This is a genomic window from Streptomyces sp. NPDC006208 (assembly GCF_040613775.1).
Lineage (GTDB): Bacteria > Actinomycetota > Actinomycetes > Streptomycetales > Streptomycetaceae > Streptomyces.
In genome coordinates, this window is the sequence record NZ_JBEXSW010000014.1 from 1 (window position 1) to 170,650 (window position 170,650).

General features: G+C 70.4%; 196 protein-coding genes, 1 other RNA gene, 6 pseudogenes and 1 riboswitch. Of the genes and pseudogenes, 71 read left to right on the forward strand and 132 right to left on the reverse strand.

Features of this window, described 5'->3' with window-relative positions; all coding sequences use genetic code 11:
* Positions 1–172 precede the first annotated feature (172 nt).
* The 4 genes from ABZ208_RS13340 (at position 173) to ABZ208_RS13355 (ending at position 4,745) form a co-directional block, all read left to right on the forward strand.
* A complete protein-coding gene (locus tag ABZ208_RS13340) occupies positions 173–589 on the forward strand; it encodes a CBS domain-containing protein (RefSeq protein ID WP_328401353.1) in 417 nt (138 codons plus the stop codon).
* Positions 590–686: 97 nt separating this feature from the next.
* Positions 687–1,088: a hypothetical protein gene (locus tag ABZ208_RS13345; protein WP_356909602.1), complete on the forward strand. Its 402-nt coding sequence runs from the start codon at positions 687–689 to the stop codon at positions 1,086–1,088.
* Positions 1,089–1,176: 88 nt separating this feature from the next.
* Positions 1,177–2,838 (forward strand): multicopper oxidase family protein, encoded by a 1,662-nt coding sequence (locus ABZ208_RS13350; RefSeq protein WP_356909603.1) that lies wholly within the window; start codon positions 1,177–1,179, stop codon positions 2,836–2,838.
* A gap of 122 nt (positions 2,839–2,960) precedes the next feature.
* Positions 2,961–4,745, forward strand: coding sequence for an NAD+ synthase (locus ABZ208_RS13355; protein ID WP_356909604.1), 1,785 nt, complete (start codon positions 2,961–2,963; stop codon positions 4,743–4,745).
* On the opposite strand, the gene ABZ208_RS13360 is transcribed toward ABZ208_RS13355, so the two are convergent.
* The 4 genes from ABZ208_RS13360 to ABZ208_RS13375 all read right to left on the reverse strand — a co-directional run bounded on the left by ABZ208_RS13360 (position 4,711) and on the right by ABZ208_RS13375 (position 9,823).
* Positions 4,711–5,943 (reverse strand): MFS transporter, encoded by a 1,233-nt coding sequence (locus ABZ208_RS13360; RefSeq protein WP_356909605.1) that lies wholly within the window; start codon positions 5,941–5,943, stop codon positions 4,711–4,713. The two genes, ABZ208_RS13355 and ABZ208_RS13360, sit on opposite strands and share 35 nt — an antisense overlap.
* A 363-nt stretch (positions 5,944–6,306) precedes the next feature.
* Positions 6,307–7,308, reverse strand: coding sequence for an endonuclease/exonuclease/phosphatase family protein (locus ABZ208_RS13365; RefSeq protein ID WP_356909606.1), 1,002 nt, complete (start codon positions 7,306–7,308; stop codon positions 6,307–6,309).
* 201 nt (positions 7,309–7,509) lie between these two features.
* The gene (locus ABZ208_RS13370) at positions 7,510–8,109 is read right to left on the reverse strand and encodes a TetR/AcrR family transcriptional regulator (protein WP_328401341.1); all 600 of its coding nucleotides are present in this window, start codon (positions 8,107–8,109) and stop codon (positions 7,510–7,512) included.
* Between the two features lie 112 nt (positions 8,110–8,221).
* Positions 8,222–9,823 carry a DHA2 family efflux MFS transporter permease subunit gene (locus tag ABZ208_RS13375; protein WP_356909607.1) on the reverse strand — a complete coding sequence of 534 codons (1,602 nt, stop codon included), beginning with the start codon at positions 9,821–9,823 and terminating at the stop codon, positions 8,222–8,224.
* Between the two features lie 159 nt (positions 9,824–9,982).
* Here ABZ208_RS13375 and panB point away from each other — a divergent pair, with 159 nt between their 5' ends.
* The 4 genes from panB (at position 9,983) to ABZ208_RS13395 (ending at position 13,289) form a co-directional block, all read left to right on the forward strand.
* Positions 9,983–10,843 carry a 3-methyl-2-oxobutanoate hydroxymethyltransferase gene (panB, locus tag ABZ208_RS13380; protein ID WP_356909608.1) on the forward strand — a complete coding sequence of 287 codons (861 nt, stop codon included), beginning with the start codon at positions 9,983–9,985 and terminating at the stop codon, positions 10,841–10,843.
* A gap of 166 nt (positions 10,844–11,009) precedes the next feature.
* Positions 11,010–11,372 carry a cupin domain-containing protein gene (locus ABZ208_RS13385; protein WP_356909609.1) on the forward strand — a complete coding sequence of 121 codons (363 nt, stop codon included), beginning with the start codon at positions 11,010–11,012 and terminating at the stop codon, positions 11,370–11,372.
* A 100-nt stretch (positions 11,373–11,472) separates the two neighbouring features.
* The gene (locus ABZ208_RS13390) at positions 11,473–12,468 is read left to right on the forward strand and encodes an ATP-binding cassette domain-containing protein (protein ID WP_356909610.1); all 996 of its coding nucleotides are present in this window, start codon (positions 11,473–11,475) and stop codon (positions 12,466–12,468) included.
* Positions 12,465–13,289: an ABC transporter permease gene (locus ABZ208_RS13395; protein WP_356909611.1), complete on the forward strand. Its 825-nt coding sequence runs from the start codon at positions 12,465–12,467 to the stop codon at positions 13,287–13,289. The genes ABZ208_RS13390 and ABZ208_RS13395 overlap by 4 nt, the downstream gene beginning before the upstream one ends.
* A 16-nt stretch (positions 13,290–13,305) precedes the next feature.
* Here the strand turns inward: ABZ208_RS13395 and ABZ208_RS13400 are convergent, their stop codons facing one another.
* Positions 13,306–17,055 (reverse strand): BTAD domain-containing putative transcriptional regulator, encoded by a 3,750-nt coding sequence (locus tag ABZ208_RS13400; protein WP_356909612.1) that lies wholly within the window; start codon positions 17,053–17,055, stop codon positions 13,306–13,308.
* 141 nt (positions 17,056–17,196) lie between these two features.
* On the opposite strand from ABZ208_RS13400, the gene ABZ208_RS13405 reads away from it, so the two are divergent.
* On the forward strand, positions 17,197–17,997 hold the full coding sequence (locus ABZ208_RS13405) for a site-2 protease family protein (protein ID WP_356909613.1): 801 nt from the start codon (positions 17,197–17,199) through the stop codon (positions 17,995–17,997).
* A 72-nt stretch (positions 17,998–18,069) separates the two neighbouring features.
* On the opposite strand, the gene ABZ208_RS13410 is transcribed toward ABZ208_RS13405, so the two are convergent.
* Together ABZ208_RS13410 and npdG are read right to left on the reverse strand one after the other, a co-directional pair.
* Positions 18,070–18,249, reverse strand: coding sequence for a hypothetical protein (locus ABZ208_RS13410; RefSeq protein WP_356909614.1), 180 nt, complete (start codon positions 18,247–18,249; stop codon positions 18,070–18,072).
* 63 nt (positions 18,250–18,312) lie between these two features.
* Complete coding sequence (npdG, locus tag ABZ208_RS13415) at positions 18,313–19,038, reverse strand: NADPH-dependent F420 reductase (protein WP_356909615.1); 726 nt, start codon at positions 19,036–19,038, stop codon at positions 18,313–18,315.
* 96 nt (positions 19,039–19,134) lie between these two features.
* Here npdG and ABZ208_RS13420 point away from each other — a divergent pair, with 96 nt between their 5' ends.
* Positions 19,135–19,755, forward strand: coding sequence for a hypothetical protein (locus ABZ208_RS13420; RefSeq protein WP_356909616.1), 621 nt, complete (start codon positions 19,135–19,137; stop codon positions 19,753–19,755).
* Positions 19,756–19,812: 57 nt separating this feature from the next.
* Positions 19,813–21,108, forward strand: a complete 1,296-nt coding sequence (locus ABZ208_RS13425; protein WP_356909617.1) for an MFS transporter — start codon at positions 19,813–19,815, stop codon at positions 21,106–21,108.
* 227 nt (positions 21,109–21,335) lie between these two features.
* Here ABZ208_RS13425 and ABZ208_RS13430 read toward each other — a convergent pair whose 3' ends face one another.
* Positions 21,336–21,563, reverse strand: coding sequence for a hypothetical protein (locus ABZ208_RS13430; protein ID WP_356909618.1), 228 nt, complete (start codon positions 21,561–21,563; stop codon positions 21,336–21,338).
* 58 nt (positions 21,564–21,621) lie between these two features.
* Between ABZ208_RS13430 and map the strand changes: the two genes are divergently transcribed.
* Together map and ABZ208_RS13440 are read left to right on the forward strand one after the other, a co-directional pair.
* Positions 21,622–22,479: a type I methionyl aminopeptidase gene (gene map / locus ABZ208_RS13435; RefSeq protein ID WP_328401316.1), complete on the forward strand. Its 858-nt coding sequence runs from the start codon at positions 21,622–21,624 to the stop codon at positions 22,477–22,479.
* A gap of 168 nt (positions 22,480–22,647) precedes the next feature.
* Complete coding sequence (locus tag ABZ208_RS13440) at positions 22,648–23,313, forward strand: biliverdin-producing heme oxygenase (protein WP_356909619.1); 666 nt, start codon at positions 22,648–22,650, stop codon at positions 23,311–23,313.
* A 33-nt stretch (positions 23,314–23,346) separates the two neighbouring features.
* On the opposite strand, the gene ABZ208_RS13445 is transcribed toward ABZ208_RS13440, so the two are convergent.
* Positions 23,347–24,093 (reverse strand): PhzF family phenazine biosynthesis protein, encoded by a 747-nt coding sequence (locus ABZ208_RS13445; protein ID WP_356909620.1) that lies wholly within the window; start codon positions 24,091–24,093, stop codon positions 23,347–23,349.
* 49 nt (positions 24,094–24,142) lie between these two features.
* A complete protein-coding gene (locus tag ABZ208_RS13450) occupies positions 24,143–24,517 on the reverse strand; it encodes an HtaA domain-containing protein (RefSeq protein ID WP_356909621.1) in 375 nt (124 codons plus the stop codon).
* Between the two features lie 14 nt (positions 24,518–24,531).
* On the opposite strand from ABZ208_RS13450, the pseudogene ABZ208_RS13455 reads away from it, so the two are divergent.
* The 7 genes and pseudogenes from ABZ208_RS13455 to ABZ208_RS13485 form a co-directional block, all read left to right on the forward strand.
* Positions 24,532–24,927 (forward strand): annotated as a pseudogene (locus tag ABZ208_RS13455) (ABC transporter substrate-binding protein); the annotation flags it as partial.
* 2 nt (positions 24,928–24,929) lie between these two features.
* A pseudogene (locus tag ABZ208_RS13460) lies at positions 24,930–25,574 on the forward strand (iron ABC transporter permease); the annotation flags it as partial.
* Positions 25,571–26,406 (forward strand): annotated as a pseudogene (locus tag ABZ208_RS13465) (heme ABC transporter ATP-binding protein). The pseudogenes ABZ208_RS13460 and ABZ208_RS13465, both read left to right, overlap by 4 nt.
* Positions 26,407–26,539: 133 nt before the next feature.
* A complete protein-coding gene (efeO, locus tag ABZ208_RS13470) occupies positions 26,540–27,679 on the forward strand; it encodes an iron uptake system protein EfeO (RefSeq protein ID WP_356909622.1) in 1,140 nt (379 codons plus the stop codon).
* Between the two features lie 21 nt (positions 27,680–27,700).
* Positions 27,701–28,957, forward strand: a complete 1,257-nt coding sequence (gene efeB / locus ABZ208_RS13475; RefSeq protein WP_356909623.1) for an iron uptake transporter deferrochelatase/peroxidase subunit — start codon at positions 27,701–27,703, stop codon at positions 28,955–28,957.
* Between the two features lie 16 nt (positions 28,958–28,973).
* The gene (efeU, locus tag ABZ208_RS13480) at positions 28,974–29,939 is read left to right on the forward strand and encodes an iron uptake transporter permease EfeU (RefSeq protein WP_356909624.1); all 966 of its coding nucleotides are present in this window, start codon (positions 28,974–28,976) and stop codon (positions 29,937–29,939) included.
* Positions 29,827–30,843: a hypothetical protein gene (locus ABZ208_RS13485; protein ID WP_356909784.1), complete on the forward strand. Its 1,017-nt coding sequence runs from the start codon at positions 29,827–29,829 to the stop codon at positions 30,841–30,843. Before efeU ends, ABZ208_RS13485 begins: the two co-directional genes overlap by 113 nt.
* A 180-nt stretch (positions 30,844–31,023) precedes the next feature.
* Here the strand turns inward: ABZ208_RS13485 and ABZ208_RS13490 are convergent, their stop codons facing one another.
* The gene (locus tag ABZ208_RS13490; RefSeq protein WP_356909625.1) at positions 31,024–31,806 is read right to left on the reverse strand and encodes a bifunctional DNA primase/polymerase; all 783 of its coding nucleotides are present in this window, start codon (positions 31,804–31,806) and stop codon (positions 31,024–31,026) included.
* A 162-nt stretch (positions 31,807–31,968) separates the two neighbouring features.
* A complete protein-coding gene (locus tag ABZ208_RS13495; RefSeq protein ID WP_356909626.1) occupies positions 31,969–32,586 on the reverse strand; it encodes a TetR/AcrR family transcriptional regulator in 618 nt (205 codons plus the stop codon).
* A 219-nt stretch (positions 32,587–32,805) separates the two neighbouring features.
* On the opposite strand from ABZ208_RS13495, the pseudogene ddaH reads away from it, so the two are divergent.
* Positions 32,806–33,577: pseudogene (gene ddaH, locus ABZ208_RS13500) on the forward strand (dimethylargininase).
* A 40-nt stretch (positions 33,578–33,617) separates the two neighbouring features.
* On the opposite strand, the gene ABZ208_RS13505 reads toward ddaH, so the two are convergent.
* The 3 genes from ABZ208_RS13505 to ABZ208_RS13515 all read right to left on the reverse strand — a co-directional run bounded on the left by ABZ208_RS13505 (position 33,618) and on the right by ABZ208_RS13515 (position 37,726).
* Complete coding sequence (locus ABZ208_RS13505; protein ID WP_356909627.1) at positions 33,618–34,613, reverse strand: small ribosomal subunit Rsm22 family protein; 996 nt, start codon at positions 34,611–34,613, stop codon at positions 33,618–33,620.
* 78 nt (positions 34,614–34,691) lie between these two features.
* A complete protein-coding gene (locus ABZ208_RS13510) occupies positions 34,692–36,020 on the reverse strand; it encodes a Bcr/CflA family multidrug efflux MFS transporter (RefSeq protein WP_356909628.1) in 1,329 nt (442 codons plus the stop codon).
* Positions 36,021–36,091: 71 nt separating this feature from the next.
* Complete coding sequence (locus ABZ208_RS13515; RefSeq protein ID WP_356909630.1) at positions 36,092–37,726, reverse strand: alkaline phosphatase D family protein; 1,635 nt, start codon at positions 37,724–37,726, stop codon at positions 36,092–36,094.
* A 134-nt stretch (positions 37,727–37,860) separates the two neighbouring features.
* Between ABZ208_RS13515 and ABZ208_RS13520 the strand changes: the two genes are divergently transcribed.
* The 8 genes from ABZ208_RS13520 (at position 37,861) to ABZ208_RS13555 (ending at position 46,358) form a co-directional block, all read left to right on the forward strand.
* The gene (locus ABZ208_RS13520) at positions 37,861–38,637 is read left to right on the forward strand and encodes an SDR family oxidoreductase (RefSeq protein WP_356909631.1); all 777 of its coding nucleotides are present in this window, start codon (positions 37,861–37,863) and stop codon (positions 38,635–38,637) included.
* 79 nt (positions 38,638–38,716) lie between these two features.
* A complete protein-coding gene (locus tag ABZ208_RS13525) occupies positions 38,717–39,727 on the forward strand; it encodes a hypothetical protein (RefSeq protein ID WP_356909632.1) in 1,011 nt (336 codons plus the stop codon).
* An 85-nt stretch (positions 39,728–39,812) separates the two neighbouring features.
* Positions 39,813–40,136, forward strand: a complete 324-nt coding sequence (locus ABZ208_RS13530; RefSeq protein ID WP_356909633.1) for a MazG-like family protein — start codon at positions 39,813–39,815, stop codon at positions 40,134–40,136.
* A gap of 164 nt (positions 40,137–40,300) precedes the next feature.
* Complete coding sequence (locus tag ABZ208_RS13535) at positions 40,301–41,533, forward strand: CmpA/NrtA family ABC transporter substrate-binding protein (RefSeq protein WP_356909634.1); 1,233 nt, start codon at positions 40,301–40,303, stop codon at positions 41,531–41,533.
* Positions 41,530–42,426: a nitrate ABC transporter permease gene (gene ntrB, locus ABZ208_RS13540; protein WP_356909635.1), complete on the forward strand. Its 897-nt coding sequence runs from the start codon at positions 41,530–41,532 to the stop codon at positions 42,424–42,426. Before ABZ208_RS13535 ends, ntrB begins: the two co-directional genes overlap by 4 nt.
* Positions 42,423–43,211, forward strand: coding sequence for an ABC transporter ATP-binding protein (locus tag ABZ208_RS13545; protein WP_356909636.1), 789 nt, complete (start codon positions 42,423–42,425; stop codon positions 43,209–43,211). Before ntrB ends, ABZ208_RS13545 begins: the two co-directional genes overlap by 4 nt.
* Before the next feature lie 718 nt (positions 43,212–43,929).
* Positions 43,930–44,280, forward strand: a complete 351-nt coding sequence (locus tag ABZ208_RS13550; RefSeq protein WP_356909637.1) for a peptidase inhibitor family I36 protein — start codon at positions 43,930–43,932, stop codon at positions 44,278–44,280.
* A 254-nt stretch (positions 44,281–44,534) separates the two neighbouring features.
* Positions 44,535–46,358, forward strand: coding sequence for a glycoside hydrolase family 15 protein (locus tag ABZ208_RS13555; RefSeq protein ID WP_356909785.1), 1,824 nt, complete (start codon positions 44,535–44,537; stop codon positions 46,356–46,358).
* Positions 46,359–46,374: 16 nt separating this feature from the next.
* On the opposite strand, the gene ABZ208_RS13560 is transcribed toward ABZ208_RS13555, so the two are convergent.
* On the reverse strand, positions 46,375–46,923 hold the full coding sequence (locus tag ABZ208_RS13560) for a hypothetical protein (protein ID WP_356909638.1): 549 nt from the start codon (positions 46,921–46,923) through the stop codon (positions 46,375–46,377).
* A gap of 88 nt (positions 46,924–47,011) precedes the next feature.
* Here ABZ208_RS13560 and ABZ208_RS13565 point away from each other — a divergent pair.
* Together ABZ208_RS13565 and ABZ208_RS13570 are read left to right on the forward strand one after the other, a co-directional pair.
* Positions 47,012–47,147 (forward strand): annotated as a pseudogene (locus ABZ208_RS13565) (IS630 family transposase); the annotation flags it as partial.
* A gap of 120 nt (positions 47,148–47,267) precedes the next feature.
* On the forward strand, positions 47,268–48,122 hold the full coding sequence (locus ABZ208_RS13570; protein ID WP_356909639.1) for a polysaccharide deacetylase family protein: 855 nt from the start codon (positions 47,268–47,270) through the stop codon (positions 48,120–48,122).
* Between the two features lie 162 nt (positions 48,123–48,284).
* On the opposite strand, the gene ABZ208_RS13575 is transcribed toward ABZ208_RS13570, so the two are convergent.
* Positions 48,285–49,262 (reverse strand): oxidoreductase, encoded by a 978-nt coding sequence (locus ABZ208_RS13575; RefSeq protein ID WP_356909640.1) that lies wholly within the window; start codon positions 49,260–49,262, stop codon positions 48,285–48,287.
* Between the two features lie 127 nt (positions 49,263–49,389).
* Here ABZ208_RS13575 and ABZ208_RS13580 point away from each other — a divergent pair, with 127 nt between their 5' ends.
* A complete protein-coding gene (locus ABZ208_RS13580) occupies positions 49,390–50,007 on the forward strand; it encodes a TetR/AcrR family transcriptional regulator (protein WP_328401275.1) in 618 nt (205 codons plus the stop codon).
* A gap of 112 nt (positions 50,008–50,119) precedes the next feature.
* Here ABZ208_RS13580 and ABZ208_RS13585 read toward each other — a convergent pair whose 3' ends face one another.
* Both ABZ208_RS13585 and ABZ208_RS13590 read right to left on the reverse strand, forming a co-directional pair.
* Positions 50,120–50,668, reverse strand: coding sequence for an SMI1/KNR4 family protein (locus ABZ208_RS13585; protein ID WP_356909641.1), 549 nt, complete (start codon positions 50,666–50,668; stop codon positions 50,120–50,122).
* 149 nt (positions 50,669–50,817) lie between these two features.
* A complete protein-coding gene (locus ABZ208_RS13590; RefSeq protein WP_356909642.1) occupies positions 50,818–53,196 on the reverse strand; it encodes a hypothetical protein in 2,379 nt (792 codons plus the stop codon).
* A 196-nt stretch (positions 53,197–53,392) separates the two neighbouring features.
* Here ABZ208_RS13590 and ABZ208_RS13595 point away from each other — a divergent pair, with 196 nt between their 5' ends.
* Complete coding sequence (locus ABZ208_RS13595) at positions 53,393–53,935, forward strand: hypothetical protein (RefSeq protein ID WP_356909643.1); 543 nt, start codon at positions 53,393–53,395, stop codon at positions 53,933–53,935.
* A 627-nt stretch (positions 53,936–54,562) separates the two neighbouring features.
* On the opposite strand, the gene ABZ208_RS13600 is transcribed toward ABZ208_RS13595, so the two are convergent.
* Positions 54,563–54,790 carry a hypothetical protein gene (locus ABZ208_RS13600; RefSeq protein ID WP_356909644.1) on the reverse strand — a complete coding sequence of 76 codons (228 nt, stop codon included), beginning with the start codon at positions 54,788–54,790 and terminating at the stop codon, positions 54,563–54,565.
* A 287-nt stretch (positions 54,791–55,077) separates the two neighbouring features.
* On the opposite strand from ABZ208_RS13600, the gene ABZ208_RS13605 reads away from it, so the two are divergent.
* A complete protein-coding gene (locus tag ABZ208_RS13605; protein WP_356909645.1) occupies positions 55,078–55,305 on the forward strand; it encodes a helix-turn-helix transcriptional regulator in 228 nt (75 codons plus the stop codon).
* A gap of 152 nt (positions 55,306–55,457) precedes the next feature.
* Here the strand turns inward: ABZ208_RS13605 and ABZ208_RS13610 are convergent, their stop codons facing one another.
* Complete coding sequence (locus ABZ208_RS13610) at positions 55,458–55,637, reverse strand: hypothetical protein (RefSeq protein WP_356909646.1); 180 nt, start codon at positions 55,635–55,637, stop codon at positions 55,458–55,460.
* Between the two features lie 152 nt (positions 55,638–55,789).
* On the opposite strand from ABZ208_RS13610, the gene ABZ208_RS13615 reads away from it, so the two are divergent.
* A complete protein-coding gene (locus ABZ208_RS13615) occupies positions 55,790–56,053 on the forward strand; it encodes a winged helix-turn-helix domain-containing protein (RefSeq protein ID WP_356909647.1) in 264 nt (87 codons plus the stop codon).
* A 50-nt stretch (positions 56,054–56,103) separates the two neighbouring features.
* Here the strand turns inward: ABZ208_RS13615 and ABZ208_RS13620 are convergent, their stop codons facing one another.
* The 14 genes from ABZ208_RS13620 to ABZ208_RS13685 form a co-directional block, all read right to left on the reverse strand.
* A complete protein-coding gene (locus tag ABZ208_RS13620) occupies positions 56,104–56,292 on the reverse strand; it encodes a hypothetical protein (RefSeq protein ID WP_356909648.1) in 189 nt (62 codons plus the stop codon).
* A gap of 160 nt (positions 56,293–56,452) precedes the next feature.
* Positions 56,453–56,839, reverse strand: coding sequence for a DUF6221 family protein (locus tag ABZ208_RS13625; protein WP_356909649.1), 387 nt, complete (start codon positions 56,837–56,839; stop codon positions 56,453–56,455).
* Positions 56,840–56,972: 133 nt separating this feature from the next.
* A complete protein-coding gene (locus ABZ208_RS13630) occupies positions 56,973–57,359 on the reverse strand; it encodes a hypothetical protein (protein ID WP_356909650.1) in 387 nt (128 codons plus the stop codon).
* 429 nt (positions 57,360–57,788) lie between these two features.
* Positions 57,789–58,853, reverse strand: a complete 1,065-nt coding sequence (locus ABZ208_RS13635) for an integrase (RefSeq protein ID WP_356909651.1) — start codon at positions 58,851–58,853, stop codon at positions 57,789–57,791.
* Positions 58,854–58,885: 32 nt separating this feature from the next.
* The gene (locus tag ABZ208_RS13640; protein WP_356909652.1) at positions 58,886–59,290 is read right to left on the reverse strand and encodes a hypothetical protein; all 405 of its coding nucleotides are present in this window, start codon (positions 59,288–59,290) and stop codon (positions 58,886–58,888) included.
* A gap of 286 nt (positions 59,291–59,576) precedes the next feature.
* A complete protein-coding gene (locus ABZ208_RS13645) occupies positions 59,577–59,909 on the reverse strand; it encodes a hypothetical protein (RefSeq protein WP_356909653.1) in 333 nt (110 codons plus the stop codon).
* Positions 59,899–60,300, reverse strand: a complete 402-nt coding sequence (locus ABZ208_RS13650) for a hypothetical protein (RefSeq protein WP_356909654.1) — start codon at positions 60,298–60,300, stop codon at positions 59,899–59,901. Before ABZ208_RS13650 ends, ABZ208_RS13645 begins: the two co-directional genes overlap by 11 nt.
* Positions 60,301–60,333: 33 nt before the next feature.
* On the reverse strand, positions 60,334–60,678 hold the full coding sequence (locus tag ABZ208_RS13655; protein WP_356909655.1) for a hypothetical protein: 345 nt from the start codon (positions 60,676–60,678) through the stop codon (positions 60,334–60,336).
* A 16-nt stretch (positions 60,679–60,694) separates the two neighbouring features.
* Positions 60,695–61,627: a peptidoglycan recognition family protein gene (locus ABZ208_RS13660; RefSeq protein ID WP_356909656.1), complete on the reverse strand. Its 933-nt coding sequence runs from the start codon at positions 61,625–61,627 to the stop codon at positions 60,695–60,697.
* 24 nt (positions 61,628–61,651) lie between these two features.
* A complete protein-coding gene (locus ABZ208_RS13665) occupies positions 61,652–62,974 on the reverse strand; it encodes a glycerophosphodiester phosphodiesterase family protein (RefSeq protein WP_356909657.1) in 1,323 nt (440 codons plus the stop codon).
* Positions 62,975–62,988: 14 nt separating this feature from the next.
* A complete protein-coding gene (locus tag ABZ208_RS13670; RefSeq protein ID WP_356909658.1) occupies positions 62,989–63,489 on the reverse strand; it encodes a hypothetical protein in 501 nt (166 codons plus the stop codon).
* Positions 63,486–63,977 carry a hypothetical protein gene (locus ABZ208_RS13675; RefSeq protein ID WP_356909659.1) on the reverse strand — a complete coding sequence of 164 codons (492 nt, stop codon included), beginning with the start codon at positions 63,975–63,977 and terminating at the stop codon, positions 63,486–63,488. Before ABZ208_RS13675 ends, ABZ208_RS13670 begins: the two co-directional genes overlap by 4 nt.
* Before the next feature lie 12 nt (positions 63,978–63,989).
* On the reverse strand, positions 63,990–66,272 hold the full coding sequence (locus ABZ208_RS13680; RefSeq protein WP_356909660.1) for a carbohydrate binding domain-containing protein: 2,283 nt from the start codon (positions 66,270–66,272) through the stop codon (positions 63,990–63,992).
* 11 nt (positions 66,273–66,283) lie between these two features.
* Positions 66,284–69,610: a hypothetical protein gene (locus tag ABZ208_RS13685; RefSeq protein WP_356909661.1), complete on the reverse strand. Its 3,327-nt coding sequence runs from the start codon at positions 69,608–69,610 to the stop codon at positions 66,284–66,286.
* Here ABZ208_RS13685 and ABZ208_RS13690 point away from each other — a divergent pair.
* Positions 69,609–69,935, forward strand: a complete 327-nt coding sequence (locus ABZ208_RS13690) for a hypothetical protein (RefSeq protein ID WP_356909662.1) — start codon at positions 69,609–69,611, stop codon at positions 69,933–69,935. The genes ABZ208_RS13685 and ABZ208_RS13690 overlap by 2 nt on opposite strands.
* A gap of 99 nt (positions 69,936–70,034) precedes the next feature.
* Here the strand turns inward: ABZ208_RS13690 and ABZ208_RS13695 are convergent, their stop codons facing one another.
* From ABZ208_RS13695 to ABZ208_RS13785, 19 genes are all read right to left on the reverse strand, one after another.
* A complete protein-coding gene (locus ABZ208_RS13695) occupies positions 70,035–70,604 on the reverse strand; it encodes a hypothetical protein (protein ID WP_356909663.1) in 570 nt (189 codons plus the stop codon).
* A 9-nt stretch (positions 70,605–70,613) separates the two neighbouring features.
* A complete protein-coding gene (locus ABZ208_RS13700) occupies positions 70,614–71,129 on the reverse strand; it encodes a hypothetical protein (protein WP_356909664.1) in 516 nt (171 codons plus the stop codon).
* 13 nt (positions 71,130–71,142) lie between these two features.
* Complete coding sequence (locus ABZ208_RS13705; protein ID WP_356909665.1) at positions 71,143–72,129, reverse strand: phage tail tube protein; 987 nt, start codon at positions 72,127–72,129, stop codon at positions 71,143–71,145.
* Positions 72,129–72,338, reverse strand: a complete 210-nt coding sequence (locus tag ABZ208_RS13710; RefSeq protein WP_356909666.1) for a hypothetical protein — start codon at positions 72,336–72,338, stop codon at positions 72,129–72,131. Before ABZ208_RS13710 ends, ABZ208_RS13705 begins: the two co-directional genes overlap by 1 nt.
* Before the next feature lie 29 nt (positions 72,339–72,367).
* Entirely contained in the window at positions 72,368–72,835 is a 468-nt protein-coding gene (locus tag ABZ208_RS13715) for a hypothetical protein (protein WP_356909667.1), read from the reverse strand.
* Positions 72,835–73,653, reverse strand: coding sequence for a hypothetical protein (locus ABZ208_RS13720; protein WP_356909668.1), 819 nt, complete (start codon positions 73,651–73,653; stop codon positions 72,835–72,837). Before ABZ208_RS13720 ends, ABZ208_RS13715 begins: the two co-directional genes overlap by 1 nt.
* A 1-nt stretch (position 73,654) precedes the next feature.
* Positions 73,655–74,302 carry a hypothetical protein gene (locus ABZ208_RS13725; protein ID WP_356909669.1) on the reverse strand — a complete coding sequence of 216 codons (648 nt, stop codon included), beginning with the start codon at positions 74,300–74,302 and terminating at the stop codon, positions 73,655–73,657.
* Between the two features lie 3 nt (positions 74,303–74,305).
* The gene (locus ABZ208_RS13730) at positions 74,306–74,578 is read right to left on the reverse strand and encodes a hypothetical protein (protein WP_356909670.1); all 273 of its coding nucleotides are present in this window, start codon (positions 74,576–74,578) and stop codon (positions 74,306–74,308) included.
* Between the two features lie 67 nt (positions 74,579–74,645).
* Entirely contained in the window at positions 74,646–76,139 is a 1,494-nt protein-coding gene (locus ABZ208_RS13735) for a phage major capsid protein (protein WP_356909671.1), read from the reverse strand.
* Positions 76,139–77,179, reverse strand: a complete 1,041-nt coding sequence (locus tag ABZ208_RS13740) for an HK97 family phage prohead protease (RefSeq protein ID WP_356909672.1) — start codon at positions 77,177–77,179, stop codon at positions 76,139–76,141. Before ABZ208_RS13740 ends, ABZ208_RS13735 begins: the two co-directional genes overlap by 1 nt.
* Positions 77,179–78,534: a phage portal protein gene (locus ABZ208_RS13745; protein WP_356909673.1), complete on the reverse strand. Its 1,356-nt coding sequence runs from the start codon at positions 78,532–78,534 to the stop codon at positions 77,179–77,181. Before ABZ208_RS13745 ends, ABZ208_RS13740 begins: the two co-directional genes overlap by 1 nt.
* Positions 78,531–78,731, reverse strand: coding sequence for a hypothetical protein (locus tag ABZ208_RS13750; RefSeq protein ID WP_356909674.1), 201 nt, complete (start codon positions 78,729–78,731; stop codon positions 78,531–78,533). The genes ABZ208_RS13745 and ABZ208_RS13750 overlap by 4 nt, the downstream gene beginning before the upstream one ends.
* Positions 78,713–80,233, reverse strand: coding sequence for a terminase (locus ABZ208_RS13755; RefSeq protein WP_356909675.1), 1,521 nt, complete (start codon positions 80,231–80,233; stop codon positions 78,713–78,715). Before ABZ208_RS13755 ends, ABZ208_RS13750 begins: the two co-directional genes overlap by 19 nt.
* Positions 80,181–80,450 (reverse strand): hypothetical protein, encoded by a 270-nt coding sequence (locus ABZ208_RS13760; protein WP_356909676.1) that lies wholly within the window; start codon positions 80,448–80,450, stop codon positions 80,181–80,183. The genes ABZ208_RS13755 and ABZ208_RS13760 overlap by 53 nt, the downstream gene beginning before the upstream one ends.
* A gap of 6 nt (positions 80,451–80,456) precedes the next feature.
* Positions 80,457–80,747, reverse strand: a complete 291-nt coding sequence (locus ABZ208_RS13765) for an HNH endonuclease signature motif containing protein (RefSeq protein WP_356909677.1) — start codon at positions 80,745–80,747, stop codon at positions 80,457–80,459.
* 810 nt (positions 80,748–81,557) lie between these two features.
* Positions 81,558–81,998 carry a hypothetical protein gene (locus tag ABZ208_RS13770; protein ID WP_356909678.1) on the reverse strand — a complete coding sequence of 147 codons (441 nt, stop codon included), beginning with the start codon at positions 81,996–81,998 and terminating at the stop codon, positions 81,558–81,560.
* A 118-nt stretch (positions 81,999–82,116) separates the two neighbouring features.
* On the reverse strand, positions 82,117–82,401 hold the full coding sequence (locus ABZ208_RS13775; RefSeq protein ID WP_356909679.1) for an HNH endonuclease: 285 nt from the start codon (positions 82,399–82,401) through the stop codon (positions 82,117–82,119).
* A gap of 16 nt (positions 82,402–82,417) precedes the next feature.
* Positions 82,418–82,669: a hypothetical protein gene (locus tag ABZ208_RS13780; protein WP_356909680.1), complete on the reverse strand. Its 252-nt coding sequence runs from the start codon at positions 82,667–82,669 to the stop codon at positions 82,418–82,420.
* A gap of 133 nt (positions 82,670–82,802) precedes the next feature.
* Complete coding sequence (locus ABZ208_RS13785; RefSeq protein WP_356909681.1) at positions 82,803–83,039, reverse strand: DNA-binding protein; 237 nt, start codon at positions 83,037–83,039, stop codon at positions 82,803–82,805.
* 156 nt (positions 83,040–83,195) lie between these two features.
* Here ABZ208_RS13785 and ABZ208_RS13790 point away from each other — a divergent pair, with 156 nt between their 5' ends.
* Positions 83,196–83,387 (forward strand): hypothetical protein, encoded by a 192-nt coding sequence (locus ABZ208_RS13790; RefSeq protein ID WP_356909682.1) that lies wholly within the window; start codon positions 83,196–83,198, stop codon positions 83,385–83,387.
* On the opposite strand, the gene ABZ208_RS13795 is transcribed toward ABZ208_RS13790, so the two are convergent.
* The 9 genes from ABZ208_RS13795 to ABZ208_RS13835 all read right to left on the reverse strand — a co-directional run bounded on the left by ABZ208_RS13795 (position 83,384) and on the right by ABZ208_RS13835 (position 89,994).
* Positions 83,384–83,668 (reverse strand): hypothetical protein, encoded by a 285-nt coding sequence (locus ABZ208_RS13795; protein WP_356909683.1) that lies wholly within the window; start codon positions 83,666–83,668, stop codon positions 83,384–83,386. The two genes, ABZ208_RS13790 and ABZ208_RS13795, sit on opposite strands and share 4 nt — an antisense overlap.
* Before the next feature lie 11 nt (positions 83,669–83,679).
* Positions 83,680–84,168, reverse strand: a complete 489-nt coding sequence (locus tag ABZ208_RS13800; protein ID WP_356909684.1) for a hypothetical protein — start codon at positions 84,166–84,168, stop codon at positions 83,680–83,682.
* 9 nt (positions 84,169–84,177) lie between these two features.
* On the reverse strand, positions 84,178–84,957 hold the full coding sequence (locus ABZ208_RS13805; protein WP_356909685.1) for a hypothetical protein: 780 nt from the start codon (positions 84,955–84,957) through the stop codon (positions 84,178–84,180).
* Between the two features lie 140 nt (positions 84,958–85,097).
* Positions 85,098–87,194, reverse strand: coding sequence for a hypothetical protein (locus ABZ208_RS13810; protein WP_356909686.1), 2,097 nt, complete (start codon positions 87,192–87,194; stop codon positions 85,098–85,100).
* Positions 87,191–88,498 (reverse strand): hypothetical protein, encoded by a 1,308-nt coding sequence (locus ABZ208_RS13815; RefSeq protein ID WP_356909687.1) that lies wholly within the window; start codon positions 88,496–88,498, stop codon positions 87,191–87,193. The genes ABZ208_RS13810 and ABZ208_RS13815 overlap by 4 nt, the downstream gene beginning before the upstream one ends.
* A gap of 31 nt (positions 88,499–88,529) precedes the next feature.
* Positions 88,530–89,036, reverse strand: coding sequence for a hypothetical protein (locus ABZ208_RS13820; protein ID WP_356909688.1), 507 nt, complete (start codon positions 89,034–89,036; stop codon positions 88,530–88,532).
* 16 nt (positions 89,037–89,052) lie between these two features.
* A complete protein-coding gene (locus ABZ208_RS13825) occupies positions 89,053–89,355 on the reverse strand; it encodes a hypothetical protein (RefSeq protein WP_356909689.1) in 303 nt (100 codons plus the stop codon).
* A gap of 17 nt (positions 89,356–89,372) precedes the next feature.
* Complete coding sequence (locus ABZ208_RS13830) at positions 89,373–89,717, reverse strand: hypothetical protein (protein WP_356909690.1); 345 nt, start codon at positions 89,715–89,717, stop codon at positions 89,373–89,375.
* A 97-nt stretch (positions 89,718–89,814) separates the two neighbouring features.
* Positions 89,815–89,994, reverse strand: a complete 180-nt coding sequence (locus tag ABZ208_RS13835; protein ID WP_356909691.1) for a hypothetical protein — start codon at positions 89,992–89,994, stop codon at positions 89,815–89,817.
* 150 nt (positions 89,995–90,144) lie between these two features.
* On the opposite strand from ABZ208_RS13835, the gene ABZ208_RS13840 reads away from it, so the two are divergent.
* From ABZ208_RS13840 to ABZ208_RS13855, 4 genes are all read left to right on the forward strand, one after another.
* Complete coding sequence (locus ABZ208_RS13840) at positions 90,145–90,378, forward strand: hypothetical protein (RefSeq protein ID WP_356909692.1); 234 nt, start codon at positions 90,145–90,147, stop codon at positions 90,376–90,378.
* Positions 90,379–90,509: 131 nt separating this feature from the next.
* Positions 90,510–91,136: an NUDIX hydrolase gene (locus ABZ208_RS13845; protein ID WP_356909693.1), complete on the forward strand. Its 627-nt coding sequence runs from the start codon at positions 90,510–90,512 to the stop codon at positions 91,134–91,136.
* Positions 91,133–91,540 (forward strand): NUDIX hydrolase, encoded by a 408-nt coding sequence (locus ABZ208_RS13850; protein ID WP_356909694.1) that lies wholly within the window; start codon positions 91,133–91,135, stop codon positions 91,538–91,540. Before ABZ208_RS13845 ends, ABZ208_RS13850 begins: the two co-directional genes overlap by 4 nt.
* A gap of 87 nt (positions 91,541–91,627) precedes the next feature.
* A complete protein-coding gene (locus ABZ208_RS13855) occupies positions 91,628–91,858 on the forward strand; it encodes a hypothetical protein (protein WP_356909695.1) in 231 nt (76 codons plus the stop codon).
* A gap of 188 nt (positions 91,859–92,046) precedes the next feature.
* Here ABZ208_RS13855 and ABZ208_RS13860 read toward each other — a convergent pair whose 3' ends face one another.
* From ABZ208_RS13860 to ABZ208_RS13940, 17 genes are all read right to left on the reverse strand, one after another.
* Entirely contained in the window at positions 92,047–92,667 is a 621-nt protein-coding gene (locus ABZ208_RS13860) for a hypothetical protein (RefSeq protein ID WP_356909696.1), read from the reverse strand.
* 38 nt (positions 92,668–92,705) lie between these two features.
* Entirely contained in the window at positions 92,706–92,957 is a 252-nt protein-coding gene (locus tag ABZ208_RS13865) for a hypothetical protein (protein WP_356909697.1), read from the reverse strand.
* Positions 92,954–93,133, reverse strand: a complete 180-nt coding sequence (locus ABZ208_RS13870) for a hypothetical protein (protein WP_356909698.1) — start codon at positions 93,131–93,133, stop codon at positions 92,954–92,956. Before ABZ208_RS13870 ends, ABZ208_RS13865 begins: the two co-directional genes overlap by 4 nt.
* A complete protein-coding gene (locus ABZ208_RS13875; RefSeq protein WP_356909699.1) occupies positions 93,130–93,426 on the reverse strand; it encodes a hypothetical protein in 297 nt (98 codons plus the stop codon). The genes ABZ208_RS13870 and ABZ208_RS13875 overlap by 4 nt, the downstream gene beginning before the upstream one ends.
* Entirely contained in the window at positions 93,423–93,641 is a 219-nt protein-coding gene (locus tag ABZ208_RS13880) for a hypothetical protein (protein ID WP_356909700.1), read from the reverse strand. Before ABZ208_RS13880 ends, ABZ208_RS13875 begins: the two co-directional genes overlap by 4 nt.
* Complete coding sequence (locus tag ABZ208_RS13885) at positions 93,638–93,973, reverse strand: hypothetical protein (protein ID WP_356909701.1); 336 nt, start codon at positions 93,971–93,973, stop codon at positions 93,638–93,640. Before ABZ208_RS13885 ends, ABZ208_RS13880 begins: the two co-directional genes overlap by 4 nt.
* Positions 93,970–94,278: a hypothetical protein gene (locus tag ABZ208_RS13890; protein ID WP_356909702.1), complete on the reverse strand. Its 309-nt coding sequence runs from the start codon at positions 94,276–94,278 to the stop codon at positions 93,970–93,972. Before ABZ208_RS13890 ends, ABZ208_RS13885 begins: the two co-directional genes overlap by 4 nt.
* The gene (locus ABZ208_RS13895; protein WP_356909703.1) at positions 94,275–94,655 is read right to left on the reverse strand and encodes a DUF4326 domain-containing protein; all 381 of its coding nucleotides are present in this window, start codon (positions 94,653–94,655) and stop codon (positions 94,275–94,277) included. Before ABZ208_RS13895 ends, ABZ208_RS13890 begins: the two co-directional genes overlap by 4 nt.
* A gap of 81 nt (positions 94,656–94,736) precedes the next feature.
* Positions 94,737–95,135, reverse strand: a complete 399-nt coding sequence (locus ABZ208_RS13900) for a hypothetical protein (protein ID WP_356909704.1) — start codon at positions 95,133–95,135, stop codon at positions 94,737–94,739.
* 31 nt (positions 95,136–95,166) lie between these two features.
* Positions 95,167–95,550, reverse strand: a complete 384-nt coding sequence (locus ABZ208_RS13905; RefSeq protein WP_356909705.1) for a hypothetical protein — start codon at positions 95,548–95,550, stop codon at positions 95,167–95,169.
* A gap of 37 nt (positions 95,551–95,587) precedes the next feature.
* Positions 95,588–95,872: a helix-turn-helix domain-containing protein gene (locus tag ABZ208_RS13910; RefSeq protein WP_356909706.1), complete on the reverse strand. Its 285-nt coding sequence runs from the start codon at positions 95,870–95,872 to the stop codon at positions 95,588–95,590.
* Positions 95,869–96,174 carry a hypothetical protein gene (locus tag ABZ208_RS13915; protein WP_356909707.1) on the reverse strand — a complete coding sequence of 102 codons (306 nt, stop codon included), beginning with the start codon at positions 96,172–96,174 and terminating at the stop codon, positions 95,869–95,871. The genes ABZ208_RS13910 and ABZ208_RS13915 overlap by 4 nt, the downstream gene beginning before the upstream one ends.
* On the reverse strand, positions 96,171–96,950 hold the full coding sequence (locus tag ABZ208_RS13920) for a site-specific DNA-methyltransferase (protein ID WP_356909708.1): 780 nt from the start codon (positions 96,948–96,950) through the stop codon (positions 96,171–96,173). The genes ABZ208_RS13915 and ABZ208_RS13920 overlap by 4 nt, the downstream gene beginning before the upstream one ends.
* Positions 96,947–97,279: a hypothetical protein gene (locus ABZ208_RS13925; protein WP_356909709.1), complete on the reverse strand. Its 333-nt coding sequence runs from the start codon at positions 97,277–97,279 to the stop codon at positions 96,947–96,949. Before ABZ208_RS13925 ends, ABZ208_RS13920 begins: the two co-directional genes overlap by 4 nt.
* Positions 97,276–97,521: a hypothetical protein gene (locus tag ABZ208_RS13930; protein WP_356909710.1), complete on the reverse strand. Its 246-nt coding sequence runs from the start codon at positions 97,519–97,521 to the stop codon at positions 97,276–97,278. Before ABZ208_RS13930 ends, ABZ208_RS13925 begins: the two co-directional genes overlap by 4 nt.
* Entirely contained in the window at positions 97,518–98,240 is a 723-nt protein-coding gene (locus ABZ208_RS13935; RefSeq protein WP_356909711.1) for an ATP-binding protein, read from the reverse strand. The genes ABZ208_RS13930 and ABZ208_RS13935 overlap by 4 nt, the downstream gene beginning before the upstream one ends.
* Complete coding sequence (locus ABZ208_RS13940; protein WP_356909712.1) at positions 98,212–99,102, reverse strand: hypothetical protein; 891 nt, start codon at positions 99,100–99,102, stop codon at positions 98,212–98,214. Before ABZ208_RS13940 ends, ABZ208_RS13935 begins: the two co-directional genes overlap by 29 nt.
* A 145-nt stretch (positions 99,103–99,247) precedes the next feature.
* Here ABZ208_RS13940 and ABZ208_RS13945 point away from each other — a divergent pair, with 145 nt between their 5' ends.
* Positions 99,248–99,520, forward strand: coding sequence for a type II toxin-antitoxin system prevent-host-death family antitoxin (locus ABZ208_RS13945; protein ID WP_356909713.1), 273 nt, complete (start codon positions 99,248–99,250; stop codon positions 99,518–99,520).
* A gap of 59 nt (positions 99,521–99,579) precedes the next feature.
* Here ABZ208_RS13945 and ABZ208_RS13950 read toward each other — a convergent pair whose 3' ends face one another.
* From ABZ208_RS13950 to ABZ208_RS14045, 20 genes are all read right to left on the reverse strand, one after another.
* Complete coding sequence (locus tag ABZ208_RS13950; protein WP_356909714.1) at positions 99,580–100,416, reverse strand: hypothetical protein; 837 nt, start codon at positions 100,414–100,416, stop codon at positions 99,580–99,582.
* The gene (locus ABZ208_RS13955) at positions 100,413–100,643 is read right to left on the reverse strand and encodes a hypothetical protein (protein WP_356909715.1); all 231 of its coding nucleotides are present in this window, start codon (positions 100,641–100,643) and stop codon (positions 100,413–100,415) included. Before ABZ208_RS13955 ends, ABZ208_RS13950 begins: the two co-directional genes overlap by 4 nt.
* Positions 100,640–101,014, reverse strand: a complete 375-nt coding sequence (locus ABZ208_RS13960) for a hypothetical protein (RefSeq protein WP_356909716.1) — start codon at positions 101,012–101,014, stop codon at positions 100,640–100,642. Before ABZ208_RS13960 ends, ABZ208_RS13955 begins: the two co-directional genes overlap by 4 nt.
* Positions 101,015–101,092: 78 nt before the next feature.
* A complete protein-coding gene (locus tag ABZ208_RS13965) occupies positions 101,093–101,869 on the reverse strand; it encodes a recombinase RecT (RefSeq protein ID WP_356909717.1) in 777 nt (258 codons plus the stop codon).
* A complete protein-coding gene (locus tag ABZ208_RS13970; protein ID WP_356909718.1) occupies positions 101,866–102,753 on the reverse strand; it encodes a YqaJ viral recombinase family protein in 888 nt (295 codons plus the stop codon). The genes ABZ208_RS13965 and ABZ208_RS13970 overlap by 4 nt, the downstream gene beginning before the upstream one ends.
* Positions 102,753–102,989: a hypothetical protein gene (locus ABZ208_RS13975; protein ID WP_356909719.1), complete on the reverse strand. Its 237-nt coding sequence runs from the start codon at positions 102,987–102,989 to the stop codon at positions 102,753–102,755. The genes ABZ208_RS13970 and ABZ208_RS13975 overlap by 1 nt, the downstream gene beginning before the upstream one ends.
* 86 nt (positions 102,990–103,075) lie before the next feature.
* Positions 103,076–103,435 (reverse strand): hypothetical protein, encoded by a 360-nt coding sequence (locus ABZ208_RS13980; RefSeq protein ID WP_356909720.1) that lies wholly within the window; start codon positions 103,433–103,435, stop codon positions 103,076–103,078.
* A gap of 114 nt (positions 103,436–103,549) precedes the next feature.
* A complete protein-coding gene (locus ABZ208_RS13985; protein WP_356909721.1) occupies positions 103,550–103,990 on the reverse strand; it encodes a hypothetical protein in 441 nt (146 codons plus the stop codon).
* Complete coding sequence (locus tag ABZ208_RS13990) at positions 103,990–104,379, reverse strand: hypothetical protein (protein ID WP_356909722.1); 390 nt, start codon at positions 104,377–104,379, stop codon at positions 103,990–103,992. The genes ABZ208_RS13985 and ABZ208_RS13990 overlap by 1 nt, the downstream gene beginning before the upstream one ends.
* Positions 104,376–104,675, reverse strand: a complete 300-nt coding sequence (locus tag ABZ208_RS13995) for a hypothetical protein (protein ID WP_356909723.1) — start codon at positions 104,673–104,675, stop codon at positions 104,376–104,378. Before ABZ208_RS13995 ends, ABZ208_RS13990 begins: the two co-directional genes overlap by 4 nt.
* Positions 104,672–105,124 carry a hypothetical protein gene (locus ABZ208_RS14000; protein WP_356909724.1) on the reverse strand — a complete coding sequence of 151 codons (453 nt, stop codon included), beginning with the start codon at positions 105,122–105,124 and terminating at the stop codon, positions 104,672–104,674. Before ABZ208_RS14000 ends, ABZ208_RS13995 begins: the two co-directional genes overlap by 4 nt.
* Positions 105,125–105,224: 100 nt before the next feature.
* Positions 105,225–105,374 carry a hypothetical protein gene (locus ABZ208_RS14005; RefSeq protein WP_356909725.1) on the reverse strand — a complete coding sequence of 50 codons (150 nt, stop codon included), beginning with the start codon at positions 105,372–105,374 and terminating at the stop codon, positions 105,225–105,227.
* On the reverse strand, positions 105,371–105,577 hold the full coding sequence (locus ABZ208_RS14010; RefSeq protein WP_356909726.1) for a hypothetical protein: 207 nt from the start codon (positions 105,575–105,577) through the stop codon (positions 105,371–105,373). The genes ABZ208_RS14005 and ABZ208_RS14010 overlap by 4 nt, the downstream gene beginning before the upstream one ends.
* The gene (locus tag ABZ208_RS14015) at positions 105,574–105,807 is read right to left on the reverse strand and encodes a hypothetical protein (protein WP_356909727.1); all 234 of its coding nucleotides are present in this window, start codon (positions 105,805–105,807) and stop codon (positions 105,574–105,576) included. The genes ABZ208_RS14010 and ABZ208_RS14015 overlap by 4 nt, the downstream gene beginning before the upstream one ends.
* On the reverse strand, positions 105,804–106,346 hold the full coding sequence (locus ABZ208_RS14020) for a hypothetical protein (protein WP_356909728.1): 543 nt from the start codon (positions 106,344–106,346) through the stop codon (positions 105,804–105,806). Before ABZ208_RS14020 ends, ABZ208_RS14015 begins: the two co-directional genes overlap by 4 nt.
* On the reverse strand, positions 106,343–106,579 hold the full coding sequence (locus ABZ208_RS14025; protein ID WP_356909729.1) for a hypothetical protein: 237 nt from the start codon (positions 106,577–106,579) through the stop codon (positions 106,343–106,345). The genes ABZ208_RS14020 and ABZ208_RS14025 overlap by 4 nt, the downstream gene beginning before the upstream one ends.
* On the reverse strand, positions 106,576–106,824 hold the full coding sequence (locus tag ABZ208_RS14030) for a hypothetical protein (protein WP_356909730.1): 249 nt from the start codon (positions 106,822–106,824) through the stop codon (positions 106,576–106,578). Before ABZ208_RS14030 ends, ABZ208_RS14025 begins: the two co-directional genes overlap by 4 nt.
* Entirely contained in the window at positions 106,821–107,336 is a 516-nt protein-coding gene (locus tag ABZ208_RS14035; RefSeq protein WP_356909731.1) for a hypothetical protein, read from the reverse strand. Before ABZ208_RS14035 ends, ABZ208_RS14030 begins: the two co-directional genes overlap by 4 nt.
* Positions 107,329–107,613: a hypothetical protein gene (locus tag ABZ208_RS14040; protein WP_356909732.1), complete on the reverse strand. Its 285-nt coding sequence runs from the start codon at positions 107,611–107,613 to the stop codon at positions 107,329–107,331. Before ABZ208_RS14040 ends, ABZ208_RS14035 begins: the two co-directional genes overlap by 8 nt.
* Positions 107,614–107,697: 84 nt before the next feature.
* On the reverse strand, positions 107,698–107,991 hold the full coding sequence (locus ABZ208_RS14045) for a helix-turn-helix domain-containing protein (RefSeq protein ID WP_356909733.1): 294 nt from the start codon (positions 107,989–107,991) through the stop codon (positions 107,698–107,700).
* Between the two features lie 531 nt (positions 107,992–108,522).
* Between ABZ208_RS14045 and ABZ208_RS14050 the strand changes: the two genes are divergently transcribed.
* The 3 genes from ABZ208_RS14050 to ABZ208_RS14060 all read left to right on the forward strand — a co-directional run bounded on the left by ABZ208_RS14050 (position 108,523) and on the right by ABZ208_RS14060 (position 110,695).
* Positions 108,523–108,951 carry a hypothetical protein gene (locus ABZ208_RS14050; RefSeq protein ID WP_356909734.1) on the forward strand — a complete coding sequence of 143 codons (429 nt, stop codon included), beginning with the start codon at positions 108,523–108,525 and terminating at the stop codon, positions 108,949–108,951.
* A gap of 150 nt (positions 108,952–109,101) precedes the next feature.
* On the forward strand, positions 109,102–109,422 hold the full coding sequence (locus tag ABZ208_RS14055; RefSeq protein WP_356909735.1) for a hypothetical protein: 321 nt from the start codon (positions 109,102–109,104) through the stop codon (positions 109,420–109,422).
* Positions 109,331–110,695 (forward strand): site-specific integrase, encoded by a 1,365-nt coding sequence (locus tag ABZ208_RS14060; RefSeq protein ID WP_356909736.1) that lies wholly within the window; start codon positions 109,331–109,333, stop codon positions 110,693–110,695. The genes ABZ208_RS14055 and ABZ208_RS14060 overlap by 92 nt, the downstream gene beginning before the upstream one ends.
* Before the next feature lie 79 nt (positions 110,696–110,774).
* On the opposite strand, the gene rnpB is transcribed toward ABZ208_RS14060, so the two are convergent.
* An RNA gene (gene rnpB / locus ABZ208_RS14065) (RNase P RNA component class A) lies at positions 110,775–111,179 on the reverse strand.
* A gap of 40 nt (positions 111,180–111,219) precedes the next feature.
* Positions 111,220–111,798 (reverse strand): Uma2 family endonuclease, encoded by a 579-nt coding sequence (locus ABZ208_RS14070; protein WP_356909737.1) that lies wholly within the window; start codon positions 111,796–111,798, stop codon positions 111,220–111,222.
* Between the two features lie 184 nt (positions 111,799–111,982).
* On the opposite strand from ABZ208_RS14070, the gene ABZ208_RS14075 reads away from it, so the two are divergent.
* Together ABZ208_RS14075 and ABZ208_RS14080 are read left to right on the forward strand one after the other, a co-directional pair.
* Positions 111,983–112,756, forward strand: coding sequence for a MerR family transcriptional regulator (locus tag ABZ208_RS14075; RefSeq protein WP_356909738.1), 774 nt, complete (start codon positions 111,983–111,985; stop codon positions 112,754–112,756).
* The gene (locus tag ABZ208_RS14080; protein WP_356909739.1) at positions 112,753–113,604 is read left to right on the forward strand and encodes a hypothetical protein; all 852 of its coding nucleotides are present in this window, start codon (positions 112,753–112,755) and stop codon (positions 113,602–113,604) included. The genes ABZ208_RS14075 and ABZ208_RS14080 overlap by 4 nt, the downstream gene beginning before the upstream one ends.
* A 15-nt stretch (positions 113,605–113,619) precedes the next feature.
* Here ABZ208_RS14080 and ABZ208_RS14085 read toward each other — a convergent pair whose 3' ends face one another.
* A complete protein-coding gene (locus ABZ208_RS14085) occupies positions 113,620–115,059 on the reverse strand; it encodes an RNB domain-containing ribonuclease (protein ID WP_356909740.1) in 1,440 nt (479 codons plus the stop codon).
* 94 nt (positions 115,060–115,153) lie between these two features.
* Between ABZ208_RS14085 and yaaA the strand changes: the two genes are divergently transcribed.
* Together yaaA and eda are read left to right on the forward strand one after the other, a co-directional pair.
* Positions 115,154–115,954 (forward strand): peroxide stress protein YaaA, encoded by an 801-nt coding sequence (gene yaaA, locus ABZ208_RS14090; protein ID WP_356909741.1) that lies wholly within the window; start codon positions 115,154–115,156, stop codon positions 115,952–115,954.
* Between the two features lie 76 nt (positions 115,955–116,030).
* Positions 116,031–116,654: a bifunctional 4-hydroxy-2-oxoglutarate aldolase/2-dehydro-3-deoxy-phosphogluconate aldolase gene (gene eda / locus ABZ208_RS14095; protein WP_356909742.1), complete on the forward strand. Its 624-nt coding sequence runs from the start codon at positions 116,031–116,033 to the stop codon at positions 116,652–116,654.
* Here eda and ABZ208_RS14100 read toward each other — a convergent pair.
* The 5 genes from ABZ208_RS14100 to ABZ208_RS14120 form a co-directional block, all read right to left on the reverse strand.
* Entirely contained in the window at positions 116,647–117,504 is an 858-nt protein-coding gene (locus tag ABZ208_RS14100) for a GNAT family N-acetyltransferase (RefSeq protein WP_356909743.1), read from the reverse strand. The genes eda and ABZ208_RS14100 overlap by 8 nt on opposite strands.
* Positions 117,505–117,531: 27 nt before the next feature.
* Entirely contained in the window at positions 117,532–117,771 is a 240-nt protein-coding gene (locus tag ABZ208_RS14105) for a hypothetical protein (protein ID WP_356909744.1), read from the reverse strand.
* Between the two features lie 129 nt (positions 117,772–117,900).
* Complete coding sequence (locus ABZ208_RS14110) at positions 117,901–119,148, reverse strand: bifunctional RNase H/acid phosphatase (protein WP_356909745.1); 1,248 nt, start codon at positions 119,146–119,148, stop codon at positions 117,901–117,903.
* Positions 119,148–119,891 (reverse strand): C4-type zinc ribbon domain-containing protein, encoded by a 744-nt coding sequence (locus ABZ208_RS14115; RefSeq protein WP_356909786.1) that lies wholly within the window; start codon positions 119,889–119,891, stop codon positions 119,148–119,150. Before ABZ208_RS14115 ends, ABZ208_RS14110 begins: the two co-directional genes overlap by 1 nt.
* Positions 119,888–120,727, reverse strand: coding sequence for a Nif3-like dinuclear metal center hexameric protein (locus ABZ208_RS14120; RefSeq protein WP_328401251.1), 840 nt, complete (start codon positions 120,725–120,727; stop codon positions 119,888–119,890). Before ABZ208_RS14120 ends, ABZ208_RS14115 begins: the two co-directional genes overlap by 4 nt.
* A 296-nt stretch (positions 120,728–121,023) precedes the next feature.
* Here ABZ208_RS14120 and ABZ208_RS14125 point away from each other — a divergent pair, with 296 nt between their 5' ends.
* The gene (locus ABZ208_RS14125) at positions 121,024–122,217 is read left to right on the forward strand and encodes a hypothetical protein (protein ID WP_356909746.1); all 1,194 of its coding nucleotides are present in this window, start codon (positions 121,024–121,026) and stop codon (positions 122,215–122,217) included.
* Positions 122,218–122,331: 114 nt separating this feature from the next.
* A complete protein-coding gene (locus tag ABZ208_RS14130; protein WP_356909747.1) occupies positions 122,332–122,514 on the forward strand; it encodes a hypothetical protein in 183 nt (60 codons plus the stop codon).
* A 504-nt stretch (positions 122,515–123,018) separates the two neighbouring features.
* Here ABZ208_RS14130 and ABZ208_RS14135 read toward each other — a convergent pair.
* From ABZ208_RS14135 to ABZ208_RS14145, 3 genes are all read right to left on the reverse strand, one after another.
* Positions 123,019–123,978: a 3-oxoacyl-ACP reductase gene (locus tag ABZ208_RS14135; protein WP_356909748.1), complete on the reverse strand. Its 960-nt coding sequence runs from the start codon at positions 123,976–123,978 to the stop codon at positions 123,019–123,021.
* 61 nt (positions 123,979–124,039) lie between these two features.
* Entirely contained in the window at positions 124,040–125,116 is a 1,077-nt protein-coding gene (locus tag ABZ208_RS14140) for a Zn-dependent alcohol dehydrogenase (protein WP_356909749.1), read from the reverse strand.
* A 21-nt stretch (positions 125,117–125,137) separates the two neighbouring features.
* On the reverse strand, positions 125,138–125,992 hold the full coding sequence (locus ABZ208_RS14145) for a MaoC/PaaZ C-terminal domain-containing protein (protein WP_356909750.1): 855 nt from the start codon (positions 125,990–125,992) through the stop codon (positions 125,138–125,140).
* Positions 125,993–126,259: 267 nt separating this feature from the next.
* Between ABZ208_RS14145 and ABZ208_RS14150 the strand changes: the two genes are divergently transcribed.
* Both ABZ208_RS14150 and ABZ208_RS14155 read left to right on the forward strand, forming a co-directional pair.
* Positions 126,260–127,411, forward strand: a complete 1,152-nt coding sequence (locus tag ABZ208_RS14150) for a histidine kinase (RefSeq protein WP_356909751.1) — start codon at positions 126,260–126,262, stop codon at positions 127,409–127,411.
* Positions 127,412–127,939: 528 nt separating this feature from the next.
* A complete protein-coding gene (locus ABZ208_RS14155) occupies positions 127,940–128,572 on the forward strand; it encodes a response regulator transcription factor (protein WP_356909787.1) in 633 nt (210 codons plus the stop codon).
* Positions 128,573–128,579: 7 nt separating this feature from the next.
* Here ABZ208_RS14155 and ABZ208_RS14160 read toward each other — a convergent pair whose 3' ends face one another.
* The 10 genes and pseudogenes from ABZ208_RS14160 to ABZ208_RS14205 all read right to left on the reverse strand — a co-directional run bounded on the left by ABZ208_RS14160 (position 128,580) and on the right by ABZ208_RS14205 (position 138,965).
* On the reverse strand, positions 128,580–129,176 hold the full coding sequence (locus tag ABZ208_RS14160) for a hypothetical protein (RefSeq protein ID WP_356909752.1): 597 nt from the start codon (positions 129,174–129,176) through the stop codon (positions 128,580–128,582).
* A 70-nt stretch (positions 129,177–129,246) separates the two neighbouring features.
* Positions 129,247–130,692 carry an MFS transporter gene (locus ABZ208_RS14165; RefSeq protein WP_356909753.1) on the reverse strand — a complete coding sequence of 482 codons (1,446 nt, stop codon included), beginning with the start codon at positions 130,690–130,692 and terminating at the stop codon, positions 129,247–129,249.
* Between the two features lie 71 nt (positions 130,693–130,763).
* Positions 130,764–131,954 (reverse strand): lipid-transfer protein, encoded by a 1,191-nt coding sequence (locus tag ABZ208_RS14170; protein ID WP_356909754.1) that lies wholly within the window; start codon positions 131,952–131,954, stop codon positions 130,764–130,766.
* A gap of 12 nt (positions 131,955–131,966) precedes the next feature.
* Positions 131,967–134,126 carry an acyl-CoA dehydrogenase gene (locus ABZ208_RS14175; protein ID WP_356909755.1) on the reverse strand — a complete coding sequence of 720 codons (2,160 nt, stop codon included), beginning with the start codon at positions 134,124–134,126 and terminating at the stop codon, positions 131,967–131,969.
* Between the two features lie 234 nt (positions 134,127–134,360).
* Complete coding sequence (locus ABZ208_RS14180) at positions 134,361–134,972, reverse strand: DinB family protein (RefSeq protein ID WP_356909756.1); 612 nt, start codon at positions 134,970–134,972, stop codon at positions 134,361–134,363.
* A gap of 143 nt (positions 134,973–135,115) precedes the next feature.
* Positions 135,116–135,349 (reverse strand): annotated as a pseudogene (locus ABZ208_RS14185) (permease); the annotation flags it as partial.
* A 107-nt stretch (positions 135,350–135,456) separates the two neighbouring features.
* Positions 135,457–136,722: a hypothetical protein gene (locus tag ABZ208_RS14190; protein ID WP_356909757.1), complete on the reverse strand. Its 1,266-nt coding sequence runs from the start codon at positions 136,720–136,722 to the stop codon at positions 135,457–135,459.
* Positions 136,722–137,789, reverse strand: coding sequence for a hypothetical protein (locus ABZ208_RS14195; RefSeq protein WP_356909758.1), 1,068 nt, complete (start codon positions 137,787–137,789; stop codon positions 136,722–136,724). The genes ABZ208_RS14190 and ABZ208_RS14195 overlap by 1 nt, the downstream gene beginning before the upstream one ends.
* A 92-nt stretch (positions 137,790–137,881) precedes the next feature.
* Positions 137,882–138,157 carry a DUF397 domain-containing protein gene (locus ABZ208_RS14200; RefSeq protein WP_356909759.1) on the reverse strand — a complete coding sequence of 92 codons (276 nt, stop codon included), beginning with the start codon at positions 138,155–138,157 and terminating at the stop codon, positions 137,882–137,884.
* Positions 138,117–138,965 carry a helix-turn-helix transcriptional regulator gene (locus ABZ208_RS14205; RefSeq protein WP_356909788.1) on the reverse strand — a complete coding sequence of 283 codons (849 nt, stop codon included), beginning with the start codon at positions 138,963–138,965 and terminating at the stop codon, positions 138,117–138,119. Before ABZ208_RS14205 ends, ABZ208_RS14200 begins: the two co-directional genes overlap by 41 nt.
* Before the next feature lie 160 nt (positions 138,966–139,125).
* Here ABZ208_RS14205 and ABZ208_RS14210 point away from each other — a divergent pair, with 160 nt between their 5' ends.
* From ABZ208_RS14210 to ABZ208_RS14225, 4 genes are all read left to right on the forward strand, one after another.
* Positions 139,126–139,779, forward strand: coding sequence for a class I SAM-dependent methyltransferase (locus ABZ208_RS14210; protein WP_356909760.1), 654 nt, complete (start codon positions 139,126–139,128; stop codon positions 139,777–139,779).
* Between the two features lie 97 nt (positions 139,780–139,876).
* Complete coding sequence (locus tag ABZ208_RS14215; RefSeq protein WP_356909789.1) at positions 139,877–140,752, forward strand: N-acetylmuramoyl-L-alanine amidase; 876 nt, start codon at positions 139,877–139,879, stop codon at positions 140,750–140,752.
* 155 nt (positions 140,753–140,907) lie between these two features.
* The gene (locus ABZ208_RS14220; RefSeq protein ID WP_356909761.1) at positions 140,908–141,717 is read left to right on the forward strand and encodes a hypothetical protein; all 810 of its coding nucleotides are present in this window, start codon (positions 140,908–140,910) and stop codon (positions 141,715–141,717) included.
* 98 nt (positions 141,718–141,815) lie between these two features.
* Positions 141,816–142,826 (forward strand): LLM class F420-dependent oxidoreductase, encoded by a 1,011-nt coding sequence (locus ABZ208_RS14225; RefSeq protein WP_356909762.1) that lies wholly within the window; start codon positions 141,816–141,818, stop codon positions 142,824–142,826.
* 10 nt (positions 142,827–142,836) lie between these two features.
* Here ABZ208_RS14225 and ABZ208_RS14230 read toward each other — a convergent pair whose 3' ends face one another.
* Entirely contained in the window at positions 142,837–143,340 is a 504-nt protein-coding gene (locus ABZ208_RS14230; protein ID WP_356909790.1) for a hypothetical protein, read from the reverse strand.
* A 164-nt stretch (positions 143,341–143,504) separates the two neighbouring features.
* Here ABZ208_RS14230 and ABZ208_RS14235 point away from each other — a divergent pair, with 164 nt between their 5' ends.
* A complete protein-coding gene (locus tag ABZ208_RS14235) occupies positions 143,505–143,795 on the forward strand; it encodes a hypothetical protein (RefSeq protein WP_356909763.1) in 291 nt (96 codons plus the stop codon).
* Between the two features lie 92 nt (positions 143,796–143,887).
* On the opposite strand, the gene ABZ208_RS14240 is transcribed toward ABZ208_RS14235, so the two are convergent.
* Entirely contained in the window at positions 143,888–144,340 is a 453-nt protein-coding gene (locus ABZ208_RS14240) for a MarR family transcriptional regulator (protein ID WP_356909764.1), read from the reverse strand.
* Positions 144,341–144,444: 104 nt separating this feature from the next.
* On the opposite strand from ABZ208_RS14240, the gene ABZ208_RS14245 reads away from it, so the two are divergent.
* Positions 144,445–144,585, forward strand: a complete 141-nt coding sequence (locus tag ABZ208_RS14245; protein ID WP_356909765.1) for a hypothetical protein — start codon at positions 144,445–144,447, stop codon at positions 144,583–144,585.
* On the forward strand, positions 144,582–145,049 hold the full coding sequence (locus ABZ208_RS14250; protein WP_356909766.1) for an SgcJ/EcaC family oxidoreductase: 468 nt from the start codon (positions 144,582–144,584) through the stop codon (positions 145,047–145,049). The genes ABZ208_RS14245 and ABZ208_RS14250 overlap by 4 nt, the downstream gene beginning before the upstream one ends.
* Positions 145,050–145,352: 303 nt before the next feature.
* Here ABZ208_RS14250 and ABZ208_RS14255 read toward each other — a convergent pair whose 3' ends face one another.
* From ABZ208_RS14255 to ABZ208_RS14265, 3 genes are all read right to left on the reverse strand, one after another.
* The gene (locus tag ABZ208_RS14255; RefSeq protein ID WP_356909791.1) at positions 145,353–146,423 is read right to left on the reverse strand and encodes a prenyltransferase; all 1,071 of its coding nucleotides are present in this window, start codon (positions 146,421–146,423) and stop codon (positions 145,353–145,355) included.
* An 86-nt stretch (positions 146,424–146,509) separates the two neighbouring features.
* A complete protein-coding gene (locus ABZ208_RS14260; RefSeq protein WP_356909767.1) occupies positions 146,510–147,241 on the reverse strand; it encodes a class I SAM-dependent methyltransferase in 732 nt (243 codons plus the stop codon).
* Positions 147,242–147,286: 45 nt separating this feature from the next.
* Positions 147,287–148,606: a glycosyltransferase family 4 protein gene (locus ABZ208_RS14265; RefSeq protein WP_356909768.1), complete on the reverse strand. Its 1,320-nt coding sequence runs from the start codon at positions 148,604–148,606 to the stop codon at positions 147,287–147,289.
* A gap of 199 nt (positions 148,607–148,805) precedes the next feature.
* Here ABZ208_RS14265 and ABZ208_RS14270 point away from each other — a divergent pair, with 199 nt between their 5' ends.
* On the forward strand, positions 148,806–149,459 hold the full coding sequence (locus ABZ208_RS14270; RefSeq protein ID WP_356909769.1) for a TetR family transcriptional regulator: 654 nt from the start codon (positions 148,806–148,808) through the stop codon (positions 149,457–149,459).
* A gap of 8 nt (positions 149,460–149,467) precedes the next feature.
* Here ABZ208_RS14270 and ABZ208_RS14275 read toward each other — a convergent pair whose 3' ends face one another.
* From ABZ208_RS14275 to ABZ208_RS14300, 6 genes are all read right to left on the reverse strand, one after another.
* The gene (locus ABZ208_RS14275; RefSeq protein ID WP_356909770.1) at positions 149,468–149,995 is read right to left on the reverse strand and encodes a hypothetical protein; all 528 of its coding nucleotides are present in this window, start codon (positions 149,993–149,995) and stop codon (positions 149,468–149,470) included.
* A gap of 191 nt (positions 149,996–150,186) precedes the next feature.
* Positions 150,187–150,420: a ferredoxin gene (locus tag ABZ208_RS14280; RefSeq protein WP_356909771.1), complete on the reverse strand. Its 234-nt coding sequence runs from the start codon at positions 150,418–150,420 to the stop codon at positions 150,187–150,189.
* Positions 150,420–151,880, reverse strand: a complete 1,461-nt coding sequence (locus tag ABZ208_RS14285) for an aldehyde dehydrogenase (RefSeq protein ID WP_356909772.1) — start codon at positions 151,878–151,880, stop codon at positions 150,420–150,422. The genes ABZ208_RS14280 and ABZ208_RS14285 overlap by 1 nt, the downstream gene beginning before the upstream one ends.
* A gap of 350 nt (positions 151,881–152,230) precedes the next feature.
* Positions 152,231–152,593 carry a hypothetical protein gene (locus tag ABZ208_RS14290; protein ID WP_356909773.1) on the reverse strand — a complete coding sequence of 121 codons (363 nt, stop codon included), beginning with the start codon at positions 152,591–152,593 and terminating at the stop codon, positions 152,231–152,233.
* The gene (locus ABZ208_RS14295) at positions 152,590–154,788 is read right to left on the reverse strand and encodes a Hint domain-containing protein (RefSeq protein WP_356909774.1); all 2,199 of its coding nucleotides are present in this window, start codon (positions 154,786–154,788) and stop codon (positions 152,590–152,592) included. The genes ABZ208_RS14290 and ABZ208_RS14295 overlap by 4 nt, the downstream gene beginning before the upstream one ends.
* 265 nt (positions 154,789–155,053) lie before the next feature.
* A complete protein-coding gene (locus ABZ208_RS14300) occupies positions 155,054–155,587 on the reverse strand; it encodes a hypothetical protein (protein WP_356909775.1) in 534 nt (177 codons plus the stop codon).
* 176 nt (positions 155,588–155,763) lie between these two features.
* Between ABZ208_RS14300 and ABZ208_RS14305 the strand changes: the two genes are divergently transcribed.
* From ABZ208_RS14305 to ABZ208_RS14350, 10 genes are all read left to right on the forward strand, one after another.
* Positions 155,764–158,751: a BTAD domain-containing putative transcriptional regulator gene (locus ABZ208_RS14305; RefSeq protein ID WP_356909776.1), complete on the forward strand. Its 2,988-nt coding sequence runs from the start codon at positions 155,764–155,766 to the stop codon at positions 158,749–158,751.
* A 327-nt stretch (positions 158,752–159,078) separates the two neighbouring features.
* The gene (locus ABZ208_RS14310) at positions 159,079–160,113 is read left to right on the forward strand and encodes an MBL fold metallo-hydrolase (RefSeq protein ID WP_356909777.1); all 1,035 of its coding nucleotides are present in this window, start codon (positions 159,079–159,081) and stop codon (positions 160,111–160,113) included.
* Between the two features lie 51 nt (positions 160,114–160,164).
* Positions 160,165–160,286, forward strand: a riboswitch (cobalamin riboswitch).
* A gap of 111 nt (positions 160,287–160,397) precedes the next feature.
* On the forward strand, positions 160,398–161,630 hold the full coding sequence (locus ABZ208_RS14315) for a prenyltransferase/squalene oxidase repeat-containing protein (protein WP_356909778.1): 1,233 nt from the start codon (positions 160,398–160,400) through the stop codon (positions 161,628–161,630).
* Positions 161,630–162,262: an SCO2322 family protein gene (locus ABZ208_RS14320; RefSeq protein WP_356909792.1), complete on the forward strand. Its 633-nt coding sequence runs from the start codon at positions 161,630–161,632 to the stop codon at positions 162,260–162,262. Before ABZ208_RS14315 ends, ABZ208_RS14320 begins: the two co-directional genes overlap by 1 nt.
* Before the next feature lie 506 nt (positions 162,263–162,768).
* Positions 162,769–163,878 (forward strand): energy-coupling factor transporter transmembrane component T, encoded by a 1,110-nt coding sequence (locus ABZ208_RS14325; RefSeq protein ID WP_356909793.1) that lies wholly within the window; start codon positions 162,769–162,771, stop codon positions 163,876–163,878.
* The gene (locus tag ABZ208_RS14330; protein WP_356909779.1) at positions 163,875–165,698 is read left to right on the forward strand and encodes an ATP-binding cassette domain-containing protein; all 1,824 of its coding nucleotides are present in this window, start codon (positions 163,875–163,877) and stop codon (positions 165,696–165,698) included. Before ABZ208_RS14325 ends, ABZ208_RS14330 begins: the two co-directional genes overlap by 4 nt.
* Positions 165,695–166,525 carry an ECF transporter S component gene (locus ABZ208_RS14335; protein ID WP_356909780.1) on the forward strand — a complete coding sequence of 277 codons (831 nt, stop codon included), beginning with the start codon at positions 165,695–165,697 and terminating at the stop codon, positions 166,523–166,525. The genes ABZ208_RS14330 and ABZ208_RS14335 overlap by 4 nt, the downstream gene beginning before the upstream one ends.
* A gap of 310 nt (positions 166,526–166,835) precedes the next feature.
* Positions 166,836–167,231 carry a transglycosylase SLT domain-containing protein gene (locus ABZ208_RS14340; RefSeq protein ID WP_356909781.1) on the forward strand — a complete coding sequence of 132 codons (396 nt, stop codon included), beginning with the start codon at positions 166,836–166,838 and terminating at the stop codon, positions 167,229–167,231.
* A 215-nt stretch (positions 167,232–167,446) separates the two neighbouring features.
* Positions 167,447–169,831: an excinuclease ABC subunit UvrA gene (locus tag ABZ208_RS14345; RefSeq protein WP_356909782.1), complete on the forward strand. Its 2,385-nt coding sequence runs from the start codon at positions 167,447–167,449 to the stop codon at positions 169,829–169,831.
* A 53-nt stretch (positions 169,832–169,884) separates the two neighbouring features.
* Positions 169,885–170,556, forward strand: coding sequence for an SUMF1/EgtB/PvdO family nonheme iron enzyme (locus ABZ208_RS14350; RefSeq protein WP_356909783.1), 672 nt, complete (start codon positions 169,885–169,887; stop codon positions 170,554–170,556).
* Positions 170,557–170,650 lie beyond the last annotated feature (94 nt).

Genomic DNA, 170,650 nt, shown 5'->3' on the forward strand with positions numbered 1-170,650 from the left:
CTCAGTTTTCCTCCTCCCCCCGCCGGCGCGCCCGGCGGGCGCCGCCGCCGGGCCCGGGACGTTTCCGGGAACGGGTGCGCCGGGCGTCAGGCGGCTGCGGTCGCGTACCCCGAACGGCCCAACGACAATGGGTTGCGCTCGGGGCCGTACGGCATCCAGGAGGCACACACCCATGACCACCGCCAAGGACATCATGCATCCCGGGGCTCAGTGGATCCCCTCCCACGAGACCCTCGACAGGGCCGCGCAGCTGATGCGTGAGCTGAATGTGGGCTCGCTGCCCATAGCGGACGAGAACGAACGGCTGTGCGGCATCCTCACCGACCGTGACATCGTCATCGGCTGTGTGGCCATGGGCCACGATCCGTCGCAGGTCACGGCGGGCGACATGGCCAAGGGCACGCCGCGCTGGATCGACGCGGGTGCGGATGTGGACGCGGTACTGCAGGAGATGCAGGGCCATCAGATACGCAGGCTTCCGGTGATCGAGCGCAAGCGCCTGGTCGGGATGATCAGCGAGGCCGATCTGGCCCAGCACCTGACGGAGGAGCAGCTCGCCGGATGGTGCGAGCGGGTCTACGCGACCTGACCTGCCCTTCGGATGCGCAACGGCGCCGGCGGCCCGCCGGGACGGACCGCCGGTGCTGCACATGCCATGCATACCCTGAGGGGGTAGGCTCCGGTTCATGGTCGATCATCGGGGTACGCGCTGGGGGCAGTTGATACTGCTCGTTGCGCTGCTCTGCGGGATCGCCGCCATGCACACCACGGGCCATCCGTCGGCGGATTCCGGGCAAGCGGCTCACCGGCCCGCGCACACCGGCCACACCTCCGTACAGCCGTATCACGCCCGCGTGGCGGATGTACCGGCCGTCGACGAGCACACACCCGTCTCCGTCATGGACCCCGCCTCGGTCTGTCTCGCCGTGCTCGGCGCGTGGGGTCTCGCGCTGCTGGTCGTACGGCGGGCGCTGAGCGGCCGGGCCGATCTGTCGTCCGCGTCCTGGACCTGGTTGCCGCACACGCTGCGGGCGAACGCACCACCGGTGACGGGTGTGCTCGCCCGGGTGTCGGTGCTGCGGATATAGGAGCGCGTCCGCCGCTTGCGCAGGAGCGCAGGCGGGGCACGCGCTTCCTCCGCACACCCTTCGACACCCTCACGAGGTGCAATCAGCCATGCGTAGGCACATCACGCGCCGCTCCATGCTCGGAGCATCGATCGCCGCGGCCTGTACGGGACTTCTGGCCGCCTGTTCATCCGCCGACGACGGCCACGGAGCCGGCCACCGCCCCGCGCACGGCCCCTCTCACGGCCCCTCTCACGGCTCCCGCCACGACTCCCCGCCCAACGACGGAGTGGCCAGGCCGAACGGTTATGTCTCCCCCGACGGCAGGGAGGTCCAGGCGGCCGAGGCTGAACGTCACAGCTCGGGCCGGGTACGGAAGGTGCGGGTCACGGCCACCGCGACCACGGTCGAACTCGGCGGCGGCCGGACCGTCAGGACCTGGGCCTACGGGGACGATCTGCCGGGCCGGGAGGTACGGATCACGGCCGGGGACATCCTCGACCTCACCCTCGCCAACCATCTGCCCGAGGACACCACGCTGCACTGCCACGGCATCAGGATGCGCAACGACATGGACGGTGTGCCGCATGTGACGCAGGCGCCGATCCGGCCGGGTGAGCAGTTCAGGTACCGCTTCACGGTGCCCGACCCGGGGACGCACTGGTTCCATCCGCACACCGGTGTGCAGCTGGACCGCGGGCTGTACACCCCGCTGATCGTCGAAGACCCGAAGGAGCCGCTGTCGTACGACAAGGAGTGGGTCGTCGTCCTGGACGACTGGGTCGACGGGGTCGACGGCTCGACGCCGGACGAGGTGCTCGCCGATCTCAACAAGGGCATGGCCCACGCGGGCGGCCACGGCGGCCACGGGGCCGCCAAGTCCGGGTCCCGGGCCGCGTCACCCTCGGCGCACCCCGGCCGGCGCGGCCCGTCCCGGGTGCTGACGGGGTCCCGGAGCAAGCTGCTCGGCGGTGAGGCGGGCGATGTCGACTACCCGTACTTCCTGATCAACGGGCGGACGGCGGAGGACCCCACGCAGTTCCGCGCCAACCCCGGCGACCGGATCCGGCTGCGCATCATCAACGCGGGCGGTGACACGGCCTTCCGGGTGGCGCTGGGCGGTCACCGGCTCACGGTCACCCACACCGACGGCTTCCCGGTCAAGCACGTCACGACCGACGCCCTGCTCCTGGGCATGGGCGAGCGGTACGACGTGCTGGTCACCGCCAAGGACGGAACCTTTCCGCTCACCGCGGTGGCCGAGGGCAAGAAGGCGTCGTCGATGGCCGTCCTGCGCACCTCGGGCGGGGCACGCCCGGAGTCCGGGGCACGTCCGGCGGAGCTCGGCCGAAAGGTGCTGCCGTCGGCCTACACGCTGGAGCCCGACGAGTCGGTGGCCCTCGACCGGCGGGGCAAGTACGACCGCCTCATCAAGATCAAGCTGACCGGCGGCATGAAGAAGTTCGACTGGGCGTTCGACGGGAAGCCCTACTCCCCGGACCGGCGTATCCCGGTGCGCTCCGGAGAGCGGGTGCGCCTGGTGTTCATCAACACCACGGACATGTGGCATCCCATCCACTTGCACGGCCACACCTTCGCGGTGACGGGCGTCAACGGCCGCGGCGCCCGCAAGGACACGGCAGCGATCCTGCCGCACCGGAAACTGGTCGCGGACTTCGACGCGGAGAACCCCGGTCTGTGGATGCTGCACTGCCACAACCTCTACCACGGGGAGTCCGGGATGATGACGACTCTCGCCTACCGCTCCTAGCCCCTGGGGGAGGGGCACTCCGCCCCTCCCCCAGCCACTCGCCCGGCCGCGGGGCGTGGGGGCCGAGGTGGCCCTCACCACACGACGGGACATTGCGTCAGTCAGACGATTACACTGTTTGCGTGCCTCAACTTCGCCTCGCTCTGAATCAGATCGACTCGACCGTCGGCGATCTCGCCGGCAACGCCGAGTCGATCGTGCACTGGACCCGGCACGCCGCCGAGCAGGGTGCGCATCTCGTCGCGTTCCCCGAGATGGTGCTGACCGGCTACCCCGTCGAGGACCTCGCCCTGCGCTCGTCCTTCGTGGAGGCCTCCCGGACCGCTCTGCGGGCGCTCGCCGGACGCCTCGACGCCGAAGGCTTCGGCGAGCTGCCGGTCGTCCTCGGGTATCTGGACCGCTCCGAGTCCGCCCAGCCCAAGTACGGCCAGCCCGCCGGCGCCCCGCGCAACGCGGCCGCCGTGCTGCACCGCGGCCAGGTGGCCCTCACCTTCGCCAAGCACCACCTGCCCAACTACGGCGTCTTCGACGAGTTCCGCTACTTCGTGCCGGGCGACACCATGCCCGTAATCCGGGTGCACGGCGTCGATGTCGCGCTCGCGATCTGCGAGGACCTGTGGCAGGACGGCGGCCGCGTGCCGGCCGCCCGGTCCGCCGGGGCCGGCTTGCTGATCTCGATCAACGCCTCGCCGTACGAGCAGAACAAGGACGACACCCGGCTCGAGCTGGTGCGCAAGCGCGCCCAGGAGGCCGGCTGCACCACCGCCTACCTGGCCATGATCGGCGGGCAGGACGAGCTCGTCTTCGACGGCGACTCGATCGTCGTCGGCTCCGACGGCGAGGTCATCGCGAGGGCGCCGCAGTTCGCCGAAGGCAGTGTCGTCCTCGACCTGGAGCTGCCCGCGGCGTCGGCCGAGCCCTCGACGGGCGGCGGCGGAGCCGCTCATGGACGCATCGTCGACGACGGGCTGCGCATCGACCGTGTCGTCCTCTCCGAGGACCCGCTGCCCGCGTACGAGGCCGAGCTGGCCGGTGGCTACGCCGAGCGCCTGGACGACGACGAGGAGGTGTACTCGGCGCTGGTGGTGGGCCTGCGCGCGTACGCAGCCAAGAACGGCTTCCGCTCGGTGCTGATCGGTCTCTCCGGCGGCATCGACTCCGCGCTCGTCGCCGCGATCGCCTGCGACGCGCTGGGCGCGCAGAACGTGTACGGCATCTCCATGCCGTCCAAGTACTCCTCGGACCACTCCAAGGGCGACGCGGCCGAGCTGGCGCGCCGGACCGGGCTCAACTTCCGCACCGTACCGATCGAGCCTATGTTCGACGCCTACATGGGCGCGCTCTCCCTGACCGGCCTCGCCGAGGAGAACCTCCAGTCGCGGCTGCGCGGCACGATGCTGATGGCGGTCTCCAACCAGGAGGGCCACATCGTGCTCGCGCCGGGCAACAAGTCCGAGCTGGCGGTGGGATATTCGACCCTGTACGGCGACTCGGTCGGCGCGTACGGGCCGATCAAGGACGTCTACAAGACGACGGTGTTCCGGCTCGCGAAGTGGCGCAACCGCGCCGCCGAGGAGCGCGGCCAGACCCCGCCGATCCCTGAGGCCTCGATCACCAAGCCGCCCAGCGCCGAGCTGCGCCCCGGCCAGGTGGACACCGACTCGCTGCCGGACTACGACGTACTGGACCGCATCCTGGAGCTGTACGTCGACCGGGACCAGGGCAAGGACGCCATCGTGGCGGCCGGCTTCGACGAGGAGCTGGTGACCAGGACGCTGCGGATGGTGGACACGGCGGAGTACAAGCGCCGCCAGTACCCGCCGGGCACCAAGATCTCGGCGAAGGGGTTCGGCAAGGACCGCCGGCTGCCGATCACGAACCGCTGGCGCGAGACGACGAGCGGCTGAGCACACCTTCTGACCCGGTACGGGGGCCTGCGGCAATCACCCGCGAGGCCCCCGTTCGTGTACGGTCCAGCAGCCCGGCCACCACCGCGATGACCAGCCCCGCCACGGTCAGCGCCGCGCCGGCCAGGGCGGGGGACGTCCAGCCCCAGCCCGCCGAGATGGCGACGCCGCCGAGCCAGGCACCGCCGGCGTTGGCGAGGTTGAAGGCCGAGTGGTTGGAGGCGGAGGCGAGCGTGGGCGCGTCCTGGGCCGCGCGCATCACCAGCATCTGCAGCGGTGTGGTGGTCAGAAAGCCGACCGCGCCGAGCACGACCACGGTGGCGAGGGCCAGCCATGGGGTGTGGACGGTGAGCGGGAAGACGGCGAGAGTCAGGGCGAGAGCGGCGAGCGAGCCGTAGAGGGTGGGGCGCAGCGCGCGGTCGGTCAGCGGCCCGGCGGCGAGTGCGCCGAGTGTCATGCCGATGCCGAAGAGGGCGAGGACGAGGGTCACGGAGGACTCGCCCAGGCCCATCGCCTCGGTCGTCATGGACGCGAGATAGGAGTAGACGGCGAAGACGCCGGCGAACCCGAAGACGGCGGTGAGCAGGCCGAGCAGCACCTGGCGGTCGGCGAGGGCGCGCAGCTCGCGGCCGATGCTCTGGTGCGCGTCGAGCGGCATGTGCGGGACGAGCCGGGCAAGAGCGGCCATGGAGACCAGGCCGATCACGGTGACGACGAGGAAGGTGGCGCGCCAGCCGAGGTGCTGCCCGAGTGCGGTCGCGGCCGGTACGCCGACGATGTTGGCGACTGTGAGCCCGAGGAACATGGTGGCCACGGCGCGTGCCTGACGGCCCTCGGCGACGAGCCGGGCGGCGACGACGGCACCGACCCCGAAGAACGCCCCGTGCGGCAGCCCTGCGAGTACGCGCCCCGCGATCAGCGTGCCGAACCCGGGCGCGAGCGCGGAGGCGAGGTTCCCCACGGTGAAGAGCGCCATGAGGAGGAGCAGCATCCGCTTGCGGGGCACGCGGGAGCCGAGGGAGGTGAGCAGCGGGGCGCCGATCACGACGCCGATGGCGTAGGCGGAGACGAGGTACCCGGCGGTGGGGACGGAGGTGCCGAGGTCGTCGGCGACGTTGGGCAGCAGGCCCATCATCACGAACTCGGTGGTGCCGATGCCGAATGCGGACACGGCGAGCGCGAGTAGCGCGAGGGGCATGGGGATGGGCCTTCCGAGTTAAGTTCGCTTTGGAAACAAATACGCTCAGGCCACATGTTCCCACGCGTGAACGGGTGGTTGCGGACGGATTTCTCCCCACCCCGCCCTCCCCCTACGGCCTGGCGGCCGTGGGAGGGGCCCTGTCCCGTAACTGGGGGCTCCGGCCCTGGACCCCGCGCCTCGATCTCCCCGGGCAGCCCCGGAGGGACCCCAACGGGGCTGCCCGGTCGGGCAGATCCAGCCCGTCCGGCGATCGAGGACACTCCCCCTACGCTCTGCGGGCGTGGGAGGCGCCCCCACCTCAGGCCGTACGGGGCCTGGGGTCTTGCGCCCAGCTACGGGAAGGGCGGGGTGGGGGAAACCTCACAGATCCACGCGCGCCGCGATCGGCAGGTGGTCGCTCGCCGTGCGCGGCAGCGTCCATGACGAGACCGGCTCGACCCCGCGCACCAGGATCTGGTCGATCCGCGCCATCGGGAACGACGCCGGCCAGCTGAAGCCGAAGCCGTCGCCCGCCGCTCCCTGCGTCGAGCGCAGCTGGGAGGTGATGGCGTTCAGCGAGCGGTCGTTCATCGTGCCGTTGAGGTCGCCGAGGAGCACGACCCTGCGGACCTGTTCGCGCGCGATCGCCTCGCCGAGCGCGTCGGAGCTCTTGTCGCGCTGGTTGGCCGTGAAGCCGGCGTTCACCTTGACCCGTACGGACGGCATGTGCGCGACGTACACCGCCACCTCGCCGCCCGGCGCCGCGACGGTGGCGCGCATCGCGCGGGTCCAGCCCAGTCGGATGTCCACAGGCGCGGCGGCGGAGAGCGGGTGCTTGCTCCACAGGCCGACCGTGCCCTGGACCTCGTGGTACTTGTACGTCCCCGCCAGCGCCTTCTCGTACGCCGACACCTGCCCGATCGGCAGCTCCTGCAGCGCGACGACGTCCGCGCCCGACGCGGCCACGTCCTTCGCGGTGCCCGCCGGGTCGGGATTCTCCGCGTTGACGTTGTGCGTGGCGACGGTCAGATCGCCGCCCGCGGCGGCCGACTTGCCGGTGAGCAGACCGCCGAACAGGTTCAGCCAGACGATCAGCGGCAGCAGCAGTGCGATCAGCGCGGTGGCCGAGCGCCGCAGCAGCGCGGCGACCAGGATCACCGGGATGAACAGGCCCAGCCACGGAAGAAAGGTCTCGGCAAGGCTGCCGACGTTGCCGATCCGGTTGGGGATCTGCGCGTGCAGGATCATCAGGAACGCGATCACCACGGCGAACAGCGCGATCAGAATGCCGCGCCGCCAGACGCCCCGGTCGTCGCGCACTCGTTCGAGCAGGCTCCGGAGCCGGGACCCGAAGGGCTGGGCGCCCGTTCCGCCGTTCGTCATAGAGGTGTCCTCACTGCCTTGCTGTCGCACCGGTCCCGCCGCCGCTCCTAGGACCCTAGGCGATGACCGCTGATTGCTCCGCCGTCCGTGGACGGCCGTACTTCCGGATGACGCCACGGGCGCGTACCGGGTTCCTGGTGTCGGACCAGGTGGGAACGCTGTGACAGAACGCTCACACTTCGGCCCGCCGGCACCGCGCCTTCAGCCGGGTGGACGCACGCCCTGCAGCACGGCGTCGACGATCCGCTCGGCGCTGCCCTCCCCCGGCGTGCGGTCGGGGCGCAGCACGCTGCGGACCAGCATCGGTCCCACGAAGAGGTCGCCGAGCAGGTCGAGATCGAGGTCGGAGCGGATCTCGCCGCTCTCGACGCCGCGGCGCAGCACGGCTTCCATCAGTTCGCGGCGGGGGGCCACAGCGGTGCGGTGGTACAGGTCCCAGAGCTCGGGATAGCTCTGCATCTGCGCGAAGAGGTTGTGCAGGAGGGCGGAGGAGCGCTTGGCGAGGCCGCGCCGCCGCATCGTCTCGACGAGAGCGATCAGATCGTCCCGGACACCGGTTCCGGGCAGCGGGGGGTCGTCCGGTTCCATGGACCGCACGACGTCGAGGAAGAGGGCTTCCTTGCCCTCCCAGCGGCGGTAGATGGTGGCCTTCCCGACGCCGGCGGTGCGGGCGATGCGCTCGATGGAGAGCTCGGATATGGGCACGCCTTCCTCGAGCAGCCGCACGACCGCGTCGACGATGGACCGCTCGGCCGCCGCGCTGCGGGGCCGTCCTCGCCTCGGGTTGCTGTGCTGCTCCACCTGCTGCTCCCTCAGGGGCACGTCCACTCCGCCTCTCGCCGCGTCCCCCTGATTCTCCCCGACCCGGCCGCGGCCTTGATCGGCCAGGGCCGGAGCGGGCACGCCGCCGGCCTCAGTCGAGCGCCGCGGCCTGCGCCACGGGTTCCGGGTCCTGCGGATCCGGGTCGTCGTGCGGCCGGCCGGGCAGGAACACCCCGACCACCACCGCGCCGATGACGGCGATGACCGCCGAGCCGAGCGACGTCAGATGCATGGCGTCGAGGAAAGCCTCGTGCGCCGGTCCGATCAGCGTCCTGCCCGCCGGGCCGAGCTTCTCCGCGGCGGTGAGCGTCGCCTCGAGGGACTCGCCTGCCGCGTCCCGTGCCCCGGCCGGCAGTGCGCCGAGGTGCTCCTCGATCCCGCTGCGATAGCGCGTGGCCAGCATCGAGCCGAGGACGGCCACCCCGAGCGCCCCGCCGATCTGGCGGAAGGTGTTGTTGAGCGCGCTGCCGGATCCGGCCTTCTCCCGCGGCAGCAGCTGCACCACCGTGTAGGTCACGGGTGTCGAGACATGCGCCATGCCGACACCCTGGGCGAAGAAGGCGACCTCGATCACCCACACCGGGGTCGAGGCGTCGAAGTACGCGAAGGCCACGAAGCCGGCCGCGATCAGCAGCATGCCCGCGGCCGCCGTGGCCCGGGTGCCGAACCGGGCCACGGCCAGGCGGGCCCGTGGTGCGAAGTACATCTGCGCCGCCGCCACGGGCACGATGAGCAGGCCGGCCTTCAGTGCGCTGTAGCCGCGCACGCTCTGCAGATAGAAGGCGGAGAAGAAGGTCAGGCCCATGAGGGCGAAGAAGACGAGCGCGATCGCGGCGACGCCGGCCGAGAAGGCGGGCTGTCTGAAGTACGCCAGGTCGAGGGCGGGGTGGCGGCTGCGCCTTTCGTGCACCACGAACCAGACCAGTACCGCGAGCCCCACGGCCACCGGGGCCACCACGGACAAGGCCGTGAAGTCGCCGAGCTCGCCGGCGCGGATGATCCCGTACACCACGAGCACCAGGCCGACGATCGACAGCACCACACCGACGGGGTCCAGCCGGCCGGGGTCCGGGTCCTTGGAGTCCGGCACCAGCAACGCCATGCAGATCACGGCGATGATCACGACCGGCACATTGATCAGGAAGATCGAGCCCCACCAGAAGTGGTCGAGGAGCAGTCCGCCGGTGAGCGGACCGCCGGCGATCGCGACGCCGACGCTGCCTGCCCAGATCCCCATGGCCCTGGGCTGCTCCTCGCGTTCGAAGACATGGACCAGCACGGCGAGCGTGGCAGGCATCACAAAGGCCGCGCCGAAGCCCATCATGGCCCGATATGCAATGAGTTCGGCGGCCGAGCCGGACAGTGCGGCGAACGCCGAGCCGACGCCGAAGAGGAGCGTGCCGAAGATCAGGACCTTCTTGCGGCCGATGCGGTCACCCACCAGGCCGGCGGTGAACAGCATCCCGGCGAACACGAGCGTGTACGAGTTGATCGCCCATTCCAGCTCGCTCTGGGTGGCGCCGAGGCCGTGCGGCTGGGGGCTCGCGATCGTCTTGACCGCCACGTTCAGGATGGAGTTGTCCAGCACGACGATGATCAGGCTGAACATCAGGACCGTGAGGATCATCCACCGGCGGCGGTGGACGGCCTCGGGGATCCGAGGCGAAGCGGTGAGGCCGGACGGGATCGTCATGCGGACAGGGTAGCTCGATTTCGATACGAGACCGTCTCGTATAGAAACTCCGTGCCGGGCGTGTCGCGACCTCTTTCCCCGGAGCGGCACGAGGTGCCACCATGGAGGCGGTCCGGGGACGCCGTCAGGGCGCCTCGAGATGACGAAGGAGCCGAACCCATGACGCTTCAGGCTGCCCAGACGCCCTCCGACAGCAGCAAGGCGCTGTACGGAGGCAAGGGGACCCGCCGCATCACCGTCCACGACATCGCCGCCGCCAAGGAGCGCGGCGAGAAGTGGCCCATGCTCACCGCCTACGACGCGATGACCGCGTCCGTCTTCGACGAGGCGGGCATCCCCGTGATGCTCGTCGGGGACTCCATGGGCAACTGCCACCTCGGCTACGACACCACCGTGCCGGTCACGATGGACGAGATGACGCTGCTGTCCGCCGCTGTCGTACGGGGCACCAAGCGCGCCCTCGTCGTCGGCGACCTGCCCTTCGGCTCGTACCAGGAAGGCCCGGTCCAGGCACTGCGCAACGCCACCCGGCTGGTCAAGGACGCGGGCGTCGGCGCGGTCAAGCTGGAGGGCGGCGAGCGCTCGCTGGCCCAGACCGAGCTGATCGTGCAGGCGGGAATCCCCGTGATGTCGCACCTGGGCCTGACCCCGCAGTCCGTGAACACCATGGGCTACCGGGTGCAGGGCCGCAGCGACGAGGCTGCCCACGGGCTGCTCCGCGACGCCAAGGCCGCCCAGGACGCGGGCGCGTTCGCCGTCGTGCTGGAACTCGTGCCGGCCGAGCTCGCCGCAGAGGTCACCCGCTCCCTGCACATCCCCACCATCGGCATCGGCGCCGGCCCCGACACGGACGCCCAGGTCCTGGTCTGGACGGACATGGCGGGCCTGACCGGCGGGAAGGTGCCGCGCTTCACCAAGCAGTACGCCGACCTCCGCCGGACGCTGGGCGACGCGGCGAAGGCCTTCGCGGACGATGTCGTCGGCGGTGCGTTCCCGCAGGAGGAGCACACCTTCCACTGATCACTTCCGATCGCTCCGCGATCGGTCGCCGGCCACCTCCGGCACAGACGACAGCCCGCCGATCGTCCCCCGTCGGCGGGCTGTCGGCCTGCTCCGGGCAGGGGTACGGCTTAACCTGAGAGATGGACTCGGGGGCTGTGCGCTCTGTGCCAGGAGGCGGTAGACCATGCCCGGAATCACGAGCAAGAACTTCGACGCGGCGGACGAGACCCGTCCGTTCGAGGACGGCAAGGGAAGGCTGGACCTCGTCAACACCGACCGCGGCTCCGTCGGACGAGCCGTCTTCGAGCCGGGCTGGCAGTGGTCCAAGCACGTCAAGCCCATCGCCGGGACGGACAGTTGCCAGGCCGACCACGTGGGGTACGTCGTCAGCGGGCGGATGAAGGTCGTCATGGACGACGGCGAGTCCGCCGAGTTCGGGCCCGGTGACTTCATGGCCATCGCCCCCGGCCACGACGCCTGGGTCCTGGGAGACGAGCCCTGCGTGATGATCGACTGGGTCGGCTTCGGGAACTACGCAAAGACCTGACCTGGACAGACATCCCCAGCAAGGGCATGCGGGCGGGCTGTCGGCGCCCTGTCGGTGATCTGTAGGCGTCCTGTAGGTGCGGCCGTGCACCGTAGTCGGCATGACGCGAATCGACATCAACGCCGTCGAGGTACGAGGCCTCGTGAAGCATTACGGCGAGACGAAGGCGCTGGACGGCGTGGACCTCGACGTCCGCGAGGGGACGGTCCTCGGTGTCCTCGGCCCCAACGGCGCGGGCAAGACCACCCTGGTCCGCTGCCTGTCCACCCTGATCACCCCGGACGCCGGGCGGGCGACCGTGGCGGGCTACGACGTGGTGAGGCAACCACGCCAGCTGCGCCGCACCATCGGGCTCACCGGCCAGTACGCCTCGGTCGACGAGAAGCTCTCCGGATGGGAGAACCTCTACATGATCGGGCGCCTGCTCGATCTGCCCCGCAAGGACGCCCGGCGGCGCGCCGACGAGATGCTGGAGCGCTTCTCACTCACCGAGGCGGCGCGGCGCCCCACGATGACCTACTCCGGCGGTATGCGCCGCCGGCTCGACCTGGCCGCCTCGATGATCGGCCGGCCCTCCGTGCTGTATCTCGACGAACCGACCACGGGACTCGACCCGCGTACCCGCAACGAGGTCTGGGCCGAAGTGCGGCGGATGGTCGGCGAGGGGGCGACCGTGCTGCTCACCACGCAGTACATGGAGGAGGCCGAGCAGCTCGCCGACGAGCTCACCGTCATCGACCGCGGCCAGGTCATCGCGAACGGCGCGGTCGACGAGCTGAAGGCGAGGGTCGGCGGCCGGACCCTGCAGATGAGGCCGAGCGATCCGGCGCAACTGCCCGCGATGGCACGGGCGGTGGCCGATGCGGGCCTGGACGGTATCGCGGGGGTGCGGGTCGTACCGGAGGAGGGACTGCTGTACGTACCGATCCTCAGTGACGGGCAACTGACCTCTGTGATCGCACTGTTGAGTGCCCACGGCTTCGGCATCGCGCACATCGGCACCCAACTGCCCAGCCTGGACGAGGTGTTCCTGCTCATCACCGGCGGGCAGACGCCGGCCGTCACCGACACGATTCCCGAGGAGGTCGCGGTATGAGCGCGGCAACAGCTTCCGCACCCGCCACCGTGGCCGCCGGGGAGGGCCGGATCGGCCTTCGGGCCAACCTGCGGCACATCGGCGCTCTGGTGCGCCGCAATGTCATGCAGATCAAGCAGGACCCGGAGTCGATGTTCGACGTCCTGTTCATGCCCGTCATCTTCACGCTGCTGTTCGTGTACGTCTTCGGGGGCGCGATCGCCGGCAAGGGCAGGCAGGACGTGTACGTCAGCTATCTGGTCCCCGGTCTGATGGCGATGATGGGCATGAACATCGCCATGGCCGTCGGCACCGGGGTCAACGACGACTTCCGGAAGGGCGTGATGGACCGGTTCCGGACGATGCCCATCGCCCGGTCCTCCGTCCTCGTCGCGAAGATCGTCGTCGAGGTCGGCCGGATGGTGGTCGCCATCACCATCCTGCTCGCGATGGGCTTTCTGCTCGGGATGGAGATCAGGACGTCCGTCCTCGAACTCCTCGCGGCGGTGGGCCTGTCACTGCTGTTCGGCGCCTCGCTCATGTGGATCTTCATCCTGCTGGGACTGACCATGAAGACGGCGCAGGCCGTCCAGGGGATGGCGATGATGGTGCTCATGCCGTTGCAGTTCGGTTCGTCGATCTTCACCCCGCCGAGCTCGATGCCCGGCTGGCTCGAGACGTTCACCGACTACAACCCCCTGTCCAATCTGGCGGACGCGGCCCGGGGCCTGATGAACGGCGGCGCGGTCGCCCACTCCGTGTGGATGACGCTGGGGTGGGCCGCGGCGATCACCCTGGTGACGGCGCCGCTGGCAGTGGCCAAGTTCCGTAACAAGTCCTGACCGGGGGCGCGTCGGCTCACACCAGGGCGGTGGCCTCCTCGAGGGAGAGGCCGCCGCCCTCGGCGTACGCCGCCTCGTAGGCCGCGTCCCCCAGCAGGGCGCGGACGGCCTGTTCGGCGAGGGCGCGGTTCTCGCGTTCCAGGTTGGTCACGAAGTGGCGGGCCGGCATCAGACCTTCGTACGCGCCGAGCAGGCGGGCGGCGCAGCGGGCCCGGTCCTCGCCGCCGAGACCGGCCAGCGCGCGGGCCGCGGTGAGCACATGGGTCGCGGGCATCTGCGGGGCGATCATCATGGCGAACGGTTCGGCGGACAGCCGCAGCGCCTCGCGTGCGTGCTCCAGGGCCTCGGCGTGGCGTCCGTCGACGACGTCGAGCCAGGCGATGCCGCCGAGCACGATCCCCTCGAAGACGGTGAATCTGTGCAGGTACTCGCGCATCAACTCCAGCTGCCGGCGGGCCTCGTCGGTGCGCCCGGTGCAGCCGAGCCACAGGGCCAGGATCATCCGCGCCGCCGGAACCGCCTCGGCCCCGGACTCCCGTTCCGCGGCGAGCACCTCGCGCAGGATCGCCTCGCCCGTCCCGCCGTGGCCGCTCTCGATGAGCACCCCGGCGAGACGGGCCCGCAGCAGGGCGGCCTGGTTCTGGGCGCCGAGCTCCTTGGCGTACTCGACCGCCGCCCGGTAGTCGGCCGCGGCCTCCTCGTACGCTCCGGACCGCTCATGGGACTCGCCACGCGAGGACAGCGCCTCGGCCACTCCCCAGGCGTCGCCGAGACGCCGATAGATCTCGAGGCTGCGGTCGGCGTCGCGGCGGGCGCTGCCGGCCGAGGCGGTGCGGTTGGCCAGTACGTTGGCGCGGATCTGCAGGGCGGTGGCGAGCTCCCACGCGTGGCCGGCCTCCTCGGCGGTGCGGACGGTCTCGTCGAGGACGTGCATCACCTGGTCGCTGTCGCCGGTCATCAGGACGGCGTAGAACCACAGCGAGGCGGGGAACCGGCAGGTCTGCGGCAGGTCGGCCCCGTAGGCGGTGACCACGCCGTGCAGCCACTCGCGCCGGTCGGGGCCGGTCCACTCCTCGGCACTGTGGTCCATGCTGACCATACGGATCAGCGCGACCTGCCGCCGTGCCTCGTCGAGCAGTTCGCCCCGCAGCGGCGGCGGCGCGTCGATGCACCGCTCGTGCAGCGGGGGTGCGGGGTGCACGGGTGGCGCGAAGGGATCGGGTCCGAGGGAGGCGGCGGCCTGCGACCAGTGGCGGGCGTCGGCGCGCAGGTCCTTCATCTGCCAGTACCAGGCGAGGGAGAGCACGAGGCACAGTGCTTCGTGCTCGTCCCGCGCGCCGACGGCTCGGCGCAGGGCGGTGCGCAGATTCTCGTACTCCAGCTCCAGCAGCCCGACCGCGGCGCGTTGGCCGTGCTCGCGCAGCAGAGGGTCGGTGGTGCGGGCGAGTTCCCGGTAGTGGGCGAGATGCAGCCGCTCGACGGCGTCCCGTTCCCGGGCCTCGTCGAGCCGCTCGGCGGCGTACTCGGCGACGGTCTCGAGCAGCCGGTACCGCGTCTGCCCGCCGGGTGCGGGCACGGCGACGACGAGGGACTTGTCGATGAGAGCGCCGAGGGCGTCTGCGACGTCGGCAACGGTGTCGGGCAGCGCGTCCGGCGTGCCCGGCGGGACCGGCTCCGAGGGGAGGGATCCGTCCGGACCGGCGGGGGTGTTCCCCGTCGGAGGTGGTGCGGGCGGGCCGGAGCCGCCGGGTTCGGCCGATGACGGCACCGCCGGTGCAGCCCATGCGGGGAGGACACCGGGGCCCGGGACAGCCGCGGTGGGCGGCTGCGGCGCCCCCGCGCAGACCGATTCCGCCGCGCTCAGGTCGCAGCCGCCGGCGAAGACCGACAGACGGCGCAGGACCGCCCGTTCGGGAGCGTCCAGCAGGTCCCAGGACCAGTCGACCACCGCGCGCAGCGTCTGCTGGCGGGGCAGCGCCGTGCGGCTGCCGGTCGTCAGGAGGCGGAAACGGTCGTCCAGACGGTCGGCGATCTGGCGTGGGGTGAGCATCCGCAGGCGGGCCGCGGCGAGTTCGATGGCCAGGGGGAGGCCGTCCAGTCGCCGGCAGATCTCCGCGCACGCCGCCGCCGTCGCCTCGTCCTCGTCCACCCGGAAGCCCGGTCGCGCCGATGCGCCGCGCTCGGCCAGCAGGCGCAGGGCCGCCGGGTCCGGGAGCGGGTCGACCGGGCGTACCAGCTCACCGGGCACGCCGAGCGGTTCACGGCTGGTGGCCAGGATCGTGAGGCCGGGGCAGCTCTCGAGCAGCCGCTGCGCCAGCGTCGCCGCGGCCTCGACGACATGCTCGCAGTTGTCCAGGAGCAGGAGCATGCGGCGCCGCGCGCAGTGTTCGGTCAGGCGGACGAGTGCGTCGTCGCCGCGCCGGTCGGCGGCGCGAAGCTCCTCCGCACCGGCTCCGCGCAGCACGGTCTCCCGCGCCCCGAGCGCGCCGAGCACCGCCTCGGACACCGTGTCCGGGTCGTCGACGGGGGCGAGTTCGGCGAGCCAGACACCGTCCGGCCAGGGGTCGCCGGGGCCGGCCGCCGCCGCGCGCTCGGCGGCTTCCTGGGACAGGCGGGTCTTGCCCGCTCCGCCGGGGCCGAGCAGGGTGACGAGCCGGGCGTGGCCAAGGTCGGCCCGGATTGCGTGAAGTTCGGGCTCGCGGCCGACGAAACTGGTCAGCCGGGCGCGCAGGTTGCCCGGCGCGGGGGCGGCAACACCCGGCGCGGGTCCCGCGGACGCGGACAGGGCCGGCGTGGGTACCGCCGTCGCGGGCATGCCCGGCACGGGCAGAGCCGACCCATCCACCGCCGACGCAGGCATGCCCGACGCGGGCACCGCCGACCCAGGCGCCCCCGACCCAGGAACGACCGACGCGGGCACCGCCGCCCCAGGCACCCCCGACGCGGGCACCCCCGACGCGGGCACCGCCGCCCCAGGCACCCCCGGCCCAGGCACCCCCGACGCGGGCACCGCCGGAAGCGGCAGCGCAGGCGCGGGCACCCCCCGCGCCGGCTTGAGCAACTCGACCTGGAGTCGCAGCAGTTCGGAACCCGGATCGGCACCGAGCGTGTCGGCGAGCGTCCTGCGTACCTCCTCGTACGCCGCCAGCGCCTGCGCCGCCCGCCCCGCGTCCCTCAGCGCCCGTATCCGCAGGGCATGCAGCGGCTCGTCCAGCGGATGTTCCGCGCACAGCGCGGCGAGCTCCGGCAGGGCTGCCTCGGCCCCGCCCAGCGCGAGCTCGGCGGACAGCCGCGCACGGCGGGCGTCGAGCCGCCGGGACTCGAGACGCGCCGCCTGCGCCGTACGGTCCGGCAGATCGGCCAGCACCGGCTCCCGCCACAGCGCGAGCGCGTCGTCCAGGACCGTCGCCGCCTTGGCCGCGTCCCCCTCCGCCAGGGCACGCGCGCCCTCCCCCGCCAGCCGGTCGAACCGGTGCAGGTCCACCTCGTCGCGTTCGGCGCACAGCCGGTAGCCGCCCTCGGCCGAGACCACCGCCCCGTGCCCGAGTGCCCGCCGCAGCCGGCCGACGAGCGCCTGCAGCGCCGCCACCGCATCCGCGGGCGGATCGCCGTCCCACACCTCGTCGACGAGCACCCCGACCGGGACCGCGCGCCCGGCGCGCAGGGCCAGCACGGTCAGCAGGGCGCGCAGCCGTGCTCCGCCGAGCGCGACGGGCGTGCCGTCGTCGTGGAGTACCTGTACGGGGCCCAGTACGCGAAAGTGCACCCGGCCATTGTCCCTGGTGCCGACCGGGGCCTGTCCGGCGGGAACAGGAACCGGCGCCGGGGTACAGGACGTTCTCCCGGCACCCACCGGTACGGTCTATCCGCACATGTGTCCCGCCCGCCCCGTTCCAGGAGTCGCTCCATGACCACCGCTGCCAGGCGCCACAGCGACCGCAGGATCAGTCCCGTCTTCATAGGGATCGCCGCGGTGATGACGGTGACGGGCTGGGCCGTGTGGACGGAATTCGCGGCCAGCCCCGGCCTCGCCGTCTTCCTGTTCGTCACCTCGGCGTGGATCGTCTCGCTGTGTCTGCACGAGTACGCCCACGCCCGCACCGCGCTGCACGGCGGCGACATCACCATCGGCGCCAAGGGTTATCTGACCCTGAACCCTTTCAAGTACACGCATGCGCTGCTGAGCATCGTGCTGCCGGTCATCTTTGTGATCATGGGCGGTATCGGTCTGCCGGGCGGCGCCGTGTTCATCGAGCACCACCGGATCCGGGGCCGCTGGAAGCACACCCTGATCTCGGCGGCGGGCCCCCTGACCAACGCGCTGTTCGCCGCCGTGTGCACCGCGCCGTTCTGGCTGGACGCGCTGGACGGCATCCCCACACCGTTCCGGTTCGCACTCGCCTTCCTGGCGCTGCTCCAGGTCACGGCGACGATTCTGAACTTCCTGCCGGTGCCCGGCCTGGACGGCTACGGCGTGATCGAGCCGTGGCTGTCGTACAAGGTCCGCCGCCAGGTGGAGCCGTTCGCCCCGTACGGCATGCTCGTCCTGTTCCTGTGCCTGTTCTTCATCCCCGAGGTCAACGCCGCGTTCTTCGACGCGATCTACGGGATCATGGACGCGCTCGGGGTGAGCCGGATCGACATGGAGTGCGGACGGGACCTGTTCGAGTTCTGGGACGGGCAGCACGACTTCTGTGCGTCCCGCTGACCGTAGGCCCTGATCATTGCCGCTGACCGTTGCCCTGACCGCGTCAGGTCTGCCGGAGCGGCCGGCAGGCCGTCAGTCCGCCGCCCGGCGCTCCGCCTTCGCCCTGCGCAGGTAGTACCAGGCCATGTTCGACGAGAGCCCGCCGAGCAGCACCCAGACGATCCCGAGCCAGGTGCCGTGGACGAAGGACACCACCGCCGCAGTGACGGCGAGCGCGCAGACGACGAGTGCGTAGAGAGCGAGGCGGGGCATGGGGTACGGCTCCTGTCGGGGGGTGGTTCGTCCGGTCCAGTGTCCCCCATGCCCCCGGGTGCCCTACACGTCGGTGACGCGGAGCCCCGCATGGGCCTTGTACCGGCGGTTCACCGAGATCAGGTTGGCGACCAGCGACTCGACCTGATGGGCGCCTCGCAGCCGGCCGGCGAAGACTCCGCGCATCCCCGGGATACGGCCGGCCAGCGCCTGCACGATGTCGGTGTCAGCGCGTGATTCGCCCAGCACCATGACATCCGTGTCGATCTCCTCGATCGACTCGTCCTGGAGCAGCACGGCGGACAGGTGGTGGAAGGCGGCCGTCACCCGCGAGTCGGGCAGCAGGGCCGCGGCCTGTTCGGCGGCGCTGCCCTCCTCCGGCTTGAGTGCGTAGGCGCCCTTCTTGTCGAAGCCGAGCGGGTTGACGCAGTCGACGACGAGCTTGCCGGCCAGCTCCTTCTGCAGCGCCTCCAGCGTCTTGGCGTGCCCGTCCCACGGCACCGCCACGATCACCACGTCGCTGCGCCGTGCGCACTCGGCGTTGTCGGCGCCCTCGATCCCGAGGCCCAGCTCGGCCGCGGCCCTCTCGGCGCGCTCCGCGACCCGGGAACCGATGATCACCTTCTGGCCCGCCCTGGCCAGCCGGTAGGCAAGGCCGCGGCCCTGGTCGCCGGTGCCGCCGAGGACACCGACGACGAGGCCGGAGACATCGGGGAGGTCCCAGGGGTCCTTGGCCGGAGCCTTCGGCGCGGTGCCGCTGCCGGTGCCTGCGTTGTCAGTAGAAGTCATGGCCCGACCTTACTTGCAGGTACCGCGCTCCCGATCGGGTGAGCCGAGGCCGGGCCGCCCCCGCCGGGACCCGGTTCTGGTACAGGATGCGGGGCCATGGATGCCGTACGCGTCGCGCTGCTGCGCGAAGTCCTGGCGGGGACCCAGTGGCCGGCGGCGACCCGGCAGTTCGCGCGGGCGCTGCGCTCGTCCGTGGTGCCGCAGGGCGGCGGGCTGCTGCTGGTGGGGACCGAGGAGTACGAGCCGTGGCATCTGGCCGCACACCTGGCGGACGAGGCCGCCTGGTCGGGGCAGCCGGGGCTCGCGCCGACTCTGGTGCGCCATCACGCGCGCCCCGGGGACCCGGCCCAGCTCGCCGTGGGGCTCGGCAGGCTGGAGGCGGCGCGGCGCGGCGAGACGTTGCTGGTGGTGGCTCCCGAGCGGCCGGACGCCGGGCTGCTTGAGCGGGTGTGCGACGCGCGCCGGGCGGGGGCGACGGTCCTGGCTCTGGACGGCGGTGATCCGGAGATGCACGGTCTGGCCCATGAGGCGCTGGCGGTACCGGCCACGGACGGCGACGGCCGGCCCGCGGAGATCGACATCGACACCGTGCAGCATCTGGTCAGCGCCGCGGCGGGCGAGAACAGCCTGCCCGCACCGCGCGGCCGGCGAGGGTTCAGGGACCGCCTGTCGCGGCTCGCGGACCAGCTGATGTCCCCTCCGCCGCCCCGCTGGTGACCTGCCCCGGGTAATCCGGTTGCCGCGGGCCACCGGACCGACGGAGCATGACCGCTTGTGACCACGGCTCCCGCGAGCACCAAGCTCTCCGCGATTCTCCCGGACCTCACACCCTGGCGGTCCTCTCCCGGCTTCCGTCTGCTGTGGGTGCAGGGCCTGATCACCTACTTCGGCAGCTTCATGGCGATGGTGGCCCTTCCGCTCCAGATCAAGGAGCTCACCGGATCGCCGCTCGCGGTCGGGGCGATGGGCGCGGTGGAACTGGTGCCGCTCATCGTGTTCGGACTGTACGGAGGTGCCCTCGCCGATGCCGCCGACCGCCGCAGGCTGATCCTCGGCACGGAGGCCGGGCTCGGCCTGCTGGCCGTGGTCCTGCTGGTGAACGCCGCCCTCCCGGAGCCGATGCTCTGGCCGCTCTATCTGGTCGCGGCCGGAGTCTCGGCACTCGCCGGTATGCAGCGCCCGGCACTGGACTCGCTGATCGCCCGGATCGTGCCGCACGACCAGCTCACCGCGGCCGCCGCGCTGAACTCCCTGCGCTGGCAGACGGGCGCGATCGCCGGACCGGCGCTGGCCGGCCTGGTCGTGGCGTACGGAGGCCATGCCATGGCCTACGGGATCACGGTCGTCGCCTTCGCCGTGTCCGTACTGCTGTGTCTGCGCCTGGACCCGGCGCCGCCCGCGCACGACGCGCAGAAGCCGTCGCTGCGCGGCATCGCGGAGGGCGCGCGGTACGCGTGGAGCAGACCGGTGCTGCTGGGGACGTATGCGATCGACCTGGCCGCGATGCTCTTCGCGTTCCCGAACACGATCTTCCCGTTCCTCGCGGACGACCTGGACGCCGAGTGGGCGCTGGGCCTGATGTACGCCGCGGGCTCGGTGGGCTCCGTTGTACTCAGCCTGACCAGCGGCTGGACCTCACGGGTGCGGCGGCACGGGCTGTTCGTGATCTTCGGCGCCGCGGGCTGGGGTCTGGCGATCACCGCGGCGGGCTGGGTCACGAACATCTGGCTGGTGCTGCTGTGCCTGGCGTTCGCGGGGGCCGGTGACATGCTCAGCGGTCTGGGCCGCTCGACGATCTGGAACCAGACGATCCCCGAGGAGCTGCGCGGCCGGCTCGCCGGCATAGAGGTGCTGTCGTACAGCGTCGGCCCGCAGCTGGGCCAGGTCCGCGCGGGTGCGGCGGCCGGATGGACGGGCACCCGGCCGGCGGTGTGGAGCGGTGGACTCGCCTGTCTGGTGTCGGTGGGGCTGCTGACGGCGGTGCTGCCGAAGCTGTGGTCGTACGACTCCGAGACGGACGAGGACGCGCTGCGCAGGCGCGCCCAGAAGCAGGCGGCAGAGGTGGTGTGAGGCGTGAGGTGTCGGCCCCTGCCCTGCGCGGCCTCGCCGACCACCGCATCCCGAAAGCGGGGCTCCCTACGCCCTGGCGGGCGTGGGCCCCACCGGATCGCGCGTCTCGATCACCGGCCGGGGCCGGTCCTCGTCCGGTCCGGGATCCCGGACGGGCCCAGGGGAGATCGGGTGGGGTGCCCCAGGCGGGGCACCCCCAAGGAACCGTGCTGCCCCGCGCAGGGGAGCTACGTGTCCTCCGGCCGGGCCGGGGTGTCGTGCCAGCGGGGATCGTTCTCCCACTCCAGATTCCGTTCGCGCGCAGTCTCCATCGCGTGCTCCGCCTCCGTACGCGAGGCATACGGACCGAAGCGGTCCTTGGCCGGGCATTCCGGGCCTTCCTCGACCTTCTTGTGCTCCAGGCAGTAGTACCACTCGCCCGGTTTGCCCACCGTGCGCTTCTTGAACAGGGCCATCGTCGGCTCCTTCCTCCATGGCCATGCTGCCCCATGGGGCCTGGTTAGACTCGCTGGCATGTCTGGCCAGTCTCTGCTCGTTCCCGGGGAGCTCTCCCCCACCCGTTCCGTCCCCGGCTCCATCCGGCGTCCCGAGTACGTCGGGAAGCCCGCGCCCACCCCGTACACCGGGCCGGAGGTCCAGGACTCCGACACCATCGAGCGGATGCGGATCGCGGGCCGCATCGCCGCGCAGGCGATGGCGGAAGCCGCCAAGCACATCGCGCCGGGTGTGACGACGGACGAACTGGACCGTGTCGCGCACGAGTTCATGTGCGACCACGGCGCCTATCCCTCGACCCTCGGCTACCGCGGCTTCCCCAAGTCGCTGTGCTCCTCGGTCAACGAGGTGATCTGTCACGGGATTCCGGACTCGACGGTGCTGCGGGACGGCGACATCGTCAATCTGGACGTCACCGCGTACATCCACGGCGTGCACGGCGACAACAACGCCACCTACCTGTGCGGTGACGTCGACGAGGAGTCACGGCTGCTCGTGGAGCGGACCCGCGAGTCGCTCAACCGCGCCATCAAGGCGGTGAAACCGGGCCGCCAGGTCAATGTCATCGGCCGGGTGATCGAGTCGTACGCCAAGCGTTTCGGCTACGGCGTCGTGCGCGACTTCACCGGGCACGGGATCAACTCGTCCTTCCACTCCGGGCTGATCATTCCGCACTACGACGCGGCGCACGCGACCACGGTCATCCAGGCGGGCATGACGTTCACGATCGAGCCGATGCTCACCCTCGGCACGTACGAGTACGACATGTGGGACGACGGCTGGACGGTCGTGACCAAGGACCGCAAGCGCACCGCGCAGTTCGAGCACACCCTGGTGGTGACGGACAGCGGGGCGGAGATTCTCACGTTGCCGTGAGCGGAACGCGGGGTAGCGTTTTTACCGACAGGACGTCGGGAACACATTGACTTAGGTGTACCTAAGTAGTTAGGTGAGCCTAACTGCACGGACCGGCGGTGGCAACTGCCCGCGCCGCCGCGGTCGCGTTCCCGTCCCATCGGTCATTCGGTCCCCTGGAGGCCCGCCTTGGATGCCACCGCCACCGGCACTCCCTTCTCGACGCTGATCCGGGTCGCCTCGCACGAGCAGCACACCGAGGCCGAGACCTCTCCCTTCATGGGCGACCTGCTCGGCGGCCGGCTGGGCGTCGAGGCGTACGCGCGCTACACCGAGCAGCTGTGGTTCGTGTACCGGGCGCTGGAGGAGGCGGCCGGCGTACTGCGGGACGACCCGGTCGCCGGGCCGTTCATCCGGCCCGAGCTGATGCGCACCGCGGAGCTCGAGCGCGACCTGGCGCATCTGCGGGGTGCCGGCTGGCGCGCCGGCCTCACGGCACTGCCCGCCACCGACGCGTACGCCGCGCGGATCACCGAGTGCGCCCACCACTGGCCCGCGGGATATGTGGCGCACCACTACACGCGCTATCTCGGGGATCTCTCCGGCGGCCAGATCATCCGCGACACGGCGGAGAAGACCTGGGGCTTCGCACGCAAGGGGGACGGGGTGCGGTTCTACGTCTTCGAGCAGATCCCGAACCCGGCGGCGTTCAAGCGGGGCTACCGCGAGCTGCTCGACGCGGTGAACGCCGACGATCTCCAGAAGCAGCGGATCGTCGACGAGTGCAAGCGGGCCTTCGGCCTCAACGGCGCGATCTTCCGCGAGCTGGGGGCAGAGTTCCCGCTCAGTGCGTGAGGAGCCACACGGCCCGGGCCCCCCGGGCCGCGCTCAGTGCATGAGCTGGGGCCGCCGGGCCGCGGGCGCCGGTGCCGCGAGGCGTACGCGTCCGCCGATCTCGATCAGGCCGTCGGGGCCGGGAGCCGCCAGGATCTGCGATCCCCGGCCCTGGGTGATGTTCAGGGCCCGGCCGAGCCGGTCGGTCAGCAGCAGCGCCGCCGCGCCCGTGGCCTCCTCCTCGGCGACGCCCTCGGGACACGCCCCGGCTCCACCGGAGCGGCTGTTGCCGCGCTCATCGCCCCGGCGCGGGAAGGCCCTCGCCCGTACCCGGCCTGCGGCCTCGTCCTCCCAGGCCCACGCGTACAGCCGGCCCTCGCCCGGCGGCGGGGCGGGCAGGGCGTCGACCTCTTCGGGCGTCGCGTACCGTTCCAGCCGCCACGGCGGCGCCCAGTCGGCGTGCGCCGTGATCCATGTGAACTCCCCGTCCTGGCGCACCCATACCTCACCCGCGGGCGGGTTGACGGCCTCCAGATCGAGGAGCCACGCGGCCCCGACGAGCGGATGCCCGGCGAAGGTCAGGCGGGTGCCCGGCGTGTAGATGTCGACGACCCCGCGCTCGGGGTCGTCGACGAACACGGTCTCACCGAACCCGAGTTCGGCCGCGAGCGCCTGACGTGAGGCCTGGTCCGGGAAGCCACGGGGGTCGCGGACAACCCCCAGGGCGTTCCCGTACTGCCCGTCCGGCGCGCAGAACACGTGGAGCACATCGAGCACATCGAGCACATCGGGTTCGTTCACTCCGGCATTCAAGCATCAAGTACCGACGGCCGCCCATGCCCGGCCCGGGTCACGGCCGCAGCGGCTCGCGGCGGCGCACCGCGGCGACCACGCCCGCACCGGCGGCCACGATGCCCGCGCACGCCGCCAGGAGTGCACCCGCCGGGACCCCGGAACCGGTGGTGGCGAGGGAGCCGCCTGCCGAGGTTCCGCCCACCGACCCCCCGGCGGTGCCTGCGCCGCCGCCGGCGCTCGCGCCGCCCGAGGTTCCGCCGTCGGTGCCACCCGTGGCGGGCGGAAGCCCCTGGTCCTCGTCCAGGGAGACCGCAAGGGTCAGGGCGTCGAGCTGCTCGCCGACGGGGTACATGTTGCCGAACGCCTTGACTCCGTCGGCGGTGAGCTTCGCCGGGACACCGGCCAGCTTCACCACACCGTCCTCGGCCACAAGGCCCTTCGCCGGCAGGCGTGGGAGTGAAGCCGGCGGGCGACGAACTGAAGTCGCGTACCGAGTCCAGGATCGCCGCCGTCCGGAAGGACGTTCCGAAGCCGGACAAGGGCAGGCAGCCGCGGGTCGCGTTCCTGTATCTGCGCGGCACGGCGTCCGTCTATCTGCTCGGTGGCAGCGAGTCGGGGGCCTCCTCCCTGCTGGAGGCGGCCGGCGCGGTGGACGCCGGCAAGGAGTCGGGGCTCACCCAGGACTTCACGGCCATCACCAGCGAGGCCCTGGCGAAGGCGGCCCCGGACGCGATCCTGGTGATGAGCAAGGGCCTCACCTCGGTGAACGGCCTGGACGGACTTCTCAAGATCCCGGGCGTGGCCCAGACCCCGGCGGGTATGGACCGCCGGGTCGTGTCACGTCCGGGCTCGGCACCGTGCTGCTGGGGTACGCCATCTCCCGGTCCGGCGGGCGGACCGAGGTCGTCACCTTCATCCTCACCGGTATCGCCGTCAACGCCTTCGCCGGCGCCCTGATCGGGCTGTTCGTCTTCTTCGCCGACAACGCCCAGATCACCCAGATCACCTTCTGGCAACTCGGCTCGCTCGCCCAGGCGACCTGGCCGAAGGTGCTCGCCGTGCTCCCGTGCGCGCTCGCCGGACTCGTACTCGCGCCCATGTACGCAGGGAAGCTGGACCTTCTCGCTCTCGGGGAGCGCCCGGCCCGCCACCTCGGCGTCGACGTGGAGCGACTGCGGGTCGTCCTCGTACTGGTCGTCGCGCTGCTCACGGCGGCGGCGGTCGCGGTCGCGGTCGCGGGGGTGACCACCTTCGTGGGCCTGCTCGTTCCGCATCTGCTGCGCATGGCCAACGGGCCCGGTCACCGCTTCCTCGTACCGGGCAGCGCTCTCGGCGGTGCGCTGGTGCTCGTCGCGGGCGACCTCGCCGCACGCACGGTCGCCGAACCGGCGGAGCTTCCCCTCGGAGTGCTCACCGCCCTTTTCTGCAGCCCGTTCTTCTTCTGGTTGCTGCGCAGGACCCGCCGCAGGCAAGGAGGCTGGGCATGAGGATCACGACCGCACGCCGGCGCGGGCGGGCACTGCCCGCCCGCCCCTCCCCCGGTACGCCTCTCGTCGAGGCCCGGGATCTGCACGTCCGCCTCCGGGGGGGGCAGGACGTTCTGCGCGGGGTCGAACTCACCGCGCACGGCGGCGAGGTGTGTGCGCTGGTGGGTCCCAACGGTGCCGGGAAGTCGTCCCTGCTGGCGGCCCTCGCCGCCGATCTGCCCGCTTCCCGGGGCACGGTACGGATCGCGGGGCGGACCGCCGCCGAGTGGTCCGCCCGCGAACTGGCGCTGCACCGGGCCGTACTGCCGCAGTCCGCCGAGCTGTCGTTCCCGTTCCCCGTCGTGGAGGTCGTCCGGATGGGGCGTGCTCCATGGGCCGGGACCGCCCGGGAGGAGGAGGACGAGGAGGCCGTCGCGACCGCCATGGCCGCCACCGAGGTGGCCGCTTTCGCCGCGCGCCCGTTCTCCGCGCTGTCCGGCGGCGAACGCGCCCGGGTCGCCCTTGCCCGCGTACTCGCGCAGCGCACGCCGCTGCTGCTCCTGGACGAGCCGACCGCGGCGCTCGATCTGCGCCACCAGGAACTGGTGCTTGAGATCTGCCGTGAGCGGACAGCGGCCGGTGACGCGGTCGTGGCGGTGCTGCACGACCTGTCGCTCGCCGCGGCGTACGCGGACCGGGTCGCCGCACTCCACGACGGCCGCATCGCGGCGGCCGGCCCCCTGCCGAGGTGTTCGACAGAGAACTGCTGAGCGGCATCTACCGCCGGCCCGTCGAGGTCTTCGGCCACCCTCGCACCGGGGTCCCCCTGGTCCTCCCCGAGCGGACCGCTTGACCAGTGCTTGACCAGCACATGGCATCGCCATAGGAACGCTGTAACCGCATCGTGTGCGCCACTAAGGCAAGCCTCGGTTAAGTTGGGTCCGCCTCACCGGCCTTCCGTTCACTTCGCCCCGTTTGGAGCATGTATGCGCCCCGTCCGTCTCTCCGTCGTCACCGCCGCCGCCACGGTGGCGGCTCTGACAGCTGTCACGGGCTGCGCCGAGAAGAGCGACGCCAAGGGCGGCAGCGGCGCCATCGAAGTGGTCGCGAAGGACGACGCCTGCGAGGTGTCCAAGAAGGAGTTCCCGGCCGGCCACATCGAGCTGGAGATCGAGAACAAGGGCGCCAAGGTCACCGAGGTCTACATCCTGTTCCCCGACGACCGCATCGTCACCGAGCTGGAGAACATCGGCCCCGGCCTCAAGCGCACCCTCACCGCCGAGGTGAAGGCCGGTTCGTACGAGATCGCCTGCAAGCCCGGTATGAAGGGTGACGGCATCCGCCAGAAGGTCACCGCCACTGGCGGCAAGGCCCCCAAGCGCAGCCCCGAGATGGACGCCGCGGTCGCCTCGTACCGCACCTATGTGCAGCAGCAGGCCGACCAGACCCTGCCCAAGGTGAAGGTGTTCACCGACGCGGTGCGCGCGGGCGACATCGAGGCCGCCAAGAAGGCGTACGCCGACTCCCGTATCGGCTGGGAGCGCACCGAGCCGGTGGCCGAGTCCTTCGGCGACATCGACCCGAAGGTCGACGTGCGCGAGGACGGCCTGGAGAAGGGCCAGAAGTGGACCGGCTGGCACCGCCTGGAGAAGGCGCTGTGGCAGGACAAGAAGATCGGCGCCGAGGAGAAGGCGCTCGCCGACACCCTCGACAAGGATCTCGCGGACTGGGTCAAGAAGGTCGGCACGGCCGAGATCACCCCGACGTCGATGGCCAACGGCGCCAAGGAGCTCCTCGACGAGGTCGCCACCGGCAAGGTCACCGGTGAGGAGGAGCGCTACAGCCACACCGACCTGGTCGACTTCAAGGCGAACGTCGAGGGCGCCCAGCAGTCCTTCGCCCTGCTGAAGCCGGTCGCGTCCAAGAACGACCCGAAGCTGGTCACCGAACTGGACAAGCAGTTCGCGGCGCTGAACACCCTGCTCGACAAGTACCGCAAGGACACCGCCTCGTACGAGTTCACCTCCTACGACAAGGTCGGCAAGGCCGAGCGCAAGGAGCTCAGCGACGGCGTGAACGCCCTTGCCGAGCCGCTGTCCAAGCTCGCCGCCGCCGTTGTCAAGTAAGCAAGCAGTCAAGGGGGTCCGATGCCGGACGAGACAGAGACACACACCAGCGCGCCGTCACGCCGTTCCCTGCTCGGCTGGGGCGGGGCCGGGCTTGCGCTCGGCGCCGCCGCGGCCGGCGGTACGGCGGCCGCGCTGGGCCGCGGCGACGGCACCACCGTGCCCGCCGCGGACAGCGGCGCTGCGGTGCCTTTCCACGGCGCTCACCAGGCCGGTATCACCACGGCCGTCCAGGACCGTCTGCACTTCGCCGCGTTCGACGTGAAGACGACGGACCGCGCCGAACTGGTGCAGCTGCTCAAGGACTGGACGCGGGCCGCCGAACGGATGACGGCCGGTCACGCGGTCGGCGAGGGCGCGTACGGCGGTCTGCCCGAGGCACCGCCGGACGACACCGGCGAGGCGCTCGGCCTGAAGCCCTCCCGGCTGACGCTGACGGTCGGCTTCGGACCTTCACTGTTCGCCAAGGGCCGGTTCGGTCTCGAGGACCGGCGTCCCGCCGCCCTGGTCGAGCTGCCGAAGTTCCCGGGCGACAATCTCGACGCGGCGCGCAGCGCCGGCGACCTGTGCATCCAGGCCTGCGCCGACGATCCGCAGGTCGCGGTGCACGCCATCCGCAACCTCGCCCGGATCGGCTTCGGCAAGGTCGCGGTGCGCTGGTCGCAGCTGGGCTTCGGCAAGACGTCCTCGACGACGCCCGAGGCCCAGACCCCGCGCAACATGATGGGCTTCAAGGACGGCACCCGGAACATAGCGGGTACGGACACGGCGGCGCTCGACAAGCATGTGTGGGTGTCGGCCAAGGACGGCCCGGCGTGGCTGGCCGGCGGCTCGTACCTGGTCGCCCGCCGCATCCGGATGAACATCGAGACCTGGGACCGCACCTCGCTGCAGGAGCAGGAGGACATCTTCGGCCGGGACAAGGGCGAGGGTGCGCCGGTCGGCAAGGCCAAGGAGCACGACGAGCCGTATCTGCCGGCGATGCTGCCGACCGCGCATGTGCGTCTCGCGCACCCGGACACCAACGGCGGTGCGCGGATGCTGCGCCGCGGCTACTCCTTCACCGACGGCACCGACGGGCTGGGCCGGCTGGACGCGGGGCTGTTCTTCCTCGCCTACCAGCGCGACATCCACAAGGGGTTCGTCCCGGTGCAGCGGCAGCTCGCCGCGAACGACGATCTCAACGAGTACATCCAGCACGTGGGTTCGGCGCTGTTCGCCGTCCCGCCGGGCGTCCGCGACAAGGACGACTGGTGGGGCCGGGCGCTGCTGACCTGAGGAGGAGGAACCCGACGTGTTCGGCAACTATCTCATCGGCCTGCGCGAAGGCCTGGAGGCGAGCCTGGTCGTCTGCATCCTGATCGCGTATCTGGTCAAGACCGGGCGCCGCGACGCGCTGCGTCCGATCTGGATCGGCATCGGGATCGCGGTCGCGATCTCGCTGGGCTTCGGCTTCGGGCTCGAATACGGCTCGCAGGAGCTGACGTTCGAGGCGCAGGAGCTGCTCGGCGGTTCGCTGTCGGTTCTCGCGGTGTGCCTGGTGACCTGGATGGTCTTCTGGATGCGGCGCACCGCGCGGCATCTGCGGAGCGAGCTGCACGGCAAGCTGGACGCCGCGCTGCAGATGGGTACCGGTGCGCTGGTCGCCACCGCGTTCCTCGCGGTGGGGCGCGAGGGCCTGGAGACGGCGCTGTTCGTATGGGCGTCGGTCCGCGCGGCCACCGAGGGGGCGGGCAACCAGGCTCCGCTGACGGGTGTGCTGCTGGGTATCGCGACGGCGGTCGTCCTGGGCTGGTTGTTCTACCGGGGTGCGCTGAAGATCAACCTGGCGAGGTTCTTCACCTGGACAGGTGGCATGCTCGTCGTCGTGGCGGCCGGTGTGCTGGCGTACGGCGTGCACGATCTGCAGGAGGCACGCTTCCTGGGCGGTCTGGCCGACAAGGCCTTCGACGTCAGCACGGCGATACCGCCGGACAGCTGGTACGGAACACTGCTGAAGGGCGTGTTCAACTTCCAGCCCGTCCCCACCGTCCTCCAGGTCACGGTGTGGGGGCTGTATCTGGTCCCGACCCTCGGCCTCTTCCTCGCCCCGGTAGGGTTCGGACGGTCAGAGCGGGTCGAGGAGCAGAAGGCAACCGATGAGAACGCTGGGTCGGGCGGCGACGGGGCTCGCGGCGACGGCGGTGCTGTCGCTGACAGCGAGCGCCTGCGTGACGGTGCACGGGGAACGGGAAGTCGTCCCGGCGGCGACGAAGGCTGAGGCCGCCAAGGCGCTCGAGGACTTCAGCGAGGCGTACAACAAGGCCGACAAGGCGTACGACCCCGCGCTGGACGCAGGCCATGTCACCGGCGCGCTCGGGGCCATCAACCAGGCCGGCCTGAAGGCGCGTCAGGTGAACTTCCCGAACGGCAACCCGGGCCATGTGCCGCTGGAGCTGACGGACGCGAAGTTCACCATCCCGAAGAAGGCGGGCTGGCCGCGCTGGTTCGTCGCGGACACCGACTCCAACCGGGACCAGGACGACAGTCCGACGGACAACCGCTGGCTGCTGGTCTTCGTGCGCAACGGCGCCGACGAGGGGTGGAAGGCCGCGTACCTGACGATCCTCACCCCGAAGGAGATCCCGGCCTTCAGGACCGACACGGACGGCTTCGCCGAGACCGTCGCCCTCGACAGCGGCGCGCTGGCGGTGGCGCCGCGCAATCTGAGCGAGGAGTACTCCTCGTACATCCAGAGCGGCCGGCCGGAGCACTTCGCGGACGGTCCGCACACGTCCGAGTGGCGCAAGGCCCGTGAGAAGGACGCGAATCTGCGGGGGATGTCGACGCAGTACATCGACCAGCCGCTGGACACCGGTGACTTCGCGCCGCTGGGGCTGGCCACCGAGGACGGCGGGGCGCTGGTGTTCTTCTCGACGCGCAACTTCGAGCGGCAGACGGCGGCGAAGGGCGTGCGGCTGAACATCAACGACGACGTCAAGGCGCTGCTCACCGGTGAGGTGAAGTCCACGATCACCAAGGAGCGGGTGTCCAGCCAGGCGGTGCTGGTGCCGCCGAGCGGGGGCGCGGCAGGCGGCGCGGCCGAGGGAAGCGATGCGGGTACCGCCGGTCGGGTGAACGTGCTGGGCCGGCTGACAGGTCTGACGGCGGCCGAGGGTTCGTAGCGGGACGCCGTCCGGCTCGGTGGCCGCGTCCGGTCCATGGCCAGGCGGTCCCGCTCGGACGACTCAGGCCCGGCGGCCAGGTCCGGCTCAGTGACCGGGCGGGTGCAGACTCCGGGCCGGGGGCCGGTGCGGTTCGTTTCCGGCAGGCTGCGTCCTGGCGCAGGCTCCGGCGCGGTCCGGTCAGCGGCCGCCGAGGGGCCGGGCCGCCTCGTGGCGCTCCCACTCCTCCAGCTCGCCCGCGTACCGCGCGCAGGCGTCGGTCAGCGACTCCAGGAGGGTGAGCGGGTCCGGCAGCGGATGCTCCGGTCCGCGTACCCAGGTCACTGCGAGATCACCGTCGCCCGGCAGCCGGGCCGGGGGTACGAGCACATAGCTGCCGCGGCAGTGCCAGCGCAGCCCCGGATGCTCGTCCATCGTCTCCGGATTGCAGTCCAGGGCGCACGGCCACCACTCGTCCTCGTCCTCGGGCGTGCCGCGGGTCGCGGTGAAGAACAGCATCCGGCCCTCGTCGCCGCTGCCGCCCGACTCGGCCACCGGACCGACGTCGATGCCCTGCTCGAGCAGCCGCTCAAGAGCATTGCGACCGGCCTCCAGCGGTACGTCGAGGACGTCGTGGACCATGCCGGTCGCGGTGATGAAGTTGGCCTGCGGCTGATGCCGGGCCCAGCGCTCGATCTGTGCCCGGTCGGTGGTCGACTGCGTCTGCCAGGCGAAGGAGACCGGGTGGGTTGCGGGCGTGGGACAGCCGATGCGCTCACAGGAACAGCGGAACCCGACGGGGTGTGCGGCAGGCGCGAGCGGCAGTCCGGCGGCGGCGGTGGCCAGGAGCAGAGCCTCGCGCCGCGAGTCCTGCGAGTCCTCGGCGTCGGTGTCCCTGGGGCGGCGGCGCAGCCACTGCGCCAGCCTGCTCCCCCCGGAAAGCCTGCCCTCCGTGCCGCGGTAGCGGCCGATACCGTCGCCCATCTATCCCCTCACACCTCATGCTCGCCCGATGCCGGACCCAGCCATCGTCCCACCATCCTGCTCCTCGGGTGGCCACTGTCCCCAACCGGGGTACCCCGGCGGCTGTTCCCGTGGGGCTGCTGTGAGGCTGCTGTGGGGCGCGGACACCGCTCCCGTACGGGCTCAGTTCCTCGGTGCGAGGCCGTTCACGGCGTAGTCGACGATCAGGTCGGCGTAGTCGTGGGTGAGCGGGAGGGTACGCAGCAGCCAGCGGTGGGCCAGCGGTCCGGCGAACAGCTCCAGGGCGATCCGGGGATCGATGCCGGCGCGGACGTCACCCGCGTCCTGGGCGGCGCGCAGCCGCTTCACATACAGCTGGAGCTGGGGTTCGAGCAGCTTCTCGACGAACGTCGCGCCCAGTTCGGGGTTGACCACACCCTCCGCGGTCAGCGCGCGGGCGGGGGCGTCGTAGCGGGGGTCGTTGAGCTCGTCGACGGTGGCACGCAGGACGAGGCGCAGATCGGCCTCGAGGTCGCCGGTGTCGGGAATCTCGTACTCCCCCGGGCCCGCGGCCTCGGCGGCCTGCTCGGCGAGGTCGAGGAAGGCCTCGAGCAGGACGGCGGCCTTGGAGGGCCACCAGCGGTAGATCGTCTGCTTGCCGACACCGGCGCGGGCGGCGATGCCCTCGATCGTCGTGCGGGCGTAGCCCACCTCGCCGACGAGCGCGAGCGCGGCCTCGTAGATCGCGCGGCGCGAGCGGTCGCTGCGGCGGGAGGCGTCGGGCGTTCTGGGGTCGGTCATGGCACCATGCTACCGCGCAGTGAGACGAGACGTCTCGCCTAGGTGTATGGCGCCGGACGGCGCCGGGGCGCGGCGGCGGCACGTTGATGAACCACTCGGCCGGTGGGCTGCGCGGGGGCTGTTTCAGGCCGCACGATGACTGCACGCACAACCCGTGCGACTCCTGTTGTTCCTGAGGAGCCTGCATTGCCTCGTGACGCATCGCCCCGCCGTTACCTGATGTGCCCACCCACGCACTTCGGGGCGACGTACTCCATCAACCCGTGGATGGACCCCGCCAAACCCGTCGACCCGTCGCCCAGTGGGAGGACCTGCACGACCGCTACCGCGCGCTCGGCCACACCGTGGAACTGCTCGACCCGCGGGCCGGCCTGCCCGACATGGTGTACACCGCCAACGGGGCCACCGTCGTCGACGGCCGGGTGCTCGGCGCCCGCTTCGCCCACGCCGAACGGGCCGCGGAGGCCGGGGCGCACGTGGAGTGGTTCCGCGCCCACGGCTTCACCGAGATCCATGAACCCGTGCACACCAACGAGGGCGAGGGAGACTTCGCGGTCACCGCTTCGTACGGTTGGCGGGCCGTGGCTTCCGCTCGAGCTCGCTCGCACACGACGAGGCACAGGAGTTCTTCGGCCGCCCCGTCATCGGACTGGAGCTCGTCGATGCGCGCTACTACCACCTGGACACGGCGCTGTCCGTGCTGGACACCGCGACGGACGAGATCATGTACTACCCCGGCGCGTTCTCCCCTGGCAGCCGCGCGGTTCTCGCCCGCCTCTTCCCCGACGCCCTGATCGCCACCGACACCGACGCGGCGGCGTTCGGCCTGAACGCGGTGAGCGACGGCCGCCATGTGCTGCTTCCGCAGGCGGCGGTCGGGCTGATGGATCCGCTGCGGGAGCGGGGCTTCGATCCGATCGGCATGGATCTGAGCGAGCTCCTGAAGGGCGGCGGCAGCGTGAAGTGCTGCACGCTGGAGCTGCGCGCCTGAGCCGAGGGGGGTACGGGAGGCAGTCCGTACCCCCTTCGCATCACCCTTCCGGCGGCCAGGCATCGCCCCAGTCCGCGTCGCGGGCCGCGCGGTACAGGGTGCCGTGGCGTTTGGTGACCGTCTCGCGGTGCAGGGTCTCGTCCGCCGCGCACAGGTCCAGCAGCACCATGCCCTTGCGGATCTGGGGTTTGCGGGTCACCCGGGACGGGGCCGGTGCGACGGGGAAGCGAGTGGCCGCGACATAGCTGAACTTCTCGTCCTCGTACGGCAGCGAGCCGCCCTTCACCTGGCGGTGCAGGGAGGATCGAGCGACGCGGGCCGCGAAATGGCACCAGTCCGAGCCCGGTTCGATGGGGCAGGCCGCACTGTGCGGGCAGGGTGCTGCGACGCTCAGGCCGGCCGCGATCAGCGCGTCGCGGGCCTCGATGACGCGGGCGTAGCCGTCAGGGGTGCCCGGTTCGACGATCACGACCCCTTGCGCGGCGCGGGCGGCCTCGGCGACGACCGCTTTCCGGTCCTCGGGGGTCAGCTCGTTCAGGACGTACGACACCGTCACCAGATCAGTGCTCTCGATCCGGAGCGCCGAGCTGATCCGTGCGCGCTGCCACTGCACGGCGCGCAGTGCGGGCACCTGGGAGGCCTCGGCCAGTTCGCGGCCCAGTGCCAGTGCGGGCTCGGCCCAGTCCAGGACCGTCGTGCTCGGCGCCGGCTCCTCCCACGCGTCCGCGACCGCCCAGCTCGCCGCGCCCGTGCCGCCGCCGATGTCGGTGTGGGTGGCAGGTGTCCACGAGGGGACCGCCGCCCGCAGTGCGGCGAGTGCGGACCGTACCGCCTCGAACGTCGCGGGCATCCGGTACGCCGCGTACGCGGCGACGTCGGAGCGGTCGCGGAGCACCGGTGCATGGGTCTGGGTGACCCCCCGGTAGGTGGCGATGAGCCGCTCGACAGCCTGCGCCGCCTGCCTGGGCGGTAGCCCGTCCAGCAGTGCGGCCAGGGTGCCGCGCAGGGTCTCGGCGGTGGGGGCGGTGACGTTCACCGCCCGATTCTAGGCGCGATCCCCGGTCCCGGATCCCCGGTGCCCGTGTCCCCTGCCGCGTTATCCCCTGCCGTCGGCTCAGACGGCTTGGTCGCGGCGCTGCCAGGGACGGCACAGCCCCAGGAAGCAGCCCACCGAGGCCAGCGCGCAGGTCAGCTGGACGACGGCCATCGGCACGGCCGTCGCCTCGCCCGCGATCCCTACGAGCGGCGAGGCGATCGCGCCGATCAGGAACGACGTGGTGCCGATCAGCGCAGACGCGGAACCCGCCGCGTGCGGGGTGCGCAGGAGCGCGAGCGCGTTGGTGTTCGGCATCGCGAGGCCCATCGCGGACATCAGGACGAACAGCCCGGCTGCGACCGGCACGAGACCCACCCGCCCGAAGACCCCCGACGTCATGAGCAGCAGGGCGGCCGCAGCGAGTGCGATCACCGTCAGGCCGATGCCGAGCGCCTTGTCCAGGCTGACCCGGCCCACCAGCAGCTTGCCGTTGATCTGGCCGACGGTGATCAGACCCACCGAGTTGAGCCCGAAGAGCAGGCTGAACGTCTGCGGGGACGCCCCGTAGATCTCCTGCACCACGAACGGTGAGGCCGAGATGTAGGCGAACAGCGCCGCGAAGGCGAAACCGCCGGTCAGCGTGTACCCGGTGAAGACCCGGTCGGCGAGCAGTCCACGCATGGTGCGCAGCGCCTCGACGACGCCTCCGCCGTGCCGCCGCTGCGGGGGCAGGGTCTCGTGCAGCCACTTCAGCACGACGGTGGTGAGCAGCACACCGACGGCGGCGAGGACGACGAAGATCCCGCGCCAGTCGGTGATCCGCAGTACCTGGCCGCCGATCAGCGGCGCGACGATGGGCGCGACGCCGGAGACGAGCATCAGGGTGGAGAAGAACCGGGCCATCTCCACGCCGTCGTACAGATCGCGGACCACCGCACGGGCGATGACGATGCCGGCCGCGCCCGCGAGTCCCTGGAGCAGCCGGAAGGCGATGAGCAGTTCGGCCGTCGGGGCGAGCGCACACAGCGCGGTGGCCACGGCGTACACGGCCATCCCCGCCAGGAGCGGGCGCCGGCGCCCCCACCTGTCGCTCATCGGACCGACGACGAGCTGGCCGAGCGCCATGCCCAGGAGGCAGGCGGTGAGGGTGAGCTGGACGGTGGCGGCGGGCGCGTGCAGCGAGTCGGTCACCGCGGGCAGCGCCGGGAGGTACATGTCCATGGACAGCGGCGGCAGTGCGGTGAGGCCGCCGAGGACGAGGGTGACCAGGAGCCCTGCGCGCCGCGCCGCGACGGCGGGGGCGGTCGCCTGCGCGGGCAGGGACGCGGTCGCCGGCGTGGGCGGAGGCGCGGACACCGGCGCGGCCTGAGGTATATGTCCTTGTTCGCTCTGGCCGCTCTCCGGCATCTGCTGCTCCCGTTCCTGGTTTCAACGAATTATGGTCTCCATTCCTCCGGCGTGGTCGAGTGCGTCTCGCGTCAGATCTGCCGCAGACCCGGGTTTCCCGCGTCCGTCACGAACGACGCGGCCGTGGTGACCGGCGAGCCCGGGCTCGTCACATGGGTGAGCGTCCGGAAGTCTGCGCGCGCCTGCTGCTCGCCCAGCGTGACGGTCACATAGCCACGGCGGCCGTTGTAGAACCGCATGTGCGGATTGGCGCGGGTGTACGTGTCCCAGGTGGCCGGCTTGTCGGCGCCGTCCTTGCCGCTGGAGATCGACGTCGCCACGATCTCGGTGCCGACGACCTCGGCGCCCAGGGTGTCGTAGTCCCGCTTGATGTCGTACGCGTACGCCACATGGACGTCTCCGGTGAGGATCATCAGGTTCTCGACGCCGGCCGACTCGGCGCCGTCGAGGATCCGGTCGCGGGAGGCCGGGTAGCCGTCCCAGGCGTCCATGCTGACCCGGGCGGGCTCGGTCAGATCCAGCTTGCGCCGGGAGAAGTTGACCTGCTGCGGCACGACGTTCCACAGGGCGCGCGACTGCCGCCAGCCGTCGATCAGCCAGCGCTCCTGGGTCTCGCCCGTCATGGTGCGCGCCGGGTCCTCGGACTCGGGACCGGGGATGTCCAGGCCGTCGCCGTAGGCCTGGTCGGAGCGGTACTGCCGGGTGTCGAGCACGTCGAACTGGGCGAGCCGCCCGAAGTGCAGTCTGCGGTAGAGCTGCATGTCGGTGCCCTGGGGCCGCTGGGGCCTGCGCAGCGGCTGGTTCTCCCAGTACGCGCGGTAGGCCGCGGCCCGGCGCAGCAGGAACTCCTCACGCGGCACGTCGTTCTCGGGGATCTCGTCGGCGTAGTTGTTCTCGGTCTCGTGGTCGTCCCAGGTGACGACGAAGGGGTGCGCGGCGTGGGCGGCCATCAGGTCGGGGTCGGACTTGTAGAGGCCGTAGCGCAGCCGGTAGTCCTCGAGGGTGATCGTCTCGCGGTTGTAGTGCGCGGGCAGTCGGCGGTCGGTGTGGTTACGGGCGCCGCCGACGGCGTTCACGGCGTACTCGTAGAGGTAGTCGCCGAGGTGGAAGACGACGTCGAGGTCCTCGTCGGCGAGGTGCCGGTGGGCGGTGAAGTAGCCGTCGTGGTACGCCTGGCAGCTCACGGCGGCGAACCTGAGCTCACTGATGCGAGCAGCACGGGCGGGCGCGGTGCGGGTACGGCCGGCCGGGCTGATCCATCTGCCGGCCCGGAAGCGGTAGTAGTGGACGCGGTCCGGGTCGAGGCCGGTGGGCTCGACATGGACGCTGTGGTCGAACTCGGGGTGGGCGGTGGCGCTTCCGCGCCGGACGATGCGGGTGAAGAGCTCGTCGTGGGCGAGCTCCCAGTGCACCGTGAACCGGGCGGCGGGCAGTCCGCTGCCGGGTTCGTACGGTCGCGGGGCGAGCCGGGTCCACAGGACGACGGACCCGGGCTGGGGGTCACCGGAGGCCACGCCGAGTGTGAAAGGGTCCTCGGTGATCTTCTTGGCGTCCGCCTCGGCCGCAGACGCGGAGCCGGGCAGATTGACGGCGAAGGCCAGCGCGGCGGCCGCGGAGGCGGTGGTCAGGAAGGTACGGCGGCCGATGTGCCGGGCCGCCGCCCTGAGTTCGGGTGCGTGGTCGCCATACTGCGGCGCGGGTGTCATGTGCCCCTCCCCTGACGGCTGTTGTCAGTTCGCATTGGAGTGGCGGGGGACGAAGCCGTGTTGTCGGGGACACAACTTCCGCATGTCGGTCGGATGAGTTCCGCGTTCGCCGTCGGCGCGTACGCTGCGCGTCCATGGACGCAGACGCAGTTCGTGCACATCGGGCACAGAGGATCGCGGTGGTGACGGGCGCGGGCTCGGGCATCGGCCGGGCCGTCGCGCTGGCACTGGCTGACGGCTGGTCAGTGGCGCTGGCCGGCCGCCGTGCCGAGGCGCTGGAGGAGACGGCGGAGCTGGCCGGTCCGGACGCGGACGTGATGTGCGTACCCACGGATGTGACGGACCCTGAGGCGGTGGACGCGCTCTTCACGGCGGTGCGCGAGCGCTACGGCAGGCTGGACTTCCTGTTCAACAACGCGGGCACGTTCGGCCCCGGCGGCATCCCGTTCGAGGACCTGCCGTACACGGCGTGGCGCAAGGTGGTGGACGTCAATCTGACGGGCGCGTTCCTGTGCGCGCAGGCGGCGTTCCGCCAGATGAAGGCACAGGATCCGCAGGGCGGGCGGATCGTCAACAACGGCTCCGTCTCTGCGCACGCACCCCGCCCGCACTCGGCCCCGTACACCGCGACGAAGCACGCGCTGACCGGTCTGACGAAGTCGCTGTCCCTGGACGGCCGTCCGTACAGCATCGCCTGCGGCCAGATCGACATCGGCAACGCGGCGACGGAGATGACGGCCCGGATGCAGTCCGGAGTCCTCCAGGCGAACGGCGAGCTGGCCGCCGAGCCGGTGATGGACGCGGCGGACGTGGCGCGAACGGTGCGGCTGATGGCGGACCTGCCGCTGGAGGCGAACATCCAGTTCACGACGATCCTGGCGACGGCGATGCCATTCGTGGGGCGGGGCTGACGCGAGGCAGGGCTGAGCGGGGTGGGACTGACGGGGCCCCTGTGACGGAGGCCCGCCGCGCGTTGGCTAGCCTGCTGCGATGCGGTGGTGGCACGACATCAACATCTGGGTGAAGCGGGGCGGGGCGGCGCTGCTGACCGCGGCCCTGGTGGGCGGCGGGTACCTGTGGCTGGAGCAGCGCTCGCCCGAGCACCGGCTGTCCGAGGCGTGCTCGGGCATGCTGCCGGTGTCGGACGTGCTGGACATGACGGGCGACGACTTCGAGCTGACCAGCGGGACGTTCGATGTCTCGAGCGAGGTCACGGAGCCTGCGGGCCTCGCCACGAACTGCAAGATCGGCAGCCTGTGGATCGACATCGAGACGACCGCCGGCGCTCACAGCCCCTACGGCACCTACACCTTCCAGCGACGTGACGACGTCCTGCCGGTGCCCCTGGGTTCCGGCTGGTCGGGTTTCATCGTCGCCGAGGACGAGGACGGGGGACTCGACGCATCCGTGCTGCTCGACTGCCCCAACTGGCCCGCCCGCAAGGGCAGTGGCATCCTCGTCACCACCCAGGCCCGGTACTCGACGGACCGGGTGGGCCTCGCCCGGGTGGCGACCGCCACGGCGCAGCGCACTGCAGAGCGCACCGGCTGCGACGCGACCCCCGGTACCCGGATCGACCGGGTGGACCCGGCGCCGCCGCCTCCCGACACCAGCGTCGCCGCCGAATTCCCTAAGGGCACCTGCACGGGCCTGAAGTCCCACAATGCCTTCCGCGAGACCGCGGCGGCCACGGCTCCGGTCGAGTACTGCGTCCTCGAAGGCGGCCTGGCCCTGCAGGCCGAGTACGGTCCCTTCGCGGGCGGTCGCGACGGGACGTACGGCGGTCGGTCCCGACCTGCGGGCAACGCGCGCGACATGGCGTGGGCCTCGGCCCGCTGCAAGGGCGCGCTGGGCACCGGCATGTACTGGGCGGAGACGACCGGGAACGCGGACCGCGAACCGGCGAAGAAGCTGCTCGACGCCGCGGAACTGAAGGACCTGCGCCGCTTCGCCCGGGACTCGGCGGCGCGCCACGGCTGTTCGGCGCCCACCGCCCCCTGAGGAACGGGCCCAAGGACCGGACAGAGCGGCACACGCAGCCTCCGGCCCGTCCCCGGCCGCCCCGCCCCCATGGGAGGCTGCGGCCATGGATTACGAGTGGGAGACCATCGGCCGCCTGCACGCCTGGCTGGAGCAGGCGAACCATCTGCCGCCCGAGCAGGCGGTGCTGCTGCGGATGCTGAAGCTCACGGAGGAGACCGGCGAGGTGGCCCAGGCGGTCATCGGCGCGACCGGCCAGAACCCGCGCAAGGGCACGACGCACAACTGGCAGGACGTGCAGGCGGAGTTGTGCGACGTGATCGTCACGGCGATGGTCGCGCTGCGGACGCTGACACCGGCGGCGGAGGAGGTCTTCACCGCCCACCTGGACCGTGTCGCAAAACGCTCACTGGATCAGTCACGCGGCTGAGCCGTCCGCATGCCGTGGGAACCTACCGCGTGCATCGCGTCCAGGCGAGTCGCGGCTCGTTTCGTCCGCCTCACACTGCGTGCCCATGGGACTGCGAGGTGTGTGATCTACACCCTTGACACACGCGCAATTCCCCCGTCTCGGTACACCCTTACGTTCTGGCCATGGAACAGAACCTCGGGCGCAGAGGCTTCCTGCGCCTCACCGGAACAGCCGCCCTGACTGCCTCACTGGGCAGCGCCCTCACCGCGTGCGGAACGGCCGACGACAAATCCTCATCGGCCAAGCCCGGCCGTACTGTGCGACTTGGATTCATCGCGCTGACCGACTGTGCGCCGCTGATCATGGCGAAGGAACTCGGGTACTTCGCCGAGCGCGACCTCAACGTCGAGCTGATCAAGCAGGCTTCGTGGCCGGCTACCCGGGACAACCTGCTCAACGGCCAGATCGATGCCGCTCACGCCCTCTTCAGTCTCCCCCTGTCGGTTGCGTCGAAGATCGCGGGCACGGGTTCGACCGACCTGAAGATAGCCATGGTGCTCAACAACAACGGCCAGGCCATCACCCTCAAGAAGGACTTCGCCGAAGCCGGCTACGCGGACCTGGAGGCCGCCCGGTCACTGCTGGAGAAGAAGTCGCCGACCCTGGCCATGACCTTTCCCGGCGGCACGCACGACACCTGGCTGCGGTACTGGCTGAAAGCCACCAAGGCCGATGCGTCGAACGTCAAGATCGTTCCGGTTCCACCACCACAGATGGTCGCCAATATGAAGGTCGGCAACATGGACGGCTACTGCGTCGGGGAACCGTGGAACGCCGTCGCCGTCAAGCAGGGCATCGGCTTCACTCACCTGACGACCCAGGACCTGTGGCAGCACCACCCGGAGAAGGCCCTGGTCGCGGGCGCCAAGTTCGCGACGGAGCGCAAAGACGTCCTGGCCGATGTGATGGGGGCTGTCCTCAAGGCTGCCAAGTGGCTCGATGACCTGGACAACCGCGCGAAGGCGGCGACGACCATCGGCGCCGCGCAGTACGTCAACGCGCCGCCGAAGGAGATCGAGGGCCGGCTGCTGGGCACCTACCAGCTGGGAGCGGACCTCGGCGAGAAGAAGTACAGCGGCGACCAGATGATGTTCTTCCGCGACGGCAAGGCCTCCGCGCCGCGCCGCGCGCACGCGATCTGGTTCCTGACCCAGTACCAGCGCTTCGGGCTGATCGAGGAAGCACCGCCCTACGCCAAGATCGCTGACGAGATCATCCTGCGCGATCTCTATGAAGAGGTCGCCGCCAAGGAGGGCATCGACGTACCGGGCGACGACATGAGCCCGTTCCCCCTCAAGCTCGATGGCGCGACGTTCGACCCCGCCAAGCCCGAGGAGGAGGCAAAGCGCTCATGACCAGCTCGCTGACCGGCACGGACCAGGTTGATCCTGCAACGGAGCCGACCACGCAGCCGGAGCCGTCCGGCCCGCCCGACGCCGGGCCCGCCGTCCCCGGGGCCCGGTGGAGTCAGCTCGCCGAAGTCGGCCGCGGCTTCGGCTGGGCCGTCGTCGGTACGACCACCGTCGTGCTGCTCTGGCAGCTCGCCACGTCCCACTCGGCCGACGTTCCGGCCCCGCTCGACGGGGCCCGGGCGCTGGCCGATCTGCTCGCGGATCCGTTCTACGACAATGGCCCAAACGACAAGGGCATAGGCCGGCAACTGGGCATTTCGCTGCAGCGGGTGTTCACCGGCTTCGCGCTGGCCGCTGTGGTCGGAGTGCTGGCCGGCCTGCTCATCGGCGCGAGCCGCCGGGCCTGGCTCGCGTTCAACCCGGTGGTGCAGGTGCTGCGCCCCGTGTCGCCGCTGGCCTGGTTCCCGATCTGGCTGTCCGTGTTCAAGGACGCCGACCAGGCCTCGGTGTTCGTGATCTTCATTACCGCGCTCTGGCCCACGCTGATCAACACCGCGGCCGGCGCCGCGGAAATCCCGCGGGACCACCGCAATGTTGCGCGGGTCTTCCGGTTCGGGCGCCTCGCATACCTGCGGCATGTGCTCGTGCCGAACGCTCTGCCGTCCATCATCACCGGACTGCGGCTGTCGATGGGCATCGCATGGATGGTCATCGTGGCGGTCGAAATGCTCTCCGGCAATGCGGGAATCGGGTTCTTCGTGTGGGACTCGTACAACGCCGGGAACCTCAGCTCTGTCGTCGCCGCGATCGTGCTCATCGGTCTTGTCGGCCTGGTCCTTGACGTGATTCTGGTACGGGTCTCGCGCAAGGTTGCAATCGAGGAGGTTCAGTCGTGACCGTCGAGATCCGTGGGCTGCACAAGACGTTCCGCCGAAGGGGGGCAGCCGCTCAGCATGTCCTGCGGGGTGTCGACCTCACCATCGATGAAGGAGAGTTCGTCTCCTTCATCGGCCACTCGGGTTGCGGCAAGTCGACGCTGCTCAATCTGGTCGGTGGGCTGGTCCGCCCGGACGCGGGTGAGGTCGTGGTGGACGCTCAGACTGTCACCGGGCCGGGTCCGGAACGGGCGATGGTCTTCCAGAACTACTCGCTGCTGCCCCGGCTGAGCCTCCTCGCCAATGTGCGCGAGGCCGTCCGCGCGGCACGTCCGGACTGGGCTCGGACAAAGGCCGACGACATGGTCGAGCGGTATCTGACCGCCGTCGGGCTGTGGGAGCACCGCGACAAGCGACCGGGGCAGGTGTCGGGCGGCATGGCTCAGCGCGCCGCGGTCGCCAGGGCCTTCGCCGTGGGACCCCGCACCTTGCTGCTGGACGAGCCGTTCGGTGCGCTGGACGCGCTCACCCGTTCGCGATTGCAGCAACAACTCGTCGAGTTGTGGGGCAACGAGTCGGAGACCGAGAAGGTGCTCATGGTCACGCACGGGCTCGATGAGGCGATTCTGCTTGCCGACCGGATCGTGGTCATGTCCAACCCGCCGGAGCCGTCCGTGCGCACGATCATCCCGGTGCCGATCCCGCGGCCCCGGGACCGCGCGACGATCACCAACCACCCGGCATACTCCCGTACCCAGGAGCAGTTGGCCGCCTTGCTGCTCGCCGACCAGGCAGTGGCCGCCTAGCGCCGGCCGGTCCCAGGGTCGACACATCTGCGCCGAGCCGTCGAAAGAGGTGTGAGGCGGCTGCGGGTGGTGGTCTCAGCCTGCGTCGGCGCCTCCTCGCAGGTTGGGATCACCTCCCGCGGCCGCCTCACACCCGTCGTGCGACCACCGTCCGATCGCGGCGCACCTCATCCGGGTCGCGAAGCGCTCCCTGGGCACCTGACGGGGGTCGCCGTCCGCCCTACAGTGGGCAGCGGGGGTGCGCAGCCACGCACCCCCCGCCGGATCCGCACGTCGGGCAAGGACGCGCGGTGCGACCGCGATTGCGGTCACTGGTGAACAGAAGTGGGTCCGATCAGGCGGCATGCCCCCTGAACCAGTCGAGCGCCAGCCGCGCAAGACTGGTCAGGAAGGTAGGGCTCCCCAGACCGGGCCCCTTTCATTGCGTCGCGACTTCTCCGTACCGCTCATCTGTCCTCCTCACGCGAAATCCGACAAGTCGCTTGCCGCGGTGGGGACTTGGAGAGCGACGAAAGCCTCGCCGCTCGAACGACGATACCGGCGGGGCCCCCCAGTCCGTCACGGGCCGTATGTGTACAAACGCACGGGGGAACATGGACACTGCGGCCAACCGGGCCGGATCACCGTGCCACCCGGAAGGGTTGACGGCACAGGCGGCACCTGGTCGGGGTGACCGTTCGCCATTGCGCGCGTTGTGTCGATCATGACCATTCGACGCATGACCACCGTCCTTGCCACCCTTGCCGCGACCGCCCTTCTCACGGTGGCGGCCGCCCCCGCCTCCGCCCAGGCCGCCGCCGCGGTGCCCGCCTGTCCCGGCGGGTCCGTCTGCTTCTTCAGCGAGGCGGACTTCGGCGGCTCCTCGTGGGAGTGGACCGCCGGCAGCGGCTACCGCGATCTTCCCCCGTCCCTCCACGACCACGTGGGCTCCTTCGTCGCGTCGACCGACGCCTGCTTCATCGCGTACGAGCCCACCGAGAAGCGCCAGGCGCGCAACGGCGACTGGCGCAGGGATTACCGAGGCGACTTCGGCGGCCGGATGGACGCGGTCGGGCCGGGCGCCTGCTGAGCCGAATCCGTGTGAAGCTCCCGCCCTCGACGGCGGGAGCTGCTGCGGCCACCAGAAGCCTGGCGCACAGCAGCGCCGTGGCGATGCCCTCGGCGGGTGAATGAATCCCTCTCGCCCAGCCGCCTGACCTGGGCAGACTCCGCCGCGCGCCCTGGCGGATTAGCATGAATTGCACGGTATGGGCACCATATGCCGCCAGGCAGAGGGAGGGCCGACCCGTGACCGCTGGGGCTGCGACCAATGAGATCCCTGGCATGGCCCGCGGCCCCGGAGGCGCGGGCACACCCCGGTATCTGCCGGTCTCCGAGCACGGGCTGATCGGGGACCTGCGTAGTGCCGCGCTGGTGGGGACGAACGGCACGATCGACTGGTACTGCTGCACCCGCTTCGACGCGCCCAGCATCTTCGCCTCCCTGCTCGACGCCGAGAAGGGTGGCTCCTTCGAGCTCGCCCCCGACGTCCCGACGCGGACGAAGCAGTTCTACTTCCCCGACACCAATGTGCTCATCACCCGCTTCATCGCGGACGACGGCGTGGGCGAGATCCAGGACTTCATGCCCATCACCGACAACTCGCGCGAGGCCGACCGGCACCGCCTGATCCGCAGGGTGGTGTGCGTCCGCGGCTCGCTGCCGTTCCGCGCGTACGTGGCGCCCCGCTTCGACTACGGGGCCCAGCCGCACACCGTCCGCACCGAGCACGCCTGCCCGCTGTTCGAGTCGCCGTCGCTCACGCTCGCGCTGACGTCCAGCGTGCCGTTCGAGACCGACGGCCGGGACGTGTGGTCGCTGTTCAAGCTGCACGAGGGAGAGACTGCCGTGTTCGCCCTCGACCGGGTCGGCGGCGATGTGGCACCGCGGGCCTGTCCCCGCTCCGAGGCCGCGGATCTCTTCGAGGCCACGGTGAGGTATTGGCGGCAGTGGCTGTCGCAGTCGCGCTACCGCGGACGCTGGCGCGAGATGGTGCACCGCTCCGCGCTGACGCTCAAGCTGCTCACCTACACTCCCACCGGCGCCATCGTGGCAGCGCCGACGACGAGTCTGCCCGAGCAGATCGGCGGCGAACGGAACTGGGACTACCGCTACGTCTGGATCCGCGACGCGGCCTTCTGCGTCTACGCGCTGCTCCGGCTGGGCTTCACGGACGAGGCCCGTTCCTTCATGCAGTTCCTGACCGAGCGCATCCGGCGCGCCGACGACGGCTCGGCACCGCTGCAGATCCTGTACGGGATCGACGGCCGCTGCGAACTGCCCGAGCGGGAGCTGCCGCATCTGGAGGGCTATCTGGGCTCCTCCCCCGTACGCGTCGGCAACCAGGCCGTCGACCAATTGCAGCTGGACATCTACGGAGCACTCATCGATTCGATCTACCTCTACGACAAGTGGGGAGAGCCGATCTCCAGCGCGCACTGGGACACCGTCTGCCATCTGGTCGACTGGGTGTGCGGCAACTGGGACCAGCCCGACGAGGGCATCTGGGAGACCCGCGGGGGGCGCAAGAAATTCCTCTACTCGCGGCTGATGTGCTGGGTGGCGATCGAACGGGCCATCCGGGTCGCCAGACGCCGGGGACTGCCCGCCGATCTGCTGCGCTGGAGCAAGACACGCGACACGATCTACTTCCGGATCATGCAGCGTGGCTGGTCGAACGAGCGCAACGCCTTCGTCCAGCACGAGGACGACAGCGTGCTCGACGCCTCCGTGCTGATGATGCCGCTGGCCAAGTTCATCTCCCCGACCGACCCGAAGTGGCTGTCCACGCTGGACGCGCTGGGCGAGGAGTTGGTCTCCGACTCCCTGGTCTACCGCTACGACCCGCAGGCCAGCCCGGACGGACTGCAGGGCGAGGAGGGCACGTTCTCGATCTGCTCGTTCTGGTACGTCGAGGCGCTCACCCGCGCCGGACGCCTGGACGACGCCCGGCTGGCGTTCGAGAAGATGCTCACGTACGCCAACCATCTCGGCCTGTACGCCGAGGAGATCGGCCGCACCGGCGAGCAGAGCGGCAACTTCCCGCAGGCATTCACGCACCTGGCCCTGATCAGCGCGGCCTTCAACCTCGACCGGGCACTGGGCTGACCGGGCACGGGGACGGTCAGGCCCTCTCGACCAGTGTGGAGTAGGCCCGCTCGAGGCCCTGCGCGTGGCCGTTCCCCAACTCGACGTAGACATGGCCGCCGGCCGCACACGCTTCACGCAGGGCAGTGCTCTGGTCCCTGACCCACGCGGCGATCTCCCGGTAGGTGCTGTCATCGGCTCCCTCGAGCCAGTCCGGGGCGGCCCGCAGATGTTCGGGGGTCAGCTTCGTATTTCCGAGGAAGACGGAGGTCAGAGGCAACCCGAGATCGGCGGCGGCCGTGGCCGCCGCCGGTGTGACGATGTCGCCCTCGACCACATAGCCGTCTTGGGGATCGGAGTCGTCGAGAGCCTCCGCAGCCGCACGGATGAACTCGATGAGGAACGGCTGGGCGGGCACTGCCTTGTCCGGATGCGTACCGTGCCGCACGCCGTGCTCGGGCGCAGCGCGCTGCAGCATCGACACCAGGGCGTCGGTCGGGCATCCCGGCAGGCCCTCTCGGTCCAGCAGCATCCACGCGAGGGTGCTCTTGCCCACCCGTGGCGGGCCGCCAATCAGGTAGATCACATGAAGACCGTACCTCGGGCGACGACTTGGGTGATCTCGCTGCGGCCCGGGGCGTAACAGGCATGGCGCCGTGCCCATGGGTTGTCCGAGGGTCCGTCCCGACCGGCTGCCGGCCACCTACCGGCGCACCCACGCCATCACCTACTGCCACGCCTGCTACCCGGTCGCCGACGACCCACACCTGGACTGCCCTGAGGTCGAACCGCGCCGCACGCCCCGACGGGCACCGATGTATGTCACCCAACTCGAGGCGGTGGAGCCGGACATGGAACCTCGAAGGCCTGTTCGTCATCAAGCAGGGCAAGGAGGGCTGACGGCCTGACGAGGACATGGGGTGGACACGGATGGGCAGAGGCATCGGGGGCACGGCACTTGCCTGTGCCGTTCTCATGACGGTCCTGGCGACGGGCTGTACGGCGGCCGGCGCGGCGGACTCCCGTACCGGAGAACCCTCTGCGTCCGTGCCGCAGGGCAAGCTGCCCGGCGGCACGGACACGGACGCGAAGGCGGAAACCGACGCCGCCTACCGCAAGTGGGGGCTCAAGCCGCCGACCGCGCCGCCCGCCCCTCCCACGGCCAAGCCGATCGTACGAGGGGCGGCCGACGGCCAGGTGCCGGTGATCAGCGAGATCCCCACCAAGGAGAAGATCGTCTTTCTGACCTTCGACGACGGCGCCGAGAAGGACCCCGAATTCGTGACGATGATGCGGGACTTGAAGATCCCGTTCACGATGTTCCTGACGGAGTCCGTCATCCGCGAGGACCACGACTACTTCAAGAAGCTCCAGCAGCTCGGCAACGGCGTCCACAACCACACCCTGACCCACCCGAACCTCCGCACCCTGGGCGCGTCGGCCCAGAAGCACGAGATATGCGGCCAGCAGGAGAAGCTGAAGAATCGATACGGCACGACTCCGCGGCTGTTCCGCCCGCCCTACGGCAACTGGAACGAGACCACCCGGGCCGCAGCCGGGTCCTGCGGCATCGAGGCGATCGTCCTCTGGCGCGAGTCCATGCAGATCACGAACATGCAGTACCAGCGCGGCGACAAGAAGCTCCATCCGGGCGACATCATCCTGGCCCACTTCCGGGGTCCGTCCGACCTCAAGGGCACGACGATGACCGAGATGACGGCGAACCTGCTGCGCCACATCCAGGAACAGGGCTTCACGGTGGCCCGGCTGGAGGACTACCTCTAGACCGTCGAACGCTCCGAGCTCGCCGGGCGGGAGTTCGAGACGTTTCTCGCCGAGTGCCCTGGCGTCCTTCCGGTCCGGCCGGACCGGAAGGACGAGCCCGTCCGGCACGGCCGAACTGCCCGTGTCCGTGCTGATCGCGTAGGACCACCAGGAGCACCGGACTCACTCATCGAGGGCTCCTGGGCAGGTGGTGCATGCGGCATCCTCGGACAGCCGGAAGTCAACGCCGGTGAGCTTCTCGGACAGCTCCCACAGCCGGCGGGCGGTGGTGGTGTCACGGACGGCGCGCTCCCGGTTGCGCAGGACGGGCTCGCCGCGCAGCTGCAGCGGCCCGTCGGGCACGACATACGCTCCGCCCGGCAGGTCCGGGACGGTCGCGGCGTACAGGGAGGTCTTGGCGCCTTCGGGGGTCGGCCGGAAGGCGACTCGGACCAGCAGCCGGGTCAACGCTCCGTAGAGTCGGCCGCGGTTGCGGTTGGCGCCGCCGGTGAGAACGTTGGTGCGGGTGAGTCCGGGGGCGACGGCCACGCTGCGCAGCCTCAGGCCGGCGGCGTCGGCGCGGCGTTGCAGTTCGGTGGCGAAGTAGAGATTGGCGCGCTTGGACTGCAGGTAGGCGAACATCGCGCTGTAGCGGCGTTCGGCATTGAGGTTGTCCAGGTCGAAGCGGGCGAACCGCTGGCCTTCGCTGCTGACGGCGACCACCCGCGGATCGGGCGAGGCGAGCAGATGGGGCAGCAACAGCCCGGTCAGGGCGAAGGCGCCCAGGTGGTTGATCCCGAACTGCGACTCGAAACCATCGGCGGTCCGGGCAAACGGCACCATGGCCACGCCGGCGTTGTTGACCAGCAGATCGAGCCGGTCATGGTCCCAGTCGTCGGCGAAGGCGCGTATGGAGGCAAGGTCGGCCAGGTCGAGGAGGCGCACCTCGGCATGGGCGCCGGGTGCCCGGGCGAGCAGCCGATCCAGGGCGGCCTGCCCCCGTTGGGGACTGCGGCAGGCCAGCACGACATGGGCGCCCCGGCGAGCGAGCGCCTCTGCTGTGACCTGGCCGATGCCACTGTTGGCTCCGGTCACCACCGCCAGGCGGCCGGACTGGTCGGGGATGGAGTCGAGGGTCCACGTACGGGAAGCGCTGGGCATGGCCTTCCTTCTCCTAGGTCGAGGGCGTCCGGCACGCAGCTGGGCAGGAACCCTCTCAATGCAACTTCCAGTTGCGATACGCTGGAGCCTGACACGTGATTACCCATTAACGCAACTAGGAGTTGCAATGGAGTTGGGTTCCTCCGGACCCGCCCGCCCGGTCGGACGCGGCCGCAAGGCACAGGCGGCGGTGCGCGCCGCCACCCTCGCCGAGTTGCTGGACCGGGGATATGCCGAGCTGACCGTCGAGGGCGTGGCCCAGCGGGCCGGGGTGCACAAGACGACGCTCTACCGGCGCTGGAAGGACCGCGAGAGCCTGGTCGTCGACGCGCTTGCCGAGCACTTCGCCACCGACATCCCCACTCCGGACACCGGCGCCGTCGAGACCGACCTGCAAGCGCTCGCGCGGGCGCTCGTGCAGAGCATGACGGGCCCGGTGGGCAGGGCGGTGCAGACCGCGATGTACTCCGACGCCGGCCGGCTGCCGGAGATCGCCGAGGCGCGGCGGCGGATCTTCGCCGACCGGTTCCGGCGGGCCGAGCCCGTGGTCACCCGCGCCATCGAGCGGGGCGAACTCCCGGCAGGGACCGATCCGGTCGAGCTGTTCAAAACGCTGGCCGCTCCGATCTACTTCCGGTTGCTGGTCAGTGCCGATCCGGTCGAGGAGGGCACCGCCGACCAGGCCGTGCGGATCACGCTCGCCGCCGCCCGCGCCGGCGCCCTGACACAGGGCGCTCCGTCGTAGCCGTCAAGCCGACCGAAGCGGACGCCGGTCAGGCATGAAGGACAGCGTGCTCGCCCCATGCGCACACCGCCGCGAGGCTCATGCTGTCTGACGGCACTGTTGGCTTGCGGGGTCAATGAGGTCCGTCGGGTACGTCTCCGTGGTGCGCGCTCTCGAAGTCACTCTCGAAGTCACTGGCAGATGTAAGCCCCTCGATGAAGGACCGGAAGTTCGGGGCGAGGGTCAGTTCTGCTTTGAGTTCGGCGTCGAACCAGGTCATGGAGGGTTCCCCGTGTTGGCCGCAGGCTCGGTAGTCCAGCCCGATCCAGCAGGGCCCCTCACCCGAGACCAGCACCACCGCGGTGGGGAGCCCCCATTCCTGGACCAGGTACGGGCTGTCGAGCATGGAGAGTGCTTCCTCGTGGCGGCCGATGCCCATGACGAGGTCGAACGGGACGTGGTCGGCGCTCCATGAGGTCGCCTGACTCGTGGGGAAGGCATTCCGGCTGTCCGCGACCGCGCCTCCGTTCTGATGGCGCAGCAGGTCGAGCAGGGAACCGGGGAGTGCGACGTTCAGCAAACGCTCGGCCTCAGCAATCAGCTGGTCGGTCAGCGGCGGCTGCACTCCGTGCCGGCTACTGGTGTCCCAGAGAGAGTGGCGAAGATCCTCAAAGCGTGCCATGACCGGAATCATAGGAGACGTGTGTGGCGCTTCGCCGCGTGACCTGGGACGGGCGGCCGGAATGATCACGTGACCGGACGTGTGTGGATGCGGGAGACGGCCCCGCACCACGGGGTGCGGGGCCGTTCGATATCAGGTTGTGCTGCCGGTCAGCTCTCGGCGTTCGCCCGGCGGCGGCGCCACCGGACGAGGAGTCCGCCGGCCGCCACCGCGAGGGCGGCGAGGGCGGAGATCAGCCCGACCGGGGTGTTCGAGCCGGTGTCGGCGAGGCCGCCGTCAGGGTCCGGGGTGTTGCCGCCCGGTTTGCCCGGGACGGTCGCCGTCGGGTCCGGGGTACCCGGGCCGGTCGGGGACGGGGTGGGGTCCGGCTTCCCGGGGTCCGTCGGCGTGGGCGTGGGGGTGGGGTCGGGCTTGCCGTCGTCGGTCTTGGCCGCCCCGTTGCCGCCGAGGAAGGCGGTGTCACTGTCGCGGGCGGAGGTCTCCGCGCGGACAGAGTCCTTCGTGGTCCGCGGAAGCTCACGGTGCTGGGTCCGGAACTCCACACCGGAGATGTTCCGCTTCGGGGACTGGGAGAAGTCCACTCCGCCGACGGTGAAGGTGTAGATGGTGCCGCCGGAGGGCCATTCGTACTTGTACTCGCCCTCGGTGAAGGACTTGCGCATCTCCTCCCACACCGTGCGCTTGTCCCAGTTCTTGTTCTCGCCGCGCAGCGGCCACCGCTTGAGGTTGTTGCTGTCGATGACGGGGCGGAAGTCGGTGGGCTTCTTCGCGTCCTGCTGCCGGATCCACTCCGCCGCGACCCGCGAGCGGTAGACCGAGCGCAGGTCCTGATACTTCGGATCCTCGTTGACCTTCTCCTGGACCGCGGGCATGATCCACTGCTTCATGAGGCGGACGCTGTACTCCTTCTCGGCCTGCGTCAGCTTCTTGTCGCAGCGTTCACCGGGTACCGGCGTGGTGAAGTCCATCGGCGCGTGGTTGACCTTCAGCGGGGCGTCGAGGATGTAGATGCCGCCGTCCTGCTCTCGCACCTTCGCCCGGTCGGGGACGATCCAGTTGCGGCCCGGACCCCAGCACGGAACACCGTCGACCTTCGGGGCCGCGGCCATGAACTCCCGGCCCGGGGACTTCTTCGGATCCAGGGCGCGGGACCAGTCCCGCTTCATCTCCATGTCGGCTTCCAGCAGGATCCGGCCGGCATCGGTCTCGCCGAACGCCTTGTCCATGATCTTGTCGGGCTGGTCCGGGTTCAGGTTCACCCACATCCGGTCCGGGGACAGGGCCAGCCATGTGAAGAACGCGTCCGAGGCGAGCGTCAGCTTGGCCTCGCCGCCCCACCCGGGGTTGGTGTCCTCGTCGGGCATGAAGTCGGCCTTCATGGAGTAGTCCATGCCCTTGCCCTTGACGGGGTTGCCGACGTACTGAAGTTCGAGGGTGGAGAAGTCCACGCCGCCAGGGCCGCGGCCGAGCGCGGAACGGGTGTCGACCCGGTTGTGTTCGGCCTGGATCTGCCGGGCCTGGGCCGGGTTCTTACCGGACTGGTAGGCGAGAGAGTTGATGGGGCCCTGGGTGCCGGTGTTCGGCCGCGGGTTGAACACCGGGTAGGACTTGGTGTACTTGGTCTGCGGCCACAGGCCCTTGCCGGTCGCCCTCCGCTCCGCGATCCGGATCGGGTTGTTGCCGGTACCGCGCTCAGCACGCAGGGCCTTGTTCTCGGCCGCGTACTCGCGGCTGGTGACACCGTTGGGCTTCTCGCCGGTGAACATCGTGAACTTCGACTTCGTGAAGTCGTACTTCGCGTCCTTGTGGCGCAGGATGATCTTGTCGTTCCTGAACTGATCGATCTTGCGCTTACCGTTGGACTTGAACTCGCCGAGGTCGCCGGTGCGCTGGTTGTAAGCGTCGTAACGACGCGAGGCGATCTTGTTGCCGTCCTTGTCGTAGATCTCGATCGTGACTTCGCAGAGCCAGTCGGGGCCGACAAGGTTGAAGTCCTGAACGGTCTTACGCTCGAAGACGCCGCCCTTTGCCCCGTTGGCCTGGTTGTTGATCAGGTAGCGGGGCACCCAGGAGCGGAACGGCTTGGGGCTGGCGGACTCCTTCTTGTGCCGGTGATAGCGCGCGTAGATCGCGCGCTTCATGTCCTCGGGGTCCTTGGACCTGGCGTACTCGGCGTCCCACTTGTCGATGTCCGCCCGGCTGGACCCGGCCGCGTTCAGGTCGGCCTGGGTGGGGGTGGGAACGTTCTCGAAGCCCTTGAAGTCGTTGTTGTAGTAGTACTCCTCATCCGGGCCGGACCGGGTCCAGTGGTGCTGCCCGGTGGGCGCGCCGGAGTTGTCGGGAGTGCGGGGGAAGGTCTTCTTCAGGTGCATCTTGTCGCACCTGCCGCCGGATGTGATCTTGGCGTAGTCCCCGGGAGCTGCGGATGCGGTGGCGGGCAGACCCACCAGCATCATCCCCGCGGAAGCGACGACCGCGAGGCCCGAGGCCAGGCGCCGCCGTAAACGGACCGTTATAGGTGTGCTCACGTACGTGTCCCTGTGGGGGCGCATGGGACAGGAAGGGAAGGCGGGGAAGGGCCCCCGTGACATGTCTCCACCACCCCACCGGCCAGCCTAGAAGCTGACGGGCTGTGAGTTGCAGCGTATTGTTGACGTTGCATGTGTCAACTCAGTGAAGATCCCACACAGTTGACCGTCACACTCCCGCGCTAGCGTGACCGGCATGAGCGACCACACCAACCACCACCCCGCCGACGATCCGGCACGCCACCCGGAACTTCTGGAGTGGCTGACCGAACGACAGGCCGCGTTCCCGCACTGGGCCGAGAACACCGGGGCGGCCGGCCGGTTCGACTTCACCCCGGCCTCGCTCGACATCCTCGACGGCCTGATCCGCGAGACGTTCGACAGCTCCGAGGACATCGACTCCCAGCGACGGCGTGACGATTTCGTGCAAGGCGCGGTCTGGTACATCGGCGAGATGATGTGCCGCGAGCACGGAATGGTGTGGAAGTACACGCCCGAACCCCTCGACGACGGCACCCTGCCGCCGCTGTTCGATCCCGCCGACACACCGGCCCTCGACACCCCCTGTGTCGCTTTCCCTGACGCCGGTCCCTACGAGGGCTTCTACCCGCTCAACATCCTGCGCCGGATGCTCATCGACGAGGACGAAACCGGTTTGCCGGTCGATGAACGCCTGGTCGACTTCCTCGACCCCGACCACCTCAAGGACGACGAGGACGACGAGGACGACGAGGAGTGACGCCGCGCCCCATGGCCGGCGGGCCCCGGCCGAAAGGAGGGATCAGATGACAGTTCCGGCGTCGGGCGGCCCCGAGCGCTGCACCTCGGCACACGTGGCGCACACCGCACCGCCGGTCGCCCGGACGAACACCCTGAACAGCAGCCCGCGCAGGGTGCGTCCCGTATCACGAGGGTGGTGCAGGTGCGCCGCACCGCGCTTCACGCTGCCCTCCGCGTCCGCCGACCGAACCCGGTCAGATGGTCGAGAGCCCACGCGGTCGCATCCGCCGCGATCACCCATACGCGAAAAGGGCCTCTGACCTGCGTTTTCACTGGTCAGAAGCCGTAGGAGGCAGACGAGTCGGGCTGTACGCCGGGTTCTGTCACCCTGACATCCTGGACCTGCGCGATCTCGACCGCGAGTCCCGCTCACCCCCTTGACCTGCTGAGATTCAGTTGTCTTGAGTGAGACCGGTTGAGATCGAGTGAGGCACTTGACTCCCCCCGAACCCTCCCCACCCCCCCCACCGCTCCCCAGATTCCCCCCAGCGGAGAGCCCCCTAAGTGCGCGCCGACCAGGCGTTGAGCAGCAAAGAGCCCCGCCCCTGCGGAATCGCGGGCGGGGCTTCGGGTTGGCGCCACTCCCCTACTCGGCGACGTGCCCCGGCTCGTACACATCGCCGGCACCCTCGGCAGCAGCACGCCTTATGGCTTCGAGCGCCAGTAGGCAACGACGGCAGACTCGGAGATCCTGGTCCGGACTGGACCTTGGGTGAAGGGTCTTGACCTTCACTGTGTCGGTCTCACTGAGTTCCGGATGCCGGAAGCAGACCCCGGGGGTCCAGGTGTAGAGCGAGAGGATCTCGCTGTCCATGCCGTCTCCTGCTGTTGTTCCGACAGGGGATGTGAGGGGAGGCGCTCGCACGTTCTCCTGCCCAACGGCACGCACAAGCTGCAGTTCTTCACTCGATTAGGTGAACAGGCGTTCGATTCCTGGACAGTAGCTCTAGCCCTGCGGCATATGCCAGTGCGCCGCAGGGCTGGGGCGACTCCTCTTCTGATCTACGCCGCAGGGTGCCCTATCCGTCGCGGGAACCCATGATCGAACAATGCCTCAATTTTGCTGCTGACTTATGATCTTGGTCGGCACAGCGTTTTGGGGTGCCAGCCGATCAGCCTCAGTGGATCCTCGATGCCCGCCGGCGGATCGGTCTACGCATCCGCGACGCCCGCATGTACGCCGACCTCACGCAGGAGAAGCTGGCGCACCGCACGGGGATCGACCGGTCCACGATCCAGCGGATCGAGGGCGGGGCGGAGATCAAGATCAGCCACCTGTTGCTGATCGCGCGTGACCTTGGCGTTCATCCGTCGGACCTCCTCGGCTAGGCGTTAACGGTCGCTCACCCGGGCCGCCCTGGGCAAGCTTTCGCAACTAGGTTTCCGAAGGCGATGCCGACCTGTTACCGACTGGTTGGCCGTTCAGTAGCGGATACCTCCAGATCGGACAAGAAGTTGCCCGAGAGGCACAAAGCTGCCGGTCAGCGCCGCCTGCTGCAGGTGCGGTGTCGCCAGTTGTCGGGCCGGGCGCCGCTTGCGGAGAACTGCTCGACGCGGACGGCTTGCCCGCGGGCGATGGGCCGGTCGCAGCAGCAGCACAGTTGGCCGGCTGTCATCGGCGTGCCCTGGCGTGGCGGCGGGTGCTCGGTATCGTGGCTCATGGCGCGCCCTCCTGTGGCGTGTCCATACCCCCGGGCCGTGACCGCGGCTGCGGGGGTCTTGCGTGGTCACCTTACCGCTGCACACCGCTGCATACAGCAGCACGACGCTTCCTGCCACTGCAGGGTGCGGCATGCGGTCCTAGGTTCGCAGTGTGGGCGAATCGGACACCCCGGGCGTTGACCATTCCAGTCACGTGTACGTGTACGTGCAGGTCGCGGACCGGATCGCAGAGCAGATCGCGTCGGGCAGGATCCCGGCGGGGGCGATGCTGCCTGGGGAGCGGGCGCTGATGGAGGAGTACGGGGTCGCGCTGCACACTGCCCGCCGGGCGGTGCGGGAGTTGCGGGACCGCGGGCTCGTCATCACGGTCCCGGCGAAGGGCACCTTCGTCGCCGAGCAGCCGGCTGACTCCTGACGCACGAATGCCCCCGCCGCATCTGCGGCGGGGGCTTGCTGCTGTACCGCTCAGTGCCCGGGGTGGTCGGTGTCTTCGCCCGCTGCGGGCAGTAGGCGGTGGCCTTCGGACCAGTGGTTGACCCAGCCGCAGTGGGGGCAGGCGTATCGGCCGTCGATGCCGTAGATCTCGGTGCCGCACTTCGTGCATTCGGTGCGGGTGATTTCCGAGTGGTCAGGCGGGGTCGGGCTTCCGGTCATGCTGGGACCCTATCGTCGTCGGCTCGGGCGGGAGGGTGGCGATGGGACCGCAGTTGGCGCACAGCCATTGGCCGTTCGGTCCTTGCTGCGCGGAGCCGCCGCATCTGGGGCAGTTCACGTGGGCCTCCTGGGGGTGGACTCCTTGGGTCGTACCCGACGGCTACGGCCGCCAGTCCTCGCGGTACGCCTCGTGGCCGGCGTAGGGCAGGGCGAGGAGCTTAAGCACGTCCTCGTAGGCGCGGCGCCGAATCTTCACGCCACCGGCCAGCACTGTGCCCGACGCCACCATGAGGGCCGTGGTGGAGTCGTCGTGCAGGCGAAGGATCTCCCGCTTGGCGTCGACTTCGGCGAGGACGCGGGCCGGGTCGTGGCGGACGATGTGCTCGGCAATACCGCCCCAGTTCGCGGAGGCGCACTCCTCGGCGCGGTCACCTTCGGTTGCGACGATGACGCCTGTCTCCCCGATCTGGCGGAAGGAGTCACCAGCCCTGCGCGCCGCCTGCTCGTCGTCGTCGAGGCGGGCCCTGAGAAAGTCGACCAGTTCCACGCCGCCTCCGTCTGTGTCCCGCCCGTCGGGGCGCTGTCCCTGGTGGGGTCCGACGGGCGGGTTCGAGTGCGCCGCAGCCATCGGCGCGAATGGGATGGTCGATTGTCTCAGGCCAGGCCGACAGTGGCGGGGTTCAGCGGCGGCCGTCGCGGATCTGGTAGATCCGGGCGCGGCTGAGTCCCGCAGCGTTGGCGATGGAGATGACGGCGGCGCCTGCGTCGAGTGCCTTGCGGATGGTTTCGTTGCGCTCGCCTTCAGCGCGGGCCAGGCGTGCGGCGGCATCCTCGACTGCGATCAGGGCGCGCTCGCGGGGGCTGTCGTCGGACTGGAATGAGAGGGCTTCGGCGAGGGTCTGCCACTCGTGGTCGAGGGGGACGCCGTCGTCGTCGGTGTCGATGTCTCCGTTTTCGACGAGGGCGGCGACGTCTTCGCGGCGAAGGACGTTGTAGTCGTCGCCGCGGTCGATGGTGCTGGTGTGCCCGTGGTAGAGGTCTTCGATCTGCTCAGCGGTGATGTCCATGCCTCTCCCCTCCGACGCCACCTTGTGTAGCGCGCTACACATAGACTCCTCTGACTGGCGGGTGATGTCAAGCGCGCTACACAAGTGGCCCGGGCTGCTGGACGGGTGACGCACGAACGCCCGCCCCGGTAGCAGGGGCGGGCGTCGGGTTCGGCGGTCGCGCCCAGAAGGCCAGCGCCACTGTGCACGGCAGGTAGCCCCGTCACCGGCGCCTCGCGCAACAGGATCCCAGTGTGGCACGAGGGGCTGACACGAAGGCAGTGTTCCGCTTATCGTGTGCGGGCGGCCACCGCAGTTCGCAACCCCCCTTCGGGGCGGGGACCTTCGGGTCGCTCGGTGGCCGCGCCAATACGAGAGGCCCCTCCTTCGGGAGGGGCCTTCGTCGTGCAGCCGTTGAGTACGACCAGCGCATAACGTTCCCTTAAGCGCTCATAGCCCGATGTCCTCGGACGCGGCGTCGGTCCACTTGTCGGCTTCGCGGATGTAGCCCCAGAAGGCGGGGCTGTTCTCGGCGTGCCCGGACTGGGCGCGGATCTTCTCCTCGCGTTTCCCGGCGACGCGGCTGGTGGTGATGAACCCGGCCCGCATGCTGTGGCCGGTGAGGCGGACGGCGAGGCCGGCGCGTTCGGCGTTGCGGGCGATGATCTCGCGGACGGCTTCCGGGGAGAGTGCGCGGTCGCCGAGGCGGCCGTGGACGGTGATGGGCAGGAAGGCGGGCCCGCTGGTGACGCCTGCGGCGGCGCGCCAGGTGAGCCAGGCGCGGACGGGGCAGGTGTCGGGGTTCTTGCCGTAGTGGACGACCACGTCCCGGGGCGGGCGGCCCTTCACGGCGGGGACGTGGACTTCGAGGCCCTGGCTGACGTGGACGATGGTGTCGGCGCGGAGGGCGGCGACTTCGGCGGAGCGTCCGGCGATGGCGAAGGCCATGAGCCAGAGGGCGCGGTCGCGGAGGCCGGTGAGTCCGTCGGCGACGGCGGCGTTCATCTGCCGGAGTTGTTCGGGCGTGACGGCGGCGGCCTTGCCGCGTCCGCGGGCCATGCGTTCGGGATCGTTCTTCAGCGGCTTGAGCGCTTGACGGGCGGCGACGGTGGCGGCCTTCGGTACTTCGACGCCGTGCTCGTTCCTGGCGGTGACTGTGACGCCGGTGATCCTGCGGTCGATCGAGTTGGGCGCGGCGAGCTTGATGGTGTCGAGCCAGACGACGAACCCGACGAGCGTGCCCTTGGTGACGTTGGTCGAGGCGATCCGGTGCCCGGTGCGCTCCCCCAGCCAGTCGTGGAACTCCTCCCACAGCGCCCAGTCGTTGGCGTAGCCGCGCTTGGTGTTGTGGGGGCGGATGGCGTCGAGGTGCTTCTCGGCCGCCTCTTCCATGGCGTGAAGGACGGCGAGCGTCGCAGCGTCGTAGAGGGCTGCCCTGTTGGCAGCTTCGATGCGGTCTGCCTTCTGAGCCAGAGACTCAAGCGGGCGCTCAGTATTGACGATCTCGTTCCCCATGCGGGCGATTAGTTCCTGGCGCCGCTCCTCGTTCACCCCTGTTCCCCGTCGGGCGCGGCTTCGACGTGAAGACCAGGGAGGGCAGGGTCGACTACGTGGCGGCGACCGTCAGCAGTGGTGACGATGAACTGGATACGCTTCACGCCGTCGCGGCCAGGAGATATCCACGCCTCGCTAATCTCGGCCTCGTAAGTCACCTGAACGCGCCTACCTTTGCGGGCCAGGGCGCGCAGTCGCCCCTCCTCTTCGGTCAGAGCTTGCATGGGGCGAAGCTTCGGCTGGTGCATCTGCGTCACCAGCGTCGGGCGTAGACCGGGAACGGGATTCTCGCAGCGGCACCCAGGTTCGATGGTTGGCGGCTGGATCTTGCACGCCTTGTCGCAGCGCTTGCAGTACCAGACCTGATAGGTCGTCTCGGCCGTAGCTTGGCGGTCCATGGGAGGCTTCTGAGGCATAGCTAATTGTACCGTTTTTTCGCCCGCGATATGGCATGTTATCAAGGGTAGTGACGTCCAATCAGGTGACAGCAAGAAGCCCCCGCCGCCCTGCGCTTGGCAGGATGGCGGGGGCTCTTGTCCCTCGGGGGTCAGGCGGGTGCGGGCTCGGGCGGTGGTTCGGCTGCACCCATGTCAACCAACGTGTCGAGGTCCGCTGCCGTTTCGTCGATGCGCCGCTGGATCGGCCGCTCCGTCGGAGGCTCCTCGTCCATTCGCACTCCAGTTCTCACAGGTCGACGTGGTTGAGAAAGGGCTGCGCCCGGAGCGGGATCGGCCTGGGCGCCGGCGGCTCGAGCCCGGACTTGCGGATGTAGCCGACGAGACTGTGCCGGTCCGTGATGAGCCAGGAGATCGCCGCCCCCTGGCCGGTGATCTGGTCCTGCTGCTCAGCGTGGTCCCGCTCGAGCTTGTCGATGCGCAGGTTGAGCGAGTCCCTGATGACGAGGAAATCATCCCGCCGCTCCTGCTTGGGCGTTCGGCGTGCAGCACGCGCCGCCCACACGCCACACACGCCGGTCACGGCCGATACGCCGATCGATGCCCAGGTCTCAGGACTCATAAGGGGGTCTCGCAATCTTGCTGCGGGGCGGCTCCTGCCATCCCAGCACCACCATGATCGGGACGGTGATGGCCGTCCATACTGCAGCCGCCGCCCAGCCCCTGGGATAGATCCCGAGGAACCAGGAGACGAGATAGGACGCCATCCACGGCACCACGATCACCACGAGGGCGACGAAGCCGGCCGCGTCACGGCCCTGCGGCAGCCACGCGCACACCAGGGCGACGAGGCCGGCGACAATCCAGCACCACGCCCACGCCTGCAAAGGCGCCCACGACAGCAGCAGCGCCAGCCCGCGCCGGTCCGATTGAGGCTGCACGATCTGCCCCCAGCCGATCAGCAGCCAGACGACGCCGTAACAGGAGAGGATCGCGCCGCGGCGGCCAAGCATTCGGCGCAGCCGCCGCAGCAGACGGCACCGCACTCAAACCCCAGAGACCGGAGACTTGGCGGCCGGCGAGACCTGACCGCGGGTGATGAGCCCGAGGACCGCGAGCACCACAGCGTTCAGGGCGCCGACAGTTTCGGCGGACACCTCGAGGCCGTAGGCGGCGAGCAGCGCGACAGCCGCGGCAACGAGTCCGGTGAACGCGGACGGTGCGATCGGCCGGGTGATAGCAGCGGTGGCCGCAGCGAATACGGCGGAGATGACGGCGACGATTGCGGCGGACTGTTCCGCCGACAGGCCGAAGTTGAAGCTGACGAGCAGCGACAGCGCAGCCGACACGGCAGCAATGAGGAGCGCAGGCTCGCGTCCGAAGGTCTTCATGGGAGGTGTCCTCCTGTCAGGCGACGTCGAGTCTGACGTCGATGGACTCGATCGCCGCCTTGAGTTCGGCGACGATGGCTGTGGGGTCGAGGTCGTCGACATCGGCGGCCAGCGCTGCGACCGCTTCGACGAGCTTGGTGTTCGTCGTGGTGAGCGCCTTCAGCTCGGCCTGCAGGGAGCGGAGCCGCTTGCCCTGGTCGATGAGCACGCTCGCCGCGGTCCAGTGCGTGTTGCCCGGGGACCAGTCGGCGGGTACGGCGATGACGTTGTCGGTGTTGAATACGGTGCTGACGTCGGCCTTGGTGAGCGGCACGTCGTCCTCCTCGGGCGGCGGTGTGGAGCCGGGGTTCCAGCTGGCAGGGTGGGCGAGGCGTTCGGCGACGCGGGCCCGGAACATGGCCATGTCGAAGGTTGGGTCAACCTTGCCGGGCTGCCATTCCTTGTGGGCGATGACGGACTTCTCGCTCCATCCGTGCGCCCGGCAGATTGCGGCGGCCCAGCGGACCGCGGCTTCCTTCTGCACTTCTGGCCAGGGGTCTTTGCCGTCGCCGAGGTTGACCAGCTCGATGCCGTAGAAGTGCCGGTTGCCGTCGGTGTTGGCCTCGTCGTCCGGAGGCAGCGCGGTCTCGTCGATGACGGCGCGCAGAACGTCGTCGTCACCCAGGCCCGCATGGTTGGCGCGGCCGTGGCCGACCATGAACAGCCGGCCGTCCTTCGCCCCGACGGTGTGGCACAGCGGGCCGGGCAGGGAGGCGTGCCCGTTGTAGCAGAGCTCCACTGACGAGTCCGTGCCGGAGCTGACGGTGTGGTGGATCACCACGCCGTGGACGGGGCCCCACGGTCCCATGTGGTTGCGGTTGTGCGTCCGCCAGTTCCGGTGCTCGACGACGGTGGCGCCCTCGTCGCGGAGGGCTTTGAGAATGCTGTCTGCCGACAGAGGTGTGGCCATGCGGGTCGTTCCCCTCGGGGCGGGTCAGGGTGTGGTGACGCTGTGGATGTCGATGCGGCCGGTGGCCGAGGCCGAGTAGTTGCGGCCGACGAACACGGCCCACGCCTTGCGGTACGCGCTGTCGGTGACGGTGGTCGACAGCCCGGCTTCGGGGACGGCGACGGTGATGGTCGTGGCGGTGAGCGTGCAGCACAGCGAGTACGTCGTCCCGGCGGCGAGCGTTCCGGCGGCCGCCGTGTTGGCGAGCTGCGTGGACGTGCCACTCGAAGCGTCGTCGCGGTACATGCGGAGGCTGCCGGAGTTGGTGACCTGCATGGTGTAGCCGTCGTGCAGGATCTCCGTCCCGACGAGGCGGGTGGGTGCGTCGTCTGCGCCCAGGTGCAGGGACAGCACGGACCAGCCGGACGAGCCTGCCGTGGGCACGCTGAACTTGACCTCGAACGTCCCGGTGGCCGGGGCTTCGGACAGTTCGCCTGCGAGGAGTACCTGCGTGTCGGTGCTCGACGTCGGGGCGGGGAGCGGGATCCTGCCGCTGGTGTCGAGCACCGGGCGTTTGCCGGTGGGTACCCACCCGCTCCCCCAGAAGCCGGTGCTGAACGAGCTGGCCTTGCGGCGGGGTGCGCGGCCGGAGATGTAGGCCGGGTAGTCGGTGACGATGCCGCGACAGCCCAGACTCAGCGCCCGGTCACGGTCGCGGCGGCGGACGATGGTGTGCGCCCACACGCCGAGCGGGAACCCGACAGCAACCGCGGCCAGGATGTCGCTGTCAGGTGAGGCGATGTCCACGTCGAGGACGTCCGCGCCGGTAGCCCGCAGGTCGTCGATATCGTCCAGTGCAAGCTGGGTGGCGGAGCGCCACAGGTGCGCACGGCAGCCGGCCGCCACAATCGCGCCCACGACGTCTGGCGAGTTGGTGTTGATGAGCACGCTGTTCTGCAGGCCGCGCTCGAGGATCATCCCGGCCAGGACCGGGACGCCGGACGCGTCCTTCGCCTCGACAGTCATGGGCCGTGTACAGCCGAGCGCATCAAGCGCCTGCTCGACGGTCGGCGTCGGCAACGACGGCGAGGCGGTCGCGAACCACACGCTGGGGTTGGCGCGGAGCTGCAGCCACTGCGCCAGACCGAACGCGCTGACTGGTCCGCTGCGTCCGGTCGTGCGGTCCACCGTCGCGTCGTGCATGAGGACCGGGGTGCCGTCGCCCAGCACCTGTGTGTCCAGGTCGAGGATGTCCGCCCACGGCGCCGAACTCCGCAGCGCCTCGAGCGAGTTCTCCGGCGCCTCGCCTGCGCCGCCGCGGTGGGCTGAATACAGCGGAGTCGGCAGATCGTCGAGGCTCGTCGCCATGCTCACTCCCTCGGTCACGAGGCAGCCTCGTACACGCCGGTGATGCGGACGCTGGCACCGCTGACCAGGGTGAAGGGCACAGTCGCGGTCAGCTGGCTGGTCGTGGTCGTCGTTGAGTTCGTCGGATAGAAGGGGCTGGTCGTCGTCACGTTCGGCGAGATGACGTTCTGCCCGACGTACCGGGTGGAGCCTGACAGCAGGTGCGCGTTGCCGATGAAGCTCGCGCCCACGTTCGCCGACGTGGCCGGCAGCTCGAAGGAGTAGCCGCCGGTTCCGAAGGTGGTGGTCGATCCAGCGATGAGGTTGATCTGGTAGATCACCGTGCGGCCGATCTTCATGTACCGGCCGACCAAGGTCCCGTTGCCGAGCGCAGGCGCGGTGCCGGCCGATGTCCATGTCGGCGTGTACGACGTCCAGGCCGCGAGCACGGAGTTGATCTGGTCGCGGATCTCCTGGTTCATGAGGGCGGCGGTCACGGTCTCGCCGACGACCCACGTCCTGGGGGCAAAGGTCACGGAAGCCTCCGTCCCTCAATGGGCAGGCCCTGGGCCAGCTCCTCCTTGGGTGGTTGTTCCTTCTCCTGCTCGGCCGGGCGGTTCCAGGCGTCGTCGCCGGGCTGCCACCAGAACCGCTCATGCTGTGGCTTCGCCGCGACGGTGGCCTCGGCTGCTGCCACATCTGTGGGGAACCGGACGCGCAGCCAGGCCGACGGCAGGCACTCGACGCAGAACATGCGCGGGTCCTCGGGGGTGACGACCTGTGCAGAACCGCATGGGCAGTCCGCGACCCAGCGCCCGGCGTCGATCCGCGCCATCGTGGGCGGACCGAGGTCCGTCCCCTGCGGGCGGGGCAGGCGCCGCTGCGCCTTCTCCTCGTACCAGCGCAGCGCACGTTCGGCAGGAGGCACCAGCCGCCAGGCGTCCGCAGGCTGCCCAGGCGGTGGCAGATAGAAGTCCTCCGCCCGCAGGACCGGGCGCAAGGTGGGCTGCTCTATGCGTGCCATGGAGTCCCCCGATCAGTAGGCGAGTCGGGTGGTGGAGTCCAGCTGCGAGTAGCTCGACGAGTCGAGGACCCACACCGTGTCGGTCAGCGCCCGCGACGTGTGCAACGCGAACTTGTGCTGGGCCTGCGTGATCGTCTCGGCGTAGCCCTCGATCGTCACCGTCTGCGTGGACGACGGTGCTTCGTCGGGCATGTCCGTCACCTCGAACACCGTGGACACGTCTGCGTCCAGCAGGGCCCGGTAGTCGGCGAGGTCGAGGGTCGATGCCTCAAGGGGTACGGACCGCAGCTCGGGTGGTGGGTCGGCGTACCTGCTGACGATCCAGTTCGCGGCATCCGTGACGCTCAGGTCGCTGTCTTTGAACAGCTCGAGGTCTTGCTGCTTGGGCCCGTAGAGGTCGCGAGCAGTCTGGTCGACGACGCGCTGCGTCGCGCCGCCCGGCCGGCTAGCGACGACGGTGTTGACCATGCGCTGGTCGTCGTCGGCCATCTCGACGCCGCCGGTGTCCAGGTCGGCATACTCGATCGACACGGCAGCGGGCTGGTTGTAGCGCACATCCCTGGACTGGAATACGAGCTCGGCCTCTGACCGGGAGGCGAGGAGCCTCCCGGACTCGGTGCGCTCCACTTCCCGCAGATGCTCCAGCGGCGGCCTGCCGAGCATCGCCTGTGAAGCCATGCCATCGAAGGTGGAGCCTGAGGTGCTGACGGTGAGCCCGACGTAGGAGGCGAGGCGGGACAGGCGATCGTCGGCGTCCTCGCCGACATGCCCTGTGGTCCCGGTCGTGCGGTGCGGAGTGAGCTCGGCGGTGGTGACGGACCGCAGGTAGATTGCCAGGTGCGCGATCGTCCCCGCCCACAATCGGTTGTTGGCGAATCCGCCGACGGTCAGCATCCGCAGGTCTATGGCGTTGGTGGACGAGACGGTGTACGTGGTGCCGTCGATGGTCAGTTCGTTCGCGACCTCGACATAGCAGAGGTAGTGCAGCGCCCCGTCCGCGAGGTTCGGCGTACCGAACACAGTGGTCGTGACGCCGAAGCCGGCCTGCTCTTTTTCGATCGCGATCTTTCCCGTGCCCGACTCCAGCAGGATGACCAGCCTGGATGCGGCGTCTGTCGACGTGAGGCCCAGCAGCACCCGGTTCGTCGTCGAGGTGGAGAACCAGCATTCGGCCCGCACCCTGAAGGAGACGTTGGCATCGACGAAGTTCGGGCCGAGGTCCGCGCTGAGGTACTTGCCCACGGATGCGGACGACGGCGTGAACACAGGCGCGGCACCGGTCGGACCCTCGCCCGCGCCGAACTCAATCGTGCCACCCGAGCCGACCTGCGTGACGGCCAGCGTGCCGACCGAGCCGGTTCCCACCAGGTCGCCGGCACTGGTCGCGTCGGACGGCTCGGACAGCGGGTAGTAGACGATGGGGTCGTCGAGCAGCACCTCTTGGACGAGCATCGAGGACAGCTCGGGCTGGTTGCCCAGCCACTTGAACAGGTCCGTGCACGTGATGCTGACCTTCGACTCCAGGCCCTCCCAGCGGATCGGCCACTCGTTGACCATGCCGTAGAACCGCGGGTGCACCTGCGCGCCGTCAGAGTCAAAGGTCGTCGCCGTGCTCCCCTCCTCGACCTGCACGGCGTCGATCCACACCTGCGTGCCAGGTGTCGGTGTGCCCACCACCTCGACCACGAGCGTGTGCGCCGTGGCGGTGGCGACGAACGTGTACGTCAGTCGCTGGAAGGCGCCGGTAGTGCTCGACGGGGTCCCGGCCGCCATGCCGTCGATGTGGATCTCGACAGACGGCGCGCTGACCGGCACCCACACGTAGGCGCTGGCGGTGTAGGTCTCGCCGATGTCGAGCCCGTACAGCACCGTGAAAACGGCCTGTCCGGTCGGGGCTCCCCAGGTGACGCGCATGGCCTGGCTGCCGTGCTGGACGTGGCCGTTGTTCTGAACGACGGTCGGGCTTACGGTCTGCGACCAGTCCGACAGTCCTGACTCGAAGCTCGGGTTGGTGATCAGGTTCTTCGCTGTGGTGATGGTCCGGATCCGGATCGGCACGTTCTTCTTGACGTTCGGGTAGTAGGGGCTGGACGCAAGGCCGGGCGAGAACCTGCCATCACTGTTGTCCAGCGTCAGCGTGCACGTCCCGGCCTGCGTCTCCGACAACTCATCCGAGGCGCCCCGGTTGATGGTCAGCCCACCCTGGATGTCGACGTACCGGGTGATGTTCGACCACTCCGGCGACGAGTCGGTGATGCTGTACCCGAACGCCACTTCCACGGACAGCCGAGTCACAGCACCACCCCCTATGCCAGGCCCAGGGCGGTGCCGCCCTGGGTCCGCTGGAACTCCTTGAGCACACGCTGGATCTGGCGGCCGACAGCGACCGGATCCATGACTGTGCCGTCGACGTGGATGTGAATTACTGGCGCCTGGCCTGTACGGCTGGTGGCGCCCACGCTGCGTGCGGGACGGACGCCGGCCGCGACCACGCCCGACAGTCCGCCCATTGCCCGGCCCACCTGCGGGCCGCCAGCAATCAGGCCGCGGGCCAGGCCCTCGGCCGAGAACCGGCCGACGGCCGCCATGACCGTGGACGGGCTCTTGATTCCGAGCGCCTTGCGGATCGCCTTGTCCATCCCCTTGGCGATCTTCAGCATCTGGGCCTCGATCGCCTTCTGCTGGGAGGTGAGGCCCTTCAGGAATCCCTTGCCCGCGTTCTTGCCCGAGTCGTACAGGCGGTCCGCACCCAGGCGGCCGAGATCGGTGCTGGACTTGTCGATCTGCGACTGCATCGAATTGATGGATGCAATCGTGCCCTTGTCGGCGCCCGCCAGCGCGGAGGCGTAGGCACTGCCCGCCTCGGGGCCCATGTTCAGGATCTGCCGCAGCAGCCCCTTCGACAGGCCACGCTTCGCCAGGATGTCGATGTGCCGGGTGAACTGGCGGATCTGCGCCAGCTTCTGTGCGAGGCCGGCCTTGATGCTGCCCGCGCTCACCTCCTCCGCGTCCAGCCCGAGACTGCCGAGCTCGGCACCTTGCCGCGCGGCCGTGGTGGTGTCGCTGGCGAACTTCTTCGCGTCGGCGATCTTTTTGGCGAGACCGTCCCGCTTGGACGCCAAGTCCTGGAGCTTCTTGGTCTCACGGTTGACCATCGCCACCAGGCGGTTGTCCTTGCTGCCCGTGAAAGCAGCCCAGATGTCCTTGGCCAGGTCTTTCGCCGTGGCCGCGATCTTCGCCTTGGACCCGGTCAGCCCGAGGATCAGCCCCTTGCCGACGTCCTTGGCGAGGGCCTGCATTTTCTTGGACGGGGAGGAGATCTGCAGCTCGCCTCGCACACCGGTGACGACCGCAGCCGCCATTCGCCGGGCCGATGCCTCGACTGTGCTGAGGCTCGCCCCGATACCGCCGGCCAGTCCGCGGCCGACGTCCCGGCCGGCGCCGCTCATGGCGCCGCCGCTCGTCGCCGCCGCCATGCCGAGGCGGCCCTCATTGATGGCGCGCAGGAACTGCACCCCATAGCGGGCCACGCTCTTTGCCCTGACAACGAACTCGCCGTTCGACACCCGGGCAAGGATGCTGTCCGACGTGCCGGTGCCCGGACCGCGGACCATGCCACCGCCAGGGAAGCCGACCAGACCACCGGACGCGTAGCCGAGCTGGGTACCGTGCACGCCTTCCTTACGCGCCTGCAGGTGGGTGATGACGTAGGTGTGCGCGGTCTTGCCGTTGAGTCCGTCGAGCTTCCGCCTCGCCGCGGCGATGGCCTGCTCGAGCTGGTAGATCTCGGCGCGGACCTTCGCCTTACGGGAGTCCGGCACCGTCGCCAGTCGCTTCTTCGCATCAGCGAGCTTGCCCTGCAGATCCCCGATGTCGCCCTTCAGATACGCCGTCTTGTTCGGCGTCTTCAAGATCTGGTCGGCGAGTGCCCTGGCCTCGTTCTTGTTGAGGCCCATGGCGTCAGCCGCCCTGATGAGCGCCGCGCGCCCGCGGTCGTACTCGCCCTTGGCGTACTCCCACGACTTGCCCGAGTCCCGGGCGCTGGAGACGTTCTCCTCCGTCTTGCGCGCCAGCTCGGTCAGCGTGCCCGATGCGTCACGCGCTTCCTGCGAGGTGAGGTCCAGCTCCCCGTTGACTATCTTCAGCGCGTTGCCGTGCTTCTTCGTCGCCTCGGCCGCCGCGTCGATTGCGGCCTCCATGCCCGCCCTGCCGTCGAGCGCCGCACGGTTCACCTCGTTCAGCGCCATGATGCTCTGCCGCAGGCCATCCGTGGAACGCTTCTGCGCGTCCAGCTTGGCCTGCACCGACTGGGCCTGCGCGCCGAACAGGCCCATGGCCTGGGCCGCAAGCTCCTGCTCGAACCTGGCGTCGGCCTGTGCCTGCTTGTAGTCCCCGAGCTCTTTGCGTAGCTCGCCCGTCGTCATGCCCTGGCTCTTGGCCCGCGCCGCCAACTTCTCGAAAGCTGCCGCCGCCATCTCGGCGTTCCCCGACTTGACCATGTTGGCCAGTGATTTGTCGGCGTCGTCGAGTGTTGCCTTCCACCGCTTGACCGGAGTGGAGTCCTGGCCGAAGAAGTTGGTGAAGCCCTGTTGCATCTGGTCCCACTGGCCCGGCCTGGCCATGCCGCGGAGCGCTTCGTCGAACTCGCGGAAGTCGGAGCCCAAGACCTTGGCCGCTTCTCCGGACAGCTTGCCGGACTGGGCGAACTTGCCCATGGACGTGGCCATGCGGTCCATGTCCGTCGGAGCCTTCTTGCCGATGTTCGCCAGCTCGGTCAGGGCGATGACCAGCAGGCCGATGCCCGTACCAGCGAGGGCGAGCTTCGCTCCGCGCGACAGTGCACCAATCGACGCGGTCAGTGCGGCCAGCCGGCCAGGCGTACCCGCCGCCGCCGTCCGCATCGCCACCAGCTGCGCGCCCATCGCGGCAATCGCGCCGCTGGCAGCACCCCACCCGAGGGCCGCCAGCTTCGCCACCCGCAGGGCGACAGCGAGCTGCAGCAGAATGGTGATTAGGCCTGGCGGTACCGCGGCCACCAGCTTCGCCAGCGCGTTGATGGCCTGCAGCATGCCGACGCCCACCTGGGATCCGGCCTTGAGCACGTTCATCAGGGCCTGGCCGATGTTCCGTAGCGTCTCCCCCACGAGCGGACCCTGCGCGCGGGCATAAGCCATGAACTTGCTGAAGCCGTCCCCGAAACTGCCGTCATTGGTGCGCAGCAACCTCACCAGTGCGTCGTTGACCCCCTTCAGTGTTCCAGTCGCGAACCGCTCGAACTTCTGGTTGAGCCGGTCGAAGCCAGGGGACTGCATCCCTCCGGCGAGAATCGTCATCATCCGACTCAGCTCGGTCGACGTGCCCTTCACCAGCGGTGTCAGTTTCGGCAGTAGCCCGCCGAACACGGCGAACGACTTCGTGACCACTGGCATCGTGTCGCCTGCCAGCGAGTTCGACCAGTCCTTGTATTCCTCCTTGAACACGGACAGCGCTGCCACGGCCGTGCGGGTAGCGGGTGGAAGTTTGGCCACCTTTCGGGCGTACTCCGCCTGCGCCTCGGCGGCCTCCTTGGACTGGCGGCCTGACTTCTCGACGGCTTCGGTGTACTTCTTCTCCGCCTGTGAGGCGTCAGACATGGCTGCGATCTGCGGGCCCAGCGCAGCGCCGTATGCCGCAACCGCCACACTGGCGGCCGCAGTCGACGCCACGAGCGGAGCCATCGCCGCTGCCACCGGGATGGCTGCCGGCGCCAGCGAGATGAGGGTCTTCTTCAGCTCGCCAAAGGCTTCGCCGGACTTCCTCGTTGACGTCGACACGGCCGCCATGCGGTCCGAGGTGGTCCGTGCGAACCGGTTGATGGACGCGCTGCTGTTCGTCGTGGCGGCACTGATCCGGCGGTGCAGCCGGGTCGCTGAATCGCCCGCGTTGTTCAAGACCCGCGACAGCTGGTCGCGGCCCTGAAGGATGAAGTTCATCGTCGTCACGGCTACTCACCCCCTGCCGACTGCTGCGCGAGATGGGAGTCGATCCAGACGATGAGGGACTCGAAGTCCTCGACCCTCAGTGCGTCGACTCCTGCAGGAGGGATGTGGAGGAGGTGAGCGAAGAGTCCGAGGTACTCGGCCCGCTGCTCGTCGATCCCAGGCTCGGACTCGGGGTCTCGTCGGCGGGCTCCGGACTCACCAGATCGGCCGGCTGCTCCTGGGCCTCGTCGCCTTTTGGGGCCTCGGCCATTTCCTTGATGACAGCCTCAGCGTGCGCCGGGTCGAAGGCCACGCCAGGCAGATCCTTCAGCGCCCCCGCGATCTGCTCGCGCGTCACCTCCGGATCCTGCTCTGCGATCCTGACCGCCTCAGCGACGTAGTTCTCGACCTCGGTCTTGTCGAGACGGGTCACAAGCTCCTCGATGCCGGGATCAAAGTCTCCGAACCTGAGCGTCGGTTGGACGCGCTTCTTCAGAACCCACGCCACACCGCGCATCGCATCGAGGTCGTCCTCGGCCAGGCCCTCCTTGATCTGGGCCCACTTCATGTCGATGGTCCGCGAGACGATCGACACCTCGGACACCACCAGCGACCGTGCGTCGTAGTGCTCGGGTTCACCGTCCGCGGGCGTGTACACGATGATCAAGGCTCGCTCCTAGCTCAGTTGGTTGCGGACGTCGTCAACGACGCGGGCGACCTCACGCTGCATGCGCGGGGTGTGGGCGCGGACGGTCTTCTCCCACCACAAGGGCGTGGTCCAGTTGTTGGCCCACCGCTTCTTGTTGCCGAAGACGGGGTGCCGGATCCGGCCGTCCGGTCTGTTCATGACCGAGGGCATGTTCCGCAGATCTTTCGGCAGGAGAGCCTTGTCGACCCACACCCGGGCGCCCGGATTCCCCGAAGTGCGGACACTGATCCGGACCGCCCCGGCGACCGTTGCTCGCAGTGGCCTGGTGGTCGGCGACGGGCCGCCGCGCTTTCCGGCCTTGCGGCCCTCGCTTCTGATGGGCAGGCTCCGGATGGTCTGTTGCAGGTCGTCCTTCAGCGGCTCGGCCGCATGCCGGATGCGGCGGGCGAAGTTGGCTTTCAGCCTCGACCCGCCCGCCGCCTTCAGTCGCCGGCTCAGCTCGATGAGCTGCCCGGTGCCGGTTATCTGAACGGACTGCGCCATCGGGCACCCCCGATCACAGCGTGGTGTCCGCGCTGATGTACTCGATGGCGACGGCGTTCGTGCCGTCGTACAGGGCAGTGAAGTTGAAGGTGGGCCGGACCACGTCGAAGCCCTCGACCGTCGGCGGCGCGTCGTCCACCTTGATCGCAGGCAGCTTGATGCGGAACGTCTCGTTGTACGTCGTCTCGATGACGGGCCCGACGAACTCCCACACCAAGGCGGTCGCGCCGTCGCTGGTATGCAGGTCGTCGATCGTGGTGGCTACGTAGTCCATCTCCAGCGAACCGGTGATCTTCACCAGGTCATTCGAGATCGGCTCGGCCTTCAACGCGCTCTGGTTCGCATAGAACCGGTCCACGGCCTGCGGGCGCTCGATCTTCACCGACACCTTGCGGACACCGTCCAGCGCCGTCTCTGACGCGTAGGTGCCGGTCTTCAGCGCCATCTGCATGAAGTTGAAGGGGCTCATGTTCGAGTACGAGGCAGTTGCCAAGGTCTGAGCCTCGCTGCAGTCCTTGCCGTCGAACTCGAAGCTGGCGGTCAGCATGCCGCCGACCTCGCACGAGAACTCCGCCGAGATGACCTTGCAGCCGACGAAGCTCTTGTCCGTCACCGTGCCCGTGGTCAGCGGGATACCCGCCTGGATCGACAGCGACTTGCCCGCCGTGTCCGCCAAGGTGTGCGTCTGCAGGTAGGCGTCGGTGGACTCCTGCTGCACCGGCGTGACCGTCGTACCCATCAGCGCCTGCAGCAGAAGGCCCATGCCCTTGTTGGTGACCTCGAGGTCGAGGCTGCCGGAGACTTCCTTCTGGGTCACCACGCGCCTCGAGGACAGCGCCATCAGCCGGCCCGCAGCGATACCCGAGGACTGGGCCGTCGTCTTCTTCAGGACGAGGCTTTCCTTGGTGAACTCGATGAACTTCGACGGCGCGACGAAAGTTCCATACGTCGTCTCGGCCGCGATGCCGATCTGTGCGCCGAGCCCGGATCCGATCGCCATCAGTGGTCACTCCCCTTCGATGCGGCCTTCACCGCGGTCTTCTTCGGTGCGGCACCCGGCTCCTCGACCGACTGCCACGTGCCGGGCTGGCACACATAGCCGTCGAACCTTGCGTCCGGTACCTCGACCACCTCGTCGGGCTGAATCACGCGGTCACCCAGCTCCGGCACGGTGACCGGCTCCGGGCCGATAAGACGCACACGCGCCATGGCTGTACTCCTTGAATGGGGTGGGGTGTTCAGATACGGGCGCGGCAGGTCACGGTGAACGCGATACCGGCCCTGGTGCCCTGGTCGGTGTTGGCCTGCTTCAGCACGCCTGCGGTGAAGTGAGACCACAAGACCGTGCCGTTCAAGGTCGGAGCCTCAGGGTTGGCGCCGCTCGCACGGATCGCCGCCTCGATGGCGGCCAGCAGCTCGAAGGCGCGCAGACGCCTTGCTCTCACGTCGCTGTCGCCGGTCCACGTGTCCAGCCAGCAGAGGATGGCGAAGTCCTCGTCACGAGTCCGGCCACCCGCAGCGTTGAAGGTTTGCGCGATCTGTACGGACTCCTCGGAGCCGTCCTGCCAGCCGACGGCCACATAGTCCTGGTCCGCCATGTCACCGACTGGCGGACCGTCGATGACCGTCACATCAGCCAGGCCGGCATCGGCCCGCAGGATCGCCAGCAGCGCGTCGATCGCACCCGGTACTGCCGAGGTGGCCATCAGCCCACCCCCGGCGGCAGCCGATACGGCTCCAGCAGTTGCAGGGCACGGTTCGGAATTGCGTAGCCGAACCCAACGACCGGCTCGGTGACGTCGAAGTCCCCGGTGCCGAGCTGCGGCCGGCCCGGCCCCTGCTGGGTGCGCCACAGGTGCTGCAGGATGATGCGTGCCGCGGACGAGATCGCGGCAGGGACGATGCGACGTCCCGCCGTGTATGTCACCCGCAGCGGACCGGTCAGCGTGCCGCCGTCCAGTCGCTGCACCACCCCGGTTACGGCATCCACGTCCAGGTCGCCGACCGTGTAGTCGGCGCCTGAATCAAGGATCGCCACCACCGAGGTCAGCGACAGGACCGGCGTCTGCCGCAGGCAGATCATCGACACACGACGACCCTCGTGCCGCTCCGTCACCGCGCGAACGATGACCGGCCCGCACAGCCCCTCGATGCCAGCCGTGATGGACTCGACCCAGCCGCGGATCTCATCGTCATCGGTCGTGCCGGTCTTGTTGAGGTGCTTCTTCGCGTCGGCCAGCGACAGGATCCCCGGCGGCGCGGCCTCACGGACGTCGAAGCTGTCCGTGTACGCCCCGGCGTTGACCCCCGTCGCCACCCAGCGCACCGTGTGGCGGCCAGCCTGCACCGTCGCATAGTCGTAGGCGTACAAGCCGGTGGACGTCGGCGCCACCGGTGAGACGGTCGTGGTAGTGCCATCCGGCAGGGCCAGCGACAGGGCCATGGCGCCCGCATTGGCGAGATCCCCGGCTGCGTCACGGACGGTCGTACCCAGCGGCACGACGGTGCCGAGGTCATATGGCATGTCAGCCCCCGCTCAAGGTCGAGCCCACCCGGGCATAAGAGCTGAGCCCTGCAACAGTCCGAGCCGAGGCAGACAGGCCTCCGGCGCGGCTGATGTTCAGGTTGTCGACCTCACCGAAGTTGTCCGTCCCGGAGTCCCGGTGTGACTCCATCAGCCAGGACAGATTCGACTGGGACACCCACGCCGGTGACACAGCAGTCCGCAGCACAGTCCAGGCCGAACCGTCCGGCGACGCCTCCCAGAACAATGACCCGCCGGCCTCACGCAGCCGCAGCCACGCATGAGCCACCGGATCGTAGGCCGGGAACAGGGCGCCACCGTCCGCATACCCGACACGCGAGTACAGGCCCATAGCGCTCTGCGCCCGGTCGATCAGGAAACCCGCGTCCGTGCCGCCGACATCCGACAGGACGAGCAGCGACAGGGCCGCGGTCGATGCGCCGCCCGGCTCCGGCGGATAGGCGCGCAACGCCACCTGTGACCACGACAGGGAATAGACCGACGCCGACCGGAACCCGGCGAAGCCCGTCGTGCACGGAACACGGGCCCGGCCGCCGGCCTCCACCGGATCCCCGTAGGACTGCGACCACAGCACCGGATCCACCACGCCATCGTCGAAGCCGTCCTGCAGCATGCCGAACCCGGGCACGGGTTACGCCTCCGGATCCGGCTTGCTCGCTGACGTCTTCTTCGCAGCCGTCTTCTTGGCGGCGGGCGGCGACACAGACCGCTTCTCTCCCGGCTCGGCAGTCGCCTGCTCCACCCGAGCTGCGCGATCCGACATGTACGTCTCGACGTCCTCGAACGACGCCTCGCGACCCTTGATGACCGGGTCGTCGGAATCCACCAGCTGCCCCGCAGTGATGACTCGGGGCGCACCGTTCATGACGACCGCGAACGACGCCTTGCAGCGCTTGATAGCCACGGTTCCACTCCCTTCTGCGTCGCAAAGGGCCCGGACTTCTCCGGGCCCTTTGCGGTGCTCGTCGCTGCTAGGCGGTGGTGGCCACGTTCAGCATGCGGAACGCAGAATCGTTGACCGAATCTGCCCCAACCCGGTAGTAGGCGTACCAGCCGCGCTGGCCCGTCGGACGCTGGTTCGCGCCCACCAGGTGCGGGATGAACTCGACCGTCATGCCGACACGGTCAGCGATGACGTAGTTCGAGAAGTCGCCGTACACGGCCAGGTAGTTGTTCGCCGTGGCCGCGGCATCGAACGTGCCGTCCATGTCCTCGGCCTCCAGGGCCGGGCGGCCCAGGAGCTCCGGAGGAACATCCGCGCCGATGCGCTCCCACATCTGCGCGCCGCCGCCCGTGTCGAACTGGCGAATCAGGTTGTAGATGGCCCGGTTCGCCAGCCACGACGCACCCGCCCGGTAGCGGGACGGAAGGGCATTGTCGAGCTTGTAGATGTCCGCCGCCGCGAACGTCTCGCCCGTGGTCGGCGCGACCTCCGAGGATCCACCGGCGAGGGCGGTGATGATGCCGGTGGGCTGGCCAACGCCGCTGCCGGTGGTGAACGCGGCCGCCTCGAGGGTGTCGCGGCCGAACGCCAGCAGCCGGGCGACTTCCTGGGTGACGTTGGCCTCGTCCTCCAGCGCCTCGATGGAGATCGGGACGAAGCCGGCCGCCTTGTAGATCGGCACGGTTGGCTGGCCGAACGTGGTGGCGTCATCGGAGACCTGGGCGGCTTCCGCATCCCAGCTCCAGGACACGGCGCCGGAGGAGACGCCGTTCCACACATCGCCGGTGGCGACGACTGTGCGGGCGGCCTGGCGGATCTGGTTCCGGCTGCCGTTGGCGGTGATGATGACGGTCGGGTCGAGCTGGAACGGAACCAGGTAGCCACCGGCGGTGTCGGTGAGGGACATGGCCCGCTCGAGGGCGCGCTGCTCGTCCGGGGTAATCATGTGGCCCTTGCCGGCCGCGACCTTCGACCAGGCCCGCAGGTACTCCGGGGAGCTGGTGGCGAGGCAGTGGCGGGCGATACGGGCATCACCGTCGTCCCACTTCTCGATGATGTCGGTGGCCGCCGCGCGGACGCGGTCGCTGGCACCGCCCATTTTCGTGATGGCCGACAGAGCACGGGCGCGCATCTCGCGGCCGATCTGCCCCTTGGGCTGACCGAAGGTGCGGACCTCGGACAGGTCCCACGGGTTGCGGAACCGGCAGTCCTCGACCGAGTCGGGGTTGAGGATCGGGTCGGCGTCATAGCCACCGTCGCTGCCGAGCGACGTTCCGCCCACCGCGCGGACCTGCGTCGCCGCAGGGGGACGCGCCACGTCCTGGCTGGTGCTGCGAACCCGGGCAAGTGCCGCGTCCCGCTCCAGCTTCCGTCGGTGCGCGTCCACTTCGGCGTACTCGCGGGTGAGTTCGTCGAAGAGCTGCTCGTCTGCCTCGGTCAGGTCTTCCTTGCCGCCGAGCCGCTCGAGCTCACCAGCAATGTCCGACAGGCGGATCTTGGCCTGAGAGTGTGACAGTTCCACTAGATTTCCTTGTCTTCGATGAGCGCCAGATGCGCCCGCATGAATGCGAGTCGATCGGTGATCTCCGACCGGAGAACCTGGCTCGCCGGGGTTGGCGACGGGTGCCCATCGGAGGGCGGCGCGTCGGTCGTACTAGGGGCTGGCGGGTGCTCACGCTCGAGCGGCGCGCCATCGGTAGTGGTCTCGGTGGCCGGGTGCCCTACGGGCGGCGCGGCCTGGGTGCGAAGGGCGTCTCGCACGAGGCGAGTCATCTCCTCCGGATCGGAATTGACGTCCAGGTGAATTGCCATGCGCTGCCCCTCAGGCTCTTCGGCCTGTTCGAAAAGCAGGGCAGTCGCAACCTCGCGGCGAAGCTCCGGATCTTCAGGTACCTGGGGGGCCGCGGCATCCCTGGCGAGGGACTGGCGGATCTGCCGGGCCATGTCGTCGCTGCGGATCAGCTCCGCAGCCAAGCCCCGGCTGCGGACACTGACCGCAGTGCCGGCGTAGGCCGGGAACACGACCGGGCCGAGCTCACGACACTTCAGCTCGATCAGCTCCCGCCGCAGCGGACCCCGGTCGCCCGGCATCCACAGCAGGTCGAGAACCTCCTCGGGCCTGACGAGCTTGCCGGCGGCGTCGCGCCACTCCTCGCGGACGACCTCGAACCGGAAGCTCATGCCGTTCACGGAGCCCTCGGCGATGGCGTCCCGGACCGGCTGCATCAGCCAGTTGTCCGTGATCCGGCCCTCGACGAACAGACCCTGGTCGTCCTCCCGCAGGTCCGTGATCGATCCGATCGGCAGCGACCCGATCAGCGGGTGCCGGCCGTGGTCGAACTGCATGACCGGGACCTGCTCGCGGATCGTCTTGCGGAAGGCGCCCTTGCGGATCGTCTCAGTGAACCGGCCCTCCCATGAGTCGATCTCGGTGTCCTGGCCGAACACGGCCGCGTAGCCGTTGAGGCTCCGGCCGTCGCCCTGCTCGTCGTCGTCGGCTCGCTGGAATGAGAACGGCGCGGACCTCTCCAGGTCGCGCGCCGCGGGATGCAGGGTGCCCATCAGGTCCCCTCCTCAGGTGGTGTGGGCTCGGTCGGCGGCCCGGTACCGCCTGGCTTCTGGAGCTGGACGCTGAACAAGCCCGTATGGCTGAGGAGGTCCCAGTCCTCGGACATCACAGCCCGCTTCACGGACTCGGCCTCGTAACCGGCGTCGACCAGCGCCCGGATCGTGCGTGACTGCAGGCCCTGGATCTCGGCAGCGTCCTTGCGGTCCTCCCGCAGGAACGGCACGTCCCGAGCGTCGTACCAGAGCCGCACTGCCCCGGAGCTTGGGCCAGACGGCTTGACAAGACGTGAGAGCGACCCAGCCGCGTTCTGCCACAGCGGATGGATCGTGCCGTCCGCGAACCGGCGCCTGGCCTGCCCGTAGTTGGAATACGTGGCGGCCTTCAGGCCCTCGGACAGGCCCACAATCACAGGCGGGACTCCGGCCGCGGCAGCAATGCGGGTCTCGCCAGCGCCCTGCACGTTGCTGAAGTCCAGCTGCTGGAAATCCTTGCCCACCACGGTGACGTCAGCACCGCCGCCCAGGTACAGCGTCTTGTACGCGTTCTCCACGCCCCGATGGCTCGAGTCCATCTTGGACTTGAACTTCTCGAACGCCTCCGGCGTCACCTCGCGCGACAGCCGCACGACCATGTTCGGCGTGGCCGCGTTCTCCATGAACTTCCGCTTGTGCGCCGCCATCAAGTTGTCGTTCGCAGACTCCCGCAGCACCGGCGTCAGCCACGACATGCCCCGGTACGTCGCCAGCGGGTCCGGAGTCGGCGCGTAGTGCGAAACCTCCTCCGGCCACAGGAACACCGGATCGCAGCCAGGCTCCTCGAAGATGTAGCCGTACTTCTTCCAGCCCAGGTGGCCGCCGTGAGGATGCGTGCGGCGCTCGAGGACGATCTGCACCCAGTCCGGCCGCAGGCGCACCAGCTCGCTATCCATGCGGGTCCAGTAGCTGTTCCCAGCGAGGTCGGCGTCCTGAATCATGCGGGCCAGGAGATCCTGCGTCGTACCGCCCACCCAAGGCTCTTCAAGCAGCCGCAGTTCCGGGCTTCCGAACATCTCAGACGGCCGGCCCTTGTTCAGGCGCTGCCACTGAAACCTGGTAGCCGAGAACACCGACTGACGGGCCACCATGCAGGACCAGATCACCGGGTTCGTCGCAAACAGCGTCGCGTACCCCGGGAAGTCACTGGGCGCCTTCTCTGACGCATGGCCAGGCTGCGTCTGCGTCATCCCCAACGTCGACCAGGAGCCGTACCCCAGCGACTCCTGCAGAGCCTGCGCATAGTCGTCGATCGTGGTGATAGCCCGCTCCGGCTCGGGGGGACGCCCGCGTATTGCCCGCCACAGACTCGTCACGAGCGTCCCACCTTCCCGCCGCCCTCAGCAGGGTCCACATCGGCCAGGAGAAGGCACCAGGCGGCGAACACCGTGCCGCCCGCCATCAGCCCGGCCGCAAGATCCAAGGCCAGCCCTACGCCGGCACAGGCCGTCCAGCCGCCAGCCAGCACCCCGAGGCGGGCCAGCGCCTGCTTGCTCACCCGAAGGCGACCCATGGCTCGACCTCCTCTTCCGGCTCCTCGACCTCGGCCGTCAGCCCCCAGCGGGCCAGCGTCACCGCGACCAGCGGACTGATGTCGACCCCGACGCCACGTCGGGCCCACGCCCACGCCTCACCCAAGTCCCGCTTCCTCGCGCCCGCCAGAGCCGTTGCGAGGGGCGCCTGGTCGAGGTGCACGATGTCGCTCGAGGCGACCGCGTCGAAGAACTGCCCGCAGGCCTGCGCGACCTGCCGCACCTTCGGCGACACGATCTCTACGCCCAGCGCCCGCTCGAGATCCGGGATCAGCGAGCCGGCCGGGCCGCCCGCATCCACCACCCAGCAGCGAGGCGACCAGCGTTCATGCAGGTCACGGGCCCGCTCCACCACCCAGTCCATGCCGGGCCGGTTCTCCACCACCTCGACATGGACGGCCTCACCGTTCAGGCCGGCCACTCCGATCGACGTGTGGGACCGCTCGGGGGTCATATCGATCGAGAACGCCACCGGGTCCGACGGCTGACTGTCACCGTCCGCAAGCGCCCGCCACGCGTCCTCGCCGATCACCGACCAGGTGTCCGCCGAATCGCTGGGGTACTCGCCCACACCGAGCCGCTCACGCGCGAACACTCCGTCACCCATCGTCAGCTGCTCCCGCGCCGTGTGCTCGAGCGTCAGCCGGTAGCCGAGCGCCGGATTCGCGCGCGCCACCGACAGCGGCGAACGCGGATCGTCATGCTGGTCGCAGCCCAGGTTGCACTCCGTGACATGCGGATCGATCGACCACTCCATGTACGCCAGCGACGGGTCCGGCTCGCCCGACTCCATGGCATCCAGAGCGCGTTGCCGCAGACGGCCCAGCTGCATCGACGGCTGCCCGATACCCGCGCTGCCGAGATACCAGACCTGCGGATCCTTCACCGCAGCCATGGTGGGCATCAGGGCACCCATCGCGTCGTCACCCAGGATCATCGCCTCGTCGAGGATGTTGCAGTTCCCGGTGAAGCCACGCCCCGAGCCGCCCGAGCGGGCCAGGAACCGCAGCCGGGCCCCGGTCAGCATCTCGATGGCCTCTTCGCCCGTCGTGCGCCTCACGTTCCGCACACGCCGACGCAACGAATCCGTGTTCATGATCAGGCGCTCGATGCGGAGGAAAGCCTCCTTCGCCGTCTTGAACTCATGCGCGCTGTGCAGGATCAGCTTCTCGCCCAGCAGGAACAGGCCTGCCAGCTCGCGGGCCTCGATGATGCCGCCCTTGCCGTTCTGACGGGGCACGTTCACACACGTCTCGAACGCGCTCCAAGAGCCGTCCTCGAGCTCACCCAAGCCGACGTGCAAGACGAACTGCTGCCAGTCATCGAGGACCAGTCCGGCCGTCGCAGCCAGTTCGACAGCCTCCTGGCCCGACGACGACGTGAAAGCCGGGTACGTGGCGATGCGGGGCCGCTGATGGCCGCGGACGCGCTCAGGCTCCCCGCTGCTTGCGCTTGCGGGCTTCTCGACGGTCTGTGAGGTCATCGACTGCGTCCCCCTCCTCGCCGACCGGAGCCAGGGCGCGCACCGTCTTCATCAGGGCGTTCAACTCCCGCGCCACAACGGCACGGGATGTGGGGGCGTCGGTCGCGTCGAAGGCTTCGGCAAGCTCGATCGCCAGGGCGGCGAGACCGGGAGTGGTCGAGTGCGCGTTGAGATCATCAAGCTCGGCGCGGATCGCGTCGGCCGCCACGATGATCACCCCCTGTCACTCGCTAGCCGACAGGGCGGGCCAATCACGCGGGCCCTTCACGCTGTTGCAGCGGAAGTGCGCAAGCTGCACGTTCGCCTTGGTGTCATCCCCTCCACGCGACACCGGGACGACGTGGTCAATGGTCGGCGCCAGGGCCGCCGGGACCTTCGCATCCATCGGCACCGGATCGCCGCATAGTGCACAGCAGAAGCCATCACGCTCAGCTATCTCACTCAGCGTGTACGGCTCCGACAGGCCGCCCTGCTTGAGCGCTCGGCGGCGTCGACCCTTCTCCTGCCAGTACACGCGCTGACGCTCACGAGCCTCAGGTGAGAGGCCGCCACGCTGCCCCTCGCCCGCCCGTAGCAGGGCGCCGTAGTGTGCGTCCTTGCACTTCTTGGAGCACCATCGCTGGTCACGGCGTCGTGGCCTGTACTCCGCTCCACACAAGCCGCACGGCTGGGCTGGCAGTTGCCCTACCCGCCGCTCAGGGCGTTCGCGGGTGTCGCGGACGCTGGGGCGGCAGCTCGTCGAGCAGTATCTGTACCTTGCGCGATCAATTGGCTTTCCGCAGGACGGGCATGATCGAAGAGTCGATGCAGCGTTCATAATTCTCCCGGAAATACGGAAGGCCCGAGCCGGGAGACCCGGGCCCTCCTGCCCGCAGGGATCAACTGCGGGTGATCATTGTTGGCGGCAGCGCTAAAACGGAGAAGCGACGGTTTCGTCAATTAGTGGAGGTCACCCTGAGTGACATCACAGAGAGTGACGGTCCACTAAAACGAGAATTCATGATCGTTTGTTTTTGATCTTTCAAATCGATCACGCAAAAATCTGAGCGACAGGGGCGTTTGGGTCGCCCGGTCCTAGGAATTTTACGATGACTCAAGGCCCCCCTCCCTACAGGTCGAAGCCTTGCGTTGGCGCTGCTCGACCGGGCCCGAACGCCCTGCGTCACCCTGTGTGCCGTCGCCGGCTGAGGTGTAGTCACCGCCGGGTGAAGGTCAGTTGATGCGCATGCCGGCCAGGCGGCTGCATGCCTTGAGTCAGGTCACAGTCTGCGACCTCAGAACACCGCGTGACTTTGCGTGAGTTCGCGCGGTGAGTGTCGGAGTGTCACCACGACCGTGACGCTTGGCGTGTGACGCTCTGTGCTCCGTGCTTGGCTTGCTGGTTGTACCAGCGGGTGGCCACCGCCACCATGCCGTCGTGCCGCATGTCCCGTACCCGCTGCATGACGATGTCCCGACCGGGATCGACGGTGATGACCTTGGCGTCCAGTCGGCGGTAGCGGGCCAGAGCCTTGGCGCTCGGCATGGTGTGGATGAGGTAACAGTCGACCGTGTCGCGGTGCTTGATGGCCTCGTCGAGGGCTGCGAACCGCGCACGATGCGCAACCTTCAGTAGGGTCTCGTCGTGCTGCCACTGAGGGGCGCCAGGCCCGGCGAGGGCAAGGGCGATGCGGTCGAGGTCGATGACCACGTCGGTCGGCTTGGCGCGCGCTGCGATCCACGAGCTCTTGCCCGCGGCTGGCGGGCCAGTGATGACGTAGAGCACGGACTGTCACCTACCCTGTGACTGTCGGCCCTGCGTGATGACGGGTGTCGTAGTGCGCACACCGGCTTGGCCGGAGGAACCGTGGGTGTGAGCCCCATGGGGGAAGCGTGGGGCTGACTCACCACCTGCGTGACGTGCCGACCAGCTTGACCGTCATCCGGTTGCCCCTCGCGCTGTTGCACCGCCTGTGCGCCGACCGGGCGTTGGCGGGGTCGAGGAGGTCGCCACCCTTGGTGAGCGGGACCAGGTGGTCGAGGGTGAACGCGAACGGGTGCTTGCCTGCGTCACGTCCTGTGATGTCGTACCGGATGTCGTGGCCGCATAGCCAGCACGGCAGGCCGAGGGCCCGCTGCTGGGCGCACAGTGTGCGGTAGGGGCGCCCGTTGCGGGGGTTGCCGGCCACGGGCGCTCACCTCCGGCTACACGTCGCCGAGGACGTCTCTACGGGCGGCGTCGGCCTTGCGGTTGAGCCTGTTGGTCATGGACACCGCGGCGATCGTGGACAGGATGCCGAGGACGACGAGCAGTACCTGAGTGATGACGCTGACGATCCGGATGTCCTCGGTTCCCTTGGCGATGATCAGCATGAGGATCCCGCCGCACAGCCAGGCGAGCCAGATCTTGAACTTCTCGACGCGTACAGCGCTCTGGATCTCGCGGTAGCTGGCCATGGTTCCCCCAGGGGCGTTGCGTGATGAGGGGGACATCATGGGGTAGTTCAGCCGTCTGCGGGATGCGGAGTGACGGTTCCGTTACGTGCGGAGTCCCGCCGCCTCGACGGGGGGCTGCGTGGCGGCGGGACGATCAGGCGGCGCGTGCGCCTGCGGGGAGCGGCGGCGGGTCACCCGGGGTGATGAGCTCGCGGGTCCATTCGTCGCGCACGGCTTTGGGGAGCTCGTGCACGTTGTAGCGGACCCTGCCGCGGCCGGATCCGTAGCGCTTGATGCGCCCTTCGTGGGCCCAACGGCGGATGGTGACTCCTGGCCGGCCTGCCCAGTAGGCGGCGGCCTCTTCGTTGACGAGGGCGAGTTGGGGCGGCATGGCACCTCCCCAGGTACACGGAAGGGACCCCGAGTGTGCGCCGTCTCAACGGTCGCGGAGGTCCCATTGAGTCACACGGTACGTTCGGCGATGTCAAGGCGTCAACTATCACCAATTCTGCGGCGATAGGCAGTGCCTATCCAGGAGACTTCCCGTATGGCTCTTGTCGTCACGGTGCAGGCGGACAGTCGTGAGGAGTGCGAGGCGGAGCTGGCCCGCCAGTGCGCTGCGTTCGGGATGCGGCCGATCCTGGCCCCGACATGCTCGGCGGGCACCGGCCGGTGGATGGCCAGGGCCACGCCAACGGCCCCCGCCGAGGGCGAGGGCCGCGGGGTGCAGGCGGGCTAGAACCGAGCCTCGAGCTCGTTGAGGGCTTTGAACGTCACCTCCAGGCCGTCCCGTAGGCGTGACGCCAGATCGTCTGCTGCAGAGGGCGCCGGTCCGTCGTCAACGTTGAGGAGACGCGGCAGGTCAGAGAGGACGCCGCGGAGATCACTGATCGCAGCGGCAAGGTTCCGGGTCAGGGTGAGCGGGTCGTCGCAGGCCTCGATCACCTCGTAGTCCAGCTCGTCCAGTTCCGTGGCGGCTGCGCGCAGGGCGTCGGTGATGCGAACGGTCGGATGGAGCATGTGGTTCTCCCTCACAGGTTGTTGGTGGTCTTGCCCCAGAGTCGGGTGCTGCTCTGGATGGTCTGCTGCTGAACGGGGCCGCGGTAGTGGTGGTGGTGCTCGGTGTGCATGTCTGCCTTGGCGCGGCCGACTGACCGGATGAGCGCGCCGACGGCGAGGATCAGTGCGACGGGCGCAGTGGCTCCGATGGCCAGGGTCGTGGGGTCGACGGTGCCGAGGGTGTAAAGCACAAGGGAGGTCATGCCGCCGATGGGCAGGGAAGCGACTCCTGCGGCGAGCATCAGCGCGCTGGCGTCGGTGGCCTTCTGGCTCATCGGGGGCCGGCCGGGCTGGGCGACAGGCAGGGCATTGCCGACCGTGGGCAGGGGCGTCGGGTCGCGGTACGAGGTGGGGGCAGGCTCCTCCTGCAGCGCCTCGCGAATGAGACGGCGGGCCTCGAGGGTGGCGGCTTCGTCGGTGAGGGGCTGCCCGACGGGCGCCCTGTCGGGCAGCTGGTTCATGGGGGTCTCCTAAACGGTTGCGGGGGTGGTGGTGGGCTTGCCGGTGCCGCGGCAGACGGGGCAGGCGGCGGTGATGCGTTCGCCGCCGAATGCGGAGTAGAGGGCGCCCTTGCCTGCGCAGCTCCAGCACACGCCTTTCTTGGTGGCTTGGGCGGGGGTGATGCGGCTGTTCTGGGCTTCCCATTCGGCGTCGGTCATGGTGCTGCTGGTGTCGGTCTTGGTGACCGGCGCTTCGATGGGTGCGGGCGTCTTGGTCTCGGCTGTGGTCTGGGCGGGGACTTGTCCGTACCAGGCGCCGCCGACGGTCTTGCCGCCGTGCTTCTTCCGCTCGTGGGTGCGCAGCGCTTTGGTGGCGTCCTTGGCGTCGCGGAAGCGGGGCTTCTCTTTGGAGCCGCAGGGGCAGGTCCAGCCCACGAGGCCTGTGTTCTTGTCCTTGCCGAAGCGGGCGGCGAGGGCGACGCGCATGCGGCCGGCCTTCGCGCGGGTGGGCTTGGCGGGGCAGGGCTTGGAACCGGTGAAGGAGCCGTCCTTGCCCTTGGTGAAGATCTGTCCGTTGCCCTTGCACTTGGGGCAGCCCTCGTGGGTGTGGCGGAGGATGGCGGCGTCTTTGCGGCTGATGACGGTCTGGGTGTGCTTCTCGGATGCTTCGCCGATCTTTGTGGCGGCCCAGACGGCGAGTTTCTGGCTGCGGGTGGTGGCGCGCGGCTTGCGGACGCTGCTGGTGCGCTTGACGGGCTTCCGGCGGGCGGTGGTGGCCTTCTTCCGGGTGGCGGGCTTGCGTGCGGTCATGATCGGGATCCCCCTCGAAGGAAACGTAACAAATATGGATCAATAGGGTGGCGGGAGCCTGGCGCGACCCCGGCGGAAGCCCGGTGGACACCCGGCGACCTGCGCCGATGCCCTGAACCTCCGCCGGGTCGCTGCCGGGTCTACGCCGCCCTCATACCGGGGTCCTGCCGGGTGTTCGCCGGGTCCAAGAGGCCGGCCGCGGCCTTCTCGACCGCGTCCCTGTGCCAGCCGCGCAGGTAGCTGCCTTCGGGGCAGTCCTCGCGGCCGGACTTGACGCCGGGGGCGTGCTTGCGGAGCCGCATGCTGAGCGCTGTCGCGTCGATGCCGGTCAGGCCCGCGCCAGCGAGAGCGGGCAGGAGCACCTCGCCCGTGGGCAGGAAGTCGCGGGCGCGGGTGTCGAACGCGCGGAGCAGAGCGGCCACGAGTTCGGCGTCCTCGACTCCGCCCTGGGTGGCGAGTGCGTCGAGCCGGTCGACGAGGTTGCCGCGCTGGGCCCGGGTGGAGGTGCGGGCACCGGACTTGAGGACGGTGTCGGCGTCCATGGCGGGGACGCCAGCGGCGATGCGCTCGGGGACGGCGGCGACGATCTGGTCGCGGGTGTACTTGTTGAACTGGTGGCGGATGGCGCGGTTGAACGGCCCGCCCATGATCATGGCCTGTCCGGCGTCGTTGGCGACGGGGCCGACGGCGGGCTTCATCCGGTCGGGCCGCCAGCCCTGCGCTCCGGCTCCGGTTCCGAAGGCGATTTTGATGTCTTCAAAGCGGCAAGCCATGAGAATGCGATAGGCGATGATCAGGGCGATGGCGTCGCCGAGAGAGTCGGCGGTGGCTTCCTGCCCGGCCATGATGAGGTAGATGCCGTACTGGCGGCCTGTGCGCAGGATCTTGATGGCGAGATCCTTGCCCTTGGGGCTGAGCTGGATGAACTCGTCGATGTTGATGTACAGGTTGGGGTGCTTGGCGGTGGCGTGCCACCGGTCACCCATGCCGAGGTTCGCCATCAGGTCGCGGCGAGCTGACACGTAGGACAGGGCCTCTGCGAGGGCTTCCTCGCACTCCTCGGGGGTGCGGGCGCGGCGGGCCATGAGGTCGCCGAACTCGGAGAGTCCGCCCTTGATCGGGTCGAGGTCCCACACCACCGCGTCGCGGCAGGCGGTCAGCGCCTCGTTGATGGTGCGCAGCGCACCGAGCGTCTTGCCTGCGCCCATCGCGCCGACAACAAGGCCACAGAAGCCGTCGAGGGTGAGCTCGAAGACGCTGCCGTCCATGGCGCGGCCCATGACCACGACGTCGTGGACGGACAGGGAGCGGGGGGCGTGTACGGCGGGGCGGGGCATGTCGGCGAACGGGTTGGACTGGACGAGACGGACGACGAGGCGGGACTTGTCCCGCGGGTCCGGCTCGATCATGAATCCGCCGTCGGGGAGTCCCATGTGGGACTCCAGTTGATCGGCGGCGGCCTGGACCTTGCCGGGGGTGGAGCCCTTGAGGACGACCTCAAGTTCCCATCCCCAGCTGTGGCGTGCGAGCGTCTTCACGTCGCGGTAGTCGGCGCCTTCGGCGAACAGGGCGCGGCCGAGGCAGTCGGCGGCCTGGTTGCCTTCGGTGGCCCATGCGATCGGGTACGGCTCGGTGCCGTCGTCCTGGTCCTCGTCGGCGACGATCTGCCCAGGGCCGATGCCGGGGCTGTTGAGCCGGTAGCGGCCGTACATGGTGGCGACGGTCGCGGCAGCGAAAGCGGTGGCCGATGGCGGGACGGCCCACGACCAGTCGAGCGCGGTCATGTCGGCGAATGCGACGAGCGCCCACCAGCCGGCCACGTTCAGTGCGGCAACGGCGGTTGCTGTCCAGCCGAGGAAGCGCCACCGGCTGCGGCGGGTCTGCTGGACCTTGTTCCAGTCGGATCCCTTCTGCATGCCGCCGAGGGTCTCCTGGAGGTCGTGGGCCCGGACGTACCGGTAGCCGAGGTGGCAGAGCGCTCCGGTGCCGACGGCCATGGGCTTGGCGATCCACCACGTGCCGCGGGCGGTCAGCCCTATTGCCTTGCCGGTGACGGCGGCGACGGTCATGGCCGCGGACCCTGCGCGGTAGAGGGCGGGGGTGCGGTCGGGGACGACCTCCATCACGCCCGGGGCGATGTCGTCCTCGAGCTCGTCACGCTCGACGAGCCGGCCGGGGATGACCTTGCTCGTGTCCCAGCCGGCGGGGATCGTCAGCGGCTCGGTCTCGGTGCTCACTTCTGCTCCTCAGAGGTGACGTGGGCGGTCTGCTCGAGGCGGGCCTGCGTCTTGGCGAGCGGGCTGTACGGCCGGCTGTCGCCGGGGACTCGGCGGGGCGGGGTGCCGCCGTTGAAGCGGCGCCCGTCGGGGGCGCCCGGCTCCTTCTTCGGACGCGCGCCCTTTTGGGAATCGACCTGCGACAACTCACCGAATATCGGAACGTCGGTGGCGACCTTCATGCGGGCCTGCGCGGCACGCGACTGGGCCTCGATCTCCGGCGTGATGCCGACCACCTTGGAGCCCGTCTTGCGGTACCAGGCTTCGCCCCAGATCTGCTCGGTCACGACTGCCGAGCCGCGTGCGGAGCGCATCGACTCGGCGATCGCCCACACCTCGGGGTGATGCTTCTGCCGGTCGGCGTCCCTAAGCTGCTGCTCCCCTGCATCGCGGCGCTGCTGCTCGGCCTTGTCGGCTGCCGCCTTCTCCTCGGCCGCCTTCTTCTCGGCCTTGGCCCGCGCCCGCGCCCGCGCCTCGTCGGCAGCAGCCTTGTCGGCAGCGCGGCGCTCCCGCCAGGACGGGATGCCGTCCGCCTTCTGCGCGATGCCGTGCTCGTAGGCCATGAGCACGATCGGGCCACCGAGGGAGGCGATGGCGCCGATGAGGCCGGCGTTGAACCCGATCTCCGGCTTGGTCATGCCGCCGTGCAGGTTGATTGCGGCGGCGATGGCGGCGGAGAGCATGATGCCGATCCGGTACGGAGCGACGTCCCGGCGATGCGCAACTGCCCACGCCGCGCCGAACGCCAGCACCAGGGCCAGACCTTCGAGCAGGAGAGGTGCCGCGAGGAGGAACTTCCGCGCCGGGTCCCAGAAGTGAAGCAGCTGCACCGGAGCCGCGATCACGAGGCCAACGGCATAGATGCCGCGGGCGCCCCACTTCCACAGGCTCTCGCTGCGCTCCTGCTCCTTGGCGCGGGCGGCTTCCTCGGCGGCCTTGTCGGCGTCTGCCTTCTCGGCCTTCTCCCGCTCGGTGTTGGACTTGGCGGTCTTCTCGGCCTGCTCCGCGAGGTAGCGCTCGTGGGCGGCCTGCTCCTTCTCGAACTTCAGGCGACCGCGCTCGTTGACGAGGCGCTGCTTCTCGGCTTCCTCGGCGGCGAGGGTGCGGGCGGCGTCAGCCTCGGCGCGGGCGGTGATGAGGCGCGCCTCGGTCTCGGCTTCGGTGCGGGCCCGGATCGCCGCGGCCTCGGCCAGCGCGATCGGGTCGAACCGCGGCTCTGCAGTCATGGCGTGGCCGTTGACCTTCTCGATGGCGGTTGCGCTCACGGTGATCGGTTCCTTTCCGGGTCAGTGGCGGTTAGAGCTGGCGGGCGAGGCGTTCGAAGCGGGCGGCTTCGCGTTCGTCCTGGTCGACGAGCCGGTTCAGGACACGCACCTCGACGCGTGACAGCGGCTCGAGGCGATAGTTGTTCCGGAGGCCGCGAAGGATTCGGTCGCGGGCGCCGGGCTTGGCGAGCTGGACGGCGTGGACGAGTTCGTGCACGACGGTCTTGTCGATCTCCTTGGCCCGGCCGCGGCAGATCTGCGCGTTGACGATGACGAGCACGCCGGACGAGTTGAGCGTCGTGGTCCCGAACTGGCGGCCGAGGTGGCGGTCCGAGGTGACCTTGGCGTCGAGGAGGTCGCGGTGGGCCTGCTTCACCAGGTCGGTGACGCCGCTGCTGGTGGTGACGACGATCTCGACGCGGCCGACACTGCCGCGCATGTGCTTCTCGACGAGCCTGATGGCGGGCTGGGTGATCGTCTCGACGCGGTCGAGGGTGTCCTGGTACTGGCGTCCGATCCGGTGCTCGAGGATCCGCATGCCGTGCTCCTTCAAATCAGTGGGTGTGGGCGGTGCGCTGGTAGCTCTTGCGGAACTCGCGGACGAACTCGTCGGTGAGGCCCTCGCCTACCGCGGCGCCGACTTGCGGGAGGCCGGTGACCTTGGAGGCCCACGCCTCCAGCCACACGGCGCGCACGGCCACGTAGTTGACGACGGGGCGGGTGCAGCGGACGGCGAGGACTATGACGCCGAGGACGGCCATGACGAGGGCGGCCAGGAAGCGCACCGTCCACGTCCGCAGCGCGGCCAGCAGCCGGCGGATCCGGCCCGGCTTCGCGGTGATCACATAGGCGTGCACGGTGCGCTCCCCTCGGGTCAGGCGGCGGACTGGAGGTGGTCGTCGAGCTGGGCTACGAGAGACGAGGTGCCGGGGTTGGCGAGGTCGTACTCGTAGGCCTCCCAGCGGGCGGCAGTGCGGGAGGTCTTGGTGTGGGCGCCGCGGTAGGCGCGGATGATCCGCTCACGCTCGGCGTGCTCCGACCAGGCGACGTCGGTCTCGTCCGGGTACGGAATCGCCTGGAGCGCAGCCTCGCGGGCGGCGAGGTTGGCCTCGTGCTCGCGGGCCAGCTCCCAGCGCTTCTCGAACGGGAGGTGCGTGTTGGCGAAGCGGTGCGCGGTGGCGCGGACTGCGGCGTCGGCCTCGAAGTAGGTCAGAGACATGGCGATACTCCTTCGGGTGGTCAATCCGGACGGGTGGGGAGCCGCACTGGCGGAGGCCGCGGGGGAACGTCATCCCCGCCAGTGCGGCGGCTTGGGGTTAGCGCCGGTACTGGCGCTTGGCGGTGGCGTCGAACCGCTCGCGGACATCAGCGCCGGCCTTGTAGTCGGCCCGGCAGTCGGCAACGGTCGCCGGGGTGGTGGCGACGGTGGACTCGGCCGGCTCCTGCTCCACAGGCTCTGCGGTGGTGAGGGCAGGGACGGTCTGCGGTTCGGGCATGACGGTGTCCTTCCGGCGAGTGCCGACTGCCAAGTTCGTTGGCAGTTCCACTAGAGCACGAGACCCACCGCCAGTGCAACATTGTTGGCAGTGACATCGCGAAGTGGTGCGCCTATTCAGTTGGCGGTCGCGCATGAGACCATTCCGGACATGACAGGTACGCCCGCGCGGCTCGACGAGAAGGAACGGCAGCCCTGGCTGCGGAAGCTCGACAGAGCCACCGCCGCGCACGAGAAGGCGAGGCGACAGCTCGACGAGCTTGTCGCTGACGCCCGCGCGGCCGGCGTACCCCTGACTTCCATCGCGGAGCACACCCCGTACAGCCGCGAGTGGGCGCGCAAGATCGCCGACCAGGTCGACAAGGAGCGCGCCGCGCAGAACTGAGGGGATTCCGTCATGCCTTCGAGCCTGGCCGTGCCTGCCTTACCGGGCCATGAGCTGCCAGTGCAGTGGCAGTGCAGTCCCAGTGCACTCGCAGTGCAGGTCCCCGCTGAACCGACCGTGAGGGGCGGATAGTGGACGTCATCTCGTGGACCGGACGTACCGCCTGCGCCCTGCAGGCGGCGATGCGCGCCACGAACGAGGACTTCGCCACCCGGCTCGGCGTCGCCGTCCGCACCGTGGCCGGCTGGCACCAGCGCCCGGACACCGTCCCCCGCGCCGAGATCCAGGAAGCCCTCGACACCGTCTACGAAAGGGCTCCCGCGTCAGTGCTCCGAAGGTTCAATCTGCTTGCCCGCCCTGCGCCAAGCCCTGCCGGGGCGCAAGCCCTGCGCGTGGCGATCGCGATAGTCACGCGTGGCGACGACGTGCTCTTGGTGTGTCGCCGCGGGGACGACTCGATCTCCTGGCAGTTCCCCGCCGGCATGGTGAAGCCGGGCGGCAGTGCCGAGACGGTCGCTGTGCAGGAAACCCACGCCGAAACCGGGGTGCACTGCACGGTCCGGGAGCCGCTCGGCGAGCGAATCCACCCGGTGACCGGGGTGATCGCGACCTATTTCGCCTGCGACTACCTGGTGGGCGAGGCCGCCAACTTGGACAGTCTGGAGAACGCGGCCGTCCAGTGGATCCCGCGCTCGTCCTTGACTCGCTTCATTCCGTCCGACCGCATCTTCCCGCCGATCCTGGAGGCGCTCGCATGACCCAGACCACCGACAAGCCGGGCATCTCCGCAGCCATCATCGTCAGCGACGGCCGTGTCCTGATGGTCCGGCGGCGCATCTCCGAGGGCGAGCTGATGTGGCAGTTCCCTGCGGGCGGCATCGAGCAGGACGAGACACCCGAGCAGGCCGCCGTGCGCGAGACGCTCGAGGAGACCGGCCTCGAGGTCAAAGCCGTCCGGCTCCTCGGCCAGCGGGTGCACCCGAAGACCGGCCGGGAGATGTCGTACACGGCCTGCGAACCGGTGGCTGGCGAGGCGCACGTCGCCGACGCCGACGAGCTCGACGCCGTCGCATGGGTCAGCCACGGGGAGATCGGCGACTACGTGCCCTACGGCCTCTTCGACGCAGTCCAGGCACACCTGGACGAGACGCTGCCGCGCTGACCTCGGACACGCGAAAGGCCCCCAGCCGGATTGCTCCGGCTGGGGGCTTCCTCGTGTCCGGCGACGCTCGCTCGCCGTTCTCCTGGCATGTACCTCGACGACTTGCCGATCGTTTCGCCGCCGGAAGACCCGCTGGACTACGAGATTTGGGATTTGCTGGAGAAGGGCGGCGGCGAGCGGCTGCCGCTGCTTACCGCGAACGAGTTGAAGGCGGCCATGCGCCTGCTGCAGGTGCTTGCCCTGGGCGACGGCTTGGGCCATGAGCAGGCCCTGGCGCTGGCCGGCCGGATCTCGCGTCGCCTACCCGACGATGAGTAGCGGGAGCCGTAAGGCGCAGCAGTTCCAGAAGTCGGCTTCATTTGACGCGCTGCAGAAGGGGCGAGGGCCTGGTCCCACGGCTCCTGAAGGCCAGTCTTGGCGGCGGAAGCTACTCGATGAGGGGCTGCGTCCTCTGCGCTCCGAGTCGGACGACGAAGCGGAAGCGCCGCCGCCCGACTCCGACTGACCTACGCGGCGGCCCGCCTCTCGGCGAGCGGCAGGGACAGGGCTTCGGTGTGCCCGTACTGCTCGGAGCAGCCGGGGCAGCGGACGCCGGCCGTGTCGAGGGTGATGCGCAGCGTCTGACCGCACGGGCAGGCGACGGGGATGACGCGGGCCCGCTTCTCGCCGGTGACCTGAGCCTCACACTGGCGCCGCAACTGGCCCACCTCGAGCGCGAACTCGGCGAAGGCGGGGTGCACCTCGGCCGCCCAACGCAGGTTCACACGCAGGGCTTTCACGACCTGGTCGCACTGCTGCTGCATGTCGCCCTGCCAGCGGGGGTGGCGGAACTGCAGCAGCTCGAACCAGTCGATGAGCCACGTCTGCAGGATGGTCACCACGCCACCGCGGGCCAGGAGCGAGAGCGGTTCGAGCCGGACGGGCAGGGGTGCGGTGCGGGAGCCCGAGACGGACGGGCCGCCACTGCTGCTGCCCGGGGCGAGCCGGCTGCCGAGCCGGGCGTACAGGCCGTCCTCCCCGCCGAGGGCGCGCAGGTTCATGTCGGTGCGGGTCTCGCAGGGGCGGCATGCCTGGTAGCCGAGTTCGTCGGCGTACAGGTCACGGTGGCAGACGGTGCAGGTGGACATCGACGGCTCCTTGCGGCGGTTCGGGTGTGCGGGGCGGCTCAGACGGTGGGCGGCTGCGGGTGGCAGCGGCATGCGCACAGTGCGCCGGTGAACTTGTTGTTCAGGCGGCAGCGGGCGTGGAGTTCTTCGGCGTGGGCGAGGAGCCAGGGCCGCTCGGTCTGGTGGGCCTCGGTGGCGCGCTCGCACGCGGCGGCGGTCTCGCATGCGGTGGACAGGTACGGGCCGACGTTGATGAGCGCGAGGATGTAGGCGGGGAGCTGCTCCTGCTGGCTGCCGGGCGGATTGGTCACAGGTACTCCTCGGGTGGTTGCAGGGTTCGGATGCGGCGGGTGAGGTAGTGGCCGTGGGCGCGGGTGGCGGGCCGGGCTTCGTCGGGCATGGCGACCCACGGCCGGTAGCGGCGGGGTGCCGGGGGTTCGTCCAGCTCCCACCCCGGCAGCCACAACGGCGGAAGGGTGGTCGTCACGGGGTGGCCGGGGTGACGAGGAATGACCGCCCGCATCCGTCGTTGGGGCAGTGGACGACGTCGCCCCAGTCGTGTCGCGGGCGGGGAACTTCGGCGAGTTGGACGCCTTCGGGGATCTCGCACCGCTCGGCGCAGTTGATGCGCGCCAGACCTTCGAAGCCGTCAGCGCCCGCCTGAGGGCCTGAATCGCCCTCCGGACGTCGCGAGGCACCGACGGCGGGGGGTTCGTCGCTCTCGCGGGCGTACAGCGGCCCGGACGGGGGCTGTTCGGGGGTGATGGAATCTCCAGTCATGACTCGTCTCCAGGTTCTGTCATGGTTTGGGGGCCTTCGACCCCCATGCGGAACGCGGCCAGGGCAACGGCCTCGCCTATGGACAGCTCGCCGTCCGCTCGGGCGTGGATCTCGGCAGCCCGGCGAGCCAGTTCGTCCGCGAGCGCCTGCGTCTCCGGCGCCAATTGCGGACGGCCCTTCCGGTTCCGCGCCGACGACGGCACGTACTCGCTCACGCCGCCTCCCCGCGTATCTCGGGGGCGGTCTCGATGGTGGCGGCGAGGATCCACACGGGGACGCTGCGGAGGCCCCGCTGCCGGGCCGAGGTGACGAGCGCGCGGACGGCGGCCAGCTGCCGGGAGACCCGGCGCCTCATGCCGTTCGCTGCCTTGGCGCGGTTGGCGACGATGCGCTGCATGGCCTCCGCTGCGTCCCGCTCGGTGGCGAGGGTGTGGATCCCTTGCCGGAGCCGGGCCGCCTCCGCCGCCGACAGCGGTCCACGTTCGGCCCGGTCGGCGAGGATCAGCAACTGCTCCCGCGTCGGCGGGGCCGTGCGGCGGGCGGTCACGACCGGGCCTCCGGGGCGCCGTTGATCGCGCGGGCGACGGCGAGGGCATGAGGGTCGGGGCCGATCTCGACGGCGTCACGCGCAGCGGACTGCAGCCAGCGACTGAGCTCGCGGGCTGCGGTCGGAGTGAACAGGGCGACGAGTTCGGATGAGACGCCGCCGAAGCCGTTGGTGAAGCCGTCACGCCAGGCAGTGGCCTTGTCGTAGAAGGACCAGTACTCGCCGGTGTCGAGGTCTTGCTGCGCGACATCAGCCAGCTTGCCGAGCTTGTCGGCGGCGGCCCGCAGTTCGTCGGCGGGGCTCACAACCGGGCCCCCTCGGCGGAGTTGGCCAGCCGCAGCAGCACGGCGGCGTGGCAGTGGTCGGGCTGGCCGGGCTCGGGCAGCGGGCAGGTGCACGCGAGGTCCTTGCCGCGCAGGGTGTGGAGCTCGGCAAGGACGCGGCGCCGGTCGAGGACCTGCTTGCCGATGCGGTACGTCTCCTCGTACCAGCCGCCCTCGGTGCCGACGCGGAGCCACTCGCCGTAGTTCTCGGCGCAGGCGCTGCGCGGGTTGCCCATCTCGGCTTCGACGGCATCCTTGATCGTGAACGGGTTCCCGAAGCGGGACGGACGGCTGACGATCACGCAGTTGTCGGGCTTACGCCAACCCTTGGTCCGGCGGCGCTGGATACGTGCGGGCATCTCGGTCTCCTTGGTGTGGTGGACTGGGTGGGTGGCCGCCCGCATAGCCCGCGGGCGGCCACGCTGCATGTCACGGGGCGGTCAGGCGGTCACGTACTGGCCCCAGCGGCAGCCGGTGCACAGCCAGGCCGGGCCTTCGCGGTAGTCGCTGCTGTGGTTCGGCTCGTACTCGACGGAGGCCAGGCACTCGTGGCACTTCTCGGGCCCGCCGTCCGGCGTCTCGTCCTCACCGTCGGTGTCGTCCTGGACGGCCGGACTGTTGACCGCGTAGTCGCGCACCAGCCGGTAGCCGGCCGCCGCGTACTTCGACAGCAGCTGGTCGACTGCGCGGCGTCCGCGATCGTCGTCGTGGCCGTCGTCCGGGCCGCCGTCGACGCGGACGTTCTCGCCGTCGGTCCACAGGTCGATGCTGATCTCGTCGCTGTCGGTGTCGCGGGTCAGGTTCCAGGTGTGCATGACGTGGTCGTCGTGGGTGGTCACGGTTCTCCTCCAGTGGTGTTGGCGGTTGTGGTCAGGCGGCGGGCGTCAGACGCTGCGGCAGGGAGGCGGGGCGGGTGGCTGCCCGTCGTCGGCGGGCGTCGGCTTGCTTCGCAGGCCGGCAGGCCGTGTTGTAGGCGGCCCGGCAGGCGTCACACGGAGGCTCGTTGCGGTACCAGTGCTGGTGGGCGCCGCGGCTCGTGCCGTGTGCGATGGACGGCAGCCGGCTGGGGTCCTTGGGGGCGGCCCGGCGGGCCTGCCGGTAGGCGGCCCTGCCGTCGACGCAGTCCTGGCAGGGCGCTTCACCGAGCCGGTAGTGCCGGTTGTAGCCGGAGGGCGTGCCGCACTTGGCTTGCTTGCTGGTGGACGGTTCGAGACCGAGGGAGATCATCACCTCGTCGTAGCTGGTCGTCGTCACGTCGGGTCTCCTTCGGGTGTGGGGCTGGTGGCGGCGGTCATGCGGCGCGGAGGGCGGCGAGGAGCGTGGCCCGGTTCGCGGCCTGCTGTGCGGGCGTCAGGGGCAGCCGGGCGGGCTTCCAGTCGCGGACCTGGCCGGTGGGTACGGCTTCGGCGTACAGCCGCTCGAGGCTGTGCGCTGCACGTCGGCGCTTGGCGTTCGGCAGTCCGAGCCGGTGCCGGTGGGCGGCGATCGTGGACTTGTGGATGCCGGTGCGTTCGGCGATCTCGCGGTTGTTGAAGCCCTGGTGCAGCAGCTCGACGACGGCGGCGGGAATCTTCATGCGGCGGTGGCCTCGGCTTCCTGGTAGCGGCGGGCGTGGACGGTCTGGCGGGGGCGGCCTTCGTCGTGGCACGGGGTGGTGGGTTCGACCTGGCACTGCGGGCAGCAGGCCGTCTGCCGGACCCAGTCGGAGATCCGCTGCGGGTGCGGCTGGTTCATCACCCGCCCGTTCGACGGGACGGTGCACGGCCGGTGCGCGTGGGCCCCGCAGTGCGGGCACGGAACGGAGCGGGCCGGGTGCTGGCCGGCGCGCACGAAGTGGCGGACCGACTCGGGCATCGGGGCGTTGGGGCGGCGGGTCATGAGGCTTCTCCAAGGTCGAAGGCGCCCTGCAGGCCGTCAGGGACGGCCTGGCCGCGGGCGACGGCGATGCGGTTCAGGGCCGTGGCGTGGTGGGCGGCTACGGATTCGCATCCAGCGAAGCGGCGCCCTTCGTGGATGCACGCAACCCCGGTGGTACCGGAGCCGGTGAAGGGATCGATCACGAGTCCGCCGCGGGGCGCGATCCGCACAAGGGATCGCAGAACGTCCACGGGCTTCTGCGTGATGTGCTGGCGCCCTTCGTTGGCTCGCGGAGCGCGGGCGAGGTAGTAGCCGGGCAGGCAGTCGCCCTCGAACGGCATGGGCCCATTGCTGCCCCACGCGACGAACTCAGAGTTCTGGGTGAACCGGCCAAGCTGGGGGCGGGAGTCCGGCTTTATCCACGGGAGCAGGCCGCGCCAGACCCAGCCGCCGGACTGGATCACGTCGGTCGCGGTGGGGAGCTGGCGCCAGTCGCAGAACATGACCAACACGCCGCCGGGCTTCGTGACTCGGAGGGCTTCGCTAAGCCAGAGGGTCATCCAGTAGCCCCACCCGCGCTGGTCGCGGTTGTCGCCGGAGAAGTCGGCGTACTCGGAGTTGGCCTTGTCGCCCGTGTATTTGATCTTTGTGGTGGTGCCTGCCCGGTCTCCGCGGACCATGCCGCCGCTGCTGTAGGGCGGGTCAGTGACGACAGCGTCGATGGACGCGGTGTCCAACGTCTGGAGCCAGGCGATGGCGTCACCCAGGTGGACGGTGGCTGACGGTTCCTGGATCACTGGTTCTCCTCGGTGTCGTTGTCGGTGGTGTCGCATCCGCCGCAGTGGCAGGGGTCTCGGTCGGCGCCTTCGCCAGCGCGGAACCGGTCGAGGGCGTCGGCCCATGCGCCGGGAGGCTGGGCCTTGAGCGGGCCGGGCGGGCCGGTGCCCGACGGCCAGGCGCCAGGCTGGTAGCCGGGCGGCGGGGCCGGCTTCGGCGCGGCGGTCGGCTTGTCGCGGCGGGCCTGCCCGTCCCGGATCTGCTGGCGGAGGAAGCGGCTGAGATCGCCCTCGCGCTTCATCGCCGCCACGTCCTCGACCTCGTCGCGGCCCGGGTTGAAGTCGGTCATTCCCAGCCCCTCGCGCGGTCGTAGCTGCTGAAGTCGTCTTCCGCTTCCCAGGCGTCGGGGTCGTCGTAGGTGGCGTAGTAGTCCGGCTCCGGTTCGGCGCGGCGGATGGTGAACCAGGTCCAGCCGCAGGCCGGGCAGCGATACGAGGTGTGCGGGTTGCCGTCGTAGTCCTCGGCGTCGACCCGCGGCGGCACGTCCCGCTTCATGCAGCAGGGGCAGGTGTCGTTGACGTTCTGGCTCACGACGCCACCCCGAGCCGGCGGTCGTCGCCGCCCATGCCGACGATCGTGGTCGTCTGTGCGAGCCGGGAGGTGATCCGCTGGCCCAGCTTGTCGACGAGGTCCGGCCCGTTGGGGTCGTGCGCGGGCAGGTTGCTGGTGATGATCAGCGGGCGGCATTCGTTGTACCGCTCGTTGAGGATCCGGTAGGTGGCTTCCTCGGTGAACTCGCTGATCTTCTCGGTGCCGAGGTCGTCGATGAGCAGCAGCGGTATCCGCATGAGCCGCTTGACTTCGTACTCGGGGCCCTGCTCGCTGCCGCCCGGCCGCATCAGGGCGTACATGTCGGGGGCGGTGAGGGCGATCAGCGAGAAGTGGTCGGGGCCGGACTCGGCGATGCGGCGGAGTGCGCCGTATGCCTCATGGGTCTTGCCGGTTCCGAACGGGCCGGTGAGGAACAGGATCCCGGCGGTGCGCGGGTCGATGGCTGCACGCTCTGCCCAGGCGGTCACCTGGGGGTGCGTGGCGGTGGCGTCTTGATAGCGGTACGGGGTGGCGGTCTTCCAGCGCTTGACGGCGATGTCCACGCGCTGCCGGCGGTGGTACTCGGGGTGGCCGGGCTCGTCGGGGGTCGGGGTGTCGTCGATGGGTCCGGCGGTGACGTGGCCGAGGCCGCGGGCCTCGAGCATCTGCTGGAAGCGGGCCATCACTGCCTCACTCGCCAGAGGCTTGGGTTCGGGCATGACGGAATCCGTTCTGGTAGACGGAGTGATCGGTGGGTGGCTGGTAGGGCTGGTGCTTGCCGCCGACGGGGCGGAGCTTGGGGCGCTCGACGTCCGCGCCGGGCAGCGGCGGGAGTTCGCCCCAGCCCTTGAGGAAGTAGTTCGCGGACTCGATGTCGGTCCGCGACGCAGCCTTGAGTGCGTGGTCGACCATGGCGGGCACGCCGCTCTTGCTGATCATGGCCAGCACGGGGAACCAGGAGTTGCCCTTGAAGGGCCAGCGGACGTAGACGCCGGCCGCGGTGATGCCATCGACGAGGGGGCGTGCGGCTTCGGGGATGCCGTGGCCGAGTTCGTCGGGCTGGCTCTCCTGCTTGCTAGCTAGAGGGGTAGTAGTTGAGGGGTTAAGAGGGGTAGGGGTCCCGGATTCCCTGACACTGACGTCCCGGATTCCCTGACACTGAGACGGGTCAGTGTCCGCGTTTTCCTGACACTGACCGTTCGCGTCAGTGTCAGGAGTTCCGGGACTCTGAGGGCTCTCAGTGTCAGGAGTTTCCGGACCCTGAGAGGGGGCGTCAGTGTCCCGGATTCCCTGACACTGAGACTCGGGGAACTTGGCGATCTTGTACTTGGCGGCCCCGTTCTTCTGGCCGGCCGTCAGCTTCTCGAGAGCACCCTTGGCGGTCAGCGACTTGAGGACGGCGTAGAGCTGGGAGCGGCTGAGCTTGGCGCCGCGGAGAACCTCGGGCCGCTCGACGCTGTTCCACGTGACGCGGGTGTCGTCGTTGGCGTCCTCGGCCAAGACGACGAGGAGCAGCTTCTCCCTGTGCGTCAGGGCCTCGGGTGCACTGGTGAGCACCTCGACGATCAGGCGGATTCCCATGGGTTCTCTCTTCTCGGAGGGTGTCGCGGCTGGTGGTGCGGCTGGTTCGGGACAGCCCTCATGGGGGTGACGTGAGTCGCTTCGCCACAGCTGAATTGTACAACCCGTCGGACATTACAAGCGAGCCAATGTGTATCCTGGTCGCATGAGCGGATCCGAAGTGCGTGAGATGGGAGTCTCTGAAGCCCGCGCGAACATGACCGAGGTCATCGCCGAAGCGCGGCTCCTTGACGTCGACTTCGTCCTGACCAGGCGCGACAAGCCACAGGCCGTGCTCATCTCCGTCAAGCGGTACGAGCAGGCCGAACAGGACCGAGCGTTCTGCGAGGCGCTGCGGAAGGGATACGCCAAGCTGACGCCCGCCCAGCAGAAAGCGCTCGGCGACGATCTGTCGCGACTGCTGTCCTCGGTGGTCTGACCAGCTCATCGGTCCCCTCCTCTCCTTGGCCCCGCCTTGTGGCGGGGCTTTGTCGTGCGTCAGGCGGCTGCTTGGAGGTGGATGCGCCGGTAGCGGGTGATGGCCTGCTGCAGGTTGTCCTTGGTGACGCCGAGCCGGTCGGCGGCCTGCTCGCGGGTGTAGCCCTGCTGCTGCTCGAGCTCGAGCGCGTTCTGGCCGAGGGCGATGTACTTGGGCGTCGGCCTGGTGGCGGGCACAAAGTCGGGGTCCGGGAACGAGTCGTCGTCCCAGTAGTCGGGCCCGGCCCATTGGTTGGACGCGGCCCGGCGCCGGTTGCGGTCGTTGGTGCCGGGCTTGTCGGCGAGCTGGTTGTACGCGGCGGTGATCCGCGTCTCGGTGTCGGCGAGGATGTGCTCGATCCGGCCGGTGATGAGTGAGCTGAGGACTGTCTGGTCGACGCCGGAGTGGCCGACGATGCCGCCGCTGCCGTTGATGGTGTGTCCGATGGCGAGGAGTGCACGTAGGCGGCGGGTGGAGGGGAGCGCGGGGACGCGGCGGGTGGGCTGGGGTTCGGGCTGGACGGCCATGATGCGGTCGGCGACGGTGCGCTTGATGCTCTGCTGTCCGTTGAGGAGCCGGTTGAGGGTGCAGCTGGAGGAGCCGGAAGTGCGGGTGATGTAGGTCCAGCCGCTGCCGCTGTCGAGGAGGGCGCGGACGTGGGCGGCTACGGGCGGGGCGGGGACGCGGAGGGTGCGGCCGGTTTCGTTGAGGACGCGGCGGCGCTTGCTGTAGGCGGCGCGGGCTTTGCGGCAGAGCGGGCAGGTGCAGCCGCGGATGCCTTGGGCGGGCCGGCCGACGGAGCGGGCGTAGGTGCCGTGTTCGGGGAGGGGGCTGAGGGACGGGCTTCGGCGGCTCACTGTTCCGTTCCTTCCTTCCGCTGCTTGGCGGTGTCGAGGCGGTGCTGGGTTTCGATGACGCGGGCGGCGCGGTCGGCGTCGGGCCAGATGGCGCGGCAGGTGGCGAGGTCGCGGCGCGGCTGGGCGCAGGCGAGGTAGCGGCGGCGGATGGCGCGGGCGATGTACCAGGCGGCGGTGCCGAGGATCAGAGCCCAGGTGGCGCCGAAGGCGAGGGCGACGGGGTTCATGCCGCCTCCCGCTGTTGGAGTCGTGCGTCGCGCCGCTGGCGGGCTATCTCGAGGCCGCGTTCGGTCAAAGTCCAGACGGCGAGCCGGTGCCCGTGGGTGGCGGGCGAGGTGGAGGGCACCATCCGCCCGGTGTGTTCGATGACGCCGCCGCTGCGGAGGGCGTTGATGGCGGCGCCGAGGTAGCCGTGGCCCAGCTCGGGCAGGACGGCGCGCATGTTGTTCGCCGAGAACTCGGAGTGGAGGAGGCCGTAGTGGAGGACGGCTTGCATGACGAGGAACTGGGACCACTCGGACTGGGCGGCGAGCCGGCTGAGGAGGATGTCCTTCTCGGCGGAGGCGAGCTGTTCGGCGACAGTGAGACGGCGGGTCATGGGCGGTGTGTCCTTCCGGTGCGATGCTGGGTCCGGTGGCCGCCGCAGGTTCGGGCCGCGGCGGCCACCAGGCGGGGATCAGTCGACAAGCTCGCCCTCGATGGGGGTCTCGTCGTCGGGATCGGCGGCCTCGAGGACCCCGGGCGCGGGGCTTGCGGGCAGCGGGGCGTCGGTGCGCTCGAGGGCCGCGGTGCGCTTCTCGGCCGAGGTGGGAACCCACTTCCCGAGGCGGCGGGCGGCCGTCTTCAGCCACATCGATTCCTCGTCGGTGCGCCACGGCGAGTACTCGGTGTCGGCGCCGTCGGACTTGGCCTTGGCGCGGGCGATGTGGTCCTTGTTGAGGACGACGACCTTGGAGGTGGCACCTCCCTGCATGACGGCGTAGGCGTACACGCCGACGAGGTCGCCTCGCTCGCCGAACCAGTCGACCGTGTGGACGGGACGCTCGTGCAGGCCGGGCACGTAGTTGAACTGGTCGTTGGCGCGCACGACTTCGACGACGACGGAAGAGGCGGCGCCGGCGTTGTAGATCAGTTCGACGATGCCCTGGTAGCCGACGATGCCCTGTACTTCCGGCTGGCCTTTGCGCTTGATCGGCCGGAGGTAGAACTGCTCAGTGCCGGGCTCGAGACCGAGGCGGGCAGCGGTCATGAGGGCGCTCATCAGGCTGCCCGGGTTGGCCTGTGCGGCGGCGGCGAGTTTCGGGTTCTGCCGGAGGGCGCCGACGGCCAGGCGGGCGAAGGTGTCGACCTTGACGTGGCTGGCGGCGACGAGTGCGAGCTCCGGCTTGTACTGCTCGATGACGGACGACGGCCCGTTGTCGCGGGTGGCGATGGCGTTGCTGATCTGGCTCACGAGTGGGTGTCCTTGGTGGTGTAGGGGTTGAGGCTGTAGGTCTTGCCGTCGCGGACGGTGCGGTAGGCGATGCGTCGGCCTTCGCAGACGGCTCGCTTGCCGTTGCCGATGAGGTCGAGGACTTCGGCGCGGACTTGGATGAGTTCGCTGCCGGCGATCTGGGCTGCCTGGTAGGCGGCGTCCCAGCGGCAGACGGTGCCGAAGGGGATCTCGACGTCGCGGTCTTCGAGTCCGTCGGGCTGGACGCGGATGGTCTGGTAGGTGGCGTCGGCTCCGTCGATCGGGGGCCGGACTCCTTGGCGGACGTCGTCGAGGAAGCGTTCGGCGGCGTCGCGCATGACCTTGGCGTCGGTCTCGTCGTAGGCGACGGTGTATTCGCGGTAGTCGTGGCCGGAGACGAGGAGCGCGACGTGGGTGGTGCGGTAGCCGGTGACGTCCATCTGCCACTGGATCTGGCAGCGGTAGTGGAGCGGGATGTCGTCGCTGCCGGACGGGCCCCAGTCGTCGCCGAACGGGGACGTCTTGACCTCGACGAGGCAGTCGTTGCCGATGCGGTCGGGGGTGGCGCGCTGCCATTCGCGGTCGCGGTGCCGCCACGTTCCCGTGGTGTGCAGGGACATGTCGTTCTGCTCGGCCCACTTGTCGGCGATCGCGTCCTCGAGGCGGACGCCCCATTCCATGGCGGGGTTGGACTCGAACGGCGGGGTGGGCAGGCCGGCCTTCTTGTGCCAGAGGCTGAACCTGCTCTGCCACGGGGAGAGTCCGAGAACGGCGGCGATCTCGGTGGCGGTGATGCACAGCCCGCCGCGGGCCTGCTCCCACTCGGGCGTACCGGGGGTGAACTGACCGAGCAGGATGCCGGTCGGCGTCTCGGTGACGGTCACTAGAACGGGACCCTCTCTGTGCGGCGGAACCAGAGCGGGATGCGGAGGATCGGGCTCGGGTCCCAGCAGTCGCAGAGTTCGATGTCGGGTGACCACTGGTGGTCGAGGACGTACTCGCCGCCGACCTCGATGCCGCCGTGGCCGGCGCAGGTCGGGCACTCGGGGTGCGGACCTCGGATGATCTGGATGGCGCGCTGGTAGATCTCGATCCACCAGCTGCCGAAGCGGATGTTCACGGTTCTCCTTGGCGTTTGGGGCCCGCCCGGTGGGGGCCGGGCGGGCTGTGGCCGCGGTGGGGGTCACGCGGCCGGGAAGGGTGGACTCAGGCGGTGAGGTAGGTGACCGGCAGCGCGTTGGGCGTTTCGGCGGTCGCGTCGACCGAGACCCAGCCCCAGTCGGGGTCGTCGCCCTCGGCCGGGTTCGGGGTGCTGAAGACGAGCCAGCCCTCGCGGATGTCGGCGAGCCAGTCCTCGGCTTCTGCCTTCGGGTCGTCGGCGACGTTCACGAGGCCGCAGTGGCGGCGGGCGTGGCGGTTGAAGGCGGCCAGCGCCTTGCGTGCTCCGGGGCGGCCGAGGGCGACCATTTCTCCGTCCTCGCCGTAGTAGGCGACGGGGACGCCGAAGTAGGTGGCTTCCATCTCCGGGTTGGTGATGACGGTTCCGGGTGCGGGGTTGGTGGTCACTGCTACTCCTTCTGGGATGCTGGGGTGGCGTCCCGCCGCGTTGCCTGCGGCGGGGCGTCCGGGTTGTGGGCGCCGGTCCCGGGGGCCGTGGTCATCCGCCGGGCCGGCGCGGTTCTAGGCGGCGACGTCGCAGGCGCAGAGGGTGCGCATGCCGTCGTCGCGGATTTCGATGGCCTCGCCGCAGTCCGGGCAGCGGGCGGCCCGCCACTGGTCTTGCTGCTGCGCTTGGGCCCGCAGTCCGGCTGCCGTCTCCTGCAGGAGGGCGAGGGCCCGCTGCTTCCCGTTGCCCTTGTAGTCGGACCAGGCGGCGAGGCTGGGAGCGGTGGTGTGGGCGAGGACGGCCTGCTCTGTCGCCCGGGTGAGCGCAGTGGCGGGGTGTGCGGGGGTGCCGTGTGCGGCGAGGCTGATGGCGCCGATCACGTCGACGGCGCACTGTGCGAGCGGCCTGCCGGCCTGGGCCTGGGGGACCGAGTACAGGTAGTGGGCGCTGTAGCCGTTGCACTCGATGTGGTGGGCGGCCTCGATGACCACGTCGTGGATGGTGAGGCCGGTCATCACGCCCCCTTCCGCTGCTGCGGGATGCCGCCGGGTCCGATACCGAACCGCTCCCACAGGGGGCGGACGTCGATCGGTGCGGTGGCCTGGTCGGCGGGGTCGATGTCGCGCTGCCCGGCGGGCTGGCTGACGGCGGTGACGTTGGCCTTGAACGCCCGCAGTTCGGTCAGCTCCCGCTCGGCTTCGTCGAGGTCGAGCCGGATGCCGGAGAGTTCGATCCCGGCCTGGTCGAGCAGGTGCTCGAGCTGGTTGCGTTCGGCCCACAGTTCGCCGATGCGGGTGGCCGCGCCGACGAGTTCGCACAGGGCGGTGTCGAGTTCCCGGCGCAGCTGGGCCGGCGTCTTGCCGCGGTGCCGGCCGTGGCCGCGGACGGTGTCGAGGATGCTCATGCCGCACCCGCCTGCTTCTTCGGCTTGCACTCGTCGCAGGTGGCGAGGATGTCGATGTGCTGCCGGTAGTGCGCGAAGGTGACGAGTTCGAGCCGGTACCCCTGCTTGATCGCCCGGTCGCGGTCCTTCTTCAGCGGGTAGAACTCGCGCCACGCCTGGTCCTCTGAGGCGAAGACTTCACCGTCACCCCAGTCGGCATCCATGACGGAGCAGGCGCATCCGCAGGGCCGGTACGCGACCCACACGGCGTCCTTCAACTCGACCGGCTGGCCGTCGAGCTCGACGAGGAGCTTCATGCCGCTGCCTCCTCGTTGAGGCCGAGGGCGCGCTCGAGCACCTGGTTCTCGGCGGCAAGGGTGTCGACCTCGCCGCGAAGGCGGTCTTCCTCAGCGCCCGGGGGGCTGACTGCGATGGGCTCCCAGATCTGCCGCATGGTCTGCGCGCAGTCCTGCAGGAACCAGCGGACGCGGGGCTCGTCTGCCTCGGTGACTGGGATCTCGGCGGAGCAGCAGATCGCCTTGCGCTGGAGCATGAAGAACAGCAGCAGCGTCTCGGCGCCCTCGTGCTCGTGGTGGCCGGGCTTGCGCCAGTCCCACCGGTAGACGAGGTTCAGGTCGCGGTCGCCGTCGAAGAACGTCGAGGTGGTGAACTCGTCCCACGAGGCGAACAGGTTGTGGAGCCCTCCCTTGTAGTAGTTGCCCTCGTTGGCGTAGTACGGGTGGTCGATCTCCCACAGGTGCGTCACTGGGTTCCCCCTGTTCGGTTCCATTCGCGGTAGCCCCATGCGGTGAGGGCGGCGAAGAAGGTGGTGGCGGCGAGGAAGCCGCGGAGAGTGAGGAGCCGGGTCATCGGGCACCTGCCTCGGCGAGGTACTGCCAGGCGAGCTCGCGTGCGATGGCCCGGTCGGCGGCGGCTGCCCGCTGCTGCAGGACGGCGATCGTCAGGTGCAGCAGCGCGAGCAGCGGCGCGTTCAGGAACGGGGCGTTCGCGGTCACGCGGCACCCCCTGCGAGCTCGTCGGGGATGTCGATGAATCCGGCGAGGATCGACTCGCGCAGGCCCGGGTCCGTGACCCATGCGGGCACTCGGCGGCGGGGTGCGAGGTCGAGGCCGGCGAGCAGCTGGCGGGCCACCGGGGCGGGGACCACGGGCAGCGTGGTCAGCAGCTCCGAATGCACCGACACCAACCGGCGGCTCATGACACGGCCTCGTCGGCGAGGGCGTCCTGGCAGTTCGGGCAGAGGCCGGTGATGCGCCACTCGGCCTCGTACCGTCGGGCCTCGTCCTCGGACCAGAAGACCCGGGCGACACCGTCCTGGATCAGTGGCTTGCCGCATCCGATCGGCGGCATCAGGCACCGGCCGTCACGCACGGCGTCTGCGGGCAGATCGCCGCCAGAGAGAGCCGCAAGGAAGCTGGGGATACTCATGACTCACCGCCCGGGATCGCGTCCACGTGGGTGAGGGCGATCCAGGCGCCGTGGCCGTCGACCCAGACGACGGGCGTGTGGCCGCCGTAGGTGGATGCCTTGCTGCGGGTGCGGGTCACGAGGCGCTCGCCGTTCGGGTCGTCCTCGGGACGGCAGCCGGGGTAGGCCACGACCGCCGTGCCGACCGGGTACCGCTCGTTCCACTCGGCCGCGGTCAGCTCGCCTGTCGGGTGCTGGGTGGGGCGGACCGTGTGCCGGCCGTCGTAGTGGCGGACGATCGTGTTGCCGAACTTGGCGACCACACGGGTCGAGTCGTGGCCGATCCGCAGGCCGGTGATGACCAGCTCGCCTTTGATGCACTCCCGGTACTGCTTCGCGAACACGCTGGCCTTGTCGAGCCAGGTGTCGACTTCGTACAGGTTGGCCGGGGTCAGCACGCGGCAGCGGGCGCACGTCGTGTCGTCGCAGTCGTCGACGTGCAGCTCGGGGATGAACGGGCGGGCCGGGTCGATCGCGGCCAGGAACTCGCGGGCGCTCATGCCGTCACCTCGGCTTCGGCAATCTGCTGCTCACGCCAGGCCTTCAGCTCGAGCAGCTTCTCGGCGACCGCGGCCAGCGACTCGGGATCGGCATCGGTGACGTGGATGGTGAGGGCAATGCCGACGTGCAGGGCAGCGAACTCTGTGCCCTGGTCGCCCTTGCCGAACTGGATCCACGGCTTGACGGTGCCGAGGTCCACCGAGACGCTGCCGATGATGCGGGTGTCGCTCATGCCGTGCCTCCGGGCTGGGTGCGGGCGGCGAGCTGGTCAGCCCACAGCGGGTAGTCGTCGTCCGTCGAGCACCGGTCGCCGTGTTCGCAGGCGAGGGCGGCGAACGCCGTGTCGGCCGGGTCGAGGAGGTGGTGCACCTCGGCGGCGATCCCCTCAGCGAGGCGCTGCCGGGCGACAAGGGCCTTCAGGTCGGCGGTCAGCTCCGACGCCGGGCGGTCCATACGGGTCATGTCGGCGGCAGTCATGAGGCACCGCCCTTGTGGTCGCGGCACCGGAGCTCAACGAACTCCCGGTCGCGGGCCTGGTAGCGGATCCAGCCGTTGCCGTCGCCGTCGCGGTCCGTGCGGCACTGGCAGCCAGCGCCGGTCTCCGGCTGCTGGTCCCCGGCGGCGCCGTCCGACGAGGCGGCGGTGTCCGGGTTGAGGAATTCACGGAGTGCCCTGTCGCCGTCGCCGCTCCGGGCGTCCTTCTTTGCGAGCTGGTCGATCAGGTACTTCCGCTGCTGGCGCAGCCGGTCGATCTCGGCGAGGAGCTCCGGCACGGCGTCGTGAGCGTCGGCGATGAAGAGGGCGATCGGACCGGCGAAGTCCGGCAGTGTCGCCAGCGTCGTGCCTGACTCGTGGTGCACGACCCGGCAGTACGCAGGCTCACTACCGTCGGACTCGACGTAGTCCTGCGTCCACTCGCCGCCGTACCACTCGCCGGGGTGGGTCTCGCGGATCTCCTGCTCACGCTCGGGGGTCAGGGGCTCAGCCACGGTGACCACCGGCCTTCACGATCAGGCGCGGGTTGTAGGCGGCGAGCACCTTGTTCGCGCGGGCCATGCGGGCGAGGGCGTCCTCACGGTCCTGCCGGTCCTCGTCGGACGACAGCGGACGGAAGCGGCCGATCTCGAGGGCCGCGTACTCGGCTTCGATCTCCGCCTGCAGCACGTGGGCCGGCATGCAGCCGCCGATCAGAACGGCGACACGGTCAGGGATGGGAACGGGGACCATGCGGGGTTCGCCCGTCGATGCGGATGGAATGATGGACATCAGGTCCACCTCTCTCGTTCTCGCGGATGTGTGGGTGGATCAGGCCCGTTCCGGTGACCAGACCGGGGCGGGCCGCATGCCGCTCTAGGCGGCAGCTGGGGTGCGGCGGTGGTTGCGGGCCCGACTGGTCTGGCGGACCTCGGGCGGACGCATCTCCGGGTTGGGCTCGGCCGGGCCGTGCTCGCACTCGGCGAGCCAGGCGTCGAGGGCCTCGATTCGGTAGGCGATGCGGCGGGCGACCGGGAATCCCTTGGGGCCGTGTCCGGTCTGGCGCCACTTGTAGAGCGTGTTCTTGGCGACGCCGATGTAGGTGGCGGCTTCGTCGATCCACAGGCAGCCGGCCGGCGGCGGCTTAGGGATTCGGGAGACCTGGGGCACTGGGATTACTCCTCATCTAAGTGGGGGTTCGTGTGGACGGATCGTCCCCGTTCGGGGACGGTGGGGGCGCGAAAAGAACCAGCACGGCCACCCCGAGGGCCTCCGTGATGGAGTGCGCGTCGTCCACGGTCGTCGTCCTCTGGCGTCCGCTCAGGAGTCCACCGATGAGTCCGGTGGAACACCCGGTTGCGTCGGAGAGGGTGCGGATGGAGTAGGGGACTCCCCTGCCGGGGTGATCCATGATCCATCTGAGGGTTATACGGTCCCGCAGGGTGTAACGGCGGCTCAATGGATCTCCAGCGGTACGGAGCTTGTTTGACTGAGACCAGTTAAGCATGACCGGGACGCATCGTCCACAAGTTAGGACGACCGGATCCCCAGTTTCGGCAAAGTTTGTGGCCGGATAACATTGATCTGTAGACGATTCGTCTGCGATCCGGGATGGTTGTACGGCCTGACCTGCGTCTTTCCTGTATGAAATGCGCATCAATAGAGACAGTCGGTGTGAGTGTGGATCGAGAGGACGAGGACATGACGGTGCCGGCCACCGCCCCTGACCAAGGTGCGGCCGAAGCCTCCCCTGCTGGTGCCCTGTCCCGCCTCATCCAGGAAGCCCTCGACGAAGGCCTCTCCTACGGGGACATCGCCGCCCGCTCCATCGATCCGCAGACCGGCACCACAGTCGTGAAGCAGTACCTGCATAAGATCGTCAAGGCGCCGCCGGCGAACCCACCCTCCCCGGTGCAGCTGCGCGCCATCGCCGCGGGCCTGCGCAAGTCCGAGCGCCGTGTGAAGGAAGCCGCCGCACAGCAGTGGCTGGAATACGAGGCCACCGAACTCGCGGGCTACGACGAGGAAGTGCGCATCATCGTCGGCCACCTTGCAGGCAAGTCGAAGGCTGAGCTGCGGCAATGGCGGGCCATGATCGAGGCGGCCGAGCGCGCCCAGCGTGAGGACTGACGACGCGCCGCATTGAACGGCTGACAGAGAAAGTCCGTATCTAGACTTCCGGTCAACCGATTGAAGCCGATCCGTGACCGTCGTAGTCTTCACCCACAGTGCACATCTGATTGCTGACGCATCAGGTGTGTCGATCCCTGGGGAGGGCTCATGCTGCGCGTCACGTACCGACTGGTCGACGACCTCGGCCCCGGCGAAGTCGTCGAGATCAGGGAGAGGCGCGGGGTCGTCGAGATCCGCATCTGCCGCACCGCGACACTCCAGCAGGTGGTCGACACCCTCAACGAGGTGTGCGAGGAACTCCTCGCCGGCGGCCAGTGGTTCCAGCTGTGGAAGGGCGAGATAGTTACTCTCGACTCGCCCATGGATCCGAGGGACGGTGGCACGGTTGCCCGGCTACATCGAGGACCGCTGGTACAAGAAGGGGCCACCGGACCCCACCGATCCCAAGGCCAAGCCCACACGGGTTGAGACCTCCCGTCACGGCCAGGGCAAGAGGTGGCGGGTCGCTGGTATCCCCGGCGTTCGCGACCGGTCCTTCAAGAATCTGAAGGGCCCCGAGGGGGCCGAGAAGTGGCTCGCCGATTCGCAGACCGACAGCAGCCGCGGCACGTTCTACGATCCGCGCGACGGCAACATCACGCTGCGGGAGTACGTCGAGGAGACGTGGTGGCCGAACCTGCGGATGGCGCCCGGCACCAAGCAGTCGATGAAGCCTCGGGTGTTCAAGCACATCCTGCCGCACATGGGCAGCCTGCCCCTGAACCGGATCGGCCCTGACGAGATCAAGCGCTGGCTGGTGCGCGTCGAGCAGGACATCGACGTGAACACGGTGCGCACGACATGGCGCCACTTCTCCTCGATCCTGCAGGCGGCGCACAAGGCGAAGCGGATCCCGGAGAACCCGTTCCGGGACGAGGACTTGTCGCCGCCGACCGCTCCGCCGTCGAAGGCGAAGGCGTGGCCCACGGAGACCGTGGCCGCGGTACGCCATGCCCTTGGCGGCCGGTACGGAATCCTGCTGGACCTGGGTGTGGGCGCCGGCCTGCGGCAGGGCGAGTGCTTCGGGTTCTCGCCGGACGACATCGACGGCGACGTCATCCATGTGGTGCGGCAGGTGGTGAAGGTCGGCGGGAAGTTGGCGTTCGCTCCGCCGAAGCGCGGCAAGTTGAGGGATGCACCGTGTCCGCCCGAGCTGGCGAAGGCGGTGAAGGAGTACGCGAACGTGCACCCGACGGTGGAGGTGACACTGCCGTGGGTGGACCCGGACCGGCCGAGCCTGCCGTGGGACAAGCGCCCCAAGCGGACAGTACGGCTTCTAGTGACCACCACCCGAACCGGCGGGGTCAGTGGTGGGGCGATTAACCGGACGACGTTCGACGACAAGATGTGGAAGCCGGCGCTCGTGAAGGCGGGCGTGATCCCGGCACCCGAGGTGGAGTACGTCCAGGGGGAGGGCAAGCAGCCGTGGGCGCGCAAGGCTTGGAGGATGCCGCGCGAGGACGGCTTCCACGTGACGCGGCATACGTTCGCGTCGATCGTCCTTGCGGCGGGTGAGACCGTGACACAGCTGGCTGCCTGGCTGGGGCACAGCGATCCGGCCTTTACGCTGCGGACCTATGCGCACTTCCTGCCGAAGTCTGGGACCATGGGACTGACGGCGCTCGGTAGGTGGCTTGCCCCCGGGGCCGGTTCGGTTCCCGCTCCTGAGGCGGATGAATCCCCTGAAGATCTGGGCGCGTAGCGGATCTCCCCAGATTCTCCCCACGGCAAATGTGGATCAAGGAATCCGGGGCTAAGTCCCAGGTCAGAGACCTAAGTGGCAGACGAGTCGGGCTGTACGCCGGGTTCTGTCACCCGGTGACCTCGCGGTCGCCGGGGAGACGGCCATCCATCTAGGGCCGACGTTGCCGCCGGCCTCGTGCGGTCTACCCGCGGACTCGGGCGGGCAGCCCTCGAACGTCCGCGCAGGGCGCACCTTGCGGTAGCGCCCCTCTTGACCTTGCTCCAGGTGGGGTTTACCTAGCCGCCTGAGTCACCTCAGGCGCTGGTGGTCTCTTACACCACCGTTTCACCCTTACCGAGGACCGAGGTCCCCGGCGGTCTGTTTTCTGTGGCACTGTCCCGCGGGTCACCCCGGGTGGGCGTTACCCACCACCCTGCCTTGTGGAGCCCGGACGTTCCTCGGGAGGATCCGAAGATCCTCACGCGGCCGTCCGCCCGGCTCGTCTGCCGTGACGACCATGCTACCTGCCCTTATCGGGCGGCTCAGACGAAGTCGGAGGTCTCCAGGTCGAAGCCGAAGGGATCAGGGAGGGGCAGAGGCTTACCGAAGGGCATCGTGTGGGCCTGCCGGTAGTCATCATTCTTCGGATCGCTGAAAAGGGTGACGGAAGACGTGTCTCGATCGACAAGCAGGGAGAACGGGATGCCACCACGTGCGTAGCAGCGGCGCTTGGCCTCACGGTCGGCGTCCGGCTTGTTGGAGGTCACTTCGGCGACCATGGCCACGCCCTCACACGGCATCCAGGGCTCGGCACCGAAGAAGAGGCCGAGCGCGAGGGGCGCGAAGGTGCAGTCGGGGATGGCGTGGTTCTTCGTACAGCCACCTCCGCTCTTCAGCTTGAGGCCCTTGTTCCCGGACACATCCATGTCCGTACGCGATCGCCGGATCACCTGCCTCACGATCCGGCTGATGTAGCCCTCGTGATCCCCGTCCGGCGGCGGCGTCACAACAATCTCCCCCTCGATCAGCTCCGCGCGGAAGCCCTCCGGCGTGTCCAGCGCCAGGAAGCCCTCCAGCAGGACGTCCGCCTGCGTGAGCGGTTCATGCGGCACGGCAGTCATGTCGCGCTCCTTCCTCGGTCGCTCGTCAGACCCGGACACCGCCGCACCCGCCGTCCGTGAGATGGGGATCGTTCCCTCGATCGTGGCACATGATCATGGAAATGCGGAGGGACTCGGCGCCCCCGCGCGACCTGGCGCGACCTCGCTTGACCTTGCCGCAGCGTCAGGGTTTCTACTGAGGGGCATGAAGATCGGAGAGATCGCCGCACTGGCGGGCGTCACCCCGCGGACCGTGCGCCACTACCACCATCTCGGGCTGCTGCCGGAGCCCGCGCGGCTGCCCAACGGCTATCGCGACTACGGGCTCCGGCACGCCGTCGTCCTCGCCCGGATCCGGCGGCTCACCGAGCTCGGACTCGGGCTCGCCGAGGTGCGCGACGTACTCGCCGACGACGCGGGGCGCGAGCTCGCCGAGGTGCTGGAGGAGCTGGACGCCGACCTGGCGCGGCAGGAGGCGGCCATCGCCGAGCGGCGGGCCCGGCTCGCCGTGCTGATGGCGCAGGCGCGCGAGGGGCGGCTGCCCGCCGAGGGGCCCGTGTCACCGGAACTGGCTGGGCTGTTCGGGGCGTTCGCGCCCAGCAACTCCCCCATGGCGGCCAAGGACCGCGAGCATCTGGCGCTGCTGGACTCGATGGTGGGGCCCGAGCAGCGCGAGCAGCTGTACGCGGCGCTGCGGCCGCTCGCCGAGGATCCCCGGTTCGCCGGGCGCGTCCAGGAGCTGTACGAGCGGCTCGACGACCTCGCCGACGCGTCGCCCGACGACCCCCGCGTCCTACCGCTCGCGGGCGAACTCGCGGCGAGCGTGCCGGACGCGATGATCTCCCTGATGGGCGACGGGCTGCACGAGACCGACAGCCCCTTCGGCACGGCGTTCCTCGCCGACTTCGCCCCGGCCCAGGCCGCGGTCGTACGGCAGATGATGACGCTGCTCGCCGCGCGGGCCCGGGGGCGGCGATGAGGGCCGCCCGCCTCGCCCTGTGGGGGCTGGTGCCCGCCGAGATCGTGCTGGCGTTCCTGCTGGTGGCCGGGGTCCGGGTGCCGCCCGCGGTCATCGCCGGCGCCGAGCTGCTCGTGGCCTGTGTGCTGGTGCTCGAAGTGTCGGTCCTGCTGCGGCTCTTCACGGCCGCACGCCGCGCCGGCACCCCTGCGCGCGAGGCCCTGCTCGGCGCCGTACGCGAGCTTGTGCCGCCGGCGCTCGCCCGGCTCCTCATGCACGAGCTGCGCGCGATGCACAGCCTGGCGCTGTGGCTGGTGCGGCGGCGGCACGGCGTACCGGCGGGTGCGCACCCCGCGGCGTACACCGGCCCGCAGACCGCACTGATGTGGGGAATGATCTTCGTGTCGGTCGTCGAGACCGTCGCGCTGGCGGTGCTGATCCCCTGGCCCCTGGTGCACGCCGTCACGCTGGTGATCGACGTGTACGGGGTGCTGCTGCTGGTCGCCATGCACGCGGCCTGTGTGACCAGGCCCCATGTCGTGGGCGCGGACGGGTCGCTGCGGATCCGCTACGGGGCGCTGTTCGATCTGCGGATAGCCGCGGACGAGATCGCTCGGGTCCGGGTGGATCGGCGGTATCCGGACGGGCGGCTGGTCACCGTGCGCGAGGACGGGTCGCTGGACCTGATCGTGGCGGGCCACACAACGGTGTCGGTGGAGCTGACCGCGCCGGTCGGCTTCGTACGGCCCCTGGGCAGCCGCGGCAGTGCGCACACCCTCCGCTTCCACGCCGACGACCCGCAGGCACTGGTGGCCGCGGTCAGGTCGGCCACCGAGCGGCGCGGGCGCCCGGCCCCGGAGCCGGCCTGACACGGACCCCGGCGGCTACGCCGGCGCGAACAGCACCCTCGACGTCCCCGGGTCCGCCTGGGCGAGCCGGACCCGCAGCCTCTCCCCCAGCGGCAGCTCGCCGCCGTCGGCCTCGATCCTGGCGACGACCGCCGGTTCTTCGAGGACGACCGTGCCGACGTCCGGCTCGTGCTCCTTGACGTCCACCACCACCGCGTCGAAGACCTCGCCGACCCGCTCGCGCAGCAGCGCGGCCTCGACGAGGTCGAGGCATTCCCGTTCGACGGTGTTGGCCCGCCGGGATCCCTCGGCCATCTCCTTCGGCAGCGCGTCCAGCGCCGCCGTCACCCACTCCGGCGGCGGCTGCCCGGCCACCGCGGCCAGGCACAGCTCGCCCGTGTACCGGTCGACGAGGCGGCGCAGCGGCGCGGTGCAGTGGGTGTACTCGTCGGCGACGGCCGCATGGACCGCGGGCGTCGGGACCTGCCCGTCGCGGAACGCGGTGTAGCCGGCGCCGCGCAGGAGCGTGGTGCACTCCTGGAGGAACGCGGCGTGACGGGCGTCGTGCGGGTCGAGGGAGCGCACCAGCTCCGCGTACGACACATGGTGCGGCCACTCGATGTGCAGAGCCTTCGCCGAGCGGTGCAGCCGGGCCACCGCGCCGTCGGGGGCCGTGGGCAGGGTGCGCAGGACGCCGGTACCTGCCTCGATCATCAGGTCGGCGGCGGCCATGCCGGTGAGCAGGGAGATCTGGGCGTTCCAGGAGTCGGCGGGCAGCGGTGCGCGGTACTCGAGGACGTACGTGCCCTCGCGCTCGACGATCTCCTGCTCGGGGACGTTGAGGGAGATCCCGCCGCGTTCGATCTCCAGCGCCTCCCGCAGCCGCCCGATGTCCCCCAGCAGCGCGAGGGGCTCCTCGGCGGTGCCGTCGTCGATCCGCCGCTGGGCGCCTGCGTAGTCGAGCTTGGCCCGGCTGCGCACCAGTGCGCGGCGCACGTCGGTCGTGACGGCCCGGCCCTCGGCGTCGAGGTCGATCCGCCACAGCAGCGCGGGCGCACTCTGGCCGGGCAGCAGGCTGGCCGCGCCCTCCGAGAGTTGCGGCGGGTGCAGGGGGACCTTCTCGTCGGGGAAGTAGAGCGTCTGCACCCTGCGGTGGGCCTCGGCGTCGAGCGCGCCGCCGGGCGTGACGAACGCGGCGACGTCGGCGATCGCGTAGTGGACCCGGAAGCCGCCGCCCTCGCGGCGTGCGAGGTGCATCGCCTGGTCGAGGTCGACGGAGGTGGGCGGGTCGATGGTGAAGAAGGGAATGCCGGTGGCGTCGTGGTCCGGCAGCCGCGGGGAGCGGACGGCCGACTCCGCCTCGGCGAGCACCTCGGCCGGGAAGGAGACGGGCACGTCCAGCCTCGTACGCAGCGCGCTCAGGGCCGCTCGCAGCGGGGCCTCGGCTGCGCCCGTCATGTGCAGATGGCGGCGCATGGACCGAGCGTATGGCGCGGTGGGGGTGGCGGCACTTTGTAGGCTGACGCGGGGGCCGCACCCCCCGCCCCCGTTCGTACGAAGGAGACCTGTCGTGCTCGTGCTGTTGCCGCCGTCGGAGGGTAAGGCCGCATCGGGGCGCGGCGCGCCGCTGAAGCCGGAGTCGCTGTCGCTGCCGGGTCTGGCCGATGCGCGCGCCGCGGTGCTGGACGAGCTCGTGGAGCTGTGCGCCGCCGACGAGGCGAAGGCGCAGGAGGTGCTCGGGCTGAGCGACGGCCTGCGCGGCGAGATCGCGAAGAACGTGGAGCTGCGGACCGCGGGGACCCGGCCGGCCGGGGAGATCTACACGGGTGTGCTGTACGACGCCCTGGGCCTGGCGACGCTGGACCAGGCCGCGCGCCGGCGGGCCCGGCAGTCGCTGCTGGTGTTCTCGGGGCTGTGGGGCGCGGTGCGGGTGGGCGACCGTATCCCGTCGTACCGCTGCTCGATGGGGGTGAAGCTGCCGGGGCTCGGCGCGCTGGGGACGTACTGGCGGCGTGCGATGGACCCGGTCCTGCCGGAGGTGGCCGGGGACGGGCTCGTCCTGGATCTGCGGTCGTCCGCGTACACGGCGGCGTGGAAGCCGAAGGGCGAGGTGGCAGCGCGTACGGCGACGGTGCGGGTGCTGCACGCGCAGATGGTGGACGGGGTCGAGAAGCGGTCGGTGGTCAGCCACTTCAACAAGGCGACGAAGGGGCGGATCGTGCGCAGCCTGCTGGAAGCGGGGCGTGCGCCGAGGTCGCCGGGTGAGCTGGTGGAGGCGCTGCGGGACCTCGGGTACATGGTGGAGGTCGAGGCTCCGGCACGGGCGGGCAGGCCGTGGGCGCTGGATGTGGTGGTGGCGGAGATCCACTGAGGCGCGACCCCGGCACCCGTTGCACATGTTGCAACGCTCGTTGCAGAAATCGCATCGGTTGGGCAGGATGGTCGGCATGCCCTCCGTACTCGACCTTGCCCCCGTCATGCCCGTCGCCGTGATCGACGACGTCGCCGATGCCGTGCCGCTCGCACGTGCCCTGGTGGCGGGCGGGCTGCCCGCGATCGAGGTGACACTGCGGACACCGGTCGCGCTGGAGGCGATCGAGGCGATCGCCTCGCAGGTGCCGGACGCGGTGGTCGGCGCGGGCACGGTCATCTCCGCGCCCGGAGTGGCCTCGGCCGTGGCCGCCGGGGCGCAGTTCCTGGTCAGCCCCGGCTGGACGGACGCGCTGCTCACGGCGATGTGGGCGTCGGGGGTGCCGTATCTGCCCGGTGTGTCGACGACCTCGGAGGTCGTGACGCTGCTGGAGCGCGGGGTGCGGGAGATGAAGTTCTTCCCGGCCGAGGCCGCGGGTGGCACCGCCTACCTCACGTCCCTCGCCGGGCCGCTGCCCCAGGCGCGCTTCTGCCCGACGGGCGGGATCTCGCTCGCCTCGGCGCCCGAGTATCTGGCGCTGCCGAACGTGGGGTGCGTGGGCGGCACGTGGATGCTGCCCGCCGACGCCCTCGCCGCCAGGGACTGGGGCCGGGTCGAGGCCCTGGCGCGTGAAGCGGCGGCGCTGGCGACGGTCAGCTGAAATCCACCTGGGCGTGGTCGGCCAGGGCGCGGTAACCGAGGCGCTGGTAAAGGGCGTTGCTCGTCGGGTTGGCCAGGTCGGTGAAGAGCAGCACCTGCTCGGCACCGGCGTCCAGTGCGGACCGGCTGACGGCGCAGGTGACGGCCCCCGCGTAGCCGCGGCCGCGCAGGGCCGGCGGCGTGTAGACCGGTGAGAGACGGGACTGTCCCGCGAGGACCGGCGTGCGGGCGGCCATCGAGACGGGCGTGCCGCCGGTCTCCCACAGGCGGAGGCAGCCGTCGGCGACACGGCGCGCGATGTTCGCGGTCCAGTCGGCGTCCGGGTCCTCGCCGATGTCGGCGGCGAAGCTCTTCATCCACGCGGCGGCCGGCGGTACGTCGTCCTCGGTGGCCGGCCGCGCCTGCCCGGGCGGCGCCGGGTCGGGCGGCGTCAGCTCACCGAGCCGGAACAGCCGGAACCGCCCCGTCACCGTCCATCCGCCCGGCCCGGCCCACTCCCCGGCGAACGCGCGAGCGGGCGCGTCGGGCCCCTTCACCCCGGTGACGTGCGCGGCGCCGTCGGCACGGAGCGTGCGGGCGAGCTCACGGGCGTGGTCCGGTGAGGCAGGCCCGAACAGGGGCGCCCTGGGCGGAGTGTGGAGGAAGGCCGCCTCGACGGGAGCGTCCCGGTGCTCCCGCCACCAGCCGAAGCGGACCGGGCGCCCGCCGCTGTCCCCGTACAGGTCCGGCCCGTGCCGCCGCAGGGTCTCGCTGACGCTGATGAGCGCCGTGGATCCGGCGGGGTCGGCCGTGAGGTAGGCGTCCGCCTCGCGGCGGAACTCCTCGACGTCGTAGGTGAGATGCCAGGCCATGCGCCTCATGGTGCCCCATGAACGGGGTCAGGCCCGAAGGTGTTTCAACGTGACCTCGGGCAGCGCATACGGTCCGGCCCGGGGAGCGGACGGGTCGGTGGGCAGTTCGGCCCCGGCGACACCCGCCGCGTACTCCTCCGTGTTGTCGACCGGCTCGTAGGCCAGTTCCACGGTGTGCACCGTCTCGTTCGCGGCCCGGGGCCACAGGGGCACCCGGTCCAGCAGAACGAGCCGGCTCGTCCCGGCCCGCAGTGCTTCACGCACCACGGAGCCGATGTTCCCCGCCGCTCCGGTGACAGCCACCGTTCCCGGGCCCACAGTCCCTCCCCGAGACCTCGACAACCGCCGGCTCTCGCAGTCGTGATCCCTTTTCGGGGCCTGTGGGGCGGGAGTTGATCAGCGCAAGTGGGACGTGTCGTTCAGGAGGCGCAGTGACGCGTTGCCGTCCGCGTAGTACGCCAGCGCCGAGATCGACGCCGCCGACAGTTCCATCCGGAACAGGGACTCCGGCGGGGCACCGAGGGCCAGACGTACCAGGGTCTTGATCGGGGTGACGTGCGTGACCAGCAGGACCGTACGGCCCTGGTAACGGGATGTCAGCTGGTCGCGCGTCGCGGCGACCCGGCGTGCGACCGTGGTGAAGCTCTCACCACCGCCCGTCGGCGCCGCCTTCGTGGACGCGAGCCATGCCGTCAGATCGTCCGGGTACCGCTCCTGGACCTCGGCGAAGGTCAGGCCCTCCCAGGCACCGAAGTCCGCCTCGCGCAGTCCCTCTTCGATCCGTATGTCGAGTCCCAGCCGCGCGGCGACGGCCTGCGCCGTCTGGCGGCAGCGGCGCATCGGTGAGCTGACGATCTCCTGGATCGTGCCGCGCTCCGCGAGGGCCGTGGCGACCGCGTCCGCCTGGCGGCAGCCCACCGCGGACAGCTCGGGGTCGCTTCCGCCGCTGCCCGAGAAACGCTTCTCCGGGGTGAGTGCCGTCTCGCCGTGCCGCAGCAGGACGAAGGTGGCCGGCGCCCCCAGATCCGGGCCCCATCCGGCGGACGAGGACTCGGTCGACATCACCGGGGCGCTCGCGGCGGGCGCGGTGACCCGCGCACCCGTACTCGCTCCCGTCAGCGCCGCGCGGGCCTTCGCCGCACCCGCCGCGGCGTCGCCCACCACACGGGCGGCCCGCTTGTCCTCCTCGGTGGACGCGAGGGCCGCGGAGGACGCGGAGGGCTCCCACTGCCTGCCCCGCTTGCCCGCGTCCATCGCCTCGTTGGCGAGCCGGTCCGCGTGCTTGTTCCGCTCGCGCGGGATCCACTCGTACGTCACCTGGGAGGACGGGAGGACGCGTGCCGCCTCCGCCGCGAGCGGCTTCATGTCCGGGTGCTTGATCTTCCAGCGGCCCGACATCTGCTCGACGACCAGTTTGGAGTCCATGCGGACCCGCACCTTCGCCTCCGGGTCCAGGGCGCGGGCCGCCTTCAGCCCGGCCACCAGGCCCTTGTACTCGGCGACGTTGTTCGTCGCCACGCCGATGTACTCGGCGGTCTCCGCGAGCGTCTCGCCCGTCGCCGGGTCGAGGACGACCGCGCCGTAGCCGGCGGGGCCCGGATTGCCCCGGGAGCCGCCGTCCGCCTCGACGACGAACTCCCGCATCACAGACCCGATTCGGAGGTACGGACCAGGATACGGCGGCAGTTCTCGCAGCGCAGCACCGTGTCGGGCGCGGCGGCGCGGACCTCGTTCACCTCGGTGATGTTCAGCTCGATGTGGCAGCCCTCGCAGCGGCGCTGGTAGAGACGGGCCGCGCCGACGCCGCCCTGCTGCTCGCGCAGCTTGTCGTAGAGCTTCAGCAGATCGGCCGGGACCGAGCCTGCGACGACCTCGCGCTCCTTGGCGACCGTGGTCGCCTCGCGGTCGAACTCCTCCTGCGCGGCGTCCCGCCGGGCGGTCGCGTCGTCGACCTTGGCCTGGACGGACCCGACGCGCTCGGTCAGCTCGCTCACCCGCTCCTGCGCGGACTCACGGCGCTCCATGACCTCGAGGACGACGTCCTCCAGGTCGCCCTGGCGCTTGGCGAGCGAGACGATCTCGTGCTGCAGGTTCTCCAGGTCCTTGGGCGAGTTGACGGTGCCCGAGTCCAGACGCTGCTGGTTGCGGGCGGCGCGCTGGCGCACCTGGTCGACGTCCTGCTCGGCCTTGGTCTGCTCGCGGGCGCAGTCGCTCTCCTCGGTCTGCGCGGCGACGAGCAGGTCGCGCAGCTGCGTGAGGTCCTTGTTCAGCGACTCGATCTCGGCGTGCTCGGGCAGCGACTTGCGCTTGTGGGCCACCTGCGACAGGCGTACGTCGAGGGCCTGTACGTCGAGGAGTCGGATCTGGTCGGCGGGCGCGGCGTTCAGTTGGGGGCTCCAGAGGAATCGTGGTGGGAGGACCAGGGGTCGGTGACCGTACGCGAGACATGGACCCGAAGGCCCCAGCCGTGCCGGTCGGAAATCTCGTCGAGCTGGGCGGCCGCCTGCTCGCACCAGGGCCATTCGGTGGCCCAGTGGGCGGCGTCGACCAGCCCGAGCGGTGAGTGCTGGGTGGCTTCGGAGACCGGGTGGTGGCGCAGGTCGGCGGTGAGGAACGCGTCGACCTCGGCGGCGCGCACGTGGTCGAAGAGACTGTCACCGGAGCCGCCGCTGACGGCGACGGTGCGTACGAGCAGACCGGGGTCGCCCGCGACACGGATGCCGTGCGCGGTAGCGGGCAGCCGCTTGGCGGCGCGCGCGGCGAACTCGTCCAGCGTCTCGGGGTGGTCGAGCTCGCAGATCCGGCCGAGGCCGCGGCGGCCGCTCGGATCCGTGGGGTCGGGCACCAGAGGCCGTACGACCCGCAGGTCGAGCGCACCGGCGAGGGCGTCGGAGACGCCGGGGTCGGCGGTGTCGGCGTTGGTGTGGGCGACGTGCAGCGCGATGTCGTTCTTGATCAGGGTGTGCACGACCCGGCCCTTGAAGTGGCCGGCGGCGACGGTGGTCGTACCGCGCAGATAGAGCGGGTGGTGCGTGACGATCAGGTCCGCGCCGAGCCGGATCGCCTCGTCGGCGATCTCCTGCACGGGGTCGACGGCGAACAGCACACGGGTGACCTCGGCGTCGGGGTCGCCGCACACGGTGCCGACGGCGTCCCACTGTTCGGCCCGCTCGGGGGGCCAGAGGGCGTCGAGCGCGGCGATGACTTCAGACAGACGGGGCACGGAAGAAAGGCTACCGTTCCTTCGCGCCCCCATGGTCTGCGCGCCCCTGCCCCGGTCCCGGGGCCGGTGTCCGCGGACGTCCGGGGCCCACGCGGCGGCGGAGGGGTGCTCCGGTAAGGACCGGGGGCCGCCTCCGGTGCGCCTGACCTCAGGCATCGGCTCACCCAGCCAGCACATCCGTCACCTCCCCCTCAGGCAAATCAGGACATGGCCACCCTTATGTGTGAACAGGAGTGGCTCGCATTGTTCGGCAGGAAGTGCGATACCTAGCTTCGGTAGCTGGAGGTGACGATTCGATGACAGCCTGTGCCATCGAGGCCGCCGCGCGGGACACTGCGGCGGCGCGTACGGGAACGACGGGTACGGAACCTGAGAGCGCGGCACGTCCCGGGATCACGGTCACCGCGGACGGTACGTACGCGGCCCGGCTGGCCGGAACCGGCGAAGCGCTGTTCGCCGAGCGCTGGACACTCGACGGCCCCGAGCCGTACGCGGTGCCGCTGCCGATGGACCAGCCCGAGGAGCCCGAGGCGGATGTGCTGCCGATGGCGGACGGGCGGGTGCTGATCCGCCGCCGGGTCGCGGGCCGGCACACCTTCTCGCTGCTGTACCCGACCGGACCCGGTACGGGCGAACGGCTTCTCGGCGGCCTCGAGTCGGCCCGGCTGACCCTGGTGCCGCCCTCGCCCGACGGGGTGTGCGTCTACGCGCTGACGCCGGGTGAGGCATCGACCGGCATCTGGAGGGTGGCGGGCGGGGCGTTCGGCCCCGAGCATGTGGCGGATGTGCCGGGCCACTGCTCGGGCGGCGTCTGGCTGGACCGTACGGGGCGCATGCTGGCCCTGGACCGCCGGCCGCCCGGCGGCGGCCCGGTGAAGGCGGTCGCCGTCGACCTGGAGCGCGGCGGCGAGGTGACACCACTGCTGCAGATCACCCAGGACAGCCACGACCGGCTGCTGCTCGCCGACCCGGACAGCGGCCTGCTGGTGATCCGCTCCGACGCCCCCGGACCCGGGCAGGGCCGGCTGGGCTGGGGGGTGCTGGGCAGTCTGCTGCCGGTGCGCTTCCCGCCCTGCCTGTGGCTGCCGGACGCCGTGCTGACGCCGTTCGCCGTGCAGCCGGGACAGGTGCTCACCCCGGAGAGCTGCGCGGTGGCCCTGAGGATCGACGGGGCTGCGGGCAGCTGGCTCGGCGTCTGGCGGCCCTCGGCCCGGCGCCTGCACCAACTGGCCGCACCTGAGGGCTGGTTGGCGGGTGGCGGGGTGGTCAGCCGTGAGGGCGTACTGCAACTGCCGTACGCCACCGGGGCGGTGCCCTGCGGAGTGGCGCGGATGGACGCGTCGGACGTGCTCCTTCCCGCGGCGGCCACAGCACCGGCACAGATGGAACGCGCAGGTGGGGAACCGTGCGACGGTGTCGGCAGTCCTGTTGTGTGCAGGCCGGTCCCCTTGCAGCAGGCCCCTCTCACCGACCACACGGCTCGTGGTTAGACTCTCCGCGGGGGCTACGCAACCGCACCGGCCGTGTGCCGACAGTGACGGGGTGCGTCTTTTTTGCCGGCCCCGCGACATGTCAGCAGCGATCACGACGGGGTGACTTCCCACATGTCTGAAGCCCGAACCGACACGACCCAGACGCGTCCGCAGGCAGCCGCTGCCGTGGCCGGCGCCAGGGCCGACGCCGGCCACGCAGGAAAGCACCGGGGCGGGGCGGCCGCGGTGGAGGACCTGGCGACCGAGGCGCACGGCCGCCACCGCCGCCCGGTTCAGGCGGGCGACGCCGCCTGAGGCGTCGGTACGCAGAGATCAGCGAAGGGGCCGCACCCGGTGGACAGCCGGGTACGGCCCCTTCGCCGCGCCGCGGCAACGGCCCCCGGCCGGGCCCGCTGGATGTGCCCTCCAGGCCCTGTCCGGGCGATCTCGTCGTGCCCGCGGCGACAGCTGCGGCACCTCACTGTGTTGTCGGAGCCGCCCCCGTACGTCCGGTACGAGGGCGCTCTCCCCCGGCCTCCGGCCGGGCGGCGCCCCTACCGCCTTGCGATACGTCCCCTCGGCCCTGGCTGGCCCGGGGAGACCCCACACCTCGGCCCTGACGGGCCCGGGGAGACCCCACACCTCAGCCCTGACGGGCCCGGGGAGACCCCACACCTCAGCCCTGACGGGCCCGGGGAGACCCCACACCTCGGCCCTGACGGGCCCGGGGAGACCCCATGCCTCGGCCGTAGCGGACCTGGAGAGACCCCACGCATCTGACGCCGCAGGCCGATCCTCGAAGGAACGCCCGGACAGGGCCTAGTCGCGCCTGAGCGCCAGGACTTCGGCCGCCGCGAAGGTCTCGTTCGCCGGCCGGTCCTCGTAGTACGGGGAGAGCAGCGCGTCGAGTTCGTCGTAGGAGAACGTCTCCTTCGCGGAGTCGAACTTGGCCGCCACCCTGGGGCGTTCGACGACCGCGACCATGCCCCCGTGGACCACCAGCAGCTGGCCGTTGACGCGGGCCGCGGCCGGTGAGGCGAGGTAGCCGACCAGTGGGGAGACATGTTCCGGCGCAAGCGGGTCGAGTTGTGCGTCGCCCGGCTCGGTGCCGCTCCTGAACTCCGGAACGGCCGCGAAGACGTCTGCCGTCATCCGGGTCCTGGCCCGCGGGCAGATCACATTGGCCGTGACCCCGTACTTGGCCAGCGCCAGCGCGGTGGACGTGGTCAGACCGACGATCCCGCCCTTGGCCGCCGCGTAGTTCGGCTGGCCGGCCGAGCCCGCGAGGAACGCCTCCGAGGAGGTGTTGACGATCCGGCCGTAGACCGGCCCGCCCGCCGACTTGGAACGCTCACGCCAGTGCACCGAAGCGAAGTGCGTCGTGTTGAAGTGGCCCTTGAGGTGGACCCGGACCACCGAGTCCCACTCGGCCTCGCTCATCGAGAAGACCATCCGGTCGCGCAGGATGCCCGCGTTGTTGACCAGGATGTCCAGCTTCCCGAAGGTGCTGACCGCCAGTTCGACCAGGCGGCGGGCCGTGTCGAAGTCGGCGATGTCGCCGACGTGGGCCACGGCACGTCCGCCCTCCGCGCGGATCTCGGCGGCGACCTCCTCGGCCGGGGCGGCCGAGGTCTCGCCGGAGCCGTCGCGGCCGGGCCGGCCGTAGTCGTTGACGACGACCGCCGCGCCCAGCCGGGACAGTTCCAGGGCCTCGGCCCGGCCGAGGCCACGGCCCGCGCCCGTGACGATCGCCGACAGGCCCTCCAGTGGCAGAGACATACAAGTCCTCTCAGATCACGACGGGCCGGCTCCTCGACGGCCGGCTCACCCGACGGCCGGCTCAGAGCTCGATGCAGGTACGCAGCGCCTCGCCCGTGCGCATCTGGGCCAGGGCGTCGTTGATCCCGGCGAGCGGTACGCGGTGAGTGATCAGGCTCTCCAGATCGATGCGCCCGGCGCGCCACAGCGCGATGGCCCGCTCGTAGGAGCGCAGCACGTCCCCGCCGCCGTACATCGAGGGCAGGATCCGCTTCTCGTCGAAGAACAGCTCGAACATGTTGAGCTGGAGGAAGTCGTCCATCGCCCCCGCGCCGACGATGCACAGGGTGCCGCCGCGCCGGGTCGTGTCGTACGCCGTCCTCGCGGTCGCGGACCTGCCGACGACCTCGAAGACGTAGTCGAAGCCCTCGCCGGCGGTGATCCGCTGCTTGGCGTCGGCGAGTTCGTCCGGCGCGACCGCCTCGGTGGCACCGAACCGCAGCGCCGCCTCGCGGCGCGAGGCCACCGGGTCCACCGCCACGATCTGCGCCGCACCCTGGAGACGGGCTCCCTGGATGGCGGAGATGCCGACCCCGCCGCAGCCGATGACGGCGACCGACGAACCGGCGGCGACCTGCGCGGTGTTGATCGCGGCGCCCAGTCCGGTGGTGACACCGCAGCCGATGAGGGCGGCGATGTCGAAGGGCACGTCCTGAGGGATGGGCACGGCGCAGCCGGCGTCGACGACGACCTCCTCGGTGAAGGTGCCGGTGCCGGCGAAGCCGAACACATCGCCGCCGGGGCGCTTGAAGTTGGGCGTGCCCGCGTTCATGAACCCGGCCAGGCACAGCTGTGTCTGGCCGCGCTTGCAGGCCGGACAGGTGCCGCAGGCGGGCAGCCAGCACAGCAGCACGCGGTCGCCCTGCTGGACGCTCGTCACCCCGTCGCCGACATCGATGATCTCGCCGGCGCCCTCGTGCCCGGGGATGAAGGGCGCGGGCTGCGGCAGCACGCCGTTCATCGCGGACACGTCCGAGTGGCACAGCCCGGTGGCGCGGATGCGTATCTTCACCTTGCCCGGCCCGAAGCCCACCGCCTCGACGTCGTCGAGGACTTCGAGTTTGTCCTGGCCGATCTCGTGCACTACGGCTGCGCGCATGGTGCGGCTCTCCTCACATGATCACGAATGGTCGACGATGGTGTCCGTGAGCACCGGCGCGTCGTCCCGCTCGACGGCGGTGACCGACGTGTGGACCGTGCTGTCCTGCTGCCACATCCGGATACGCAGGGTCTCGCCCGGGAACACGATTCCGGCGAAGCGTGTGCTGTAGGCGCGGACGCGGGTGACGTCACCGCCGAGCAGGGTGTCGACGACCGCCTTGAGCGTCATCCCATAGGTGCACAGGCCGTGCAGGATGGGGCGTTCGAAGCCCGCCATCTTGGCGAACTCGGGGTCGGCGTGCAGCGGGTTCCAGTCGCCGGACAGGCGGTAGAGCAGTGCCTGGTCCTCGCGTACGACGCGCTCGACGATCTTGTCCGGGGCGCGGTCCGGCGACTCGAGCCGTACGGAGGGCCCGCGTTCGCCCCCGAAGCCGCCTTCACCGCGGGCGAAGATCTCGGTGTCGCTCGTCCACAGCGGGCCGCCGTCGTCGACGGCCTCGGTACGCACGACGACGACCGCGGCCTTGCCCTTGTCGTACACGGCGGCGACGCGGGAGGTGGAGACGGCCGTGGCCTTGACGGGGAGAGGGCGGTGCAGCTCGATGCGCTGGCCGCCGTGGAGGACGGCGGCGAAGTTGATGTCCAGCCCGGGCGCGGCAAGCCCACTCGCGACGGCCATGCCCGCTCCGGCGACGGTGGCGAAACTCGGCAGGACGTGCAGCGCGGACTCGAGGGTGTAGCGCAGCTCGTCGGGGTCGGTGGCGGGTGTACCGGCGCCGAGGCCGAGGTGGTAGAGCTGGATGTCCTTGTGGTCCCAGGCGATCTCTGTCCTGCGGGGTTCGGCGGCGAGGGCCCTTGCGGGATCAATGGGCATGGGGCTGCTGCTCCTCGATGAGTGGAAGACCTCGGCACGGCCGTCCGCACCGTCGGCCGCACCGAGGTCGTACGGGACGGGCGCGCGAGCCCGTTCTAGAACGCGTTCTAGGCCGATGGCCCCTATGTATAACGCAGCCCTCATGACTTGTGAAGAAGGCTGACACTACGTCAGATACGCGTCGCGCGGCACCCGGGACATTTGTCACCGCCAGGTCCGTACAAGCGGATCTGCCGGGCCGCGGTCCGGCTCCGTAGCGTCATCACCATGACGAAGACGGAAAAGAACTGCGAGGACACGGGCCGCTCCGGGCCACCCAACGGGTTCGCACTGCTGCCATGGCTTCTGATGGGCATGGGCGCCGTCTCCAACCTCCTCCAGGGCGAGACCCCCAACCCGTGGATCGGCGCTCTGGGAGTGCTGGCCTTCAACTCCCTGTACATCGCCATCGTGTTCCGGGCCTTCGACGGACGGCGCCGCGAGGCGCCCGTCACCTGGTGGTTGCTGACCGCGCTCGCCTCCGTCACCTTCGCCCTCGCCATCGGCTACGGCGGCGCATGGCTCCTCTTCTTCCCCCTGCTCGGCCTCGCCGTCGGATCCGTGCTGCGCGGCCGCCGACTGGTCCAGGTGGTCCTCCCACTCTGCCTGGCCGTGGGCACGGTCGCGGGCGTGCGGGACGGCTGGGGCGCGGTCGACGTCGCGTACGGCACGTTCGTCTCCTCGATGGTGACCGCTGCCCTGCTCGCCCTGTCCGAGACCGTGCGGGAACTGCACCTCACCCGCCAGGAGCTGGCGCGCAGCGCAGTGGACAGGGAGCGGCTGCGTTTCTCCCGGGACCTGCACGATCTGCTGGGCCACACGCTCTCGGTGATCGTGGTCAAATCGGAAGCCGCCCGCCGTATGGCATCGCACGACGTCGACGCGGCGCTGGCCCAGATCTCCGACATCGAGTCCGTCGGCCGGCAGGCACTGACGGAGATACGCGAGGCGGTCACCGGCTACCGAGAGGGCAGCCTGACCGCCGAACTGGACCGCGCCCGCGACATCTTGACCACGGCGGGCATCACACCGTCGATCCGCCTGGCAGGCCCCCTTCTGGAGCCGCAGACGGAGGCTCTGCTGAGCTGGGTGGTCCGCGAATCGGTCATCAACGCCGTACGGCACTCCGGGGCATCGCACTGCGACATCTCATTGACCTCCGCGGCGGACCATGTCCACCTGGAGATCACGGACGACGGCCGCGGCCCGGGCCCCGGCCCTTCGGGCAGCGGTCTGCGGGGCCTTTCGGAACGGCTCGTCGCGGCGGGCGGCACGCTGGGAACGGGACCCGGCCCGGCGGGAGGGTTCCGGGTGGTGGCACGGCTTCCGGTGGCATCACCGCAGGCGGAGCACGGGACGGAGCAGGCGGCGGCGGGCTGACCGGCGGGGCGGGCGGGCCGGCTGGGAGAGGTCACCCGGTCCGGTGAAAGCGGCAGAACCGCGTAACCATTCGGGCTCCACACATGTCAGATATTCCGCCCGCCCTCCCGGTTGGCTTGCACCGCGGATATCGGGGCATCTGCACGTCGGCTTCTCCGGCAGCCGGGACTGCGGCGCCCCTACGTCTCGGCGTCCTCCCTCCCCCCGCCTCGCCCCCGCGCCGACCCCCAGCAAGGACCTGAACCATGAACACCCCAGCCCCCGGACCGCGCAGCGCCGAGCCCGCCGGCTCCGTGTCCCCGGAGTCTCACCAGCGCGTGTCCCACCAGCCCGTCTCCCATCAGCCCGAGCAGGTCTGATGTCCGCCGGCCGCGCCCTGGGCGCCCTCGTACCCCTCGTCCTCCTCACCGTGCTCGTCGCCGGGCTGGTCTGGTACGCCCGCAACCGTGACAAGGAGTAGTGCCTGGCCCGCCGCTTTTCTGCACTGTCTGACCTGGGCGTTGGCCGTAGCCTTGACGCGTGGAAGAAATGCCGCAGGACCAGCGCCCCACCACATGCATCCGCGTACTCCTCGCCGAGGACCAGGGCATGATGCGCGGCGCACTCGCGCTGCTGCTCGGGCTGGAGGCGGACATGGAGGTGGTCGCGCAGGTGGGGCGTGGTGACGAGATCGTGGATGCCGCGCTCATGGCACGCCCCGATGTGGCGCTGCTCGACATCGAATTGCCGGGGCGCAGCGGCCTCGACGCCGCTGCCGATCTGCGCGACGAGGCGCCCGACTGCCGGGTGTTGATCCTCACCACCTTCGGGCGGCCCGGTTATCTGCGGCGCGCGATGGAGGCCGGGGCCGCCGGGTTCCTCGTCAAGGACGGGCCCGTGGAGGAGCTGGCCGCGGCGATCCGGAAGGTGCTGGCGGGCGAGACCGTCATCGATCCGGCACTGGCCGCGGCCGCACTCGGCGCGGGGCCGAGCCCGCTGACCGCGCGGGAGCGCGATGCGCTCAACGCGTCGGTGGACGGGGCGACGGTCGCCGACATCGCGGCCGCGCTGCATCTGTCGGAGTCGACCGTACGGAACTACCTCTCGTCCGCGATCGGCAAGACGGGCACCCGCAACCGCATGGAGGCGGTACGGGCGGCCCGTCAGCAGGGCTGGCTCTGACCGGGCATCATGGAGCCGGCTCCCTGGGCTCCTCGGGTATGCGGTCGAGGAGATCGGCGAGGACGTCCAGCGGCAGCGAGCCACGATAGACGTCGATGCGCCCGTAAGTGCCCTCGGGCAGCGGCGGGAACTCCGCCCCGTGCCGCTCCACACCGAGCGCCGCCAGTCGCCCAAGGATGCGATCCTGGAACTCGCTGGGCCATACGAACGGGCGGACGACGTCCTTCGGGTCGTACAGACACCACTGGAGCTCGTCCTCGTCCGTCGGCACGTCGAACCAGACCTTGCTCTCCACCGCGGGGTCGGGCAGCGGGGAGCGCATCACGACGAGCGACCGGGCCCAGCGCACGACACTGCGCGACAGCATCCCGCCGGGTCTGGACGCGTCGAACGACATCGGCGGCCGTACGGCGAGATAGCCGATGCCCTTGGTCCGAGCGGGGCGCCTGGCGTCCTTGGCGACCACGAAGGACCGGTCCCCGTCCCACCGCCACAGGCGCCTGGACTCGCTGATCCGCATGATCGTCCACTGCTGCTCCCGCTCGCGCTGGTCACGCACCCGCACGATGTACAGCCCGCCCGGTGTCAGCTCCGACCACTTCATGGTGTCCCCCCTCGGCCGGACGTGGCCGCCGGCCCGGTTCTGCTCAGGTCCCGGCCAGGCTATCGGCGGCCTATGACAGTGCCCGGCCCCCGCGTCCGGCACCGGTTCGCGGCAGCCACAGCAGCATCAGCACCGCGGCGGCGAGCAGTACGCCCGTGCCCGTACGGAAGGCCAGCGCATAGCCCTCCGCCAGCGCCTCGGGGCCGGTGCGGCCCGCGGTGCGCGAGGCGGCGACGGTGGTGAGGATCGCCAGGCCCAGCGCGCCGCCCATCGTGCGGGAGGTGTTGATCAGACCGGAGACCAGTCCCGCGTCGCCGGGGCCGGCACTCGATGTGGCCAGCGTCGCGAGGGGAGTCATCGCCAGCCCGACGCCCGTCATCATCAGGATGCCGGGGCCTGCGATCGCCGTGAGGAAGCCGCCGTCGGCGGTCATCGTGGACTGCCAGCCGAAGCCCACCGCCGCGATCAGCGCACCGAGGACCGCGACATTGCGCGCGCCTCCCTTCGCCATCAGCCGCGGCGCGATCTTCGAGCCGAGGACGACGCTGAGCGAGCTGGGGATCAGGGCGAGTCCGGCCTCCAACGGCGTGTAGTGCAGCACGTTCTGGGCGTAGACCGTCATGAAGAACCACATGGCGAAGGACGCCGAACCGCACACCATCATCGTCACGTTGGCAGCCGTGACCGCCCGGGAGCGGAACACCTTCAGCGGCATCAGCGGCGCCGCCGTCCTCGCCTCCACCGCGACGAACAGCCCGAGCAGCGTGAGGCCGCCGAGCAGCGGCAGCACCGTCGCACCCGCCGTCCACCCCGACTCCTCGGTCTGCACGATGCCGTACGCGACGGCGGCCAGTCCGCCGGTGACCAGGACGGCGCCCGGCAGGTCGAGGCGGCGGCTCCCGCACGCCCGGCCCTCGGTCAGCCAGGCCGCAGCGGCGACCAGCACCGCGGCGCCCACCGGCACGTTGATCAGCAGCACCCAGCGCCAGGACAGCAGATCGGTCAGCACTCCGCCGACCAGTCCACCGGCCGCGCCGCCCGCCGCGCCGACCGCCGCCCAGGTGCCGATCGCCCTGGTCCGCGCGGGCCCCTGCGGCACCGCGGCGGTGATGATGGTGAGCGTCGCCGGGGCGAGCACGGCCGCCCCGAGGCCCTGTACTGCGCGGGCGGCCGGCAACTGCCAGCCCTCCACCGCGAGTCCGCCGGCCACGGACGCTGCTGTGAACAGGCCGAGCCCGACGAGGAACATCCGCTTGCGCCCGAAGATGTCGGCCGCCCGCCCGCCCAGCAGCATGAAGCCGGCGAACGCGATCGAGTAGGCGTTCAGCACCCACTGCAGCCCGGTGGCGGACAGCCGCAGGTCGGCGCGCATGGAGGGCAGCGCCACATTGACGACGGAGACGTCGAGCACGACGAGGAACTGCCCCGCGCACGCTGCGAGGATCACCGCCCAGGTGCGCGGGGACCGCGCGGGCGACGGTGCGGACATCTCGGTGTGCGGGCGGGCTTGGGCCATGGGCGTCATGGTCGCAGCCGTCGCACGGTCCTGACATCCGGATTCCGATGTACGGACAGGGCCCGGTGGTCCTAGAACCTCCGCAGCAGCGTCACCACGGCCGCCCCGCCGAGCCCGATGTTGTGTGCGAGCCCCACCCGGGCGCCGGCCACCTGCCGGGGCCCCGCCTCGCCCCGCAGCTGCCGCACCAGCTCGGCCGCCTGGGCAAGCCCCGTCGCACCGAGCGGATGCCCCTTGGAGATCAGGCCGCCGGACGGGTTGACCACCCACCGGCCGCCGTAGGTCGTCGCCCCGCTCTCCACGAGCTTGCCGGACTCGCCGTCCGCGCACATGCCGAGCGCCTCGTAGGTGAGGAGCTCGTTGATGGAGAAACAGTCGTGCAGTTCGACGACGTCCACGTCCTCGATGCCGAGCCCGGCGCCCTCGTACACGGCGCGGGCCGCCGCCCGTGACATGGGCTTGCCCACGGCATCGATGCAGGAGCCGGACGCGAAGGACTCCTCCGTGTCGGTGGTCATCGCCTGGGCCGCGATCTCCACGGCCTTGTCGTGCAGACCGTGCTGGACGACGAAACGCTCGGAGACGACGACGGCCGCCGCGGCCCCGTCGGAGGTGAGCGAGCACTGGAGCCTGGTCAGCGGCCGGTGGACGGTCTTCGCGGCCAGGATCTCGTCGACCTCGTACACGTCCTGGAACTGGGCGTCCGGGTTGTTCGCCGAGTGCCGGTGGTTCTTGGCCCCGACGGCGGCGAGCTGTGCCTCGGTCGTGCCGTAGCGCTCCATGTGCTCGCGCGCCGCGTTGCCGAAGATCTGGGCGGTGGGCGGGGTCGTCTCGAAGCCGTGGCGGGCCGCCATGACGGCGTAGTGGCGGGCGACGGGTGACGCCTTGAAGTCTCCCCCGTCCGCGCCGGATCCCAGGGAGCCGCGGGCCATCTTCTCGAAGCCCAGCGCGAGTACGCAGTCGCAGGCGCCGCCCTCGACGAACTGCCGCGCCAGCATCAGCGCGGTGGCCCCGGTCGCGCAGTTGTTGTTGACGTTGAAGACGGGAACGCCGGTCAGGCCCAGTTCATAGACGGCACGCTGCCCGGCGGTCGAGGCCTGGAAGCAGTAGCCGACGGGGACCTGCTGCACCTGTTCGTACGGGACTCCCGCGTCGGCGAGCGCCCGGGTGCCGGCCTCCCGCGCCATGTCCCAGTACTGCCAGTCCCGCGTCTCGGGCTTCTCGAACTTCGTCATCCCCACGCCGACGATGTACGCCTTCATCTCCGTGCTCCTTCAGTCTCGCGGCAGGCCGAGGATGCGCTCGGCGACGACATTGAGCTGGACCTGCGTGGTGCCGCCCGCGATGGTCAGGCAGCGCGACATCAGCAGCTCGTGCACGGCCCGTGCGCCCGCGCCCTCGCGCACCGCACCCGCCGGGCCGAGCAGTTCGAGGGCGAGTCCGGCGGTCTTCTGCTGGTGCGTGGTCTGGATCAGCTTGCCTACGGAGGCCCCGGCGCCCGGTTCGAGTCCCGACACCTGCTGCAGCGTGGTGCGCAGGCCGATGCAGGCGAGGGCATGCGATTCGGCGGCGAGGGCACCGATACGGGCGCGCTGTGCGTCGTCCAGCTCGCCGGCCCGGGCGAGCAGGGCCTCGAGGCCGGTGGTGAAGGACATCTGGTCGGCCATGTGCACGCGTTCGTTGCCGAGCGTGTTGCGGGCGACGCGCCAGCCGTCCCCCGCCTGCCCGACCAGGGCGTCCGGCGGCAGCAGCGCGTCGTCGAAGAACACCTCGTTGAACAGCGACTCCCCCGTGATCTCCTTCAGCGGTCTGATGTCGATCCCCCGGGTGCGCGTCATGTCGACGACGAAGTAGCCGAGCCCCCGGTGTTTGGGGGCGTCGGGGTCGGTACGGGCGAGCAGGATGCCGAAGTCGGCCGTACGCGCCGAACTCGTCCACACCTTCTGCCCGTTGACCCGCCAGCCGTCCTCGGTCCGTTCGGCCCGGGTCCGCAGGCTCGCCAGGTCCGATCCGGCGCCCGGCTCGGAGAACAGCTGGCACCAGCGCAGATCGCCGCGGAGCGTGGGCAGCAGATAGCGCTCCTGCTGCTCCTTCGTGCCGTGGGCGAGAAGCGAGGGCACCACCCAGGCGGCGATGCCGAGGTCGCTCAGCCGCACCCCGGCAGCGGACAGCTCCTGCTGGACGGCGAGCTGCTGGAGCGGGCCCGCGCCCAGGCCGTAGGGCGCGGGCAGGTGCGGGGCCGCGTAGCCGGTGGGCGCGAGGGCACGGCGTACGGCAGGCGGGTCCAGCCCGCGTACGGCACCGATGACGTCCCGTGCGGCCGCCCGGTGGGCGTCCGCCTCCTGTGGCAGCTCCAGGGTCAGCTCGCGGCGCACCCCGGAGGCGGCGAGGGCGACGGCCCGGAGCCGGTGGGTGTCGCCCGGTCCCAGCAGCTGCCGTGCCACCAGCGCCCGCCGCAGGTACAGGTGCGCGTCGTGTTCCCAGGTGAACCCGATCCCGCCGAGCACCTGGATGCAGTCCTTGGCACAGCTGTACGCGGCATCCAGCGCGGCCGAAGCGGCGAGGGCGGCGGTGAGAGAACGGACCTGCGGCGGGGCGGTGTCGGCGGCCCGCGCCGCGTCCCAGGTCAGCGCGCGGGCCTGCTCCAGCCGTACGAGCATGTCGGCGCACAGGTGCTTGATCGCCTGGAACCGCCCGATGGGCCGCCCGAACTGCTCGCGCACCGCGGCGTATTGGGCGGCGGTCTCCAGTGCGCGCGCCGCGACGCCGCACGCCTCCGCCGCCAGCAGCACGGACGCCAGGTCGTGCACGAGCTCCGGATCTATGTCGAGCGTGTCCCGTACGAGCACCCCGTCGGCACTCACCTCGGCGGTGGGCCGGACCGGATCGGCGCTGTCGTGGGCGCGCACGGTCAGCGCGGCGGCATCGGCCACGGACCAGACCGTGCCCTGCCCGGACATCGCGGGAAGCAGCAGCACATCGGCCTGCGCCCCCGCGAGGACGGGCGGCGCGGTCCCGTCCAGCACGTAGCCGCCTTCGGCCGGTACGGCGGTGAGGCTGCCGGCCGTGAGGGCGACGGCCGCGGTCCGGGTCCCGCCGGCGAGCGGCGCGGCGAGCTCACCGCGCCCGGCGCGCCGCAGCACTTCGGCGGCGAGGACGCTCGGGAGATACGGCCCCGGCAGGAGACCCCGCCCGGTCTCCTCGACCACGACGGCCAGGTCGAGCAGTGTGCCGCCTCCACCGCCGTACTCCTCGGGCAGATGCACCCCGAGCAGCCCCTGCGCCGCGATCCCGTCCCAGTAGGCGGGCCGCCCTGTGGCCGAGGCGGGCACGTCCAGACACTTGCGCACATACTCCGGCGGCGCGGCCCGCTCCAGCCGGCCCCGCACCGCCTCGGCCAACTCCCTGTGTTCCTGCGTGATTCCGATGCCCATGCGCATCCCCAGGTCGATCGCGACGGATCGGGACGCGGGCAGAGTAGAACACGTTTCAATCTGATGGAAGGTCAGAAGTGCTGCGGATCCGCGGATCCGTTCAGGCGCCGGGGGTGTCCTGTCTCAGTGAGCCCTGCGAAGTCCGGGCACGGGTTGCGAGGGATCCTGCGAGGTCCCGCGTCACCTTGCGAACGAACCCGGCGTCAGGCCACCCGGCGTACCGGGGTGCAGTGATCATTGGCCTACTCGGCCGTCGATCCGCTCGCGCAGGAAGTCGGCGTGGCCGCAGTGCCGCGCGTACTCCGCGATCTGCGCCACCAGGACGTCGCGGAGCTGCTCGTCCCCACCGGGTTCGGGGCCGAGGTCGGAGGAGCCGGCGTTCCGGGTGCCGAGGTCGGTGACGCCGGCCAGGAACCGGTCGGCGAGTTCCACCTCTGCCCGCCACTGCCGCCAGGCGTCCTCCACGACGGCCGGGTCGGCGATCGCGCCGTTGAAGTCGCCGTCGCGGTCTTCGTCGGTGCGGTACAGCTTCGGCGCGTCCTCGCCGGCCATCACCCGGCGAAAGCGCCGTTCCTCCTCGGTCAGGTGCCGCACCAGCCCGAGCAGGGACATCGTGGACGGCGGTACGGAGCGCCGGGCCATCTGTTCGGCGTCCAGGCCCGCGCACTTCATTTCCAGGGTCAGGCGGTAGCTGCGCAGGTGGTCCAGCAGGATGCTGCGTTCATCGACTGCTCTGGCATCCGTCTCGCGCGGGTCGTCGTCCGGATCAACCCACATGTCGGGATAGATGGTTGACCGCGTCCACCGGGTCACCGCTGCTTCACCTGCGTGCTCATCCGAGTCCATGCGGGCATCATCACGGGCCTGGACACCGTCCGCCACCAGATATCGGGCATCTGCGTCATCCGGCGGCCGGCCGGCCGCGTCCCGCCCGCGCAGCGTCCCGGCGAACAGCCCAGCCTCGCCCGAGTACCTCGCGCGGGGGCCGCTCAGGCGCCGGAGGCGCCGCCCATGGCGCGGAGCATGCCCAGGCCGCCGGTACGCAGGAAGCGCACCACGAGCGCCCCCCGCGAGCAGCAGGAAGGCGATGTTGAGCCAGGTCATGTAATCCCAGGACACCCCTCGTCGGGGACCTTCGCGGTGGACTGGTCCGGGACGAGGCCGAGGGCGCCGAAGACGAACTCCACCACGTAGGCGGCGGCGACGATGGCGGCGTAGAACGTCATGGTCCACCCCCGTACGGCGGTCAGGGCGGCCGGAGTCACGCCTCGTGTCGACCCGCCGCGTACCGCCTCGGCCGCCCCTTGTGTTTCTGCATGAAGCCGTCGGATCAGGGGAGCTTGACCTTCACCGCTCCGCAGCCGATACGTTCGGTCTCCGCCTCGACATAGGCGGGCAGCACATCGCGGACGAAGTTCGCGTCCCTGCGCGGCAGATCGAGATCCTCGACCACGAAGACCACCGGACCCGTCTGGCACGAGACCTCGTACACGGCGCGGGTCGGGTTGAGTGTCCCGCCCCCTTCCGTACCGGTGACCCGGGCACCGCCCTTGTACGCCTCCTGGAGGAGGATCCCGGCAAGCGCCGGATCCAAGACCGTCGTCAGTCGTACCTCCGAGCGGCCCCCGCGCCCGGCGTCGCACGTCCTGGCCGCCCCGGCGTCGCCGCCGAAACGGTTCACTTCCAGATCCTTCCGGTAGGTGGCAGGCAGTTCCAGGCCCTTCACACCGCAGAAGGTCCTGGGCCTCACGTCGTCCCATCGGGGAAGGCCCGGCAGCGCATCCGGCGTCCGGTACGTGCCTGTGCAGCCCATGTCGCGGATGACGCCGTTGGCCGCGGCGACGACCACCCGCGTCATGGCGTCGCGGTCCTCCCCGTCGTATTCGCTCTGCGTGTCGAAGTCGTGCTCGCCCAGGGCCACATCGACGACTGTGGGGCCCTGGGTACTGTCGGGCCTTCCGGTGCAGCTCTGGGGCAGGGCAAGCCAGGCCCGGGAGGCGGAGACCATGCCGGGCAGCCCGTCGCCGAGCGTGACCATACGGCTCGACAGGAACTCGGCGGGCCAGCGCCGCCCGTCCTTGCCGTACAGACCGTCCAGGGTGTGCACGCGGATGATCGCCTGCCGGCGTGCCTCTTCGTCCTTGTAACTGGTGATCCTGCACTGCCCGTAGGACAGGGACGCCACGCTCGGATCGCGCCGCAGGGCCTGCTCGTCGACCTCGAGCCGACGGTCGCCGAACAGCGCGGAAACAGCCGAGTCGTCGAGCGAGTCCCAGCACGGGTCGGGCTTCAGCAACGGCAGCGTGTCCGTCTGCCAGGCGACCACTCCCGCCCCGAGCAGCGCACCGACCAGTCCGGCCACGGTCGCTGCGCGAGCGGTCCGGTGACGCAGGAAGCGGCGCAGGAGCGAGGGCCGGACATTCGTCGCCGGCGTCACGTCCGTCTCCTGTCCGGGGTCGCCGCCCCGGGCATGCTTCTCGGCTTCGGTCCCGGCCCTGGTCCCGGCGTGGTTCTGCCCGATCCCGGCCGCCTCACCTTCCGCTTCCGTCGCCTCCGTCCCCTCAGCGTTCTCTTCAGCCCCGGGACTGCCCGTCATCACGCCTCTCCCCCGGTCCCGCACCTGATGCGGTTGCCGACCGACTCGACAAAGTTCGCGAACGCACCGTCCAGGCTGGGCGAGGCGCTGCTCCGCAATCCGCCTCGGACGTCTGCGTAGAACACGGTCTTCCGCCCGTTGCAGGTGGACCGCACCAGCCCCTTGTCCGCTCCCTCGGGAAGCCCCTCGAAGAGTGCGGCCATACGCGGCGCCGACGCCATCACATACTGCGCCGCCGGCTCGTCCGGCTCACCCCGCGAGCTCCACACCACCGAGCAGGTCTGCAGTTCGTCGTTCACCGCACCCACCTGCTGCCGGTAGCGGTCGCCTTCGCCGAACTCGAAGGTCACGCCAGGAATCCGGCACACCGGCTCACCGGCACTCTCGTCGTCCTCGGCAACGGTCGCCATCGGCGACGTCATACGCAGCGGATCGCCCGGCGCACAACCAGCCTTCTCCATCCCGGTGTTGGCCACCTCCAGCAGCATCCGGGCGACATCGGGCCGGGTGCCGATCGAGAAGGGCATGGCCCGCCTGCCCAGATGGCCGTCGCCCCAGCTTTCGCTGCGGATCGTCACCACCGACGGCCGTCCGTCCACGTCGCACGCCTCGGGCAGGACGAGCATCGCCCGGTCACCGCCCACCAGCCCGTCGAGTCCGTCGGGCAACGGCGAAGCGGAACCGTGGAAGTAACGCGCCATCCACGCACGGCGCTTGTCGGCCTCGGCCGGGACGGGCCCGTACTCGACCGTGACGCTCTCCTCGAAGGTGAGCGGCTCGTCCGAATCGCTGTCGTCGACGGTCGAGGACACCTCGACCGTGCAGGTGGCGCGATGCCGTTCAGCCGAGGGTGGGGCCGACTCGGTGCCGCGGCGCTCGGAGCCGGACTTGGCGAGGGCATCCTCACCGAGGAAGTCCGCGCCGCTGTCCTCCTGCCACGCGCCCCAGCAGTAGGCGTCCCGGAAGGGCCAACTGTCCGTCGCATACAGCCCGATGCCGGTCGCGAACACGGCCCCGGCCACCACGCCGACGAAAAGCGTTCCGCGTCGTCTCCTGCCGCCACCCATGCCATTCCCCCTTGCGAACCGCGAAGTTCAGAGCAAACGCACCGATGGTACGCGCGCCGGCCTCGCGGATCCCGGGTGAGGGGGTCAGGCAGTCAGAGGCCGCCCTCGGCCGCGGCTGCGACGAATGCCGCGAAGGCGGCGGGGGTGGTGAGGAAGGCGGGGCCGTCGGGGTTCTTGGAGTCGCGGACGGCGATGTGGGGGGTGAGGTGGGCGACCTCGACGCAGTCGCCTCCCGTGTCGGAGCTGTAGGACGACTTGCGCCAGGCGGCGGGGCCGAGAGGGGCGCACTCGATGCACTCGCCACCGCTGGAACCGCTGTAGGACGACTTACGCCACTGCACGCCGGTCACCTTCTGGCTGCTGCCCATAACGTTCCTCCAGTACGCGAGCGATCAGTGCCGCCGAATCCCTTGGGGAGAGGGCTGCCGCTTGCAGGTGAGCGTAACCGACTGAACGCTCCCTGATCACTTGCGGATTGGCTGTCATATGGCCGAAGTCGTAGGTCTCCGAGTAGAAGAGATCCGGGTCGTCCTCGAAGCGCAGGAGGGTGAACGATCCCATCATCCCCGCGTGCTGACCGACCGAATACGGGAGAACCTGGATTTGGGCCCACGGCCGGTCCAGCATCCCCAACAGGTGGGCGAGTTGGTTACGCATCACCTTGCGGCCACCGATCTCCCGGTGAAGCGCCGCTTCGTCCAGCACCGCCCACAGCACGGGCGGGTGCTCGCGCTTCAGGATGCGCTGACGCTCCATGCGCGCAGCGGCCATCTCGTCGAGACGGTCCGGATGATCGACGCCCAGCACTGCCCTCGCGTACTCCTCCGTCTGCAACAACCCGTAGACCAACTGCGCCTGGTACGTGGAGATGTACGCCGCCTTCGCCTCCATCTCCGCATACGGCTGAAACCAGTTCGGTAACTGGCTTCGCAGCACCAGCCCCACCAGCCGCGAGAACAGCCCGTCCGTCCCCAGCGCCGCATCCACCCGCTCGCTGAAGTCCCGCGTCGGCACCTTCCTCGCCGTCTCGATCTGGCCGACCAGCGAGCCCGTGCAGAAGATGATCGAACCCAGCTGCCCTTGTCTGAGGCCCGCCTCTTCCCGCCGGCGGCGCAGCTCGGAGCCGTAGTAGTCCAGCGGCGAGGCGCTGGGATCGAGGTCGCGAATGTGGACCATGGCGACGGTCACCCCCGTTGTGCGTCTGACTCGTCGCCGAGCGTAACCAAAGCGCTGCGCGCAGGTGATGTGAATCACGCAACCGACCTCGCCCCCGGAAGCTACCCGCCCGTAGGGCACCATGGCCCAACCCGCACCACCCGCTCAGGAGGACCCACGCATGGCCGCCGCCACCCCGAAGCCCGAGATCCTCGCCGCATTCGAGGCCGCCAAGGGGTTCATGCCCGTCGGCGAAGGGCTGGCCCTGTACGCGGCCGCAGCCGAGGCAGGCACGCTCGGGCTGCCGCTGCTGGAGGTCGGGACGTACTGCGGGCGGTCCACGATCCTGCTCGCCGACGCGGCCCGCGAGGCCGGGACCACCGCGATCACGGTCGACCACCACCGGGGCAGCGAGGAGCAGCAGCCGGGCTGGGAGTACCACGACCCGACGGTCGTGGACCCGGAGGTCGGCCGCATGGACACGCTGCCCACGTTCCGCCGCACGCTGCACAAGGCGGGCCTGGAGGACCACGTGATCGCCGTCGTGGGGCGCTCCCCGCAGGTCGCGAAGGCGTGGGGCGGCAAGGTCGGGCTGGTGTTCATCGACGGCGGCCACACCGACGAGCACGCCACGAACGACTACGAGGGCTGGGCCCCGCACGTCGCCGAGCGCGGGCTGCTGGTCATCCACGACGTCTTCCCCGACCCGGTCGACGAATGGACCGGCCAGGCCCCGTACCGCATCTACCTGCGGGCTCTGGAATCCGGCGCGTTCACCGAGGTCTCGGCGACCGACTCCCTGCGTGTCCTGCGCCGCACGGGCCAGGGAATCTGAGCCACCGGGTCAGCGCCCGGCTAGCATCGCGAGCGTGTCGTACGACGAGAACCCCAGCTCTGCCACCGGACCGCGCCGCTCCCGGCGCGGTCTCCTCATGGTCGCCGCACTGGTGCCCACGGCCTTGGTGGGCTGGCTGGCGTGGCAGGCGGTGAGCGGCCCCGGGGGAAGCGAGTCCCCCAAGGGGACGGCGATCCCGACCACTGCGGGCAAGCCCGGTGACACCGCGCCCCCGGCGTCCCCGTCACCCTCCCTCGTCGCCCCCACCTCCACCCCGGCGCCCTCGAAGGGCACGTCGGGGCCACTGGCCGGCAAGGTGGTCGTCATCGACCCCGGACACAACCCCGGCAATTTTCGCCATTCCCGGGAAATCAACCGTCTCGTGGACATCGGCACGAACAGCAAGGAATGCGACACAACCGGCACGGCCACGAATGCCGGGTACACCGAGGCCGAATTCACCCTTGATGTTTCACACCGTCTTCGCAAGCTCCTGGAAAAGCAGGGCGCACGGGTCGAATTCACCCACGACAACGACCGCCCCTTCGGCCCGTGTGTCGACGAACGAGCACGATTCGGCAACAAGGCCGAGGCCGACGCGGTGATCTCCGTTCACGCCGACGGCTCGGCGGTCGGCAACCGCGGCTTCCATGTGATCCTCCCCGCCCTGGTCACGTCCGGCACCGCGGACACCTCGAAGATCGTGGGCCCCTCGCGCGACCTGGGCGAGCGGATCGTCGGAAAGTTCGTACGGGCGACGGGCAGCCAGGTCTCCAACTACGTGGGCGGCAACACGGGGTTGGACGTGCGCAAGGATCTCGGCGGTCTCAACCTGTCCGACGTGCCCAAGGTGTTCATCGAATGCGGCAACATGCGTGACCCCAAGGACGTTGCCCTGCTGACCGACCCGGGCTGGCGACAGAAGGCGGCGCAGGGAATGGCGGACGGTATCAGCAGCTACCTCGGCCAGTGACGCGGTAACTGCGATACCCGGCAGACGGCCGGAACCGGCAGGCGATAGATTCACCTCTACGATGGGGAGTCACCCCCGAGCTCCACGTCCGTGCACACCGCCGCACAGGCGGCAGCGACGACCGCCCCGATGAGACGACGACGAAGGAATTACACGTGAACATCCGCTCCCTCACTCGAGGCGATGGCGTGGTGATCGGAGCAGCGGTGGTGCTGTTCATCGCCTCGTTCCTTGCCCTCAACAGCGTGGACTGCCCCTCGGGTGTCGACTGCTCGGACTTCGACAGTGCCAACGCCTGGGACTCCCTGAGCCTCCTGATGAGCATGTTCCTCTCGGGAGTCATCGGCGCAGCTCTGATCCTCGTGGGCCGGAGCATGCCGGGTCGCAAGGTTGCCGGCCTTGACCTCGGCCAGTTCGGTGTGGCCTTCACCGTGTTCGCGGTCTGGACGGCGTTCTGGACCATCATCGACATGCCCGGCGACGCGGGCGCAGGCATGATCCTCGGCCTGCTCTCCACCATCGCCCTCGCGGGCGGCGCCGTCGCTTCCCCGCTCGTGGCCGCCCTCAAGGCCCCCCTCGTCGGCGCCCCCCGCCCCGCCGCCCCGCAGCCCTACGGCGCCCAGCCGCAGGCCGGCGGCTACGGCTACCCGGGTGCCCAGCAGCAGCCCTACGGCGCCCAGCCGGGTCAGGCCCAGCCGTACGGCGGCCAGCCCGCGGGCGGCCCGGCTCCCGCCCCCGTCGAGCCGCAGCAGGGCGGTTCGCCCTCGGACTTCACGCCGTTCTGGTTCGCGGTGCCGGTGGCCCGTCCGCTGTACGGCGAGGACGGTTCGCCGAGCCCGATCGCCGAGCTCGCCCCGGGTACCTGGTACCTCGCGGTGGAGCAGCGCGGCCCCGGCCTGGTGGCCCAGACGCAGGACGGCCGTCGTGGCGTCCTGCAGGACACCACGGGTATCCAGCGCGGCTGATGCCGCAGCGACACCTCACGGCCCCTCGCCCTTCCGGGCGGGGGGCCGTTGGCGTACCCTGACGCACCGTCAAAGGTCGCAAGCGGGAAGGACCGGCCATGCGACTCGGACTCGCGCTCGGCTACTGGGGCCGCGGCCCCGACCCCTCCCACCTCGCGCTCGCACGCGAGGCCGAACGGCTCGGCTACCACTCGGTGTGGACGGCCGAGGCCTGGGGCTCCGACGCCTTCACCCCGCTCACCTGGATCGCCGCGCACACCTCGCGGATCCGGCTGGGCACGGCGGTGGCGCAGATGGCCGCCCGTACCCCGACCGCGACCGCGATGCACGCGCTGACGCTGGACCATCTGTCCGACGGCAGGATGATGCTGGGGCTCGGCCTGTCCGGTCCGCAGGTGGTGGAGGGCTGGTACGGCCGCCCCTTCCCGAGCAGTCCGCTGACCGCGACCCGCGAGTACGTCGACGTCATCCGCCAAGTCCTCGCCCGCGAGCGGCCGGTGGAGCTGTCGGGACGCTTCCACCCGCATCCGTACGCGGGGGACGACGGCACCGGCACCGGGAAGCCGCTCAAGGCGATCACCCATCCGCTGCGCGCCGATCTGCCGCTGCTGCTGGGCGCGGAGGGCCCGAAGAACATCGCGCAGACGACGCGGATCGCCGACGGCTGGCTGCCGTTGTACTGGTCTCCGCTGCGTACGGATGTCTACGCGGCCTCGCTCTCCGACGTACCCGACGGTTTCATGATCGCGCCGATGGCCCGGGCCAGGGTCTGCGACGACATCGCCGAGGGCCTTCTGCCGGTGAAGGCGATGCTCGGCTTCTACATCGGGGGCATGGGGCATGCGACCCGTAACTTCCACGCCGATCTGATGGCGCGCATGGGGTACGAGGCCGAGGCCCGCCGCATTCAGGAGCTGTTCCTGGCGGGCCGGAAGCAGGAGGCGGTACTGGCGGTGCCGGACGCCTTCGCGGACGAGATCTCGCTGGTCGGACCACGTGAACGCATCGCGGAGCGGCTGGAGTTGTGGCGCAAGGGACCGGTCACGGATCTGCTGGTCACCGCCCCCGACCCGGACACGCTGCGGGTCATCGCCGAGCTCAACAGCTGAAACGAACGCGTCATCCGCCGAGTTGGGACGTGGTCGGAATCCGGTCGGTGACCGTGGCGCCGGCGCTCTTGCCCGCTTCCTTCACACCGTTGATGACGGACTCGAAGGCACCGACGTCGGCCGCGCCCGCCTGGCCGCTGCGCAGCTTGGTGCCGAGCTCCTTCAGCGACTCGATACCGGCGGTCAGCGGAGCGACGGCCTTGGAGAGGAGGGGGTCGGCCTTGGCGTTCGCGGTGGCGGCCTTGAGCCGGTTGTACGCGAACGTGCCCGCAAGACCGGCCTTGACCAGGGCGAAGGTGCGACCCTCGGCGCCCTTCTTGAACTTGCCCTCGCGGTAGGGCTTCACGATCCACTGGTACGTCGCCCCGGCCGCGAGGCCCGCGTTGGCGACGAACCGGGTCTTCGCGAACTTCTGCGCCTCCGCCGACGCGGTGGGGCTCGCGGACGCGCCCGCATCGGATCCGTCGCCGCCGCCGCACGCTGTGGCCCCGCCGAGCAGGGCGCAACACACCATCAGGGCCACGAGGGCGCGGCGTATCGGAGCGTTCGGTGTACTGGGCACGGGCACGGCTGACCTCCGGGGCGGACTGCCTCCGAGGCTCTCCCCGGGGCCGCCGGGGTGCCACCTGGGTTGACCCGTACGGGTTTCACGCGCGCACAAGCGGCAAGACGAGGGCCATGAGTACACGTCAAAGCAACGGATTGCTCGCGGCCAGAATCATCGTGGTCGTCGCGGACGTCATGGCCGTCATCATCGGCCTGTGGATTCTCATGTACCTGCTGGACGCCAACCGCGCCAATGCGCTGGTGGGCTTTGTGCAGGACTCGGCCCGCTGGCTGGCCGCCTGGTCGTACGACCTGTTCACCTTCGACAAGGCATGGGCGCGTGTGGTGGCCGGCTACGGTCTCGCGGCGGTCGTGTACCTGTTCATCGGCCACGCGGTGGCCGGGCAGCTGCGCCGGCACTAGGTGTACGGCCTTCCGGCACCTCTCACCACCCCTGTCCCCTGCGAGGCCGCCCAGGGGCGGGCAGGCTGAACTCCCCGCTCAAGGCGGGGAGTTCAGCTGGCGGCGGTGTCGTCGGCCCGCAGCCGCTCGGCTGCGTCCCGGTAGGCCTGGGTAGCGCGGACGAAGTAGTCGAAAAGGACGTCGAGCTGCTCGGCCGAGTACCCGCCGAGGATCTCGCCGACCTTCTGCCGGGCGGGGGTCATGACCCGGTCGAGGCCGGCAGGGCGGCCGACCGGTACGACGATGACTTTGCGCCGGTCGCCGGAATCGGGGGATCGGCGGACGTAGCCGGCCTGCTCCAGCCGGTCGATCAGGCGGGTGGTCGGTCCGGTCGTCAGGCCGGTGCGCGCGCCCAGTTCACCGGGGGCCATCGCACCCGCCAACTGCAGGATGTTCAGCGCGTACAGGTCGGTGGCGCCGAGGTCGCAGGCTCGGGCGCTCGCGTGCCCGTGCAGCATCACCGCGCTCAGGTACTGGCGGTAGATCTGGCTTGCGTCGGGTCGCATGGCCGGTGTTGACACGGGCTCCTCCACTCCATAATCTCTTCCCCAAGGAAGAGAAATTACTTGGGAAGTAACTTCCTTGAGGAAGTTATCACGAAGGGGGACCCATGCCCGTCACCATCACCACACCCGCCGGACCGGTCCCGGACCGCACGCGTCGCCGCCACACCGTCAAGCACGTCCTGGGCGTCATGGAGCGCATCTCTTTCCTGTTCTCCGCCCGGACCGGGCCGGAGGTCGAGAAGTGACCGCGCACACCGCTGCCCAGGGCTCCGGCATCTCGGACGACACTGCGATCCGCGCTCTGCTGCAGCGAAGCTGCGACGCCTGGAACCGCGGCGACGGCACCGCCTACGGCGAGCTGTTCACCGCGGACGCCACCGACGTGACCTTCACCGGCACCGTGTACCACGGCGGCCAGGACATCGGTCGCGCCCACCAGGCCCTGTTCGACAGCTTCCTGAAGGGGACCCGGCTGGCCGTCGAGATCACCGGCATCCGCTTCTACGGCCCCGACACCGCCGTCGTCACCACCCGCGGCGATGTCCACAAAGGCCGTCCGAAGGAGCTCGGCAAACTCGCGACGTACACCGTCGTCCGCGAGACGGACGGCCACTGGCGGATCGCTGCAGTTCAAAAGACCCGGCACAAACGCCTGCTGGAGACCATCTCGTTCAGGCTGCGGCCCGCGACCAGGCCCGCCGCCCGCTGAATCACGCCCCGCAGCCGGCCGGCACAGCCCACCCAGCAGGAGGACCACTGTCATGGCCGCAGGGAGCAGACCGGCCGACGCCACAGCGGCGGACCGAGCCGGTGACCGGAGCGAGCACAGGCATCCGACGGGAGTCCGCCCGCCGACTTGCCGAAGCCGGCTACCGGGTGATCGCCGTGGCCCGCGCCCCGGACCGGCTCCGGTTGCTGACCGGCGAACTCGGCCCGGACCACGAACGTGTCCCCGCGAATCTCGCCCGTCCACCGGCCGACAGCAGGTCGCCGGCATGCGCGAACGTGCCTGTCACCCCACTGCGCAGCAGTCCGGCGCCAGCCCCCGCGGCAGGCGCTCGCCGCCGAAGACCGCCGTCGTGGCCTCGTCGCCGCCCAGTACCGCGACCGCGAGCAGCAGCGAACCGGCCGTCCAGGTGGTCAGTTCCTCCGGCCACATCGCCTGGCTGCCCTCGAAGACGTACCCCGTCCAGTACATGCCGCCATCGGCGCGCAGGTGCTGGATGGACTGGAGGATCTCCAGCGCCCGGTCGGACTCGCCCATCGCCCACAACGCCAGGGCCAGTTCGCAGCTCTCGCCGCCGGTCACCCACGGGTTGGGCAGGACGCACCGCACGCCGAGGCCCGGTACGACGAAGTCGTTCCAGCGCTCCTCGATACGGGTCGTGGCCGCGGCTCCCGTGAGCGCGCCGCCGAGGACCGGGTAGTACCAGTCCATGGAGTAGCGGTCCTTGTCGAGGAAGCGCTCGGGGTGGTGGCAGATCGCGTGGGCGAGCGCCCCCGCGGCGAGCTCCCAGTCGGGCTGCGGCTCCTCGCGTTCCTCCGCGATCGCCAGTGCACAGCGCAGCGCCTGGTGGATCGAGGAACTGCCGGTCAGCAGCGCGTCGTTGACGGCCGTGCCGTCCGGCTCGCGCTTCCAGCCGATCTGGCCGCCGCTCTGCTGCAGCTCCAGCACGAACTCGACCGCGGCGTACACGACGGGCCACATGCGGTCGAGGAAGGCGTCGTCGCCGGTGGACAGATAGTGGTGCCAGACGCCGACAGCGATGTAGGCGACGAAGTTGGACTCGCGGCCGAGGTCGGTGGGCTCGTCGGCGTTGCCGTCGTGGTAGGCGGCGTACCAGGAGCCGTCCTCGTTCTGGTGCCGGGCCAGCCACTCGTACGCGCGGGCCGCCGCCTCGTGCTCGCCGGCCGTGTCCAGGGCCATGGCGGCCTCGGTGTGGTCCCACGGGTCGAGGTGGTGCCCACGGAACCACGGGATCGCACCGTCGGTGCGCTGCCCGGCGAGGATGCCGGCGACGGTCTCGGCGGCCTGCTCGGCGGTCAGGACGCCGTCCAGCACGAGGTGTTCCGTCTTGGCCAGGTCCGTCGCCGGTCGGGCGGGGGGCACGGCCGGCTGCTGTCCGGTGGACGGATTCCCCGGGGTGCGGCCGGGGCGGCGCGAGGTCGTCACGCGCCGACCTTCGGCAGGTGCGGCTTGGTCGCGTACGCCACGAAGCTCTTGCCGATCAGGGGGTTCAGCGCCTGCTCGGCCACGCGCGTCGCCAGCGGCTTCTTCATGATGTCCCAGACCAGCAGCTTGTGGTACGCCCGCACCGGCAGCGCCTTGTCGTTGTCCACGCCGAAGGCGCACTTGAGCCACCAGTACGGCGAGTGCAGCGCATGCGCGTGGTGGGTGCCGTAGGGCTTCAGGCCCGCCTGCTTCATCTTGCCGAGCAGTTCGTCGGCCTTGTAGATACGGATGTGGCCGCCCTCGACCTCGTGGTACGCGTCGCTGAGCGCCCAGCAGATCTTCTCGGGGCCGTAGCGCGGCACGGTCACGGCGATCCGGCCGCCGGGCCTCAGGACCCGGACCATCTCCGCGAGCACGCCCTTGTCGTCGGGGATGTGCTCCATCACCTCGGAGATGATGACGACGTCGAAGGACTCGTCCGGGAACGGCAGGTTGAGCGCGTCGCCCTCCATCGCCGTCGCCGTCGCGCCCTCGGGGGCCTCACCGGCCTCCTTCATCGCAGCGAACCACTTGGCGACCTCGCGGATCTCCTCGCCGTTCTGGTCCAGGGCCACGACCTGCGCACCGCGCCGGTAGCACTCGAAGGCGTGCCGGCCTGCGCCACAGCCCAGGTCGAGCACGCGGTCGCCCGGGGCGAGCGGGAAGCGGGAGAAGTCGACGGTCAGCACGGGGGTCTGCCTTCCTGAGGGGCGGAGCTGGGGGGTGCGGGTGGTTCAGCGGGTACGGGCGAGAGTGACGCGCCGGGAGGTGGCGATGGCCTCCCGATAGCGTTCCGCGGTGCCGATCGCGGCCTGCTTCCAGGTGAACCGTGACAGCACCCGGGCGCGGCCCGCGGCGCCGAGCCTCGCCCGCAGGTCCGGGTCGGCCAGCAGCCGGCGCAGTGCGGCGGCCAGCGCTTCGGCGTCGCCGGGCGGCACCGCGAGGCAGGTCTCGCCGTCCGCTCCCGCGACCTCGGGGATCGCGCCGCCGGTGGTGGCGACCAGCGGGGTGCCGGTCGCCATGGCTTCGGCGGCCGGCAGCGAGAAGCCCTCGTACAGCGAGGGCACGCAGGCGATCTGGGCGCTGCGCACCAGGTCGACCAGTTCGGCGTCCGAGATGCCCTTGACGAACCGGACGGCGTCGGCGAGGCCGTACCGCTCGATCAGCTGGGCCACCGGGCCGTCCTCGGCGCGCTTGCCGACGACGACGAGATGGGCGTCGGGGTTCTCGGTGCGCAGCTTGGCGAGCGCCTCGACCAGGAACACCAGCCCCTTGAGCGGGACGTCCGCGCTGGAGGTGGTGACGATCCGGCCGGGGACCTCGGCGACCGCCGGATTCGGCGAAAAGAGGTCGGTGTCGGCGCCGATATGGACGACGTGGATCCGCTCGTTCCGGACGCCGAGGTGGTCGACGATCTCCTGCTGCGAGGAGCCGGAGACGGTCACGACGGACGGCAGGCGGCGGGCGACCCGCTTCTGCATCCGGGTGAAGCCGTACCAGCGGCGCACGGAGGCACGGCGCTTCCAGTCGGCCGCCGCGTCCAGGTCCAGCTGCCGGTCGACGGTGATCGGGTGGTGGATGGTGGTGACCAGCGGTGCGCCGAGGTCGCCGAGCAGTCCGTAGCCGAGGGTCTGGTTGTCGTGGATGACGTCGAACGCGCCGCGGCGGGCCCGCAGATGCCGGCGCGCCCGCAGCGAGAAGGTCAGCGGCTCGGGGAAGCCGGCGGTCCACATGGTGGCGACCTCGAGCGCGTCGATCCAGTCGCGGTACTCGTCGCGCCCCGGGGTGCGGAAGGGGTCCGGGCTGCGGTACAGGTCGAGGCTCGGCAACTCGGTAAGCGGAACGCCCTCGTCGAGCACGGGGTAGGGCTGGGCGCCGATCACCTCGACGTGGTGGCCGAGGCGCGCGAGCTCGCGCGACAGATGACGGACGTAGACGCCCTGACCGCCGCAGAACGGGTTCCCCTTGTAGGTCAGCAGAGCGATGCGCAGCGGTGCGTCATCGCCGCCGGACGTGCCCGCACGGGGGCCGACCTCTATGGCCTCTGCGGTCACCCACGGCCCCCTTCTCACTGCGTTTTCGCCGGAGCGTAATAGCTCACGGTAATCTAGAACAAGTTTCAGACTTGATCGGCCGGAGGCTTTGAATCTACCGGCAGGTAGCGCGACTGTGACCGGCGGATCAGGTGATTCGCGCCACGGCGGGAGCCCCTGCCATGCTGTGCGATCCGGAATCGTCCAGGGAACAGGACACATGACTGCGGAAGCCAGGTCGGCAGGGCCCACATCAGCGCCCCTGACAGAGCGGCAGGAGGCGCGCCGCCGCCGCATCCTGCACGCCAGTGCCCAGCTGGCGAGCCGGGGCGGTTTCGACGCGGTGCAGATGCGCGAGGTCGCCGAGTCGTCGAGCGTCGCCCTCGGCACGCTCTACCGCTACTTCCCGTCCAAGATCCATCTGCTGGTCGCCACCATGCAGGATCAGCTCCAGCACATGCACACCACGCTGCGCAAGCGCCCGCCGGCCGGGGAAAGCGCGGCGGAGCGGGTCGCCGAGACGCTGATGCGGGCCTTCAGGGCACTGCAGCGCGAGCCGCATCTCGCGGACGCGATGGTGCGGGCGCTGACCTTCGCGGACCGCAGCGTGAGCCCGGAGGTGGACACGGTCTCGCGGCAGACCACGGCGATCATCCTGGACGCCATGGGCCTGGAGAACCCCACGCCCGAGCAGCTCTCGGCGGTGCGGGTGATCGAGCACACCTGGCACTCGGCGCTGATCACCTGGCTGTCGGGACGGGCCTCGATCGCCCAGGTGAAGATCGACATCGAGACGGTGTGCCGCCTGATCGACCTGACGGCCCCACCGCCGGCCGAGCCGGCCGCGCCCCCGAGAGGACGCGGCCGCGCGTAACCGGTGCCCTACGACTTCATGTTCTTCTTCATGATCTTCTCCAGCTCCTTGTTGATCACCTTCTGGCACTCGGCGCTGTTGTCCTCGGCGCCGAAGGTGACCACCAGGAACGTGTCGGCCCGGCCGTGGGAGCTCGCCGTCATGGTCCAGCCGCTCTTGCGCATGGACGTGATGACCGCCCCCTTCTCCTTGTGTTCCCGAGGCTGCCCCCAGCCGCCCTTCTCCAGGGCCGCCAGCGTCGCGTCGTAGGACTTCTTCGGGTCGGCGGCCTTCTCGGCATCCGCGTGCCAGGAAACCGCGCACTCTTTGAGTGAAGCAGGGAGACCCTCCGACGGCTCCTCGGTGAAGCCTGCCGCCGTGGCCGCGTCCTCGATCTCCTTGGCGGCCGCGGCGGCGTCCAGGCTCCCGCCCGCTTCCGCCGGAGCGGCGGACGAACCGGAGCGCGACGTCCCGGGCTTGTCGTCCTTCGCACCACTGCATCCCGCCACCAGCAGCACCACACCGACGGCCGCGGCCGCCCACCTCGCCTTGCGCACAGGTCTCCCGCTTCACATCGCGCACGGGCCCCCTGCCCGCGCGGTCAAAGGCGCAGTCTGGCACGGATGTTCGCGCGGGCATTCGCACAGGCCGACTCCGGGCGGTGGGGGACGGTGGAGCGGACGGTGAACCGGACCGGACCGTGGGGCGGACCGCGGAGCCAGGCCCTGTCCGGGCGATCTTGTCGGGCCTAGTCCTCGGGCGGGAAGACCGGCTCCCCGCTCGCCAGCAGGGTGATCATGATCGCCTCGACGGGGCAGTTCTCCGCCGCTGCGAGGATCTTCTCGTTGGCGTTCGCGACGTCGGCCTGCGGGCGCGACTGCCGGGCGGTGTCCAGCCGGAACCCGTCCGGCGCATGGCCCACGCACATCCCCGAGCCGATACAGACACCCCGGTCCACCTCGACGTGCCAGCGGTCCCCCATCACTGCGCCCCGTAGCCGGCGGGCAGATGGATCATCTTGTGTTCCAGGTACGAGCCGTAGCCCTCGGGCCCGAACTCCCGCCCCAGACCGGAGTTCTTGTAGCCGCCGAACGGCCCGAGCATGTCGAGGCTGAACGTGTTGACGTTGTACGTCCCCGTCCGCACCCGGCGCGCGAAGTCGATGCCGTGCTCCACGTCGGAGGTCCACACGCTGCCGCTGAGCCCGTACTCGGAGTCGTTCGCGATCGCGGCCGCCTCGCTCTCGTCCCCGTACGGCAGCAGACAGATCACCGGCCCGAAGATCTCCTCGCGGGCGATGCGCATCGTGTTGTCCACGCCGCCGAAGAGCGTCGGCTCGACGTACCAGCCGCGTTCCAGACCTGCCGGGCGGCCACCGCCGGCGAGTACCTTGGCACCCTCCTCCTGGCCGATCCCGATGTAGTCCAGCGAGCGCTGCTGCTGACGGGCGGCGACGAGCGGGCCGACCTGGGTCGCCGGATCCAGCGGGTCGCCGACGACCAGTGCCGAGGCGGCGGCGGCGAAGGCCTCGGCGATCTCGTCGTACCGGCTGCGCGGCGCGAGGATACGGGTCTGGGCCACGCACGCCTGCCCGTTGTTCATCCAGGCCGCCGGGACGATGCCGTCCACGGCCGTCCGCAGATCCGCGTCGGGAAGGATCACGGCCGCCGACTTGCCGCCGAGCTCCAGGGTGACGCGGGTGAGGTTGCGGGATGCGACCTCCATGACGCGCTTGCCGGCCGCGACCGAGCCGGTGAAGGAGACCTTGTCGACGCCGGGGTGCCCGACCAGGTACTCGCTGACCTCGCGGTCCGCCGGGAGGATGGACAGCACCCCCTCGGGCAGCCCGGCCTCCTGGGCGATCTCGCCGAGGATGTACGCGTCCAGAGGCGATTCGGGCGACGGTTTGAGGACCACGGTGCAGCCCGCGAGCAGCGCCGGACCGAGCTTGGCGGCGGCGGTGAACTGCGGGACGTTCCACGGCACGACGGCGGCGACGACCCCGACGGGCTCGCGGCGCACCAGGATCGGGCCGAGCACGCCGTCACGGCGCTCCTCGTGCGCGAAGCCGCGGGCGACGGTGATCGCCGAGTCCCACACCATCATGGCGCCGAGCGCCTGGGCGAGAACGCTCCAGGAGTAAGGGGAGCCGTTCTGCGAGCTGATGGACCTGGCGATCTCCTCATGGCGTACGGCGATCGCGTCCTTGATCCGGCTGACGACGGCGATCCGCTCGTCGAGCGTCGCGCGCGGCCAGGGCCCCTCGTCGAATGCCTTGCGCGCGACGGCCACCGCCCGGTCGACATCCTCGCGCGAGGCGTGCGGGACGCGGCCGATGACCTGCTCGGTATGGGGGGAGACCACCTCGATGGCGTCGCCGCCGAGGGGGTCGGTCAACTCTCCGCCGATGAACAGTTTTCCGTGGTCGATGAGCTCGGTCATGACTGCTGCCTCCCGCTGGGCCGCACTATCTGACACTGTTTCAGAACTGAAGAACTGATACCAGTTCTAGTTGAAGGAGTCCACGGCAAGTACGAAATAGCCCCCGACCAGTGGTTTCCCGCTGGTCGACCGGGCTCGGTGCTTCCTCCCTCAGGCACGCAGACGGCGCCGCCTCGACCGGGTCGGGAGCAGGTCCGCAGTCCTTCCTGCCGACGGCAGCGACCCACCGCTTTGCGCAGCGCCTGTCCGCTGACGTTGCCGTCAACTACTGCCGTCACACCATGCCGAAGCCCCGCCAGGAGACACCTGACGGGGCTTGGAATGCATTCGCGAATTGCACCCTCGGCTGTTCAGACCTCGAACATCAGAGCATCTCTGCCCACCTCATAGATCTCGATCGCACCACGAGAATGCTCCGTGAACTCCTCCCAGAATCCGGGCGATTGCCAGGCAGCAGGAGAAATCGTGAGCGACCCGTCCCACTCGACGGACGTCGTCCACGACGGATGCATGTTGTGATCGACCACTTCAAAGAGCCGCGAGTCGAAGAGGGGTGGAAGCTCACCCCTGCGAAACTCGATCCTGAAGTAGTTCGGACCCTCCGTCTGGCAGTACACCTCAAGGACCACATACACCTGCCCTTGGCGCAAAGCATCCGCCCCCTGGCGAACGCTCTGCTCATGGCCTTCGGTGCCGGTGAATCTCACTTTCACGAGGCGCTCCCTCTACGGTTCATGACGACCTTGTAGTCAAAGTCGTACATGACCTCGCCCGACACTCGATTCCTGTAGTAGTGCACCTGAAAGTCGCCGTAGGGTCCTTGGTGAGTCTCGGTGCTGTACTTGCCCCACTGCGAAGCCCCTCCGCGTTCTGCGAATCGCGCCTGAAGTCCCTTGTTCCCCATTTTCGTTCCAGGCATCACCAACCTGGAACCAGCAATCGCATCCGGCGTCAACTCTCCACTCCGAGTGAACGGCGAGTTCGCTGACTCCAATCGCAATTTCTGCGCGAGCTTCTCCCCCTGGAGAGAGCCAGATGGAACATCGCAGTTGCTGTTGTGAACCAGGACCGGAGTCTTACCCGCCAGCACATAGTACGAGTGGACATCGCTGACCGTGAGGTCATGCGTACGCTGCCGGCCCCGCTGGTCGAGAACTGCGGTCACCGGAAGGGGCGAGCCCGTCGAGCTGCGCAGTTCGTCGCCGACCCGGACGTCCCTGGCGTCCGTCCACCGCTTGGCGTCCGCCAGCCAGAACGGATGGTTGTCGGTCGCCGTGACAGTCGCGGGACCCCGGTCGGTGGTGACGGTGAGCCGCGTGAAGTCCTTGTCGTCCTCGGTGGTGATCAGGTTGGTCACCGGCCGTGCTGAGGTGAGCCTGCGTTCCGGTTCGGTGGCGGCCACTCGGTCCCCGACGCGGATGTCTTCGATGGCCCGGTGGGTTCCGTCGGCGAGGAGGACCTGTGTGCCGGACGGGAAGCTGTGGGGCTTCGCACAGTTGGCGGCGTCCCGTTCCCACCGCACCCAGTCGACGAGTTGCTTCACCTCCACCGCCGCCAGGGCGCGGGCGTCGATCAGGGTGTTGGCTCGAAGCGGAATGCTGTAGCGGACCGGCCTGCCGCCGCCGGCCCGGGACTGGGCCTCGGCCTGGGCCTTGTACCTCGCGGCGACCGAGGTGTAGACCGCTCCGGCACCCGGGTTGGAACAGGTCAGCGTGCCGGAGACGCTGTTGCCGGTGACCGGGAAGGTGCCGCGTCGGCTGATGCACCGGCCGGCGGACTGGCCGCCGATGGAGAAGTCCGCGCTCAGAATGGCGGTGACCTCGCCCTTGGTGATGCGCCCCTTCGCCCTGCTGGAGACCTGCCCGGTGAACTTCTGGTGGGCGGTGCAGCCCGCCGAGCCGCAGTTCATGTCCCCCGAGCCGTCGAGGGTGAAGTTGATGCCGTGGTCGCTCGCGCCCTCGAGTTGCCTGGTGTGAGCCAACAGGGTGTTGAACATCGCGTCCACGGCAGCACCGACGACCGGAGTGAGGTCCATACCCTCGGAGTCGCCCGCTGCCAGCGGCCCCGTGGTCACCCTCGGGATCTCGGTCGCCGTCTCCCCGTTCCGGACCTTGTCGACCACCTCGGACAGGTCGTAGGGCTCCAGGCGCAGCACCCGGTTCGGCTCCTGCTCGGTCACCAGCAACCGGCCTGCCGAGGTGTCGACCCCGAGCGCGGGCGTCCCCTCCACGGTCAGGGGGCGCTGCCGTGAGTCGTCCGCCGACGGCGCCTCGTCCACCTCGTCCAAGGCCTTCGACAGCACGTCCGCCAAGCTCGACGGCGTTGGCATGCGCTTCAGCGCGTCGCCCAGGAGTTGGGAGCCGTCGTCCATCCCGAGCATCCACTCGCTGGGAGTCTTCGTGCCGGGCTCGACGTCCGGGCCGGGCGAGGGGTCGTCCTGCCACCGCATGAAGGTCTTGCCATCGATGTGAAGGACGTCCCGGCCGTGCTTCTCATTACCGGAGCCCGTAGTTCCGAACTGGCTTCCGCCCGCGGTGACAGTGATCTCGTTCTCCGTGATACCGGCGAACGAGGTGTCCTGGTAACGCAGCCCCGGGGCCTGGGCCAACGCGTCAACGGCCCGTATGAACGGCTTCAGGTTCCGCTTGGCCGCCCTCTCTCCTGAGTCGGAGTCGGAGTCGGAGTCGTTCCCCCAGGCCAGCAGCCCGGCCGCCAACGCCAGGACCAGCGTTCCCACCCCGCCGAAGAGCAGCATGCGCTGACGTCCGGTCAGCACCTGGAGCCTCAGCATCCACGGACGACGCACGGGAGCCGGGGGGTGAGCAGGCGGTGGCGGCACGAACGCCGCACCTGACGGCGGCCGGCCCTCGGCCGGCGACTGACCTTCGGCGGGGCCCGGCTCCGTCATGACGGCCTCCTGCATGGGGTCGACGGCATTGCCGCGTCGAGACCGCGGCTTGGGTGACCACGCCGAACACCGTTCTGGCAAGCGCCGTCGACCGGCCGCAAGCGGCATCCGATCGTGGGCTGCCCCGGATTGCTGCACCGGGCTGCTGAAGGCCGCGTCCCCCTGGGGCCGGAGGCCGCGGCGTCTCCCTCCGCCCGGTCCACGGCGTCGGCCGCTCGACGCAGCAGCTCCTCCGCACGGCCGCATCCGGCCCGGCACGACGCCATCAGTCGGCCCGCACGAAGCTGAGCAGCACACCGGTGCCGAGCCACGGCTCGACCCCACAGCACTGCCAGCCTGTGCCCTCAATGGCCCGGATCACTTCGTCGACTCCGCGGTCCATCCGCTTGACGGCCCGTTTCCCGTACACCGGCCGGTTGAGGAAGAGCTGCACCGTGTGCGTCGTCATCCCCGCTTCCCGCGCCTTGCGGGCCTCTCGGGCCAGGCTCCACAGGTGGCGCCGCTTCATGCTCGTCATGTGATACCTCCGTGTCGTCTCGGCGGGCCGGACCCGTGCCAGGTCCTCCCACACCGCGTGATCGGCGACCGCGCACACCGCCGCGTTCCGGCTGGGCAGGTCGGTGGCGACCAGGACGTGACGGCCGTCGTGCCGCCGCGCCCAGGCGCTCCAGGCGCCCGCGCCGCCTCCGATCCGGCCGACAACCGGGCCGCCGGCAACGCAGATCCGGCAGCTGCCGTCGGCCAGGCCGTACAGAACGAGGCCGCAGCGGCCCAGGAGCTGTGCAACCTCAGGGGTCATGGCACCTCCGTGGGCCGGGCGCGAGGCTCCGGTCGCAGGCCGCTGCGTTGCGGTGCCGCCCCCCGTACGGCACCGCAACGCCGCGGTTCCTGCGCTGACTTGCCAACGGTGGTGGACGCCGCTGCAATAGCGATGAAATTCTGATGATCCGTGATGACCCAGGGGGTCGGATGGCCATGGGGGCGCTGCCGGAGGAGCTGCACATCGCGTTACTCGGCCCGGTGCAGGCACGGCGAGGCGGCCGGGAGGCGGCCATCGGCCCGGCCCGCCGGCAGGCGGTGCTGGCGGCGCTGGCGCTGCGCGGCGGCCGGCTGGTCAGCCACGAGCAGTTGATCGACGGAGTGTGGGGCGAACGGCCGCCGCGGACGGGCCGGCGAGTCCTGCCCAGCTACGTGTACGCGCTGCGGCAGGCCCTTGACGTGCCGGGTGCCGGGCAGGACGAATCGGTGATCCGCGGCGGGTCGGGCGGCTACCGTTTCGCCGCACCGGTCCGCCTCGACACCGCACGCCTCACCGAACTCGCCGCGGGGACACGCCGGCTGCTGGATTCCGGTGACCCCTCGGGGGCGCTGGCCGCCGCTGAGCAGGGCCTGCGCCTGTTCCGCGGGGAACCGTTGGCGGGGCTGCCCGGCCCGTATGCGCTCGGGGAACGGCAGCGGCTGCTGATCGAGCGCCGGTCCTTGCAGCAGCAGCGGCTGGAGTGTCTGCTGCGGCTCGGCCGCGGAAGCGAGGTCCTCGCGGACCTGGCCTCCCCGGACGCCGCTCATCCACTGGACGAGCAGGTGCTGGCGCTGAGGATCCGGGCGCTGTACGGCACGGGCCGGCAGGGCGAGGCGCTCGCCGCATACGAGGGGCTGCGGCGGCGGCTGCGACAGGAGTTGGGGACGGCACCGTCCGCGGCCCTGCGGGACCTGCACGCGGCAGTGCTCCGTCACGACGACACGGCCGTGATCGGCGGCTCGGTCACCGCCGACAGCTCCGTCGTCCCGGATGCAGCACCCGCCTCGAAGGCCCCCGTGGCAGCTGCCTCGCGGCTTCCCCGGACATCGCCGCCGGTGTCCTCGCGGGCCCGGCCGCTTCGCACGGTGAACGAACTCCCTGGAAATGCGGGTAAGTTGGTCGGCCGTGTCGCGGAGGTCGCCGCACTGACCGCGCCCGCTCCCCAGGACGCCGTCACCGTCGCGACGGTGGACGGGCCCGCCGGGGTCGGGAAGACATCGCTGCTGGTGCACGCGGCGTGGACGCTTCGCCCCCAGCACCCGGACGGCGTCCTCTTCCTCGATCTGCTCACGCACCACTCACCGGCGGGCGACCGGCCCTTGACGAAGCGGCTGCTCCAGCGGCTGCTGCGCACGCTCGGCATGGCCGACGCGGACGTCCCCCAGGATCGCGACGACCTGATCGCCTCATGGCGCGACGCCACCAGCGGGTTGCGGCTGCTGCTCGTGCTCGACGACGTGGGAAGCGCCGCGCAGGTGCGGCCACTGCTGCCTGCCGGTCCGGGCAGCCGCGTGCTGGTGGCGGGACGGCGCAGGCTGACCGGACTGGACGCGGACCGGTGCGTGACCCTGGAGCCACTGCCGGCCACCGACTCGATCGGTCTGCTGCGCCGGCTGATCGGCGAGGCGCGCACCGACGCCGACCCCGAGGCGGTCACCGACCTGGCGCGGCTGTGCGGGGGCCTGCCGCTGGCCCTGCGGATCGCGGGCGCGCGGCTCCAGCACCGGCCGTCGTGGTCGCCGGCCCACCTGGCGGCGCGGATGGCGCGGGAGGAGCGGCGGCTGGGCGAGCTGAGCGCCGGGGACCGTAGCGTGGAAGCTGCCTTCCACATGTCCTACGAGCAGTTGAGTGAGGCCCGGCAGCGGGCGTTCCGGCTGCTCGGGCATGCGCCGACGCCTGAGTTCGACGCGTGGACGCCGGCGGTGATGCTCGGTGTGGGCGTCGACGAGGCGGAGCTCGTGCTGGAGGAGCTGTACGACGCAAGCCTGGTGCTGCAACCGGGTCCGGGGCGGTATCGCCTCCACGACCTCGTGCGGGTCCACGCCCGGAAGCTGGCCGACGCCCGGCCCGAGGAGACGGCGCAGGCCCGCCGGCAGGTACTGGAGCTGTATGTGCAGGCGGGCCGGCTCACCGGTGACGACGGCCGGGAACCGGACGGGGCTCCGCAGCGGTTCGACTCCGCGCGGGACGCGGCGCGATGGCTCGACGAGGCGGGGCCGGACCTGGCGGACGTGCCGGGGTATGCGGCGGCGCACGGCGAGGACGTCCTGGCGACACAGCTGGGTGTGGCGCTGCGGGACTACTTCCTCCACCACGACCGCTACGACGAGGGACGTGCGGCGCTGACCACGGCGCTGGAGGCCGCGGAGCGCGTCGGGGACCCTGCGCTGCGGGTCCTGGTGACGGCGTCGCTCGGGCTGCTGGACTACCAACAGGGCCGGACCGCGCAGGGGGGCGACTGGTTCCGGCAGGCGCTGAAGTGCGCCCGCGAGAGCGGCGTCGAGACATTGGCGGCCCAGCCTCTGCTCGGTCTGGCCATCCAGGACTTCCTGCCGGGGCGGTACGACGCGGTGGCGGCCACCATCGACGAGGTGCTGCCGGTCCTGGAACGGGCCGACGACGAGTGGGGGGTGTCGCTGGCGCTGGCGATGCGGTCGATGAGCCGGTTCATGCGGGGGGAGGTGCACACAGCGTTTGCCGACGCGCGGGCGGCGCTCGCCGCGGCGGAGCGCAACGGCCGCCCGATACCGATCAGCCAGCGCCTGCTCTCCCTTGCGGACGGTCATGAGGCGCTCGGCGAACGGGGGGAGGCGCGGGCGGTGCTGCTGCGGGGTGAGGAACTGCTGCGCGAGGCCGGCGACCCGCTGTTGCTGGCGTTGACGCTGACACGGCTGGGGTCGGTCACGGACGACCTTGCGGAGGCGGAACGCCGCCATCGCCAGGCGCTGGCGCTGCACGCGGGCATCTCGCGGCGCTCGGAGCCGCACCGCACGCGACTCGAGATGGAGATCCGCCGCCGCCTGGGTCGGTCGTACGCGGCGGCAGGAGCGCGGGCACGGGCACGACGGGAGTTCCGGGCGGCACTGGCCCTGGAGCGAGCGGCAGAACACCCGGAGCTGCAGGAGCAGTTACGGGCTTCGCTGGCGGAGGCGGACAGCGAGTGACCCGGCGTCACCGGCGGGGCGCCCGGGCGTCACCGACGGGGAACTGTGCGCGGGTTCCCGGTCGGTGCGGGCCGAGGACCCGAACGGTGGAGCTTCGACGGAGCCCGCGGCAGGCCGACCGGAGCCCGTTCGCCCCTTGCGGACATTTCCGCAAGGGCTTCCCTGCAGCGTCCTTGCACGCCATCCTGACGGTGCATCAGTTCCACGTGACCACAGGGGGCAACGAGCGTGCCGTCGACGAAGGACGAAGCGGGACACGAGCCGAGAGGCGAACGGACGAGCGCGCCGGAAGGCCGTCCCTCCACCACCCGGGCGACCGACCCCCACGTGACCGACCACGGCGGTGGGGTGCGCTCCCTCCGGGTACCCATTCCGGACAACCCCCTCGGGCACACCCTGGTCCATCTGCTCGACACCGACCGCGGTCCCGTCCTCATCGACACCGGCTGGGACGACCCCGCGTCCTGGGACACCCTCACCGCCGGCCTGACCGCGTGCGGCACCTCGGTCGCCGAGGTCCACGGCGTCGTCGTCACCCACCACCACCCCGACCACCACGGCCTGTCCGGACAGGTCCGCGAGGCGTCCGGCGCCTGGATCGCGATGCACGCCGCCGACGCCATGGTGGTACGCCGCACCCGGGAGGCCGAGCCGGGGCTGTGGCTCGACTACCTGGCCGACAAGCTCACCCGGGCCGGCGCCCCCGAGGAGCACACCGCCCCGCTGCACGCCGCCCGCGCCGCCGGGCACACGGGCAGCCTCCCCGGGCTGCGCGCGGCGCTTCCCGACCGGGAGATCGTCCCCGGCGAGCTGCTCGACCTCGCGGGCCGCAGGCTGCGCGCCGTATGGACCCCCGGCCACACCCCCGGCCATGTCTGCCTGCACCTCGAGGAGACCCATCCCGCCCGGCTCGCGGGCAACGGCCGGCTGTTCTCCGGCGACCATCTCCTCCCCGAGATCACCCCGCACATCGGCCTGTACGAGGACCCGGACGACGCCACGGTCACCGACCCGCTCGGCGACTACCTCGACTCCCTGGAGCGCATCGGCCGCCTCGCCCCCGCCGAGGTGCTCCCCGCGCACCAGCACGCCTTCACCGATGCGACCGGCCGGGTCAGGGAGCTGCTCGTCCACCACGAGGAGCGCCTGGCCGGCCTGCTCGCCCTGCTGGCGCAGCCGCTCACCCCGTGGCAGGTCGCCGAGCGGATGGAGTGGAACCGCCCCTGGGACGAGATCCCCTACGGCTCGCGCAACATCGCGGTCTCGGAGGCGGAGGCCCATCTGCGCAGGCTCGTGAAGCTCGGCCGCGCGGAGGTGGTGCCGGGCAGCGCACCCGCCCTGTACGTGGCGTCCGAACCGTGACCTTGCCCTGTGACCTGCGCCCCGCCGCCGCCCGGTGACCGGCCGGTACAGTAAGCATGTCGTCATCATGCCCGTACGGGGGGAAGCCGGTGCAAATCCGGCACTGACCCGCAACCGTGAGCCGCCGTCACCGGCGGCGAGTCGGAATGCCTCGTACGCGTTCGTGACCGGCTCGTGCTCACCGGGACCCGCCCGGTGGCCGGCACCGTCGAGGGATACGGAGCCGAGCCTGGTGCCTCAGTGTGCCTGCGCCCGGCCCTGAAGCAGGAGAGGCACCACCCGCCATGACCACCGTTCGCCGCTGCGCAGCAGCACTCGCCGTCTCCGCCGCGCTCGGACTGGCCGTGGTACCGGCCGCCTTCGCCGCGCCGAGCCCCACCCCGTCCGCGGCGCTGCCGTCCGGCCTGTACGGCACGGGCGACCCGACGTATGACGGTGTCTGGCGGCAGTCGCTGGCGCTGCTCGCCCAGGACACGGCCGGTTTCGTGCCCGCCGAGGCGGCCGTGGACTGGCTGACCGGGCAGCAGTGCGCGGACGGCGGCTTCCCCTCGTACCGCGCCGACGCGGCGAAGGCGTGCGACGCCAAGCTTCCGCTGGACACCAACGCGAGCGCCGCCGCCGTGCAGGCACTCGCCGCGCTCGGCGGGCAGGACGCCGCCGTGGACAAGACGGTCGGCTGGCTGAAGTCCGTACAGAACAAGGACGGCGGCTGGGGCTACAACCCGGGCGGGGCCTCCGACGCGAACTCCACCTCCATCGTCATCGGCGCGCTCGCCGCGGCCGGTCACCAGCCGGCCGACGTGACGTCGAAGGACGGCAGGACTCCGTACGACGCGCTCCTGACGTTCGCCAAGCCGTGCGGCGGCAAGGACGGCGGGGCGTTCGTGTACCAGGTCAAGAGCCCCGGCATCGTCGCCGACTCCACCGCTGCCGCGGTGCTCGGCGCGCACGGCAAGGGCCTCGTCGTGACGGCGGGCTCGAAGGACGGCAAGGGCACGGCCTGCGAGAAGGCGACGACGATCGAGGGGGCGGCCCACAACGGCGCGGCGTACCTCGCGAACGGGCTTGCCAAGACCGGGTACTTCAACACTCCGCCGATGCCGGGCGCCGAGGACTCGGCGCCCAAGCCGGACTTCGGGAACACGGCGGACGCGGTCGTCGCACTGACCGCTCAGGGCCTGACCGAGCAGGCGAAGAAGCCGCTGACGTGGCTGGAGCAGAACGCGGCCGCCTGGGCCAAGGAGAGCGGCCCCGCCGCCTATGCCCAGCTGATCCTCGCGGCCCACGCGGCCGGCGCGGACCCGGCCGACTTCGGCGGCCAGAACCTGGTGACCGCGCTCAACGCGACGGGCCCCGCGCCGAAGAAGGCGTCGCCCTCGCCCGCCCCCTCCTCGCGTGACGAGAAGAAGGACGAGGAGTCCGAGTCCCTGTCCATGTGGTGGATCGTGGGTGCGATCTTCGTCGCCAGCGTCGGCGCCGGCTTCCTGATCAGCGGCCGCAGGAAGCCGCGGCAGTGATGCGCACGCGTTTCCTGGCGTTCGTGCTCGGCACCGTCCTCACGGTGCTGAGCGCGGCGCCCGCGCAGGCGGCCGGCTACCGCTACTGGTCGTTCTGGCAGAGCAGCGGGGCGAAGTGGACGTACGCCACCGAGGGCCCGGCCACGGCGCGGCCCGCCGACGGGTCCGTGAACGGGTTCCGGTTCTCGGTGAGCGAGGACAGCGGGGACTCGGCGCAGCCGCGCCGGGGCCCGGACTTCGCGGCGATATGCGCGAAGACGCCGGCGAAGGACGGCAGGAAGCGGATCGCGCTCGTCATCGACCCCGGCACGGCGGGCGACGCCCCTCAGAGCGAGGCCCCGCCCGCGCTGCGCACGGCGTGCGCGCAGGTCGCGGAAGGCGCGACGAGCGCGGAGGCGCTCGCGGCAGTGGCGAAACCGCTGCGCTACAACAGCCAGGCCCTGCTGTGCGCGATCTCGGGCTACCCGAAGTCGGGCTGCGGCGAGCAGGTCTCGGCGCAGGAGAGCCCGTCGCGGGACGCGAAGGACAGCTCGGGCGGCGGCCCGTCACTCGGTGTGGTGGCGGGCATCGCGGCGGTACTGGGTCTGGGCGTGGCGGCGCTGTGGCAGTCCCGCCGCCGGCGCACCCCATGACGCCTGCGCCTGCCCCAAGGCCGCACGACCCGTCCGGCCCGGCCGCCACGCAGCCCACGTCGGACGCCGCCTCCTCACCGGAGGCGGAGGCCCGCCGCGAGCCCGTGCCGGGCAATGCTTCGGCTCGCGGCATGTCCGGTGCGCAAGCGGACGAGTCCGCGCCGCCACGCGAGGTGCAGCCCGTGCCGGGCAACGCCTCCGCGCCGGCCGACCGCCGCCGCTCCGAGACCCTGCCGGACGGCACATCGGGCGCGCAGCGTCGGCAGCACGGTTCCCAGGCGCCGCGCGCCGCTGTCGGCGGCCCGGCATCCGGCCCGGCCGCCGGGCACGGCCCGTCGCCCGGGGCCGCACAGCGCGAGGCTGTTTCCGCCGGCGGGCGCGTCGCGGACGGGTGTCCGCCCGCGGCCGACAGCTCGGCCGGGCGCGCGCGGCGCACAGGCACGAGCCGCTCCTCCTCTGGCGGGACCGGGGTCGGCGGCGACCCGGGCGGCCGCCTCCTCCGCCGGCTGCGCGCGCCCGAGGCCGCTCGCAGCAACGCCCTGCATGCCGGGGCCTGGTGGGTGTGGGCGCTCGGGCTTGCCGTGGGCGCGTCACGGACCACGAATCCGCTCCTGCTCGGGCTGCTCGTCGGCGTCGCCGGGTACGTCGTGGCGGCCCGCCGCACCGACGCGCCCTGGGCCCGGTCCTACGGTGCGTTCGTCAAGCTCGGGCTGTTCGTCATCGCCGTCCGCGTGGTCTTCTCCGTCGCGCTCGGCTCCCCCATCCCCGGTACGCACGTCATGTTCACGCTGCCCGAAGTGCCCTTGCCCGACTGGGCTCAGGGCGTACGGATCGGCGGGCGCGTGCACGCGGAGCAGCTGGTGTTCGCGCTGTACGACGGGGCCAAGCTCGCCACTCTCCTCATCTGCGTCGGCGCCGCGAACGCCCTCGCCAACCCCGCCCGGCTGCTCAAGTCCCTTCCCGGCGCGCTGTACGAGGCCGGCGTCGCCGTTGTCGTCGCCATGACCTTCGCGCCCAACCTGGTCGCCGACGTCTTCCGGCTGCGCACCGCACGCCGGCTGCGCGGCCGCCCCACCGGAGGCGTCAGGGCCGTCGCCCAGATCGCCCTGCCGGTGCTGGAAGGCGCGCTGGAGCGGTCGGTCGCGGTCGCCGCGTCGATGGACGCGCGCGGCTACGGGCGCACCGCCGAGGTCCCGCCCGCCGTACGCCGCACCACCACCGTCCTCACTCTCGGCGGGCTGCTCGGCGTGTGCGCGGGCTCGTACGGACTGCTCGCAGCGGCGGGCGCCGCCTACGGGGTGCCGCTGCTGATCACCGGGCTCCTCGCCGCCGTCGCGGGCCTGTGGCTCGGCGGCCGCCGCTCCGTGCGCACCCGCTACCGACCCGACCGGTGGGGTGTACGGTCCTGGCTGGTCGCCGCCTCCGGCATGGCGGTCGCGGCCCTGATGATCCAGGCAAACGTCCAGGACCCGCAGGCGCTGCACCCCGGCGTCGTACCGCTCACCGCGCCGACGCTGCCGCTGTGGCCCGCGCTGTCCGTGCTGATCGGCCTGCTGCCGGCGTTCGTCGCCCCCGTACCCACCGCTCCCGCAGGACCCAAGGAGTCGACCCCGTGATCCGCTTCGACGATGTGTCGGTGACGTACCGCGACGCCGGCGTGCCCACGATCAGCGGCGTCGATCTGACCGTGCCCGAGGGCGAGTTGGTGCTGCTCGTCGGACCGTCGGGAGTCGGCAAGTCGACTCTGCTGGGGGCCGTCTCCGGACTGGTCCCGCATTTCACGGGCGGCACGCTGCGCGGCCGGGTCACGGTCGACGGCCGCGACACCCGCACCCACAAGCCCCGCGAACTCGCCGACCTCGTCGGCACGGTGGGCCAGGACCCGCTCGCGCACTTCGTCACCGACACGGTCGAGGACGAGCTCGCGTACGGCATGGAGTCGCTGGGCCTCGCCCCGGACGTGATGCGCCGACGGGTCGAGGAGACCCTGGACCTGCTGGGCCTGGCCGACCTGCGCGACCGCCCGATCGCGACGCTCTCCGGCGGCCAGCAGCAACGGGTCGCGATCGGCTCGGTGCTGACCCCGCACCCCAAGGTGCTCGTCCTCGACGAGCCGACGTCCGCGTTGGACCCCGCTGCGGCGGAGGAGGTGCTGGCGGTGCTCCAGCGCCTGGTCCACGACCTCGGCACGACGGTGCTGATGGCCGAGCACCGCCTGGAACGAGTGGTGCAGTACGCGGACCGGGTGGTGCTGCTCCCAGGCCCGGGCCTGCCCCCGGTGACCGGCGCCCCGACGGAGATCATGGCGCAGTCGCCGGTCCATCCGCCGGTGGTGGCGCTGGGCAGGCTGGCGGGGTGGGATCCGCTGCCGCTGTCGGTGCGGGACGCGCGGCGCAGCGCGGGTGCGCTGAGGGAGCGCTTGGAGGGCGTCGCTCCGGGAGAGGTCACGCCGGGGGCCGTGCCTTCGGGGGCCACGGCCCAGGCCCCTGCCCTTCCGGCCGACGGCACGCAGGCAGCGGCTGCGCCGGCCGTCGGCACGTCGACCGTGGCCCCGGCTCCCGCCCTCGGGAGGACGTCCACGCGTGCCCGGGCGCGCTCGGGGTGGCTCTTCAAGCGGCGGGCGGGCTCGCATGACGCCGCACCCGCGATCGACGCGCAGTCGCCGGAAACGAGCGGTCCGGTCGGCGACCGGATCGCCACCGTCACCCGCCTCGCCGTCCGCCGGGCCCGCATCGAGGCCCTCCGTGACGTGACCCTCACCGTTGCCCCCGGCGAGACCATCGCCCTCATGGGCCGCAACGGGGCCGGGAAGTCCACCCTGCTCTCCTCCCTCGTCGGCATGGTCGAGCCCACCTCCGGCAGCGTGACCGTCGGCGGCCGCACGCCCCACCGGACGGCGCCCCGCGAGCTGATCCGGCAGGTCGGGCTCGTGCCGCAGGAGCCGCGGGACCTGCTCTACGCGGACACCGTCGGCGCCGAGTGCGCTGCCGCCGACGCGGACGCCGGCGCCGAGCCCGGATCGTGCCGCGCGCTCGTCGGCGAGCTGCTGCCCGGCGTGCAGGACGGTATCCACCCCCGCGACCTCTCCGAGGGGCAGCGCCTCGCCCTCGCCCTGGCCGTCGTGCTGACCGGCCGCCCCCCGCTGCTCCTGCTCGACGAGCCGACCCGCGGCCTGGACTACGCGGCCAAGGCCCGCCTCGTCTCCGTACTGCGGGGCCTGGCCGACGGCGGCCACGCCATCGTGCTGGCCACCCACGACGTGGAGCTGGCCGCCGAGCTCGCCCACCGCGTGGTCATCCTGGCCGACGGCGAGATCGTCGCCGACGGCCCGACGTCCGAGGTCGTCGTCTCCTCCCCCGCCTTCGCACCCCAGGTCAGCAAGATCCTCGCCCCTCAGCCCTGGCTGACCGTCTCCCAGGTCAGGGACGCACTGTGAGCACACGAACGCGCCCCGTCCGCCTGGGCCCCCGCTCGATCGCCGCGCTCGCCCTCATCACCGCGATCGGGGTGATCGCCTTCGGCTGGCCGCTGCTCGCGGACCCCGGTGCGACGGTCACCGCACATGGCGAGGACGCCCCCTGGCTGTTCGCCGCCCTGCTGCCGCTCCTCGTCGGCGTCGTCGTCGCGACGATCGCCGACACCGGCATGGACGCCAAGGCCGTGGCGATGCTCGGGGTGCTGGCCGCGGTCGGGGCCGCGCTCAGACCGCTCGGCGCCGGCACCGCGGGGCTTGAGCCCATGTTCTTCCTGATGGTGCTCAGCGGCCGGGTTCTCGGCCCCGGCTTCGGCTTCGTGCTCGGCGCGGTCACCATGTTCGCGTCCGCGCTGCTCACCGGCGGGGTGGGGCCGTGGATGCCGTTCCAGATGCTCTCCATGGGCTGGTTCACCATGGGCGCCGGGCTGCTGCCCGGACCGGAGCGGCTGCGCGGTCGTGCGGAGCTGCTGATGCTCGCCGCATACGGGGCGGTCGCGGCCTTCGCGTACGGCACGATCATGAATCTGCAGGGCTGGACGTACATCGGCGGGCTGTCCTCCGGGATCGCCTTCGACGCCGATGACCCGGTGCAGGAGAACCTGGTGCGATTCCTCGCGTACTGCCTCGCGACCTCGCTCGGCTGGGACCTGGGGCGGGCGGTGCTCACCGTCACCCTGACCCTCACCCTCGGCGCCACGCTCCTCAAGGCACTGCGCCGCGCCACCCGCCGTGCCGCCTTCGAGGCCCAGGTCACATTCGAGGCCCCGAAACCCTCCTCGGAGGGGTGAGGCACCCCACAGGGCCCGGGTCCCCAACGATCGGACCTAGTAGTCGGAACAGGGGGCCGAAAAGCCCCTCAAAACACCCGCCGACCTGGCGAAACGCACTACATACACCATTTGGGCCTTAGACCCCTCCTACCCCGTTCGCGTCGTATATACGGGTGAGCCCGGTCACGGCGCGAGCTCCGCCGCCCCGGCTACAACTGTTCTCGTCGCAAGGGCAGCAGGGCCTCGAAGCCCAGCACACGAGCCCGGCTCGGCCCGCCCCTCGCGACAGAACCGACCCCGAACGTTAGGCATCACCTTGTCCCGCTCGATGATCACCCGCTTCACTGCCCGCAAGAAGTCCGTCGTCGCCGGTACCGCCGTGCTCCTCGGTGCGGCCGGTGCGGTCATGGGGACGACGTCGACGGCCTCGGCCGCGACCGCCACCCCCCAGCAGATCGCCAAGCAGATGATGCCCGCCGCCCAGTTCCAGTGCTTCGACAAGATCGTGGAGCACGAGTCGAACTGGAACCACACGGCGTCCAACCCGTCCTCCGGCGCCTACGGCCTGGTCCAGGCCCTGCCCGGCGGCAAGATGGCCTCGGCCGGCGCCGACTGGAAGACCAACCCCAAGACGCAGATCAAGTGGGGTCTGGAGTACATGAACGAGCGCTACGGCAGCCCGTGCGGCGCCTGGAACTTCTGGCAGGCCAACCACTGGTACTAAGCCGCCAGTAACCCTTCGAAGGGGCTCCGAAGCGATACGTCGCTTCGGAGCCCCTTCGCTTTTCCGCGGTCCTCCTCGCAAGCGTGCGTGACGAAACAGGTGACCGGCCCGATCAGGAATCGAGAAGCACCGGAGCCGAGCCACAGCTAGCGTGACCGCCATGGAGACGGAGACCGCGAAGGCGGTCCCGCCCAACGGACGGAGACACGAAGAGCATGGCCACGAGGACGAACACGCAGTCGCCTGCGCCGCACACCGCCGACAGCCACGGTCTGATCCGCGTGCACGGCGCGCGCGAGAACAACCTCAAGGACGTCAGCATCGAGATCCCGAAGCGCCGGCTGACGGTGTTCACCGGAGTCTCCGGCTCGGGCAAGAGCTCGCTGGTGTTCGACACGATCGCCGCGGAGTCGCAGCGGCTGATCAACGAGACCTACAGCGCCTTCGTGCAGGGCTTCATGCCGACGCTGGCGCGGCCCGAGGTCGACGTACTCGACGGACTGACGACCGCGATCATCGTCGACCAGCAGCGGATGGGTGCCGACCCCCGTTCCACGGTCGGCACCGCCACCGACGCCAACGCGATGCTGCGCATCCTCTTCAGCCGGCTCGGGAAGCCGCACATCGGCCCGCCCAGCGCGTACTCCTTCAACACCGCCTCGGTCCGGGCGAGCGGCGCCATCACCGTGGAGCGCGGTGCCAAGAAGACGGTGAAGGCGACCTTCAACCGTACCGGCGGCATGTGTACGCACTGCGAGGGCCGGGGCTCGGTCTCCGACATCGACCTCACCCAGCTCTACGACGACTCCAAGTCCATCGCCGAGGGCGCGTTCACCATCCCCGGCTGGAAGTCGGACAACGTGTGGACCGTGGGGATCTACGCCCAGTCGGGCTTCCTCGACCCGAACAAGCCGATCCGCAGGTTCACCGAGAAGGAGATGCAGGACTTCCTCTACCGCGAGCCGACCAAGGTGAAGGTCAACGGCGTCAACCTCACCTACGAGGGGCTGATCCCCAAGATCCAGAAGTCGTTCCTGTCCAAGGACAAGGAGGCGATGCAGCCCCACATCCGGGCGTTCGTGGAGCGGGCGGTCACCTTCACCACATGCCCCGAGTGCGAGGGCACCCGGCTCAGCGAGGGAGCCCGGTCGTCGAAGATCAAGCAGATCAGCATCGCCGACGCCTGTGCGATGGAGATCCGCGACCTGGCCGAATGGGTCCGCGGCCTCAAGGAGCCGTCGGTGGCGCCGCTGCTCACGGCGCTGCTGCACACCCTCGACTCGTTCGTGGAGATCGGCCTCGGCTACCTTGCGCTGGACCGGCCGGCGGGCACGCTGTCGGGCGGCGAGGCGCAGCGCGTCAAGATGATCCGTCACCTCGGCTCCTCGCTCACCGACGTCACCTACGTCTTCGACGAGCCGACGATCGGACTGCACCCCCATGACATCCAGCGGATGAACGACCTGCTGCTGCGGCTGCGGGACAAGGGCAACACGGTGCTCGTCGTGGAGCACAAGCCGGAGACGATCGCCATCGCCGACCACGTCGTCGACCTCGGTCCCGGCGCCGGTACGGAGGGCGGCACCGTCTGCTTCGAGGGCACCGTCGAGGGGCTGCGGGCCGGCGGCACCGTCACCGGCCGCCATCTCGACGACCGGGCCGCGGTCAAGGAGACGGTGCGCAAGCCCACCGGCACGCTGGAGATCCGCGGAGCGACGGCGAACAACCTGCGAGACGTCGACGTCGACATCCCGCTCGGTGTGCTGACGGTCGTCACCGGCGTCGCCGGCTCCGGCAAGAGCTCGCTCGTGCACGGGTCGATCCCGGCGGGCGAGGGTGTGGTGTCGGTCGACCAGAGCGCGATCAAGGGCTCGCGACGGAGCAACCCGGCGACGTACACCGGACTGCTCGACCCGATCCGCAAGGCGTTCGCGAAGGTCAACGGCGTGAAGCCGGCGCTGTTCAGCGCCAACTCCGAGGGCGCCTGCCCCACGTGCAACGGCGCCGGCGTCATCTACACCGACCTGGCGATGATGGCCGGCGTCGCCTCCCCGTGCGAGGACTGCGAGGGGAAGCGGTTCGAGGCATCGGTGCTCGAATACCACCTCGGCGGCCGGGACATCAGCGAGGTGCTGGCGATGTCGGTGACCGAGGCGGAGGAATTCTTCGGCGCCGGCGAGGCGCGCACGCCGGCCGCGCACAAGATCCTCGAGCGGCTCGCCGATGTCGGGCTCGGCTACCTCACCCTCGGCCAGCCGCTCACCACGCTGTCCGGCGGCGAGCGGCAGCGGCTCAAGCTGGCCACGCACATGTCCGAGAAGGGCGGCGTCTACGTCCTCGACGAGCCGACCACGGGCCTCCACCTCGCCGACGTAGAGCACCTGCTCGGCCTGCTGGACCGGATCGTCGACTCCGGCAAGTCGGTCATCGTCATCGAACACCACCAGGCGGTCATGGCGCACGCCGACTGGATCATCGACCTCGGCCCCGGCGCCGGCCACGACGGCGGCCGGCTCGTCTTCGAGGGCACACCCGCCGAACTCGTCGCCGCCCGCTCCACCCTCACGGGCGAACACCTCGCGGCCTACGTCGGCACCTGACGAGGCCCTCGGGGACACCGCGAGCACCACGGCGTTGCTAGGATCGCCGACCCATGGACGCGACCGCACGGCACGAGATGTTCGCCCTCCCGCCGGGGAAGGTGACGCTGTCGGACCGTCGGACGCAGCGCAGTTGGGCGGTCGAGCTCGCGCCGTACGAACTCGCGGCGTCCCCGATCACCCAGGCGCGGTACGCGGAGGTCACCGGCCGGCAGCCGAGCAGCGCACAGGGCGATCGGTTGCCGGTCGAGGGCGTTTCGTGGCTGGACGCGGTCCGGTTCTGCAACGCCCTGTCCCAGCGTGAGGGGTTGACGCCCGCGTACCGCCTTCATGCCGACGCCGAGGGCGTCGAGTGGGACGCATCCGCCGACGGGTACCGGCTACCGACCGAGGCCGAGTGGGAGCACGCATGCCGTGCCGGTACGGCCGGCGCGCGGTACGGGCCGCTGGACGAGATCGCATGGCACCGCGGCAACTCGCAGGAACGGATTCACGACGTGGGCGGCAAGCAGCCCAACGCGTGGGGCCTGTACGACATGCTGGGCAATGTCTGGGAGTGGTGCTGGGACATCTACGACGCCGAGGTCTACGACACCTATCGGGTGCTGCGTGGTGGTGGCTGGTTCGACGAGCACTGGAGCTGCCGGGCCTCCGTACGGCGCCGCAGCCACCCGACCTTCCGGATCGACGACGTGGGATTCCGCGTCGCGCGATTCATCCACTAGATGATCGATTCCAAGGGGTCAGTGGTCATATGCGGTCAGTGAGCGCAGGACGGGCTGTCGTGTGTGGTCGTTGTGCCAGGTCGCGGCGGTCATT

Bases quoted from the DNA above. Each gene is read 5' to 3' on its own strand.
- ABZ208_RS13340 (WP_328401353.1), top strand. From the start codon at position 173: ATGACCACCGCCAAGGACATCATGCATCCCGGGGCTCAGTGGATCCCC.
- ABZ208_RS13345 (WP_356909602.1), top strand. From the start codon at position 687: ATGGTCGATCATCGGGGTACGCGCTGGGGGCAGTTGATACTGCTCGTT.
- ABZ208_RS13350 (WP_356909603.1), top strand. From the start codon at position 1,177: ATGCGTAGGCACATCACGCGCCGCTCCATGCTCGGAGCATCGATCGCC.
- ABZ208_RS13360 (WP_356909605.1), bottom strand. From the start codon at position 5,943: ATGCCCCTCGCGCTACTCGCGCTCGCCGTGTCCGCATTCGGCATCGGC.
- ABZ208_RS13365 (WP_356909606.1), bottom strand. From the start codon at position 7,308: ATGACGAACGGCGGAACGGGCGCCCAGCCCTTCGGGTCCCGGCTCCGG.
- ABZ208_RS13375 (WP_356909607.1), bottom strand. From the start codon at position 9,823: ATGACGATCCCGTCCGGCCTCACCGCTTCGCCTCGGATCCCCGAGGCC.
- panB (WP_356909608.1), top strand. From the start codon at position 9,983: ATGACGCTTCAGGCTGCCCAGACGCCCTCCGACAGCAGCAAGGCGCTG.
- ABZ208_RS13385 (WP_356909609.1), top strand. From the start codon at position 11,010: ATGCCCGGAATCACGAGCAAGAACTTCGACGCGGCGGACGAGACCCGT.
- ABZ208_RS13390 (WP_356909610.1), top strand. From the start codon at position 11,473: ATGACGCGAATCGACATCAACGCCGTCGAGGTACGAGGCCTCGTGAAG.
- ABZ208_RS13395 (WP_356909611.1), top strand. From the start codon at position 12,465: ATGAGCGCGGCAACAGCTTCCGCACCCGCCACCGTGGCCGCCGGGGAG.
- ABZ208_RS13405 (WP_356909613.1), top strand. From the start codon at position 17,197: ATGACCACCGCTGCCAGGCGCCACAGCGACCGCAGGATCAGTCCCGTC.
- ABZ208_RS13410 (WP_356909614.1), bottom strand. From the start codon at position 18,249: ATGCCCCGCCTCGCTCTCTACGCACTCGTCGTCTGCGCGCTCGCCGTC.
- npdG (WP_356909615.1), bottom strand. From the start codon at position 19,038: ATGACTTCTACTGACAACGCAGGCACCGGCAGCGGCACCGCGCCGAAG.
- ABZ208_RS13420 (WP_356909616.1), top strand. From the start codon at position 19,135: ATGGATGCCGTACGCGTCGCGCTGCTGCGCGAAGTCCTGGCGGGGACC.
- ABZ208_RS13430 (WP_356909618.1), bottom strand. From the start codon at position 21,563: ATGGCCCTGTTCAAGAAGCGCACGGTGGGCAAACCGGGCGAGTGGTAC.
- map (WP_328401316.1), top strand. From the start codon at position 21,622: ATGTCTGGCCAGTCTCTGCTCGTTCCCGGGGAGCTCTCCCCCACCCGT.
- efeO (WP_356909622.1), top strand. From the start codon at position 26,540: ATGCGCCCCGTCCGTCTCTCCGTCGTCACCGCCGCCGCCACGGTGGCG.
- efeB (WP_356909623.1), top strand. From the start codon at position 27,701: ATGCCGGACGAGACAGAGACACACACCAGCGCGCCGTCACGCCGTTCC.
- ABZ208_RS13490 (WP_356909625.1), bottom strand. From the start codon at position 31,806: ATGGGCGACGGTATCGGCCGCTACCGCGGCACGGAGGGCAGGCTTTCC.
- ABZ208_RS13495 (WP_356909626.1), bottom strand. From the start codon at position 32,586: ATGACCGACCCCAGAACGCCCGACGCCTCCCGCCGCAGCGACCGCTCG.
- ABZ208_RS13510 (WP_356909628.1), bottom strand. From the start codon at position 36,020: ATGCCGGAGAGCGGCCAGAGCGAACAAGGACATATACCTCAGGCCGCG.
- ABZ208_RS13515 (WP_356909630.1), bottom strand. From the start codon at position 37,726: ATGACACCCGCGCCGCAGTATGGCGACCACGCACCCGAACTCAGGGCG.
- ABZ208_RS13520 (WP_356909631.1), top strand. From the start codon at position 37,861: ATGGACGCAGACGCAGTTCGTGCACATCGGGCACAGAGGATCGCGGTG.
- ABZ208_RS13525 (WP_356909632.1), top strand. From the start codon at position 38,717: ATGCGGTGGTGGCACGACATCAACATCTGGGTGAAGCGGGGCGGGGCG.
- ABZ208_RS13530 (WP_356909633.1), top strand. From the start codon at position 39,813: ATGGATTACGAGTGGGAGACCATCGGCCGCCTGCACGCCTGGCTGGAG.
- ABZ208_RS13535 (WP_356909634.1), top strand. From the start codon at position 40,301: ATGGAACAGAACCTCGGGCGCAGAGGCTTCCTGCGCCTCACCGGAACA.
- ntrB (WP_356909635.1), top strand. From the start codon at position 41,530: ATGACCAGCTCGCTGACCGGCACGGACCAGGTTGATCCTGCAACGGAG.
- ABZ208_RS13550 (WP_356909637.1), top strand. From the start codon at position 43,930: ATGACCACCGTCCTTGCCACCCTTGCCGCGACCGCCCTTCTCACGGTG.
- ABZ208_RS13555 (WP_356909785.1), top strand. From the start codon at position 44,535: ATGGCCCGCGGCCCCGGAGGCGCGGGCACACCCCGGTATCTGCCGGTC.
- ABZ208_RS13570 (WP_356909639.1), top strand. From the start codon at position 47,268: ATGGGCAGAGGCATCGGGGGCACGGCACTTGCCTGTGCCGTTCTCATG.
- ABZ208_RS13575 (WP_356909640.1), bottom strand. From the start codon at position 49,262: ATGCCCAGCGCTTCCCGTACGTGGACCCTCGACTCCATCCCCGACCAG.
- ABZ208_RS13580 (WP_328401275.1), top strand. From the start codon at position 49,390: ATGGAGTTGGGTTCCTCCGGACCCGCCCGCCCGGTCGGACGCGGCCGC.
- ABZ208_RS13585 (WP_356909641.1), bottom strand. From the start codon at position 50,668: ATGGCACGCTTTGAGGATCTTCGCCACTCTCTCTGGGACACCAGTAGC.
- ABZ208_RS13595 (WP_356909643.1), top strand. From the start codon at position 53,393: ATGAGCGACCACACCAACCACCACCCCGCCGACGATCCGGCACGCCAC.
- ABZ208_RS13600 (WP_356909644.1), bottom strand. From the start codon at position 54,790: ATGGACAGCGAGATCCTCTCGCTCTACACCTGGACCCCCGGGGTCTGC.
- ABZ208_RS13610 (WP_356909646.1), bottom strand. From the start codon at position 55,637: ATGAGCCACGATACCGAGCACCCGCCGCCACGCCAGGGCACGCCGATG.
- ABZ208_RS13620 (WP_356909648.1), bottom strand. From the start codon at position 56,292: ATGACCGGAAGCCCGACCCCGCCTGACCACTCGGAAATCACCCGCACC.
- ABZ208_RS13630 (WP_356909650.1), bottom strand. From the start codon at position 57,359: ATGGACATCACCGCTGAGCAGATCGAAGACCTCTACCACGGGCACACC.
- ABZ208_RS13635 (WP_356909651.1), bottom strand. From the start codon at position 58,853: ATGGGGAACGAGATCGTCAATACTGAGCGCCCGCTTGAGTCTCTGGCT.
- ABZ208_RS13640 (WP_356909652.1), bottom strand. From the start codon at position 59,290: ATGGACCGCCAAGCTACGGCCGAGACGACCTATCAGGTCTGGTACTGC.
- ABZ208_RS13645 (WP_356909653.1), bottom strand. From the start codon at position 59,909: ATGAGTCCTGAGACCTGGGCATCGATCGGCGTATCGGCCGTGACCGGC.
- ABZ208_RS13650 (WP_356909654.1), bottom strand. From the start codon at position 60,300: ATGCTTGGCCGCCGCGGCGCGATCCTCTCCTGTTACGGCGTCGTCTGG.
- ABZ208_RS13655 (WP_356909655.1), bottom strand. From the start codon at position 60,678: ATGAAGACCTTCGGACGCGAGCCTGCGCTCCTCATTGCTGCCGTGTCG.
- ABZ208_RS13660 (WP_356909656.1), bottom strand. From the start codon at position 61,627: ATGGCCACACCTCTGTCGGCAGACAGCATTCTCAAAGCCCTCCGCGAC.
- ABZ208_RS13665 (WP_356909657.1), bottom strand. From the start codon at position 62,974: ATGGCGACGAGCCTCGACGATCTGCCGACTCCGCTGTATTCAGCCCAC.
- ABZ208_RS13675 (WP_356909659.1), bottom strand. From the start codon at position 63,977: ATGGCACGCATAGAGCAGCCCACCTTGCGCCCGGTCCTGCGGGCGGAG.
- ABZ208_RS13690 (WP_356909662.1), top strand. From the start codon at position 69,609: ATGGCTGCGATCTGCGGGCCCAGCGCAGCGCCGTATGCCGCAACCGCC.
- ABZ208_RS13685 (WP_356909661.1), bottom strand. From the start codon at position 69,610: ATGTCTGACGCCTCACAGGCGGAGAAGAAGTACACCGAAGCCGTCGAG.
- ABZ208_RS13700 (WP_356909664.1), bottom strand. From the start codon at position 71,129: ATGGCGCAGTCCGTTCAGATAACCGGCACCGGGCAGCTCATCGAGCTG.
- ABZ208_RS13705 (WP_356909665.1), bottom strand. From the start codon at position 72,129: ATGGCGATCGGATCCGGGCTCGGCGCACAGATCGGCATCGCGGCCGAG.
- ABZ208_RS13710 (WP_356909666.1), bottom strand. From the start codon at position 72,338: ATGGCGCGTGTGCGTCTTATCGGCCCGGAGCCGGTCACCGTGCCGGAG.
- ABZ208_RS13715 (WP_356909667.1), bottom strand. From the start codon at position 72,835: ATGGCCACCTCGGCAGTACCGGGTGCGATCGACGCGCTGCTGGCGATC.
- ABZ208_RS13720 (WP_356909668.1), bottom strand. From the start codon at position 73,653: ATGCCATATGACCTCGGCACCGTCGTGCCGCTGGGTACGACCGTCCGT.
- ABZ208_RS13740 (WP_356909672.1), bottom strand. From the start codon at position 77,179: ATGGGCACCCTGCATCCCGCGGCGCGCGACCTGGAGAGGTCCGCGCCG.
- ABZ208_RS13750 (WP_356909674.1), bottom strand. From the start codon at position 78,731: ATGGGTCGCCTTCGGGTGAGCAAGCAGGCGCTGGCCCGCCTCGGGGTG.
- ABZ208_RS13755 (WP_356909675.1), bottom strand. From the start codon at position 80,233: ATGACCTCACAGACCGTCGAGAAGCCCGCAAGCGCAAGCAGCGGGGAG.
- ABZ208_RS13780 (WP_356909680.1), bottom strand. From the start codon at position 82,669: ATGGCCAGCTACCGCGAGATCCAGAGCGCTGTACGCGTCGAGAAGTTC.
- ABZ208_RS13785 (WP_356909681.1), bottom strand. From the start codon at position 83,039: ATGCCGCCCCAACTCGCCCTCGTCAACGAAGAGGCCGCCGCCTACTGG.
- ABZ208_RS13790 (WP_356909682.1), top strand. From the start codon at position 83,196: ATGGCTCTTGTCGTCACGGTGCAGGCGGACAGTCGTGAGGAGTGCGAG.
- ABZ208_RS13795 (WP_356909683.1), bottom strand. From the start codon at position 83,668: ATGCTCCATCCGACCGTTCGCATCACCGACGCCCTGCGCGCAGCCGCC.
- ABZ208_RS13800 (WP_356909684.1), bottom strand. From the start codon at position 84,168: ATGAACCAGCTGCCCGACAGGGCGCCCGTCGGGCAGCCCCTCACCGAC.
- ABZ208_RS13805 (WP_356909685.1), bottom strand. From the start codon at position 84,957: ATGACCGCACGCAAGCCCGCCACCCGGAAGAAGGCCACCACCGCCCGC.
- ABZ208_RS13820 (WP_356909688.1), bottom strand. From the start codon at position 89,036: ATGCGGATCCTCGAGCACCGGATCGGACGCCAGTACCAGGACACCCTC.
- ABZ208_RS13830 (WP_356909690.1), bottom strand. From the start codon at position 89,717: ATGTCTCTGACCTACTTCGAGGCCGACGCCGCAGTCCGCGCCACCGCG.
- ABZ208_RS13835 (WP_356909691.1), bottom strand. From the start codon at position 89,994: ATGCCCGAACCGCAGACCGTCCCTGCCCTCACCACCGCAGAGCCTGTG.
- ABZ208_RS13840 (WP_356909692.1), top strand. From the start codon at position 90,145: ATGACAGGTACGCCCGCGCGGCTCGACGAGAAGGAACGGCAGCCCTGG.
- ABZ208_RS13850 (WP_356909694.1), top strand. From the start codon at position 91,133: ATGACCCAGACCACCGACAAGCCGGGCATCTCCGCAGCCATCATCGTC.
- ABZ208_RS13855 (WP_356909695.1), top strand. From the start codon at position 91,628: ATGTACCTCGACGACTTGCCGATCGTTTCGCCGCCGGAAGACCCGCTG.
- ABZ208_RS13860 (WP_356909696.1), bottom strand. From the start codon at position 92,667: ATGTCCACCTGCACCGTCTGCCACCGTGACCTGTACGCCGACGAACTC.
- ABZ208_RS13875 (WP_356909699.1), bottom strand. From the start codon at position 93,426: ATGACTGGAGATTCCATCACCCCCGAACAGCCCCCGTCCGGGCCGCTG.
- ABZ208_RS13895 (WP_356909703.1), bottom strand. From the start codon at position 94,655: ATGCCCGCACGTATCCAGCGCCGCCGGACCAAGGGTTGGCGTAAGCCC.
- ABZ208_RS13910 (WP_356909706.1), bottom strand. From the start codon at position 95,872: ATGAAGATTCCCGCCGCCGTCGTCGAGCTGCTGCACCAGGGCTTCAAC.
- ABZ208_RS13915 (WP_356909707.1), bottom strand. From the start codon at position 96,174: ATGACCCGCCGCCCCAACGCCCCGATGCCCGAGTCGGTCCGCCACTTC.
- ABZ208_RS13925 (WP_356909709.1), bottom strand. From the start codon at position 97,279: ATGACCGACTTCAACCCGGGCCGCGACGAGGTCGAGGACGTGGCGGCG.
- ABZ208_RS13935 (WP_356909711.1), bottom strand. From the start codon at position 98,240: ATGCCCGAACCCAAGCCTCTGGCGAGTGAGGCAGTGATGGCCCGCTTC.
- ABZ208_RS13940 (WP_356909712.1), bottom strand. From the start codon at position 99,102: ATGGGAATCCGCCTGATCGTCGAGGTGCTCACCAGTGCACCCGAGGCC.
- ABZ208_RS13945 (WP_356909713.1), top strand. From the start codon at position 99,248: ATGAGCGGATCCGAAGTGCGTGAGATGGGAGTCTCTGAAGCCCGCGCG.
- ABZ208_RS13955 (WP_356909715.1), bottom strand. From the start codon at position 100,643: ATGAACCCCGTCGCCCTCGCCTTCGGCGCCACCTGGGCTCTGATCCTC.
- ABZ208_RS13960 (WP_356909716.1), bottom strand. From the start codon at position 101,014: ATGACCCGCCGTCTCACTGTCGCCGAACAGCTCGCCTCCGCCGAGAAG.
- ABZ208_RS13985 (WP_356909721.1), bottom strand. From the start codon at position 103,990: ATGACCGGCCTCACCATCCACGACGTGGTCATCGAGGCCGCCCACCAC.
- ABZ208_RS13990 (WP_356909722.1), bottom strand. From the start codon at position 104,379: ATGAGCATCCTCGACACCGTCCGCGGCCACGGCCGGCACCGCGGCAAG.
- ABZ208_RS13995 (WP_356909723.1), bottom strand. From the start codon at position 104,675: ATGAAGCTCCTCGTCGAGCTCGACGGCCAGCCGGTCGAGTTGAAGGAC.
- ABZ208_RS14010 (WP_356909726.1), bottom strand. From the start codon at position 105,577: ATGAGCCGCCGGTTGGTGTCGGTGCATTCGGAGCTGCTGACCACGCTG.
- ABZ208_RS14015 (WP_356909727.1), bottom strand. From the start codon at position 105,807: ATGAGTATCCCCAGCTTCCTTGCGGCTCTCTCTGGCGGCGATCTGCCC.
- ABZ208_RS14020 (WP_356909728.1), bottom strand. From the start codon at position 106,346: ATGAGCGCCCGCGAGTTCCTGGCCGCGATCGACCCGGCCCGCCCGTTC.
- ABZ208_RS14025 (WP_356909729.1), bottom strand. From the start codon at position 106,579: ATGAGCGACACCCGCATCATCGGCAGCGTCTCGGTGGACCTCGGCACC.
- ABZ208_RS14030 (WP_356909730.1), bottom strand. From the start codon at position 106,824: ATGACTGCCGCCGACATGACCCGTATGGACCGCCCGGCGTCGGAGCTG.
- ABZ208_RS14040 (WP_356909732.1), bottom strand. From the start codon at position 107,613: ATGTCCATCATTCCATCCGCATCGACGGGCGAACCCCGCATGGTCCCC.
- ABZ208_RS14050 (WP_356909734.1), top strand. From the start codon at position 108,523: ATGACGGTGCCGGCCACCGCCCCTGACCAAGGTGCGGCCGAAGCCTCC.
- ABZ208_RS14055 (WP_356909735.1), top strand. From the start codon at position 109,102: ATGCTGCGCGTCACGTACCGACTGGTCGACGACCTCGGCCCCGGCGAA.
- ABZ208_RS14070 (WP_356909737.1), bottom strand. From the start codon at position 111,798: ATGACTGCCGTGCCGCATGAACCGCTCACGCAGGCGGACGTCCTGCTG.
- ABZ208_RS14075 (WP_356909738.1), top strand. From the start codon at position 111,983: ATGAAGATCGGAGAGATCGCCGCACTGGCGGGCGTCACCCCGCGGACC.
- ABZ208_RS14080 (WP_356909739.1), top strand. From the start codon at position 112,753: ATGAGGGCCGCCCGCCTCGCCCTGTGGGGGCTGGTGCCCGCCGAGATC.
- ABZ208_RS14085 (WP_356909740.1), bottom strand. From the start codon at position 115,059: ATGCGCCGCCATCTGCACATGACGGGCGCAGCCGAGGCCCCGCTGCGA.
- eda (WP_356909742.1), top strand. From the start codon at position 116,031: ATGCCCTCCGTACTCGACCTTGCCCCCGTCATGCCCGTCGCCGTGATC.
- ABZ208_RS14100 (WP_356909743.1), bottom strand. From the start codon at position 117,504: ATGGCCTGGCATCTCACCTACGACGTCGAGGAGTTCCGCCGCGAGGCG.
- ABZ208_RS14110 (WP_356909745.1), bottom strand. From the start codon at position 119,148: ATGCGGGAGTTCGTCGTCGAGGCGGACGGCGGCTCCCGGGGCAATCCG.
- ABZ208_RS14125 (WP_356909746.1), top strand. From the start codon at position 121,024: ATGACAGCCTGTGCCATCGAGGCCGCCGCGCGGGACACTGCGGCGGCG.
- ABZ208_RS14130 (WP_356909747.1), top strand. From the start codon at position 122,332: ATGTCTGAAGCCCGAACCGACACGACCCAGACGCGTCCGCAGGCAGCC.
- ABZ208_RS14135 (WP_356909748.1), bottom strand. From the start codon at position 123,978: ATGTCTCTGCCACTGGAGGGCCTGTCGGCGATCGTCACGGGCGCGGGC.
- ABZ208_RS14140 (WP_356909749.1), bottom strand. From the start codon at position 125,116: ATGCGCGCAGCCGTAGTGCACGAGATCGGCCAGGACAAACTCGAAGTC.
- ABZ208_RS14145 (WP_356909750.1), bottom strand. From the start codon at position 125,992: ATGCCCATTGATCCCGCAAGGGCCCTCGCCGCCGAACCCCGCAGGACA.
- ABZ208_RS14150 (WP_356909751.1), top strand. From the start codon at position 126,260: ATGACGAAGACGGAAAAGAACTGCGAGGACACGGGCCGCTCCGGGCCA.
- ABZ208_RS14155 (WP_356909787.1), top strand. From the start codon at position 127,940: ATGCCGCAGGACCAGCGCCCCACCACATGCATCCGCGTACTCCTCGCC.
- ABZ208_RS14160 (WP_356909752.1), bottom strand. From the start codon at position 129,176: ATGAAGTGGTCGGAGCTGACACCGGGCGGGCTGTACATCGTGCGGGTG.
- ABZ208_RS14165 (WP_356909753.1), bottom strand. From the start codon at position 130,692: ATGGCCCAAGCCCGCCCGCACACCGAGATGTCCGCACCGTCGCCCGCG.
- ABZ208_RS14170 (WP_356909754.1), bottom strand. From the start codon at position 131,954: ATGAAGGCGTACATCGTCGGCGTGGGGATGACGAAGTTCGAGAAGCCC.
- ABZ208_RS14175 (WP_356909755.1), bottom strand. From the start codon at position 134,126: ATGGGCATCGGAATCACGCAGGAACACAGGGAGTTGGCCGAGGCGGTG.
- ABZ208_RS14180 (WP_356909756.1), bottom strand. From the start codon at position 134,972: ATGGACTCGGATGAGCACGCAGGTGAAGCAGCGGTGACCCGGTGGACG.
- ABZ208_RS14190 (WP_356909757.1), bottom strand. From the start codon at position 136,722: ATGACGGGCAGTCCCGGGGCTGAAGAGAACGCTGAGGGGACGGAGGCG.
- ABZ208_RS14195 (WP_356909758.1), bottom strand. From the start codon at position 137,789: ATGGGTGGCGGCAGGAGACGACGCGGAACGCTTTTCGTCGGCGTGGTG.
- ABZ208_RS14200 (WP_356909759.1), bottom strand. From the start codon at position 138,157: ATGGGCAGCAGCCAGAAGGTGACCGGCGTGCAGTGGCGTAAGTCGTCC.
- ABZ208_RS14205 (WP_356909788.1), bottom strand. From the start codon at position 138,965: ATGGTCCACATTCGCGACCTCGATCCCAGCGCCTCGCCGCTGGACTAC.
- ABZ208_RS14210 (WP_356909760.1), top strand. From the start codon at position 139,126: ATGGCCGCCGCCACCCCGAAGCCCGAGATCCTCGCCGCATTCGAGGCC.
- ABZ208_RS14215 (WP_356909789.1), top strand. From the start codon at position 139,877: ATGGTCGCCGCACTGGTGCCCACGGCCTTGGTGGGCTGGCTGGCGTGG.
- ABZ208_RS14225 (WP_356909762.1), top strand. From the start codon at position 141,816: ATGCGACTCGGACTCGCGCTCGGCTACTGGGGCCGCGGCCCCGACCCC.
- ABZ208_RS14230 (WP_356909790.1), bottom strand. From the start codon at position 143,340: ATGGTGTGTTGCGCCCTGCTCGGCGGGGCCACAGCGTGCGGCGGCGGC.
- ABZ208_RS14235 (WP_356909763.1), top strand. From the start codon at position 143,505: ATGAGTACACGTCAAAGCAACGGATTGCTCGCGGCCAGAATCATCGTG.
- ABZ208_RS14240 (WP_356909764.1), bottom strand. From the start codon at position 144,340: ATGCGACCCGACGCAAGCCAGATCTACCGCCAGTACCTGAGCGCGGTG.
- ABZ208_RS14245 (WP_356909765.1), top strand. From the start codon at position 144,445: ATGCCCGTCACCATCACCACACCCGCCGGACCGGTCCCGGACCGCACG.
- ABZ208_RS14270 (WP_356909769.1), top strand. From the start codon at position 148,806: ATGACTGCGGAAGCCAGGTCGGCAGGGCCCACATCAGCGCCCCTGACA.
- ABZ208_RS14280 (WP_356909771.1), bottom strand. From the start codon at position 150,420: ATGGGGGACCGCTGGCACGTCGAGGTGGACCGGGGTGTCTGTATCGGC.
- ABZ208_RS14285 (WP_356909772.1), bottom strand. From the start codon at position 151,880: ATGACCGAGCTCATCGACCACGGAAAACTGTTCATCGGCGGAGAGTTG.
- ABZ208_RS14295 (WP_356909774.1), bottom strand. From the start codon at position 154,788: ATGACGGAGCCGGGCCCCGCCGAAGGTCAGTCGCCGGCCGAGGGCCGG.
- ABZ208_RS14300 (WP_356909775.1), bottom strand. From the start codon at position 155,587: ATGACCCCTGAGGTTGCACAGCTCCTGGGCCGCTGCGGCCTCGTTCTG.
- ABZ208_RS14305 (WP_356909776.1), top strand. From the start codon at position 155,764: ATGGGGGCGCTGCCGGAGGAGCTGCACATCGCGTTACTCGGCCCGGTG.
- ABZ208_RS14315 (WP_356909778.1), top strand. From the start codon at position 160,398: ATGACCACCGTTCGCCGCTGCGCAGCAGCACTCGCCGTCTCCGCCGCG.
- ABZ208_RS14320 (WP_356909792.1), top strand. From the start codon at position 161,630: ATGCGCACGCGTTTCCTGGCGTTCGTGCTCGGCACCGTCCTCACGGTG.
- ABZ208_RS14340 (WP_356909781.1), top strand. From the start codon at position 166,836: ATGATCACCCGCTTCACTGCCCGCAAGAAGTCCGTCGTCGCCGGTACC.
- ABZ208_RS14345 (WP_356909782.1), top strand. From the start codon at position 167,447: ATGGCCACGAGGACGAACACGCAGTCGCCTGCGCCGCACACCGCCGAC.
- ABZ208_RS14350 (WP_356909783.1), top strand. From the start codon at position 169,885: ATGGACGCGACCGCACGGCACGAGATGTTCGCCCTCCCGCCGGGGAAG.